The sequence below is a fragment of the Citrobacter sp. 172116965 genome, assembly GCF_013458095.1.
GTDB lineage: Bacteria > Pseudomonadota > Gammaproteobacteria > Enterobacterales > Enterobacteriaceae > Citrobacter > Citrobacter braakii.
The window spans coordinates 859,485-1,090,170 of the sequence record NZ_CP046673.1; the positions used below are offsets into that span (position 1 = coordinate 859,485).

General features: G+C 52.4%; 200 protein-coding genes, 4 tRNA genes, 3 rRNA genes, 7 pseudogenes and 1 riboswitch (2 of these 215 only partly in view). Of the genes and pseudogenes, 135 read left to right on the forward strand and 79 right to left on the reverse strand.

The features are described 5' to 3' along the window. Positions 1-1,120, reverse strand: partial view of an RNA polymerase-associated protein RapA gene (gene rapA, locus GPJ68_RS04195; protein ID WP_104651536.1) — the 5' portion only. Its footprint begins 1,787 nt before the window's first position; only the first 1,120 of its 2,907 coding nucleotides appear in the window; its start codon is at positions 1,118-1,120; its stop codon lies off the left edge, out of view. 177 nt (positions 1,121-1,297) lie between these two features. Then, complete coding sequence (gene polB / locus GPJ68_RS04200; RefSeq protein WP_080859379.1) at positions 1,298-3,649, reverse strand: DNA polymerase II; 2,352 nt, start codon at positions 3,647-3,649, stop codon at positions 1,298-1,300. Between the two features lie 600 nt (positions 3,650-4,249). Here polB and GPJ68_RS04205 point away from each other — a divergent pair. Continuing rightward, positions 4,250-4,633, forward strand: coding sequence for a DUF4751 family protein (locus GPJ68_RS04205; RefSeq protein ID WP_016155677.1), 384 nt, complete (start codon positions 4,250-4,252; stop codon positions 4,631-4,633). 44 nt (positions 4,634-4,677) lie between these two features. On the opposite strand, the gene araD is transcribed toward GPJ68_RS04205, so the two are convergent. Genes araD through araB form a run of 3 tightly spaced genes read right to left on the reverse strand, consistent with a single transcriptional unit; the run spans position 4,678 to position 8,653 of the window. Beyond that, positions 4,678-5,373, reverse strand: coding sequence for an L-ribulose-5-phosphate 4-epimerase (gene araD / locus GPJ68_RS04210; protein ID WP_019078358.1), 696 nt, complete (start codon positions 5,371-5,373; stop codon positions 4,678-4,680). Between the two features lie 57 nt (positions 5,374-5,430). Further along, complete coding sequence (araA, locus tag GPJ68_RS04215) at positions 5,431-6,933, reverse strand: L-arabinose isomerase (protein ID WP_019078359.1); 1,503 nt, start codon at positions 6,931-6,933, stop codon at positions 5,431-5,433. Between the two features lie 10 nt (positions 6,934-6,943). Further along, positions 6,944-8,653, reverse strand: a complete 1,710-nt coding sequence (gene araB, locus GPJ68_RS04220; protein ID WP_104651535.1) for a ribulokinase — start codon at positions 8,651-8,653, stop codon at positions 6,944-6,946. Positions 8,654-8,992: 339 nt separating this feature from the next. Between araB and araC the strand changes: the two genes are divergently transcribed. Both araC and GPJ68_RS04230 read left to right on the forward strand, forming a co-directional pair. Continuing rightward, on the forward strand, positions 8,993-9,838 hold the full coding sequence (araC, locus tag GPJ68_RS04225; protein ID WP_003018834.1) for an arabinose operon transcriptional regulator AraC: 846 nt from the start codon (positions 8,993-8,995) through the stop codon (positions 9,836-9,838). A 119-nt stretch (positions 9,839-9,957) separates the two neighbouring features. Next, complete coding sequence (locus tag GPJ68_RS04230; RefSeq protein WP_016151676.1) at positions 9,958-10,725, forward strand: DedA family protein; 768 nt, start codon at positions 9,958-9,960, stop codon at positions 10,723-10,725. Between the two features lie 49 nt (positions 10,726-10,774). On the opposite strand, the gene thiQ is transcribed toward GPJ68_RS04230, so the two are convergent. From thiQ to sgrR, 4 genes are all read right to left on the reverse strand, one after another. Then, entirely contained in the window at positions 10,775-11,476 is a 702-nt protein-coding gene (gene thiQ / locus GPJ68_RS04235) for a thiamine ABC transporter ATP-binding protein ThiQ (RefSeq protein WP_016151677.1), read from the reverse strand. Further along, positions 11,460-13,070 (reverse strand): thiamine/thiamine pyrophosphate ABC transporter permease ThiP, encoded by a 1,611-nt coding sequence (gene thiP, locus GPJ68_RS04240; RefSeq protein WP_104651534.1) that lies wholly within the window; start codon positions 13,068-13,070, stop codon positions 11,460-11,462. Before thiP ends, thiQ begins: the two co-directional genes overlap by 17 nt. Next, complete coding sequence (gene thiB / locus GPJ68_RS04245; protein ID WP_016151679.1) at positions 13,046-14,029, reverse strand: thiamine ABC transporter substrate binding subunit; 984 nt, start codon at positions 14,027-14,029, stop codon at positions 13,046-13,048. Before thiB ends, thiP begins: the two co-directional genes overlap by 25 nt. A gap of 33 nt (positions 14,030-14,062) precedes the next feature. Then, positions 14,063-14,165, reverse strand: a riboswitch (TPP riboswitch). A gap of 239 nt (positions 14,166-14,404) precedes the next feature. Continuing rightward, entirely contained in the window at positions 14,405-16,060 is a 1,656-nt protein-coding gene (gene sgrR / locus GPJ68_RS04250; RefSeq protein ID WP_016155682.1) for an HTH-type transcriptional regulator SgrR, read from the reverse strand. A gap of 99 nt (positions 16,061-16,159) precedes the next feature. Here sgrR and sgrT point away from each other — a divergent pair, with 99 nt between their 5' ends. Both sgrT and GPJ68_RS04260 read left to right on the forward strand, forming a co-directional pair. Continuing rightward, positions 16,160-16,282: a glucose uptake inhibitor SgrT gene (gene sgrT, locus GPJ68_RS04255; RefSeq protein ID WP_016151681.1), complete on the forward strand. Its 123-nt coding sequence runs from the start codon at positions 16,160-16,162 to the stop codon at positions 16,280-16,282. A 115-nt stretch (positions 16,283-16,397) separates the two neighbouring features. Continuing rightward, a complete protein-coding gene (locus GPJ68_RS04260) occupies positions 16,398-17,576 on the forward strand; it encodes a sugar efflux transporter (protein WP_065554749.1) in 1,179 nt (392 codons plus the stop codon). Between the two features lie 45 nt (positions 17,577-17,621). Here the strand turns inward: GPJ68_RS04260 and leuD are convergent, their stop codons facing one another. The 5 genes from leuD to leuL all read right to left on the reverse strand — a co-directional run bounded on the left by leuD (position 17,622) and on the right by leuL (position 22,480). Then, positions 17,622-18,227: a 3-isopropylmalate dehydratase small subunit gene (gene leuD / locus GPJ68_RS04265; protein WP_016151683.1), complete on the reverse strand. Its 606-nt coding sequence runs from the start codon at positions 18,225-18,227 to the stop codon at positions 17,622-17,624. Between the two features lie 10 nt (positions 18,228-18,237). Then, positions 18,238-19,638 (reverse strand): 3-isopropylmalate dehydratase large subunit, encoded by a 1,401-nt coding sequence (gene leuC / locus GPJ68_RS04270; RefSeq protein ID WP_016155685.1) that lies wholly within the window; start codon positions 19,636-19,638, stop codon positions 18,238-18,240. A gap of 2 nt (positions 19,639-19,640) precedes the next feature. Beyond that, complete coding sequence (gene leuB, locus GPJ68_RS04275) at positions 19,641-20,732, reverse strand: 3-isopropylmalate dehydrogenase (RefSeq protein ID WP_016155686.1); 1,092 nt, start codon at positions 20,730-20,732, stop codon at positions 19,641-19,643. Continuing rightward, positions 20,732-22,303: a 2-isopropylmalate synthase gene (leuA, locus tag GPJ68_RS04280; RefSeq protein ID WP_016151686.1), complete on the reverse strand. Its 1,572-nt coding sequence runs from the start codon at positions 22,301-22,303 to the stop codon at positions 20,732-20,734. Before leuA ends, leuB begins: the two co-directional genes overlap by 1 nt. Before the next feature lie 90 nt (positions 22,304-22,393). After that, positions 22,394-22,480, reverse strand: coding sequence for a leu operon leader peptide (gene leuL, locus GPJ68_RS25325; protein ID WP_049269161.1), 87 nt, complete (start codon positions 22,478-22,480; stop codon positions 22,394-22,396). Between the two features lie 654 nt (positions 22,481-23,134). Between leuL and leuO the strand changes: the two genes are divergently transcribed. The 23 genes from leuO to mutT all read left to right on the forward strand — a co-directional run bounded on the left by leuO (position 23,135) and on the right by mutT (position 50,383). After that, on the forward strand, positions 23,135-24,082 hold the full coding sequence (gene leuO / locus GPJ68_RS04290; protein WP_016151687.1) for a transcriptional regulator LeuO: 948 nt from the start codon (positions 23,135-23,137) through the stop codon (positions 24,080-24,082). Between the two features lie 318 nt (positions 24,083-24,400). After that, positions 24,401-26,125 (forward strand): acetolactate synthase 3 large subunit, encoded by a 1,725-nt coding sequence (gene ilvI / locus GPJ68_RS04295; protein ID WP_103928907.1) that lies wholly within the window; start codon positions 24,401-24,403, stop codon positions 26,123-26,125. 2 nt (positions 26,126-26,127) lie between these two features. After that, positions 26,128-26,619 (forward strand): acetolactate synthase small subunit, encoded by a 492-nt coding sequence (gene ilvN, locus GPJ68_RS04300; RefSeq protein ID WP_003829566.1) that lies wholly within the window; start codon positions 26,128-26,130, stop codon positions 26,617-26,619. A gap of 175 nt (positions 26,620-26,794) precedes the next feature. Then, positions 26,795-27,799 (forward strand): catabolite repressor/activator, encoded by a 1,005-nt coding sequence (gene cra, locus GPJ68_RS04305; protein WP_016151689.1) that lies wholly within the window; start codon positions 26,795-26,797, stop codon positions 27,797-27,799. Between the two features lie 613 nt (positions 27,800-28,412). Continuing rightward, positions 28,413-28,871: a division/cell wall cluster transcriptional repressor MraZ gene (mraZ, locus tag GPJ68_RS04310; protein ID WP_005124560.1), complete on the forward strand. Its 459-nt coding sequence runs from the start codon at positions 28,413-28,415 to the stop codon at positions 28,869-28,871. Between the two features lies 1 nt (position 28,872). Then, complete coding sequence (gene rsmH, locus GPJ68_RS04315) at positions 28,873-29,814, forward strand: 16S rRNA (cytosine(1402)-N(4))-methyltransferase RsmH (protein WP_016155687.1); 942 nt, start codon at positions 28,873-28,875, stop codon at positions 29,812-29,814. Then, positions 29,811-30,176 carry a cell division protein FtsL gene (ftsL, locus tag GPJ68_RS04320; protein ID WP_006686695.1) on the forward strand — a complete coding sequence of 122 codons (366 nt, stop codon included), beginning with the start codon at positions 29,811-29,813 and terminating at the stop codon, positions 30,174-30,176. Before rsmH ends, ftsL begins: the two co-directional genes overlap by 4 nt. A 15-nt stretch (positions 30,177-30,191) precedes the next feature. After that, on the forward strand, positions 30,192-31,958 hold the full coding sequence (gene ftsI / locus GPJ68_RS04325; RefSeq protein WP_016151691.1) for a peptidoglycan glycosyltransferase FtsI: 1,767 nt from the start codon (positions 30,192-30,194) through the stop codon (positions 31,956-31,958). Further along, entirely contained in the window at positions 31,945-33,432 is a 1,488-nt protein-coding gene (gene murE, locus GPJ68_RS04330; RefSeq protein WP_016151692.1) for a UDP-N-acetylmuramoyl-L-alanyl-D-glutamate--2,6-diaminopimelate ligase, read from the forward strand. The genes ftsI and murE overlap by 14 nt, the downstream gene beginning before the upstream one ends. Then, the gene (gene murF / locus GPJ68_RS04335) at positions 33,429-34,787 is read left to right on the forward strand and encodes a UDP-N-acetylmuramoyl-tripeptide--D-alanyl-D-alanine ligase (RefSeq protein WP_104651531.1); all 1,359 of its coding nucleotides are present in this window, start codon (positions 33,429-33,431) and stop codon (positions 34,785-34,787) included. Before murE ends, murF begins: the two co-directional genes overlap by 4 nt. Then, entirely contained in the window at positions 34,781-35,863 is a 1,083-nt protein-coding gene (gene mraY, locus GPJ68_RS04340) for a phospho-N-acetylmuramoyl-pentapeptide-transferase (protein WP_016151694.1), read from the forward strand. The genes murF and mraY overlap by 7 nt, the downstream gene beginning before the upstream one ends. 2 nt (positions 35,864-35,865) lie before the next feature. Beyond that, a complete protein-coding gene (gene murD / locus GPJ68_RS04345; RefSeq protein ID WP_016151695.1) occupies positions 35,866-37,182 on the forward strand; it encodes a UDP-N-acetylmuramoyl-L-alanine--D-glutamate ligase in 1,317 nt (438 codons plus the stop codon). After that, positions 37,182-38,426, forward strand: coding sequence for a cell division protein FtsW (gene ftsW / locus GPJ68_RS04350; protein WP_016151696.1), 1,245 nt, complete (start codon positions 37,182-37,184; stop codon positions 38,424-38,426). The genes murD and ftsW overlap by 1 nt, the downstream gene beginning before the upstream one ends. Beyond that, a complete protein-coding gene (gene murG, locus GPJ68_RS04355; RefSeq protein ID WP_104651530.1) occupies positions 38,423-39,490 on the forward strand; it encodes an undecaprenyldiphospho-muramoylpentapeptide beta-N-acetylglucosaminyltransferase in 1,068 nt (355 codons plus the stop codon). The genes ftsW and murG overlap by 4 nt, the downstream gene beginning before the upstream one ends. A 51-nt stretch (positions 39,491-39,541) precedes the next feature. Further along, a complete protein-coding gene (gene murC / locus GPJ68_RS04360) occupies positions 39,542-41,017 on the forward strand; it encodes a UDP-N-acetylmuramate--L-alanine ligase (RefSeq protein WP_016151698.1) in 1,476 nt (491 codons plus the stop codon). Further along, positions 41,010-41,930, forward strand: coding sequence for a D-alanine--D-alanine ligase (locus GPJ68_RS04365; protein WP_049269172.1), 921 nt, complete (start codon positions 41,010-41,012; stop codon positions 41,928-41,930). The genes murC and GPJ68_RS04365 overlap by 8 nt, the downstream gene beginning before the upstream one ends. A 1-nt stretch (position 41,931) precedes the next feature. Beyond that, positions 41,932-42,765: a cell division protein FtsQ gene (gene ftsQ, locus GPJ68_RS04370; RefSeq protein ID WP_104651529.1), complete on the forward strand. Its 834-nt coding sequence runs from the start codon at positions 41,932-41,934 to the stop codon at positions 42,763-42,765. Then, positions 42,762-44,024, forward strand: a complete 1,263-nt coding sequence (gene ftsA / locus GPJ68_RS04375; protein WP_003018755.1) for a cell division protein FtsA — start codon at positions 42,762-42,764, stop codon at positions 44,022-44,024. The genes ftsQ and ftsA overlap by 4 nt, the downstream gene beginning before the upstream one ends. 186 nt (positions 44,025-44,210) lie before the next feature. After that, positions 44,211-45,362, forward strand: a complete 1,152-nt coding sequence (gene ftsZ / locus GPJ68_RS04380) for a cell division protein FtsZ (protein ID WP_003018753.1) — start codon at positions 44,211-44,213, stop codon at positions 45,360-45,362. A gap of 100 nt (positions 45,363-45,462) precedes the next feature. Continuing rightward, positions 45,463-46,380, forward strand: coding sequence for a UDP-3-O-acyl-N-acetylglucosamine deacetylase (gene lpxC, locus GPJ68_RS04385; RefSeq protein ID WP_006686706.1), 918 nt, complete (start codon positions 45,463-45,465; stop codon positions 46,378-46,380). Positions 46,381-46,664: 284 nt separating this feature from the next. Next, positions 46,665-47,171: a secA translation cis-regulator SecM gene (gene secM, locus GPJ68_RS04390; RefSeq protein WP_029139762.1), complete on the forward strand. Its 507-nt coding sequence runs from the start codon at positions 46,665-46,667 to the stop codon at positions 47,169-47,171. A gap of 60 nt (positions 47,172-47,231) precedes the next feature. Continuing rightward, on the forward strand, positions 47,232-49,937 hold the full coding sequence (secA, locus tag GPJ68_RS04395; RefSeq protein ID WP_016151702.1) for a preprotein translocase subunit SecA: 2,706 nt from the start codon (positions 47,232-47,234) through the stop codon (positions 49,935-49,937). 56 nt (positions 49,938-49,993) lie between these two features. Then, positions 49,994-50,383: an 8-oxo-dGTP diphosphatase MutT gene (gene mutT / locus GPJ68_RS04400; protein WP_046275370.1), complete on the forward strand. Its 390-nt coding sequence runs from the start codon at positions 49,994-49,996 to the stop codon at positions 50,381-50,383. 88 nt (positions 50,384-50,471) lie between these two features. Here mutT and yacG read toward each other — a convergent pair whose 3' ends face one another. The 3 genes from yacG to coaE are packed head-to-tail and all read right to left on the reverse strand — an operon-like array spanning position 50,472 to position 52,039. Next, the gene (gene yacG, locus GPJ68_RS04405) at positions 50,472-50,666 is read right to left on the reverse strand and encodes a DNA gyrase inhibitor YacG (RefSeq protein WP_016151704.1); all 195 of its coding nucleotides are present in this window, start codon (positions 50,664-50,666) and stop codon (positions 50,472-50,474) included. A 9-nt stretch (positions 50,667-50,675) separates the two neighbouring features. After that, complete coding sequence (gene zapD / locus GPJ68_RS04410) at positions 50,676-51,419, reverse strand: cell division protein ZapD (RefSeq protein WP_180837144.1); 744 nt, start codon at positions 51,417-51,419, stop codon at positions 50,676-50,678. Then, a complete protein-coding gene (gene coaE / locus GPJ68_RS04415) occupies positions 51,419-52,039 on the reverse strand; it encodes a dephospho-CoA kinase (protein ID WP_046275369.1) in 621 nt (206 codons plus the stop codon). Before coaE ends, zapD begins: the two co-directional genes overlap by 1 nt. Positions 52,040-52,264: 225 nt before the next feature. Between coaE and GPJ68_RS04420 the strand changes: the two genes are divergently transcribed. Then, entirely contained in the window at positions 52,265-53,308 is a 1,044-nt protein-coding gene (locus GPJ68_RS04420) for a GMP reductase (RefSeq protein WP_003829510.1), read from the forward strand. A 55-nt stretch (positions 53,309-53,363) separates the two neighbouring features. On the opposite strand, the gene hofC is transcribed toward GPJ68_RS04420, so the two are convergent. The 4 genes from hofC to nadC form a co-directional block, all read right to left on the reverse strand. After that, positions 53,364-54,566 (reverse strand): protein transport protein HofC, encoded by a 1,203-nt coding sequence (gene hofC / locus GPJ68_RS04425; RefSeq protein WP_109017205.1) that lies wholly within the window; start codon positions 54,564-54,566, stop codon positions 53,364-53,366. After that, entirely contained in the window at positions 54,556-55,941 is a 1,386-nt protein-coding gene (gene gspE / locus GPJ68_RS04430; RefSeq protein ID WP_049269183.1) for a type II secretion system protein GspE, read from the reverse strand. Before gspE ends, hofC begins: the two co-directional genes overlap by 11 nt. 9 nt (positions 55,942-55,950) lie before the next feature. Beyond that, positions 55,951-56,388: a prepilin peptidase-dependent pilin gene (ppdD, locus tag GPJ68_RS04435; RefSeq protein WP_180837146.1), complete on the reverse strand. Its 438-nt coding sequence runs from the start codon at positions 56,386-56,388 to the stop codon at positions 55,951-55,953. A gap of 242 nt (positions 56,389-56,630) precedes the next feature. Further along, positions 56,631-57,524: a carboxylating nicotinate-nucleotide diphosphorylase gene (gene nadC, locus GPJ68_RS04440; protein WP_016151711.1), complete on the reverse strand. Its 894-nt coding sequence runs from the start codon at positions 57,522-57,524 to the stop codon at positions 56,631-56,633. A gap of 87 nt (positions 57,525-57,611) precedes the next feature. Between nadC and ampD the strand changes: the two genes are divergently transcribed. Then, the gene (gene ampD / locus GPJ68_RS04445) at positions 57,612-58,175 is read left to right on the forward strand and encodes a 1,6-anhydro-N-acetylmuramyl-L-alanine amidase AmpD (RefSeq protein WP_016151712.1); all 564 of its coding nucleotides are present in this window, start codon (positions 57,612-57,614) and stop codon (positions 58,173-58,175) included. Beyond that, positions 58,172-59,026, forward strand: coding sequence for a beta-lactamase regulator AmpE (gene ampE, locus GPJ68_RS04450; protein WP_016155697.1), 855 nt, complete (start codon positions 58,172-58,174; stop codon positions 59,024-59,026). Before ampD ends, ampE begins: the two co-directional genes overlap by 4 nt. Before the next feature lie 83 nt (positions 59,027-59,109). On the opposite strand, the gene GPJ68_RS04455 is transcribed toward ampE, so the two are convergent. The 3 genes from GPJ68_RS04455 to aroP all read right to left on the reverse strand — a co-directional run bounded on the left by GPJ68_RS04455 (position 59,110) and on the right by aroP (position 62,997). Next, a complete protein-coding gene (locus GPJ68_RS04455) occupies positions 59,110-60,060 on the reverse strand; it encodes a family 43 glycosylhydrolase (protein ID WP_075847960.1) in 951 nt (316 codons plus the stop codon). Beyond that, a complete protein-coding gene (locus GPJ68_RS04460; protein WP_180837148.1) occupies positions 60,060-61,466 on the reverse strand; it encodes a glycoside-pentoside-hexuronide (GPH):cation symporter in 1,407 nt (468 codons plus the stop codon). The genes GPJ68_RS04455 and GPJ68_RS04460 overlap by 1 nt, the downstream gene beginning before the upstream one ends. A gap of 157 nt (positions 61,467-61,623) precedes the next feature. Further along, positions 61,624-62,997, reverse strand: a complete 1,374-nt coding sequence (gene aroP, locus GPJ68_RS04465) for an aromatic amino acid transporter AroP (RefSeq protein ID WP_085951098.1) — start codon at positions 62,995-62,997, stop codon at positions 61,624-61,626. 564 nt (positions 62,998-63,561) lie between these two features. Here aroP and pdhR point away from each other — a divergent pair. The 5 genes and pseudogenes from pdhR to traT form a co-directional block, all read left to right on the forward strand. Then, positions 63,562-64,326, forward strand: coding sequence for a pyruvate dehydrogenase complex transcriptional repressor PdhR (gene pdhR, locus GPJ68_RS04470; protein ID WP_003018699.1), 765 nt, complete (start codon positions 63,562-63,564; stop codon positions 64,324-64,326). A 162-nt stretch (positions 64,327-64,488) separates the two neighbouring features. Next, positions 64,489-67,152, forward strand: coding sequence for a pyruvate dehydrogenase (acetyl-transferring), homodimeric type (gene aceE / locus GPJ68_RS04475; protein ID WP_016151717.1), 2,664 nt, complete (start codon positions 64,489-64,491; stop codon positions 67,150-67,152). Positions 67,153-67,166: 14 nt separating this feature from the next. Beyond that, complete coding sequence (aceF, locus tag GPJ68_RS04480; RefSeq protein ID WP_103283477.1) at positions 67,167-69,059, forward strand: pyruvate dehydrogenase complex dihydrolipoyllysine-residue acetyltransferase; 1,893 nt, start codon at positions 67,167-67,169, stop codon at positions 69,057-69,059. Positions 69,060-69,234: 175 nt separating this feature from the next. Continuing rightward, positions 69,235-70,659 carry a dihydrolipoyl dehydrogenase gene (gene lpdA / locus GPJ68_RS04485; protein ID WP_016155701.1) on the forward strand — a complete coding sequence of 475 codons (1,425 nt, stop codon included), beginning with the start codon at positions 69,235-69,237 and terminating at the stop codon, positions 70,657-70,659. 67 nt (positions 70,660-70,726) lie between these two features. Beyond that, positions 70,727-70,909 (forward strand): annotated as a pseudogene (traT, locus tag GPJ68_RS04490) (complement resistance protein TraT); the annotation flags it as partial. Between the two features lie 50 nt (positions 70,910-70,959). On the opposite strand, the gene GPJ68_RS04495 reads toward traT, so the two are convergent. Both GPJ68_RS04495 and GPJ68_RS04500 read right to left on the reverse strand, forming a co-directional pair. Further along, a complete protein-coding gene (locus GPJ68_RS04495; protein ID WP_016155703.1) occupies positions 70,960-71,754 on the reverse strand; it encodes a DUF2950 family protein in 795 nt (264 codons plus the stop codon). 10 nt (positions 71,755-71,764) lie between these two features. After that, positions 71,765-73,366, reverse strand: coding sequence for a DUF3300 domain-containing protein (locus GPJ68_RS04500; RefSeq protein ID WP_103283478.1), 1,602 nt, complete (start codon positions 73,364-73,366; stop codon positions 71,765-71,767). Between the two features lie 447 nt (positions 73,367-73,813). On the opposite strand from GPJ68_RS04500, the gene acnB reads away from it, so the two are divergent. The 4 genes from acnB (at position 73,814) to GPJ68_RS04520 (ending at position 79,381) form a co-directional block, all read left to right on the forward strand. Next, a complete protein-coding gene (gene acnB, locus GPJ68_RS04505; RefSeq protein WP_049042705.1) occupies positions 73,814-76,411 on the forward strand; it encodes a bifunctional aconitate hydratase 2/2-methylisocitrate dehydratase in 2,598 nt (865 codons plus the stop codon). A 174-nt stretch (positions 76,412-76,585) separates the two neighbouring features. Then, the gene (yacL, locus tag GPJ68_RS04510; protein WP_016155706.1) at positions 76,586-76,948 is read left to right on the forward strand and encodes a protein YacL; all 363 of its coding nucleotides are present in this window, start codon (positions 76,586-76,588) and stop codon (positions 76,946-76,948) included. A gap of 113 nt (positions 76,949-77,061) precedes the next feature. Then, on the forward strand, positions 77,062-78,276 hold the full coding sequence (locus GPJ68_RS04515; RefSeq protein WP_049281552.1) for a rhomboid family intramembrane serine protease: 1,215 nt from the start codon (positions 77,062-77,064) through the stop codon (positions 78,274-78,276). A 125-nt stretch (positions 78,277-78,401) separates the two neighbouring features. Beyond that, positions 78,402-79,381, forward strand: a protein-coding gene (locus tag GPJ68_RS04520) for an IS5-like element ISKpn26 family transposase (RefSeq protein ID WP_255489313.1) whose coding sequence is annotated in 2 segments (ribosomal slippage) — positions 78,402-78,843 and positions 78,843-79,381 — 981 coding nt in all. Because the reading frame shifts where the segments join, the coding sequence is not laid out codon by codon here. Positions 79,382-79,983: 602 nt separating this feature from the next. On the opposite strand, the gene GPJ68_RS04525 is transcribed toward GPJ68_RS04520, so the two are convergent. Then, on the reverse strand, positions 79,984-80,331 hold the full coding sequence (locus tag GPJ68_RS04525; protein ID WP_003018667.1) for a YacC family pilotin-like protein: 348 nt from the start codon (positions 80,329-80,331) through the stop codon (positions 79,984-79,986). 153 nt (positions 80,332-80,484) lie between these two features. Between GPJ68_RS04525 and cueO the strand changes: the two genes are divergently transcribed. Both cueO and GPJ68_RS04535 read left to right on the forward strand, forming a co-directional pair. Then, positions 80,485-82,101: a multicopper oxidase CueO gene (gene cueO / locus GPJ68_RS04530; protein ID WP_103283480.1), complete on the forward strand. Its 1,617-nt coding sequence runs from the start codon at positions 80,485-80,487 to the stop codon at positions 82,099-82,101. A gap of 122 nt (positions 82,102-82,223) precedes the next feature. Continuing rightward, positions 82,224-82,745 carry a hypothetical protein gene (locus GPJ68_RS04535; RefSeq protein ID WP_016155709.1) on the forward strand — a complete coding sequence of 174 codons (522 nt, stop codon included), beginning with the start codon at positions 82,224-82,226 and terminating at the stop codon, positions 82,743-82,745. A gap of 34 nt (positions 82,746-82,779) precedes the next feature. On the opposite strand, the pseudogene GPJ68_RS04540 reads toward GPJ68_RS04535, so the two are convergent. Then, positions 82,780-85,171 (reverse strand): annotated as a pseudogene (locus GPJ68_RS04540) (glucose/quinate/shikimate family membrane-bound PQQ-dependent dehydrogenase). A 203-nt stretch (positions 85,172-85,374) separates the two neighbouring features. On the opposite strand from GPJ68_RS04540, the gene hpt reads away from it, so the two are divergent. After that, positions 85,375-85,911, forward strand: coding sequence for a hypoxanthine phosphoribosyltransferase (gene hpt / locus GPJ68_RS04545; protein WP_016151732.1), 537 nt, complete (start codon positions 85,375-85,377; stop codon positions 85,909-85,911). Positions 85,912-85,981: 70 nt separating this feature from the next. On the opposite strand, the gene can is transcribed toward hpt, so the two are convergent. Beyond that, positions 85,982-86,671, reverse strand: a complete 690-nt coding sequence (gene can / locus GPJ68_RS04550; RefSeq protein WP_016151733.1) for a carbonate dehydratase — start codon at positions 86,669-86,671, stop codon at positions 85,982-85,984. 101 nt (positions 86,672-86,772) lie between these two features. On the opposite strand from can, the gene GPJ68_RS04555 reads away from it, so the two are divergent. From GPJ68_RS04555 to GPJ68_RS04570, 4 genes are all read left to right on the forward strand, one after another. After that, positions 86,773-87,699, forward strand: coding sequence for an ABC transporter ATP-binding protein (locus GPJ68_RS04555; protein ID WP_046275357.1), 927 nt, complete (start codon positions 86,773-86,775; stop codon positions 87,697-87,699). Then, on the forward strand, positions 87,696-88,466 hold the full coding sequence (locus GPJ68_RS04560; protein ID WP_003829467.1) for an ABC transporter permease: 771 nt from the start codon (positions 87,696-87,698) through the stop codon (positions 88,464-88,466). The genes GPJ68_RS04555 and GPJ68_RS04560 overlap by 4 nt, the downstream gene beginning before the upstream one ends. Positions 88,467-88,569: 103 nt before the next feature. Next, positions 88,570-89,010 (forward strand): PTS sugar transporter subunit IIA, encoded by a 441-nt coding sequence (locus tag GPJ68_RS04565; protein ID WP_016151735.1) that lies wholly within the window; start codon positions 88,570-88,572, stop codon positions 89,008-89,010. Positions 89,011-89,071: 61 nt separating this feature from the next. Beyond that, complete coding sequence (locus tag GPJ68_RS04570) at positions 89,072-90,301, forward strand: polysaccharide deacetylase family protein (protein WP_103928918.1); 1,230 nt, start codon at positions 89,072-89,074, stop codon at positions 90,299-90,301. A 6-nt stretch (positions 90,302-90,307) separates the two neighbouring features. Here the strand turns inward: GPJ68_RS04570 and panD are convergent, their stop codons facing one another. The 9 genes from panD to thpR all read right to left on the reverse strand — a co-directional run bounded on the left by panD (position 90,308) and on the right by thpR (position 97,468). Next, positions 90,308-90,688, reverse strand: coding sequence for an aspartate 1-decarboxylase (gene panD / locus GPJ68_RS04575; protein WP_000621526.1), 381 nt, complete (start codon positions 90,686-90,688; stop codon positions 90,308-90,310). A gap of 95 nt (positions 90,689-90,783) precedes the next feature. Then, entirely contained in the window at positions 90,784-91,638 is an 855-nt protein-coding gene (panC, locus tag GPJ68_RS04580) for a pantoate--beta-alanine ligase (RefSeq protein WP_104651526.1), read from the reverse strand. A gap of 125 nt (positions 91,639-91,763) precedes the next feature. Continuing rightward, positions 91,764-92,555, reverse strand: a complete 792-nt coding sequence (gene panB / locus GPJ68_RS04585) for a 3-methyl-2-oxobutanoate hydroxymethyltransferase (RefSeq protein WP_003829230.1) — start codon at positions 92,553-92,555, stop codon at positions 91,764-91,766. A gap of 120 nt (positions 92,556-92,675) precedes the next feature. Next, positions 92,676-93,155 (reverse strand): 2-amino-4-hydroxy-6-hydroxymethyldihydropteridine diphosphokinase, encoded by a 480-nt coding sequence (folK, locus tag GPJ68_RS04590; protein WP_016151739.1) that lies wholly within the window; start codon positions 93,153-93,155, stop codon positions 92,676-92,678. Beyond that, a complete protein-coding gene (pcnB, locus tag GPJ68_RS04595; protein WP_203457720.1) occupies positions 93,152-94,546 on the reverse strand; it encodes a polynucleotide adenylyltransferase PcnB in 1,395 nt (464 codons plus the stop codon). Before pcnB ends, folK begins: the two co-directional genes overlap by 4 nt. A gap of 71 nt (positions 94,547-94,617) precedes the next feature. Continuing rightward, positions 94,618-95,514, reverse strand: coding sequence for a tRNA glutamyl-Q(34) synthetase GluQRS (gluQRS, locus tag GPJ68_RS04600; RefSeq protein WP_104651525.1), 897 nt, complete (start codon positions 95,512-95,514; stop codon positions 94,618-94,620). 70 nt (positions 95,515-95,584) lie between these two features. Beyond that, positions 95,585-96,040, reverse strand: a complete 456-nt coding sequence (gene dksA / locus GPJ68_RS04605; RefSeq protein WP_003018625.1) for an RNA polymerase-binding protein DksA — start codon at positions 96,038-96,040, stop codon at positions 95,585-95,587. A 177-nt stretch (positions 96,041-96,217) separates the two neighbouring features. Then, on the reverse strand, positions 96,218-96,922 hold the full coding sequence (sfsA, locus tag GPJ68_RS04610) for a DNA/RNA nuclease SfsA (protein ID WP_016151742.1): 705 nt from the start codon (positions 96,920-96,922) through the stop codon (positions 96,218-96,220). Positions 96,923-96,937: 15 nt separating this feature from the next. Continuing rightward, complete coding sequence (gene thpR, locus GPJ68_RS04615) at positions 96,938-97,468, reverse strand: RNA 2',3'-cyclic phosphodiesterase (protein ID WP_172860580.1); 531 nt, start codon at positions 97,466-97,468, stop codon at positions 96,938-96,940. A gap of 73 nt (positions 97,469-97,541) precedes the next feature. On the opposite strand from thpR, the gene hrpB reads away from it, so the two are divergent. From hrpB to fhuB, 6 genes are all read left to right on the forward strand, one after another. Further along, complete coding sequence (gene hrpB, locus GPJ68_RS04620) at positions 97,542-99,971, forward strand: ATP-dependent helicase HrpB (protein WP_172452815.1); 2,430 nt, start codon at positions 97,542-97,544, stop codon at positions 99,969-99,971. A gap of 135 nt (positions 99,972-100,106) precedes the next feature. Continuing rightward, on the forward strand, positions 100,107-102,647 hold the full coding sequence (mrcB, locus tag GPJ68_RS04625; RefSeq protein WP_016151745.1) for a bifunctional glycosyl transferase/transpeptidase: 2,541 nt from the start codon (positions 100,107-100,109) through the stop codon (positions 102,645-102,647). Positions 102,648-102,879: 232 nt separating this feature from the next. Continuing rightward, positions 102,880-105,114 (forward strand): ferrichrome porin FhuA, encoded by a 2,235-nt coding sequence (gene fhuA / locus GPJ68_RS04630; protein WP_104651520.1) that lies wholly within the window; start codon positions 102,880-102,882, stop codon positions 105,112-105,114. Between the two features lie 47 nt (positions 105,115-105,161). After that, complete coding sequence (gene fhuC / locus GPJ68_RS04635) at positions 105,162-105,959, forward strand: Fe3+-hydroxamate ABC transporter ATP-binding protein FhuC (RefSeq protein ID WP_101700737.1); 798 nt, start codon at positions 105,162-105,164, stop codon at positions 105,957-105,959. Beyond that, complete coding sequence (gene fhuD / locus GPJ68_RS04640) at positions 105,959-106,849, forward strand: Fe(3+)-hydroxamate ABC transporter substrate-binding protein FhuD (RefSeq protein WP_049042714.1); 891 nt, start codon at positions 105,959-105,961, stop codon at positions 106,847-106,849. The genes fhuC and fhuD overlap by 1 nt, the downstream gene beginning before the upstream one ends. After that, the gene (gene fhuB, locus GPJ68_RS04645) at positions 106,846-108,828 is read left to right on the forward strand and encodes a Fe(3+)-hydroxamate ABC transporter permease FhuB (protein ID WP_137352562.1); all 1,983 of its coding nucleotides are present in this window, start codon (positions 106,846-106,848) and stop codon (positions 108,826-108,828) included. The genes fhuD and fhuB overlap by 4 nt, the downstream gene beginning before the upstream one ends. A 97-nt stretch (positions 108,829-108,925) precedes the next feature. Here the strand turns inward: fhuB and hemL are convergent, their stop codons facing one another. Beyond that, positions 108,926-110,206 (reverse strand): glutamate-1-semialdehyde 2,1-aminomutase, encoded by a 1,281-nt coding sequence (hemL, locus tag GPJ68_RS04650; protein ID WP_016151749.1) that lies wholly within the window; start codon positions 110,204-110,206, stop codon positions 108,926-108,928. Between the two features lie 168 nt (positions 110,207-110,374). Here hemL and clcA point away from each other — a divergent pair, with 168 nt between their 5' ends. The 3 genes and pseudogenes from clcA to erpA all read left to right on the forward strand — a co-directional run bounded on the left by clcA (position 110,375) and on the right by erpA (position 112,222). Then, a complete protein-coding gene (gene clcA / locus GPJ68_RS04655) occupies positions 110,375-111,796 on the forward strand; it encodes a H(+)/Cl(-) exchange transporter ClcA (protein WP_019078400.1) in 1,422 nt (473 codons plus the stop codon). A 23-nt stretch (positions 111,797-111,819) separates the two neighbouring features. After that, a pseudogene (gene yadW / locus GPJ68_RS24955) lies at positions 111,820-111,885 on the forward strand (small protein YadW). Beyond that, a complete protein-coding gene (erpA, locus tag GPJ68_RS04660; protein WP_003018581.1) occupies positions 111,878-112,222 on the forward strand; it encodes an iron-sulfur cluster insertion protein ErpA in 345 nt (114 codons plus the stop codon). Before yadW ends, erpA begins: the two are co-directional and overlap by 8 nt. A 119-nt stretch (positions 112,223-112,341) precedes the next feature. Here erpA and GPJ68_RS04665 read toward each other — a convergent pair whose 3' ends face one another. Genes GPJ68_RS04665 through mtnN form a run of 3 tightly spaced genes read right to left on the reverse strand, consistent with a single transcriptional unit; the run spans position 112,342 to position 114,494 of the window. Beyond that, positions 112,342-112,965 carry a TRIC cation channel family protein gene (locus GPJ68_RS04665; protein ID WP_180837150.1) on the reverse strand — a complete coding sequence of 208 codons (624 nt, stop codon included), beginning with the start codon at positions 112,963-112,965 and terminating at the stop codon, positions 112,342-112,344. Positions 112,966-113,002: 37 nt separating this feature from the next. Beyond that, positions 113,003-113,803 carry a vitamin B12 ABC transporter substrate-binding protein BtuF gene (gene btuF, locus GPJ68_RS04670; RefSeq protein WP_016155723.1) on the reverse strand — a complete coding sequence of 267 codons (801 nt, stop codon included), beginning with the start codon at positions 113,801-113,803 and terminating at the stop codon, positions 113,003-113,005. Continuing rightward, on the reverse strand, positions 113,796-114,494 hold the full coding sequence (gene mtnN, locus GPJ68_RS04675) for a 5'-methylthioadenosine/S-adenosylhomocysteine nucleosidase (RefSeq protein ID WP_016151752.1): 699 nt from the start codon (positions 114,492-114,494) through the stop codon (positions 113,796-113,798). The genes btuF and mtnN overlap by 8 nt, the downstream gene beginning before the upstream one ends. An 83-nt stretch (positions 114,495-114,577) precedes the next feature. On the opposite strand from mtnN, the gene dgt reads away from it, so the two are divergent. From dgt to cdaR, 3 genes are all read left to right on the forward strand, one after another. After that, positions 114,578-116,095 (forward strand): dGTPase, encoded by a 1,518-nt coding sequence (dgt, locus tag GPJ68_RS04680; RefSeq protein WP_016155724.1) that lies wholly within the window; start codon positions 114,578-114,580, stop codon positions 116,093-116,095. A gap of 129 nt (positions 116,096-116,224) precedes the next feature. Continuing rightward, positions 116,225-117,658 (forward strand): serine endoprotease DegP, encoded by a 1,434-nt coding sequence (gene degP, locus GPJ68_RS04685; RefSeq protein ID WP_016151754.1) that lies wholly within the window; start codon positions 116,225-116,227, stop codon positions 117,656-117,658. A gap of 148 nt (positions 117,659-117,806) precedes the next feature. Beyond that, on the forward strand, positions 117,807-118,964 hold the full coding sequence (gene cdaR / locus GPJ68_RS04690) for a DNA-binding transcriptional regulator CdaR (RefSeq protein ID WP_180837152.1): 1,158 nt from the start codon (positions 117,807-117,809) through the stop codon (positions 118,962-118,964). Between the two features lie 42 nt (positions 118,965-119,006). Here the strand turns inward: cdaR and GPJ68_RS04695 are convergent, their stop codons facing one another. The 4 genes from GPJ68_RS04695 to map all read right to left on the reverse strand — a co-directional run bounded on the left by GPJ68_RS04695 (position 119,007) and on the right by map (position 123,940). Continuing rightward, a complete protein-coding gene (locus tag GPJ68_RS04695) occupies positions 119,007-119,393 on the reverse strand; it encodes a DUF3461 family protein (RefSeq protein WP_003018562.1) in 387 nt (128 codons plus the stop codon). Between the two features lie 109 nt (positions 119,394-119,502). Then, positions 119,503-120,327: a 2,3,4,5-tetrahydropyridine-2,6-dicarboxylate N-succinyltransferase gene (gene dapD, locus GPJ68_RS04700; protein WP_104651518.1), complete on the reverse strand. Its 825-nt coding sequence runs from the start codon at positions 120,325-120,327 to the stop codon at positions 119,503-119,505. A 31-nt stretch (positions 120,328-120,358) separates the two neighbouring features. After that, complete coding sequence (gene glnD / locus GPJ68_RS04705) at positions 120,359-123,031, reverse strand: bifunctional uridylyltransferase/uridylyl-removing protein GlnD (RefSeq protein WP_016151756.1); 2,673 nt, start codon at positions 123,029-123,031, stop codon at positions 120,359-120,361. Positions 123,032-123,145: 114 nt separating this feature from the next. After that, positions 123,146-123,940: a type I methionyl aminopeptidase gene (gene map, locus GPJ68_RS04710; protein ID WP_016151757.1), complete on the reverse strand. Its 795-nt coding sequence runs from the start codon at positions 123,938-123,940 to the stop codon at positions 123,146-123,148. Between the two features lie 449 nt (positions 123,941-124,389). Between map and rpsB the strand changes: the two genes are divergently transcribed. The 20 genes from rpsB to tilS all read left to right on the forward strand — a co-directional run bounded on the left by rpsB (position 124,390) and on the right by tilS (position 148,090). Next, positions 124,390-125,115: a 30S ribosomal protein S2 gene (gene rpsB, locus GPJ68_RS04715; RefSeq protein WP_016151758.1), complete on the forward strand. Its 726-nt coding sequence runs from the start codon at positions 124,390-124,392 to the stop codon at positions 125,113-125,115. 134 nt (positions 125,116-125,249) lie between these two features. After that, on the forward strand, positions 125,250-126,101 hold the full coding sequence (tsf, locus tag GPJ68_RS04720; protein WP_016151759.1) for a translation elongation factor Ts: 852 nt from the start codon (positions 125,250-125,252) through the stop codon (positions 126,099-126,101). A 145-nt stretch (positions 126,102-126,246) separates the two neighbouring features. Further along, positions 126,247-126,972: a UMP kinase gene (gene pyrH / locus GPJ68_RS04725; protein ID WP_005132114.1), complete on the forward strand. Its 726-nt coding sequence runs from the start codon at positions 126,247-126,249 to the stop codon at positions 126,970-126,972. Positions 126,973-127,111: 139 nt separating this feature from the next. Then, the gene (gene frr / locus GPJ68_RS04730; RefSeq protein ID WP_016151760.1) at positions 127,112-127,669 is read left to right on the forward strand and encodes a ribosome recycling factor; all 558 of its coding nucleotides are present in this window, start codon (positions 127,112-127,114) and stop codon (positions 127,667-127,669) included. 219 nt (positions 127,670-127,888) lie between these two features. Further along, a complete protein-coding gene (ispC, locus tag GPJ68_RS04735; RefSeq protein WP_046275346.1) occupies positions 127,889-129,085 on the forward strand; it encodes a 1-deoxy-D-xylulose-5-phosphate reductoisomerase in 1,197 nt (398 codons plus the stop codon). 312 nt (positions 129,086-129,397) lie between these two features. Then, positions 129,398-130,156: a (2E,6E)-farnesyl-diphosphate-specific ditrans,polycis-undecaprenyl-diphosphate synthase gene (ispU, locus tag GPJ68_RS04740; protein ID WP_003018543.1), complete on the forward strand. Its 759-nt coding sequence runs from the start codon at positions 129,398-129,400 to the stop codon at positions 130,154-130,156. Positions 130,157-130,168: 12 nt separating this feature from the next. Next, on the forward strand, positions 130,169-131,026 hold the full coding sequence (gene cdsA, locus GPJ68_RS04745; protein WP_016151762.1) for a phosphatidate cytidylyltransferase: 858 nt from the start codon (positions 130,169-130,171) through the stop codon (positions 131,024-131,026). A gap of 11 nt (positions 131,027-131,037) precedes the next feature. After that, a complete protein-coding gene (gene rseP, locus GPJ68_RS04750; RefSeq protein WP_104651517.1) occupies positions 131,038-132,390 on the forward strand; it encodes a sigma E protease regulator RseP in 1,353 nt (450 codons plus the stop codon). Between the two features lie 29 nt (positions 132,391-132,419). Next, positions 132,420-134,834: an outer membrane protein assembly factor BamA gene (bamA, locus tag GPJ68_RS04755; protein WP_016151764.1), complete on the forward strand. Its 2,415-nt coding sequence runs from the start codon at positions 132,420-132,422 to the stop codon at positions 134,832-134,834. Between the two features lie 122 nt (positions 134,835-134,956). Continuing rightward, on the forward strand, positions 134,957-135,442 hold the full coding sequence (gene skp / locus GPJ68_RS04760) for a molecular chaperone Skp (RefSeq protein WP_016151765.1): 486 nt from the start codon (positions 134,957-134,959) through the stop codon (positions 135,440-135,442). 3 nt (positions 135,443-135,445) lie between these two features. Continuing rightward, positions 135,446-136,471, forward strand: a complete 1,026-nt coding sequence (lpxD, locus tag GPJ68_RS04765; protein WP_003018531.1) for a UDP-3-O-(3-hydroxymyristoyl)glucosamine N-acyltransferase — start codon at positions 135,446-135,448, stop codon at positions 136,469-136,471. Positions 136,472-136,574: 103 nt separating this feature from the next. Beyond that, the gene (gene fabZ / locus GPJ68_RS04770; RefSeq protein ID WP_003018528.1) at positions 136,575-137,030 is read left to right on the forward strand and encodes a 3-hydroxyacyl-ACP dehydratase FabZ; all 456 of its coding nucleotides are present in this window, start codon (positions 136,575-136,577) and stop codon (positions 137,028-137,030) included. A 3-nt stretch (positions 137,031-137,033) separates the two neighbouring features. Then, the gene (gene lpxA, locus GPJ68_RS04775) at positions 137,034-137,822 is read left to right on the forward strand and encodes an acyl-ACP--UDP-N-acetylglucosamine O-acyltransferase (RefSeq protein ID WP_003018525.1); all 789 of its coding nucleotides are present in this window, start codon (positions 137,034-137,036) and stop codon (positions 137,820-137,822) included. After that, positions 137,822-138,970, forward strand: coding sequence for a lipid-A-disaccharide synthase (lpxB, locus tag GPJ68_RS04780; protein ID WP_080859352.1), 1,149 nt, complete (start codon positions 137,822-137,824; stop codon positions 138,968-138,970). Before lpxA ends, lpxB begins: the two co-directional genes overlap by 1 nt. Continuing rightward, positions 138,967-139,563 (forward strand): ribonuclease HII, encoded by a 597-nt coding sequence (gene rnhB / locus GPJ68_RS04785; RefSeq protein WP_019078405.1) that lies wholly within the window; start codon positions 138,967-138,969, stop codon positions 139,561-139,563. The genes lpxB and rnhB overlap by 4 nt, the downstream gene beginning before the upstream one ends. Before the next feature lie 24 nt (positions 139,564-139,587). Continuing rightward, positions 139,588-143,070: a DNA polymerase III subunit alpha gene (gene dnaE / locus GPJ68_RS04790; protein WP_016151769.1), complete on the forward strand. Its 3,483-nt coding sequence runs from the start codon at positions 139,588-139,590 to the stop codon at positions 143,068-143,070. A 12-nt stretch (positions 143,071-143,082) separates the two neighbouring features. Next, entirely contained in the window at positions 143,083-144,042 is a 960-nt protein-coding gene (accA, locus tag GPJ68_RS04795; protein WP_003018513.1) for an acetyl-CoA carboxylase carboxyl transferase subunit alpha, read from the forward strand. Between the two features lie 99 nt (positions 144,043-144,141). Next, entirely contained in the window at positions 144,142-146,280 is a 2,139-nt protein-coding gene (gene ldcC / locus GPJ68_RS04800) for a lysine decarboxylase LdcC (protein ID WP_016151770.1), read from the forward strand. Positions 146,281-146,346: 66 nt separating this feature from the next. Next, positions 146,347-146,736: a VOC family protein gene (locus GPJ68_RS04805; RefSeq protein WP_016151771.1), complete on the forward strand. Its 390-nt coding sequence runs from the start codon at positions 146,347-146,349 to the stop codon at positions 146,734-146,736. Between the two features lie 61 nt (positions 146,737-146,797). Beyond that, on the forward strand, positions 146,798-148,090 hold the full coding sequence (tilS, locus tag GPJ68_RS04810; protein ID WP_104651516.1) for a tRNA lysidine(34) synthetase TilS: 1,293 nt from the start codon (positions 146,798-146,800) through the stop codon (positions 148,088-148,090). A gap of 54 nt (positions 148,091-148,144) precedes the next feature. Here tilS and rof read toward each other — a convergent pair whose 3' ends face one another. After that, complete coding sequence (gene rof, locus GPJ68_RS04815; RefSeq protein WP_016151773.1) at positions 148,145-148,405, reverse strand: Rho-binding antiterminator; 261 nt, start codon at positions 148,403-148,405, stop codon at positions 148,145-148,147. Continuing rightward, positions 148,392-148,592, reverse strand: coding sequence for a YaeP family protein (locus tag GPJ68_RS04820; protein ID WP_104651515.1), 201 nt, complete (start codon positions 148,590-148,592; stop codon positions 148,392-148,394). The genes rof and GPJ68_RS04820 overlap by 14 nt, the downstream gene beginning before the upstream one ends. Before the next feature lie 188 nt (positions 148,593-148,780). On the opposite strand from GPJ68_RS04820, the gene GPJ68_RS04825 reads away from it, so the two are divergent. Genes GPJ68_RS04825 through nlpE form a run of 3 tightly spaced genes read left to right on the forward strand, consistent with a single transcriptional unit; the run spans position 148,781 to position 150,477 of the window. After that, positions 148,781-149,326 (forward strand): YaeQ family protein, encoded by a 546-nt coding sequence (locus tag GPJ68_RS04825; protein ID WP_046275338.1) that lies wholly within the window; start codon positions 148,781-148,783, stop codon positions 149,324-149,326. After that, entirely contained in the window at positions 149,323-149,745 is a 423-nt protein-coding gene (arfB, locus tag GPJ68_RS04830; RefSeq protein WP_016151775.1) for an alternative ribosome rescue aminoacyl-tRNA hydrolase ArfB, read from the forward strand. The genes GPJ68_RS04825 and arfB overlap by 4 nt, the downstream gene beginning before the upstream one ends. Before the next feature lie 30 nt (positions 149,746-149,775). Then, entirely contained in the window at positions 149,776-150,477 is a 702-nt protein-coding gene (nlpE, locus tag GPJ68_RS04835; protein ID WP_087121852.1) for an envelope stress response activation lipoprotein NlpE, read from the forward strand. A 47-nt stretch (positions 150,478-150,524) separates the two neighbouring features. Here nlpE and GPJ68_RS04840 read toward each other — a convergent pair whose 3' ends face one another. The 7 genes from GPJ68_RS04840 to metN all read right to left on the reverse strand — a co-directional run bounded on the left by GPJ68_RS04840 (position 150,525) and on the right by metN (position 156,996). Further along, a complete protein-coding gene (locus GPJ68_RS04840; protein WP_016151777.1) occupies positions 150,525-151,349 on the reverse strand; it encodes a YaeF family permuted papain-like enzyme in 825 nt (274 codons plus the stop codon). Positions 151,350-151,401: 52 nt separating this feature from the next. Next, positions 151,402-153,120: a proline--tRNA ligase gene (gene proS, locus GPJ68_RS04845; RefSeq protein WP_016151778.1), complete on the reverse strand. Its 1,719-nt coding sequence runs from the start codon at positions 153,118-153,120 to the stop codon at positions 151,402-151,404. A 113-nt stretch (positions 153,121-153,233) separates the two neighbouring features. Beyond that, positions 153,234-153,941 carry a tRNA (N6-threonylcarbamoyladenosine(37)-N6)-methyltransferase TrmO gene (gene tsaA / locus GPJ68_RS04850; protein WP_104651514.1) on the reverse strand — a complete coding sequence of 236 codons (708 nt, stop codon included), beginning with the start codon at positions 153,939-153,941 and terminating at the stop codon, positions 153,234-153,236. Beyond that, positions 153,938-154,342 carry an Rcs stress response system protein RcsF gene (gene rcsF, locus GPJ68_RS04855; RefSeq protein ID WP_016151780.1) on the reverse strand — a complete coding sequence of 135 codons (405 nt, stop codon included), beginning with the start codon at positions 154,340-154,342 and terminating at the stop codon, positions 153,938-153,940. The genes tsaA and rcsF overlap by 4 nt, the downstream gene beginning before the upstream one ends. Positions 154,343-154,458: 116 nt before the next feature. Then, on the reverse strand, positions 154,459-155,274 hold the full coding sequence (metQ, locus tag GPJ68_RS04860) for a methionine ABC transporter substrate-binding lipoprotein MetQ (protein WP_049269216.1): 816 nt from the start codon (positions 155,272-155,274) through the stop codon (positions 154,459-154,461). Between the two features lie 44 nt (positions 155,275-155,318). After that, positions 155,319-155,972 carry a methionine ABC transporter permease MetI gene (locus tag GPJ68_RS04865; RefSeq protein ID WP_016151781.1) on the reverse strand — a complete coding sequence of 218 codons (654 nt, stop codon included), beginning with the start codon at positions 155,970-155,972 and terminating at the stop codon, positions 155,319-155,321. After that, positions 155,965-156,996, reverse strand: coding sequence for a methionine ABC transporter ATP-binding protein MetN (metN, locus tag GPJ68_RS04870; RefSeq protein WP_016151782.1), 1,032 nt, complete (start codon positions 156,994-156,996; stop codon positions 155,965-155,967). The genes GPJ68_RS04865 and metN overlap by 8 nt, the downstream gene beginning before the upstream one ends. Positions 156,997-157,185: 189 nt before the next feature. Between metN and gmhB the strand changes: the two genes are divergently transcribed. The 7 genes from gmhB to dkgB all read left to right on the forward strand — a co-directional run bounded on the left by gmhB (position 157,186) and on the right by dkgB (position 164,258). Next, on the forward strand, positions 157,186-157,752 hold the full coding sequence (gmhB, locus tag GPJ68_RS04875; RefSeq protein ID WP_016151783.1) for a D-glycero-beta-D-manno-heptose 1,7-bisphosphate 7-phosphatase: 567 nt from the start codon (positions 157,186-157,188) through the stop codon (positions 157,750-157,752). A 364-nt stretch (positions 157,753-158,116) separates the two neighbouring features. Then, positions 158,117-159,656: ribosomal RNA gene (locus GPJ68_RS04880) — 16S ribosomal RNA — on the forward strand. Between the two features lie 85 nt (positions 159,657-159,741). After that, positions 159,742-159,817, forward strand: a tRNA-Glu gene (locus GPJ68_RS04885). Between the two features lie 220 nt (positions 159,818-160,037). Then, positions 160,038-162,944 (forward strand): 23S ribosomal RNA (locus GPJ68_RS04890). Positions 162,945-163,042: 98 nt separating this feature from the next. Further along, a 5S ribosomal RNA gene (gene rrf, locus GPJ68_RS04895) occupies positions 163,043-163,158 on the forward strand. Together the 16S, 23S and 5S rRNA genes with 2 tRNA genes alongside form the textbook arrangement of a ribosomal RNA operon. Positions 163,159-163,213: 55 nt before the next feature. Then, a tRNA-Asp gene (locus tag GPJ68_RS04900) sits at positions 163,214-163,290 on the forward strand. Positions 163,291-163,454: 164 nt separating this feature from the next. Next, a complete protein-coding gene (dkgB, locus tag GPJ68_RS04905) occupies positions 163,455-164,258 on the forward strand; it encodes a 2,5-didehydrogluconate reductase DkgB (RefSeq protein WP_104652202.1) in 804 nt (267 codons plus the stop codon). 20 nt (positions 164,259-164,278) lie between these two features. Here the strand turns inward: dkgB and yafC are convergent, their stop codons facing one another. Next, complete coding sequence (gene yafC, locus GPJ68_RS04910) at positions 164,279-165,193, reverse strand: DNA-binding transcriptional regulator YafC (protein WP_180837155.1); 915 nt, start codon at positions 165,191-165,193, stop codon at positions 164,279-164,281. Positions 165,194-165,297: 104 nt separating this feature from the next. Between yafC and GPJ68_RS04915 the strand changes: the two genes are divergently transcribed. The 3 genes from GPJ68_RS04915 (at position 165,298) to GPJ68_RS04925 (ending at position 168,252) form a co-directional block, all read left to right on the forward strand. Further along, positions 165,298-166,473, forward strand: a complete 1,176-nt coding sequence (locus GPJ68_RS04915) for an MFS transporter (RefSeq protein WP_104652204.1) — start codon at positions 165,298-165,300, stop codon at positions 166,471-166,473. Positions 166,474-166,604: 131 nt separating this feature from the next. Beyond that, positions 166,605-167,405 carry an endonuclease/exonuclease/phosphatase family protein gene (locus GPJ68_RS04920; RefSeq protein ID WP_029139415.1) on the forward strand — a complete coding sequence of 267 codons (801 nt, stop codon included), beginning with the start codon at positions 166,605-166,607 and terminating at the stop codon, positions 167,403-167,405. Between the two features lie 76 nt (positions 167,406-167,481). Continuing rightward, positions 167,482-168,252: a class I SAM-dependent methyltransferase gene (locus tag GPJ68_RS04925; RefSeq protein WP_047357609.1), complete on the forward strand. Its 771-nt coding sequence runs from the start codon at positions 167,482-167,484 to the stop codon at positions 168,250-168,252. 49 nt (positions 168,253-168,301) lie between these two features. On the opposite strand, the gene mltD is transcribed toward GPJ68_RS04925, so the two are convergent. Both mltD and gloB read right to left on the reverse strand, forming a co-directional pair. Beyond that, positions 168,302-169,660: a murein transglycosylase D gene (gene mltD / locus GPJ68_RS04930; protein WP_103928927.1), complete on the reverse strand. Its 1,359-nt coding sequence runs from the start codon at positions 169,658-169,660 to the stop codon at positions 168,302-168,304. 71 nt (positions 169,661-169,731) lie between these two features. After that, positions 169,732-170,487 carry a hydroxyacylglutathione hydrolase gene (gene gloB, locus GPJ68_RS04935; protein WP_180837157.1) on the reverse strand — a complete coding sequence of 252 codons (756 nt, stop codon included), beginning with the start codon at positions 170,485-170,487 and terminating at the stop codon, positions 169,732-169,734. 33 nt (positions 170,488-170,520) lie between these two features. Here gloB and GPJ68_RS04940 point away from each other — a divergent pair, with 33 nt between their 5' ends. Next, positions 170,521-171,243, forward strand: coding sequence for a class I SAM-dependent methyltransferase (locus tag GPJ68_RS04940; RefSeq protein WP_019076062.1), 723 nt, complete (start codon positions 170,521-170,523; stop codon positions 171,241-171,243). Here the strand turns inward: GPJ68_RS04940 and rnhA are convergent. Continuing rightward, entirely contained in the window at positions 171,240-171,707 is a 468-nt protein-coding gene (gene rnhA, locus GPJ68_RS04945) for a ribonuclease HI (protein WP_016151805.1), read from the reverse strand. The genes GPJ68_RS04940 and rnhA overlap by 4 nt on opposite strands. Before the next feature lie 64 nt (positions 171,708-171,771). Between rnhA and dnaQ the strand changes: the two genes are divergently transcribed. Together dnaQ and GPJ68_RS04955 are read left to right on the forward strand one after the other, a co-directional pair. Next, the gene (gene dnaQ, locus GPJ68_RS04950) at positions 171,772-172,500 is read left to right on the forward strand and encodes a DNA polymerase III subunit epsilon (RefSeq protein WP_029139417.1); all 729 of its coding nucleotides are present in this window, start codon (positions 171,772-171,774) and stop codon (positions 172,498-172,500) included. Positions 172,501-172,634: 134 nt separating this feature from the next. Next, positions 172,635-172,711, forward strand: a tRNA-Asp gene (locus GPJ68_RS04955). 155 nt (positions 172,712-172,866) lie between these two features. On the opposite strand, the gene GPJ68_RS04960 is transcribed toward GPJ68_RS04955, so the two are convergent. Continuing rightward, positions 172,867-173,385 (reverse strand): hypothetical protein, encoded by a 519-nt coding sequence (locus tag GPJ68_RS04960; protein ID WP_016155747.1) that lies wholly within the window; start codon positions 173,383-173,385, stop codon positions 172,867-172,869. A gap of 1 nt (position 173,386) precedes the next feature. Continuing rightward, on the reverse strand, positions 173,387-174,070 hold the full coding sequence (locus tag GPJ68_RS04965) for a winged helix-turn-helix domain-containing protein (protein WP_223307926.1): 684 nt from the start codon (positions 174,068-174,070) through the stop codon (positions 173,387-173,389). A 750-nt stretch (positions 174,071-174,820) separates the two neighbouring features. Here GPJ68_RS04965 and GPJ68_RS04970 point away from each other — a divergent pair. The 9 genes from GPJ68_RS04970 (at position 174,821) to GPJ68_RS05010 (ending at position 183,924) form a co-directional block, all read left to right on the forward strand. After that, entirely contained in the window at positions 174,821-175,369 is a 549-nt protein-coding gene (locus GPJ68_RS04970; protein WP_049040759.1) for a fimbrial protein, read from the forward strand. Positions 175,370-175,438: 69 nt separating this feature from the next. Then, positions 175,439-175,987, forward strand: coding sequence for a fimbrial protein (locus GPJ68_RS04975; RefSeq protein WP_019076063.1), 549 nt, complete (start codon positions 175,439-175,441; stop codon positions 175,985-175,987). 41 nt (positions 175,988-176,028) lie between these two features. Then, positions 176,029-178,500: a fimbria/pilus outer membrane usher protein gene (locus GPJ68_RS04980; RefSeq protein WP_104652201.1), complete on the forward strand. Its 2,472-nt coding sequence runs from the start codon at positions 176,029-176,031 to the stop codon at positions 178,498-178,500. A 26-nt stretch (positions 178,501-178,526) separates the two neighbouring features. After that, positions 178,527-179,303, forward strand: coding sequence for a molecular chaperone (locus GPJ68_RS04985; protein ID WP_046275745.1), 777 nt, complete (start codon positions 178,527-178,529; stop codon positions 179,301-179,303). Positions 179,304-179,315: 12 nt separating this feature from the next. Further along, positions 179,316-179,921, forward strand: coding sequence for a fimbrial protein (locus GPJ68_RS04990; protein ID WP_019076065.1), 606 nt, complete (start codon positions 179,316-179,318; stop codon positions 179,919-179,921). Then, entirely contained in the window at positions 179,918-180,982 is a 1,065-nt protein-coding gene (locus GPJ68_RS04995; protein ID WP_104652200.1) for a fimbrial protein, read from the forward strand. The genes GPJ68_RS04990 and GPJ68_RS04995 overlap by 4 nt, the downstream gene beginning before the upstream one ends. 9 nt (positions 180,983-180,991) lie before the next feature. Continuing rightward, the gene (locus tag GPJ68_RS05000) at positions 180,992-181,534 is read left to right on the forward strand and encodes a fimbrial protein (RefSeq protein ID WP_016155755.1); all 543 of its coding nucleotides are present in this window, start codon (positions 180,992-180,994) and stop codon (positions 181,532-181,534) included. Position 181,535: 1 nt separating this feature from the next. After that, positions 181,536-183,203 (forward strand): O-antigen ligase, encoded by a 1,668-nt coding sequence (locus GPJ68_RS05005; RefSeq protein WP_180837159.1) that lies wholly within the window; start codon positions 181,536-181,538, stop codon positions 183,201-183,203. A gap of 1 nt (position 183,204) precedes the next feature. Next, positions 183,205-183,924, forward strand: a complete 720-nt coding sequence (locus GPJ68_RS05010; RefSeq protein ID WP_172860846.1) for an EAL domain-containing protein — start codon at positions 183,205-183,207, stop codon at positions 183,922-183,924. 15 nt (positions 183,925-183,939) lie between these two features. Here GPJ68_RS05010 and GPJ68_RS05015 read toward each other — a convergent pair whose 3' ends face one another. The 3 genes from GPJ68_RS05015 to fadE all read right to left on the reverse strand — a co-directional run bounded on the left by GPJ68_RS05015 (position 183,940) and on the right by fadE (position 187,850). Next, positions 183,940-184,350 carry a Spy/CpxP family protein refolding chaperone gene (locus tag GPJ68_RS05015; RefSeq protein WP_016155758.1) on the reverse strand — a complete coding sequence of 137 codons (411 nt, stop codon included), beginning with the start codon at positions 184,348-184,350 and terminating at the stop codon, positions 183,940-183,942. Between the two features lie 177 nt (positions 184,351-184,527). After that, a complete protein-coding gene (locus GPJ68_RS05020) occupies positions 184,528-185,295 on the reverse strand; it encodes an amidohydrolase (RefSeq protein ID WP_016151813.1) in 768 nt (255 codons plus the stop codon). Between the two features lie 110 nt (positions 185,296-185,405). Further along, entirely contained in the window at positions 185,406-187,850 is a 2,445-nt protein-coding gene (fadE, locus tag GPJ68_RS05025; RefSeq protein WP_104652198.1) for an acyl-CoA dehydrogenase FadE, read from the reverse strand. 239 nt (positions 187,851-188,089) lie between these two features. On the opposite strand from fadE, the gene lpcA reads away from it, so the two are divergent. Then, positions 188,090-188,668, forward strand: coding sequence for a D-sedoheptulose 7-phosphate isomerase (lpcA, locus tag GPJ68_RS05030; RefSeq protein ID WP_016151815.1), 579 nt, complete (start codon positions 188,090-188,092; stop codon positions 188,666-188,668). 149 nt (positions 188,669-188,817) lie between these two features. After that, positions 188,818-189,585 carry a class II glutamine amidotransferase gene (locus tag GPJ68_RS05035; RefSeq protein ID WP_016151816.1) on the forward strand — a complete coding sequence of 256 codons (768 nt, stop codon included), beginning with the start codon at positions 188,818-188,820 and terminating at the stop codon, positions 189,583-189,585. Here GPJ68_RS05035 and dpaA read toward each other — a convergent pair. Next, entirely contained in the window at positions 189,556-190,296 is a 741-nt protein-coding gene (gene dpaA, locus GPJ68_RS05040) for a peptidoglycan meso-diaminopimelic acid protein amidase (RefSeq protein WP_016151817.1), read from the reverse strand. The two genes, GPJ68_RS05035 and dpaA, sit on opposite strands and share 30 nt — an antisense overlap. 349 nt (positions 190,297-190,645) lie before the next feature. Here dpaA and GPJ68_RS05045 point away from each other — a divergent pair, with 349 nt between their 5' ends. Beyond that, complete coding sequence (locus GPJ68_RS05045; RefSeq protein ID WP_016155761.1) at positions 190,646-191,407, forward strand: C40 family peptidase; 762 nt, start codon at positions 190,646-190,648, stop codon at positions 191,405-191,407. Between the two features lie 38 nt (positions 191,408-191,445). Here the strand turns inward: GPJ68_RS05045 and GPJ68_RS05050 are convergent. Next, a pseudogene (locus GPJ68_RS05050) lies at positions 191,446-193,164 on the reverse strand (flagellar biosynthesis protein FlhA); the annotation flags it as partial. Between GPJ68_RS05050 and lafU the strand changes: the two are divergent. The 3 genes from lafU (at position 193,076) to dinB (ending at position 195,809) form a co-directional block, all read left to right on the forward strand. Further along, on the forward strand, positions 193,076-193,990 hold the full coding sequence (gene lafU / locus GPJ68_RS05055; protein ID WP_071600315.1) for a putative lateral flagellar export/assembly protein LafU: 915 nt from the start codon (positions 193,076-193,078) through the stop codon (positions 193,988-193,990). The pseudogene GPJ68_RS05050 and the gene lafU sit on opposite strands and share 89 nt — an antisense overlap. A gap of 55 nt (positions 193,991-194,045) precedes the next feature. Then, entirely contained in the window at positions 194,046-194,687 is a 642-nt protein-coding gene (locus tag GPJ68_RS05060; RefSeq protein ID WP_016151861.1) for a hypothetical protein, read from the forward strand. Between the two features lie 66 nt (positions 194,688-194,753). Further along, positions 194,754-195,809 carry a DNA polymerase IV gene (gene dinB, locus GPJ68_RS05065; protein WP_016155765.1) on the forward strand — a complete coding sequence of 352 codons (1,056 nt, stop codon included), beginning with the start codon at positions 194,754-194,756 and terminating at the stop codon, positions 195,807-195,809. Positions 195,810-195,862: 53 nt separating this feature from the next. Here the strand turns inward: dinB and pepD are convergent, their stop codons facing one another. Further along, positions 195,863-197,320 (reverse strand): cytosol nonspecific dipeptidase, encoded by a 1,458-nt coding sequence (gene pepD, locus GPJ68_RS05070; protein WP_016151863.1) that lies wholly within the window; start codon positions 197,318-197,320, stop codon positions 195,863-195,865. Between the two features lie 261 nt (positions 197,321-197,581). Between pepD and gpt the strand changes: the two genes are divergently transcribed. The 3 genes from gpt to crl all read left to right on the forward strand — a co-directional run bounded on the left by gpt (position 197,582) and on the right by crl (position 199,842). Continuing rightward, the gene (gene gpt / locus GPJ68_RS05075; protein WP_003031380.1) at positions 197,582-198,040 is read left to right on the forward strand and encodes a xanthine phosphoribosyltransferase; all 459 of its coding nucleotides are present in this window, start codon (positions 197,582-197,584) and stop codon (positions 198,038-198,040) included. A 98-nt stretch (positions 198,041-198,138) separates the two neighbouring features. Further along, positions 198,139-199,383, forward strand: coding sequence for an esterase FrsA (frsA, locus tag GPJ68_RS05080; protein WP_016155767.1), 1,245 nt, complete (start codon positions 198,139-198,141; stop codon positions 199,381-199,383). Positions 199,384-199,440: 57 nt separating this feature from the next. Further along, a complete protein-coding gene (gene crl, locus GPJ68_RS05085) occupies positions 199,441-199,842 on the forward strand; it encodes a sigma factor-binding protein Crl (RefSeq protein WP_016151866.1) in 402 nt (133 codons plus the stop codon). A gap of 56 nt (positions 199,843-199,898) precedes the next feature. On the opposite strand, the gene phoE is transcribed toward crl, so the two are convergent. Then, positions 199,899-200,954, reverse strand: coding sequence for a phosphoporin PhoE (gene phoE, locus GPJ68_RS05090; RefSeq protein ID WP_016151867.1), 1,056 nt, complete (start codon positions 200,952-200,954; stop codon positions 199,899-199,901). A 289-nt stretch (positions 200,955-201,243) separates the two neighbouring features. Here phoE and proB point away from each other — a divergent pair, with 289 nt between their 5' ends. The 22 genes and pseudogenes from proB to GPJ68_RS05195 all read left to right on the forward strand — a co-directional run. Further along, complete coding sequence (gene proB, locus GPJ68_RS05095; RefSeq protein ID WP_003031373.1) at positions 201,244-202,347, forward strand: glutamate 5-kinase; 1,104 nt, start codon at positions 201,244-201,246, stop codon at positions 202,345-202,347. A gap of 11 nt (positions 202,348-202,358) precedes the next feature. Further along, a complete protein-coding gene (gene proA / locus GPJ68_RS05100) occupies positions 202,359-203,612 on the forward strand; it encodes a glutamate-5-semialdehyde dehydrogenase (RefSeq protein ID WP_104652197.1) in 1,254 nt (417 codons plus the stop codon). Positions 203,613-203,893: 281 nt separating this feature from the next. After that, positions 203,894-204,613: a Crp/Fnr family transcriptional regulator gene (locus GPJ68_RS05105; RefSeq protein ID WP_047357633.1), complete on the forward strand. Its 720-nt coding sequence runs from the start codon at positions 203,894-203,896 to the stop codon at positions 204,611-204,613. A 595-nt stretch (positions 204,614-205,208) separates the two neighbouring features. Then, a complete protein-coding gene (locus tag GPJ68_RS05110) occupies positions 205,209-205,796 on the forward strand; it encodes a common pilus major fimbrillin subunit EcpA (RefSeq protein WP_046276283.1) in 588 nt (195 codons plus the stop codon). Positions 205,797-205,849: 53 nt separating this feature from the next. After that, positions 205,850-206,527 (forward strand): hypothetical protein, encoded by a 678-nt coding sequence (locus GPJ68_RS05115; protein ID WP_104652196.1) that lies wholly within the window; start codon positions 205,850-205,852, stop codon positions 206,525-206,527. 47 nt (positions 206,528-206,574) lie between these two features. Continuing rightward, positions 206,575-209,067 carry a CS1-pili formation C-terminal domain-containing protein gene (locus GPJ68_RS05120; protein ID WP_104652203.1) on the forward strand — a complete coding sequence of 831 codons (2,493 nt, stop codon included), beginning with the start codon at positions 206,575-206,577 and terminating at the stop codon, positions 209,065-209,067. A 4-nt stretch (positions 209,068-209,071) separates the two neighbouring features. Then, on the forward strand, positions 209,072-210,688 hold the full coding sequence (locus GPJ68_RS05125; RefSeq protein ID WP_046276285.1) for a hypothetical protein: 1,617 nt from the start codon (positions 209,072-209,074) through the stop codon (positions 210,686-210,688). Then, positions 210,685-211,380 carry a fimbria/pilus periplasmic chaperone gene (locus GPJ68_RS05130; protein WP_047417050.1) on the forward strand — a complete coding sequence of 232 codons (696 nt, stop codon included), beginning with the start codon at positions 210,685-210,687 and terminating at the stop codon, positions 211,378-211,380. Before GPJ68_RS05125 ends, GPJ68_RS05130 begins: the two co-directional genes overlap by 4 nt. 144 nt (positions 211,381-211,524) lie before the next feature. Then, positions 211,525-212,256 (forward strand): winged helix-turn-helix domain-containing protein, encoded by a 732-nt coding sequence (locus tag GPJ68_RS05135; RefSeq protein ID WP_019076099.1) that lies wholly within the window; start codon positions 211,525-211,527, stop codon positions 212,254-212,256. After that, positions 212,231-212,704 (forward strand): hypothetical protein, encoded by a 474-nt coding sequence (locus GPJ68_RS05140; protein ID WP_131380711.1) that lies wholly within the window; start codon positions 212,231-212,233, stop codon positions 212,702-212,704. Before GPJ68_RS05135 ends, GPJ68_RS05140 begins: the two co-directional genes overlap by 26 nt. 342 nt (positions 212,705-213,046) lie before the next feature. Then, on the forward strand, positions 213,047-214,495 hold the full coding sequence (locus GPJ68_RS05145; RefSeq protein WP_172860623.1) for an EAL domain-containing protein: 1,449 nt from the start codon (positions 213,047-213,049) through the stop codon (positions 214,493-214,495). Positions 214,496-214,688: 193 nt separating this feature from the next. Continuing rightward, positions 214,689-215,153 carry an isoprenylcysteine carboxylmethyltransferase family protein gene (locus GPJ68_RS05150; protein WP_149380676.1) on the forward strand — a complete coding sequence of 155 codons (465 nt, stop codon included), beginning with the start codon at positions 214,689-214,691 and terminating at the stop codon, positions 215,151-215,153. A gap of 165 nt (positions 215,154-215,318) precedes the next feature. After that, positions 215,319-215,394, forward strand: a tRNA-Thr gene (locus GPJ68_RS05155). 436 nt (positions 215,395-215,830) lie between these two features. After that, the gene (locus GPJ68_RS05160; protein WP_165500184.1) at positions 215,831-216,004 is read left to right on the forward strand and encodes a hypothetical protein; all 174 of its coding nucleotides are present in this window, start codon (positions 215,831-215,833) and stop codon (positions 216,002-216,004) included. A 106-nt stretch (positions 216,005-216,110) separates the two neighbouring features. Beyond that, entirely contained in the window at positions 216,111-216,551 is a 441-nt protein-coding gene (locus GPJ68_RS05165; protein WP_249144150.1) for a type IV secretion protein Rhs, read from the forward strand. A 115-nt stretch (positions 216,552-216,666) separates the two neighbouring features. Further along, complete coding sequence (locus tag GPJ68_RS05170) at positions 216,667-217,008, forward strand: putative T6SS immunity periplasmic lipoprotein (protein WP_172860624.1); 342 nt, start codon at positions 216,667-216,669, stop codon at positions 217,006-217,008. 10 nt (positions 217,009-217,018) lie between these two features. Further along, positions 217,019-217,195 (forward strand): type VI secretion system tube protein Hcp, encoded by a 177-nt coding sequence (locus tag GPJ68_RS25080; protein ID WP_249144148.1) that lies wholly within the window; start codon positions 217,019-217,021, stop codon positions 217,193-217,195. 23 nt (positions 217,196-217,218) lie between these two features. Next, the gene (locus tag GPJ68_RS25085; protein ID WP_255489462.1) at positions 217,219-217,518 is read left to right on the forward strand and encodes a type VI secretion system tube protein Hcp; all 300 of its coding nucleotides are present in this window, start codon (positions 217,219-217,221) and stop codon (positions 217,516-217,518) included. Positions 217,519-217,964: 446 nt separating this feature from the next. Continuing rightward, positions 217,965-218,430, forward strand: a pseudogene (locus GPJ68_RS05180) (STM2901 family protein). Next, positions 218,424-218,750 (forward strand): DUF1493 family protein, encoded by a 327-nt coding sequence (locus tag GPJ68_RS05185; RefSeq protein WP_131380737.1) that lies wholly within the window; start codon positions 218,424-218,426, stop codon positions 218,748-218,750. Before GPJ68_RS05180 ends, GPJ68_RS05185 begins: the two are co-directional and overlap by 7 nt. An 18-nt stretch (positions 218,751-218,768) precedes the next feature. Continuing rightward, positions 218,769-219,254 (forward strand): annotated as a pseudogene (locus GPJ68_RS05190) (Hcp family type VI secretion system effector). Between the two features lie 60 nt (positions 219,255-219,314). Beyond that, a pseudogene (locus GPJ68_RS05195) lies at positions 219,315-219,686 on the forward strand (DDE-type integrase/transposase/recombinase); the annotation flags it as partial. 168 nt (positions 219,687-219,854) lie between these two features. Here the strand turns inward: GPJ68_RS05195 and cbdX are convergent. The 11 genes from cbdX to puuC form a co-directional block, all read right to left on the reverse strand. Next, positions 219,855-219,944, reverse strand: a complete 90-nt coding sequence (gene cbdX / locus GPJ68_RS05200) for a cytochrome bd-II oxidase subunit CbdX (RefSeq protein WP_016151902.1) — start codon at positions 219,942-219,944, stop codon at positions 219,855-219,857. A 13-nt stretch (positions 219,945-219,957) separates the two neighbouring features. Then, complete coding sequence (gene appB, locus GPJ68_RS05205; RefSeq protein WP_109017861.1) at positions 219,958-221,094, reverse strand: cytochrome d ubiquinol oxidase subunit II; 1,137 nt, start codon at positions 221,092-221,094, stop codon at positions 219,958-219,960. Positions 221,095-221,105: 11 nt separating this feature from the next. Continuing rightward, positions 221,106-222,650, reverse strand: a complete 1,545-nt coding sequence (appC, locus tag GPJ68_RS05210) for a cytochrome bd-II oxidase subunit 1 (RefSeq protein ID WP_180837160.1) — start codon at positions 222,648-222,650, stop codon at positions 221,106-221,108. A gap of 89 nt (positions 222,651-222,739) precedes the next feature. Beyond that, positions 222,740-223,597: a hydrogenase expression/formation protein gene (locus GPJ68_RS05215; protein ID WP_016155779.1), complete on the reverse strand. Its 858-nt coding sequence runs from the start codon at positions 223,595-223,597 to the stop codon at positions 222,740-222,742. Beyond that, positions 223,590-223,997 carry a hydrogenase-1 operon protein HyaE gene (gene hyaE / locus GPJ68_RS05220; protein ID WP_016151906.1) on the reverse strand — a complete coding sequence of 136 codons (408 nt, stop codon included), beginning with the start codon at positions 223,995-223,997 and terminating at the stop codon, positions 223,590-223,592. The genes GPJ68_RS05215 and hyaE overlap by 8 nt, the downstream gene beginning before the upstream one ends. 5 nt (positions 223,998-224,002) lie before the next feature. Next, on the reverse strand, positions 224,003-224,584 hold the full coding sequence (gene hyaD / locus GPJ68_RS05225) for a hydrogenase 1 maturation protease (RefSeq protein ID WP_016151907.1): 582 nt from the start codon (positions 224,582-224,584) through the stop codon (positions 224,003-224,005). Next, complete coding sequence (gene hyaC / locus GPJ68_RS05230; protein ID WP_172860626.1) at positions 224,581-225,315, reverse strand: Ni/Fe-hydrogenase b-type cytochrome subunit; 735 nt, start codon at positions 225,313-225,315, stop codon at positions 224,581-224,583. Before hyaC ends, hyaD begins: the two co-directional genes overlap by 4 nt. Before the next feature lie 18 nt (positions 225,316-225,333). Beyond that, entirely contained in the window at positions 225,334-227,127 is a 1,794-nt protein-coding gene (gene hyaB, locus GPJ68_RS05235; RefSeq protein WP_172860628.1) for a Ni/Fe-hydrogenase large subunit, read from the reverse strand. Next, positions 227,124-228,251 (reverse strand): hydrogenase 1 small subunit, encoded by a 1,128-nt coding sequence (gene hyaA / locus GPJ68_RS05240; RefSeq protein WP_046276297.1) that lies wholly within the window; start codon positions 228,249-228,251, stop codon positions 227,124-227,126. The genes hyaB and hyaA overlap by 4 nt, the downstream gene beginning before the upstream one ends. A gap of 208 nt (positions 228,252-228,459) precedes the next feature. Continuing rightward, positions 228,460-229,740 (reverse strand): FAD-binding oxidoreductase, encoded by a 1,281-nt coding sequence (locus GPJ68_RS05245; protein WP_172860629.1) that lies wholly within the window; start codon positions 229,738-229,740, stop codon positions 228,460-228,462. A 2-nt stretch (positions 229,741-229,742) separates the two neighbouring features. Continuing rightward, positions 229,743-230,686, reverse strand: partial view of an aldehyde dehydrogenase PuuC gene (gene puuC, locus GPJ68_RS05250; RefSeq protein WP_046276298.1) — the 3' portion only. The gene runs 544 nt beyond the window's last position; 944 of the gene's 1,488 nt are visible here — the last part of the coding sequence; its start codon lies beyond the right edge, outside the window; the stop codon is at positions 229,743-229,745.

Genomic DNA, 230,686 nt, shown 5'->3' on the forward strand with positions numbered 1-230,686 from the left:
CTAACATGTTCAGCTCATTGTTACTCAGCTTGTTGCCAGCCAGTAACAAGGCGACGGCGTCGGCGACCGGACGGTAATTTTTCTGTTCTTCAACAAACTGGGCGAAATCGTGGAAGCGGCTTGGATCCAGTAGGCGCAGGCGCGCAAAGTGGCTTTCCAGGCCTAGCTGTTCCGGCGTTGCGGTCAGCAGCAGGATGCCTGGTACGCGCTCTGCCAGCTGTTCAACGGCCATATATTCACGGCTGGGCGCGTCTTCGCTCCACACCAGGTGATGGGCTTCATCGACAATCAGCAGATCCCACTCGGCATCACACAGGTGCTCCAGACGCTGTTTACTGCGACGGGCAAAGTCCAGCGAACAGATAACCAACTGTTCGGTTTCAAACGGGTTGTAGGCATCGTGCTGCGCTTCTGCATAACGCTCATCATCAAACAGCGCAAAGCGCAGGTTGAAACGACGCAGCATTTCGACCAGCCACTGGTGTTGTAACGTCTCCGGGACGATGATCAGCACGCGCTCCGCGGCGCCTGACAGCAGCTGTTGATGCAGGATCATCCCAGCTTCAATGGTTTTACCTAAACCCACTTCGTCTGCCAGCAACACGCGAGGGGCATGACGACGGCCGACATCATGGGCAATGTTGAGCTGGTGGGGGATCAAGCTGGTACGTTGGCCACGCAAACCACTCCACGGCATACGGTACTGTTCGCTCTGAAATTTACGTGCGCGATAGCGCAGCGCAAAGCGGTCCATACGGTCAATCTGGCCGGCAAACAGGCGATCCTGGGGTTTACTGAAAACCAGTTTGCTGTCGAGCAGCACTTCACGCAGCGTTACACCGGTTTCTTCGGTATCAAGGCGGGTTCCGATATAGGCAAGCAGGCCGTTTTCTTCTTTTACTTCGTCGACATGCAGTTGCCAGCCTTCATGGCTCGTGATCGTGTCGCCAGGGTTGAACATCACGCGGGTCACGGGGGAATCACTGCGCGCATACAGACGGTTTTCACCCGTCGATGAGAAAAGTAAAGTGACGGTTCGCGCATCCATGGCGACAACAGTACCAAGTCCCAATTCGCTTTCTGTATCGCTGATCCAGCGTTGACCAAGTGTAAAAGGCATATATGTTCGGCTCTATATCTTTAATTGCAGGCAATACTCGTCATTTTCCGGGCTAGTCCCCGTTATTGAGAGCATACGACCCCGCTACCAGGCTAATAAATCAGTGGTAGGGGTGTTAAATGGGTCCAGGAATGGAAAGGGCGCTATGGTACTGGATGGCGGCGGTTTCGTCACGCGTCAAAATAACCCCAGTTGTCCTGTGAGTAGTGTAGCAAAATTATCGTCAATAAAGGGAAGAATTCCCTCGGCAACCGGCTGGATCTGGCGGGTCAGATAATGCTCGTAATCAAGTGCAGATAGCTGATAATCAACAGGTTCAGGTCCATTTATCGTCCAGACATATTTAATCGTGCCACGATTCTGATACTGCTGCGGACGCCCCAGTTTGACGTTCTGCTCATCGGCGAGCCGTGCGGCGCGAACGTGCGGCGGAACATTCCGCTGGTATTCGCTCAACGGGCGGCGCAGGCGTTTGCGGTACACCAGGTGTTCATCCAGTTCACCCGCCATCAGACGGTCGATAGTCTCGCGAACAAACTCTTGATAAGGCTCGTTACGAAAAATTCGCAGGTACAGCTCCTGCTGAAACTGCTGGGCCAGCGGCGTCCAGTCGGTGCGTACCGTTTCCAGACCTTTAAATACCATGCGTTGCTCAGCACCTGACTGAATCATTCCGGCGTAGCGTTTTTTGCTGCCGGTATCTGCACCGCGAATGGTCGGCATCAGAAAGCGACAAAAGTGGGTTTCAAATTCCAGCTCCAGCGCGCTGGTCAGGTTTTGCTGCTTCAGCGATTGCGCCCACCAGTTGTTGACATAGCTCACCAGCTCCCGACCAATCCGGGCCGCATCGTCTTCCGAGTGCGCCTTTTTAAGCCAGACAAAGGTGGAGTCGGTGTCGCCATAGATGACGTCGTAACCCTGAGCCTCAATCAGCGCTTTGGTCTGACGCATGATCGCGTGACCGCGCATGGTGATAGACGAAGCCAGCCTCGGGTCGAAAAAGCGGCAGGCGGTGGTGCCAAGCACGCCGTAAAACGCGTTCATGATGATTTTCAGCGCCTGTGAGAGCGGCTTATTGCCGCGGCGTTTGGCTTCATCACGCCCATGCCAGATCTGGGTAACGATTTCCGGCAGACAGTGCTTTTCGCGTGAGAACCAGGCGTCAAGGAACCCCTCGGTACTGTGTTCCCGATCCGGCTGTGCCATCCCTTCGATAAGTCCCACTGGATCGATCAAAAAAGTACGAATAATTGACGGGTACAGGCTTTTGTAATCCAGCACCAGCACGGAGTCGTACAAACCCGGGCGCGAGTCCATCACGTAGCCACCGGGGCTGGCGTGCGCGGGAACTTCCCCCAGATTCGGTGCCACATAGCCCGCCCGGTGCATTCGCGGTAGGTAGAGATGGCCGAAGGCGGCAACGGAACCGCCGTGCCGGTCGACCGGCAGGCCGTTTACCGTCGATCGTTCCAGCAAAAATGGCATGATCTCGGTTTTATGAAAAATACGCGTGACCAGCTCACAGTCTTTGAGATTGTAGGTGGCGAGCGCGGGTTTATCCTGGGCAAACCGGCGATCTATTTCGTCCATCCTGTCCCAGGGATTATCTATCGACTTCCCTTCGCCCAGCAGCTCCTGTGACACCGTTTCCAGTGAAAAGGATGAGAAATTCCAGAATGCGGATTTAAGCGCCTCAATGCCGTCGATAATCAGGCGACCTTTAGCCTGCGCGAAGAATACGCCGTTTTTGAAGCCATGTTCGCGCCACTCCAGCTCGCTATTGTCACGGCCAAAACGCAGGGGAATGCGGTAACGTTCAGCATGCTTTTGCAGGACGCGTAAATCGAATTGCACGACGTTCCAGCCGATTACCACATCAGGATCGTGACGGGCAATCCAGTCGTTGAGCTTTTCCAGTAACTGCGGGCGGCTTGCGACATATTCAAGTTCAAAATCCAGCGCTGAGGCATCGCCGTTTGCCGGGCCGAGCATGTAGACAATACGCTGCCCACAGCCTTCAAGGCCGATACAGTAGAGTTCGCCGTGGCGCGTGGTTTCGATATCCAGCGAGACCCATTTCAGCGGCGGTCGATAGTCAGGGTTCGGCTTCAACCGGGCATTAACCAGCGTACCGTTATGTCTGTCGCCTTCAACCCACACAGGTGAGGTGATAAAACGCTCCATCAGATACCGTTCCGGCGGACGCACGTCGGCCTCGTAGACGGTAATTGCGTTTTCACGCAGCAGCTTTTCCAGCCGCATGAGCTGGCGATGTGAGCGGCAATACAGGCCGGAAACGGGCTGGCGGTGGAAGTCTTGCAATTGCAGCGGCGTCAGACGATAGCCGTTTTCATTGCGTAATAATGACGCTACGCGAGGAACCTGACTGACAGGAATAAACGCGACCGACTCCTGAGGCGCGAGCGTGACCTGTAGCGGCCCGTCGTCTGTAGCCAGCCAGAATGTGACCTCAGTTCCCTGCGGGGTGTCCCGCCAGTGCCGGGTTAAAATAAAGCCTGCCTGCGCCACGCTGCGTACCCATTAAAAAACCAGGCATTATTATAGCCTGGTTTACACGATTGTACTGTTATTTTATACAGTTAAAAATGAGAGCTGCGGGAAGTTATTGTGACAATAAAAGTAAAATGCCCTCCGCAGTAAAAGTGTTACAGGATAGGGTTTGGTATTTAATAAATGAATGCCTTAATTGAAAGCTCTTCCTTTAATTATTTTATTGGCCTGTCATGGCTATTTGGATCTATTATTCTTTTGTAATTATATTTGTTTCATAAATTGGAAGTCCGTTTCAGGATTTTTATGTCATTTTCGGAATCGTGCTCGTATGGTTTTGTTACTCATCCCTCGGTTCAGGAAAAATGGTTATTTTTTTTATTTGTTTTTATTCATGGTTAGTGTAACTATTTTAATCAAACACTCGGGTTACCAGGTTGAATATAATATATTTTTATGGCTTGCTATTGTCTGGATAAAAACGGATTTTCGGTTCGATTTCGTCGGGAATATCTCTCTGTATAATTTGATTTTTATCGCTGAATATAATTTTATTCATCTGATAGCTCGGGTGTTTTATATCAATAGCTTGGGTGCGTAGTGTTATGGAGGCCTATTATGGATATTTATACTCAGGCGTTACAGGTAGGATATGATCACTATTTATTTGTTAATACTCAGTTATCTAATCCTACAATTAAATCAGTAAGTCAATATATTGAGTATAGAACGTGGTCAGGTCAAATTTGGCGTACTGAGGTTATTGAACGTGGGAATGCTTTCTTTCACTGGCAAGGGCATGACAGAATAAATGGTCATCGTGATACGGTGATTAATTATCTGTTGAATGGACAGCGCTGGCAGTCAACGATTACAGATTACATTTTCTTTCATTCACTGGATGGTGAAGAGGCGCAGGGACATTATGACAACGTGATTAAATACGTTTGTGCTAATAACTGTGTGTATCGAAGTGCGTTTGCGGAATATATAAAGGAATAACCAGAGAGCGCGCCACCGAGATTCCGGGCGCGCTCAGATTGTTTTCACTGACCGTAGTAGGCTTTTGCGCCGTGTTTACGTAGGTAATGTTTATCTAACAGGGTTTGCTGCATATCCGGCAATTGCGGCGCGAGCTGGCGACAGAAGATCCCCATGTAGGCGACTTCTTCCAGCACGATGGCGTTGTGTACCGCATCTTCGGCGTTTCTTCCCCACGCAAACGGACCGTGAGAGTGCACCAGCACGCCAGGCATCTGCGAAGCGTCAATGCCTTGTTTCTCAAAGGTTTCAACGATCACGTTACCGGTTTCCCGCTCATATTCGCCGTTGATTTCTTCCTCGGTCATTTTCCGTGTGCAGGGAATCGATCCGTAGAAATAGTCCGCATGAGTGGTACCCGTGGCTGGAATCGACTGGCCCGCCTGCGCCCAGATGGTCGCATGACGCGAATGTGTATGAACAATGCCGCCAATGGTTTGGAATGCCTGATACAGCAGACGGTGCGTTGGGGTATCGGAGGAGGGTTTCTTCGTACCTTCTACAACCTCACCGGTGGCGATACTGACTACGACCATATCTTCTGCGGTCATAACGCTGTAATCGACCCCGGAAGGTTTTATCACAAACACGCCGCGCTCGCGATCGACGGCACTCACGTTCCCCCAGGTCAAGGTGACCAGGTGGTGCTTAGGCAACGCCAGATTGGCTTCCAGCACCTGACGTTTGAGATCTTCTAACATGTTGATTCCTCTGTGCCGGATGGCGGGCAAGCGCAGAGCCATCCGGCAACAACATAATTAACGTTTAAAACCGTAATAGACGTCGTTCCAGCGCAGCGCGTCCTTAAAGGCCGGCAGGCGGGTATCGTTGTCGATCACGGCGATCTCGATATCGTGCATTTCAGCGAACTGGCGCATATCGTTCAGATCCAGCGCGTGGCTGAAGACGGTGTGGTGCGCGCCACCGGCCAGGATCCAGGCTTCAGATGCGGTTGGCAGATCAGGCTGGGCTTTCCACAATGCGTTAGCCACCGGCAGTTTCGGCAGGGAGTGCGGTGTTTGAACCGTGTCGATGCAGTTAACCAGCAGGCGATAGCGATCGCCAAGATCGATCAGGCTGGCAACGATTGCCGGACCAGTTTTGGTGTTGAAGATCAGACGAGCGGGATCGTCTTTGCCACCAATGCCGAGATGCTGAACGTCGAGGATCGGTTTATCTTCCACCGCGATAGACGGGCATACTTCCAGCATGTGCGAGCCGAGCACCAGATCGTTGCCTTTCTCGAAGTGGTAGGTGTAATCCTCCATAAATGAGGTGCCGCCCTGCAGACCGGTTGACATCACCTTCATGATGCGAAGCAGAGCGGCGGTTTTCCAGTCGCCTTCGCCCGCAAAGCCGTAGCCTTGTTGCATCAGACGCTGTACGGCCAGACCCGGGAGCTGTTTCAGGCCGTGTAAATCTTCAAATGTCGTGGTAAAGGCGTGGAATCCGCCCTGTTCCAGGAAGCGCTTCATCCCCAGTTCAATACGGGCCGCTTCCAGTACGTTTTGACGTTTCTCACCGTGGACTTGCGTTGCCGCCGTCATGGTGTAGGTGCTTTCATACTCATCGATTAGCGCGTTGATTTCGCCGTCGCTAATGGAGTTTACTACCTGCACCAGATCGCCTACGGCCCAGGTATTTACCGAGAAGCCGAATTTGATCTGCGCAGCGACTTTATCGCCATCGGTGACCGCGACTTCACGCATGTTGTCGCCAAAACGGCAGACTTTCAGATGGCGGGTATCCTGTTTGGACACGGCCTGGCGCATCCAGGAGCCGATGCGTTCGTGCGCTTGTTTGTCCTGCCAGTGACCGGTGACCACGGCGTGCTGCTGACGCATACGTGCGCCGATGAAGCCGAATTCACGGCCGCCGTGCGCGGTCTGGTTCAGGTTCATAAAGTCCATATCAATGCTGTCCCACGGCAGGGCGGCGTTGAACTGGGTATGGAATTGCATCAGCGGCTTGTTGAGGATAGTCAGACCGTTAATCCACATTTTGGCCGGAGAGAAAGTGTGCAGCCAGACCACCAGACCTGCGCAGCGATCGTCGTAGTTAGCGTCACGACAAATAGCGGTAATCTCGTCAGGTGAAGTACCCAGCGGTTTTAAAACCAGTTTGCAGGGCAGTTTAGCTTCAGTATTCAGCGCGTTAACGACGTGCTCGGCATGTTGGGTTACCTGACGCAGGGTTTCAGGGCCATACAGATGCTGGCTACCAATCACAAACCACACTTCATAGTTATCAAAAATCGTCATTGTCGTGTCCTTAATGTGTCAGGGTTGCCTGGTCTACCGGGGTTTGTTGCGCCGGAGCGGCAGTCGGAAGGTATTGTTGTTCAGCGCTTATCGCCCACTGCTGGTATCGGCGGTAAAGCTGTTCAAAACGTTGAGCCTGCTCTGGTCGAGGTTGCAGCGTGTTTTCCACGGCGCTTGCCATCTGTTGCTGAGCGGCTGGAATATCGGTGTGTACTTTCGCGGCAACGGCGGCAAAGATAGCCGCACCGAGTGCGCAGCACTGGTCTGAAGCGACAATCTGTAGCGGACGGTTGAGCACGTCACAACAGGCTTGCATGATGACCGGATTTTTACGGGCGATGCCGCCTAGCGCCATTACGTTGTTAACCGCAATGCCTTGTTCGGTGAAGCATTCCATGATGGCGCGTGCACCAAAGGCGGTGGCGGCAATCAGACCGCCGAACAGCGCTGGCGCGTCGGTTGCCAGATTCAGATCGGTAATCACTCCTTTCAAACGCTGGTTGGCATTGGGCGTACGGCGACCGTTGAACCAGTCGAGCACCACCGGCAGGTGATCCAGCGACGGATTTCTCGCCCAGGCTTCGGTTAGCGCTGGTAGCAGCTGTTTTTGGCTGGCTTTAATCTGGGTCTTCAGCTCCGGGTGTTGCGTGGCAAGCTGCTCCAGCGGCCAGCTCAGCACACGGCTAAACCAGGCATAGATATCGCCGAACGCGGACTGGCCTGCCTCGAGGCCAATAAAATGCGGCACCACGCTGCCATCAACCTGGCCGCAAATGCCTTTCACCGCGCGCTCGCCGACGCTGTGTTTGTCAGCAATCAGAATGTCGCAGGTCGACGTGCCAATGACTTTCACCAGCGTATTGGGCTGTGCGCCCGCGCCGACCGCGCCCATATGGCAGTCAAAAGCGCCGCCTGCAATCACCACGCTTTCCGGTAGTCCCAGACGCTGCGCCCACTCGGCGCACAGGGTGCCAACCGGCAGGTCGGCTGTGAAGGTATCGGTAAACATCGGGTATTGCAGATGGCGGTTGAGGATGGGGTCGAGTTCGTCAAAGAAACTGGCTGGCGGTAGACCACCCCAGCTTTCATGCCACAGGGATTTATGCCCGGCGCTGCAGCGACCGCGACGAATATCCTGTGGACGTACGGTATTAGAGAGCAGGGCTGGAACCCAGTCGCACAGTTCAATCCACGAAACCGCGGCCTCGGCAACCGCGTGGTCCTGACGGGTCACATGCAGGATTTTGGCCCAGAACCATTCGCTGGAATAAATACCGCCGATATAGCGGGAGTAATCGATCTTGCCCGGTGTGTGGCACAGACGGGTAATTTCTTCAGATTCTTCTACTGAGGTGTGATCTTTCCACAGGACAAACATTGCATTTGGGTTTTCAGCGAACTCCGGACGCAACGCCAGTACGTTGCCGTCGGCATCGATGGGGGCCGGGGTTGAACCGGTGCTGTCAACGCCAATCCCGACCACTTCCGCACGCTGTTTAACGCTCAGTTCGGCCAGCACGGTTTTCAGCGCCGCTTCCATTGATTCAATGTAGTCGCGTGGATGATGGCGAAACTGGTTGTTTGGACCATCGCAATACTGTCCTTCCTGCCAACGTGGGTACCACTCTACGCTGGTGGCGATTTCTTCACCGGTGGCACATTCCACTGCCAAAGCGCGTACTGAATCACTGCCAAAATCGAGGCCAATTGCAATCGCCATCGTCTTACTCCATCCAAAAATACGGGTATGGATAAACAGTAGTTAGTAGGGATAAAAACCGTCAGGCAGGATTCGCTAATCTTATGGACTAAAATGCTGTGGCATCACAAAGTGTGACGCCGTGCAAATAATCAATGTGGACATTTCTGCCGTAGTTATAGACACTTTTGTTAGCCGATTTTAACGTTGGCGCAGTACATATTTTTTACAAAGTGCTTTTCACAAGCGGGGTTGATGGTCCATTACCGCAAACACAGCGGCCCGCAGGGGCGACGGCAATGATGTCTGGCGTAATATGGACAAATTGTTTCTTAGCAGAACATAGGGAGTATTGAAATTATGGCTGAAACGCAAAACGATCCCCTGCTGCCAGGTTATTCGTTTAACGCGCATTTGGTGGCCGGATTAACCCCCATAGAGGCGAACGGATACCTGGATTTTTTTATCGACAGGCCGCTGGGTATGAAGGGCTATATCCTCAATCTCACTATCCGTGGCGAAGGGGTTATCAATAATCAGGGCAAACAATTTGTCTGTCGGCCTGGCGATATTTTGCTGTTTCCGCCCGGAGAAATTCACCACTACGGACGCCATCCTGATGCCAGTGAGTGGTATCACCAGTGGGTTTACTTTCGCCCACGCGCCTACTGGCAGGAGTGGCTGACCTGGCCGGCCATTTTTGCCCAGACTGGATTCTTTCGCCCGGATGAAGCACATCAGCCGCATTTTAACGAACTGTTTGGGCAGATAATCAACGCCGGGCAGGGAGAAGGTCGCTATTCCGAACTGCTGGCGATTAATTTACTGGAACAGTTATTGCTCCGACGTATGGAAGCCATTAATGAATCGCTGCATCCCCCCATGGACAACCGCGTGCGCGACGCCTGCCAGTACATCAGCGATCACCTGGCGGACAGTAATTTTGATATTGCCAGCGTCGCACAGCACGTCTGCCTGTCGCCTTCCCGTTTGTCGCATCTGTTCCGTCAGCAGTTGGGTATCAGCGTATTAAGCTGGCGCGAGGATCAGCGTATCAGCCAGGCCAAGCTATTGCTGAGTACCACTCGTATGCCCATTGCTACGGTGGGGCGCAATGTTGGCTTTGACGATCAGCTCTATTTTTCTCGCGTTTTCAAAAAATGTACCGGCGCCAGTCCGAGCGAGTTTCGCGCCGGATGTGAATAAAAAGTGAATGATGTGTCCTGAAAGTTGTCATAACTCGCAATCTATTCAGACAATTGATGGCTTGACGAAGTTGAGACGGGTTATCAAAATCCCTGCTTCGTAAATCTGACGGACACATTATGCAAGCATTGCTGGAACACTTTATTCTTCAGTCCGCCCTGTACTCCCTGATCGCCGTACTGCTGGTGGCCTTTCTGGAGTCACTGGCGCTGGTTGGTCTGATTCTGCCCGGTACCGTGATGATGGCGGGGCTGGGGGCGCTGATTGGCAGTGGCGAACTGAACTTCTGGCATGCCTGGCTTGCGGGCATCATTGGTTGCCTGTTGGGGGACTGGATCTCTTTCTGGTTGGGCTGGCGCTTTAAAAAGCCGCTGCATCGTTGGTCGTTCATGAAAAAGAACAAGGCGTTGCTGGATAAAACCGAGCACGCGCTGCATCAGCACAGCATGTTTACCATTCTGGTGGGGCGTTTTGTGGGACCGACGCGTCCGCTGGTGCCAATGGTGGCGGGCATGCTGGATCTGCCTGTCGCTAAATTTATCGTCCCGAATATTATTGGTTGCGTACTGTGGCCGCCGTTCTACTTCCTGCCGGGGATCCTGGCGGGGGCGGCAATTGATATTCCTTCTGAGATGCAGAGCGGGGATTTTAAATGGTTGCTGCTGGCGACGGCGCTGTTGCTATGGGTAGGGGGCTGGTTTTGCTGGCGACTGTGGCGTAGCGGCAAAGCGGCAGTCGATCGCTTAACCGCGTATTTCCCCCGCAGCCGTTTACTGTATCTGGCGCCGTTGACGCTTGGGATCGGCGTGGTCGCGCTGGTGGCGTTACTGCGCCATCCGCTGATGCCGGTGTATATTGATATTCTGCGTAAAGTCGTGGGTTTCTGACGATTCTTTTGCCGGATGGCGCTGACGCTTATCCGGCCTGGGAAATCAATCACTCGGCTTTGATGCCCAAGAGCGTCGAGGCGCTGGCCTGACCGCTTAATAACTCATCCGTTTTGCCCTGCCAGGCGATGCGCCCGTCGGCGACCACAATCGAACGGGACGCAATTCGCGCCGCATCTTCTACACTGTGGGACACCATCAGTAAGGTAAGCTGTTTATCGCGACAGACTTCAGCAACCAGCGTTAACATCTCCTGGCGCAGGGCGGGATCGAGCGCAGAGAACGGTTCATCAAGCAGCAAAATGGGTTGTTCCCGCACCAGGCAACGCGCCAGCGCTACGCGCTGTCGCTGACCGCCGGAAAGCTCACCGGGGAGGCGCTCCAGCAGTGAGTCAATCCCCATTTGCTGGGCGATGTGATGCATTTTCTCCCGCTGCGATGCGTTCAGCTTCAATCCCGGGTTAAGGCCCAGGCCGATGTTTTGCTGCACGCTCAGGTGGCTGAACAGGTTATTTTCCTGAAACAGCATCGAAACGGGGCGACGTGATGGAGGCGTGGCGGTGTGATCTTCACCTTCAATCAACATGGTACCGCTGGCAGGCGTGAGAAAGCCGGCGATCAGATTCAGCAGCGTACTTTTCCCGGCGCCGCTGGGCCCGAGGATCGCGACCTGCTCACCGCGTGCGATCGACAGCGTAAAGCGCATCGGCAAATGGTGATAAAGCCATGTGATATCAATCAGTTTTAACATTTCGACCCGGCAATTTCTCAATAACAGTAAACAGCGTAAAGCACAGGATCAGCAGCAATAACGCCGTAACTGCGCCATCCTGACTGCGATAAGAGCCAATCTGCTGATATAAATAAAACGGCAGGGTGCGGAAATCCTCATTACCAAATAGCGCAACCACGCCAAAATCGCCAATCGACAGCACGCAGGCAAAAGCCATCGCCTGCGCCAGCGGGCGCTTCAGGGCGCGCAGTTCAACCACTTTCAGGCGCGACCATCCCTCAATTCCCAACGACTGGCACAACATACTGTAGCGGGTGGTGACGTCCCGCATTGGGTTTTCCAGCACCTTCAGCGCGTAAGGGATCGCCATCAGCGCATTGGTAAAAATGACAATGCCGTCGGCTGATTCGGGGAGTCCAATGGTGTTATTGAGCAGCAGAAAGAAGCCGGTTGCCAGCACGATGCCCGGCATGGCGAGGATCATCATGCCGCTAAGTTCCAGCATCTGACCCGCCAGCACCTGCTGTCGGGCACGCAGTTCACGACTGCTCCATAACAGCATCATGGTGAGAACTACGCACAACGCACCTGCCGCCAGCGCAATGCGCAGCGAGGTTCCCAGTGCGTGCCACAGTACAGGTTGCTTAAGAACATCCAGCATATGGCGGTTAATACCATCGACAATTACCGCCAGCAGCGGCGGCAGCAGTAGCAGCAGGGCCAGAATAATCAGCAGTGCGTCTGCCAGGCGGCTGTGCAGATGATCGTCGGGATCGCGCCAGCCCTGAATCAGCGTGGTACCGGGGGCGATGGCGCGGCTCAGACGTTGACTGAAGAGCACCAGCGCTAAACAACAAACCATCTGGATCAACGCCAGCATGGCGGCGCGGGCGGGATCGTAATCGAAGTTCAGCGCCTGATAAATCGCCAGCTCGATGGTAGTGGCCTGCGGTCCGCCGCCTAGCGACAAAACGGTGGCGAAGCTGGCGAAACAGAGCATAAAGATGAGCGCCGCGACGGGAAGGATTTGCCGACGCAGCCACGGCCATTCAACAAAGCGGAAGAAATGCCAGCCGCGCAGACCCAACTGAGCGGCTAACTGTCGCTGTTCGCCGGGAATATTCTCCAGCGACTGCAACAGCAGACGACTGGCCATTGGCAGATTGAAAAAGACGTGCGCCAGCAGAATGCCCTGCAGACCATACGGCGAAAACGTCCATTCCAGCCCGAATGTATGCCAGATCGAGGCCAACCAGCCTTGACGACCGTACACGCTAAGAATACCGAAGACCGCGACCAGCACTGGCAGGATTAACGTCATCGCGCACAGGCGCAACAGCGACAGTCGTCCTGGAAAACGGCGGCGATAGAGCGCTCTGGCAAGGAAAATCGCCGGGATGACCGACAACACTGCGGATAAAAAAGCCTGCCAGAAAGAAAAGCGCACCACGTGCCACAGGTAGTCGTCTTGCCACAGTGAGCGCCACTCCCCCCGTGGGGCGTTAAACCACAGCGCCAGAAACGCGGCCAGGGCAACGGTCACCATCAGCGTGGCGGCGGTAAGCCCTGGAACCAGCCAGCCGGGAATTAACGGCTGACGGCGCGTTGCCATTCGCTAATCCATGCCTGGCGTTGAGCCGCAACCTGCTGCGGCGTAAATTCCAGCGCGGTGGCTGGCTTATTCAGTTGCTCGAATCCAGACGGCAGGGCGACCTGGGTTACCGGATACATCCAGTTGCCGGTCGGAATCGCATTCTGGAAGGCTGGAGACACCATAAACTTGAGGAATTTCTCGGCCAGTTCCGGCTGTTTGCTGGCCGCAGTACGGGCGGCGACTTCTACCTGCAAATAGTGGCCTTCGCTAAAGTTGGCTGCGGCGTAGTTGTCTTTTTTCTCGGCGATGATGTGATAGGCCGGGGAGGTGGTGTAGCTGAGTACCAGATCGCTTTCGCCTTTCAGGAACAGGCCGTAGGCTTCACTCCAGCCCTTGGTGACCGTGACGGTTTTTGCCGAAAGCGCGCGCCAGGCCTCCGGCGCCTTATCGCCATAGACTTTCTGCATCCATAGCAGCAGGCCCAGCCCCGGCGTGCTGGTACGCGGGTCCTGATAAATGACGCGCCATTTTTGATCGCTCTCTACCAGTTCTTTCAGGCTTTTGGGCGGATTCTTCAGCTTGTTCTTATCATAAACGAAGGCGAAATAGCCGTAATCAAACGGAACGAAGGTATCGTTTTTCCAGCCGCCGGGCACGTTTACGGCTTCACTTGCTACACCGCTTTTGGCAAACAGTTTGGTTTGGGTGGCGGCTTCCAGAAGGTTGTTATCGAGGCCCAGTACGACGTCAGCTTTACTGTTTTTTCCTTCCATGCGCAGGCGGTTAAGCAGCGAGACGCCATCTTCCAGCGCGACCAGTTTCAGTTCACAGTTGCAGTCAGCTTCAAAGGCTTTTTTTATTGTCGGGCCCGGGCCCCAGTCAGCTGCGAACGAGTCGTAGGTATATACGGTCAGTACAGGTTTGGCGAAAGCAGGCGCTGCGCACAGCAGTAAAAGCGGAAGACATTTTTTAAACACTTTGCACCTCATAAAGTTGGGTGGCAAAGGACTTGAGTTGCAGCCTCAAATCCCTTCGCCGGCATTATCCGGATCAGGTTCGACGGGTATCTCTCAGCCCATACACTTCATCATTCACGCTGCCTCTGTGTTGGCTGCGTTACTCGGCCCATCTCCGGGCCTCGCCCCTTCGGGGCCGCTGCAAGCAGCGTTCAAATCTGCTCCCGGCAGATTTGTCGCTCACCCCAGTCACATAGTTATCTATGCTCCTGGGGACTCACTCGCTTGCCGCCTTGATGCAGCGTGAATGATTTTGTGTATGTTTTTATTTAGCACCCCGTTGAGAACGGCGTTAGTGTAATGATTTTGTTGCTATGCGGCAATCAAGAGCCGGATCTAAGGATCCGGTGGTGCAAACCACGCTGATTTAAAATCAAACCAGCCGAGGGTATTCATGCGTAACCCGCGCATACTGCGCTGTCCCTGAATGATCAGCCAGTGGTGGATTAATGGCACAATGGCCTTTGTGGCGAGCAGCTGTTGGCACCATGCCGCCAGGCTCATTTCGCCCGTTCGCCAGCGGGCCGCATCGTTTTCCCAGTCCCGCGAGATACAGTTTTGCAGCAACGGGACTTCGCACAAATGGGCGAACAGCGAGAAATCCAGCGGTAGGGTAAAGTTGGCGCTGTTGAGCCAGATATCGCTGACGATTTCACCCGCATGCCATTGATCGTAGTCGATCTCCTGAATATTTAACTGTACCTGATGCTCTGCCAGCAACGTCTTCATGATCTGCGCGATAATCCGATGTTCGATGTGATCGCGATAGTAGGTGATCGTCAGCGTTTCCAGTCCGGCGGGTTTTTCACCATGGCCGGGTTTGGCATGGTGCCAGCGGGGGAGCAAACCGTAGGCGGGAAACCACAGTCGCTGGAACTGTTCGTCGGCGTGGCAGATGAGATGGGTTGGCGAAAGAACGCGGCTAACCCAATCGCGAACCTCCTGATTAGCGCCACGGTGGGTGCGCGCATCAAACAGCAGGTAGTAGCATCCTTCCTCGAGGCGGCTTTCGATCGCCTTTTCATCCTCCGTGGGGCCTTTTAGCGTCAACCCACCGCCAGGCTCTTCACCGATATCGGGTAAAACCCAAACGTTAACTTCGTCGATCAGCGCCCGGTAGCCAAAGTAATCATCAAATGCATGAATTTTCAGTTGGTTATTGGTATTGCGCATCACCGCATAGGGACCAGTGCCAATTGGGTGGCTGGAGAAGTTGCTGAGCGTCTCCCATTCTCGCGGCAGGATCATGGCGGGGACTTGCCCCAATAGCCAGGGAAGCCAGCGGTCGGGTTGGGCGAGATGGATATCCAGCGTCCAGGCCGTGGGAGAAACGATCTGCGTGATGTGCGAGTACAGCGGCAGGGCGTTAATGCGCATCAGCGAGGTGATGACATCTTCCATTTCCAGTTCGCGGCCATGATGAAAATGAATCCCCGGACGCAGGAAGAATCGCCAGTGTAAAGGTGAAATCTGCTGCCAGTGATGGGCGATGTCCGCTTCCAGTTCCCCATTTTCCTCATTTACCCGAATTAAGGCGCTGAAGATTTGCCGGGCGATATGGGTTTCTGAACGGCGTAGCGCCGTACCGGGAAGCAGGTTGTGCATGGGACGATAATAGAGAACGCGCATGATGTGCCGCCCCTGGCGAAAACTGCGCCCCAGGTGAGAAACCAGCATCTGTCGTACGGCCGTTTTGTCACCGACCAGCTGCACCAGTTGATCGATGCGATCCTGTTCCAGCAGGTCTTCTGCCCGCTGCTGCTGGAGTGCCAGCCCGGTATAGAGGAAAGTCAGGCGCGAGCGTTTACCTCGCCCAACTTCGGCTTCCCACGTTAACCAACCGCGTTCTTGCATGGTATTGAGCAGGGTACGCATATGGCGGCGCGAACAACTCAGCAGCTCCGCTAGCTCGTTCAGCGTCGTGTCTTGCGTTTTGCCGTCACAGCATTGCCACAGACGGATGAACTGTTGTTGCAGACGACCAGAAGACATAAAAGGGGAACTCCTGCGAAAAACTCAGCAATTTTATTTTCCCTATATTAAGCCAATAATAGATTCCGATGAAGCGATGAGACAACGAAGGGGTCATCTATGCGTCAGTTCTGGTTGAAATACTTTACCGCGACAGAAAAATCGTCCTGGTTGGCTTGCCTGAGCGCACCGCAGCGCTTAAAGATGCTCGAAGAACTGATGCAGTGGGAGGTGACAGCCTGACTCCTGAATTGGGAATTGCAGACATCATGTGTGACTGAGTATTGGTGTTAATCGCCGCGCCAGCAGATAATCACTGCTGGCTTTTTTTGTTTCTGCTGCGCTAAAAGGAACTGTAATGCTCTGGATTATGACCATGGGACGGCGCCTCAACGGCGTTTACGCGGCATTTATGCTGGTCGCTTTTATGATGGGCGTAGCAGGTGCATTGCAGGCACCCACGCTGAGCTTGTTCCTGAGCCGTGAAGTCGGGGCGCAGCCGTTTTGGGTCGGGCTTTTTTATACCGTCAATGCGATTGTCGGGATCGTTGTCAGCCTTGGCCTCGCGAAACGATCCGACAGCCAGGGCGACAGGCGCAAGCTGATCATGTTCTGCTGCCTGATGGCAATCGGAAACGCGCTGCTGTTTGCGTTTAATCGCCACTATCTCACGCTTATCACCTGCGGTGTACTGCTGGCCTCGCTGGCGAATACCGCCATGCCGCAGCTGTTTGCGCTGGCGCGGGAATACGCTGATAACTCCGCGCGTGAAGTGGTGATGTTTAGCTCGGTGATGCGTGCGCAGCTTTCGCTGGCCTGGGTAATTGGACCGCCGCTGGCCTTCATGCTGGCGCTGAATTACGGCTTTACGGCGATGTTTTCCATTGCCGCAGGGATTTTCGCCATTAGCCTGGTGCTGATTGCGCTGATACTGCCGTCAGTCACACGGGTGGAGCAACCTGTTGACGTACCGCTGGAACAGACCGGCGGTTGGCAGGACAAAAATGTGCGCATGTTGTTTATTGCCTCCACGCTGATGTGGACCTGCAATACCATGTACATCATCGATATGCCGCTGTGGATAAGCCTTGAGCTGGGGTTACCGGACAAGTTGGCCGGGATCCTGATGGGGACGGCGGCTGGGCTGGAAATTCCGGCGATGATCCTGGCGGGCTACTATGTGAAGCGCTTTGGCAAACGGCGAATGATGATCGCGGCCGTCGCGGCGGGCGTACTGTTTTATCTTGGTTTGATCTTCTTTCACAGCCGCACGGCGCTGCTGGTGCTGCAACTGTTTAATGCAGTATTTATCGGTATCATCGCCGGGATAGGAATGCTGTGGTTTCAGGATCTTATGCCCGGGCGTGCGGGGTCAGCGACCACATTATTTACCAACAGTATTTCAACGGGGGTCATTCTCGCGGGAGTGATTCAGGGGGCTGTTGCGCAAAGCTACGGTCACTTTGCCGTCTATTGGGTGATTGCGGCGATTTCTGTGATCACGCTGGTGATGACCGGGCGGGTAAAGGACGTTTGATTTTTGGAGTGCCGGATGCGCTGCGCTTATCCGGCACCACAAGGACTAGCGCATAAACGCTGGCTGCTTGTCTTCGTACTCGGTGATGGCTGCTTCATGCTGCAGCGTCAGCCCGATGCTGTCCAGACCGTTCAGCATGCAGTGGCGGCGGAAGTCGTCGATTTTAAAGCTGTAGGACTTATCGCCCGCTTTCACCACCTGCGCTTCCAGATCCACTTCAAATTTAATGCCCGGATTGGCTTTCACCAGGGCGAACATTTCATCTACCTGCGCGTCGCTCAGGGTCACCGGCAGCAGTTGGTTATTGAAGCTGTTGCCGTAGAAGATGTCGGCGAAGCTTGGCGCGATCACTACTTTAAAGCCGTAATCGGTCAGCGCCCATGGCGCATGTTCACGGGAAGAGCCGCAGCCAAAGTTTTCCCGCGCCAGCAGAATTGACGCGCCTTTATATTCCGGGAAGTTCAGTACGAACTCTGGGTTAGGCTGTTGCCCTTTTTCATCCAGAAAACGCCAGTCGTTAAACAGATGAGCGCCAAAACCGGTGCGCGTAACCTTCTGCAAAAACTGTTTGGGAATAATCGCGTCGGTATCCACGTTGGCGGCATCCAGTGGGACAACCAGGCCGGTATGTTGGGTAAATTTCTCTGCCATGGTAGTTTCCTTATTTGATGCTGCGAATGTCGGCAAAATGACCGGTAACGGCGGCAGCGGCGGCCATGGCCGGGCTGACTAAATGCGTGCGACCACCGCGGCCCTGGCGGCCTTCAAAGTTACGGTTGCTGGTGGATGCACAGCGCTCGCCTGGGTTCAGGCGGTCATTGTTCATGGCCAGACACATGGAACAGCCCGGTAAACGCCATTCAAACCCGGCTTCGATGAAGATCTTGTCCAGACCTTCCGCTTCAGCCTGCGCTTTCACCGGACCAGAACCTGGCACAACCAGCGCCTGTACGCCTGGCGCAACTTTGCGACCTTTGGCGATTTGGGCCGCAGCGCGTAAATCTTCAATACGCGAGTTGGTACAGGAACCGATAAACACTTTATCAATGGCCACTTCTGTTAACGGGATGCCCGGTTTCAGCCCCATATATGCCAGCGCTTTTTCAGCCGATGCGCGCTCAACGGGATCGGAAAATGACGCCGGGTCGGGAATATTATCGTTCACCGAGATGACCTGACCCGGGTTCGTACCCCAAGTGACCTGCGGTGCGATTTCTTCTGCCTGCAGGGTAACGACGGTATCAAACGTCGCGTTGTCGTCGGTTTTCAGCGTTTTCCAGTACGCAACCGCGTTGGTAAAATCCTCACCCTTCGGTGCGTGTAAACGCCCCTGCACATAGTTAAAGGTGGTTTCATCCGGTGCGACCAGACCCGCTTTGGCGCCCATTTCAATGGCCATGTTGCACAGGGTCATACGGCCTTCCATGCTCAGCGCACGGATGGCTTCGCCACAAAATTCAACGACGTGTCCAGTACCGCCTGCACTACCGGTTTTACCAATAATCGCCAGCACGATATCTTTGGCGGTAATGCCAGGTGCTGCTGTGCCGTTAACTTCAATCTTCATGGTTTTGGCACGCCCCTGTTTCAGGGTCTGCGTCGCCAGAACGTGTTCAACTTCAGAGGTGCCAATACCAAAGGCCAGCGCGCCAAACGCGCCGTGTGTGGCGGTGTGGGAGTCGCCGCAAACGATGGTCATACCCGGCAACGTTACGCCTTGCTCAGGCCCCATCACGTGAACGATCCCCTGATACGGGTGGTTCAGGTCGTACAGTTCGACGCCAAATTCATTGCAGTTTTTGATCAATTCCTGCATCTGAATGCGCGCCATTTCGCCGGAAGCGTTAATGTCTTTGGTTTGCGTGGAGACGTTATGGTCCATGGTGGCAAAGGTTTTACCCGGCTGGCGCACCTGACGGCCATGCGCACGCAGGCCATCAAACGCCTGCGGAGAGGTCACTTCATGCACCAGATGTCTGTCGATATACAACAGCGGGGTTTCGTTTTGCGCTTCGTAGACGACGTGCGCATCGAACAATTTTTCGTATAACGTTTTGGCCATGATTACACCCCTTCTGCGACGTAACGGGCAATAATGTCACCCATTTCATCGGTACCGACTGCGGCAGCGCCACGGGCTAAGTCACCGGTGCGAATGCCTTCTTCTAATGCGCGGTTGATGGCGCTCTCGATTGCGGTTGCCGCATCATTGGCGTCCAGGCTGTAGCGCAGCAGCAGCGCCAGCGAAAGGATTTGGGCGATAGGGTTAGCAATGTTTTTCCCGGCGATATCTGGAGCGGAGCCGCCAGCGGGCTCGTACAGACCAAAGCCCTGCTCATTCAGGCTGGCGGACGGTAACATCCCCATTGATCCGGTGATCATGGCGCATTCGTCAGACAGAATGTCGCCAAACAGGTTGGAGCACAGCAGCACGTCGAACTGGGATGGATCTTTGATCAACTGCATCGTCGCGTTGTCGATGTACATATGCGCCAGCTCAACGTCCGGATATTCATTAGCAATTTCATTGACGATTTGACGCCACAGAATAGACGTTTGCAGTACGTTGGCTTTATCAATCGACGTGACTTTGCGGCGACGCTGGCGAGCAGATTCAAACGCGATACGTGCGATACGCTCGATCTCGAAACGGTGATAAACCTCGGTATCAAAGGCTTTTTCATGTTGTCCGCTGCCTTCGCGGCCTTTTGGCTGACCGAAGTAGATACCGCCGGTCAGTTCGCGCACGCACAGGATGTCGAAACCGTTCGCGGCAATATCTGCGCGCAGAGGGCAAAATGCTTCCAGCCCCTGGTACAGCTTAGCCGGGCGCAGGTTGCTGAATAATTTGAAGTGTTTACGCAACGGCAGCAGCGCGCCGCGTTCAGGCTGCTGATTGGGTGGCAGATTTTCCCATTTCGGGCCGCCAACGGAGCCAAACAGAATGGCGTCAGCTTGCTCACAGCCTTCAACCGTCGCTGGCGGCAGCGGCTGACCATGGTTATCGATAGCGGCCCCCCCTACGTCGTAGTGGCTGGTGGTAATGCGCATGTTAAAACGGTTGCGGATTGCGTCCAGTACCTTCAGGGCTTGCGCCATCACTTCCGGGCCAATACCGTCGCCCGGCAAAACAGCAATATGATAATTCTTCGACATCACACGGTTTCCTTGTTGTTCTCGTTGTTCTGAGCTTTGCGTTGCAATTCTTTTTCGACTTCTTCAGCGCGCCAAATGTTGTTCAGCACATGAACCATCGCTTTCGCGGACGATTCGACGATATCCGTTGCCAGACCGACGCCGTGGAAGCGGCGACCGTTATAATTAGCAACGATATCCACCTGGCCCAGCGCATCTTTACCGTGCCCTTTGGCGGTCAGGCTGTATTTCACCAGTTCGATGTTGTACTCGGTCACACGGTTGATGGCCTGATAAATGGCATCGACCGGACCGTTGCCGTTCGCCGCTTCGGCTTTGACTTCTTCACCGCAGGCCAGCTTGACGGAGGCGGTGGCGATGTCATTTGAGCCGGACTGCACGCTGAAGTAATCCAGACGGAAATGCTCCGGCTCTTCCTGCTGTTTATTAATAAAGGCCAGCGCTTCCAGGTCGTAATCAAATACCTGACCTTTTTTATCCGCCAGCTTCAGGAATGCGTCGTACAGGTTGTCCAGGTTGTATTCATTCTCTTTATATCCCATCTCGTCCATACGGTGTTTCACCGCGGCGCGTCCGGAACGGGAAGTCAGGTTCAACTGCACCTGGTTCAGACCGATGGATTCAGGCGTCATGATTTCGTAGTTTTCACGATTTTTCAGTACGCCGTCCTGATGGATGCCAGAGGAGTGGGCAAAGGCGCCGCTACCGACAATGGCTTTGTTGGCCGGAATGGGCATGTTGCAGATTTGGCTGACTAACTGACTGGTACGCCAGATTTCCTGGTGATTAATGCGGGTCTGTACGTTCAGGATATCTTTGCGCACTTTGATCGCCATGATCACTTCTTCCAGTGAGCAGTTACCGGCGCGTTCGCCGATACCGTTCATCGCGCCTTCGACCTGGCGCGCCCCGGCATGCACCGCAGCCAACGCGTTGCCAACGCCCAGACCTAAATCATCATGGGTGTGCACGGAGATGATGGCTTTATCGATATTCGGTACGCGTTCATACAGACCAGAAATGATTGCTCCGAATTCGAAAGGCATGGTGTAGCCAACGGTATCGGGGATATTGATAGTTTTGGCTCCCGCATTAATCGCGGCTTCGACCACGCGGGCCAGATCGGCAATAGGGGTACGGCCAGCATCCTCGCATGAGAACTCCACGTCATCCGTATAATTACGCGCACGCTTCACCATGTAGACTGCTCGCTCGATCACTTCATCCAACGTGCTACGTAATTTCGTCGCGATATGCATCGGCGAGGTGGCGATGAACGTATGAATACGGAAGGCCTCTGCGACCTTCAGAGATTCTGCGGCAACGTCGATATCTTTTTCTACGCAGCGGGCTAAGGCGCAAACGCGGCTGTTCTTAACCTGACGAGCGATGGTTTGTACGGACTCAAAGTCACCCGGTGAAGAGACCGGAAAACCGACCTCCATCACGTCAACGCCCATACGCTCGAGGGCCAGCGCAATCTGCAGTTTTTCTTTCACACTCAGGCTCGCCTGTAACGCCTGTTCACCGTCACGTAAGGTGGTATCGAAAATAATGACTTGCTGGCTCATGGTTTAGGTCCTTGGTCTTTAGGGCGCCTTGCTTCGAGCATAAAAAAACCCGCGCAACGGCGCGGGTTTTTTGTCTTAACTGGAGCTGACTTAATGCTGAATGTCGTCCACCAGTCTACCGCGCAATGAGAATGCGTTTAGTAGTAGTAGACCGATAAAACGAGCAATGTAAGTCATCAATCAAGCTCCAGGCGAATGCGATATGCTTTTAGTGGTACTGGATATGAAGACTGATGTCAACCCCATTCCCTGCAAATGCTCCCGTTAAGGGGGAAAGTTTCTGATAAACTTAAGCGAATTGTGCTGAATTTCTCAGGGTATATAAAATTAATCATCTGATCGTTGAACATATTTTTCACGGTTTGACATATTTAAGCATATTTATTTGCATTTATGGTAACGAAGAACTAAAGATAACGCCTCATTTGGGATTTCATATCTTTATGATTTATCAGCTTTTATATTCATTTTGAATGGATGAAACCAATGTGTTACCCAATAATTGATAAATTAATGTTAACTTTTAATGTGTTAATAATAGAAATGTTTAATTAAAACTTAAATACATATTCACTGTGCGTATGATTGTGTATTCGCCACGCTTATGGTTATATTGTTTTCGAAATTTAAACATATGAATCATCGCGCAGTGACATCTGCCGCACTACGCTTGTGGTGTTCTTTTGTACATTTAGATTTGTGCCTTTATGTTTTCCTAATTTTAATGTTTTTCCTTTTTCTTATTTTATATGCATGGTAAATCATATTAACGGAGATTATTTCTGCACTCCGTCTGGGAAAAGGGAGTTTAGAGTGACAGTGGAGTTAAATATGCCAGAAGTAAAAATAATAGATAAATCTAATCTCATAGAGATGGGGAAGCCACAGCTTCGCATGGTTGATCTTAATTTATTAACTGTTTTTGATGCGGTGATGCAGGAACAAAATATTACGCGTGCTGCACATACGCTGGGGATGTCGCAACCCGCTGTCAGTAATGCGGTCGCACGCCTGAAAGTCATGTTTAACGATGAGCTTTTTGTTCGTTATGGCCGTGGAATCCAGCCGACAGCAAGAGCCTTCCAGCTGTTTGGCTCCGTTCGTCAGGCATTGCAATTAGTGCAGAATGAACTGCCTGGTTCTGGCTTTGAACCTACCAGCAGCGAGCGTGTATTCAATCTTTGCGTATGCAGTCCATTGGATAATATTCTAACTTCGTTGATTTATAATCGAGTTGAACAAGTCGCGCCGAACATTAATGTCGTTTTTAAATCTTCACTAAATCTAAATACCGAGCACCAATTACGTTATCAGGAAACTGAGTTTGTTATTAGCTATGAAGAATTCCGTCGTCCGGAATTTACCAGTGTTCCGTTATTCAATGACGAAATGGTGTTAGTGGCAAGCAAAAAACATCCGCGCATTAGTGGCCCATTGCTGGAAAGCAATCTCTATCATGAACAGCATGCCGTGGTTTCGCTCGATCGCTTCGCCTCATTCAGCCAGCCGTGGTATGACACACCGGATAAACAATCCTGCGTGGCTTATCAGGGAATGGCATTAATCAGCGTGCTTAATATTGTGTCGCAAACGCACCTGGTCTCTATTGCGCCGCGTTGGTTGGCGGAAGAGTTCGCCGATTCTTTAGAACTGCAGATATTGCCTTTACCTTTAAAATTGAATAGCCGCACATGTTATCTTTCCTGGCATGAGGCTGCGGGGCGCGATAAAGGACATCAATGGATGGAAGAACTGTTGGTCTCCGTCTGTAAGAAGTAGCCGCTGGCAGAATAAATCGGGGAATACATCTGGTTTATTCTGCTTTTATCTTTATATCTAAAATTTTGTGCTGAACTCGACTTTTTACGTATGTCCGAAAGTGTAAAAAAATAGACTAATTGCTGTAAGTCCCCCTTTTTAAGCGATTATTTATCATATCAATTGCTTATGCTGGTTTAATTCTCCATTTATTCAATTCTTACCTCCGTTTTATTCTTATTTACTCCAGTGCCACCCCTTCGGAGTCAATTGCCATGCGTCATCGTCAGCGGTTAATGTGTTGTTAAACCGTAATTCATTATAAGAGTGAGGCAAGCCATGGAGATGTTGTCTGGAGCCGAGATGGTCGTCCGATCGCTTATCGATCAGGGTGTGAAGCAGGTATTCGGTTATCCCGGGGGGGCCGTCCTCGATATTTATGATGCATTGCATACGGTCGGCGGTATTGATCATGTGTTAGTCCGTCATGAGCAAGCCGCAGTACATATGGCTGATGGCCTGGCGCGTGCCACGGGAGAAGTGGGCGTCGTTTTGGTCACTTCCGGACCAGGGGCAACCAATGCGATCACCGGGATTGCAACGGCATATATGGATTCCATTCCGTTGGTGATCCTCTCTGGCCAGGTCGCCACCTCCCTGATTGGCTACGATGCCTTCCAGGAGTGCGACATGGTGGGTATATCCCGCCCGGTGGTAAAACACAGTTTTCTGGTTAAACAAACGGAAGATATCCCGCAGGTGCTGAAAAAAGCCTTCTGGCTGGCGGCAAGCGGTCGTCCGGGGCCGGTGGTGGTGGATTTGCCGAAAGATATTCTGAATCCGGCGAAAAAACTGCCTTATAGCTGGCCGGAGTCGGTGAGTATGCGTTCGTATAACCCGACAACGACCGGGCACAAAGGACAGATAAAACGTGCTTTGCAGACGCTGGTCGCGGCGAAGAAACCGGTTGTCTATGTTGGTGGTGGCGCGGTGAATGCCGCCTGTCACGAACAACTGGGGCAAATTGCCGAAGCACTTAATCTGCCGGTTGTCTCCTCGCTGATGGGGTTAGGCGCGTTTCCGGCCACGCATCGCCAGGCGCTGGGAATGTTGGGCATGCATGGTACTTACGAAGCGAATATGACCATGCATCATTCTGATGTGATCTTTGCCGTCGGCGTTCGTTTTGACGATCGAACGACCAATAACCTGGCAAAATATTGCCCGAATGCGACCGTGCTGCATATCGACATCGATCCGACCTCAATTTCAAAAACCGTCACTGCGGATATTCCGATTGTGGGCGATGCTCGCCTGGTGCTGGATCAGATGCTTGAACTGCTGCCGCAGGAGAAATCGCAGCAGTCGCTGGATGATAACCGTGACTGGTGGCAACAGATCGAACACTGGCGCGCTCGTCAGTGCCTGAAATACGACACGCAAAGTGAAAGTATTAAACCGCAGGCGGTGATTGAAACCATCTGGCGTCTGACGAAAGGGGATGCATACGTGACCTCTGACGTTGGCCAGCATCAAATGTTTGCTGCACTTTACTATCCGTTCGATAAACCACGCCGCTGGATTAACTCAGGCGGCCTCGGCACCATGGGATTCGGTTTACCCGCGGCGTTAGGGGTGAAAATGGCGCTGCCGGATGAAACAGTGGTGTGCGTCACCGGGGATGGCAGCATTCAGATGAACATCCAGGAACTGTCGACGGCGCTGCAATATGAGCTACCGGTACTGGTGCTCAACCTTAACAACCGCTATCTCGGCATGGTCAAACAGTGGCAGGACATGATTTACTCCGGGCGTCACTCCCAGTCTTACATGCAGTCGCTACCTGATTTTGTGCGCCTTGCTGAAGCTTATGGGCATATCGGTATCCAGATTAATCATCCAGGCGAACTGGAGAGCAAGCTGGGCGAAGCGCTGGAACATGTGCGTAACCATCGCCTGGTGTTTGTTGATGTCACCGTCGACGGCAGTGAGCATGTCTACCCGATGCAGATTCGTGGGGGCGGGATGGACGAAATGTGGTTAAGTAAAACGGAGAGGACCTGATTATGCGCCGGATATTATCAGTATTGCTGGAAAACGAGTCGGGTGCATTGTCACGTGTGATTGGCCTCTTCGCCCAGCGCGGATACAACATTGAAAGCCTGACCGTCGCGCCGACTGACGACCCGACCTTATCGCGGATGACGATTCAAACGGTAGGGGATGAGAAAGTCCTGGAGCAGATCGAAAAGCAGCTACACAAACTGGTGGATGTTCTGCGCGTCAGCGAACTGGGGCAGGGCGCCCACGTTGAACGAGAAATCATGCTGGTGAAAATCCAGGCCAGCGGCTATGGCCGGGAAGAGGTGAAACGCAACACGGAGATATTCCGTGGGCAAATCATCGATGTTACGCCGTCGATCTACACCGTACAGCTGGCGGGCACCAGCGATAAGCTGGATGCGTTTCTGGCAACGCTACGGGAAGTCGCCAAAATCGTGGAAGTTGCCCGTTCCGGCGTGGTGGGGCTTTCCCGCGGCGATAAAATTATGCGCTAACGCTTACCTGACCTACGCGAGATGCATTGGCTACTGGTTGCTTTTTTTTGCGAAATCAGCAGTAACCAGAGACAAAAGCGGTTGCCGCAGTCATTATTCTGCGCTTAGATGTTAAGAAGTTTAACCCATGCCATCTCAAAGGTTATGGTTTGTACATTTTACGCAAGGGGCAATTGTGAAACTGGATGAAATCGCTCGGTTGGCCGGCGTTTCGCGAACGACTGCAAGCTACGTTATTAACGGCAAAGCAAAGCAATACCGCGTTAGCGACAAAACGGTTGAAAAAGTCATGGCGGTGGTGCGTGAGCATAATTACCACCCGAATGCCGTGGCGGCCGGGCTGCGTGCTGGACGCACACGTTCTATCGGGTTGGTGATCCCGGATCTCGAGAACACGAGCTATACCCGGATCGCAAACTATCTGGAGCGCCAGGCGCGTCAGCGCGGATATCAACTACTGATTGCCTGCTCTGAAGATCAGCCTGATAACGAAATGCGCTGTATTGAGCATCTTTTACAACGTCAGGTTGATGCCATTATCGTTTCGACTTCCTTGCCGCCTGAACATCCATTTTATCAGCGCTGGGCGAACAGTTCATTCCCGATTGTGGCGCTGGATCGCGCGCTGGATCGTGAACATTTCACCAGCGTGGTGGGCGCAGACCAGGATGATGCGCAGATGCTGGCGGAGGAGTTACGTAAATTCCCTGCTGAAACCGTGCTCTATCTGGGGGCGCTTCCTGAATTGTCCGTCAGTTTCCTGCGCGAACAGGGTTTCCGTACCGCGTGGAAGGACGATCCGCGTGAAGTGCATTTTCTCTATGCCAACAGCTATGAGCGGGAGGCGGCCGCGCAGTTATTTGATAAATGGCTGGAAACGCATCCAATGCCTCAGGCGCTGTTTACCACGTCGTTTGCCCTGTTGCAGGGGGTGATGGATGTGACCCTGCGCCGCGACGGGCAGTTACCGTCTGATTTAGCGATTGCGACTTTTGGCGACCACGAGCTGCTCGACTTCCTGCAGTGCCCGGTTCTGGCGGTGGCGCAGCGCCATCGAGATGTCGCGGAACGCGTGTTGGAGATTGTGTTGGCAAGCCTGGATGAGCCGCGTAAACCCAAACCAGGTTTAACGCGTATACGGCGTAATTTGTACCGTCGCGGTATTCTAAGCCGTAACTAAGTTGCCTCAATTGATGATGTCGGCGGATAAGCCTCTGACATCATCAATTATCCCGTTCTCGGAAATAACCGCATTATAATTAAGAATATTCTTTAGAATTATCTGAAATTGATTCTTCTATTATGCCGAATTAAAAATGCAACTATCCATTTTTGGGTAATTGAGACGTAACGATGCGTTACGGTTGTATTATTTTGTTACAAGCATGTAGGGATTTGCCGAATTAACAAACACTTTACTGGTGTGTTGCGACAATCTCGCCCTTATCTCGCTCCTGTGCGGCGTACAGACTGATTAACTGGTACTGTTATCTCGCTGCATATTGTCCTAAAATGCCGCTCGCGTCGCAAACTGACACTTTATATTTTTCTTTTGATGATATTCAGTTGTTTTAAACAATCATGAGTTGTTGGATTTTTTTCTTACAAATATTCATGACGTTAATTTGCTTCGTTTGCTGTACGGAATTTGTTCAACGCTGATATTAGCCGTAAACAATGGGTTTTTTGCTCCGCTAAGCGCCGTGACTTGCTTGACAAGGTTTTCCTCCGCTCCGTAAACTCCTTTAAGTGGGAATTTGTGGGATAAAGTGGTAATCGGGGGTGAGGCTGGCATGTTCCGGGGAGCAACGTTAGTTAATCTCGACAGTAAAGGGCGCTTATCTGTGCCTACCCGTTATCGGGATCAACTGCTCGAGAGCGCTACCGGTCAAATGGTTTGCACCATTGACATCCATCACCCGTGCCTGCTGCTGTACCCCCTGCCTGAATGGGAAATTATCGAGCAGAAGTTATCGCGTCTGTCGAGCATGAATCCAGTTGAGCGTCGCGTACAGCGCCTGTTGTTGGGTCATGCTAGCGAATGTCAGATGGATAGCGCTGGCCGATTATTGATAGCGCCCATTCTGCGGCAACACGCAGGGCTAACGAAAGAAGTGATGCTGGTTGGGCAGTTCAATAAGTTTGAGCTGTGGGATGAAACGACCTGGTATCAACAGGTCAAGGAAGATATCGACGCTGAGCAGTCTGTTACCGGCGCGCTGTCGGAACGATTGCAGGATTTGTCTCTATAAAATGATGGAAAATTATAAACATACAACGGTGTTGCTGGATGAAGCCGTAAACGGCCTGAATATTCGTCCAGACGGCATCTACATTGACGGGACATTTGGTCGCGGTGGTCACTCACGTCTGATCCTCTCGCAACTTGGCGAAGCGGGGCGTTTACTGGCCATCGATCGCGATCCGCAGGCGATTGCCGTTGCAAAGACGATTACCGATCCCCGTTTTTCCATCGTCCATGGTCCTTTTTCTGCGCTGGCTGATTATGTCGCCGAGCGCGGACTTACCGGTAAGATCGACGGGATTCTTCTCGATCTTGGGGTTTCTTCTCCACAGCTTGATGATGCTGAGCGCGGATTCTCATTTATGCGTGACGGTCCGTTAGATATGCGTATGGACCCTACACGCGGTCAGTCAGCGGCCGAATGGCTGCAAACCGCCGATGAAGCAGATATTGCCTGGGTGATTAAAACCTTTGGCGAAGAGCGCTTCGGCAAACGTATTGCTCGCGCCATCGTAGAGCGCAACCGCATCGAACCGATGACCCGCACTAAAGAGCTGGCGGAAGTGATTGCGGCGGCAATGCCGGTGAAAGACAAATTCAAACATCCCGCGACCCGTACCTTCCAGGCGGTGCGCATTTGGGTGAACAGTGAACTGGAGGAGATAGAGCAGGCGCTAAAAAGCTCGCTCAGCGTGCTGGCACCAGGTGGTCGCCTTTCGGTAATCAGTTTCCATTCGCTTGAAGATCGCATTGTTAAACGCTTTATGCGCGAACAAAGCCGTGGTCCTCAGGTTCCGGCTGGAATACCGATGACCGAAGCGCAGATCAAAAAGCTGGGCGGCCGTGAGTTAAGAGCACTAGGCAAGATGATGCCGGGTGAAGAAGAGGTAGCTGAAAATCCTCGTGCCCGTAGTTCAGTTCTGCGTATTGCAGAGAGGACGAACGCATGATCAGCAGAGTGACAGAAGCCCTCAGCAAAGTTAAAGGATCGATAGGAAGCAACGAGCGCCATGCCTTGCCTGGCGTGATCGGTGACGATCTTTTGCGGTATGGGAAGCTGCCACTCTGCCTGTTCATTTGCATTATTTTGACGGCGGTTACCGTCGTGACAACAGCACACCATACGCGGTTACTGACCGCGCAGCGTGAGCAGCTGGTTCTGGAGCGAGATGCGCTGGATATCGAATGGCGCAACTTGATCCTTGAGGAGAACGCGCTCGGCGACCATAGCCGTGTTGAACGGATCGCAACGGAAAAGCTGCAAATGCAGCATGTTGATCCCTCACAAGAAAATATCGTAGTACAAAAATAAGGATAAACGCGACGCATGAAAGCAGCGGCAAAAACGCACAAGCCAAAACGCCAGGAAGAACAAGCCAACTTTATCAGTTGGCGTTTTGCGTTACTGTGCGGCTGTATTTTGCTGGCACTGGGTTTTCTGCTGGGGCGCGTTGCCTGGCTGCAAATCATCGCGCCGGACATGCTGGTGCGTCAGGGCGATATGCGCTCTCTGCGCGTACAGGAAGTGTCCACATCGCGCGGGATGATTACCGACCGTTCAGGTCGTCCGCTGGCGGTGAGCGTTCCGGTTAAGGCGATTTGGGCCGACCCAAAAGAGGTGCATGACGCAGGCGGCGTAAGCGTTGGTGAACGCTGGAGAGCGCTGTCGACCGCGCTGAATCTCCCGCTCGATCAACTGGCTTCCCGCATTAACGCCAACCCGAAAGGGCGCTTTATCTATCTGGCGCGTCAGGTAAACCCTGACATGGCTGACTACATCAAAAAACTGAAGCTGCCAGGCATTCACCTGCGCGAAGAATCCCGCCGTTACTATCCTTCCGGAGAAGTGACCGCTCACCTTATCGGCTTTACTAACGTCGACAGCCAGGGGATTGAAGGCGTTGAGAAGAGCTTCGACAAATGGCTCACCGGGCAACCGGGCGAACGTATTGTACGTAAAGACCGTTATGGCCGCGTCATTGAGGATATTTCCTCTACCGACAGCCAGGCGGCGCATAACCTTGCGCTAAGTATCGATGAGCGTTTACAGGCGCTGGTCTACCGCGAACTGAATAACGCCGTGGCGTTTAACAAGGCGGAGTCAGGCAGTGCGGTACTGGTGGATGTGAACACCGGTGAAGTGCTGGCGATGGCCAACAGCCCGTCCTACAACCCGAACAATCTCACCGGTACGCCGAAGGATGCGATGCGTAACCGTACGATTACCGACGTGTTTGAACCGGGTTCCACCGTCAAACCGATGGTGGTGATGACGGCGCTGCAGCGTGGCGTGGTTCGCGAAAATACCGTACTTAACACTATCCCTTACCGAATTAATGGCCACGAAATTAAAGACGTGGCGCGTTATAGCGAATTGACCCTCACCGGGGTTTTGCAGAAGTCGAGTAACGTCGGTGTTTCCAAGCTGGCGTTAGCGATGCCGTCCTCAGCGTTAGTAGACACTTACTCACGTTTTGGGCTGGGAAAAGCGACCAATTTGGGGTTGGTCGGAGAACGCAGTGGCTTATATCCTCAAAAACAACGGTGGTCTGACATAGAGAGGGCCACCTTCTCTTTCGGCTATGGGCTAATGGTAACGCCGTTACAGTTAGCGCGAGTCTATGCAACGATCGGCAGCTATGGCGTTTATCGGCCACTGTCGATCACCAAGGTTGACCCTCCTGTTCCGGGCGAGCGTATCTTCCCGGAATCAACCGTGCGTACCGTAGTGCACATGATGGAAAGCGTGGCGCTGCCCGGCGGCGGCGGCGTGAAGGCGGCGATTAAAGGCTATCGTATCGCCATTAAAACCGGTACGGCGAAGAAAGTAGGGCCGGATGGCCGCTACATCAACAAATACATTGCTTATACCGCAGGCGTTGCGCCTGCGAGTCAGCCGCGCTTCGCGCTGGTTGTTGTTATCAACGATCCGCAGGCGGGTAAATACTACGGTGGCGCCGTTTCCGCGCCGGTCTTTGGTGCCATCATGGGCGGCGTACTGCGCACCATGAACATCGAGCCGGATGCGCTGACAACGGGCGATAAAAATGAATTTGTGAATAATCAAGGCGAGGCAACAGGTGGCAGATCGTAATTTGCGCGACCTTCTTGCTCCATGGGTGCCGGGTGCACCGGAGCGAGCGCTGCGGGAGATGACGCTCGACAGCCGTATGGCTGCATCGGGCGATCTCTTTGTCGCAGTATTGGGTCATCAGGCGGACGGGCGTCGGTATATCCCGCAGGCGATAGCGCAAGGTGTGGCTGCCATTATTGCAGAAGCAAAAGATGAAGCTACTGACGGTGAAATCCGTGAAATGCACGGCGTTCCAGTTATCTATCTCAGTCAGCTTAACGAACGTTTATCTGCACTGGCGGGCCGCTTTTACCACGAGCCTTCTGAAAAAATGCGACTGGTCGGCGTGACCGGGACCAACGGTAAAACCACCACCACCCAATTGCTGGCACAGTGGAGCCAACTGCTTGGCGAAACCAGCGCGGTGATGGGAACAGTCGGCAATGGCCTGCTGGGCAAAGTGATCCCGACGGAAAATACCACCGGTTCAGCCGTTGATGTCCAGCATGTGCTGGCAGGGCTGGTTGCACAAGGCGCAACGGTTGGCGCAATGGAAGTGTCTTCACACGGTCTGGTTCAGCATCGCGTGGCGGCGCTGAAGTTTGCCGCATCAGTATTTACTAACTTAAGCCGTGACCATCTTGATTACCACGGCGACATGGAACATTACGAAGCCGCGAAATGGCTGCTGTATTCCACGCACCATTGCGGCCAGGCCATCGTTAATGCGGATGATGAAGTCGGTCGTCGCTGGTTGGCCAAACTTCCGGATGCGGTTGCCGTATCGATGGAAGACCACATCAACCCGAACTGTCACGGTCGTTGGTTAAAGGCGATTGACGTGAATTATCATGACAGCGGGGCAACGATTCGTTTTACCTCCTCATGGGGTGACGGCGAAATTGAAAGTCGCCTGATGGGCGCGTTTAACGTCAGCAATCTGCTGTTGGCGCTGGCAACGCTGCTGGCGTTGGGATATCCGTTAGCTGATTTACTGAAAACGGCGACACAATTACAGCCAGTTTGTGGGCGCATGGAAGTGTTCAGCGCGCCGGGTAAAACCACCGTTGTGGTTGATTATGCCCATACGCCAGATGCGCTGGAAAAAGCGCTGCAGGCGGCACGTCTGCACTGTACTGGCAAACTGTGGTGCGTCTTTGGCTGCGGCGGCGATCGCGACAAAGGTAAACGTCCGTTGATGGGCGCGATTGCCGAGCAGTTTGCTGATGTTGTCGTGGTGACCGATGACAACCCACGTACCGAAGAGCCGCGCGCCATTATTAACGACATTCTGGCGGGTATGCTGGATGCCGGACAGGCGAAAGTGATGGAAGGTCGCGCAGAGGCTGTGACAAACGCCATTATGCAGGCGAAAGAAAACGATGTGGTGCTGGTGGCCGGGAAAGGTCACGAAGACTACCAGATCGTTGGCTCGCAGCGCCTCGACTATTCTGACCGCGTCACGGCAGCGCGTCTGCTGGGAGTAATCGCATGATTAGCGTAACGCTCAGCCAACTGGCGGAGATCCTCCGTGGCGAACTGAAAGGAGCCGATCTGACTCTTGATGCGGTGACAACCGATACGCGTAAAGTTACGCCGGGCTGCCTGTTTGTCGCGCTGAAAGGCGAACGCTTTGATGCCCACGATTTCGCAGACAAGGCGCAAGAGAGCGGGGCGGGTGCGCTGCTGGTCAGCCGTCCGCTGGACACCAACCTGCCGCAACTGATTGTTAAAGATACACGTCTGGCGTTTGGTGAACTGGCGGCATGGGTACGCGCCCAGGTTCCGGCGCGCGTTGTCGCGCTGACCGGCTCTTCCGGTAAAACGTCCGTCAAAGAGATGACCGCATCCATTCTGAGTCAGTGTGGCAACACCTTATATACCGCGGGCAACCTGAATAACGACATCGGCGTACCGATGACGCTGTTGCGCTTAAACAACGATTACGACTATGCCGTGATTGAGCTTGGCGCTAATCATCAGGGCGAAATCGCCTGGACCGTTGGCCTGACGCGTCCGGAAGCGGCGCTGGTGAATAACCTGGCGGCCGCGCATCTGGAAGGCTTTGGTTCACTGGCGGGCGTTGCGAAGGCAAAAGGTGAGATTTTTACCGGCCTGCCAGCGAACGGAATCGCCATTATGAATGCCGACAATAACGACTGGCTGAACTGGCAGAGCATTATCGGCGATCGTAAAGTCTGGCGCTTCTCCCCGAATGCGGCCAACAGCGACTTTTCGGCGGCCAATGTTCATGTGACTTCACACGGCACAGAGTTTTCTCTGCAAACGCCAACCGGAAGCATTGATGTTCTGCTGCCGCTGCCGGGTCGTCACAACATTGCTAACGCCCTGGCGGCGGCTGCGCTCTCTATGGCGGTAGGCGCGACGCACGAAGCGATTAAAGCGGGTCTGAAGGAGCTGCATGCGGTACCGGGGCGTCTGTTCCCGATTCAACTGGCAGAAAATCAGCTACTGCTGGATGACTCCTATAACGCAAATGTCGGGTCAATGACCGCAGCGGTAAACGTGCTGTCCGAAATGCCGGGCTACCGCGTGCTGGTCGTTGGCGATATGGCAGAGCTTGGTGCGGAAAGCGAAGCATGTCACGTACAGGTGGGTGAAGCTGCGAAGGCTGCAGGTATCGACCGTGTGCTGAGTACAGGGAAACTGAGTCAGGCAATTAGCCATGCCAGCGGTGTGGGTGAGCATTTTACGGATAAAACCGCGTTGACCGCGCATCTTAAGGCGCTGATTGCAGAACATCAGATTATGACGATTTTAGTGAAGGGTTCACGTAGTGCCGCCATGGAAGAGGTAGTACGCGCATTACAGGAGAATGGGACATGTTAGTTTGGCTGGCCGAACATTTGGTCAAATATTATTCCGGCTTTAACGTCTTTTCCTATCTGACGTTTCGCGCCATCGTCAGCCTGCTGACCGCGCTGTTCATCTCTTTGTGGATGGGCCCGCGCATGATCGCCCGCTTGCAAAAAATGTCCTTTGGACAGGTCGTGCGTAACGACGGTCCGGAATCACACTTCAGTAAACGCGGTACGCCGACTATGGGCGGGATTATGATCCTCACCGCGATTGTTATCTCCGTACTGCTGTGGGCATACCCGTCGAATCCGTACGTATGGTGCGTGCTGGTGGTATTGGTCGGTTACGGCATTATCGGTTTTGTCGATGACTACCGCAAAGTGGTACGCAAAGACACCAAGGGCCTGATCGCGCGCTGGAAATACTTCTGGATGTCGGTGATTGCGCTGGGCGTGGCCTTTGCCCTGTATCTGGCTGGTAAAGATACCCCGGCCACTGAGCTGGTGGTGCCGTTCTTTAAAGACGTGATGCCGCAGTTGGGGCTGTTCTACGTGCTGCTGGCGTACTTCGTGATTGTGGGTACTGGCAACGCGGTCAACCTCACCGATGGTCTGGATGGTCTGGCGATTATGCCGACCGTGTTTGTGGCCGCAGGTTTTGCGTTGGTAGCGTGGGCGACCGGTAACATGAACTTCGCCAACTATCTGCATATTCCCTATTTACGTCATGCCGGCGAATTGGTGATCGTCTGTACGGCAATTGTCGGTGCGGGGTTAGGCTTCTTGTGGTTTAACACCTATCCGGCGCAGGTCTTCATGGGCGACGTCGGATCGCTGGCGCTGGGCGGCGCGCTGGGCATTATTGCCGTGCTCCTGCGTCAGGAGTTCCTGCTGGTGATCATGGGCGGTGTATTCGTCGTAGAAACACTGTCGGTCATTTTGCAGGTTGGCTCCTTTAAGCTGCGCGGACAGCGCATCTTCCGTATGGCGCCGATCCATCATCACTATGAACTGAAAGGCTGGCCGGAACCGCGCGTAATTGTGCGCTTCTGGATTATTTCGCTGATGCTGGTGCTGATTGGCCTGGCAACGCTGAAGGTACGTTAATCATGGCTGATTACCAGGGTAAAAAAGTCGTCATTATCGGTCTGGGTTTGACCGGGCTGTCCTGCGTGGATTTCTTCCTGGCGCGTGGCGTGACGCCGCGCGTAATGGATACCCGCGCGACGCCGCCGGGCCTGGACAAATTACCGGAAGCGGTTGAGCGTCATGTTGGCAGCCTGAATGATGACTGGCTGCTGGCCGCTGATCTTATTGTCGCCAGCCCTGGTATTGCCCTGGCGCATCCTTCGTTGAGCGCTGCCGCCGATGCGGGAATTGAAATTGTCGGCGACATTGAGCTGTTCTGTCGCGAAGCACAGGCACCGATCGTCGCGATCACCGGTTCCAACGGGAAAAGCACAGTCACTACGCTGGTAGGTGAGATGGCGAAAGCGGCCGGTGTGAACGTGGGGGTTGGCGGTAATATTGGCCTGCCCGCGCTGATGCTGCTGGATGACGAACGTGAGCTGTATGTTCTGGAACTGTCGAGCTTCCAACTGGAAACGACCTCCAGCTTACAAGCCGTAGCCGCTACCATTTTGAACGTCACCGAAGACCATATGGACAGATATCCGTTTGGCTTGCAGCAGTACCGTGCGGCCAAACTGCGCGTCTATGAAAACGCGAAAGTGTGTGTGGTCAACGCTGATGATGCGCTGACTATGCCGGTTCGCGGGGCGGATGAGCGTTGCGTGAGCTTTGGCATCAACATGGGTGACTATCACCTGAACCGTCAGCAGGGCGAAACCTGGCTGCGAGTGAAGGGTGAAAAAGTTCTTAACGTGAAAGAGATGACGCTTTCCGGTCAGCATAACTATACCAACGCCCTGGCTGCGCTGGCGCTGGCGGATGCTGCGGGTCTGCCGCGGGCGTCGAGCCTGAAAGCGCTGACCACGTTTACCGGTCTGGCGCACCGTTTCCAGACTGTGCTTGAGCACAACGGCGTGCGCTGGATTAACGATTCTAAAGCCACCAACGTCGGCAGCACTGAAGCCGCGCTGAATGGCCTGCACGTTGACGGTACGTTGCACCTGTTGCTGGGGGGAGACGGGAAATCCGCTGACTTTACGCCGCTGCAACGATATCTGACCGGCGATAACATTCGTCTGTACTGCTTTGGTCGCGATGGCGCGCAGCTTGCCGCTCTGCGACCTGACGTTACGGAACAAACTGAAACTATGGAGCAGGCAATGCGTCTGCTCGCACCGCGCGTGAAGTCGGGCGATATGGTGCTGTTGTCGCCCGCCTGCGCCAGCCTCGACCAGTTCAAGAACTTTGAGCAACGCGGTGACGTCTTTACCCGCCTGGCGAAGGAGTTGGGTTGATGCGCTTATCTCTCCCTCGTCTGAGAATGCCGCGCTTACCGGGACTGGGTATCCTGGCGTGGGTCTTCGCGGCACTTAAAGGCTGGGTGATGGCTTCGCGTGATAAAGACGCGGACAGCCTGATCATGTATGACCGCATGCTGCTGTGGTTGACCTTTGGTCTGGCAGCGATCGGTTTTGTGATGGTGACATCGGCATCGATGCCCGTAGGGCAACGCCTGGCGGGCGATCCTTTCCTGTTTGCTAAGCGTGACGCACTGTACATCTTCCTCGCCTTCTGCCTGGCGATGGTGACGCTGCGTCTGCCGATGGAGTTCTGGCAAAAGTACAGTACGACGATGCTGATAGCCTCGATCATCATGCTGCTGATTGTGCTGGTGGTGGGTAGCTCCGTTAACGGGGCGTCGCGCTGGATTGCGCTGGGGCCGCTGCGTATTCAGCCTGCGGAATTTACCAAGCTGTCGCTGTTCTGTTACCTCGCCAACTACCTGGTGCGTAAAGTTGATGAAGTGCGTAACAACCTGCGCGGTTTCTTAAAACCGATGGGCGTGATCCTGGTGCTGGCTATTTTACTGCTGGCACAGCCTGACCTTGGTACGGTGGTGGTGCTGTTTGTCACTACCCTGGCGATGCTGTTTCTCGCCGGAGCAAAACTGTGGCAGTTCATTGCCATCATCGGCATGGGTATTTCGGCAGTTGTGCTGCTGATCCTTGCCGAACCGTATCGTATTCGCCGCGTAACCTCCTTCTGGAACCCATGGGAAGATCCGTTCGGCAGTGGCTACCAGTTGACGCAATCCCTGATGGCCTTTGGTCGCGGTGAGGTTTGGGGGCAGGGCTTAGGTAATTCAGTCCAAAAACTGGAGTATTTACCAGAAGCGCACACCGACTTCATCTTCGCCATCATTGGGGAAGAGCTGGGTTATATCGGTGTGGTATTGGCACTTTTAATGGTATTCTTCGTCGCTTTTCGCGCGATGTCGATTGGCCGTAAGGCGTTGGAAATTGACCACCGTTTTTCAGGCTTTTTAGCCTGCTCAATCGGGATCTGGTTTAGCTTCCAGGCACTGGTAAACGTCGGTGCGGCGGCGGGTATGCTGCCAACCAAAGGTCTGACGCTGCCGCTGATCAGTTATGGTGGTTCAAGTTTGTTGATTATGTCGACGGCCATCATGTTTTTGTTACGTATTGATTATGAAACGCGTCTGGAAAAAGCCCAGGCGTTTACACGAGGTGCACGATGAGTGGTCAACCGAAGCGGTTAATGGTGATGGCGGGCGGTACCGGCGGGCATGTGTTCCCGGGGTTGGCGGTCGCGCACCATTTAATGGCCCAGGGCTGGCAGGTTCGTTGGCTGGGCACCGCCGATCGTATGGAAGCGGACTTAGTGCCGAAACACGGCATTGAAATTGACTTTATTCGTATCTCCGGTTTGCGTGGTAAAGGCGTCAATGCGCTGCTTGCCGCACCTGTGCGTATTTTTAATGCCTGGCGTCAGGCGCGCGCCATCATGAAGCAGTTTAAACCCGATGTGGTGCTGGGTATGGGCGGCTACGTGTCTGGCCCTGGCGGTCTGGCGGCCTGGTCATTAGGTATTCCGGTTGTACTGCATGAGCAGAACGGCATTGCGGGATTAACTAACAAATGGCTGGCGAAGATTGCCACTACGGTGATGCAGGCTTTTCCTGGTGCTTTCCCGAATGCGGAAGTGGTAGGTAACCCGGTGCGCACTGACGTGCTGGCGCTGCCGTTGCCAAAAGTGCGTCTGGCCGGGCGTGAAGGTCCGGTTCGTGTGTTGGTCGTCGGGGGATCTCAGGGCGCACGCGTACTGAACCAGACGATGCCGCAGGTTGCCGCAAAGCTTGGCGACGCGGTGACTATCTGGCATCAGAGCGGCAAAGGCGCGCAGCAGACCGTTGAACAGGCGTATGCCGACGCGGGACAACCGCAGCACAAGGTCACTGAGTTTATTGATGATATGGCAGCGGCCTACGCGTGGGCTGATATCGTTGTTTGTCGCTCAGGCGCGCTGACGGTGAGCGAGATTGCCGCCGCAGGTTTGCCTGCGCTGTTTGTGCCATTCCAGCACAAAGACAGACAGCAGTATTGGAATGCGCTGCCGCTGGAGAAAGCGGGCGCTGCCAAAATTCTGGAGCAGCCGCAGTTTACTGTGGATGCCGTCGCCAGCACCCTTGCCGGGTGGTCGCGAGAAACGTTATTAACCATGGCAGAACGTGCGCGCGCCGCATCCATACCGGATGCCACAGAGCGCGTTGCAAATGAGGTGAGCCGGGCTGCCCGGGCGTAATTGTGGTGATGCCTTTTGCATCGCATGAACTTAGAAGTTAATGGCTAAAGAATGAATACACAACAACTGGCAAAACTGCGTTCCATCGTGCCCGAAATGCGTCGCGTTCGGCACATTCACTTTGTCGGCATCGGTGGTGCTGGTATGGGCGGTATTGCCGAAGTTTTGGCCAATGAAGGTTATCAGATCAGCGGTTCTGACTTAGCGCCGAATCCTGTGACGCAGCAGTTGACGAATCTGGGTGCCACGATTTTCTTCAACCATCGCCCGGAAAACGTGCGCGATGCGAGCGTGGTGGTGGTATCCAGCGCTATTTCTGCGGATAACCCGGAAATTGTTGCAGCGCATGAAGCACGTATTCCGGTGATTCGTCGTGCTGAAATGCTGGCGGAGTTAATGCGTTTTCGTCACGGTATTGCTATTGCCGGGACGCACGGTAAAACCACGACTACGGCAATGGTCTCCAGCATCTACGCGGAAGCGGGTCTGGATCCCACTTTTGTCAACGGCGGTCTGGTGAAGGCCGCAGGCGTGCATGCGCGCCTGGGTCATAGCCGTTATTTGATTGCCGAAGCGGACGAGAGCGACGCGTCGTTCCTGCATTTGCAGCCGATGGTGGCGATTGTCACCAATATCGAAGCCGACCACATGGATACCTACCATGGCGACTTCGAAAATTTAAAGCAGACGTTTATTAATTTCCTGCATAACTTGCCGTTTTATGGTCGTGCGGTGATGTGCGTTGACGATCCGGTTATCCGCGAACTGTTACCGCGAGTTGGCCGTCAAACCACAACCTATGGTTTCAGTGATGATGCCGATGTGCGCGTTGAAGATTACCAGCAGATTGGTCCACAAGGACACTTCACGCTGGTGCGTCAGGGGATGGCCGATTTACGTGTTACGTTAAACGCGCCGGGTCGTCACAATGCACTGAACGCGGCGGCGGCAGTGGCGGTCGCGACGGAAGAAGGTATTGAAGACGACGCTATTCTGCGCGCGCTGGAAAGTTTCCAGGGTACCGGACGTCGTTTTGACTTCCTCGGCGAATTCCCGCTTGAGCCGGTGAACGGTAAAGCCGGGACCGCGATGCTGGTTGATGACTATGGCCACCACCCAACGGAAGTGGACGCCACGATTAAAGCCGCACGCGCGGGCTGGCCGGACAAAAACCTGGTGATGCTGTTCCAGCCGCACCGGTTTACGCGTACTCGCGATCTGTACGACGACTTTGCTAACGTGCTGACCCAGGTCGATGCGCTGTTGATGCTGGATGTGTATGCCGCGGGCGAAGCCGCTATTCCGGGTGCCGACAGCCGTTCGTTGTGCCGTACGATTCGTGGCCGCGGTAAGATCGATCCGATTCTGGTGTCCGACCCGGCCCAGGTGGCAGAAATGCTGGCACCCGTATTAACCGGCAACGATCTGATTTTGGTGCAGGGCGCTGGAAATATCGGCAAAATCGCGCGTTCCTTAGCTGAAATCAAACTGAAGCCGCAAAACCCGGAGGAAGAACAACATGGCTGATAAAATCGCGGTCCTGTTCGGGGGAACCTCCGCTGAGCGTGAAGTATCGCTGAATTCAGGCGCGGCCGTATTGGCAGGGTTACGCGAAGGTGGTGTAGATGCCCATCCGGTTGACCCTAAAGAGGTCGATGTCACTCTTCTGAAATCTATGGGGTTTCAGAAGGTGTTTATTGCGCTGCATGGTCGTGGCGGTGAAGATGGCACATTGCAGGGCATGCTGGAGCTGATTGGCCTGCCGTATACCGGCAGCGGCGTCATGGCTTCCGCGATTTCCATGGACAAACTGCGCAGCAAGCTGCTGTGGCAGGGAGCAGGTTTACCCGTCGCCCCATGGGTTGCGCTGACCCGCGCTGAGTTCGAAAAAGGTCTTAGCGATGAAGCAGTTACAAAAATTTCTGCGTTAGGCTTGCCGCTGATTGTAAAGCCAAGCCGTGAAGGTTCCAGCGTAGGGATGTCAAAAGTTGAAGAAGAAAATGCTTTGCAGGGTGCATTAGCATTGGCTTTTCAGCATGATGAAGAAGTACTGATTGAAAAATGGCTCAGTGGCCCGGAATTTACAGTTGCGATACTTGGCGAAGAAATTTTACCGTCAATACGTATCCAACCCGCGGGAACCTTCTATGATTATGAGGCGAAGTATCTCTCTGATGAGACACAATATTTCTGCCCTGCTGGTCTGGAAGTCGAACAAGAAGCCTTTTTACAGGAATTAGTCCTGAAAGCGTGGACTGCATTGGGCTGTAAAGGTTGGGGTCGCATTGACGTCATGCTGGACAGCGATGGCCAGTTTTATCTGCTGGAAGCGAATACCTCTCCGGGTATGACCAGCCACAGCCTGGTGCCGATGGCGGCGCGTCAGGCGGGCCTGAGCTTCTCGCAGTTGGTGGTAAGAATTCTGGAGTTGGCGGACTGATATGTCGCAGGCTGCGCTGAACACGCGAAACGGTGATGAAGAAGAAGCAAACTCCTCACGCCGCAATAATGGAACGCGTCTTGCAGGAATACTGTTCCTGCTGACAGTGCTGTGCACCGTGTTTGTCAGCGGCTGGGTAGTGTTGGGATGGATGGAAGATGCGCAGCGCCTGCCATTGTCAAAACTGGTGTTAACCGGTGAACGGCATTACACGCGCAATGATGATATCCGTCAGTCCATCCTGGCGCTGGGCGCTCCGGGAACATTTATGACTCAGGATGTGAACATCATCCAGAGCCAGATTGAACGCCTCCCCTGGATCAAACAGGCGAGCGTTAGAAAGCAATGGCCTGATGAATTGAAGATTCATCTGGTTGAATATGTGCCAATAGCGCGTTGGAATGACCAACATATGGTGGATGCCGAAGGAAATACCTTCAGTGTCCCAACCGGTCGGGCCAATAAGCAGGTATTACCTATGTTGTACGGACCGGAAGGCAGCGCAAGTGAAGTGCTGCAAGGGTTCCGCGATATGGGGCAGGTGCTGGCTAAGGACAGATTCACCCTGAAGGAAGCGGCAATGACCGCTCGTCGTTCCTGGCAGTTGACGCTGAATAACGATATTAAGCTGAATCTGGGCAGGGGCGATACGATAAAACGTTTGGCTCGCTTTGTGGAACTCTACCCGGTTTTACAGCAGCAGGCGCAAACCGATGGCAAACGGATTAGCTACGTTGATTTGCGTTATGACTCAGGGGCGGCAGTAGGCTGGGTTCCCTTGCCTCCTGAGGAATCTAATCAGCAACAGAATCAGGCACAGGCAGAACAACAATGATCAAGGCGACGGACAGAAAACTGGTAGTTGGACTGGAGATTGGCACCGCGAAGGTAGCCGCTTTAGTAGGGGAAGTTCTGCCCGACGGTATGGTCAATATCATTGGCGTGGGCAGTTGCCCATCGCGAGGTATGGATAAAGGCGGGGTGAATGACCTTGAGTCAGTGGTGAAGTGCGTACAGCGCGCCATTGACCAGGCTGAACTGATGGCAGATTGCCAGATCTCTTCAGTGTATCTGGCGCTTTCCGGTAAACATATTAGCTGTCAGAATGAAATTGGTATGGTGCCCATTTCCGAAGAGGAAGTGACGCAGGAAGATGTGGAAAACGTGGTACATACGGCAAAATCCGTACGCGTTCGCGATGAACATCGTGTTCTGCACGTCATCCCGCAGGAATACGCCATCGACTACCAGGAAGGTATCAAAAATCCGGTCGGTCTTTCCGGTGTGCGTATGCAGGCAAAAGTCCATCTTATTACCTGCCACAACGACATGGCGAAGAATATTGTCAAAGCCGTTGAACGTTGTGGTCTGAAAGTTGACCAACTGATTTTTGCCGGGTTGGCAGCCAGTTATTCCGTATTGACGGAAGATGAACGTGAACTGGGTGTCTGCGTGGTGGATATTGGTGGTGGTACAATGGACATCGCCGTTTATACTGGCGGGGCGTTGCGCCACACTAAAGTTATCCCTTATGCAGGGAATGTCGTGACCAGCGATATCGCGTATGCCTTTGGTACGCCGCCGAGCGATGCTGAAGCCATCAAAGTGCGTCATGGCTGCGCACTGGGTTCCATCGTGGGTAAAGACGAGAGCGTTGAAGTGCCAAGCGTTGGTGGTCGTCCGCCGCGTAGCCTGCAACGTCAGACTCTGGCAGAGGTCATTGAGCCGCGTTATACCGAGCTGCTCAACCTGGTCAACGAAGAAATTTTGCAATTACAAGAACAGCTTCGCCAGCAGGGTGTGAAACATCATCTGGCGGCGGGGATTGTGTTAACCGGCGGTGCTGCGCAAATTGAAGGTCTTGCGGCCTGCGCACAGCGCGTGTTCCATACACAAGTACGTATTGGCGCACCGCTGAATATTACCGGTCTGACGGATTATGCCCAGGAGCCGTATTATTCAACGGCGGTGGGGCTGCTGCACTACGGGAAAGAATCCCATTTAAGTGGTGAGGCTGAAGTAGAAAAGCGCGTAACTGCCTCGGTCGGATCGTGGATCAAGCGACTGAATAGCTGGTTACGTAAAGAGTTTTAATTTTTAAAGAGACCGACGCAAATTAACGGTCTCAGGCGACAGGCACTACACAAAGTCATTCAAGTTGCATCGCAGCGGCAACTGAGCGAATCTCCTGGAGCATAGTTTACTATGTCACGGGAGTGAGTGAAGGCAGCCAACAAAGAGGCGGCTTGAAGGATGAAGTGTAAAACGGAGAGAGAAACTATGTTTGAACCTATGGAACTAACCAACGACGCGGTGATTAAAGTCATCGGCGTCGGTGGCGGCGGCGGTAATGCCGTTGAACACATGGTGCGTGAGCGCATCGAAGGTGTTGAATTCTTCGCGGTGAATACCGACGCTCAGGCGTTGCGTAAAACGGCGGTTGGACAGACCATTCAGATTGGTAGCGGCATCACCAAAGGTCTGGGCGCGGGTGCAAACCCGGAAGTCGGTCGTAATGCGGCAGACGAAGATCGCGAAGCTCTGCGCGCAGCGCTTGACGGCGCAGACATGGTGTTTATCGCAGCTGGCATGGGCGGCGGTACCGGTACCGGTGCAGCGCCAGTGGTAGCTGAAGTCGCAAAAGATTTAGGTATCCTGACCGTTGCTGTCGTGACTAAGCCTTTCAACTTTGAAGGCAAGAAGCGTATGGCATTCGCGGAGCAGGGTATCACCGAGCTGTCCAAACACGTGGACTCTCTGATCACTATCCCGAACGACAAGCTGCTGAAAGTACTGGGCCGTGGTATCTCCCTGCTGGATGCATTTGGCGCAGCGAACGACGTGCTGAAAGGCGCAGTCCAGGGTATCGCTGAACTGATTACTCGTCCGGGCCTGATGAACGTCGACTTTGCAGACGTACGCACCGTGATGTCCGAAATGGGCTACGCGATGATGGGTTCTGGCGTGGCGAGTGGTGAAGACCGTGCAGAAGAAGCGGCTGAAATGGCTATCTCTTCTCCGCTGCTGGAAGATATCGATCTGTCCGGCGCACGCGGCGTGCTGGTTAACATTACTGCGGGCTTCGACCTGCGTCTGGATGAGTTCGAAACCGTGGGTAACACGATTCGTGCCTTTGCATCGGATAACGCGACTGTGGTTATCGGTACCTCTCTGGACCCGGATATGAACGACGAACTGCGCGTGACCGTTGTTGCGACTGGAATTGGTATGGACAAGCGTCCTGAAATCACTCTGGTGACCAACAAACAGGTACAGCAGCCGGTAATGGATCGTTACCAGCAGCACGGTATGGCGCCGTTGACGCAAGAGCAGAAACCGGTAGCGAAAGTGGTTAACGACAATACGCCGCAAACCACGAAAGAGCCGGATTATCTGGATATCCCTGCATTCCTGCGTAAGCAAGCTGATTAAGAATTAGCTGGAATTTGGGAATTGTGGCTCTTTGTGCTAAACTGGCCCACCGAATGTATAGTACACTTCGGTTGGATAGGTAATTTGGCGAGATTATACGATGATCAAACAAAGGACTCTTAAACGTATCGTTCAGGCGACTGGCGTCGGTTTGCATACCGGCAAAAAAGTCACCCTGACATTACGCCCTGCGCCGGCCAACACCGGGGTCATCTATCGTCGCACCGACTTGAATCCTCCGGTAGATTTCCCGGCCGATGCCAAATCTGTGCGTGATACCATGCTCTGTACGTGTCTGGTCAATGAGCATGATGTGCGGATTTCAACCGTAGAGCACCTTAATGCTGCTCTGGCGGGCTTAGGTATCGATAACATCGTTATTGAAGTTAATGCCCCGGAAATCCCGATTATGGATGGCAGTGCCGCTCCGTTCGTTTACCTGCTGCTTGATGCAGGTATTGAAGAACTGAGCAGCGCCAAAAAATTTGTTCGCATCAAAGAGACCGTTCGTGTCGAAGATGGCGATAAGTGGGCTGAGTTTAAGCCGTATAATGGTTTTACGTTGGATTTCACCATCGACTTTAACCATCCGGCGATCGACTCCAGCACGCAGCGCTACGCGATGAACTTCTCTGCGGATGCGTTCATGCGCCAGATCAGCCGCGCGCGTACTTTCGGCTTCATGCGTGATATCGAATATCTGCAGTCCCGCGGCCTGTGCCTGGGCGGCAGCTTCGATTGTGCCATCGTTGTTGACGATTATCGCGTATTGAACGAAGACGGCCTGCGTTTTGAAGACGAATTCGTTCGTCACAAAATGCTCGACGCGATTGGTGACTTGTTCATGTGTGGTCACAACATTATTGGTGCATTCACCGCGTATAAATCCGGTCATGCACTGAATAACAAACTATTGCAGGCAGTCCTGGCAAAACAGGAAGCTTGGGAATATGTGACCTTCCAGGACGATGCAGAACTGCCGTTGGCGTTCAAAGCACCTTCGACTGTACTGGCATAACGACATACGCTGTCGCATAAATTCGACTGGTAAATCTGGCACTCTCTCCGGCCAGGTGAGCCAGTCGTTTTTTTATCTTCCGATTGCAAAACCACCTTATCTGAATCGACTTTTCCCCACCGACAGATTAAAACACCGTTCGATCGCTGCTTTCTTAAGCATATTTACCCGCGACTTGCTGTCATTACTGCTGTGGAGCGTACGCTTTAATGGTAATATTTATGCGCAAAAAAATGGTTTTGCATTTGTAACCCCAAACGCAGGGTATATCAGGTGGCAATAACGTGAGTGGAATACTGACGCGTTGGCGACAGTTAGGCAGACGGTACTTCTGGCCGCATCTCCTGTTGGGGATGGTCGCGGCTAGTTTTGGCCTGCCTGCGCTCGGTAATGCTGCTGAACCTAATACTCCCGCGAAGGCGACCGCCAGCAATCACGATCAATCTGCCAAAGTTAACTTTAGCCAGCTTGCTTTGCTGGAGGCGACCAATCGCCGCCCGAATTTTACCGTTGACTACTGGCATCAGCATGCCATTCGTACGGTCATTCGCCATCTTTCTTTTGCCATGGCTCCTCAGGCGCTGCCTGTTGCCGAAGAGCCGTTGCCAATCCAGGCGCACCATCTTGCGTTACTGAATACGCTCAGCGCGATGCTGACGCAAGAAGGCAGACCGCCCGCGACCGTGAGTCGCGTGACATATGCCCATTTTACCTCTCAGGCCGCATTTAGCGTTCCGGTCTGGATCAGCCAGCTGCAGGGTATCCGCGCTGGCCCTCAACGCCTCAGCTAAAAAAGAACCTTCCAACTTATAATTTTTGACTCCGCACCGCGGGGCGTTTGAGATTTTATTATGCTAATCAAATTATTAACAAAAGTATTCGGTAGCCGTAACGAGCGTACGCTGCGTCGTATGCGTAAAGTGGTCAATGTCATCAATGCAATGGAACCGGAGATGGAAAAACTCTCCGATGATGAACTGAAAGCGAAGACCGCTGAATTCCGCGCCCGTCTGGAAAAAGGCGCCAGCGTTGAAAGCCTGATCCCGGAAGCGTTCGCGGTGGTCCGCGAAGCGAGTAAGCGTGTGTTCGGCATGCGTCATTTCGACGTACAGCTGCTGGGCGGTATGGTGCTTAACGATCGCTGCATCGCGGAAATGCGTACCGGTGAAGGTAAAACCCTGACCGCAACGCTGCCAGCCTACCTCAACGCCTTAAGCGGGAAAGGTGTACACGTGGTTACCGTGAACGACTACCTGGCTCAGCGTGACGCCGAAAATAACCGCCCGTTGTTTGAATTCCTCGGCATGACCGTGGGTATCAACATGTCTGGCCTGCCTGCGCCAGCCAAGCGTGAAGCCTACAATGCCGATATTACTTACGGTACCAACAACGAATACGGCTTTGACTACCTGCGCGACAACATGGCGTTTAGCCCGGAAGAGCGCGTTCAGCGTAAACTGCACTATGCGCTGGTCGATGAAGTCGACTCCATCCTGATCGATGAAGCGCGTACGCCGCTGATCATTTCCGGTCCGGCTGAAGACAGCTCGGAAATGTATAAAAAAGTGAACAAAATCATCCCGCACCTGATTCGTCAGGAGAAGGACGATTCCGACACGTTCCAGGGAGAAGGCCACTTCTCTGTTGATGAGAAAGCGCGCCAGGTCAACCTGACCGAACGTGGTCTGGTACTGATTGAAGAGCTGTTGGTTAACGAAGGCATTATGGATGAGGGCGAGTCGCTGTACTCTCCGGGCAACATTATGCTGATGCACCACGTGACTGCTGCACTGCGCGCGCACGTGCTGTTTACCCGCGACGTTGACTATATCGTGAAAGACGGTGAAGTTATCATCGTTGACGAACACACCGGTCGTACCATGCAGGGCCGCCGCTGGTCCGATGGTCTGCACCAGGCTGTTGAAGCCAAAGAAGGCGTAGATATCCAAAACGAGAACCAGACGCTGGCATCTATTACCTTCCAGAACTACTTCCGTTTGTACGAAAAACTGGCCGGTATGACCGGTACAGCAGATACTGAAGCCTTTGAATTCAGCTCCATTTACAAACTGGATACCGTTGTTGTGCCGACCAACCGCCCGATGATCCGTAAGGATTTACCGGATCTGGTGTACATGACTGAAGCGGAAAAAATTCAGGCGATCATTGAAGATATTAAAGAGCGTACCGCAAATGGCCAGCCGGTGCTGGTTGGTACTATCTCTATTGAAAAATCGGAAGTGGTTTCTAACGAGCTGAACAAGGCGGGTATCAAACACAACGTTCTGAACGCCAAGTTCCACGCCAACGAAGCCGCAATAGTCGCCCAGGCGGGTTATCCGTCCGCAGTGACTATCGCGACAAACATGGCAGGTCGTGGTACCGATATCGTGCTGGGTGGTAGCTGGCAGGCGGAAATTGCCGAGCTGGAAGACCCGACTCCAGAACAAATCGCGCAGATCAAAGCCGAGTGGCAGGTTCGCCATGATGCGGTATTAGCAGCAGGTGGTTTACATATTATCGGTACCGAGCGTCACGAATCTCGTCGTATAGATAACCAGCTGCGTGGTCGTTCTGGTCGTCAGGGGGATGCGGGGTCTTCTCGTTTCTATCTGTCGATGGAAGATGCGCTGATGCGTATTTTTGCTTCTGACCGCGTGTCCGGCATGATGCGTAAACTGGGCATGAAGCCTGGTGAAGCGATTGAACACCCGTGGGTGACAAAAGCGATTGCAAACGCGCAGCGTAAAGTAGAAAGCCGCAACTTCGATATTCGTAAGCAATTGCTGGAATATGATGACGTTGCCAATGACCAGCGTCGCGCAATCTACACCCAGCGTAACGAACTGCTGGACGTAACTGACGTTAGCGAAACCATTAATAGCATCCGTGAGGATGTCTTCAAAGCGACAATTGATGCCTATATTCCGCCGCAGTCTCTGGAAGAAATGTGGGATATCCCGGGTCTGCAGGAACGTCTGAAAAACGACTTCGATCTGGAAATGCCTATTTCAGAGTGGCTGGATAAAGAGCCTGAGCTGCATGAGGAAACGCTGCGCGAACGTATTCTGGCAAACGCCATCGAAGTTTATCAGCGTAAAGAAGAAGTTGTGGGCGCGGAGATGATGCGTCACTTCGAAAAAGGCGTGATGCTGCAAACTCTCGATTCTCTGTGGAAAGAGCACCTTGCGGCGATGGATTACCTGCGTCAGGGTATCCACCTGCGTGGTTATGCGCAAAAAGATCCGAAGCAGGAATACAAGCGTGAATCCTTCTCTATGTTTGCATCAATGCTGGAATCACTGAAGTACGAAGTGATCAGCACCCTGAGCAAAGTTCAGGTACGTATGCCTGAAGAAGTAGAAGCGATGGAGCAGCAACGTCGTGAAGACGCTGAACGTTTAGCGCAGATGCAGCAGTTGAGCCATAAAGGTGACGATTCTGCCGCGGCAGAAGAGCTGGCAGCACAAACTGGCGATCGTAAAGTGGGCCGTAACGATCCGTGTCCTTGCGGTTCCGGGAAAAAGTACAAACAGTGCCATGGCCGTCTGAGCTAAGAAAATAACTTACTGAAAAGGCGCAGAATTCTGCGCCTTTTTTATGGACTATAAAGATGAAAATACTGCAGATCGCCGTCGGGATTATTCGCAACCAGCACCATGAAATTTTTATAACCCAGCGTGCGGCTGATGCCCACATGGCAAATAAGCTGGAGTTCCCCGGCGGGAAAATTGAAGCAGGCGAAACGCCGGAGCAGGCGCTGATTCGCGAGTTACAGGAAGAAGTAGGCATTACGCCGACTCAAAGCTCACTGTTCGAAAAGCTGGAGTACCAGTTTCCGGACCGGCATATCACTCTGTGGTTCTGGCTGGTTGAAAGCTGGGAAGGCGAACCGTGGGGGAAAGAGGGGCAACCGGCGCAGTGGATTGCGCAAGATGCTCTGAATGCAGAAGATTTTCCGCCTGCGAATGCGCCGGTAATTGAAAAGCTGATTGCTGGATAAAGGTGTTCGTAGGCCGGATTAGGCAACCCCACCATCCGGCAAATTAGGGCGGGGTCGCTACGCTTGTCCGCCCTACGTTTTAGCTGAATTACTTCTGCTCTTCACTCCAGTCGTCGTTTTCCGACAGATCACCAGAGCTTGGGATACGTTTCTCTTCTGCGGCCCACTCACCCAGATCGATTAACTGGCAGCGCTTGCTGCAGAATGGGCGAAACGGGCTGACTTCACCCCACACTACGGGTTTGCCGCAGGTTGGGCAGTTGACGATGGTTTGTTCAGACATGTTGACTCCTTAACAGCACGCCAGATCAAAATCGAGACGCTCAGGCACCTGGCCATTCTCGCTATCCAGCGGCATAAAGCGAATAGCAAAGCGGCTCTTATGACCAGAAATTTGCGGATAAAGCTGCGAATCAAGCGGCAGCTGCAAGCGAAGCAGATCGGCATCTTCGCCGTTGTCCTGATAAAAACCATTCAAGCTGGTTTGCTTACGGAATGGCGCAGAGTTGCGAATTAAATCCAGCACCAGCGACAGTGCCTGATTGAGCGGATTCAGACTTGCAAGCCAGGTTTCAACCTGCGCGTCGCGATGCGACTGCGGTAGATGTAACCAAATATGCAGGGTCGGCAGATCGAAGCTGCAGCATCCGCCAGGAATGCTTAAACGCTGACGTACAAGGCCAATCAGACGATCTTCGCGCAGCGTCTGTCCAATACGCGGAGCCGAAATAAGTATGCTGCCCGCGCTTTTTAACTGCTGGCGCAATGCGTCGATCTTGTTTTGATCGACGCCGGGAACTTCAACCCAGGCCTGGAGTTTACGCTGTTGTCTTTCCAGCTCTTTGAGGAGTTCGGTACGGACTTCGCCGCGTTCAAAGACATCCAGTAAGTCCCCGATGTTGCGGAAAAAATGCAGTGCGCCTGCATGGTCCGCTATGGGTACATTAACGGAGAGCTGTTGGATTAAAAACTCTATGCGCAGCCATGTACGCATCTTCTCATTGAGAGGGTGTTCAAAAAGGACCTGGGTGTGCATTACGGTTTTTCCTGTGAGACAAACTGCAACGCGCATTGCAGATAGAGCGCGTGCAGGCGGGCGACATCCGAGGCGATGGCCTCCGGTGCGCCATTATTATCAATAACATCGTCTGCCACGGCCAGACGCGCTTCGCGCGTTGCCTGGGCAGCAAGAATTTGTTCAACATGCTCACGCGTGACGTCATCGCGCTGCATAGTGCGTCTGAGCTGTGTCTCGGGAGTAACATCCACCACGAGTACGCGGTTGGCTTTTTTATACAGCGAATTTTCCACCAGCAAAGGTACAACCCACAACAGATAAGGGGAGGTTGCTTGCTGAAACTGGCGCTGCGTTTCCTGCTGAATAAGCGGATGGAGCAGGGCATTCAGCCAGCTTTTCTCCTCAGGACTGGAAAAAATGCGTTCGCGTAAAATGCGTCGCTGCAACGATCCGTCGGTAGCTATAACTTCGGTACCAAAATGTTCTTCGATCGCCTTAAGGGCTGGGGTACCGGGTTCAACCACCTGGCGCGCAATAATATCTGCATCAATGACGTTTATTCCGAGGTCTGCGAACGCATTTGCAACGGTACTTTTACCACTGCCAATGCCACCGGTTAAGGCTACCGTATACCTCATAGATGCAGATCCTGGAGTTTAAGTTTGATTATCAAACAGTTAAAAGTTAAGCGTGCGACGGCGAGGTTGCTGCAGGATTAACCTACTATTCGCCAGGTAAATTTATGGGATTGTAGCGTAAAAAAAGAGAATTTCGCAGTCTTGCGCGGCATTGATTAGTGCGTATGATAGCGTCACTGGAGTTGTGAGTTTCGATTTTTCGCCATTAACCCCAGGAATCCGCACATGCGTATCGAAGAAGATCTGAAGTTAGGTTTCAAAGACGTTCTTATCCGCCCTAAGCGTTCTACTCTCAAAAGCCGTTCCGATGTTGAGCTGGAACGTCAATTTACCTTTAAGCACTCAGGTCAGACCTGGTCCGGCGTACCCATTATTGCCGCGAACATGGACACTGTCGGGACGTTTGCCATGGCAACGGCGCTGGCATCCTTCGACATCCTGACTGCGGTACACAAACACTATTCTGTTGAAGACTGGGCTGCTTTCATCGCAGAGAGCTCTGCTGATGTGCTCAAACACGTAATGGTTTCAACCGGCACCTCTGACGCAGATTTCGAAAAAACCAAACAGATTCTGGCGCTCAACCCGGCGCTGAACTTTATCTGCATTGATGTGGCAAATGGCTACTCAGAGCATTTTGTTCAGTTTGTGTCGAAAGCGCGTGAAGCATGGCCGACAAAAACAATTTGTGCGGGCAATGTGGTTACTGGAGAAATGTGTGAAGAGCTGGTACTTTCCGGCGCGGACATTGTTAAAGTCGGCATTGGCCCGGGTTCTGTATGTACCACACGTGTAAAAACCGGCGTTGGCTACCCACAGCTTTCTGCGGTTATTGAATGTGCCGATGCAGCTCACGGTCTGGGCGGCATGATTGTCAGTGACGGCGGCTGCACAATGCCGGGTGACGTGGCAAAAGCGTTTGGCGGTGGCGCGGACTTCGTTATGCTCGGCGGTATGTTGGCCGGTCATGAAGAAAGCGGCGGCAAAATTGTTGAAGAGAACGGTGAGAAATTCATGCTGTTCTACGGCATGAGCTCTGAATCAGCCATGACGCGTCACGTTGGTGGTGTTGCACAATACCGCGCCGCGGAAGGTAAAACAGTTAAGTTGCCTCTGCGTGGCCCGGTTGATAACACTGCACGCGATATCCTTGGCGGCCTGCGTTCTGCCTGTACCTATGTCGGTGCATCGCGCCTGAAAGAACTGACCAAACGTACAACGTTTATTCGTGTACAGGAACAAGAAAACCGCGTTTTCAATAGCCTGTAAGAACAGGTAGGACTATGACATGCCGGATAAGCAGTGCGCCATCCGGCATTTGAATTTATCCCACCCCGCTCATCGCATCTCCTAAATGAAAAATCGGCAAATACATCGCAACGACCAGCGTACCGATTATCAGCCCCGTAATGACCAGTAACGCAGGCTCGAGTAGCGCAGCCAGATTCTCTGCCTGAGACAATGTTTTCTCGCCGTGGTGATGGGCGAGATTACGCAGCATTGTATCCAGCGAGCCGGAAGCCTCACCTGTTCTGACCAACTGTATGCACAATGGGCTGAATTCACCGCAATTTTTTAGCGCTAACCAGACCGGTTTTCCGGCGCTGATGTCGTGATGTACCTGCGCTAAGCGTTGTGACCAGAAAGGGTTGGCCAGCGTTTCAGTGACGCTCTCAAGACCTTGCAGAAAAGGAATACCTGCATTTTGCGTTAACGCCAGAACAGTGAAGATCTGCGTGAGTTTTTGCCCTCTCACCATCGGCCCTATGACCGGGAAGCCGAGCAGCAATTTCTGGCGCAGAGTGAGCCAGTATGGCTGCTGCTTCATCAGGTGATATGCTGCAACCGCTATCAGGCTGAATGCTCCCGCCAGCCATCCCCATTGGCTGCTAAAATGCGCGATGGCAATAATCCACTGAGTGAGTACTGGTAGCGGGGTGTTAAACGTCTGGTAAATGGCGGCAAACTCAGGGAGTACAAACTGCAGCATCGCGAATACCACCATCACTGCCATCGTGATGATGAATATCGGATAGCGTAGGGCTTTTTTAACTTTATCCGCCAGCTGCTGTTGATTCTTCTGCTGGCGGGCGAGTTCAAAGCAGCAGTCGTCCAGCTTACCCGTAAGCTCTCCGGTACGGATCATTGCCAGATAAAGAGGCGGAAAAACGTGTTGCCACTGAGATAGCGATGTGGAGAGAGAAATACCCTGTTCCATATCGTGAGCCAGCGTACGCAGTAGCGCTTGCCATTGGCTGCTGGGATGCTGTTCAGCCAGCAAAGCTAAACTTGCCGAGAGTGTTAGCCCTGCTTTCAGCAACGTCGCCAGTTGATGTATGGTTTCAGCGCTTTTTTCACGGCTCCAGTGTGAGGCTTTGACACGCATACGATTAATGCGCAGCGGCGTGATATGCCGTTGCTCGAGAGCAAGCATCAATGAGGGGCGGGTATCGGCCCAAAGTACGCCTTCCAGTGGATTACCTTCGTTGCTAATACCTTGCCAGCGCCAAAGCAGTTTAGCTGACATGGGGCATGCCCAGTACGCGTACCAACTCTTCAAATGTTGTTAACCCTTGTTCGACGGCCTTGCAACCATTTTCGAAAAGCGTGCTCATCCCCAGTTGCTGAGCATTCGATTCCACTCCGTCTACGGACGTACCGTTGGCGATGCTCTGGCGCAATGCAGGTGTCACGGGGAGAACTTCAAACAATGCCGTACGGCCATAAAATCCGTGATAGCAATGTTGGCAGCCCGGAGCCTGCCAACGAGGCAGTGGCGTAGGCCAGATCGCTTCCGGGAGCATGATCGGCGTTTCCAGGCGTTGTCGGCAATGGGGACACAATTTTCTCACCAACCGCTGCGCAATAACGAGCGTCAGCGCGGAGGCGATCATCCAGCGTGCAACCCCCATTTGCTGCAAGCGTATTAGTGTTTCTGTGGTGGAATTGGTATGTAGTGTTGATAGAACCAGATGACCGGTTTGTGCGGCTTTAAGGGCTATTTCAGCCGTTTCGCCATCACGGATTTCACCCACCATGATAATGTCGGGATCCTGGCGCAGCAGCGCGCGCAATACTCCCTGAAAAGTGAGACCGGCACGTGGATGAATTTGTGTCTGGTTAAGACCTGCGATCGGGATCTCTACTGGATCTTCCACGCTACAGAGGTTAACGTCCGGAGTGTTTCGGGTCTGCAGCGCACTGTACAGCGTGACCGTTTTACCGCTTCCGGTCGGTCCGGTGACCAGAATCAGCCCCTGAGGCTGCTGCAACGCTTGTGAAAATGCTGCCAGCTGCGCGTCCTGCATTCCCAGCGCGGTGATTTCCAGCGCTTGATCGACCTGATGCAGTAGCCGTAGCACCACTTTTTCGCCAAAGCGACAGGGCAAGGTGGCGATGCGAAACGAGACCGGCTCTCCTGAAATCTCAACGGTAAATTGGCCGTCTTGCGCAAGTCGGTGCTCGGCAATATCCAGACTGCCTAAAACTTTTAGTCTGGCAGTGATGGCGATACCCATCTCGGTCGTGACGTCCGGTAAAGCATGCAGTACGCCATCCACACGTAATCTGATTCGATAGTGATTTTCCGCTGGTTCAAAATGAATATCAGAAGCCCGTTGCACCAGCGCGGATTGAAACGTCTGATTCAGCAAATCTGCTGCGCTGGCGCTGCTTTTCGTGACCACTGCCGGGAGCATTTTCTGTGGCGTATGCGTGTGGCCTTCCATTTGTTGACGCGTCCAGCAGACGATGTCGATACGTCGGGTGGTGGCAAAATGCAGTGCGTCCAGCAATTCGTGGGATGGAGCGTCCACGACGGCGATGTGCACCACTTCATTGTCTGCATCCAGTAATATTCCCTGATGACGTTGGCACAGCGCCGTAAGTTGGGTGGTATTCATCTCTTTTCCTTAATTAATATCGAAACGGAAAACGTCTTCACAGGCCTGTTGCAATGCGCTGTCATTCTGGATAACGCAGTTACGGCTCCAGCCGGTAATACCGTTGGCATTGTCCCAACCCGGCGTCATGGTGATGCTTAACCCGTTCAGGCTTTCTTGTCCGCTGAGGCTGACCACTCCTTTTTCAACGCTCATGGCGGAGACATAACGGGTGGTGGCTGGAGAAGGGATGCCATTCGTTCCGGCATCACAGGTTGTTGTTCCGCCATGCTCCAGCGCACAGAGCTCAACCGCCGTGCGATAGGGAACAAAGGTTTGCAGCATGTCTGTTAACGCGGCTTTGCGCAGATAGTTTTGATAAGCCGGAATACCGATGGCGCTATGGATGGCAATAATGCCAATGACCACCATGAGTTCGATAAGTGTGAAGCCTCGTTGCTTGTCCATCGTTCGCTCCTTGAGTTAGCTGGCGCTACTTTGGCAAACGCTCGGGGTCACGGCGAGAGGCAAAAAACAGAACGGGAAGGCGGGTTCCGAGGATTTTTATGAAATTACAGAGTCAGACAACGTATTTGCGAAGAGGCTCGAAGAAACAGCCGTATGGCGGCGTAAACGCTTATCCGGCCGATAGAAAAACCGGCGTGATGGGCCCGATAAGTGAATGTACTATCGGGCTAAACCATCAGTAATTAGCGAAAACGCATAGAGAGATCGAGCGCGCGAACATGCTTGGTCAGCGCGCCAACAGAGATGAAATCCACGCCGGTTTCGGCAAATTCGCGCAGAGTTTCATGAGTGACGTTACCCGACACTTCCAGACGCGCCTGGCCGTTGGTGCGTTTTACCGCTTCCCGCATTTGGTCAGTTTCGAAGTTATCGAGCATGATGATGTCGGCCCCTGCTTTCAGCGCGTCGTCCAGTTCATCCAGGCTTTCTACTTCGACTTCAACCGGCACATCCGGGTGCAGCCAGAAGGCTTTTTCAACGGCCTGACGTACCGAACCTGAAGCAATAATGTGGTTTTCTTTAATCAGGAAAGCATCAGAAAGCCCCAGACGATGATTCGCGCCGCCGCCGCATAATACGGCGTATTTCAGCGCGGTACGCAGCCCCGGCAGAGTTTTACGTGTATCCAGCAGTTGGGTTTTTGTTCCCGCCAGCAGGTCGACATATTTACGCACCTCGCTCGCCACACCCGAAAGCGTCTGTACAAAATTAAGCGCGGTACGTTCGCCGGTTAGCAGCACGCGGGAAGGGCCGTCCAGTTCAAATAGCGGCTGATTGGCCTTAATGCTGTCGCCATCTTCGACATGCCAGGTGATGTTGACATCATCGCCAGCCAGTTGAATAAAGACCTCTTCCACCCAACGTTTTCCACAAAAAACGCCATCTTCGCGGGTGATCACGGTGGCGTGGGAGCGCATCTCCGCGGGTAAAAGCTGTGCGGTGATATCGTTATTGGCATCAACTTCTCCGCCTAAATCTTCACGCAGCGCCTGAGCTACAGCGGCAGGGATATCCAGATTTATGCGTTCCAACAGCGCGTCACGTCGGTAGTCAGGGTTATAGCGGCGAGGCGGCATGATAAAACTCCAAATTGCTAACGAATCATAAGGTGGAAACATGCTACCCTGAACCTGATATGAGCACCACCAATAAGGAGATTCTGCATGTTGTTAGACGAGGGCTGGCTGGCAGAGGCGCGACGCGTTCCCTCTCCTCATTACGATTGCCGCCCAGATGACGAAAACCCTTCTCTGCTGGTGGTGCATAATATCAGCCTGCCGCCCGGCGAGTTTGGCGGCCCGTGGATCGATGCGCTGTTTACGGGCACGATTGATCCCAATGCCCATCCTTATTTTGCCGGGATCGCCCATTTGCGCGTTTCGGCACATTGTTTAATTCGCCGTGACGGTGAAATCGTGCAGTATGTCCCCTTTGATAAACGCGCCTGGCATGCTGGCGTGTCGAACTATCAAGGCCGCGAACGCTGTAATGATTTCTCAATTGGTATTGAGCTGGAAGGGACGGATACGCTGGCCTATACCGATGCGCAGTATCAGCAACTGGCAGCCGTGACGAATGCCCTGATTACGCGTTATCCGGCCATTGCCAACAACATGACAGGACATTGCAATATTGCGCCCGAGCGTAAGACCGATCCCGGGCCCTCTTTTGACTGGGCAAGGTTTCGCGCCCTGGTCACCCCCTCGTCGCACAAGGAGATGACATGACGCTGTTTACAACATTACTGGTGTTGATTGTTGAACGCCTGTTTAAGTTGGGTGAGCACTGGCAGCTTGATCACCGGGTTGAAGCTTTTTTCCGCCGGGTGAAGCATTTTTCGATGATGCGTACGGTAGGCATGGCCCTTATTGCGATGGGGGTGACATTCCTGCTGCTGCGCGCACTTCAAGGCCTGTTGTTTAACGTGCCTTTGCTGGTGGCGTGGATCTTAATTGGTTTGCTGTGCATCGGCGCTGGCAAGACGCGTCTTCATTATCATGCCTATCTGAACGCGGCTGCTCGCGATGACGCTCACGCCCGTGAAGCGATGGCCAGCGAGCTGACCCTGATTCATGGGATTCCGCCTGAGTGCGATGAGCGTGAGTTCTTGCGCGAACTGCAGAACGCGCTGTTATGGAACAACTTTCGCTTTTATCTTGCGCCGTTATTCTGGCTGATTGTCGGTGGCCCGTGGGGACCGGTGACGCTGGTGGGTTATGCCTTTCTACGTGCCTGGCAGTCCTGGCTGGCGCGCTATCAGACGCCACACCAGCGTTTGCAATCAGGTATCGATGCGATCCTGCATGTGCTGGATTGGATCCCGGTGCGCCTGGCGGGTGTCGTCTATGCGCTGCTGGGGCACGGCGAGAAGGCGTTGCCTGCCTGGTTTGCGTCGCTGGCGGATCTGCATACTTCGCAATATCAGGTGCTTACTCGCCTTGCGCAGTTTTCTTTAGCGCGTGAACCACATACCGATAAAGTCGCAACGCCAAAAGCCGCGGTTTCGATGGCGAAGAAGACCTCGTTTGTGGTGGTGGTGGTCATTGCCGTGTTGACCATTTATGGAACATTAATTTAAGCCATTATTATTGGTGGATGGCGCTGCGCTTATCCGTCGAGGAAAAAATTGGCCCGGTCGCTTTGTGCTTGCGGGCCAATCTTTCAAAGCGTATCAGCATGCGGGATGCCAAAATCTGGCATCCCGTTTTCGTTCCAGCGCACCAGCTTCAGACGAGTGTGGCGGTTTGGGTCGTACAGCGGATCGCCCTCGATTTCAGTGTAATTTCTCGCGTGGTACACCAGCACATCTTCACCTTCCGGCGTTTGCGTAAAGCTGTTGTGCCCCGGCCCGTATTGGCGGTTTTCGTAGCTGGTGGTAAAGACCGGGCGCGGCGATTTGTGCCAGTTCTGCGGGTTGAGCGGATCGGCATTGAGATCAATCCACAATAATCCCATACAGTAGTTCTCATCGGTGGCGCTGGCGGAATAGCTGATAAACAGCTTATCGCCGTGAACCATGACGGCCGGGCCTTCGTTGACCCAAAAACCCCGGCATTCCCAGTCATACTCTGGATGACTGAGCATTACCGGCTCGCCTTTAATCGTCCATGGATTTTCCAGTTCGGCGAGATAGATATTGGAGTTTCCGGCGATATCGGGGGATTTCTGCGCCCACAGATACCACTGTTTTCCCTGATGGTTAAAGGTGGTGGCATCGAGCGCGAAGGTATCAAACTGCGTTTTAATCTGCCCTTTCTCTGTCCATTGGCCGGTCAGCGGATCGGCGTCTGCACATTCGAGCGCAAACATACGGTGCTGGAACATCCCCAGCTTGTCGAGCGCCTGTGTGTGGGCGGCGGCAAAATAGATGTACCACTTGCCTGCCAGATGATGGATCTCAGGTGCCCAGATCAGCTGGCTCATGGGGCCGTTTTCTGGTTTGCGCCAGACGACAACCGGGACGGCGGTGCGTAACCCTTCCAGCGAGTCCGCCCGGCGGATCTCCAGACGATCGTATTCGGGCACTGAAGCAATGAAATAGTAGTGGCTACCGTCACGTAAAATAAACGGGTCGGCACGCTGTTCAATAAAGGGGTTTGGCCACTGATTCATTAGGCTTTCCTTACGTTTTCAGTCGTTTTTATATCGTGGTACTCATTCAGTTCACGGTAGTTGGCGCGGCGCTTTTCTAAATCTGTCTGGATTTGTTGCATAAACTCGCGGTCAACTTTCAGCAGACGAACTACGCCTGCGGTAATCAGGTAGCCTACACCCGGTATGATGGTAAACAGCAGCATAATACCGTTAATGGCGGAGTCGCTTTGCGCTTTCGCCCCTGCGTCGTAGCCGTACCAGGAGAGCAGGAAACCAACCATCGCTCCGGCAATCGCCAGGCCCAGTTTCAGGAAGAACAGGTTGCCGGAGAAGCTGATTCCGGTGATACGTTTACCGGTTTTCCACTCGCCGTAATCATCGACATCCGCCATCAGCGACCAGTGCAGTGGGGATGGGATCTGATGCAGAATGTTGAGCAGGAAGTAAAGCACCATAATCATCATGGTGGCTTTAGGATCAAAGAAGTAAAACGCGCCGGAGAAAATCGCCAGGATGATATTGGTCCAGAAGAAGACTTTCAGTTTGCACCAGCGATCGGTTAACACCTTCGCCAGCATGCTGCCGATCATCATGCCCACAACGCCAAGGCTGATAAACAGCGTTGCGAACTGCGTGCTTTGCTGCATAACCCAGGTTACGTAGTACATGGTGGCAGCCATGCGAATAAAGCCCGGACAGACGTTGCACAGGGTTAACAGCAGGATTTTTACCCACTGATCGTTTTTCCATACATCTTTCAGGTCGGCTTTTAAATCGTCGTTAGTCGGGACGGCAGGACGTACGCGCTCACGGACGGTTGCAAAGCAAAACAGGAACATACACATGCCGATGAAGGCCAGCACTGCCATCGCCATCTGATAGCCTTTAGCTTTATCTTCCCCGCCAAACCAGTCCGCCATTGGCAGCAAGGTGAGGGAGAGCAGCAGGGTTGCAATTCCTACCAACACAAAGCGATATGACTGGCAGGCGACACGTTCCTTTGGATCGTTAGTGATGACGCTGCCGAGCGAGCAGTAAGGGATATTGATCGCCGTATAGGTGATAGAGAGCAGGAAGTAGGTGACGAAAGCATAGATTACTTTGCTGTTATATGTCCACTCAGGGGTGGTAAACATGAGTACGCTAAATAATGCGTATGGGAAAACCATCCACAAAAGCCATGGACGAAATCGACCATATTTGCTGCGGGTGCGGTCGGCCATCGCGCCCATAATAGGGTCGGTAACGGCATCTATAACGCGTACTGAGAGCAGTAACACGCCGACCAGGGCCGGTGCCAGGCCAAAAATATCTGTGTAAAAATAGTTAACAAACAACATGATGGCGCCAAAGATGATGTTGCATCCGGCGTCGCCCATTCCATAGCCGATCTTTTCTTTCACCGTGAGCTTACTGGTTTCCATCAACTGCACTCCATTAATAAGATATGGAGATAATTATTGTCTGGCAGAGGTGTTTTTGCGTTGCAGGATAACGCCAGTGATATGGACGAAACAGTCGTGAGTGGGAAAGTGTGAGGCAGGTAACAACCCCCACCTGATGCAGGTGGGGGAGGGAGAATTAATGCGCTTTAGCTACTTTGGCGGTTTTCTGTTTGCACAAATAGCCGATGCCAAGAATGGCTATCCATACCGGGATTAAGTACACCGAAATCGCCATGCCCGGCGTCATCAGCATAATCACCAGCACTGCAGCCATGAAAATCAGACATACCCAGTTACCAAGCGGATAGAGCAGCGCCGGGAAACGGGTGGTAACGCCTTGCTGCTGTTTGGCTTTGCGGAACTTCATGTGCGCCAGGCTAATCATTGCCCAGTTGATCACCAGTGCGGAAACCACCAGCGCCATCAGCAGGCCAAAGGCGGATTCCGGGGCCAGATAGTTGATCAGTACACACAGAGCCGTAACCAGCGCGGAGACCAGAATGGTGTTCACCGGTACGCCGCGTTTGTCGACGTTCATCAGCGCTTTTGGCGCGTTGCCCTGCTGTGCCAGACCGAACAGCATACGGCTGTTGCAGTATACGCAGCTGTTATACACAGAAAGGGCAGCGGTCAGCACTACGATGTTCAGTGCATTGGCAACAAAGGTGTCGCCCAGCTCGTGGAAAATAAGGACAAACGGGCTGGTATCAGCCGTGACGCGCGTCCACGGCATCAGGGAAAGCAGAACTGCCAGCGAACCTACATAGAAAATCAGGATACGGTAGATAACCTGGTTGGTTGCTTTGGGAATGCTTTGCTCCGGGTTATCGGCTTCTGCTGCGGTGATCCCGACCAGCTCCAGCCCACCAAAAGAGAACATAATAATAGCCATCATCATCACCAGACCGGTGAAGCCGTGCGGCAGGAAGCCACCCTGACTCCACAGGTTACTGACGCTGGCCTGCGGGCCGCCGTTGCCGCTAAACAGCAACCAGCCGCCGAACAGAATCATCGCAACCACGGCAATGACTTTGATAATGGCGAACCAGAACTCCATTTCCCCAAACACTTTCACGTTGGTCAGGTTGATGGCGTTGATCAGCACGAAGAAGGCTGCAGCAGAAACCCAGGTGGGGATATCCGGATACCAGAACTGGATGTATTTACCTACGGCAGTCAGTTCAGCCATGGCAACCAGGACGTACAGTACCCAATAGTTCCAGCCAGAAGAGAAACCCGCGAAACCGCCCCAGTATTTATAAGCAAAGTGGCTAAAGGAGCCTGCAACCGGCTCTTCAACTACCATTTCACCTAATTGACGCATAATCAAAAAGGCGATAAAGCCGGCAATTGCGTAACCCAGAATAATACCCGGTCCTGCAGACTGGATAACGGATGCGCTACCGAGGAATAACCCGGTACCAATCGCGCCACCCAGCGCGATTAGCTGTATATGGCGGTTCTTAAGACCGCGCTTGAGCTGATCGCCATGCTGTTGACTTTCCATCATTAAACCTCGTGTGTGGTTTTACTCTTCATATTTCGAGTACTTATTTTTTGAACTACGCAGCAATGCGTGTGTAAGTTTGCAATTCCGTTTGTTGTATTTATTTGTTTACAGATGCTTTATATAAAATGTTGCCTCAATGCTTTTGTCTTGATCAGAATAATGATATGCGAGCGCGAATGCACCTGCTTTATGCGGGCAAGATGACGAGTTGAATAAAAAGAAACCATTTGTAAATGCGAGTTTATCTACCACAAAATTTCCATTTTGAATTTTTATTCACTAATTGTGGCTAATGTGTCGATAAATAATCAGGTGAATCGGTTCAGATGAGATATTTTTTCGTTTCAATTCCGTTAAAACTACCCCGTGGTGGGTAAATTTAACATTTGTGCATAGTTACATGTTTGAAACGTTATTTCTGTAATGTTGTTAAAATATGCCCCCTTTACTGATTTCAATCAAAACCTGTATGGACAGAAGGTGAATACTTTGTTACTTTAGCGTCAAGAACATGAAATTGGTAAGACCAATTGACTCCGGGCAAATGGCTTAAGACAGGAAATCATGGCCTACAGCAAAATCCGCCAACCAAAACTCTCCGATGTGATTGAGCAGCAGCTGGAGTTTTTAATTCTTGAGGGGACACTTCGCCCCGGAGAAAAACTCCCACCGGAACGCGAGCTGGCAAAACAGTTCGACGTCTCCCGCCCCTCCTTACGCGAGGCGATCCAACGCCTTGAAGCGAAGGGGTTACTGCTTCGTCGTCAGGGCGGTGGCACTTTTGTTCAGAGCAGCCTGTGGCAGAGCTTTAGCGACCCACTGGTAGAGCTGCTCTCCGACCATCCTGAATCCCAGTTTGACCTGCTTGAGACGCGCCATGCGCTGGAAGGTATTGCAGCCTATTACGCTGCACTGCGCAGCACGGATGAAGACAAAACGCGTATCCGTGAACTCCACCATGCGATCGAGCTTGCTCAACAGTCCGGCGATCTTGACGGCGAATCTGACGCGGTACTCCAGTATCAAATTGCTGTCACCGAAGCGGCACATAATGTGGTGCTGCTCCATTTGCTAAGGTGTATGGAGCCGATGCTGGCCCAGAACGTTCGGCAAAACTTCGAATTGCTGTATGCGCGTCGCGAGATGCTGCCGCTGGTGAGCAGTCACCGTACCCGCATCTTTGAAGCAATTATCGCCGGGAAGCCTGAAGAAGCGCGTGAAGCGTCTCACCGTCACCTGGCGTTTATCGAAGAGATTCTGCTGGACAGGAGCCGTGAGGAAAGCCGTCGTGAACGCGCCTTACGCCGTCTGGAGCAACGAAAGAATTAGTGATTTTTCTGGCAGAACGTTAACCAGAAGATGTTGTAAATCAAGCGCTATCGAAAGGCGCGGCAACTAAACGCAGAACCTGTCTTATTACGCTCTCTGGTGAGAACGTAATGGGACAGGTTCCAGATAACTCAACGTATTAGATAGATAAGGAATACCCCCATGTCAGAACGTTTCCCAAATGACGTGGATCCGATCGAAACTCGCGACTGGCTACAGGCGATCGAATCGGTCATCCGTGAAGAAGGTGTTGAGCGTGCTCAGTATCTGATCGACCAACTGCTTTCAGAAGCTCGCAAAGGCGGCGTGAAAGTAGCGGCAGGTGCTGGGGCCAGCAATTATGTAAACACTATTGCCGTTGAAGATGAACCGGAATACCCGGGCAATCTGGAGCTGGAACGTCGTATTCGTTCTGCTATCCGCTGGAACGCCATCATGACCGTACTGCGCGCGTCTAAAAAGGACCTCGAGCTGGGTGGCCACATGGCATCCTTCCAGTCCTCCGCAACGGTGTATGATGTTTGCTTCAACCACTTCTTCCGTGCACGCAACGAGCAGGATGGCGGCGATCTGGTTTACTTCCAGGGCCACATCTCTCCGGGCATCTACGCTCGCGCATTCCTGGAAGGTCGTCTGACTGAAGAGCAGATGAACAACTTCCGTCAGGAAGTACATGGCAAAGGCCTGTCTTCCTACCCGCACCCGAAACTGATGCCGGAATTCTGGCAGTTCCCGACCGTATCTATGGGTCTGGGCCCAATCGGTGCAATCTACCAGGCTAAATTCCTGAAATATCTGGAACACCGTGGCCTGAAAGATACCTCTAAACAAACCGTTTACGCCTTCCTGGGCGACGGCGAAATGGACGAGCCAGAATCTAAGGGTGCTATCACCATCGCGACCCGTGAGAAACTGGACAACCTGGTCTTTGTTATCAACTGTAACCTGCAGCGTCTTGACGGTCCGGTCACCGGTAACGGCAAGATTGTTAACGAACTGGAAGGCATCTTCGCGGGCGCTGGCTGGAACGTTATCAAAGTCATGTGGGGCGGTCGTTGGGATGAGCTGCTGCGTAAAGATACCAGCGGTAAACTGATCCAACTGATGAACGAAACCGTTGACGGCGACTACCAGACCTTTAAATCCAAAGATGGCGCATACGTACGTGAGCACTTCTTCGGTAAATACCCGGAAACCGCAGCCCTGGTTGCTGACTGGACTGACGAGCAGATTTGGGCTCTGAACCGTGGTGGTCACGATCCGAAGAAAGTCTACGCTGCACTGAAGAAAGCGCAGGAAACCAAAGGCAAAGCAACTGTAATCCTGGCCCATACCATCAAAGGTTACGGCATGGGTGACACCGCCGAAGGTAAAAACATCGCTCACCAGGTTAAGAAAATGAACATGGACGGCGTGCGTTATATCCGCGACCGTTTCAACGTTCCTGTGACCGATGAGCAGGTTGAAAACCTGTCTTACATCACCTTCCCGGAAGGTTCTGAAGAGCACACTTATCTGCACGCTCAGCGTCAGAAACTGCACGGCTATCTGCCTGCTCGTCAGCCGAACTTCACCGAGAAGCTGGAACTGCCTGCTCTGGAAGACTTCGGTGCGCTGCTGGAAGAGCAGAACAAAGAAATCTCCACCACTATCGCTTTCGTTCGTGCCCTGAACGTGATGCTGAAGAACAAGTCGATCAAAGATCGTCTGGTTCCGATCATCGCTGACGAAGCGCGTACTTTCGGTATGGAAGGTCTGTTCCGTCAGATCGGTATCTACAGCCCGAACGGTCAGCAGTACACCCCGCAGGACCGTGAGCAGGTTGCTTACTATAAAGAAGACGAGAAAGGTCAGATCCTGCAGGAAGGCATCAACGAACTGGGTGCTGGCGCATCCTGGCTGGCTGCTGCGACCTCCTACAGCACCAACGATCTGCCGATGATTCCGTTCTACATCTACTACTCCATGTTCGGGTTCCAGCGAATCGGTGACCTGTGCTGGCAGGCAGGCGACCAACAGGCTCGCGGCTTCCTGGTAGGGGGAACTTCTGGTCGTACGACGCTGAACGGCGAAGGTCTGCAGCACGAAGATGGTCACAGCCATATTCAGTCTCTGACTATCCCGAACTGTATCTCTTACGATCCGTCTTACGCGTACGAAGTTGCGGTCATCATGCACGATGGTCTGGAGCGTATGTACGGTGAGAAACAAGAGAACGTTTATTACTACATCACCACGCTGAACGAAAACTACCACATGCCGGCAATGCCAGCAGGTGCCGAGGAAGGTATCCGTAAAGGTATCTACAAACTCGAAACCCTCGAAGGTAAGAAAGGTAAAGTTCAACTGCTGGGCTCCGGTTCTATCCTGCGTCACGTGCGTGAAGCAGCACAGATCCTGGCGAACGACTACGGTGTAGGTTCTGACGTTTACAGCGTAACCTCCTTCACTGAACTGGCGCGTGATGGCCAGGATTGTGAACGCTGGAACATGCTGCACCCGATGGAAACTCCGCGCGTTCCGTACATCGCTCAGGTGATGAACGACGCTCCGGCAGTGGCATCTACTGACTATATGAAACTGTTTGCCGAACAGGTTCGTACTTATGTACCGGCTGATGATTATCGCGTACTGGGTACTGACGGCTTCGGTCGCTCTGACAGCCGTGAAAACCTGCGTCACCACTTCGAAGTTGATGCTTCTTATGTGGTTGTAGCGGCCCTGGGCGAACTGGCTAAACGTGGCGAAATCGATAAGAAAGTGGTTGCTGACGCAATCATCAAATTCAACATCGATGCAGATAAAGTTAACCCGCGTCTGGCGTAAGAGGTAAAAGAATAATGGCTATCGAAATCAATGTACCGGACATCGGGGCTGATGAAGTTGAAATCACCGAGATCCTGGTCAAAGTGGGCGACAAAGTTGAAGCTGAACAGTCGCTGATCACCGTAGAAGGCGACAAAGCCTCTATGGAAGTTCCGTCTCCTCAGGCAGGTATCGTTAAAGAGATCAAAGTCTCTGTTGGCGACAAAACTGAGACCGGCAAACTGATCATGATTTTCGATTCCGCCGATGGTGCAGCAGCCGCTGCACCTGCTTCGGCAGAAGAGAAGAAAGAAGCAGCTCCGGCAGCAGCACCTGCTGCGGCAGCGGCGAAAGAAGTACACGTACCGGACATCGGCGGTGACGAAGTCGAAGTTACCGAGGTTATGGTTAAAGTGGGCGACACCGTTGCGGCTGAACAGTCTCTGATCACCGTTGAAGGCGATAAAGCGTCAATGGAAGTTCCGGCGCCGTTCGCGGGCACCGTTAAAGAGATCAAAATCAACACGGGCGATAAAGTGTCTACCGGTTCTCTGATTATGGTCTTCGAAGTTGCAGGCGCAGCGCCTGCTGCAGCACCGGCTCAGGCGGCAGCTCCAGCTGCAGCGGCGGCTCCGGCAGCTTCTGGCTCGAAAGAGGTTAACGTTCCGGATATCGGCGGTGACGAAGTTGAAGTCACTGAAGTGATGGTTAAAGTGGGCGATAAAATTGCCGCTGAGCAGTCACTGATTACCGTTGAAGGCGATAAAGCGTCGATGGAAGTTCCGGCACCGTTCGCGGGCACCGTGAAAGAAATCAAAATCAGCACCGGTGACAAAGTCAAAACCGGTTCTCTGATTATGATCTTCGAAGTTGAAGGCGCAGCACCTGCTGCCGCTCCAGCTGCCGCGGCTGCTCCAGCCTCTGCAGCTGCACCGGCTCAGGCTGCTAAACCAGCCGCAGCTCCGGCCGCGAAAGCGGAAGGTAAATCTGAGTTCGCTGAGAACGACGCTTACGTTCATGCAACGCCGCTGATTCGTCGCCTGGCGCGCGAGTTCGGTGTAAACCTGGCGAAAGTGAAAGGTTCTGGCCGTAAAGGTCGTATCCTGCGTGAAGACGTTCAGGCTTACGTGAAAGACGCTATCAAGCGTGCTGAAGCTGCTCCGGCAGCAGCAGGCGGCGGTATTCCGGGCATGCTGCCTTGGCCGAAAGTGGACTTCAGCAAGTTTGGTGAAATCGAAGAAGTGGAACTGGGCCGTATCCAGAAAATCTCTGGTGCTAACCTGAGCCGTAACTGGGTGATGATCCCGCACGTTACTCACTTCGACAAGACCGATATCACCGATCTGGAAGCGTTCCGTAAACAGCAGAACGCCGAAGCTGAAAAACGTAAACTGGATGTGAAATTCACGCCAGTGGTCTTCATCATGAAAGCCGTTGCCGCCGCTCTGGAACAGATGCCGCGCTTCAACAGCTCTCTGTCTGAAGACGGTCAGCGTCTGACCCTGAAAAAATACATCAACATCGGTGTCGCGGTAGATACGCCGAATGGTCTGGTTGTTCCGGTCTTCAAAGACGTGAACAAGAAGAGCATTACCGAGCTGTCTCGTGAACTGACCACCATCTCCAAGAAAGCGCGTGATGGCAAGCTGACCGCTGGCGAAATGCAGGGGGGTTGCTTCACCATCTCCAGCATCGGTGGCCTGGGTACGACCCACTTCGCGCCGATTGTGAACGCGCCGGAAGTGGCTATCCTCGGTGTCTCCAAGTCCTCTATGGAGCCAGTGTGGAACGGTAAAGAGTTTATGCCGCGTCTGATGATGCCGATTTCGCTCTCCTTCGACCACCGCGTAATCGACGGTGCTGATGGTGCGCGCTTTATCACCATCATCAACAACATGCTGTCTGACATTCGCCGCCTGGTGATGTAAGCGAAAAAGCCGGCCCGACGGCCGGCTTTTTTCTGGTAATCTCATGAAGTCAGTGAGGTTATTGTGCGAAAGACAAATCGGTTGCCGTTTGTTGTTTCAAAATTGTTAACAATTTTGTAAAATACGGGCGGATAGAACGACCCGGTGGACGACGGGTATAAATTAAGAGGTCATGATGAGCACTGAAATCAAAACTCAGGTCGTGGTACTTGGGGCAGGCCCTGCAGGTTACTCTGCTGCCTTCCGTTGCGCAGATTTAGGTCTGGAGACCGTCATCGTAGAACGTTACAGCACCCTCGGTGGTGTTTGTCTGAACGTCGGCTGTATCCCTTCTAAAGCGCTGCTGCACGTAGCAAAAGTTATCGAAGAAGCCAAAGCGCTGGCTGAACACGGTATCGTTTTTGGCGAGCCGAAAACCGATATCGACAAGATTCGTACCTGGAAAGAAAAAGTTATCACTCAACTGACCGGCGGTCTGGCGGGTATGGCCAAAGGCCGTAAAGTGAAAGTGGTTAACGGTCTGGGTAAATTTACCGGGGCGAACACCCTGGAAGTTGAAGGTGAAAACGGCAAAACCGTGATCAACTTTGACAACGCGATCATCGCGGCGGGTTCCCGTCCGATCGAACTGCCATTCATTCCGCATGAAGATCCGCGCGTGTGGGATTCCACCGATGCACTGGAACTGAAAACTGTTCCTAAGCGCCTGCTGGTAATGGGCGGCGGTATCATCGGTCTGGAAATGGGTACCGTGTACCATGCGCTGGGTTCAGAGATCGACGTGGTTGAAATGTTCGACCAGGTTATCCCGGCTGCCGATAAAGACGTGGTTAAAGTCTTTACCAAACGCATCAGCAAGAAATTCAACCTGATGCTGGAAACCAAAGTAACCGCCGTTGAAGCGAAAGAAGACGGTATCTACGTTTCTATGGAAGGCAAAAAAGCGCCAGCTGAAGCTCAGCGTTACGATGCAGTGCTGGTGGCTATCGGTCGTGTACCGAACGGCAAAAACCTCGACGCGGGCAAAGCTGGCGTGGAAGTTGATGACCGTGGCTTCATCCGCGTTGACAAACAGCTGCGTACCAACGTGCCGCACATCTTTGCTATCGGCGATATCGTCGGTCAGCCGATGCTGGCGCACAAAGGTGTTCACGAAGGTCACGTTGCCGCTGAAGTTATCGCCGGTAAGAAACACTACTTCGATCCGAAAGTTATCCCATCCATCGCATACACTGAACCAGAAGTTGCATGGGTTGGCCTGACTGAGAAAGAAGCGAAAGAGAAAGGCATCAGCTTTGAGACCGCCACCTTCCCGTGGGCTGCTTCTGGTCGTGCTATCGCTTCCGACTGCGCAGACGGTATGACTAAACTGATTTTCGACAAAGAATCTCACCGTGTTATCGGTGGTGCGATTGTCGGTACCAACGGCGGCGAGCTGCTGGGTGAAATCGGTCTGGCGATCGAAATGGGTTGTGATGCTGAAGACATCGCGCTGACCATCCACGCGCACCCGACTCTGCACGAGTCTGTGGGCCTGGCGGCAGAAGTGTTCGAAGGTAGCATCACCGACCTGCCAAACCCGAAAGCGAAGAAAAAGTAATCTTCCCGCTTTTGTGAAAACGCCTCTTCGGAGGCGTTTTTTTTGCCTGAAAGCTACCAGTTTTGGTAACGTTGCCGCACTGCGCCAGGGCACGTCCGGTATCAAGCTGCAAACCAGCAGCGCGCAGGGCGATCGCGCAAAATACCAGACCCGCGTCGTGTCTAATGCCAACAAAGTGAACCTGAAGTTCGAAGAAGCGAAACCGGTTCTGGAAGCGCAGCTGGCGAAATCCGTCGCTAACATCCTGTAATCTCTCGTGAGTTGGCCGGAGCCCCGGTCAACTCACTATTTGACTGGCATTCAGGGCGCTACGGGCTGCCAGTTTTTATCCAGATGATATGCGGTTAACGCCTCGGCTTTCTGCTGTGCATCAGCGCCGAGATCGGCCTGGTAGACTTTATCATCACCGTTAATCATAAAACTCATAACACCAGTGTGATCGTAGCTGACGGGCCAGGCAACCATCGCAAAGCCGCTGGTTTTATCGGGAAGGATACGGAAACGATAGCCGTGATAGCCCGTGCCAGGCTCTTGCGGACTAAAGGCCGGGCCAAGCGGGCTTGGCGCTTCGCCGGGCGAAACAGGCCAGTACAGACCATCTTTTTTCCCTTCAGAACTGACAATCTTTTGCGCGTATTTTTGGTTCATCGCAAAGTAGCTTTGCTGAGCATCTACATAGGCGTGTAATGCTTCAATAGCCGCAAGTTCGTTGCGCCCAATCTCTCGGGTCAGGATCTCTTCAGCCGCTTCCTTGATATCAAATTGCCAGCCGGAAGCGGTTTTAACAACCGGGATCGGCAGTTGCCAGTCGCTGTCCCCGACCACCAGGTGCGCGGTATTGCCGTCGATGACGGTATTATGGCGGACCTTCCAGTCGCGCAGGAAGCGATCAACCGCATCAGGATCGACGCCTTCCGGTGGCAGAAACTCGCGCCAGTTTTCCCCGAGCAGGTTGTTCATCGCGCTTTCATTCTGCTCGCTTATCGCGGTTGCCAGGGCATCGGTCGCCTGGTCTGGTGTGCTGAAGGATTGCTGTGCCATCGCGGTGGTCGAAACCATGAATAACACCATTCCACTGAGTAGTTTATTTTTCATGTCGCTTCCCTTAACGATGACGGAATTCACGGTGTTCAGCACGGTCGCCGGATAGCTGGCGAGATGGCTGGTTGCGGGCGACCTGCCTGCTTTGAGCCCCTCGCTGCTGCTGCGCCTGCCAACTGGCGGAGCGACTGTCGTTGCCGCTCAGCGCATTGGCCCGCGGCTGGCTGGTCCGTTGTTGAAGATTGCGCTGCTGCACGTTGCGTTGCTGCGCTGGTTGCGTGACCCGTTTCTCTTGTCGCTGAGTGGCGGCCTGGCGATGTTCATGTTGCTGAGTGTTTGCCCGTTTTGCCGTTTGCGGTTTGCTATCGTAACCACGGTAGTTATTACGCTGGGAAATTTGCTTTAGCTGTTGGCTGGATGCCTGACGCTGGGCGTCTTTCGTTCCCGTACGCGCCGTCTGGGGGAAGGTTTTCCCCGTTGATTTTTCCATCTGGCTCAACGCTGCCTGACGCTGGCTATCACGGTTGACCGGTCTTTGCTGGGTTGAGCTTAGGCCCGTAGCCGTGTTAGTGGAGTGGAAGCGGTTATTGAGCTGGCTATTAGGGTACGGAACCCCTTCGCGATAGGCCGGGTTGTGCTGCCAGGTACGGTTGGCATCCGTCAGACGCTGTCCACTGATTTTATTGAAGTTATCAACGTTGATATTGATGTTGTTATCACCGTTGCGGTTATAGCCGCCATGGTTATCCCAGTCATCGTTATGATGGTGATCCCAGTCATCGTCGTCATCCCAGTCAATATTGCTGAAGATGGCATAAGTTGTGGCGACGCCGAGGCTGAAGCCTAAACCGTTAACGAAGCTGTTGCCAAACTGCTCGCCGGGCGTTGGCGGTAGATAGGTTGGCGGATAGGCGGTGTTCGGCCAGGTACCGTAAACCGTATTTGGGTTATAGGTGGGAACGTAAACTACCTGCGGGTCGGCGGATTCAATTTTGATTACCGTTGGGCTTGCTGAGGCGGCGGTCGTGGCTGTTGTGGTCGTTGACTCGCTGGTAACGGTTTTAGCCGGAGCTGCTTTGGCCACGGTGGTAACAGTCTGCTGCGGTGTTGATTGCAATGCTCCGGTCTGTTGCGCCAGCGCACGCAGGCGTTGAACGGAATCCATAACCTCTTTCGGCTGCGCAAGGAATGCATCGCCCAGGCTCTGTACCCACGGCGGATTTTCACCCATCAGCGACATCAGCTGTGGAAACGCCACCAGCGATTTCACGCTGGGATCCCAGGGTTGGCTGGCAACGGCCTGAATGGCGGCATCACCCTGCATTTTGGGATTGTCTTTTGACCACTGCGCGGCCTGGATGACGTTGGCCGGGTAGGTTGAGGCCATCAAAATTTGCGACAGCAGTGAATCCGGATAGAGCGCGATAGGCGCAACCCACTGATCGATTTGTGCCGATGTGTACGTAGGGGCTGCGGTGGGCGCTGGTTGATCGGCCGAGGCAGGGGCCGCTACGGGAGCTGGAGCCGGTGCGGACGGTTGCTGTGCGACGGGGGCTGGAGCTGCTGGCTCCGTTGCGCGACTTTTAACGAACATCACGCCAGAGGCGGCAAATAGCCCGGCACTGCACAGAAGGACAAGCAGATGTGGCTTAAAGGGCAACTTCATAAAATGACTCCAACGAGACAAGCGCTGTGCCGTGAGGCGTTCTGTTGCCGCGAGTATTATTCACCCGTGTTAGATAGTTTTGACTTTTATTGGGGATTCACCCGGCAGGTCCGGAAAAAGAGTGTGAAGATTTATTACACAATTATATCTGATGGCTGAAAAATCGCTGGAATATTCAGCATGTCGCGCTTGAAAATCCACCGTTTCACATCGTTTTTAGGGAGCCTAAATTACGCCCCGCCTTGTCGCTACACCATTCTTAACGATTCAGCCAATTTTTTATGTTGCTTTTTTGTAAACGGATTAACACTTAATGAAAATCCTGTTATTGTGCCTTACGCGGTACCGGGCATTTACCCTACTAACTACTGTCTCACAGGAGCGTGAAGAGAATCGCCCATCTACAAAAGCGCCGCATTATGACAATGAGAGCGAGGAGATATCGTCGTGCTAGAAGAATACCGTAAGCACGTAGCTGAGCGTGCTGCCCAGGGGATTGTGCCAAAACCGTTAGACGCAACCCAAATGGCCGCACTTGTCGAGCTGCTGAAGACCCCGCCTGTGGGCGAAGAAGAATTCCTGTTAGACCTGTTGATCAACCGCGTTCCTCCTGGCGTAGATGAAGCCGCTTATGTTAAAGCAGGTTTTCTCGCTGCCGTCGCGAAAGGCGACACCACCTCCCCGCTGGTGACTCCAGAAAAAGCCATTGAACTGCTGGGCACCATGCAGGGTGGTTACAACATTCATCCGCTGATCGACGCGCTTGACGACGCAAAACTGGCGCCGATTGCCGCCAGAGCGCTCTCTTCAACGCTGCTGATGTTCGATAACTTCTACGATGTAGAAGAAAAAGCCAAAGCGGGCAACGAATATGCGAAGCAGGTAATGCAGTCCTGGGCCGATGCCGAATGGTTCCTGAACCGTCCTGCTCTGGCTGAAAAAATCACCGTTACCGTGTTTAAAGTGACGGGTGAAACCAACACCGATGACCTCTCTCCGGCACCGGACGCATGGTCTCGCCCGGATATCCCTCTGCACGCGCTGGCGATGCTGAAAAACGCCCGTGAAGGTATCGAACCGGACCAGCCGGGCGCGGTAGGTCCGATCAAACAGATTGAAGAACTGCAGAAAAAAGGCTACCCGCTGGCTTATGTGGGTGACGTTGTTGGTACCGGCTCTTCGCGTAAATCTGCAACCAACTCCGTACTGTGGTTCATGGGCGATGATATCCCTCATGTACCGAACAAGCGTGGCGGCGGTCTGTGTCTCGGCGGCAAAATTGCACCGATCTTCTTCAATACCATGGAAGATGCGGGCGCACTGCCAATCGAAGTGGACGTTTCGAACATGAACATGGGCGACGTGATTGACGTTTACCCGTTCAAAGGAGAAGTGCGTAACCACGAAACCGGCGAATTGCTGGCAAGCTTTGAGCTGAAAACTGATGTGCTGATCGACGAAGTGCGCGCTGGTGGCCGTATTCCGCTGATCATCGGTCGTGGCCTGACCACCAAAGCGCGCGAAGCGCTGGGACTGCCGCACAGCGACGTATTCCGTCAGGCGAAAGACGTGGCGGAAAGCAGCCGCGGCTTCTCTCTGGCGCAGAAAATGGTGGGCCGCGCCTGCGGCGTGAAAGGTATCCGTCCGGGCGCGTACTGCGAACCGAAGATGACCTCCGTGGGTTCTCAGGATACCACCGGCCCGATGACCCGTGATGAACTGAAAGACCTGGCGTGCCTGGGCTTCTCTGCTGACCTGGTGATGCAGTCCTTCTGTCACACTGCCGCGTATCCGAAGCCGGTTGACGTGACCACGCACCACACTCTGCCGGACTTCATCATGAACCGTGGCGGCGTGTCGCTGCGTCCGGGCGATGGCGTAATCCACTCCTGGCTGAACCGCATGCTGTTGCCGGATACCGTCGGCACCGGTGGTGACTCCCATACTCGTTTCCCGATTGGCATCTCCTTCCCGGCGGGTTCTGGCCTGGTGGCGTTTGCTGCTGCGACCGGCGTGATGCCGCTGGATATGCCGGAATCCGTTCTGGTGCGTTTCAAAGGCAAAATGCAGCCGGGGATTACCCTGCGCGATCTGGTACACGCCATTCCGCTGTACGCGATCAAACAGGGTCTGCTGACCGTTGAGAAGAAAGGTAAGAAAAACATCTTCTCTGGCCGCATCCTCGAAATCGAAGGTCTGCCGGATCTGAAAGTGGAGCAGGCGTTCGAACTGACCGATGCCTCCGCTGAACGTTCCGCTGCCGGTTGTACCATCAAACTGAACAAAGAGCCGATCGTTGAGTATCTGAACTCTAACATCGTTCTGCTGAAGTGGATGATCGCTGAAGGTTACGGCGATCGCCGTACGCTGGAGCGTCGTGTGCAGGGGATGGAAAAATGGCTGGCGGATCCGCAATTGCTGGAAGCCGACGCTGACGCAGAATACGCGGCGGTGATCGACATCGATCTGGCGGATATCAAAGAGCCAATCCTGTGTGCACCGAACGATCCGGACGACGCGCGTCTGCTGTCTGACGTGCAGGGCGAGAAGATCGATGAAGTCTTCATCGGCTCCTGCATGACCAACATCGGCCACTTCCGTGCGGCGGGTAAACTGCTGGATGCACACAAAGGCCAGTTGCCGACGCGTCTGTGGGTGGCTCCGCCAACCCGTATGGATGCGGCGCAGCTGACCGAAGAAGGCTACTACAGCGTGTTTGGTAAGAGCGGTGCGCGTATTGAGATCCCTGGCTGTTCGCTGTGCATGGGTAACCAGGCGCGTGTGGCTGACGGCGCAACGGTGGTTTCGACCTCTACCCGTAACTTCCCGAACCGTTTAGGTACCGGGGCGAACGTCTACCTGGCTTCTGCGGAGCTGGCGGCGGTTGCGGCGCTGATTGGCAAACTGCCGACGGCGGAAGAGTATCAGACCTATGTGGCGCAGGTTGATAAGACGGCGGTGGATACTTACCGTTATCTGAACTTCGACCAGCTGTCTCAGTATACTGAGAAAGCCGATGGTGTGATTTTCCAGACCGCGGTGTAATACGCAAACGCGATTTGTGTAAAAACGCATCAATGCCCGGAGAAGTCTGCTTCTCCGGGCATTTTTATTTCTATTCCTTATACCCGCTACGCTTTTTTTCTGCCGCGCTGCTGCGATAATTACAGCAAGGCGCAATGCGGTATTGGCGCATTGCCGGGAGCAGAGGAAGACATTATGGATTACGAATTTCTGCGCGATATTACCGGAGTGGTAAAAGTGCGTATGTCCATGGGCCACGAGGTGGTGGGGCACTGGTTTAACGAAGAAGTGAAAGAGAACCTGGCCTTACTTGATGAAGTGGAACAGGCGGCGCATGCGGTGAAGGGCAGTGAGCGCTCCTGGCAGCGAGCAGGGCATGAATACACGCTCTGGCTGGATGGTGAAGAGGTGATGGTGCGCGCCAATCAGCTGGAATTCTCCGGAGATGAAATGGAAGAGGGGATGAGCTACTACGACGAAGAGAGCTTTTCACTTTGCGGCGTAGAGGACTTTCTTCAGGTCGTGGCGGCTTATCGTGAATTTTTAAAGCAAAAATGATCTTCTTAGGGTTGTGTAATTAACTGGGAGGTTTTAAATTTAGACATCTTGTGAATTAACAAGATGTCTAAATTTTATGGATGAAAGTAAATCAGAAACAGGGATTATCAATCATGAGTTATCTAAAGATAAGTGGGTTTAAAAATAGTAAATGGGCTGTTACTGCGGTTCTTGTTTTTGTTAATTTTGTTTTCTTTGTTTTTTCGGCTTATTTGGATTCGCGGGCGTTTAATTTATATCAAGCATCCTCATTCATCATTGCATGGGGAGGGAATGCGTCTCCGTTAACCCTATCAGGTGAATACTGGAGACTTTTAAGTAGCATGTTTATGCATTTAAGTATTTTTCATTTTTTCTCTAATATGATTGCACTACTTGGGATTGGTTTTTTGTTTGAAAACATGTTTTCACGTAGAGTTTTTATTGCTGTCTATATGTTATCTGGTATCGCTGGAGGGATATTAAGTGCTGTAGTTCATCGATATGAGTTGATAGTTAGTTGTGGAGCATCAGGAGCCATTCTTGGTATTACCGGCTATTTGCTAGCTTTTGGATTGTGTAACAAGATCGAGCTTCCATTTTCTAAAATTTTCACCAATGTTATTATTGTAATATGTTTAGGATTATTTCTGCCTGTAGATAACATGGCACATTTGGGTGGTTTTGTTACTGGGTTCGTCTTAGGTGCCCTAAGTGTAGATGGGAAGACCCATTTTTTTAAAAAACCAGGCAAGGTTTCAATAATTCTGATCATGACAGTGTGTATAATTGAAGGTGCTGTGCTTGCTAAATATTCAATTCCTGAGAATATTAAGTTCGTTCGACTTTCTAGATTAGAGTTTATTGTGAAAGACATGCGAGAGGGTGCCCCAGACCAACCGATAGATTTTAGATTTTTTAACCAATGTGTTGATGCTAGTGTTGAAAGCGGAAGTATTGTTCGATCTGAACTAATCGACTGTGAAAAAATGAGGGGGTTGTTTTATAAATATGGCTTAAGAATTAAAGAGCGTATTGAAGAGGATTTGAATAATTGTATAAATATTACTGAGGATCTGCGTTCTGAAAAGATAAGTGAAACTGAAAAACATAGTATAGAAATAATTAGTAATTATTGCGTGGCCCGACAAAAACTTGTTAATATTTCTTTTAAAAATTATCCAAATTCATCTGTAGATATCAAAAAATATTTTGAAGCTGAACATCAATTTAACGAATCAGTGATCGTGAATGATAACTCTAGTAAAATATTTGAGAATATCCCTGAATTAATATTTAATGCTGTTTCTTTAGAGCGGTGCAGAACTACAATTTGTCGTCGGTGGTAATAAACAATTTTTGTCACAAGACCTGTGTTGAAAATCGGTGTCTGAATGTGAAGTTAGGGAAGGTGCGAACAAGTTCCTGATATGAGATCATCATATTCATCCGGAGCGCATCCCAGAGGGACATCATGAGCCATCAACTCACCTTCGCCGATAGTGAATTCAGCACTAAGCGCCGTCAGACCCGAAAAGAGATTTTCCTCTCCCGCATGGAGCAGATTCTGCCATGGCAGAATATGACCGCTGTCATCGAGCCGTTTTATCCCAAGGCGGGCAATGGCCGACGGCCCTATCCGCTGGAGACCATGCTGCGTATTCACTGCATGCAGCATTGGTACAACCTGAGCGACGGTGCCATGGAAGATGCCCTGTACGAAATCGCCTCCATGCGCCTGTTTGCCCGATTATCCCTGGATAGCGCCCTGCCGGATCGCACCACCATCATGAATTTCCGCCACCTGCTGGAGCAGCATCAACTGGCACGTCAATTGTTCAAGACCATCAATCGCTGGCTGGCCGAAGCAGGCGTCATGATGACCCAAGGCACTTTGGTGGATGCCACCATCATTGAGGCCCCAGCTCTACCAAGAACAAAGAGCAGCAACGCGATCCGGAGATGCATCAGACCAAGAAAGGCAATCAGTGGCACTTTGGCATGAAGGCCCACATTGGTGTCGATGCCAAGAGTGGCCTGACCCACAGCCTAGTCACCACCGCGGCCAACGAGCATGACCTCAATCAGCTGGGTAATCTGCTTCATGGAGAGGAGCAATTTGTCTCAGCCGATGCCGGCTACCAAGGAGCGCCACAGCGCGAGGAGCTGGCCGAGGTGGATGTGGACTGGCTGATCGCCGAGCGTCCCGGCAAGGTAAAAACCTTGAAGCAGCATCCGCGCAAGAACAAAACGGCCATCAACATCGAATACATGAAAGCCAGCATCCGTGCCAGGGTGGAGCACCCGTTTCGCATCATCAAGCGGCAGTTCGGCTTCGTGAAAGCCAGATACAAAGGGCTGCTGAAAAACGATAACCAACTGGCGATGTTATTCACCCTGGCCAACCTGTTTCGGGTGGACCAAATGATACGTCAGTGGGAGAGATCTCAGTAAAAACCGGAAATAACGCCAGAAATGGTGGAAAAAATAGCCTAAATAGGCTGATTCGATGTGTTTGCGGGAAAAAAATCGGCCCAGATCCGCGAAATTTTAATCAGCGAGTCAGCTTGGGAAGAAATGACCTGCTTATTCGCACCTTCCTTAGATAAAATTACTTGTATATTATGGGGGGAGTAGATTTCGCGTATCTCTCTCCAGAGCAGACCGGTGATGACATTAGGTTCCTCTTCTCTAAACTCTTTCGGTTCAGTATGGGACGTGCAGTGCTGAAGGTAGATTTCTTTCAGTAAAATCTTAGTATGAAAGATATTTTCCTTGTTCACGTCGTAGGTGAAGTCGCGAACGTGGTACTTCACTCGGTATAGCGTCGTCCCCCCTCCTGATAATCAGCATATTCCTGGCATGGCTATGGGCCAATACAGGAACGTGGGCCATCATTTCATGATTCATAAACTCATCGCGCTCGGTGATTTGCACCACGTCATCCAGCAGCCAAAATCTTCGTTTTCAAAAATGATGTGATCTTGGTGATCCAAAGTAAACAATGACAGGGAATGCCCAGTCATTGTTTCAATAGACGTTTCAGTGGATAGAGGCTATTTAACGTAAGCCAACAGGCTCAGGGAGTCACGTGCCAGCGCTTTGCATTTCTTGGCCGTTGGGATGCCTATACCGCTGAGGTCGCGGTAGCTGTCTTCACCCAACGCTTTCATATTGAAGGTGTCGTAATTACTCAAGTCCCACTGGTTTTGCTGGGCAAAAAAGACCAGTGCGCGACGAATCTGCCCATTTGGCAAATTCTGGTATCCACAGTCATTTTTCAGAAAAACAAAAACTGCCGTTAAATCGGCCATATCTTCGGCTTCGGACTCACTAAGCGCGTAGCTGTTTGCGCATACGGCCATCAGGCTGCCGAACAAAACGGTTCTGAAAAACGTCTTCATTGCTTCTACCACTGCATCACGGAATTTAAACGTTAGCACACTGCGAGCGAAGCGACGACCTTTATTATTAGCCGTTTACTTGACCTTCCCGTAAGGGGAAGGCTTATGCTTAAAAGATAGCCTGCTTAAGCTGCTGAATATAAGGAAGTGATTATGCAACGTCGTGACTTTTTAAAGTACTCCGTGGCGCTGGGCGTCGCGTCAGCGTTACCTCTGTGGAGCCGGAGCGTATTTGCTGCAGACCGTCCCGCATTACCCATTCCAGACCTGTTAACCGCAGATGCCTCTAACCGTATGCAGCTGATCGTGCAAGCCGGACAGTCGAGTTTTGCCGGTAAAACAGCCACGACCTGGGGATATAACGGCAGTTTGCTCGGGCCGGCGGTCAAGCTGAGTAAAGGGCAATCGGTGACGGTGGATATCCATAACCAGCTTGCCGAAGAGACGACGTTGCACTGGCACGGGCTGGAAATCCCCGGTGAAGTCGACGGTGGCCCGCAAGGTATTATTCCGGCGGGTGGGAAACGTTCTGTGACCTTCACACCGGATCAGCGCGCGGCAACCTGCTGGTTCCACCCGCATCAGCATGGGAAGACTGGTCATCAGGTGGCGATGGGCCTGGCCGGGCTGGTGCTGATTGAAGATGAAGAGATTCGCAAGCTGCTGCTGCCTAAGCAGTGGGGCATTGATGATGTGCCGGTGATTATTCAGGATAAACAGTTCTCTGCTGATGGTCAGGTTAACTATCAACTGGACATCATGACCGCTGCCGTCGGTTGGTTTGGCGATACGCTGCTGACCAATGGGGCGATTTATCCTCAGCATGCTGCACCGCGCGGTTGGTTGCGCCTGCGTCTGCTAAATGGTTGTAACGCACGCTCACTGAATATCGCGGCCAGCGACAATCGTCCTTTGTACGTTATTGCCAGCGACGGCGGACTGTTGGCAGAGCCAGTAAAAGTAACCGAACTTCCCATGCTGATGGGCGAACGATTTGAAGTGCTGGTGGACGTGAGCGATGGTAAAGCGTTTGATCTGGTCACTCTGCCTGTGGGTCAGATGGGCATGGCGATTGCGCCATTTGATAAGCCGCATCCGGTGATGCACGTTCAGCCACTGCTGATTACCGCTTCCGGCACGCTGCCGGATACGCTGACATCCATGCCGGCGCTGCCATCGCTTGAGGGGCTGACGGTGCGCAAACTGCAATTATCGATGGACCCAATGCTCGACATGATGGGCATGCAAATGTTGATGAAGAAGTACGGCGCTCAGGCTATGGCGGGTATGGATCATGGCAAGATGATGGGCCATATGAATAATGACAATATGGGCCACGGGAACATGAAGCATGGCAATATGAACCACGGTGAGATGGGGAATATGCAGCATGGTGACATGGGCAACATGAAGCATGGAACATTCGATTTCCATAATGCCAACCGGATTAATGGTCAGGCGTTTGATATGAATAAACCGATGTTTGCCGCGGCGAAAGGTCAACACGAACGCTGGGTGATTTCCGGTCAGGGCGACATGATGCTGCATCCGTTCCACATTCACGGCACGCAGTTTCGTATTCTGTCTGAAAATGGCAAAGCGCCTGCTGCGCACCGCGCGGGATGGAAAGATACGGTGCGGGTTGAGGGCGGCGTGAGCGAGGTGCTGGTGAAATTTGACCACGACGCGCCAAAGGAACATGCCTATATGGCGCACTGCCATTTGTTAGAGCATGAGGATACCGGGATGATGCTCGGTTTTACCGTATAAACAGCGGCGGATAGCGGTGGCGCTATCCGCTAAATGTTTATTTCAAAAACGGATTATTACCCTTATCGTCGAGTAAAAGCATTCATATACTGATGAGGTTAATCACTCATCACGAGGTATTCATGACCCTTTTGCGTAAAGTACTGACGGCATCTTTTATTATGCTTCTGGCGGTTTCGGCACAGGCTGCGATGAAGATGGAACGCCAACAGATTTCAAAACTGAATTTAAGTCTCGAAATTCCGCAGACGCTCACGCCGATGCCGGACGAAATGGCAAAAATCAAATACCCTTCTGAAAACCGTCCACAGGTGATTTACGGTGACGAACGCGGTAAAGCGTCTCTAGGTATTACCGCCGGGCGCAACGCGTTGCCTGCCGCTCAGTTGGATATGGCAAAGGATGCGACACTGAAGATGCTGACCAACTTCAAGCCGCAGGCGGAACCTGTCACGGTTGATGGGCATAAAGCGTGGCTGATTACTTTCCGTTCTCAAGCGCCGGATACTGAAATTCTCAATATGCTGCTGATTACCTCGCAAAACGAGAAAGCGGTGCAGGTCTCCTTCAATATGACCAAAGATCTGGTGGCTCAGTATCAGGAAGCCGCAAAAGCGTCGTTACTGTCACTGAAGTTTGAATAAAAAAACGCCCGCTGATTAGCGGGCGTTTTCCATTTTACTTCGCGTCGTCCGGCAACGCATATGCCACAATATAATCGCCCATCTTGGTGCCAAATGAGCCGTGGCCCCCGGCGGATATCACCACATATTGCTTACCGTTAACTTCATACGTCATCGGCGTTGCCTGGCCGCCTGCCGGAAGCCGACCCTGCCACAGTTTTTCACCGTTGCTCATGTTGTATGCGCGCAGATAGTTATCGGCAGTCGCGGCTATAAACAGCACGTTACCCGCGGTGGAGATAGGTCCACCCAGCATCGGCATCCCCATATTGAACGGCACCGGAACCGGCATTGGGAATGGCATGCTGTCCTGTGGCGTGCCAATGCGTTTTTTCCACACCACTTGATTGGTTTTCAGATCTACGGCGGAAATGTAGCCCCATGCTGGCTGTTTACACGGCAGACCAAATGGTGAAAGGAATGGATTAAGCGTTACGCCGAATGGTACGCCGTACTGCGGCTGAATCCCGGACTCTGTGCCAGTACCTTTGGCATCTTTCGGCGGCTCCATCGGGTTGCCGGGACCGCGTGGGATCAGCTTAGAAACGAACGGCAGCGCCATCGGGTTGGCAATGGCTACCTGACGGTTGGGATCAACGGAAATGCCGCCCCATTCGAACATGCCGAGGTTACCCGGGAACACCAGAGTGCCTTGCTCTGAAGGCGGGGTAAAAATGCCTTCATAGCGCAGCTGGTGGAACATTACGCGGCACACCAACTGGTCAAATATGGTTGCGCCCCACATATCCGCACCACTGAGATCTTTTTGCGGACGGAAACTGAGATCGGAGAACGGCTGGGTTTTGCTGACATAATCACCTTTGGCTGCACCTTGCGGCACCGGTTTTTCCGGGGCAGGCACCACCAGTTCACCATTACGGCGGGTCGAGCACAAAGATATTACCGGTTTTTGCCGGGGCATAAATGACCGGAATTTTCTCTCCATTGACGTTGATATCCGCCAGGGTTGGCTGCGCCGGTAAGTCCATATCCCACAGATCGTGGTGAACGGTCTGATAGCTCCAGGCCAATTTCCCGGTCGTGGCATTTAACGCCAGAATGGCGCTGGCGTAACGTTCCTGTTCCGGTGTGCGGTTACCGCCCCAGATATCCGGCGTGGTAACGCCCATGGGCAGATACACCAGATCCAGCTTCGCGTCGTAGGCCGCGGGTGCCCAGGAGTTGGGTGAGTTAAAGGTGAAGGTATGTTCATCTGACGGGATGAAATTAGGATCCTTGGCACCGGGATCAAATGCCCACAGAAGCTTGCCGTTATTGACGTCAAAACCACGTATCACCCCGGATGTTTCGCGGGTTGAGTAGTTATCGGTTACCGACCCGGCAATAACGATAGTTTTATCGGTGATTATCGGGGGAGACGTCGGTTCGTACAGGCCCGGTGAGGTATCCGGCATATTGGTCTGCAGATTCAAAATACCTTTATTGGCGAAGGTTTCGCACAGCTTGCCGGACTCGGCATTCAAGGCAAACAGTCGACCATCATTGACCGGCAAAAGGATGCGGCGCGGACAGTCGGCCATCACCTCTGCAGAAGCTGTATCCGGTCTGGCTTCATGATAAGAAACGCCGCGACAGGTTACGTGCTGGAAGCTGGTATTGGTGTTGAGTTGGGGATCGAAATGCCACTTCTCTTTCCCGCTGGCCGCATCCAGGGCGAACAGCCGCTGATGGGCGGTACACAGATAAAGAGTATCCCCCACTTTTATTGGCGTGACTTCATTGGTGATTTCACCGGGATCGTTGGGTTGTTTTAAATCCCCGGTACGAAATACCCAGGCTTCTTTCAACTGATGAACGTTGTCAGCGTTAATTTGTTTTAACGGTGAGTAGCGTTGACCTTCCTGATTGCGACCGTAAGCCGGCCAATCCTCGTCGGCAACCGCTGAGATTGCATCGGCCTGAGAGGTATCTGCACTCAGCGTGCCGTGAACCTCTTGTGGATCGTTGAAGCCAGCCCAGGTCAGGATACCGCCGCTAATCAGCAGGGCCACCACCAGCGCCGCTACTGCGCCACTGGAAGGGATAATCAGGCGATGCCAGACGAAAGGCAGGATAAGCCAGATACCAAAGAAGACCAGGATGTCGCTACGCGGCGTCAGCGCCCAGAAATCAAAGCCGACTTCCCAGACGCCCCAAATCATGGTGGCGAGAAGCAGGGCGGCATACAGCCAAAGGGCGGAACGGTTACTGTGCCACAGCAGGAGAGCCACACCGAGCATGGCAAGGCCCGCGATCGGGTAATACCAGGAGCCACCGATGGCGACCAGCCAGCCTCCACCAATCAGGAGATATAGTCCACAAAGTGCCGCAAACAGGGCGCTCAGGGTCACGATAAGCCGTTGAGAACGTACGTTGTTATTTGCCATAAAAAATACCATCACAGGTGTTATTTCTTTAATAGCAGTTAATTATAGGAGCTAAAACGCGTGATAAACGTCACATTATGAACTTTATCAACAGATGCCGCGTATGAATGCTTTTGCTGGTATACTGCGTGCCTTGCGCTTAGATGCTGGCTTATTAAAAGTTAGCATTGAGTGATTTGTTTTTAAATCATATGGTTAGAGATATGAAACATACTGTTGAAGTCATGATCCCGGAAGCGGAGATCAAAGCGCGTATTGCTGAACTGGGACGTCAGATTAACGAACGTTACAAGGACAGCGGCAGCGATATGGTGCTGGTTGGTCTGTTACGCGGCTCATTTATGTTTATGGCCGACCTGTGCCGTGAAGTGCATGTCTCCCACGAAGTCGATTTCATGACTGCTTCCAGCTATGGCAGCGGAATGTCCACCACGCGCGATGTTAAAATCCTGAAAGACCTGGATGAAGACATTCGTGGCAAGGACGTGCTGATTGTCGAAGACATCATCGACTCCGGTAACACGTTGTCCAAAGTGCGTGAGATTCTGAGCCTGCGCGAGCCGAAATCCCTGGCTATTTGTACGCTGCTGGACAAACCTACCCGTCGCGAAGTGGATGTTCCGGTTGAGTTTATCGGATTCTCTATCCCAGATGAGTTTGTTGTCGGCTACGGCATTGACTATGCCCAGCGTTATCGCCATTTGCCGTACGTTGGTAAAGTGGTACTGCTGGACGAGTAATGTCGGGAGCGCCTGATGGCGCTTTGCTTATTCGGCCTGCACGATACTTCCCCGCAGGCCGAAAAGCGACTTAAGCGTCGCTGCCGCTTGTTGGTATCTGCTTGTGATTGGTATGTTTCTGGCTGAGGTTAGACAGCCCCTGGCGATAGCGCTGCTCCAGCGTCTCGCGACTGGTGGCGGTGACGTCCAGATCGCGCAGCAGGCCATCATGAATACCGTAAGCCCAGCCGTGAATGGTAACTTTCTGACCGCGCTTCCAGGCTGAACGCATGATGGTTGAGTGGCCCAAGTTGTAGACCTGCTCCATTACATTCAGTTCGCACAGGGTGTCAATGCGACGTTCCTGCGGCATTTCGCCCAGCAGTGAACTGTGTTTAAACCAGATATCGCGAATATGCAGTAACCAGTTATCAATCAGCCCCTGTTCTTTATTTTCAATAGCTGCCTGTACGCCACCACATCCATAGTGGCCGCAAATAATAATATGTTCCACTTCCAGCACATCCACCGCATACTGAACTACTGAGAGACAGTTCAGGTCGGTGTGAATAACCAGATTGGCAACATTACGGTGAACAAATAATTCACCCGGCTCAAGACCGGTTAAACGTTCTGCGGGAACGCGACTGTCGGAACATCCAATCCATAAAAAGCGCGGATTTTGTGCGTGAGTCAGCGTTTCAAAAAATCCGGGATCCTCTTCTACCAGCATCTTTGACCATAGCGCGTTGTTGCTGATGAGTGTATCTATGTCTTTCATGGAGGCTGTAACCAATTGAATTGCGTTGCGCTAATATAGGTTAACTCCTGATTTATTAAAACCAAATATCAAGCATTAGAATGTAAGGTAAGTAAAAAACCATGACCATTGCTCTGGAACTTCAACAACTTAAAAAAACCTATCCCGGTGGCGTTCAGGCGTTACGCGGAATAGATTTGCAAGTCGAAGCGGGGGATTTTTATGCGCTTTTGGGACCGAATGGCGCAGGCAAGTCCACCACCATCGGGATAATCAGCTCGCTGGTGAATAAAACCTCTGGGCGGGTGAGCGTCTTCGGATACGATCTTGAAAAAGATACCGTTAATGCGAAACGCCAGCTTGGTCTGGTACCGCAGGAGTTTAACTTTAACCCGTTTGAAACCGTGCAGCAGATCGTAGTCAACCAGGCGGGTTATTACGGCGTTGAGTATAAAGAGGCGGTCAAACGCAGCGAACTATATTTAAAGCAGCTCGATTTATGGGAAAAACGTAACGAGCGCGCACGCATGCTCTCCGGCGGGATGAAACGCCGTCTGATGATTGCCCGCGCACTAATGCACGAGCCTAAATTACTCATCCTTGATGAACCGACGGCGGGGGTCGACATTGAGCTGCGTCGTTCAATGTGGGGTTTTTTAAAGGATTTAAACGACAAAGGCACCACGATTATTCTGACCACTCACTATCTCGAAGAAGCGGAAATGCTGTGTCGCAACATCGGCATTATTCAGCACGGCGAGCTGGTGGAAAACACCTCGATGAAGAGCCTGCTCTCTAAGCTGAAATCCGAGACCTTTATTCTCGATCTGGCGCCGAAAAGCCCGCTGCCAAAACTGGAGGGCTATCAATACCGGCTGGTGGATACCTCCACGCTGGAAGTGGAAGTACTGCGTGAACAGGGGGTCAACAGCGTGTTCTCACAGCTGAGCGCCCAGGGCATTCAGGTATTGAGTATGCGAAACAAAGCGAACCGACTGGAAGAACTGTTTGTTTCTCTGGTGCATGAAAAACAAGGAGATCGCGCATGATGCAGCTTTATTGGGTTGCGCTGAAAAGCATCTGGGCGAAAGAGATCCACCGCTTTATGCGTATCTGGGTCCAGACTCTGGTTCCTCCCGTCATTACTATGACGCTCTATTTTATTATCTTTGGTAACCTGATCGGCTCGCGAATCGGCGAAATGCATGGTTTTAGCTACATGCAGTTTATCGTGCCAGGGCTGATTATGATGGCGGTAATTACCAACTCGTACGCTAACGTGGCATCGTCATTCTTCAGCGCCAAGTTTCAACGCAACATTGAAGAGTTACTGGTCGCTCCGGTACCGACGCACGTGATCATCGCCGGCTTTGTTGGCGGCGGCGTGGCGCGTGGCCTGTGCGTAGGGATCCTGGTAACAGCGATTTCGCTGTTCTTTGTGCCGTTCCAGGTGCATTCCTGGGTCTTTGTGGCGCTTACGCTGGTGTTAACAGCGGTGCTGTTTTCGCTGGCCGGTCTGTTGAACGCGGTTTTCGCTAAAACCTTTGACGATATCAGCCTGATCCCAACCTTCGTGCTGACTCCGCTGACCTATCTGGGCGGCGTTTTCTATTCGTTAACGTTGCTGCCGCCGTTCTGGCAGGGACTGTCGCATCTGAACCCGATTGTCTACATGATTAGCGGTTTCCGTTACGGCTTCCTGGGGATCCACGATGTTCCGCTGGTCACCACCTTTGGCGTGCTGGTGGTGTTTATCGCGGCGTTTTATTTGCTGTGCTGGTACCTGATTCAGCGCGGACGCGGCCTGCGCAGCTAAGTCTTTCTTCCTCTCCTTACCCGGGAGAGGAAGACTTTTGATGCTTATCACCATTACGGATTTATCACCCTGATAAACTACTTGCCTGCTAAGGAGGTAGGCAATGCTAGGTTGGGTAATTACCTGTCATGATGATAAGGCACAGGATATGCTGCATCGTCTGGAGAAAAAGTACGGCCCGTTGGTTCAATGCCAGGCGGTGAGTTTTTGGCGTGGTCTTAGCTCGAATATGCTAAGCCGCATGATGTGCCATGCCCTGCATGCTACAGACTCTGGCGAGGGTGTGATATTCCTGACGGATATGGCCGGGGCCGCGCCTTACCGAGTGGCTTCGTTAATGAGCCATAAACATCCCCAGTGTGAAGTGATTTCAGGTATCAGTTATCCATTGCTTGAGCGAATGCTATCGTCGCGGGAATCGATGAGCAGTTCTGCGTTTCGTGATAGCATCGTTGCGCTTGGCGGGCCCGAAGTCTCTAGCCTCTGGCATCAACAACAGAAAAATCCCCCCTTCGTGTTGAAGCATGATTTGTATGAGTATTAATCATTGGTATTGATGGCGCTTTTGCTACAATAGCCGGGGTTTCTCGCCTCGGTTATCTCATATGGTGATGCGCGTTCTGCTTGTTTTATTGCTCCTGTTTTCTGGCAGCATAGCTGCGGCTTTGCCTGCTCGCTACATGCAAACCACCGAAGCGGCCGCCGTGTGGGCGCAGATTGGCAACAAGATGGTGACGGTAGGGAATATTCGCGCCGGGCAGATCCTCGCCGTTGAGCCAATTGCGGCAGATTATTACGAATTTACCTTTGGTTTTGGTACCGGGTTTATTGATAAAGGGCATCTGGAGCCTGTGCAGGGGCGGCAGAAAGTCGACGATGGTCTGGGCGATCTCAATAAACCCCTCAGCAACCAAAGCCTGATCACCTGGAAAGATACGCCGGTTTATAACGCTCCGGATGTTGGTAGCGCCCCGTTTGGCGTGCTGGCGGATAATCTGCGTTATCCGGTTATCAGCAAGCTTAAAGACCGTCTCAACCAAACCTGGTACCAGATCCGTATTGGCGGCAGACTGGCCTATATCAGCGCTCTGGATGCGCAGGAAGACAACGGTATCCCGGTGTTAACCTATCACCATATTCTGCGCGATGAAGAGAATACCCGTTTTCGTCACACCTCCACGACAACCTCCGTACGCGCCTTCAGCAACCAGATGGCCTGGCTACAGGACCGCGGCTACACCACGTTGACGATGTACCAACTGGAAGGCTATGTTCGCAACAATATGAATCTCCCGGCGCGGGCAGTGGTGCTGACTTTTGATGATGGTCTGAAGTCGGTGAGTCGTTATGCTTACCCGATTCTGAAGCAGCACGGCATGAAGGCAACGGCGTTTATTATCTCCTCACGTATCAAGCGCCACCCGCAGAAGTGGGATCCGAAATCACTGCAGTTTATGAGCATCGCGGAACTGAATGAGATCAGGGACGTGTTCGACTTCCAGTCGCATACCCATTTTTTACATCGGGTTGATGCGAATCACCGGCCAATCCTGATGAGTCGCAGCTATCACAATATTCTGTTTGATTTTGCCCGTTCGCGTCGGGCGTTGTCCCAGTTTAACCCTCACGTTCTTTATCTTTCGTACCCGTTTGGCGGCTATAACGCCACCGCAGTAAAAGCGGCAGGCGACGCGGGATTCCACATGGCGGTCACCACGGTGAGAGGGAAGGTTAAACCGGGGGATAATCCGTTCTTATTGAAAAGACTTTATATTTTAAGAACGGATTCGCTGGAGACGATGTCGCGGCTGATAAGTAATCAGCCGCAGGGGTAAGGGCTGTCAGGCAACCTGTACCGGAATGGCTTTCGCGGTACGCTTCATTTCGTTGTCGCCTTCAAAGTAGGCCACTTTCGGACGCCAGGTGCGGGCTTCTTCATCAGACATGGTGACGAAGCTGGCGATAATCACAATGTCGCCGACTTCAGCACAGTGCGCCGCTGCGCCGTTCACCGAGATGATTCTGGAGCCGCGTTCAGCCGCAATCGCATAGGTTGAGAAACGTTTACCGTTGGTCACGTTCCAGATATCAATAGCTTCGTTTTCCAGAATACCAGAGGCATCGAGAAAATCCTGGTCGATGGCGCAGGAGCCTTCGTAGTGCAGGTCCGCCTGCGTGACTTTGACGCGGTGGAGCTTGCCTTGCAGCATGGTGCGAATCATAACTTCTATACCCTGTCGTTTACCTTGGCTAAGCAGGCGCTACTGGCCTGCTTTGAGAAATTCTCAGGCAGTATTGCCTGATTTTTAACCCCTGTCTACTGGGCTAATGTAACGCTTTGATTATCGATCAGACGTGCCTGACCCAGCCAGGCGGCGGCCAGAATCACCGCGCGTTTACTGGTTTCCGTCAGCTCCAGCAGCGTGTCGGCATCACGAATCTGAATATCGTCGGCACGGAAGCCTTTTTCATTCAGTTCCTGCTCGGCAATGGCAATAATCTCTTCCTGGTCACGATGGCCAGCAAGCAGCTTTTCAGCGATGCCGTTCATCACTTTGTGCAGACCCGGCGCAATTTTTCGCTGCTCTGTGGTCAGATAACCGTTACGTGAGCTAAGCGCCAGACCGTCTTTGGCGCGAATAATCGGCACGCCAACGATCTCAATGTCATAACCCAGATCCGCCACCATTTTGCGGATCAGTGCGAGCTGCTGGAAATCTTTCTCGCCAAAGCAGGCTATATCTGGCTGGATCAGGTTAAACAGCTTGCTGACGATAGTGGAAACGCCACGGAAATGGCCTGGACGGCTGGCGCCTTCCAGCATGGTGGAGAGACCGGGAACTTCAACGAACGTCTGGCCTTCCAGACCCTGCGGGTAGATTTCCTCAACGGCTGGCGCAAAAACGTAATCGACTTTACGCTTGTTCAGCTTTTCACAATCTTCCTGCAGCGTGCGTGGATAGCGCACCAGATCGTCCGGTCGGTCAAACTGCATCGGATTGACGAAAATGCTGACGATCACCACATCAGCCCGCGCTTTTGCCTCATCGACCAGCTTCATATGGCCGTCGTGCAGGTTGCCCATGGTGGGAACCAGAGCGACGCGTTTGCCTTCCTGACGCAGACGACGAATATGCTGGCGCAGCAGCGGCAGGGTTTCAATGATTAACACGACAAGACTCCTTGAGTTGCCTGAGGAACCGTAGGCCGGATAAGGCGTTTACGCCGCCATCCGGCAACATGCAGCGAACCGCCTGATGGCGCTACGCTTTTCAGGCCGATATATGGCCTGAAAAATTAGTGGAAACTGTGTTCTTCGCCCGGATAAACGCCGGACTCCACTTCAGCCATATACTGCCGCACTGCGGCGCGCATGTCGCCTGCTTCATTGAGGAAATTCTTCGCAAATTTCGGGATGTGGCCACCGGTAATACCAAAGGCATCGTGCATGACGAGGATTTGTCCATCGGTGACGTTACCAGCGCCGATACCGATAACCGGAATCGACAGCGCTTCGGTGACGCGCTTCGCCAACTCAACCGGCACGCACTCCAGCACCAGCAACTGAGCGCCAGCGGCTTCTAAGGCCAGCGCGTCATCCAGCAATACCTGCCCGGCGTCGCCGCGGCCCTGAATTTTATAGCCGCCGAAAATATTCACCGACTGCGGTGTTAATCCCAGATGACCGCAAACCGGTACGGCGCGTTCGGTGAGCATTTTTACCGTATCCACCAGCCAGGCGCCGCCTTCAATTTTGACCATATTAGCGCCCGCCCGCATCACCACCGCGGCGTTTTCAAATGCTTGTTCCGGCGTGGCGTAAGCCATAAATGGCAGGTCGGAGAGTAGCAGACAGTTGGGGGCGCCACGACGTACGGCACGAGTGTGGTAAGCAATATCTTCAACGGTGACCGGTAAGGTGGAGTCATGCCCCTGAATCGTCATGCCCAGCGAGTCGCCAACCAGCATCACATTAATGCCTTCGTCGGCAAATAACTTAGCAAAGCTGTAGTCGTAGGCGGTAATGGTCGCGAAGCGTTTTTTCTCTTGCTTGCATTTCTGCAGCAGTGAAATGGTGGTGGGTTTCATAACATTTCCTGATGATGAAAGTCATATTTATCGGCATTCTAACAGTCACATTCAGGGGGGCAATTGTTTTAAGCAACCGTTTGGCACTAAAGTAGTAAACGCGGAAGGGGAGGGGATACTTTACCAGTGTGCAGGTTTTGCGGCACCAAGATGGGTGAGGTGCTGATGCAGGCTGATACCCTCCGGGAAGATAAGCTCAGGTGCGATTTCAGCGAGCGGCCACAGCATAAAACCACGGTTTTTCATGTCGTAGTGCGGCACGGTCAGACGTTCGGTGTTAATCACTTCATCGCCAAACAGCATAATATCGAGGTCCAGAGTGCGCGGCCCCCAGCGTTCGGCTTTACGTACGCGTCCCTGTTGCAGCTCAATGCGTTGGGTATGATTAAGCAATTCTTCGGGAGCGAGAGTGGTTTCCAGCGCCACGGCGGCGTTCAGGTAATCTGGCTGATCCTGTGGGCCTAATGGCGGTGTGCGGTAAAAGGAGGAAACAGCGACGATACGGCTGTCGGGAATGTCGCCAATCGCTTTTACGGCAGCATTAACCTGCTCCAGAGGAGAGGCCAGATTACTGCCGAGAGCGATATAGGCGATGGTCACGCGGAACCTTCACGGCGCGGGGCGCGTTTACGCGGGCGACGATGACGACGGCGTTCCGGTTCTTCGTCGAGTTCGTTGAGCATGCCTTTTTGTTCCGGCGGTGCTGAAACCTGGAATTCTCCCCACCACTGCGCCAGACGCTGCAGCTCAGCGTTGTTTTCCACTTCGGCACGCAGGGCCAGCAGATCGTAAGCGGCGCGGAACTTCGGATGCTCCATCAGCTTCCAGGCGCGTTTGCCCTGGCGACGAGACATGCGTAGCTGCAACTGCCAGATATCACGGGTCAGCGAGGTCAGACGTTTCGGGATCGCCAGCGAGCGGCAGGCTTCATCCAGTACGTCGTTCATCGCCAGTGCGAAGGCATCGTAGTAAGCCAGACCGCTTTCCTGGGCAATTTTCTGCGCAGCTTCCAGTAACGGATACCAGAACATGGCGGCGAACAAGAACGCCGGGTTAACGCGCATATCATTGTGGATGCGGTTATCGGTATTCTTCAGCACCTGAGCGATGATGCGTTCCATTGGGCTGTCACCGTCTTCGGTGAAATAGCGCGTAATGGTGGGGAACAGCGGCTGGAACAGGCTGTACTCACGCAGTTTTTTATAGGTTTCATACCCATAGCCCGCCTGTAACAGTTTGAGTGCTTCTTCAAACAGGCGTGCGGGGGGAATATCGTTAAGCAGTGTTGCCAGACGCGGGATTGGCTCAGCGGTTTCCGGGCTGATACGCATGTCGAGCTTGGCGGCAAAGCGCACGGCCCGCAGCATACGTACAGGGTCTTCGCGGTAGCGCGTTTCCGGATTACCGATCAGGCGAACGATGCCCTCTTCGAGATCCTGCATGCCACCAACGTAATCACGCACGGTGAAATCGGCCACGCTGTAATACAGGCTGTTAATCGTGAAGTCGCGACGCTGGGCATCTTCTTCGATGGAGCCGAAGATGTTGTCGCGCAGCAGCATACCGTTTTGTCCGCGCTGTGAGGTTGTGCGATCGGACTCGCTGCCTTCATGATGACCACGGAAAGTTGCCACTTCGATAATTTCCGGGCCAAACATGACATGGGCCAGACGGAAACGGCGACCAACCAGACGACAGTTACGAAACAGTTTTCGCACCTGATCTGGCGTGGCGTTAGTCGTGACATCAAAATCTTTCGGCTTTTTGCCCAGCAAAAGATCGCGTACGCCTCCGCCAACCAGCCATGCCTCGTATCCGGCCTTATTGAGCCTGTACATTACCTTCAGGGCATTTTCACTGATATCTTTGCGGGAGATAGAGTGCTGCTCACGCGGGATTACCGTCATATGTGGACGGGCGACGGCGAGCTCGGCCTCGCGCTCCTCGCGGCTTAGCACCTTGCGGCAAAAATTAGCGACTCGGGTAAAAATAGTGCACCTCGGTAGTGTCAAACTTCAATCAGAACAAGTGTTGCTGTGTAAAAATAGCGGCTAATCATAGCTCAGCATGATGCATTTGAGAATGGCGGATTTACGATCGCCGATTCTGGCACCGCTGTCAGACTCCAGTTTTCAATGGCAAACGTGAGAATCTGATCCACGCGCATCTCCTCCCACGGGATATCGGAGTGCTGGCCGAGAAAGCGCAGCGCAGCAACAATCACCGGGCGTGGATCGCCTTGCGGCAGTGCAGGTGCATGATTTTGTTTTGAAAGTTTAGCGCCTTGTTCGTTGAGCGCCAGCGGCAGATGAATATAGTCCGGCGCTTGCCAGCCGAACTGTTGATACAACGAAATTTGCCGTACCGTCGGTTCGATAAGATCGGCACCGCGCACAATTTCCGTCACGCCCTGGAAGTGGTCGTCTACCACCACCGCGAGGTTATAGGCAAACAGCCCGTCGCGACGGTGAATAATAAAATCTTCCTTTGCAAGCCGCGGATCAGCCTGAATCACACCGCGCAGTTGGTCCGTAAACTGCATCACCGGATGGCGTTGCTTAATGCGGACCGCCGCCTGTTCAGGCCCGTGGCGTAGCTCACGGCAATGACCGTCGTAAATTCCGCCGACGCTTTGTATACGCGCGCGTGTACAGGTGCAGTAATAGCTCAGATCCTGCTGATGCAGCCAGGCCAGCGCCTCGCGGTAGGCGTCATGACGCTGGGATTGCCATAAAATATCGCCATCCCAGTGCAGTCCGTAATGTTCCAGCTGACGCAGAATCGTGTCTGCAGCACCGGGAACTTCACGAGGGGGGTCAATATCTTCAATGCGTACCCGCCAGATTCCGCGACGAGCACGGGCCTGCAGGTAACTCCCGAGGGCGGCAATCAGTGAACCAAAATGGAGTTCGCCAGAGGGGGAAGGGGCGAAGCGGCCAATATAATGTGAATCGCTCATTTTGCGGGCTAACAAATAATAAGGCGGGAGAAGCTCCCGCCTGAAGTAAACGTGGTAAAAATGACCGGAATTAACCTGCCATTTGTTTTTCGCGGATTTCTGCCAGCGTTTTACAGTCGATGCACAGATCGGCTGTCGGACGCGCTTCCAGACGGCGAATACCAATTTCTACGCCGCATGATTCGCAGTAGCCGAAATCTTCGTCTTCTACTTTCTTCAGCGTCTTCTCGATCTTTTTGATCAGTTTGCGCTCACGATCACGGTTACGCAGCTCAAGGCTGAATTCTTCTTCCTGTGCGGCGCGGTCCACCGGATCAGGGAAGTTAGCCGCTTCGTCTTGCATATGAGATACGGTGCGATCAACTTCATCCCTAAGTTGATTACGCCATGCCTCAAGAATACGCCTGAAGTGCGACAGCTGGGCTTCGTTCATATACTCTTCGCCCGGTTTCTCCTGGTACGGCTCCACCCCAGCGATGGCGAGAATACTCAGGGACGATGTTTTACGGTTTTGCCCTTCTTGCATGTTGCTTCTCCTTAACACGCACTATCGATCCCCATGTTCGGGGGAAAAATCAGGTCGCTATAAATAGCAGATGCTTTTCCGGATAGCAATTATCTAAACGTAACACTTGACAACCCTGTGAGGAAAAGCGTATTTGCCCACGCGCCCAGAATACTAATTAACCGAATATTTACACCATTACAAGGTAATGGGCAACGGCTCTTTAAGAGTCATACCATGGGCAGAAAGTTCCGCTTTATAAACCAGAATTTCTACCCCCTTAAGCTGTGCTTCAACTAATAATTGCGCATATTTTGCATCGATATGGCGCGCGGGTGAAAACCGTGTAATGGCTGAATGCAACACCGCGAAAAATATCACCGCGCGCTTGCCTTCGGCCGCTACGCTCATCAATTCCCGAAGATGTTTCTGACCTCGTTCAGTGATGGCATCGGGAAAATAACCCTGATCTTTTTCCGCCAACGTGACTGATTTCACTTCAATATAGCAGTCAGGTCGGGAATCCGCCTGTAACAAAAAGTCGATGCGGCTCCCTTCGGCGCCGTATTTTACTTCACTTTTCAAGGTGCTGTAGTCTGAAACTTCCGAAATTAACGAACGCTGAATAGCCTCTTTCGTTAATCTATTGGCCCACAGCGTGTTAACACAAATAAGTGCACCGGATTGGGTTTGCGTTAATTCCCAGGTATGTGGATATTTTCGTTTGGTATTTTCTGATGTCGAATACCAGACAGTATCTCCCGGCGTTGCGCAGCCGGTCATGGCTCCCGTATTGGGGCAGTGTAGCGTTAACGTTGTGCCATCCGGTGTGATCACATCCGCTAAAAAACGCTTATAGCGCTGAATGAGCGTTGCAGGTTGTAAAGGTGGAGAAAATTGCATGAACAGTTCCTTTGATTATTCAGTCAGCGTCCAGCGTTGCAACTGCGTGTAACGCGTGCGTCCTCGCATGAATGAGGAGGAATAAAGCCCAAACTCCGTTACCGGAAACGACCAGCCAAACCCTGGCGGAGGGATAGATACCGCGTGACCGGCGTCACGCAGCAGCGTGATATGCGGGTGAAAAGGCTGCGGGCTCTGGTGGCACCCACTGCGTGCGGCTTGTGCCCGCAACATGTTCGCCAACTGCAGCAGCCCGCGCGGCGGCTGACGCATTCCCAACCACACGACTCGCGAGCGCAGCCATTGCCCGGCATCGTCGAGTTTGAGCGTAAAACCCGGCTGGCGAATACGCCCTGCAAGCTGCGTTAACGCATGCTGCTTCTCAGCGCTGACGTCGCCCAAAAAGGCGAGCGTCAGATGCAGATTATCGGCGACGACGGGACGACCCGCTTCAGGGGGGAACTGCGCGGCCCGCCAGTGGATTAACTGCTCCCGAACCTCGCCAGGCAATTCAATCGCAAAGAACAGCCTTTTTGGCTCAGACATGATGGATACTCGGTTATGAATTAACGCGATGCTACAATGCAGCGCGAAGAATGTTAACCCTCTGGAGTCATTTGTGACGTCGTTGCCCGTTGCCGCCGTAGTGCCTGAACTACTTACCGCCCTTGATGCCTCGTCGCAGGTTTTGCTGACGGCGCCGACCGGTGCCGGGAAATCAACCTGGCTGCCGTTGCGACTCCTTGAACATCGCGGTATCAAGGGACGGATTATTTTGCTGGAGCCGCGGCGTCTGGCAGCACGCAATGTGGCGCAGCGGTTGGCGGAATTGCTGAATGAAAAGCCTGGCGAGACCGTGGGGTATCGCATGCGTGCGCAAAGCTGCGTAGGGCCGCAGACCCGCCTTGAGGTGGTGACGGAGGGGGTTCTGACACGCATGATCCAGCGCGACCCCGAATTGACGGGCGTTGGGCTGGTCATCCTCGACGAATTTCACGAGCGGAGTTTGCAGGCCGACCTGGCGCTGGCGCTGTTGCTGGATGTGCAGCAAGGGCTGCGTGACGATCTGAAACTGTTGATCATGTCTGCCACTTTGGACAACGGGCGTTTGCAGCAGATGTTGCCCGATGCGCCGACGATCGTTTCTGAAGGCCGCGCATTTCCCGTTGATCGACGATATCAGCCGTTGGCGGCGCATCTGCGTTTTGCTGAAGCGGTAGCGATAGCGACGGCAGAACTCCTGCGCCATGAAAGCGGGTCGCTGCTGCTGTTTTTACCGGGTGTAGGGGAAATCCAGCGCGTGCAGGAGCAACTGGCAACGCGTGTGGGCAGCGATGTGTTGTTGTGCCCACTGTACGGCGCGCTGACGCTTGCCGAGCAGCGTCAGGCGATTTTGCCCGCGCCGCAAGGCAAGCGCAAAGTGGTGCTGGCGACCAATATTGCCGAAACCAGCTTAACTATTGAAGGCATCCGGCTGGTGGTGGACAGCGCCCAGGAGCGCGTGGCGCGCTATGATGCGCGTACCGGTTTAACGCGATTGATTACCCAACGCATAAGCCAGGCCTCGATGACCCAGCGAGCGGGACGCGCGGGCCGTCTGGAACCCGGTATCTGCCTCCATTTGCTTGCCAAAGAGCAGGCGGAAAGAGCGGCGGCACAGGGAGAACCGGAGATTTTACAGAGCGACCTGTCCGGACTGCTGATGGAGTTACTGCAATGGGGATGCACCGACCCTGAGCAACTGAACTGGCTGGATACCCCGCCCGCCATCAACCTGCAGGCGGCAAAGCGGCTGCTGCAGATGCTGGGGGCGCTTGAGGGTGGCAGGCTCAGCGCCATTGGGCAGAAAATGGCGACGTTGGGTAACGACCCCCGTTTAGCGGCTATGCTGGTTAGCGCCAACAATGACAATGAAGCGGCAACGGCGGCAAAACTGGCTGCGATTCTGGAAGAGCCGCCGCGCGGTGGCAGTACCGATCTGGCTGTAGCGTTTTCACGAAATCAGCCCGCCTGGCAGCAGCGCAGTCAACAATTACTGAAACGGCTTAACGTTCGCAGCGGACAGCCGGACAGCGCGCTGCTCCCCTCATTACTGGCGCAGGCGTTTGCCGATCGGATCGCGCGTCGGCGCGGGCAGGAAGGGCGCTATCAACTGGCGAATGGCATGGGGGCAATGCTGGATGCCGATGACGCCTCCGGACGCCATGAATGGCTGATTGCGCCGCTGTTACTGCAGGGCAGCGCTTCGCCGGATGCGCGTATTCTGCTGGCTCTGCCGCTGGATATCGAGGTGTTGATACAGGCATGCCCTGAACTGCTACAACAATCTGACACCATCGAATGGGATGAAACTCAGGGAACGTTAAAAGCATTGCGTCGGTCGCGCATTGGCCAGCTAACGGTAAAAGTACAGGCGCTGGCCAAACCCTCGGAAGAGGAGTTGCACCTGGCGATGTTGAACGGCATTCGCGATAAAGGGCTAAGTGTGCTCAACTGGACGCCGGAAGCCGAGCAGTTTCGCCTGCGTCTGCAATGTGCGGCAAACTGGTTGTCAGAGTATAACTGGCCCGCGGTAGATGAGGATTCTCTGCTGGCGACGCTGGAGAGCTGGCTGCTGCCGCACATGAGCGGTGTGCACTCGTTACGCGCGTTAAAAGCGCTAAATGTGGGTCAGGCGTTGCGCGGTTTGCTGGATTGGTCAATGCTGCAACGTCTGGATAGTGAACTGCCAGCGCATTACACTGTGCCGACGGGAAGCCGGATTGCCATTCGCTATCATGAGGATAACCCTCCGGTATTGGCGGTTCGGATGCAGGAAATGTTTGGTGAAGCGAAGACCCCAACCATCGCCGAGGGGCGCGTGCCGCTGGTGCTGGAACTGCTGTCTCCGGCCCAACGACCGCTGCAGGTAACGAGTGATTTGAGCGCGTTCTGGCAGGGATCGTACCGTGAGGTGCAAAAAGAGATGAAAGGGCGCTATCCCAAACATGTCTGGCCGGACGATCCGGCGAATACCGCGCCAACGCGGCGAACAAAGAAGTATTCGTAATGAAACTGTAGGCCGGATAAAGCGAAGCCGTCATCCGGTATAAACACGGCAGTAAATTGAGAGATTTCTTCTTCTGTTAACTGACGGAAGAACAGAGAATCGGGCCCTTGCGCCTGAATGTTGCGGAGAAAAAGCATGGCGGGGAATGACCGCGAGCCAATTGGACGTAAAGGGAAACCCTCGCGTCCGGTGAAACAAAAGGTGAGCCGTCGTCAACTCAGAGATGAAGAGTATGACGACGATTATGATGATGATGACTATGAGGATGAAGAACCGATGCCGCGTAAGGGTAAAGGCAAAGGGCGTAAGCCTCGTGGTAAACGCGGCTGGTTCTGGCTGCTGGTAAAACTGTCGATTGTTTTTTTGGTGCTGATCGCCATTTACGGCGTTTATCTGGACCAAAAAATTCGCAGCCGTATAGATGGTAAAGTCTGGCAGCTTCCTGCGGCAGTATATGGCCGTATGGTTAACCTTGAGCCAGAAATGCCGATCGGCAAGAACGAGATGGTGAAACTGCTGGAGGCTACGCAGTATCGTCAGGTGACGAAGATGACGCGCCCTGGCGAATTCACCGTGCAGGCGAAAAGCATCGAGATGATCCGTCGTCCGTTTGATTTTCCGGACAGTAAAGAAGGACAGGTGCGCGCGCGTCTGACCTTTGATGGCGACCATCTGGATACCATCGAGAATATGGATAACAACCGCCAGTTCGGTTTCTTCCGTCTCGATCCGCGGCTGATTACCATGCTTTCTTCGCCTAACGGTGAGCAGCGCCTGTTTGTCCCGCGCAGTGGATTCCCGGATCTGCTGGTGGACACGCTGCTGGCGACCGAAGATCGTCACTTCTATGAGCATGACGGTATCAGCCTCTATTCCATTGGCCGCGCGGTGCTGGCGAACCTGACGGCGGGGCGCACGGTACAAGGGGCCAGTACGCTGACCCAGCAACTGGTGAAAAACCTGTTCCTGTCCAGCGAACGTTCCTACTGGCGTAAGGCCAACGAAGCCTATATGGCGCTGATCATGGATGCGCGTTACAGCAAAGACCGCATTCTTGAGCTGTACATGAACGAAGTCTATCTCGGTCAAAGCGGTGACAATGAGATCCGCGGCTTCCCGCTGGCGAGCCTCTACTACTTTGGCCGTCCGGTGGAAGAGCTGAGCCTCGACCAGCAGGCGCTGCTGGTAGGGATGGTTAAAGGAGCGTCAATCTATAACCCGTGGCGTAACCCGAAGCTGGCACTGGAGCGTCGTAACCTGGTGCTGCGTTTACTACAACAGCAGCAGATTATCGACCAGGATCTGTATGACATGCTGAGCGCGCGTCCGTTAGGCGTACAGCCGCGTGGTGGGGTGATCTCACCGCAGCCCGCCTTTATGCAGATGGTGCGCCAGGAGCTACAGGCAAAGCTGGGCGATAAAGTTAAAGACCTCTCCGGCGTGAAGATTTTCACCACCTTTGATTCCGTGGCGCAGGATGCTGCAGAAAAAGCGGCGGTGGAAGGTATTCCGGTGCTGAAGAAACAACGTAAGCTGAGCGATCTGGAAACCGCGATTGTGGTGGTCGACCGCTTTAGCGGCGAAGTGCGTGCCATGGTTGGTGGGGCAGAACCGCAGTTCGCTGGTTATAACCGTGCGATGCAGGCACGTCGTTCGATTGGTTCTTTGGCTAAACCAGCGACCTATCTGACCGCGCTCAGCCAGCCGAAGCTGTATCGTCTAAATACTTGGATTGCCGATGCCCCGATTGCGCTGCGCCAGCCTAACGGCCAGGTGTGGTCGCCGCAGAACGATGACCGTCGCTATAGCGAAAGCGGAAAAGTGATGCTGGTGGATGCGTTAACGCGCTCAATGAACGTGCCAACGGTAAATCTGGGGATGGCGCTGGGCCTGCCTGCCGTCACCGATACCTGGCTGAAGCTGGGCGCGCCAAAAGATCAGCTTAACCCGGTTCCAGCCATGCTGCTGGGGGCGTTGAACCTGACGCCGATCGAAGTGGCGCAGGCGTTCCAGACTATCGCCAGCGGCGGGAACCGTGCGCCGCTGTCGGCGCTGCGTTCGGTGATTGCCGAAGATGGTACGGTGCTGTATCAGAGCTTCCCGCAGGCCGAGCGTGCCGTTCCGGCGCAGGCGGCGTATATGACGCTGTGGACCATGCAGCAGGTGGTTCAGCGTGGTACGGGGCGTCAGCTTGGCGCGAAATATCCTGGGCTTCATCTGGCAGGGAAAACCGGGACCACTAACAACAACGTGGATACCTGGTTTGCCGGGATCGACGGCAGCCAGGTAACCATCACCTGGGTGGGCCGTGATAACAACCAGCCAACCAAGCTGTACGGTGCCAGCGGTGCGATGTCGATTTATCAGCGTTATCTTGCCAACCAGACGCCAACACCGCTGGTGCTGACGCCGCCGGAAGATGTGGTGGATATGGGCGTGGACTACGACGGTAACTTCGTTTGTAGCGGGGGGATGCGTACGCTTCCGGTATGGACTACCGATCCTGATTCGCTGTGTCAGCAAGGTGAAATGATGCAACAGCCGACCGGGAATCCGTTCGATCAGTCAACACCGCAGCAGCAGCCTCAACAGCAGCAGCAACAACCGGCGCAGCAGGAAAAGAAAGATAGCGACGGTGTCGCTGGCTGGATAAAGGATATGTTCGGCAGTAACTGATATTGCTCAAAACCCGCTTCGGCGGGTTTTTCTTCTTTGGTCCATTCTCAGGGCCGAATAACATTCCAGCCTAATTTATTAACCCTTTCTTTTCATCTGGTTATTTCTTAACCCCTCAGTTTTAGTAGGGACGCGTATTGCTTGCTATCTCGCCAGAGTTTCGAATATTATGCTGCCGTTATAATAATAATTCTCGTTTACGTTATCATTCACTTTCATCAGAGAAATACCAATGGCGCGTCTTAAAACTGCTCAGCCAAGTTCATCGCTGCGTAAAATCGCAGTAGTGGTAGCCACAGCGGTTAGCGGCATGTCTGTCTATGCACAGGCGGCGGTTGACCCGAAAGAAGAAACCATCACCGTAACTGCTGCACCTGCCGCACAAGAAAGCGCATGGGGGCCTTCGCCGACAATTGCCGCGAAGCGTTCCGCCACCGTTACCAAAACCGACACGCCGATCGAAAAGACGCCACAGTCTGTTTCGGTAGTGACAAACGAAGAGATGCAGATCCATCAGTCTCGTTCCGTCAAGGAAGCGCTGGGTTATACCCCAGGGGTTGTGGTCAGTAACCGTGGTGCTTCAAATACATACGATTTTGTCAGCATCCGTGGTTTTACCTCTGTCGGTTTAAGCCAGAACAACTATCTGGATGGTCTGAAGCTACAAGGGAACTTCTATAACGACGCGGTTATCGATCCTTACATGCTGGAGCGTGTAGAGTTGATGCGTGGGCCAACTTCCGTGTTGTACGGTAAGAGTAACCCTGGCGGTATTATTTCGATGGTCAGCAAACGTCCAACCACCGAGCCGCTAAAAGAAGTTCAGTTTAAAATGGGAACAAATAATCTGTTCCAGACAGGATTTGATTTTAGTGATGCATTGGATGATAACGGTGAATTCTCTTACCGTTTAACCGGTCTGGCTCGTTCCACAAATGAGCAGCAGCAAGGTTCTGAATCACAGCGTTATACCGTTGCTCCGTCCTTCTCATGGCGTCCTGACGACAAGACTAACTTTACATTCCTTTCTTATTTCCAGAATGAACCCGAGACGGGTTACTACGGTTGGTTGCCGAAGGAAGGTACGGTTGAACCGCTACCTAACGGCAAGCGTTTGCCGACTGATTTTAATGAAGGTGCTTCAAATAACACTTATTCCCGCAATCAGAAAATGGTGGGGTACAGCTTTGAACACGACTTTAATGACACCTTCACTGTCCGGCAGAATTTACGTTTTGCTGAAATGAAAACGTCGCAGCAGAGCGTGTACGGTACGGGTATCTGTACAACAAATGCGTTTAACGCGCCTTGCCAGGCAATTCCGGCCGATCAGCGCGACCATTATCTTGGTCGTGGCACGGTTGTCGATGATGAACGTTTGCAGAACTTCAGTGTTGATACCCAGTTGCAGAGCAATTTCGCGACAGGAACGGTGGACCATACGTTGCTGACAGGTGTTGACTTCATGCGTATGCGTAATGATATCAATGCTAAATTTGGCACAGCTCCTGTTCTGGATCTTTATAACCCACAGCCTCTGGAAGATTTTGATTTCGACTCTACCGAGCCTTATCAGATGAACGAAACCAAACAAACCGGTATCTACATCCAGGATCAGGCGGAATGGGATAAGTGGGTCTTTACGCTGGGTGGTCGTTATGACTGGTCACAGCAAGCGACGACGATTCGTCAGAATTCAACCACTCCGCAAGCGGGTTATATTGAGCGTAACGATCATCAGTTCACATGGCGTGGCGGTGTAAACTACCTGTTTGATAATGGTATTTCTCCGTACGTTAGTTATAGCCAGTCATTTGAACCAAACGCATTCGATCTCTACAGCACTCCACGCATGGCTTTTGCGCCATCCAAGGGTGAACAGTATGAAGCGGGTGTAAAATATGTGCCGAAAGATCTGCCTGTGGTTATTACGGCTGCGGCATATCATCTGACGAAGACGAATACGCTGACAACCGATCCGACCAACTCGAATCTGCAAGTTCCGTCAGGCGAAGTACGTTCTCAGGGCTTTGAATTTGAAGCTAAAGCGGCCTTGAATGCCAATATCAATGTGACTGCTTCATATACTTACACTGATGCGGAGTACACTAAGGACACCAATCTCAAAGGGAACAACGTAGAACAAGTTCCTGAAAATATGGCATCAATCTGGGGCGACTATACCTTTAACGAAGGCGTTCTGTCGGGACTGACCCTGGGAACCGGTGGACGTTTTATCGGTTCAAGCTATGGAGATCCTGCAAACACCTTTAAAGTGGGAAGTGCTGCTGTAATGGATGCTGTCGTGAAATACGATTTAGCGCGTTTTGGTATGGCTGGCTCTAGTGTTGCTGTCAACGTTACCAACCTGCTGGATCGTGAATACGTTTCTAGTTGCTTCCAAACCTATGGCTGCTTCTGGGGCGCAGAACGTCAGGTCGTTGCAACCGCAACCTTCCGTTTCTAATTTCTTTTTGGGCACGCTTTGCGTGCCCGTTTTACAAGTTGGCTGCTATGCAGGAAAACAGATCCCATCCCGACACCACTTTCGCGTTGCGTAATGTCTCCTTTCGTGTGCCTGGCCGCACGCTTTTGCATCCTCTCTCATTAACTTTTCCGGTGGGGAAAGTGACCGGCCTTATCGGCCACAACGGGTCCGGAAAATCGACGTTATTGAAAATGCTGGGACGTCATCAGCCGCCGTCGGAAGGTGAAATCCTGCTCGACGAACAGCCGCTGGAGAACTGGAGCAGTAAAGCGTTTGCCCGCAAGGTCGCCTATCTGCCGCAGCAGTTGCCGCAGGCCGAAGGGATGACGGTGCGTGAACTGGTGGCGATTGGCCGCTATCCGTGGCACGGGGCGCTGGGACGTTTTGGCGTTGCCGACAGAGAGAAAGTAGAAGAAGCTATTTCGTTGGTCGGCTTAAAACCGCTGGCGCACCGCCTGGTGGATAGCCTGTCCGGCGGAGAACGCCAGCGTGCGTGGATTGCCATGCTGGTGGCGCAGGACAGCCGCTGTCTGCTGCTTGATGAGCCGACTTCCGCGCTGGATATCGCTCATCAGGTTGACGTGCTGGCGCTGGTGCATCGCTTAAGCCAGCAGCGTGGGCTAACGGTGATTGCGGTGCTGCATGACATCAATATGGCGGCCCGCTACTGCGATTATTTAGTTGCGCTGCGCGGTGGTGAAATGATTGCGCAAGGAACGTCTGCTGAACTGATGCGCAGTGAAACTCTGGAACAGATTTACGGTATCCCGATGGGCATTTTGCCGCATCCGGCCGGTGCCGCACCCGTGAGTTTTGTCTATTAATGATTGAATTACATCATATTACCCGTCGGCGTCTGCTTACGGCGATGGCGCTCTCGCCGCTGCTGTGGCGGATGAATACGGCGTCCGCCGCGGCGATTGATCCGCAGCGTATTGTGGCGCTGGAATGGCTGCCGGTAGAGCTGTTGCTGGCGCTGGGTATTACGCCGTATGGCATTGCGGATATCCCTAACTACAAGCTGTGGGTCAGTGAGCCACCTCTACCGGACTCGGTGATTGATGTCGGGCTACGCACGGAACCCAATCTCGAACTGCTGACCGAAATGAAACCCTCGTTTCTGCTCTGGTCGGCAGGCTATGGTCCTTCCCCGGAAAAGCTGGCGCGTATTGCACCTGGTCGGGGATTTAACTTCAGCGACGGTAAAAAACCTCTGGTCGTTGCGCGACAATCGCTGCAGGAAATGGCGCAATTGTTCAATCTGCAGGACTCTGCTGAACGCCATCTGACTGAGTATGATCGTTTTATTGCCAGCCTGAAGCCGCGCTTCATTCAACGCGGTGCGCGCCCTGTGCTTCTCACCTCTCTGCTTGATTCGCGGCATATGCTGGTGTTTGGCCCAAACAGCCTGTTTCAGGACGTGCTGGACGAATATGGGATCCCCAACGCCTGGCAGGGAGAGACAAACTTTTGGGGCAGCACTGCCGTGAGTATTGACCGTCTGGCTGCTTTTCAGGATGTCGATGTATTGTGCTTTGATCACGGCAACGATAAAGAGATGGCTGCACTGATGTCTACGCCGTTGTGGCAGGCGATGCCCTTTGTTCGCAGCGGACGTTTTCAGCGCGTGCCGGCCGTCTGGTTCTATGGCGCAACGCTATCAGCCATGCATTTTGCCCGCATTCTGGATAATGCGCTGGGAGGCAAAGCGTGAGTAAACGTATCGCGCTGTTCCCCATTCTCCTGCTGACGGTTCTGTTTGTTGCCGCCTGCTGGCTCACATGGGTTAACTTCTCCGTTGCGCTACCGCGCAACCAGTGGCAACAGGCTATCTGGTCACCGGATATCGATGCCATTAAACAGATGGTTTTCCACTACAGCCTGCTGCCGAGGCTGGCGATTTCGCTGTTGGTCGGGGCCGGGCTGGGACTGGTCGGCGTATTGTTTCAGCAGGTGCTGCGTAACCCACTGGCGGAGCCAACCACGCTAGGCGTTGCGACCGGTGCGCAGTTGGGCATTACCGTCACGACGCTGTGGGCTATTCCCGGTGCGCTCACCACGCAATTTGCTGCGCTGGCAGGTGCTTGTGTCGTTGGGGCGCTGGTGTTTGGCGTCGCCTGGGGTAAACGTCTTTCTCCGGTGACGTTAATCCTTGCCGGACTGGTGGTCAGCCTGTACTGCGGGGCGATTAACCAGTTGATGGTTATCTTCCATCACGATCAACTGCAAAGCATGTTTTTATGGAGCAGCGGCACGCTAACCCAAACCGACTGGAGCGGCGTACAGCGACTGTGGCCGCAACTGCTGGGCGGCGTGATGCTGACTCTGCTGCTGTTGCGTCCAATGACGCTGATGGGACTGGATGACGGCGTGGCGCGTAACCTCGGTCTGGCGTTGTCGCTGGCGCGCCTGGCGGCCTTATCGCTGGCGATTGTCATCAGCGCCTTGCTGGTTAACGCGGTTGGGATTATCGGCTTTATTGGCCTCTTTGCACCGCTGCTGGCGAAAATGCTCGGCGCGCGGCGTCTGTTGGCGCGTCTGATGCTGGCCCCGCTGATTGGTGCGTTGATCCTCTGGCTCTCTGACCAAATCATTCTGTGGCTGACCCGCGTATGGATGGAAGTCTCCACCGGTTCGGTGACGGCGCTGATTGGTGCGCCATTGCTGCTGTGGCTGCTGCCGCGCCTAAGAAGTATGAGCGCACCGGATATGAATGCCAGCAACCGTATCGCCGCGGAGCGTCAGAATGTACTGATGTTTGCGCTGGCGGGCGGGGTGGTTTTGCTGCTGACTCTGGTGGTGGCGCTGTCGTTTGGCCGCGATGCGCACGGCTGGGCATGGGCCAGCGGCGCGATGCTGGATGAACTGATGCCCTGGCGCTGGCCACGTATTCTGGCGGCGTTGATTGCCGGGGTGATGCTGGCGGTAGCGGGCTGTATTATTCAGCGTCTGACCGGAAACCCAATGGCGAGCCCGGAAGTTCTGGGCATTAGCTCCGGCGCGGCATTTGGCGTGGTGTTAATGCTGTTTCTGGTCCCCGGAAATGCATTTGGCTGGCTGCTGCCCGCAGGGAGTCTCGGGGCTGCGGTCACCTTGCTTATCATTATGATTGCCGCCGGGCGCGGTGGTTTTTCGCCGCACCGTATGCTGCTGGCAGGGATGGCGCTCAGTACGGCGTTTACTATGTTGTTGATGATGCTGCAGGCCAGCGGCGATCCGCGTATGGCGGGCGTGCTGACCTGGATCTCCGGCTCAACCTATAACGCGACGGGCGAACAGGTACTGCGCACCGGGATTGTGATGGTTATCCTGCTGGCACTGACACCGCTGTGTCGTCGTTGGCTGACGATTTTACCGCTCGGCGGCGATACGGCGCGTGCGGTGGGTATGGCGATCACGCCGTCACGCGTGGGGTTACTGCTGTTGGCTGCGGGACTAACGGCGACAGCAACCATGACCATTGGACCGTTGAGTTTTGTCGGGCTGATGGCTCCGCATATTGCCCGAATGATGGGTTTTCGTCGCGCGATGCCGCATATGCTGATTTCGGCGCTGGCGGGAGGTGTGCTGCTGGTCTTTGCTGACTGGTGCGGCAGGATGGTGCTGTTTCCGTATCAGATCCCGGCAGGATTACTGTCGACGTTTATTGGCGCGCCGTACTTTATCTATCTGCTACGTAAGCAGAGTCGCTGAGGTTAATCTCTTCCATTTAGGCGTCGCCATCCGGCAATGAAAAAGCCGGGGGGCGGCTTCGCCTTACCCGGCCTACGTTATTTCTGGATGTTCTCTTTTACAATTTCGCAAACACCCGGCGCGCGGCGTCGATGGTGTTATTGATATCGTCTTCACTGTGCGCGACGGACATAAAGCCCGCTTCGAAGGCGGACGGCGCCAGGTAAATTCCTTCATCCAGCATCATGTGGAAGAAACGCTTGAAGCGTTCAACGTCGCATGCCATCACATCCTGATAGCAGGTCACGGTTTCTGCATCGGTGAAGAAAATCCCGAACATCCCGCCCACATGGTTAACCACCAGCGGAATATTTGTTTCTGCGGCGGCTTCCAGCAGACCTTCCGCCAGACGCGTCGTCAGTTCGTTCAGCGTTTCATGAATACCTGGCTGGGCCACTTCGTTCAGACAAGCAAAACCTGCTGCCATCGCAATCGGGTTACCTGAAAGCGTACCCGCCTGATAAACCGGACCGGTTGGCGCCAGCGCGTCCATCACATCACGGCGACCGCCGAATGCGCCAACGGGCATCCCGCCACCGATGATTTTGCCAAGGCAGGTCAGATCCGGAACGACGCCGTAATAATCCTGCGCACCGGCTAGCGCCACGCGGAAACCGGTCATGACTTCATCGATGATCAACAGTGCGCCAAACTCATCACACAGGGCACGCAGGCCCGGCAGGAATTCTGGCAGCGGCGGGATGCAGTTCATGTTGCCTGCGACCGGCTCAACGATAATGCAGGCGATCTCCTGCGGATACTGTTCAAATGCCGCACGAACTGAAGAGAGATCGTTGTAGGTGCAGGTCAGGGTGTGTTTCGCAAAATCGGCTGGAACGCCCGGGGAGTTTGGCTGACCCAGCGTTAACGCGCCGGAACCAGCTTTAACCAGCAGGCAGTCGGCATGACCGTGATAGCAGCCTTCAAATTTGATGATCTTATCGCGACCGGTGAAACCGCGCGCCAGACGGATTGCGCTCATCGTCGCTTCCGTACCGGAGTTCACCATACGCACCATATCCATGGTCGGCACAAGTTCAGTGACCAGCTCCGCCATTTTCACTTCCATCTCGGTCGGTGCGCCGAAGCTTAAACCGCGCTCTGCGGCTTCAATCACCGCATTGCGAATTGCCGGGTGGTTATGGCCCAGTACCATCGGTCCCCAGGAACCGACGTAATCGACATAGGCTTTACCATCGACATCGTACAGATACGCGCCGTCCGCTTTTTCGATAAACAGCGGAGTACCACCCACGCCAGTAAAGGCGCGAACGGGGGAGTTAACGCCGCCAGGGATAAGTTCGCGTGCTGCGCTGTAGAGATTTTCAGACTTACTCATGGATGGGGTCCTGGTTCGTAGAAAAAGTAAATGCCCGCTATTCTAGTTATTCAGAGAAGGTTATGAAAGTTTTACGCATTTGAAACAATGCGATTTGCAGGGGATTTTCGTGAAATGTGCGAGTAGAATGCCGATTCCGTATTTGTATTACCAATTAATGATCATCTGATGAAGACTGACTCTCCCTCTTTTGAAGCACAACAAATTGTGCGTTTACGCCGCAGGGATCAAATCCGTCGACTCCTGGAACGCGACAAAACGCCGCTGGCGATCCTGTTGATGGCCGCCGTTGTCGGTACCGTGACGGGGCTTGTTGGCGTGGCATTTGAGAAAGCGGTGACCTGGGTACAAAATCAGCGCATTGGCGCCCTGGCCCAGGTTGCGGACCATGCCATTCTGCTGTGGCCGCTGGCGTTTATTCTCTCTGCATTGCTGGCGATGGTCGGCTATTTTCTGGTTCGTAAATTTGCGCCGGAAGCGGGAGGCTCGGGGATCCCTGAGATTGAAGGCGCGCTGGAAGAGCTACGACCTGTGCGCTGGTGGCGCGTTCTGCCGGTGAAATTTATTGGCGGCATGGGCACGCTGGGAGCCGGTATGGTGCTCGGGCGAGAAGGGCCGACCGTACAGATAGGCGGGAACATTGGGCGCATGGTGCTGGATATTTTCCGCATGCGCAGCGCCGAAGCGCGACATACCTTGCTGGCCACCGGTGCGGCTGCGGGTTTGTCGGCGGCGTTTAATGCGCCTCTGGCGGGGATCCTGTTCATTATTGAAGAGATGCGCCCGCAGTTTCGCTATAACCTCGTCTCGATCAAAGCCGTGTTTACCGGCGTTATTATGTCGAGCATCGTGTTTCGTGTGTTCAACGGTGAAGCGCCTATTATTGAAGTCGGGAAGCTGTCTAATGCGCCGGTAAATACGCTGTGGCTGTATCTTGTGCTGGGGCTTATTTTTGGCTGTGTCGGGCCGTTGTTCAACACCATGGTGTTGCGTACCCAGGATATGTTCCAGCGCTTCCACGGCGGTGAAATTAAAAAATGGGTGCTGATGGGCGGCGCGATTGGTGGCCTGTGCGGGATCCTGGGATTAATTAAACCGGAAGCGGCAGGCGGCGGGTTTAACCTGATTCCTATCGCCGCGGCGGGTAATTTTAGCGTCGGTTTACTGCTGTTTATATTTATTACCCGGGTGATCACCACGCTGCTGTGCTTCTCGTCCGGCGCGCCCGGTGGGATTTTTGCCCCGATGCTGGCGCTGGGTACGTTACTTGGCACCGCGTTCGGTATGGCCGCGGCGGCCTCTTTTCCACAGTATCATCTGGAGGCCGGAACCTTTGCCATTGCCGGAATGGGGGCTTTGCTGGCGGCTTCGGTACGTGCGCCGCTAACCGGTATTGTACTGGTGCTGGAGATGACTGATAACTATCAGCTCATTTTGCCAATGATTATTACCTGTCTTGGCGCAACACTATTAGCCCAATTTATGGGGGGAAAGCCGCTATACTCGACTATCCTTGCCCGCACGCTGGCAAAACAGGAAGCGGAGCAAGCGGCAAAAAGCCAGAGTACCGCCGCTGGCGAGAATACTTGAACGAAATACCAGGGTATTAGATAATGGCCTTAACCATTGGGTTATAATTTGCCCAATTGCCAATGTCGTTTGGAGCAAAATATGAGTGATGACGTAGCGCTGCCACTGCAATTTACTGAAGCAGCAGCCAATAAAGTAAAAAGCCTGATCGCTGACGAAGATAACCCGAATTTGAAATTACGCGTGTATATCACCGGCGGTGGTTGCAGCGGTTTCCAGTACGGTTTCACCTTTGATGATCAGGTGAACGATGGTGATATGACCATTGAGAAACAAGGTGTGGGTCTGGTGGTTGATCCGATGAGCCTGCAATATCTGGTGGGCGGCGCGGTTGACTATACCGAAGGTCTGGAAGGTTCCCGCTTCGTTGTGACTAACCCCAATGCGAAAAGCACCTGCGGGTGTGGTTCTTCTTTCAGCATCTGATTGCTGCCTGTAATACCGATGGTCTGATGGTGTAGGCCCGGTAAGCGTAGCGCCACCGGGCAATGTGCCGGTTGGCGGCGTAAACGCCTTATCCGGCCTACATGTTCTGCATCATCACATCAGCGCCCGTTATCATCCAGTGCAAACGTCGGCAATTTCAAATGCCAGCGAATGGCGGCAAGCCTAATCAGCAGGGTGACGATCATCCCCATCATACTGGCGTTTTCCAGCGATACATTAAAGGTATAAAACGCTGTCGCATGCACGATCCCGCCGATAATACATGCCGTGGCGTAGATTTCGGTGCGCAGAATCATCGGGACTTCACGAGCTAACACGTCGCGAATGATCCTGCCGCCGACGCCGGTAATCACCCCCATACAGATCGCCACCAGGGGACCCGTCCCGGCGAGAAATGCTTTATTGACGCCAATCCCCACGAACACCGCCAGGCCAACGGCATCCAGCACCGGAAGGATCCACTTCGGTAAACGTCGTGGCTGACGTACCAGCAGGATTGTCAGCATGCTGGTGATCATTGCCACCACCAGATCGGTGGGATCCTTAACCCAAAATACCGGTCCATGATCCAGCGCCATATCGCGGATCGTACCGCCGCCAACGGCGGTAACCACCCCGAGTACCAGGACGCCAAACGGGTCCATTCGCAATTTTCCGGCCAGTAAGACGCCAGAGATAGCAAATACCGCGGTGCCGACAATATCCAGCCAATAGACGAGCATTTTTAAATCCTCACAACAGACCTGGTGGGGGCAGGCGCTAATTTATCTGTGAAAGCGCATTACAGAGTTGTTTTGCGGCGAGGATAATACGCGGGCTCGCGCGTTCGAACCAGTCACTATTAAGTGTAATAATGGGTATTTTTAGCTGGTTTCCCCAGTATTGTTCAATTTTCAGAGTTTCGCCTGGCCCTCCGGTTGCAACAATAGCCTGGGGCGCTCGTGCCAGGACCTGCTCACGGCTAACCTGTGGCCAGGGAACCCGACTGCCGGCAAAGATGTTTTCTCCACCGCATACCTCAAGAACTTCGTGCTGAATGGACCCTTTTCCACTGGTAAACAGAGGATTTGCGCCAAACTGGAGAAACACGCGTTTTTTCGGTTTGTTGGCATACCGAGATTTTAGTAAAGCATAGTCATCAAGCATGGTTTGCGCCGCCTGTTTGGCCTGCTCAGGTTTTGGGCTCCACGCTGCCAGCTGACGGAGCGCATCGGCGACCTGCTCGATGGTAACGGCGTCCACCCAGATGACCTTAATTCCCAGGGCGGTCAGCTGATTCACCTGCCGCTCAGCATTTCCCCCGCGCCAGGCGACGACTAAATCCGGTTTAAGCGCCACAATGCGTTCAAGGTTCATACCTTGCCAGGTGGAAACCTCCTCGATATTTTTGGCCGCTGGCGGGTAGTTTGAGTAGCTACTGACGCCTACGGGTGTAATGCCGGCGGCAAAGGCGAGTTCGGTATTGGCAGGAGAAAGCGTCACAACACGCGGTGCGGCGTACAGGAACGCCGGAAGAGTGAAAAGCAGGGCGACCAGCGCCCTGGAGAGTAATTTAGCCATGCGCCAGTTTCTGTACCAGCGTTTCAACCATCAGGCTTGACTGTTTCGCGGCAACAACCAGGAACTCGTCAAAGCTGAGATGGGACTGCTGATCGGCGACGTCAGAGATGGCGCGAACCACGACAAACGGCACATTGAAGTTATGGCAAACGTGCGCAATCGCGGTCGCTTCCATCTCAACGGCAATGGCCTGCGGGAAGTTATGCTTAATTTTAGCCAGACCCACGGAGCCATTAATGAAGGCATCGCCGCTGACGATAAGTCCGCGAACGGCGTTCAGATTGAGTTGTGCAATGCAGGATTCTGCTGCAGCAATCAGCGCAGGATCGGCTTTAAAACCAGCCGGGCAGCCCGGTAACTGACCAAATTCATAGCCAAAGGCGGTGACGTCGGCATCGTGATAGCGCGCTTCGTCAGAAACCACAATATCGCCGACTTTCAGCGTAGAGGCCAGGCCGCCCGCGGAACCGGTGTTAATGATGGCATCCGGCTTGCAGCGTTCAAGCAGCAGCGTAGCGCCCAGCGCCGCCGCCACTTTACCGATACCTGATTTCAGTAGCGCAACCTCTGTACCGTTCAGTTGGCCGGTGTAAATTTCACAACCGCCGAGAGAGAGGGTCTGACGGTTTTCGATTTTGTCACGCAGCAGCGTAACTTCTTCTTCCATTGCACCAATGATGCCGATTTTCATAGATTTACTCGCGATAAGCCAGATTTGAGGGCATAGTCTATCATGCGCTTAAGGGGTAGCGCATTTCTCAGGCGGGAGAGGATATGGTACAGATCGATTTCCGAAAAAAAATAAACTGGCATCGTCGTTACCGTTCGCCGCAGGGCGTGAAGACGGAGCATGAGATCCTGCGTATTTTCGAAAGCGATCGTGGACGTATTATCAATTCTCCGGCTATTCGCCGACTGCAACAAAAAACCCAGGTCTTTCCGCTGGAACGTAACGCGGCGGTGCGCACGCGCCTGACGCACTCGATGGAAGTTCAGCAAGTTGGGCGCTATATCGCTAAAGAGATCCTCAGCCGACTGAAAGAACTAAAACTGCTGGAGCAGTATGGTCTGGATGAACTGACGGGACCGTTTGAGAGTATTGTCGAAATGTCGTGCCTGATGCATGACATCGGCAATCCGCCGTTTGGTCATTTTGGTGAAGCGGCGATTAATGACTGGTTCCGACAGCGGCTGTATCCCGCCGACGCGGAAAGTCAGCCCCTCAGCGATGACCGCTGCCTGGTGGCGGCGTTACGTTTGCGCGAAGGCGAAGAGTCGCTGAATGATATTCGCCGTAAGGTGCGCCAGGACCTGTGCCATTTTGAAGGTAATGCCCAGGGGATTCGTCTGGTGCATACTTTGATGCGTATGAATCTTACCTGGGCCCAAGTTGGCGGTATTTTAAAATATACCCGTCCGGCGTGGTGGCGCGGAAGTACGCCTACGACGCATGACTATTTAATGAAGAAACCGGGCTATTACCTTTCTGAAGAACCGTATATTGAACGGTTACGTAAAGAATTATCATTAGCGCCCTACAGTCGCTTTCCATTAACCTGGATAATGGAAGCTGCCGATGATATCTCTTATTGCGTGGCCGACCTGGAAGATGCCGTTGAGAAAAGAATCTTTAGCGTCGAACAACTTTATCACCATCTGCATGAGGCGTGGGGGCATCACGAAAAAGGTTCCCTGTTTAGTCAGGTTGTTGAGAATGCCTGGGAGAAATCACGTTCAAATACATTAAGCCGGAGCACGGAAGATCAGTTCTTTATGTATTTACGCGTCAATACGCTGAATAAACTGGTGCCGTATGCAGCCCAGCGGTTTATTGATAATTTACCGCAGGTTTTTGACGGCAGCTTTAATCACGCCCTGTTAGAAGATGCCAGTAGCTTTAGTCAGTTGCTGGGTGTCTATAAAAATGTGGCAGTAAAACACGTATTTAGTCATCCGGACGTTGAGCAGTTGGAATTGCAGGGGTATCGGGTGATCAGCGGGTTGCTGGAGATCTATCAGCCTTTATTAAAAATGTCCCAGTCAGATTTTACTGAGCTGGTCGACAATGAAAGAGTTAAACGTTTTCCTATCGAATCACGATTATTTCAGAAGTTGTCTACTCGCCATCGTCTTGCTTATGTCGAGGCGGTTAGTAAAATATCAACGGGTTGCGCTGAGTTTTCGGTAATGGAATATTATTATCGCTGCCGGCTGATTCAGGATTATATCAGCGGGATGACCGATCTGTATGCCTGGGATGAATATCGTCGCTTGATGGCCGTAGAACAATAAATACTCATTTGTAAAGACGGCCAATAAAATTTTACTTTTTCCTTAAACTCAATTCTGGAACTTAGCGCTATAAAACGACTCTGACGTATACAGCAATTTTGCGTTACCTGTTAATCGAGAACGAAACACATGAAAAAAACCACATTAGCAATGAGTGCACTGGCTCTGAGTTTAGGTTTGGCGTTGTCCCCCCTGTCTGCCACAGCGGCTGAGACGTCGTCTTCAGCAATGACCGCCCAACAGATGCCAAGCCTGGCCCCGATGCTCGAAAAAGTGATGCCATCGGTGGTAAGTATTAACGTCGAGGGGAGCACGACGGTGAATACGCCGCGTATGCCGCGTAATTTCCAGCAGTTCTTCGGTGATAATTCACCATTCTGCCAGGACGGTTCACCGTTCCAGAGTTCACCGTTCTGCCAGGGCGGCGCGCCGGGCGCTGACAACGGCGGCGGCCAGCAGCAGAAATTTATGGCCCTGGGTTCCGGTGTAATTATTGATGCCGCGAAAGGGTATGTCGTGACCAACAACCACGTGGTGGATAACGCCACGGTGATTAAGGTTCAGTTGAGCGATGGCCGTAAATTTGATGCGAAGATTGTGGGTAAAGATCCGCGCTCCGATATCGCGCTGATCCAAATTCAGGATCCGAAAAACCTGACGGCGATTAAGCTGGCAGATTCCGACGCGCTGCGTGTGGGTGATTACACCGTAGCAATTGGTAACCCGTTTGGCCTCGGTGAGACCGTGACCTCCGGTATTGTTTCTGCGCTGGGCCGTAGCGGCCTGAACGCGGAAAACTACGAAAACTTTATTCAGACGGATGCCGCGATCAACCGGGGTAACTCCGGTGGCGCACTGGTTAACCTGAACGGTGAGCTGATCGGCATTAACACCGCGATCCTTGCGCCGGACGGCGGTAACATCGGTATCGGCTTTGCAATCCCGAGCAACATGGTGAAAAACCTGACGTCACAGATGGTTGAGTTTGGTCAGGTTAAACGCGGTGAGCTGGGTATTATGGGTACCGAGCTGAGCTCTGAGCTGGCGAAAGCGATGAAAGTTGATGCTCAGCGTGGCGCATTTGTCAGCCAGGTGATGCCGAACTCTTCCGCAGCGAAAGCAGGTATTAAAGCCGGGGATGTGATTACCTCCCTGAACGGTAAACCGATCAGCAGCTTCGCCGCCCTGCGTGCGCAGGTGGGTACGATGCCGGTAGGCAGCAAAATTAACCTTGGCCTGTTGCGTGACGGTAAGCCGGTCACTGTGAATCTGGAACTGCAGCAGAGCAGCCAGACTCAGGTTGATTCCAGCTCTATCTTCAAAGGCATTGAAGGGGCTGATATGAGCAACAAAGGCCAGGACAAAGGGGTCGTGGTCAGCGAGGTGAAAGCGAATTCTCCGGCTGCACGGATTGGCCTGAAGAAAGGGGATGTGATTATCGGTGCGAACCAGCAGCCGGTGAAAAATATCGCCGAACTGCGCAAAATCCTCGACAGCAAACCGGCTGTACTGGCGCTGAACATTCAGCGTGGTGACAGCTCCATCTATCTGTTGATGCAGTAATCTCACTAAACCCCTTCCTGCACAGGAAGGGGTTTCTTTTTGTGATACTTCCCACAACTCCATACTTCTCCCTCTCGCTTTGTGCAGTTGCACAATGCCGCCGCTTATTATCTTCCCTATGCTTGAGCTCTGCTCACAGGAGGGGTTTATGGCTGGCTGGCATCTTGATACCAAAATGGCGCAGGATATCGTAGCGCGAACCATGCGCATCATTGATACCAATATCAACGTAATGGATGCCCGCGGGCGGATCATTGGCAGCGGCGATCGCGAACGAATTGGTGAATTGCACGAAGGCGCGCTGCTGGTGCTTTCGCAAGGTCGGGTGGTCGATATTGACGATGCGGTAGCCCGGCATTTACACGGCGTGCGTCAGGGGATAAACCTGCCGCTGCGTCTGGAAGGCGAAATCGTTGGCGTTATCGGTCTTACTGGCGAGCCGGAACATCTGCGCAAGTATGGCGAACTGGTGTGCATGACCGCCGAAATGATGCTGGAACAGTCGCGTCTGATGCATCTGTTAGCGCAGGATAGCCGTCTGCGTGAAGAGCTGGCGATGAACCTGATTCAGGCTGAAGAGAATACCCCGGCGCTGATGGAATGGGCACAGCGATTGGGCATTGATTTGAACCAGCCGCGCGTGGTGGCGGTAGTGGAGGTCGACAGCGGTCAGCTTGGCGTTGATAGTGCGATGGCGGAGCTACAGCAATTGCAGAACGCGTTAACTACACCCGAACGTAATAATCTGATTGCGATTGTTTCTCTGACCGAGATGGTGGTGCTGAAACCAGCGCTCAATCAGTTTGGCCGCTGGGACGCTGAAGATCATCGCAAGCGCGTTGAGCAACTGATTGCCCGCATGAAAGAGAATGGACAACTGCGTTTTCGCGTGTCGCTGGGCAACTATTTTACCGGGCCCGGCAGCATTGCCCGTTCGTATCGTACGGCGCGCACCACCATGATGGTCGGCAAGCAGCGGATGCCGGAAAGCCGGAGCTATTTCTATCAGGACTTGATGCTGCCGGTGCTGCTGGACAGCCTGCGCGGCGGCTGGCAGGCCAATGAGCTGGCGCGCCCGCTGGTAAGGCTGAAAGCGATGGATAACAACGGTTTGCTGCGTCGAACATTATCGGCATGGTTTCGACATAACGTTCAGCCGCTGGCGACCTCAAAAGCATTGTTTATTCACCGCAATACGCTGGAGTATCGCCTGAACCGTATTTCAGAGCTGACCGGGCTGGATCTGGGGAATTTTGACGATCGACTGCTGCTGTATGTGGCGTTGCAGCTGGATGAGCAGCATTGATTAATTGCCTGATAAGCGTAGCGCTATCAGGCAACAATCAACTTATTTGCGCGTTAGCTTTTCCAGATCGGCTTCAATCTCGCTGATCTTGTTGGTCACGACGCTTTCCAGATGACGTAAATCATCGAGGATCTTGCGTTTAAGATCGACTTCGCTGCGATCTCGCTGGCAGATCTGATCCAGTTCGTCGATCACGTAGCGCAGGTTGGGACTGATCTCCTGCACTTCTTTGTAACCCTGGCCGACGCCATCGGCGACAACCGTTTTACGCTGACGGGGATATTTGAACTTCACGCTCTTGGCAAAAAACTCGCCTTTATCCTTCTGGAAATAGATTTTCAGGATATCGTTGTTGGCTTCTTGCCGCAGACTGTAACGATCGATCTCTTCAGGATTAGTAATGCCCAGACTTTTCAGATTGTCATACATAGCGGTACCCTTAAGCTCACTATAACCATTGAATAATTAACGAAAAGCCTTGTTTATGCCACTCGCAGATGTAAAAAAAGCGGGCTAAGCCCGCTTTTTCAAATCGCTGTTAGTCGATGGTGCGTAACAGTTCGTTGATTCCCACTTTGCCACGCGTTTTGGCATCGACTTTCTTCACAATCACCGCACAGTACAGGCTGTATTTGCCATCTTTCGACGGCAGGTTGCCGGAGACGACCACGGAGCCCGCTGGAACGCGGCCGTAATGCACTTCGCCGGTTTCGCGATCGTAAATACGGGTGCTCTGGCCGATATACACACCCATAGAGATGACGGAGCCTTCTTCGACGATCACGCCTTCAACCACTTCAGAGCGCGCGCCGATGAAGCAGTTGTCTTCGATGATGGTCGGGTTAGCCTGCAACGGCTCCAGTACGCCACCAATACCAACGCCACCGGACAGGTGTACATTCTTACCGATTTGCGCACAGGAACCCACGGTCGCCCAGGTATCAACCATCGTACCTTCATCAACATAAGCGCCGATGTTAACGTAAGACGGCATCAGCACGGTGTTACGGGCGATAAACGCGCCCTGACGCACTGCCGCAGGCGGAACCACGCGGAAACCTTCTTTCTGGAAGCGCGCTTCGTCGTAGTCGGCGAATTTCATCGGCACTTTATCGAAGTAACGGCTTTCCGCACCCTCGATAACCTGATTATCGTTAATACGGAAAGAGAGCAGGACCGCCTTTTTCAGCCACTGATGCGTGACCCACTGACCCTCAATCTTTTCTGCGACGCGCAGTGCACCGGAATCCAGTAAAGAAATAACCTGATTCACCGCTTCGCGGGTTACGGTATCTACATTTGCCGGAGTAATGTCGGCACGGCGCTCGAAAGCGGACTCAATAACGTTCTGTAACTGCTGCATTGTTAAACTCTTTCCATAATAAATAAAAACATTACCCTTTATCGTTTGGATTGAGGGCCTCTGTCAACCGTTGATGCACTTCCTGCTGCAGCTCATTATTAAGGGCGCGCCGGTCGGCGGTGGCGATTATGAATAAATCTTCTACTCGCTCGCCAATAGTTGTAATTCGGGCGCCATGCAGCGAAATTCCCAGATCGGCAAAAATCTGCCCGACCCGCGCCAGCAGTCCTGGCTGGTCGAGAGCGATAAGCTCAAGAAATGATTTTCGGTCGGTATGGGTCGGCAGAAAAGTGACCTCGGTATCGACGGTAAAGTGACGTAATTTTGCCGGCTGGCGACGCGGTTGCGGCGGCTGCCAGCTACGCTGGGTGATCGCCTGTTCAAGCCCAAAACGGATCGCTTCGTGTCGGTCTGACGACAGCGGGCTACCGTCTGGTTCCAGCACAATGAACGTATCCATCGCCATCCCATCGCGGGTGGTGAAAATCTGCGCATCGTGGACGCTAAGGTTGCGCCTGTCCAGTTCGGCGCAGACGGCAGCAAACAGATAAGGGCGGTCAGGGCTCCAGATGAAAATTTCCGTCCCGCCTCGCGTGGCCTGCGGGCTGAGCAGGATCAGAGGCTTGCTGAGATCGTGTTGCAGCAGATGACGTGCATGCCAGGCCAGCTGATTTGGGCTGTGACGTACGAAATAGTTGGCGCGACAGCGCGACCAGATATGGTGCAGCGCTTCTTCATCAATGTTGTCCATGCGCAGTAGCGCCAGCGCCTGAAGCTGATGATGACGTACGCGCTCACGCATATCCGGCGTGTTTTGCATCCCACGGCGTAACTGTTTTTCCGTCGCGAAGTACAGCTCGCGCAGCAGGCTTTGCTTCCAGCTATTCCACAGCGTTTCGTTGGTGGCGCAAATATCTGCGACGGTCAGGCACACCAAAAAGCGCAGACGATGTTCCGTTTGCACCTCTTCGGCGAATTGCTTAATGACTTCGGGATCCTGAATATCGCGGCGCTGAGCGGTAACCGACATCAGCAAATGCTGGCGCACCAGCCACACGATCAGTTGCGTTTCGCGGGAGTTCAGACCGTGCAGTTCGGCGAATTTGAGCACATCCTGGGCGCCGAGAACCGAGTGATCGCCGCCGCGACCTTTGGCGATATCGTGGAACAGCGCGGCAATCAGAATCAGCTCCGGCTGTCGCAGACGCGGCCACAGATCCACGCACAGCGGATGGCGCTGACGGGTCTCTTCGTTAGCAAAACTTTCCAGCTTGAGCATTACGCGAATGGTGTGTTCATCCACCGTATATGCATGAAACAGGTCAAACTGCATTTGGCCGACAATATGCGACCATTGCGGCATATAGGCCCACAACACGCTGTGGCGATGCATAGGCAGCAGGCCGCGACTCACCGCGCCCGGATGGCGCAACATACTGAGAAACAGCGAACGCGCTTCCGGGATGTAGCACAGCGGCTGCGTTAAATGACGGCGGGCATGACGTAAATGGCGCAGCGTAGTGGAGTAAATTCCGCTGATCGCGCTATTACGCACCATGATGTAAAACATCCGCAATATTGCTTCGGGTTTGCGAATAAACAGGTCGTCGTCGCGCAGATCAATCAACGTGCCGCGCAGTTGAAAGTCGTCATCAATCGGACGTGGTTTTTCATCGGCGGGCAGGGCGAGGATCGCCTCGTCGAACAGTTGCAACAGCATGTGGTTCAGTTCGCTGACCCGTCGTGTGACGCGGAAATAGTCTTTCATCATCCGCTCGATAGGCTCATTGCCTTCACCGCCGTAGTTCAGGCGTTGCGCCACGCTGAGCTGACGATCAAACAGCAGACGGTTGTCGTAACGACTAACGACCAGATGCAGGGCAAAGCGAATGCGCCACAGGATATGCAAACATTCATTCAGCTCGGCACGTTCTGCCTGCGTCAAAAAGCCGAAACCGACCATTTCATCCAGTGAGGTGGCGCCAAAATGGCGGCGGGCCACCCATTGCAGGGTATGAATATCGCGCAGGCCGCCGGGGCTACTTTTGATATCCGGCTCCAGGTTGTAGCTGGTGCCGTGATAGCGCTGGTGGCGCTGATTCTGCTCTTCAACTTTGGCTGCGTAAAACTTATCGGATGGCCAGAAACCTTCGCTAAAAATATGCTTTTGTAGCTCAAGAAACAGCGCCACATCACCAATCAGCAGGCGTGTTTCAATCAGGTTGGTGGCGACGGTTAAATCTGACAATCCTTCCAGCAGACACTCTTCCAGCGTGCGCACGCTGTGCCCAACCTCGAGCCTCACGTCCCATAGCAGCGTTAACAGTTCGCCAACTTTTTCGGCCTGCGCGTCTGGTAGCTTTTTACGACTCAGGATCAGCAGGTCAATATCGGAAAGCGGATGCAGTTCGCCGCGCCCGTAACCGCCAACGGCAACCAGCGCCAGGTCGGCAATTTGACCGAAACCGGCTTCAATCCACAGACGTTGCAGTAACTGGTCAATAAACTCGGTGCGGGCTTCAATCAGCTGTTCTGCGGAAATCCCGCTGTCAAACGCGTCACCTAACCAGTGTTGGAAAGTGTCGATATGCGCTTTAATGCCGGGGCAGTTGAGATCGTGCTGCGGCCAGGTTCCGGGGTTCTGCGGTTGGCCTGGCAGGGTGGGGAGGGCAGTATTTGCGTGTTGTTCAGGAAGAGTATTCATTATGCGCCACCCATTAAAAAAGCCGGATGACGGCGTGAACGCCTTACCCGGCCTACGAAGTAGTACAATTTGTAGGCCTGATAAGATGCGGGTGCATCGCCATCAGGCAAAACATTATTCGTCGTGTGTGATGATCGCCGGGATGGTGTCATCCTTGCGTAATGTCAGAATTTCACAGCCTTTTTCCGTCACCACAATAGTATGCTCGTACTGAGCAGACAAGCTCCGATCTTTAGTTTTCACCGTCCATCCGTCTTTCATGGTGCGGATGCGGTAATCACCGGCATTCAGCATGGGCTCTACGGTGAAGGTCATGCCCGGCTGCAGTACCACACCGCCGTCGTCTGCATCGTAGTGCAGAACCTGCGGCTCTTCATGGAAGCCGCGACCGATGCCGTGACCGCAATATTCACGGACCACAGAGAAGCCTTCGCCTTCCGCGTATTTTTGAATCGCAGCGCCCAGCGTGCGCAGGCGAATACCCGGTTTTACCATCCGCAGCGCCAGATACAGGCTTTCCTGCGTGACGCGGCACAAACGCTCGCCCAGAATGGTTGGTTTGCCGACGATGAACATTTTCGAGGTATCACCGTGGAACTCGTCTTTAATCACGGTTACGTCGATGTTGACGATATCGCCGTCTTTCAGGAGCTTGGCGTCGTCCGGGATCCCATGGCACACCACTTCATTAATAGAGATGCACACGGACTTCGGATAACCGTGATAGCCCAGGCAGGCGGAAATGGCCTGCTGCTCATTCACGATGTAGTCATTACAGATGCGATCCAGTTCGCCGGTGCTGACGCCTGGCTTAACAAACGGTTCGATCATTTCCAGTACATCGGCGGCCAGACGGCCAGCGACGCGCATTTTTTCGATTTCTTCAGGGGTCTTGATTGAGATAGCCATGAATTCTGTCCATCAGTGCCGATGATATCGGCAATAATTGTTTAAGTGGTGCTAATGGTATCAGTCCGGCATACATGCTGCCAAATTGAGAATCATTCTGAACTTCGCCTTTCGTGCCACAGGTGTGTTGGCTGTATTTGCTCATTCCAGCCGCTTACAGCATGTAGGCTCCCGGAGATGCAAAAATTGGCTGCCTCCCTGTAACACGAAATTCATCGTTCATTCAGCACGCACCGCCAACAATTATTGGTGTCGGTAGCGTATTTGTGGTATAAAGCGCGCCGGACTTCCGATCCATTTGAAGACTACACACGATGGACGGGAGCGACAAATCTCACTTTGTGTAACAACACACACGTATCGGCACATATTCCGGGGTGCCCTTTGGGGTCGGTAATATGGGATGCGTGGAGGCTTAACCCCAACTTTTATATATAGAGGTTTTAATCATGGCAACTGTTTCCATGCGCGACATGCTCAAGGCTGGTGTTCACTTCGGTCACCAGACCCGTTACTGGAACCCGAAAATGAAGCCGTTCATCTTCGGTGCGCGTAACAAAGTTCACATCATCAACCTTGAGAAAACTGTACCGATGTTCAACGAAGCTCTGGCTGAACTGAACAAGATCTCTGCTCGTAAAGGTAAAATCCTTTTCGTTGGTACTAAACGCGCTGCAAGCGAAGCGGTGAAAGAAGCTGCTAACAACTGCGACCAGTTCTTCGTGAACCATCGCTGGTTGGGCGGCATGCTGACTAACTGGAAAACCGTTCGTCAGTCCATCAAACGTCTGAAAGATCTGGAAACTCAGTCTCAGGACGGTACTTTCGAAAAGCTGACCAAGAAAGAAGCGCTGATGCGTACTCGTGAGCTTGAGAAACTGGAAAACAGCCTGGGCGGTATCAAAGACATGGGCGGTCTGCCGGACGCTCTGTTCGTAATCGATGCTGACCACGAGCACATTGCTATCAAAGAAGCAAACAACCTGGGTATCCCAGTATTTGCTATCGTTGATACCAACTCTGATCCGGACGGTGTTGACTTCGTTATCCCGGGTAACGACGACGCAATCCGTGCTGTGACCCTGTACCTGGGCGCTGTAGCTACTACCGTTCGTGAAGGCCGTTCTCAGGATCTGGCTTCCCAGGCGGAAGAAAGCTTCGTAGAAGCTGAATAATAAGGCACGCTCGTTCGAGCCCCCTTATAAACCAGGTAGTATCACGTTTGGTTAGGGGCCCTTTAGGCCCCTTTTTCACTTTTAAATCTGTGCGGTTTCATGCCGGGCAGATCAAATCTTCCGAGGATTTTAGAATGGCTGAAATTACCGCATCCCTGGTAAAAGAGCTGCGTGAGCGTACTGGCGCAGGCATGATGGATTGCAAAAAAGCACTGACTGAAGCTAATGGCGACATCGAGCTGGCAATCGAAAACATGCGTAAGTCCGGCGCAATCAAAGCGGCGAAAAAAGCAGGCAACGTTGCTGCTGACGGCGTAATCAAAACCAAAATCGACGGCAACATCGCTTTCATTCTGGAAGTTAACTGCCAGACTGACTTCGTTGCTAAAGATGCTGGTTTCCAGGCATTTGCTGACAAAGTACTGGACGCTGCCGTTGCTGGCAAAATCACTGACGTTGAAGTTCTGAAAGCGCAGTTCGAAGAAGAACGTGTTGCTCTGGTTGCTAAAATCGGTGAGAACATCAACATCCGTCGCGTTGCTTCCCTGGAAGGCGAAGTTCTGGGTAACTACCAGCACGGTGCTCGTATCGGTGTTCTGGTTGCTGCAACTGGCGCTGACGAAGAGCTGGTTAAACAGCTGGCAATGCACGTTGCTGCAAGCAAGCCAGAATTCGTTAAGCCGGAAGACGTTTCTGCTGAAGTGGTAGAGAAAGAATACCAGGTTCAGCTGGACATCGCGATGCAGTCTGGTAAGCCGAAAGAAATCGCAGAGAAAATGGTTGAAGGCCGTATGAAGAAATTCACCGGCGAAGTTTCTCTGACTGGTCAGCCTTTCGTTATGGATCCGAGCAAATCTGTTGGTCAGCTGCTGAAAGAGCACAACGCTGATGTAACAGGCTTCATCCGCTTTGAAGTGGGTGAAGGTATCGAGAAAGTTGAGACTGACTTTGCAGCAGAAGTTGCTGCGATGTCCAAGCAGTCTTAATTTTTAAAGGAGCCGCCTGAGGGCGGCTTCTTTTTGTGTCTGGCTTGTAAATTCAGCGAACCGCTATAGTGGTCATGCTGAAAAGCGACATACAATGTCGCCGGAATTAATTCATCTCATTCGTTGACAGTCTCAGGAAAGAAACATGGCTACCAATGCAAAACCCGTCTACAAACGTATTCTGCTTAAGTTAAGTGGCGAAGCTCTGCAAGGTTCAGAAGGCTTCGGTATTGATGCAAGCATCCTTGACCGTATGGCTCAGGAAATCAAAGAGCTGGTTGAGCTGGGTATCCAGGTTGGCGTAGTGATTGGTGGTGGTAACCTGTTCCGTGGCGCTGGTCTGGCGAAAGCAGGGATGAACCGCGTTGTGGGCGACCACATGGGCATGTTAGCCACCGTCATGAACGGTCTGGCGATGCGCGATGCGCTTCACCGCGCCTATGTGAACGCTCGCTTGATGTCCGCAATTCCTCTGAATGGCGTGTGTGATAACTACAGCTGGGCGGAAGCAATCAGCCTGCTGCGTAACAACCGCGTTGTTATTTTGTCTGCGGGTACTGGCAATCCGTTCTTCACTACCGACTCTGCGGCTTGCCTGCGTGGTATTGAAATTGAAGCGGATGTGGTACTGAAAGCCACCAAAGTCGATGGCGTATTTACGGCTGACCCGGCTAAAGATCCAACGGCGACTATGTACGAACAGTTGACCTATGCTGAAGTTCTGGATAAAGAGCTGAAAGTGATGGATCTTGCGGCGTTTACGCTGGCTCGTGACCACAAATTACCGATTCGTGTCTTTAACATGAACAAACCGGGTGCGCTGCGCCGTGTTGTTATGGGTGAAAAAGAAGGCACGTTAATCACGGAATAATTCCCGTTGCGGCTAAATGCAGGTAATATTCCGCTTTAATGTCGCGGGATACGTCCCTCAAAATTAATCAAGACTATACTTGTCACATCTTGCGTGGTGGGTATGGTCTGACTGAAACAAGCTTTCAAGGATTCGTAACGTGATCAACGATATCAGAAAAGATGCTGAAGTACGCATGGACAAATGCGTCGAAGCGTTCAAAAACCAAATCAGCAAAATTCGCACGGGCCGTGCTTCTCCTAGCCTGCTGGATGGTATTGTCGTGGAATATTACGGCACACCGACCCCGCTGCGCCAGCTGGCAAGCGTAACGGTTGAAGATTCCCGTACCCTGAAAATCAACGTGTTCGACCGTTCTATGGGGCCAGCCGTTGAGAAAGCAATTATGGCTTCCGACCTCGGTCTGAATCCAAGCTCTGCGGGTTCCGACATCCGCGTTCCGCTGCCGCCGCTGACTGAAGAACGTCGTAAAGATCTGACCAAGATCGTGCGTGGCGAAGCTGAAGGCGCGCGCGTTGCCGTACGTAACGTACGCCGTGATGCCAACGACAAAGTGAAAGCGTTGTTGAAAGAAAAAGAGATCAGCGAAGATGACGATCGCCGTTCTCAGGACGACGTACAGAAACTGACTGACGCAGCTATCAAGAAAGTTGATGCGGCGCTGGCAGAGAAAGAAACGGAACTGATGCAGTTCTGATTCGCCTGTACGCTAAAAACGCCGCTTAGAAGGCCTGAGAAGGCTGGATGGCGGCGTTTTGCTTTTTTCTGTCTATATACTCTAAATAATTCGAGTTGCAGGAAGGCGGCGACGCAGGGCATCCCCGGGAGCGTACACCCGTGCGTGACAGGGGTGAACGAGGAGAGCCAACGTACATGCAACTTGAAGTATGACGAGTAAAATTCTTCTGGATGTCTGATGAAGCAATTAACCATCCTGGGATCAACCGGTTCCATTGGTTGCAGTACGCTGGATGTAGTACGCCATAACCCGGAAAAATTTCGCGTTGCTGCGTTGGTGGCGGGTAAAAATGTCGTCCGTATGGTTGAGCAATGTCTGGAATTTTCTCCTCGCTATGCGGTAATGGACGATGAAAAAAGCGCTGCGTTGGTAAAAGCAGCTCTGCTGGAGCAGGGCAGTCGTACTGAGGTTATGAGCGGGCAGCAGGCTGCCTGTGATATGGCTGCGCTGGATGATGTTGATCAGGTTATGGCGGCGATTGTCGGCGCGGCGGGCTTGCTACCGACGCTGGCGGCAATCCGCGCGGGCAAAAGCATTTTGCTGGCGAATAAAGAGTCTCTGGTGACCTGCGGGCGTCTGTTTATGGACGACGTGCAACGCCACAAAGCACAGCTTTTGCCGGTAGATAGCGAACATAACGCGATTTTTCAGAGTTTACCGCAACCTATCCAACACAATCTGGGATACGCTGACCTTGAGCAAAATGGCGTCATTTCAGTTTTGCTTACCGGGTCTGGTGGCCCTTTCCGTGAAACGCCATTGCGCGATCTGGTTTCTATGACCCCCGATCAGGCATGTCGTCATCCGAATTGGTCGATGGGACGAAAAATCTCTGTCGATTCAGCCACCATGATGAATAAAGGTCTGGAATACATTGAAGCGCGTTGGTTATTTAATGCCAATGCAAGCCAGATGGAAGTGCTGATTCACCCGCAGTCGGTTATTCATTCGATGGTGCGTTATCAGGATGGTAGCGTTCTGGCGCAGTTGGGGGAACCTGATATGCGTACACCTATTGCTCATACGATGGCATGGCCAGAACGAGTGACGTCCGGCGTTAAGCCTGTCGACTTTTGCAAGCTCAGTGCGTTGACGTTTTCCGCACCTGATTACCAGCGTTATCCATGCCTGAAACTGGCGATGGACGCGTTTGAGCAAGGGCAGGCGGCGACGACCGCTTTGAACGCAGCGAATGAAATTACCGTTGCCGCATTCCTGGCGCAGCAGATCCGATTTACCGATATTGCTGACCTGAATTTATCCGTACTGGATAAGATGGATTTGCAGGAACCACAGAGCGTTGATGACGTGCTGAAGGTTGATGCTATCGCGCGGGAAGTCGCCAGAAAAGAAGTGATGCGACGCTCAAGCTGATGATAATCCCTCCACGGAGAATCGCGCTATTTGTTAGCGTTGGGCTTCAGTGATATAGTCTGCGCCACTCGATCGCGGGTATTTGTTTTTTTTCGGTCGGGTAAGCCGTGGTTTGACACGGCTTTTTTGTGGATGCACAAAATCATTCAGGTTGCATCAAGGTGGCAAGTGGATGAGTCCCCTGGAGCATACAAAGAGTATGTGACTGGGGCGAAGATCACAGCCAACGAAGGAGCAGCCTGAAGGATGAAGCGCAAAAGGCTTCAGTATTCCTGAGTACCGTATAATCCTTTCAGGGACTAAAAACGCGTTATGTTGTCTGCAACTAAACCATTAAGCGAAAATTTGCCAGCACATGGTTGTCGCCATGTAGCAATTATCATGGATGGCAATGGCCGCTGGGCGAAAAAGCAAGGGAAGATTCGCGCCTTTGGACATAAGGCCGGAGCAAAGTCCGTCCGCCGGGCTGTCTCTTTTGCTGCCAATAACGGTATTGATGCGTTAACGCTGTATGCCTTTAGCAGTGAGAACTGGAACCGACCCGCGCAGGAAGTGAGCGCGTTAATGGAGCTGTTTGTGTGGGCGCTTGATAGCGAAGTGAAAAACCTGCACCGCCATAACGTACGTCTGCGTATTATCGGGGATATCAGTCGATTTAACTCACGTTTGCAAGAACGGATTCGCAAATCAGAAGCGATTACTGCCCAGAATACCGGGTTGACGCTAAATATTGCAGCGAATTACGGTGGACGGTGGGATATAGTCCAGGGAGTCAGACAACTGGCACAACAGGTGCAGGATGGTCTGCTGCGTCCAGAGCAAATCGATGAAGAGATGCTGGGGCAGCAAATTTGTATGCATGAACTGGCTCCTGTGGATTTAGTGATAAGGACTGGGGGAGAGCATCGAATTAGTAATTTTCTGTTGTGGCAAATTGCCTATGCCGAACTTTACTTTACGGATGTTCTCTGGCCCGATTTCGATGAACAAGACTTTGAAGGTGCGCTGCATGCCTTTGCTAATCGTGAGCGTCGTTTCGGCGGCACCGAGCCCGGTGATGAAAAAGCCTGATGGGGGTCGCTTTTGCTGAAGTATCGCCTGATTTCTGCTTTTGTTTTAATACCCGTTGTCATCGCGGCGCTGTTTTTGCTGCCGCCGGTGGGGTTCGCCATTGTTACGCTGGCCGTCTGTATGCTGGCCGCCTGGGAATGGGGACAGTTAAGCGGTTTTACCACGCGTACGCAGCGAGTCTGGCTGGCTGTTTTGTGCGGGCTATTGCTGGCACTGATGCTATTTTTGTTGCCGGAATACCATCGCAATATTCATCAGCCGCTGGTTGAAGTATCGCTGTGGGCGTCGCTGGGCTGGTGGGTCGTGGCGCTGTTACTGGTGCTGTTTTATCCCGGCTCTGCGTCGGTCTGGCGTAATTCCAAAACATTACGCATAATTTTCGGCGTGTTAACCATAGTCCCTTTCTTTTGGGGAATGCTGGCGCTACGTGCATGGCACTATGATGAGAATCATTATAGTGGCGCGCTATGGCTGCTGTATGTCATGATCCTCGTCTGGGGAGCGGACTCGGGTGCCTATATGTTTGGTAAGCTGTTTGGCAAACATAAGCTGGCGCCGAAGGTTTCTCCTGGTAAAACCTGGCAGGGTTTTATTGGCGGACTCGCTACTGCTGCCGTGATCTCATGGGGTTATGGCATGTGGGCGAATCTTGAGGTTGCGCCTGTCACCTTGCTTATTTGCTCCATCGTTGCAGCCCTGGCCTCCGTGCTGGGTGATCTGACCGAGAGTATGTTTAAGCGTGAAGCAGGTATTAAGGACAGTGGTCACTTAATACCAGGACATGGCGGTATTTTGGATCGTATTGATAGCCTGACGGCTGCGGTACCGGTCTTTGCCTGCCTGCTGTTACTGGTATTCAGGACGCTCTAACGGATGGTCTTATGCTGAGTATTCTCTGGAATCTGGCTGCATTCATCGTTGCACTTGGTGTGCTTATCACCGTGCATGAATTTGGTCATTTCTGGGTTGCACGGCGCTGCGGAGTCCGCGTCGAACGCTTTTCCATTGGCTTTGGAAAAGCGCTTTGGCGGCGTACCGATAAATCAGGTACGGAATACGTCATCGCCCTGATTCCCCTCGGCGGTTACGTCAAAATGCTGGATGAGCGCGCTGAACCGGTCGCACCGGAGCTGCGCCATTACGCTTTCAACAATAAAACGGTTGGACAACGCGCAGCCATCATCTCCGCAGGTCCGATTGCCAACTTCCTTTTTGCTATTTTCGCGTATTGGCTGGTGTTTATCATCGGTGTCCCTGGCGTTCGTCCGGTTGTTGGTGAAATAACACCCAACTCGATTGCCGCACAGGCGCAAATTCAGCCGGGTACGGAACTAAAAGCGGTTGATGGTATCGAAACCCCTGATTGGGATGCCGTGCGATTACAACTGGTATCCAAAATTGGCGATGAACATACGACTCTCAGCGTGGCGCAGTTTGGCAGCAACCAGCGGCAGGACAAAACGCTGGATTTACGCCATTGGGCATTTGAGCCAGACAAAGAGGATCCTGTTTCCAGTTTAGGGATTCGCCCGCGCGGTCCGCAGATTGAATCGGTCCTGTCAGAAGTGCAGGTAAACTCCGCTGCAAGTAAGGCGGGTTTGCAAGCTGGCGACAGGATCGTTAAAGTCAATGGTCAGCCGCTGACGCAATGGATGACGTTCGTGACGCTGGTGCGCGATAATCCGGATAAGCCGTTAGCGCTAGATATTGAAAGACAAGGAAGTTCCTTGTCTTTAACGTTAACCCCAGATTCAAAACAGGTTAACGGGAAGGCAGAGGGTTTTGCGGGCGTGGTGCCTAAAGTTATTCCTCTGCCTGATGAGTATAAGACTGTACGCCAGTATGGGCCATTCAGCGCCATCCTCGAAGCCTCGGATAAAACGTGGCAGTTGATGAAGCTGACGGTCAGTATGCTGGGAAAATTGATTACCGGTGATGTAAAACTGAACAACCTCAGTGGGCCGATTTCTATCGCCCAGGGGGCTGGGATGTCAGCGGAGTTCGGGGTTATTTATTACCTGATGTTCCTTGCGCTTATCAGCGTGAACTTAGGGATAATCAACCTGTTTCCGTTGCCCGTTCTTGACGGGGGGCATCTGCTGTTCCTGGCGATTGAAAAGCTGAAGGGCGGTCCGGTATCCGAGCGGGTTCAAGACTTTAGTTATCGCATTGGCTCTATCTTGCTGGTGTTGTTAATGGGGCTTGCACTTTTCAATGATTTCTCTCGGTTGTAAGAGAGTGTTAGGAAGAACGCATAATAACGATGGCGATGAAAAAGTTGCTCATAGCGTCGCTGCTGTTTAGCAGCGCCACCGTATACGGTGCTGAAGGGTTCGTAGTGAAGGACATTCATTTCGAAGGCCTACAGCGAGTCGCCGTTGGTGCGGCTCTCCTCAGTATGCCGGTGCGCACAGGCGACACGGTTAATGATGAAGACATCAGTAATACCATTCGTGCTCTGTTCGCCACCGGTAACTTTGAGGATGTCCGCGTCCTGCGCGATGGTGATACCCTTCTGGTTCAGGTAAAAGAACGTCCGACGATTGCCAGCATCACTTTCTCCGGTAACAAATCGGTGAAAGATGACATGCTCAAGCAAAACCTCGAGGCTTCTGGTGTGCGTGTTGGCGAGTCTCTGGATCGCACCACGCTAGCCGATATCGAAAAAGGGCTGGAAGATTTCTACTATAGCGTTGGTAAGTACAGCGCCAGTGTGAAAGCGGTGGTAACGCCGTTGCCGCGTAACCGCGTTGACCTCAAGCTGGTCTTCCAGGAAGGCGTTTCGGCGAAGATCCAACAGATCAATATCGTCGGCAACCATGCTTTCTCGACCGACGAACTGATCTCTCACTTCCAACTGCGTGATGAAGTGCCGTGGTGGAACGTGGTGGGCGATCGTAAATACCAGAAACAGAAACTGGCGGGCGATCTTGAAACCTTGCGCAGCTACTATCTGGATCGCGGTTATGCTCGCTTCAATATCGATTCCACCCAGGTTAGCCTGACGCCGGATAAAAAAGGTATCTACATTACCGTTAACATCACTGAAGGCGATCAATACAAGCTTTCAGGGGTACAGGTGAGCGGTAACCTGGCTGGGCACTCCGCCGAAATTGAGACCCTGACCAAAATCGAGCCAGGCGAACTCTATAACGGCACCAAAGTGACCAAAATGGAAGATGATATCAAGAAGCTTCTGGGTCGCTATGGCTATGCCTATCCGCGCGTACAGTCGCAACCTGAAATCAACGACGCCGACAAAACCGTTAAATTACGCGTAAACGTGGATGCAGGTAACCGTTTCTACGTGCGTAAGATTCGTTTTGAAGGTAACGACACCTCTAAAGATTCCGTTCTGCGTCGCGAAATGCGCCAGATGGAAGGTGCCTGGTTGGGTAGCGATCTGGTCGATCAGGGTAAAGAGCGTCTGAACCGTCTGGGTTACTTTGAAACTGTCGATACCGATACTCAGCGTGTACCGGGTAGCCCGGATCAGGTTGATGTGGTCTATAAGGTTAAAGAGCGTAACACCGGTAGCTTTAACTTCGGCGTTGGTTACGGTACTGAAAGCGGCGTGAGCTTCCAGGCTGGCGTTCAGCAAGATAACTGGTTAGGTACCGGTTATTCAGTCGGGATCAACGGCACCAAAAACGACTATCAGACCTATACTGAGTTGTCTGTCACCAACCCATATTTCACCGTTGATGGGGTGAGCCTTGGTGGTCGCGTTTTCTACAATGACTTTAAAGCGGATGATGCAGACCTGTCCGACTATACCAACAAAAGTTATGGTACTGACGCAACGCTCGGCTTCCCGATCAACGAATACAACACCTTGCGTGCGGGTGTGGGTTATGTGCATAACTCCTTGTCTAACATGGATCCACAGGTTGCAATGCAACGTTATCTGGTTTCAATGGGTAAGGATCCTGACGCTGATAGCTTTAAATCAGACGATTTCACCTTCAACTATGGGTGGACATATAACAAGCTGGACCGTGGGTACTTCCCAACGGAAGGTACGCGTGTCAACCTGAACGGTAAAGTAACCATTCCGGGTTCTGACAACGAATACTACAAAGCGACGTTGGATACCGCGACCTATGTGCCGATCGATGACGATCACAAATGGGTTGTTCTGGGTCGCACGAAGTGGGGCTATGGTGACGGCATCGGCAGCAAAGAGATGCCGTTCTACGAGAACTTCTATGCCGGTGGTTCCAGCACCGTGCGTGGTTTCCAGTCCAACACCATCGGTCCAAAGGCTGTCTATTTACCGGCTAATCGTTATAACAACGATAGCGATTACGATAACGAATGTGACGCCACCAATACTTCACCGTGTAAATCGGATGATGCGGTAGGCGGTAACGCCATGGCTGTCGCCAGCCTGGAATTTATTACCCCGACGCCGTTTATCAGCGACAAGTATGCCAACTCGGTCCGTACCTCATTCTTCTGGGATATGGGTACCGTTTGGGATACGAACTGGGATTCAGCTAAGTACTCTGGTTATCCGGACTACAGCGATCCGAACAATATCCGTATGTCAGCGGGTATCGCTTTACAATGGATGTCCCCATTGGGGCCGTTGGTTTTCTCCTACGCCCAGCCGTTCAAGAAGTACGATGGAGACAAAGCGGAACAGTTCCAGTTTAACATTGGTAAAACCTGGTAATTGTTCTTCGCAAAGGAATGTAGTGGTAGTGTAGCGATGACTTTAGGCGATCTTGCATGGGATCGCCTGGCCACGCAAAGAACTGTACCTTCGGGTGCAAATGGGATGGTAAGGAGTTAATTGTGAAAAAGTGGTTATTAGCTGCAGGTCTCGGTTTAGCGATGGCAACGTCCGCACAGGCTGCTGACAAAATTGCAATCGTCAACATGGGTAGCTTGTTCCAACAGGTTGCACAGAAGACGGGCGTTTCTGCTACGCTGGAAAACGAGTTCAAAGGCCGTGCCAGCGAACTGCAGCGTATGGAATCTGATCTGCAATCTAAAATGCAGCGTCTGCAATCCATGAAAGCGGGTAGCGATCGTACCAAGCTGGAAAAAGACGTCATGGCTCAGCGTCAGACTTTCTCTCAGAAAGCTCAGGCTTTTGAGCAGGATCGTGCGCGTCGTTCCAACGAAGAACGTGGCAAACTGGTTACTCGTATCCAGACAGCTGTGAAATCTGTTGCTAACAGTCAGAGCATCGATCTGGTTGTTGACGCAAACACCGTTGCATACAACAGCAGCGATGTAAAAGACATCACCGCTGACGTACTGAAACAGGTTAAATAAGTAATGCCTTCAATTCGACTGGCTGATTTAGCAGAGCAGTTGGATGCAGAATTACACGGTGATGGCGATATCGTCATCACCGGCGTAGCGTCCATGCAATCTGCGCAAACTGGCAATATCACGTTCATGGTGAATCCTAAGTACCGTGAACACTTAGGCGTATGCCAGGCCTCTGCCGTTGTGATGACGCAGGACGATCTTCCTTTTGCTAAGAGTGCTGCGCTGGTAGTGAAGAATCCCTACCTGACCTATGCACGTATGGCGCAAATCTTAGATACCACGCCGCAGCCCGCACAAAACATTGCACCGAGTGCAGTGATCGATGCGACGGCGAAGCTGGGTAATAATGTTTCTGTGGGCGCAAATGCGGTCATTGAGTCTGGCGTAGAACTGGGCGATAACGTCGTTATCGGCGCAGGCTGCTTCGTCGGAAAAAATACTAAAATCGGCGCAGGTTCACGCTTGTGGGCGAATGTGACGATTTACCACGACATTCAGATCGGTGAGAATTGCCTGATCCAGTCCAGCACTGTCGTCGGATCTGATGGATTTGGTTACGCGAACGATCGCGGTAACTGGGTGAAGATCCCGCAGCTTGGTCGCGTGATTATCGGCGATCGCGTCGAGATCGGCGCTTGTACCACCATTGACCGTGGTGCGCTGGACGATACTGTGATCGGTAATGGTGTTATCATTGATAACCAGTGCCAGATTGCGCATAACGTTGTGATTGGCGACAATACGGCGGTAGCCGGTGGCGTCATTATGGCGGGTAGCCTGAAGATTGGCCGTTACTGCATGATTGGCGGCGCCAGCGTGATCAATGGGCATATGGAAATATGCGATAAAGTCACGGTTACTGGCATGGGTATGGTGATGCGTCCTATCACCGAACCTGGCGTCTATTCCTCAGGCATTCCGCTACAGCCCAATAAGGTATGGCGTAAAACAGCTGCACTGGTGATGAATATTGATGATATGAGCAAGCGTCTCAAAGCGATTGAGCGCAAGGTTAATCAACAAGACTAAAGCACCGTTTTTGCATGTCTGACTTTTCGGCCTGTCCCATTCATACGATTGCGACAGGCCGTGTTATTATTGCCTTTTAGTATATTTTGACAGGAAGAGTATTTTGACTACTAACACTCATACTCTGCATATTGAAGAGATTTTAGAACTTCTGCCGCACCGTTTTCCGTTTCTGCTGGTTGACCGCGTGCTGGATTTTGAAGAAGGTCGCTTTCTGCGCGCAGTGAAAAATGTATCTGTTAACGAGCCTTTCTTCCAGGGCCACTTCCCGGGTAAACCTATTTTCCCTGGCGTACTGATTCTGGAAGCAATGGCGCAGGCCACTGGTATCCTCGCGTTTAAAAGCGTAGGGAAACTGGAACCAGGTGAACTGTACTATTTTGCGGGTATTGACGAAGCGCGCTTTAAGCGTCCTGTCGTGCCAGGCGATCAGATGATCATGGAAGTGACTTTCGAGAAAACGCGCCGCGGCCTGACCCGTTTTAAAGGGGTTGCGCTGGTCGACGGTAAAGTTGTGTGCGAAGCAACGATGATGTGTGCCCGTAGCCGGGAGGCCTGATACGTGATTGATAAATCCGCCTTTATTCACCCAACTGCCATTGTGGAAGAAGGCGCCAGCATTGGCGCTAACGCTCACATTGGCCCATTTTGTATTGTTGGACCCCATGTTGAAATTGGTGAGGGTACCGTACTGAAGTCTCACGTTGTCGTGAATGGCCATACAAAAATTGGTCGTGATAACGAGATCTATCAGTTTGCCTCCATCGGTGAAGTTAACCAGGATCTGAAATATGCTGGCGAACCGACCCGCGTGGAAATTGGCGATCGCAACCGCATCCGCGAAAGCGTCACCATTCATCGTGGCACAGTGCAGGGCGGTGGAGTGACGAAGGTGGGCAGCGATAACTTACTGATGATTAATGCGCACGTCGCGCATGATTGTACGGTAGGCAACCGCTGTATTCTGGCGAATAACGCCACGCTTGCCGGGCATGTATCGCTGGATGATTTTGTTATCATCGGCGGCATGACTGCGGTGCATCAGTTCTGCATCATCGGCGCGCATGTGATGGTTGGCGGCTGTTCTGGCGTTGCTCAGGACGTGCCTCCATACGTTATCGCCCAGGGCAACCACGCAACGCCATTTGGCGTCAATATCGAAGGTCTGAAGCGTCGTGGGTTCACCCGCGAAGCGATTACCGCGATTCGTAATGCCTACAAAGCGTTGTACCGTAGTGGTAAAACGCTGGAAGAAGTGAAACCGGAAATCGCGGAACTGGCGAAACAGTACCCTGAAGTTCAGGCTTTCAGCGACTTCTTTGAGCGCTCAACGCGTGGTCTGATTCGTTAATGACTGAGCAGCGTCCTTTAACGATTGCCCTCGTCGCCGGAGAAACCTCCGGCGATATTCTTGGTGCAGGGTTAATCCGTGCACTCAAGGCTCGCGTTCCCAATGCGCGTTTTGTTGGCGTGGCGGGTCCGCTGATGCAGGCCGAAGGCTGTGAAGCCTGGTACGAAATGGAAGAGCTGGCGGTAATGGGCATTGTTGAAGTGCTCGGACGCCTGCGCCGTTTACTGCAAATACGCGCCGATCTCACTCGCCGATTTACCGACTTAAAGCCGGATGTTTTCGTCGGTATTGATGCGCCTGATTTCAATATTACCCTCGAAGGGAATTTGAAAAAGCAGGGCATTAAAACCATTCATTACGTCAGCCCCTCTGTGTGGGCCTGGCGACAGAAACGCGTTTTCAAAATAGGCAGATCCACCAATATGGTGCTGGCCTTTCTGCCTTTCGAAAAAGCGTTTTATGACAAATTTAACGTCCCGTGCCGCTTTATCGGTCATACCATGGCAGATGCCATGCCGTTGGACCCGGATAAAAACGCGGCTCGCGATGTTCTGGGTATTCCCCATGACGCTCACTGCCTGGCGCTATTGCCAGGAAGCCGTGGCGCAGAAGTGGAGATGCTCAGCGCCGATTTTCTGAAAACGGCGCAGTTGTTACGCCAGCATTATCCAGATCTCGAAGTGGTAGTGCCGTTGGTGAATGCCAAACGTCGCGAGCAGTTTGAGCGCATTAAAGCTGAAGTTGCACCGGAGCTTTCCGTACATCTGCTTAATGGGATGGGACGTGAAGCGATGGTTGCCAGCGATGCCGCACTGCTGGCTTCCGGCACCGCTGCGCTGGAATGTATGCTGGCAAAATGCCCGATGGTGGTTGGCTATCGTATGAAACCTTTCACCTTTTGGCTGGCAAAGCGTCTGGTGAAGACCGATTACGTTTCGCTACCTAACCTGCTGGCGGGAAGAGAACTGGTTAAAGAGCTGTTGCAGGAAGAGTGCGAACCGCAGGCGCTGTCGCAAGCGCTGTTGCCGTTGCTGGCGAATGGCAAAACCAGTCATGCGATGCACGACACATTCCGTGAACTGCATCAGCAGATCCGTTGCAACGCTGATGAGCAGGCGGCGGATGCGGTCCTGGAGTTAGCGCAATGATTGAATTTGTATATCCGCATACGCATTTAGTGGCGGGTGTAGATGAAGTTGGACGTGGTCCTTTGGTCGGCGCGGTCGTCACTGCCGCCGTCATTCTGGATCCGGCTCGCCCTATTATCGGTCTTAACGACTCAAAAAAACTGTCGGAAAAACGTCGCCTGGCGCTATTCGATGAGATTAAAGAAAAAGCGTTAAGCTGGAGCCTGGGGCGTGCGGAACCACATGAAATCGACGAGTTGAATATTTTACATGCCACTATGCTGGCCATGCAGCGTGCGGTTGCGGGTCTGCATATAGCGCCGGAATACGTACTGATCGACGGCAATCGTTGCCCGGCATTACCGGTGCCATCGCTTGCGGTGGTAAAAGGTGATAGCCGTGTGGCGGAGATTAGCGCGGCGTCGATACTGGCAAAAGTTACACGTGATGCTGAAATGGCGGCCCTGGATACGGTGTTCCCGCAGTATGGCTTTGCACAGCACAAAGGCTATCCAACCGCTTTTCATCTGGAAAAGTTGGCAATGCATGGCGCAACAGAGCACCATCGCCGTAGTTTTGGCCCCGTCAAACGCGCACTGGGACTCACGTCCTGATTCTTGTGTCGAAGGAATCTGAAGATGTCTGAACCTCGTTTCGTCCACCTGCGGGTGCACAGCGACTACTCCATGATCGATGGGCTGGCGAAAACCGGGCCGCTGGTGAAAAAGGCGGCCGCGTTAGGCATGCCTGCGCTGGCGATCACCGATTTTACCAACCTGTGTGGTCTGGTGAAGTTTTACGGAGCGGGTCACGGTGCGGGTATCAAGCCGATAGTTGGCGCAGATTTTCATGTCCGTAGCGAACTGCTGGGCGATGAACTCACGCAGCTCACCGTGCTGGCCGCAAACAATACCGGCTATCAGAATCTGACGTTGTTGATATCGAAAGCCTATCAGCGTGGTTATGGCGCAGAAGGGCCGGTCATCGACCGGGATTGGCTGGCCGAGTTAAAAGAAGGTTTGATTTTGCTCTCCGGCGGCCGCATGGGCGACGTTGGGCGCAGCCTGCTGCGCGGTAATAGCGCACTGGTTGATGAGTGCGTAGCGTTTTACGAAGAACATTTTCCAAATTGCTACTTCCTCGAGCTTATCCGTACCGGTAGGCAAGATGAAGAAAATTATCTGCATGCAGCGGTAGAACTGGCGGAAAGGCGTGGTCTTCCGGTGGTGGCGACCAACGATGTTCGTTTCCTTGAAACCGGTGATTTTGACGCGCATGAAATCCGCGTGGCAATCCATGACGGGTTCACCCTTGACGACCCGAAACGCCCGCGTAATTATTCGCCGCAGCAGTACATGCGTAGCGAAGATGAGATGTGCGAGCTGTTTTCCGATATTCCGGAAGCGCTGCAAAACACCGTTGAGATAGCTAAGCGCTGTAACGTGACGGTACGTCTGGGTGAGTATTTCCTGCCACAATTCCCGACCGGTGATATGACCACCGAGGATTTCCTCGTGGCGAAATCGCGCGAAGGTCTGGAAGAGCGTCTGGCGTTTTTGTTCCCGGACCCTGAAGTTCGCGCGCAGAAGCGCCCGCCTTATGACGAACGTCTGGAAGTTGAACTGAAAGTTATCAACCAGATGGGATTCCCTGGCTACTTCCTGATCGTGATGGAATTTATCCAGTGGTCGAAAGATAACGGCGTACCGGTAGGCCCTGGACGTGGTTCCGGTGCCGGCTCGCTTGTCGCCTATGCGCTGAAAATTACCGACCTGGATCCGCTGGAATTTGACCTGCTGTTCGAACGTTTCCTGAACCCGGAACGTGTCTCAATGCCCGACTTCGACGTTGACTTCTGTATGGAGAAACGCGACCGGGTAATTGAACACGTGGCGGAAATGTACGGTCGTGATGCGGTTTCGCAGATTATTACCTTCGGTACGATGGCGGCCAAAGCGGTTATCCGCGACGTGGGGCGCGTGCTGGGACACCCGTACGGCTTCGTGGACCGTATTTCGAAACTGGTGCCGCCCGATCCGGGCATGACGCTGGCAAAAGCCTTTGAAGCCGAACCCCAACTGCCGGAAATCTATGAGGCAGATGAAGAGGTTAAAGCGCTGATCGATATGGCGCGTAAGCTGGAAGGTGTCACGCGTAACGCCGGTAAACACGCCGGTGGTGTAGTTATCGCGCCGACCAAAATTACCGATTTTGCGCCGCTGTATTGCGATGAACAGGGGCTGCACCCGGTTACTCAGTTTGATAAGAACGACGTGGAATATGCTGGCCTTGTGAAGTTCGACTTCCTCGGCCTGCGTACGCTCACCATCATCAACTGGGCGCTGGAAATGATTAACGCGCGCCGTGAAAAGAACGGCGAGCCGCCGCTGGATATCGCCGCTATCCCGCTGGATGACAAGAAAAGCTTCGACATGCTGCAACGCTCGGAGACCACGGCGGTCTTCCAGCTTGAATCCCGCGGCATGAAAGATCTTATCAAACGTCTGCAGCCTGACTGCTTCGAAGATATGATCGCCCTGGTGGCCCTGTTCCGTCCAGGTCCGCTACAGTCGGGGATGGTAGATAACTTTATCGACCGTAAGCATGGTCGCGAAGAGATTTCCTACCCGGACGTACAATGGCAGCATGAGTGTCTGAAACCGGTACTGGAGCCGACCTACGGCATTATCCTGTATCAGGAACAGGTTATGCAGATTGCCCAGGAGTTGTCCGGATATACCCTTGGCGGTGCGGACATGTTGCGTCGTGCGATGGGTAAGAAAAAGCCGGAAGAGATGGCTAAGCAGCGCGGCACCTTTGAAGAAGGGGCGAAAAAGCGCGGCGTCGACGGCGAACTGGCGATGAAAATCTTTGACCTGGTGGAGAAATTCGCCGGTTACGGATTTAACAAATCGCACTCCGCTGCCTATGCGCTGGTCTCTTACCAGACGCTATGGCTGAAGGCGCATTACCCCGCCGAGTTTATGGCGGCGGTAATGACCGCCGATATGGATAACACCGAGAAAGTGGTCGGGCTGGTGGATGAATGCTGGCGTATGGGGCTCAAAATCCTGCCGCCGGATATCAACTCCGGGCTTTATCATTTTCACGTGAATGATGATGGCGAAATTGTCTATGGCATCGGCGCGATAAAAGGCGTGGGTGAAGGGCCAATTGAAGCTATTATTGAGGCGCGCAACGAAGGCGGTTACTTCCGCGAGCTGTTTGATCTCTGTGCGCGCACGGACATCAAAAAACTCAACCGCCGGGTGCTGGAAAAGTTAATCATGTCCGGGGCGTTTGACCGCCTTGGTCCGCATCGTGCGGCGCTGATGAATTCGCTCAACGATGCGCTAAAAGCCGCCGATCAGCATGCAAAAGCCGAGGCAACGGGTCAGGCGGACATGTTTGGCGTGCTGGCTGAAGAGCCGGAACAAATTGAACAGTCTTATGCTAACTGTACACCGTGGCCGGAGCAGGTGGTATTAGAAGGGGAACGTGAAACGTTAGGGCTTTACCTGACGGGACACCCCATCAACCAGTATTTAAAAGAAATTGAGCGCTATGTTGGAGGCCACAGGCTGAAAGACATGCATCCGACAGAACGTGGTAAAGTCACCACGGCTGCGGGGCTCGTCATTGCTGCGCGGGTAATGGTCACCAAGCGCGGCAATCGTATCGGCATCTGTACCCTGGATGACCGTTCCGGGCGTCTGGAAGTTATGTTGTTTACCGACGCCCTGGATAAATACCAGCAATTGCTGGAAAAAGACCGCATACTTATCGTCAGCGGACAGGTCAGCTTTGATGACTTCAGTGGCGGGCTTAAAATGATGGCCCGTGAAGTCATGGATATTGACGAAGCCCGGGAAAAATATGCTCGCGGGCTTGCTATCTCGCTGACGGACAGGCAAATTGATGACCAGCTTTTAAACCGACTCCGTCAGTCTCTGGAACCCCACCGCTCGGGGACAATTCCAGTACATCTCTACTATCAGAGGGCGGATGCACGTGCGCGATTGCGTTTTGGCGCAACGTGGCGTGTCTCTCCGAGCGATCGTTTGCTAAACGATCTCCGTGGCCTTATTGGTTCGGAGCAGGTGGAACTGGAGTTTGACTAATACAGGAATACTATGAGTCTGAATTTCCTTGATTTTGAACAGCCGATTGCAGAGCTGGAAGCAAAAATCGATTCTCTGACTGCGGTTAGCCGTCAGGATGAGAAACTGGATATTAACATCGATGAAGAAGTGCATCGTCTGCGTGAAAAAAGCGTAGAGCTGACGCGTAAAATCTTCGCCGATCTTGGCGCATGGCAGGTAGCCCAGTTGGCGCGCCATCCACAGCGTCCGTACACCCTGGATTATGTCCGCCTGGCATTTGATGAATTTGATGAGCTGGCGGGCGATCGTGCCTATGCGGATGATAAAGCTATTGTTGGCGGCATCGCGCGTCTGGATGGTCGTCCGGTGATGATCATTGGTCATCAGAAAGGCCGTGAGACCAAAGAAAAAATTCGTCGTAATTTCGGCATGCCGGCACCGGAAGGCTATCGCAAAGCGCTGCGTCTGATGGAAATGGCCGAGCGTTTCAATATGCCGATCATTACTTTCATCGACACCCCAGGGGCTTATCCGGGCGTGGGCGCGGAAGAACGTGGTCAGTCTGAAGCGATTGCGCGCAACCTGCGTGAAATGTCGCGTCTGAGCGTACCGGTAATCTGCACCGTTATTGGTGAAGGTGGTTCCGGCGGCGCGCTGGCGATCGGCGTAGGCGATAAAGTGAATATGCTGCAATACAGCACCTATTCCGTTATCTCCCCGGAAGGTTGTGCCTCCATTCTGTGGAAAAGCGCCGACAAAGCGCCGCTGGCCGCAGAAGCGATGGGGATTATCGCGCCGCGTCTGAAAGAGCTGAAGCTTATCGACTCTATCATCCCGGAACCGCTGGGCGGCGCGCACCGCAACCCGGAAGTGATGGCTGCGTCCCTGAAAGCACAGTTGCTGGCCGATCTCGCCGACCTCGACGTGTTAAGCAAAGATGATTTGAAAAACCGTCGTTACCAGCGTCTGATGAGCTACGGTTACGCGTAAACTGCATTAATTCTGAAAAGGGCCACAACGCTGTGGCCCTTTTTTTTACCTGTGGTTTCACCAGGCTATGATTAACTAAGGTTTTTCCAGGAGGAACGCATGAATATCATTGCCATCATGGGACCGCATGGCGTCTTTTATAAAGATGAGCCCATCAAGGAACTTGAGCGTGCGCTGCAACAGCAGGGGTTTCAGATTATCTGGCCGCAGAATAGCGTCGACCTGCTTAAGTTTATCGAACATAACCCACGAATTTGCGGTGTCATTTTTGACTGGGATGAATACAGCCTGGATCTGTGCAGTGACATCAACCAGCTCAACGAGTATCTCCCGCTCTACGCCTTTATTAATACTCATTCGACGATGGATGTCAGCGCGCACGACCTGCGCATGGCACTGTGGTTTTTTGAGTATGCGCTGGGCCAGTCTGAAGATATTGCAACCCGCATCCGTCAGTACACCAGCGAATACCTCGATAACATCACGCCTCCTTTCACCAAGGCGCTGTTTACCTATGTGAAGGAAGGAAAGTACACCTTCTGCACGCCCGGACATATGGCGGGAACGGCGTATCAGAAAAGCCCGGTAGGCTGCCTGTTCTATGATTTCTTTGGCGGCAATACTCTGAAGGCCGATGTGTCTATTTCCGTGACTGAACTGGGTTCGCTGCTGGATCATACCGGCCCGCATCTGGAAGCGGAGGAGTATATCGCGCGCACCTTTGGCGCCGAGCAGAGCTATATGGTGACCAACGGCACCTCGACGTCGAACAAGATTGTCGGCATGTATGCCGCGCCTTCAGGCAGTACGCTACTGATTGATCGCAACTGTCATAAGTCGCTGGCGCATTTGCTAATGATGAGCGATGTGGTGCCAATCTGGCTGAAGCCTACGCGCAATGCGCTGGGGATCCTCGGCGGTATACCTCGTCGGGAATTCACCCGCGCAAGCATTGAACGCAAGGTAGAAGAGACCCCTCAGGCACTATGGCCGGTACACGCGGTGATCACCAACTCCACCTATGACGGCCTGTTGTATAACACCAACTGGATCAAGCAAACCCTGGATGTGCCCTCCATTCATTTTGATTCTGCCTGGGTGCCGTATACCCATTTTCACCCGATCTATCAGGGGAAAAGCGGGATGAGCGGCGAACGGGTGCCGGGGAAAGTGATTTTTGAAACCCAGTCAACCCACAAGATGCTGGCGGCACTATCACAGGCTTCTCTGATCCACATTAAGGGCGACTACGACGAAGAGACGTTCAACGAAGCCTTTATGATGCACACTTCCACTTCCCCGAGCTACCCGATTGTCGCGTCGATAGAAACGGCGGCGGCAATGCTGCGTGGCAATTCAGGCAAGCGGTTGATCAATCGTTCGGTGGAGCGGGCGCTGCATTTCCGTAAAGAAGTGCAGCGGCTACGCGAAGAGTCGGATGGCTGGTTCTTTGATATCTGGCAGCCGGAAAGGGTAGATGAAGCGGAGTGCTGGCCGGTAGCGCCTGGTGAAGACTGGCACGGATTTGTTGATGCTGACGCCGATCATATGTTCCTCGACCCGGTGAAGGTCACCATTCTTACGCCGGGAATGGATGAACAGGGAAATATGAGTGAAGAGGGGATCCCTGCGGCGCTGGTGGCGAAATTCCTTGATGAGCGCGGCGTCGTTGTCGAGAAAACGGGACCGTATAATCTGTTGTTCCTGTTCAGTATTGGCATTGATAAAACCCGGGCGATGGGGCTACTGCGCGGCCTGACGGAATTTAAACGCTCGTACGATCTGAATTTACGCGTGAAAAATATGCTGCCGGATCTGTATGCCGAGGATCCCGATTTCTATCGTAATATGCGTATTCAGGATCTGGCGCAGGGGATCCATAAGCTGATCCGCCAGCACGATCTCTCCGGGCTGATGCTGCGGGCATTTGATACCTTACCGGAAATGAAAATGACCCCGCACCAGGCCTGGCAGCGGCAGATCAAAGGTGAGGTCGAAACGGTGGCGCTCGATCAACTGGTGGGGCGCATTTCTGCCAATATGATTCTGCCTTATCCTCCCGGTGTGCCGCTCTTGATGCCCGGGGAAATGATCACGGCCAAAAGTCGGGCTGTACTCGATTTTCTGCTGATGTTGTGTTCAGTGGGCCATCACTATCCTGGATTTGAAACCGATATCCATGGCGCTAAACTGGGTGAAGATGGCGTGTATCGCGTGCGAGTCCTAAAAATGGCATGACGACTTGCGTGAACCCATTACGCACGAGTAACGTGCTGGCAGAAAAACGAAAGAGGCGATGACGCTATGCTGGGATTAAAACAGGTTCACCATATTGCCATTATTGCGACGGACTACGCGGCGAGTAAGGCATTTTACTGTGATGTGCTGGGCTTTACGCTAATCAGCGAAGCCTACCGGGAAGAACGTGACTCGTGGAAGGGTGATCTGGCATTGAACGGTCAGTATGTGATTGAGCTTTTTTCTTTTCCATTTCCGCCTTGCCGTCCGAGCCGACCGGAAGCCTGCGGTTTACGCCATCTGGCGTTCAGCGTAGATGACGTGGAAAAAGCGATCGCGCATCTGGAAGCTCACCACGTGAAGTGCGAATCCGTGCGTATCGATCCGTTTACCGGCAAACGCTTTACGTTTTTTAACGATCCGGACGGATTACCGCTCGAACTGTACGAGCTGTAAGTCTTATCATTGTGGCATTAGCCAGGCAATGTGCCGGGCAATGCCCTTGTAAGTAACCATCATGACGACACTCACGCTGAACACTTCACTGCTAAATTCTCAATCGATTCTGGTCGCCTTTAGCGGCGGGCTGGACTCCACCGTGCTGCTGCATCAGCTGGTACTGTGGCGAGCGCAAAATCCTGAGGTTGCCTTGCGCGCAATCCATATTCATCACGGATTAAGCCCGCAGGCAGACAGTTGGGTGCAACACTGTGAGTCGGTATGCGCACAGTGGCAGGTGCCGCTGGTGGTTGAACGGGTCCATCTTGAGGATGATGGTCTGGGTGTCGAAGCTCAGGCGCGACGCGCGCGCTATCAGGCATTTGCGCAGACCTTACTACCGGGTGAAGTGCTGATGACCGCCCAGCATCTCGACGACCAGTGTGAAACTTTTCTACTGGCGCTTAAGCGCGGCAGTGGTCCTGCCGGGCTTTCCGCCATGGGCGAAAGCTCACCATTTGCCGGAACTCAACTGATTCGACCGCTGCTGGCGCAAACGCGAGAGGCGCTTGAAGCATGGGCGCGACAGCATGAATTATGCTGGATCGAAGATGAAAGTAATCAGGATGATGCCTACGATCGCAATTTTCTCAGATTGCGCATTACACCTTTGCTCCAACAGCGATGGCCGCACTTCGCGCAAGCCGCAGCCCGTAGCGCCGCGCTGTGCGCCGAGCAGGAGAGTTTACTGGATGAACTGCTGGCCAATGATTTAGCCGACTGCGTGACTGCCCAAGGCACGCTGTTACTGGCACCGTTAATGATGATGAGTGGCGTGCGGCGTGCCGCTCTGCTTCGTCGCTGGTTGGCGGGGGTAAATGCGCCGATGCCTTCCCGGGACGGGCTGGAACGTATCTGGCACGAAGTGGCGTTGGCGCGAGAAGATGCTTCCCCCTGTTTTCGTCTAGGAGAATATGAGGTCCGTCGCTATCAGTCACAGCTATGGTGGGTTAAATCGGTCGACGGGCAAAGCGAAACCGTCATCCCGTGGTCATGTCGGGAAACGCCGTTGACGCTGCCTGCCGGGTTAGGCTCGGTGCAGCTAATCTCTGCTGGCGAATTGCGCATGCCGCAAGCAAGTGAAGCGATCAGTATTCGTTTTAAAGCGCCAGGCGTATTGCATATTGTCGGGCGTAACGGTGGACGTAAATTAAAGAAAATCTGGCAGGAGCAGGGGATCCCGCCCTGGCGACGAGATACCACGCCGTTGTTGTTTTACGGTGAAACGTTGATAGCGGCTGCGGGTGTTTTTGTGACGCGTGAGGGTGCGGCGGTAGATGAAGAAGGCATGAGTCTGATTTGGCATGCCTGATGGCGGTGCGATTATCAGGCCTGGTCATTTAGGCCTGATAAGGCGCAAGAAAAGCTAAGATTCGCTGACGACCACGGTACCGATTTGCGGGTGGCTGAAGCTGGCAATTTTATCGAGACGAAGCTCCCGGATTTCACCTGCGACATCTGCGACCAGATACTCCACGTTTTTGCGTGAAACCAGGTCATTCGCTTTCGCCTGCAAAACTTCGCCATCTTTTAGCGCCAGCGTCAGTAACAAATGGTTCTGGCAGGCGAGTTCAAGATTGTCGTAATCATCACAATTGATGGGTTGATACGTTTCATTCATTGACATAATCGCTCACCAGTAAGTTGGCGGCAGCATAGGCCGCTTTTTCCCTGACCGACTCTGGAAGGGCGCTGTCTACCGCCACTTCATTAAGCACCTTCAATACGCAACCCAGCGCATCCGGGATATACCCTAAGTCTCCGCTGGCGATTTCCGCGTACCGCTTGCGTATTAACTCACAATATTTTTCCACATGCCCTCCTGTCAGCACTCTGACTTAACCGTGGATGCAAGTCTAAGCCTACGAAGATAAACTCTGTTTAGCAAGGTGACTATACCATACTCATTCAAGCAATATCAGCGCCTTGATTGAGGAGCTGTTAGCAGCCTTTTGCCGCGGTTTTCGCTACAATGAGCGCCTGATTCGAAAGGAGTTCTCTCATGGCGCTTAAAGCGACAATTTATAAAGCCGTCGTCAACGTAGCGGATCTCGACCGCAACCAGTTCCTTGACGCGGCCTTGACGCTGGCGCGTCATCCCTCTGAAACCCAGGAGCGCATGATGCTGCGCCTGCTGGCCTGGATTAAATATGCCGATGAACGGCTGCAGTTCACGCGTGGCCTGAGTGCTGAAGACGAGCCTGAAGCATGGCTGCGTAACGACCATCTGGGCATCGATCTCTGGATTGAACTGGGTCTGCCGGATGAGCGTCGTATTAAAAAAGCCTGTACCCAGTCTGGTGAGGTTGCCCTGTTTACTTACAACAGCCGTGCGGCCCAGATCTGGTGGCAGCAAAATCAGAACAAGTGTGCGCAGTTTAAAAATCTCACCGTGTGGTATCTGGATGATGAACAACTGGCGCAACTGAGTGATTTTGCTGGTCGTACAATGGCGCTGCAGGCAACTATCCAGGATGGCGCTATCTGGCTGTCTGATTCTCAGAACAATCTGGAAATTCATCTGACCGCGTGGCAGCCGCGTTCATGATTGTTATCTCCCGAAACGTCTCTATCCCTGACAGTGAGCTGGAAATCACGGCGATTCGGGCACAGGGCGCGGGCGGCCAGCACGTTAACAAGACCTCCACGGCTATCCATTTGCGCTTTGACATTCGGGCCTCAGGCCTGCCAGAGTATTACAAGGAACGTCTGCTGGCCGCCAGCCATCATCTGATTAGCAGCGATGGCGTTATTATCATTAAGGCGCAGGAATACCGTAGCCAGGAGCTAAATCGGGAAGCGGCAATCTCCCGACTGGTGGCGGTGATAAAAGAATTAACCGCGGTGCAAAAAAGCCGACAGGCAACACGTCCAACGCGCGCCTCGAAAGAGCGCAGGTTGTCATCGAAGGCGCAAAAATCCACAGTGAAAGCACTGCGTGGGAGAGTTCGTCGAACGCAAGACTGACGAGCGGGAATAAAAAATTATAAGGAATTCATAGTGAAAACAGCAATATTGTCCGTGGTCGCTGCATGCACGCTTTTTTCCTTGATCGGCTGTAACAACCGTACTGAAGTCGATGTACTACAGCCGACGCGGGCGGCAGAATTAAAACCGATGCAGCAAAGCTGGCGTGGCATTTTGCCTTGCGCGGACTGCGAAGGAATTGAAACCTCTCTGTTCCTGGAAAAAGACGGCACATGGGTGATGAACGAACGCTATCAGGGCGTGCGGGATGAACCGTCCTCCTTTGCCTCTTATGGTACATGGGCGCGCACTGCCGATAAGCTGGTGCTGACTGACAGCAAAGGTGAAAAGTCGTACTACCGGGCAAAAGGTGAAGCGCTGGAGATGCTCGATCGTGAAGGTAACCCGATTGAGTCACAGTTCAACTACACGCTTGAGCCAGTTTCCGCCAGCTTACCGGTGACGCCAATGCCGATGCGGGGGATGTACTTCTATATGGCTGACGCGGCAACCTTCACTGATTGTGCGACGGGTAAAAGAGTCTCTGTCGCGAACAATGCACAACTTGAGCGAGATTATCTGACAGCGCGTGGTGCAACGGATAAGGCAGTTCTGCTTACTGTGGAAGGGCATTTCACGATGGAAGAAAATCCTGATACAGGCACGCCAGTGAAAACTTTAAGAGCGGATAAAGAAATTAAGTTTATCCCTGGCCAGAGTTGCGATGATTAATCTGCAGCTTATAAAAACTGTCCGGGCGATCGCCGGACAGTTTTTCCTTATCGGATCAATCCAACAAAACGGCTGGTTTTGATATAAATCCCTAACTTCAGGTGGCCGATATACTGTAGCTGCGTTTCAGACTTAAACGCGGAAATGTCACCTTCGCGCATATGCATCAGGTCGGAAGGGCTAATCCAACCCGGCTGCGCCATTGTTAGCGGATGCCCGGCTGTGGCAAACGCATCGGTTACAAATTCGGAGCAAAACCACGCCTTCTTTTCTCCTTCACTGGTATTGTTCAACTGTGCTTTTGCCAGCCCGCTGACGCATTGCTGGCGAAAATCCTCTGAGAAAGGATTCAATGAACATATTTGCCGGGTCACCATAAACGGAATAAATTCGACGATGCCGCGGTAGTTATAGCCGCTATCTTTGATTTTATAAGCGAATGTTTTGATTTCTTCGGCCTGCTGCGGTGTGAGGTTGGGGACCCGCAGAGCAAAAAGCTTATCGCTGTGATTTTCAGCCTTTTTGAGCGAAATGATTTGTACTCCCGCCCCGGTCGCTTCGGCAACTTCATTATCGCCAAGGTAAACGGCGACATGGCTGACAGAAGAGGTGCTGAACGCGCGAATACCAAATGAGGTCACCCCAAGACTAGAGGAAAACAGCAGGTCGCCCGGCCTGAGGTCGGTATCCGTAATTTCATGCAGCGCTTGATCGGTAAATGAACTTTGATGCTGGAGTTTTACCTCCCATTTCTTTGCCTGGGCATCAACAGCCGTTGCTGATGAATTTTGCTGACTGACGTCAATCGTGCAGGCTGAAAGCAGAAGACCGAAGGGGAGGAGCAGGCAGTAATACGCCGTTGGTTTAGCCATTTTATACAATCCATGTAAAAAAGGCCCTGATCCTCAGGGCCTTGTGCTGGTATTAGCCTTTAATAGCTTTGACCAGGTAGTCGACGATGTCGCCGGTTTTAATCAGCTCTTTCTCGCCGTTACGACGGTATTTGTATTCGATATCGTCGTTGTCGAGGTTACGGTCGCCCAGCACGATGGTATGCGGAATACCGATGAGCTCCATATCAGCAAACATCACGCCTGGACGCTCTTTACGATCGTCCATCAGCACTTCAATACCCTGCGCGCGCAGCTCCGCGTACAGCTTTTCAGCCAGCTCCTGCACACGGTAGGATTTGTGCATGTTCATCGGCAGAATAGCAACCTGGAACGGGGCAATGGCGTCTGGCCATACAATGCCGCGATCGTCGTAGTTCTGTTCAATCGCAGCAGCCACAACGCGAGTGACCCCGATACCGTAGCAGCCCATGGTCAGCGTCTGGTTACGACCATCTTCTCCCTGAACGGCGGCTTTCATCGCTTCAGAGTACTTGGTACCCAACTGGAAGATATGGCCCACTTCGATACCGCGTTTGATCATCAGCGTACCTTTGCCATCCGGGCTTGGGTCGCCGGCGACCACGTTACGAATGTCAGCCACTTCCGGGGTGGCAACGTCGCGATCCCAGTTGATACCGAAATAGTGTTTACCGTCGATGTTGGCACCGGCAGCAAAATCGCTCATTACCGCAACGGTACGGTCGATAACCACCGGAATCGGCATGTTCACCGGACCCAGAGAGCCAGGACCTGCTTTAACCAGCGCACGAATTTCTTCTTCGGTGGCGAAGGTCAGCGGGCTGGCAACCTGCGGCAGTTTTTCCGCCTTGACTTCGTTCAGCTCGTGATCGCCACGAACCAGCAGCGCAACCAGCGGGTAGCTGCTGCCTTCAACCGCTTTCACCAGCAGGGTTTTCACGGTTTTCTCGATAGGCAGGTTGAATTGTTCAACCAGCTCGGCGATGGTTTTAGCGTTCGGCGTATCAACCAGCGTCATTTCCTGCGTTGCAGCGGCGCGCGGTTCTTTCGGTGCAACAGCTTCGGCAAACTCGATGTTTGCCGCATAGTCGGAAGAGTCAGAGAAGATCACATCGTCTTCACCGCTCTGCGCCAGCACCTGGAATTCGTGAGAGGCGCTGCCGCCGATAGAACCGGTATCCGCTTGTACCGCACGGAAATCCAGCCCCATACGGCTGAAGATTTTGCTGTACGCAGCGTACATCGCGTCGTAGGTTTCCTGCAGAGATTCCTGAGAAGTGTGGAAAGAGTAGGCATCTTTCATCAGGAATTCGCGGGAACGCATCACGCCAAAGCGCGGACGCACTTCGTCACGGAATTTGGTCTGGATCTGATAGAAGTTCAGCGGCAGCTGTTTGTAAGAGCTTAGCTCATTACGGATTAGGTCGGTGATCACTTCTTCATGCGTTGGGCCGAGTACGAACGAACGATCGCCACGGTCAGCAATACGCAGCAGTTCCGGGCCGTATTGTTCCCAACGGCCGCTCTCTTCCCACAGTTCAGAAGGCTGAACGACCGGCATCAACACCTCGATCGCACCGGCGTTGTTCATCTCTTCACGCACGATGTTTTCGACTTTTTTCAGGACGCGCACGCCGGTCGGCAGCCAAGTATATAACCCAGAGGCCAGCTTGCGGATCATCCCGGCGCGCAGCATCAGCTGGTGGCTGATGACCTCGGCGTCGGCAGGTGTCTCCTTCAGAGTGGAGAGCAGATATTGGCTAGTACGCATGTTGTTACGGTTCCAGTTGAACGATCGAACAGGCTCAAAATGAGCCTGGCACAAAACAAAAGTGGTTTAGTTTACCAGCGAGAAGGGGATGTCAAAAGAGTACGCGATGCAAATTAGCGGGCTTCCAGAGCAAAGACCTCAAATCCTGACGGCGTCACGCGCCAGCGGACGTTAAAGTCCAGCAACCAGACGGCATAGGTTTTGCCTTCTTCCTCGTTTTTACGGTAGGCAGGACGCGGATCCTGCGCCAGCACTTCGGCAATAAACTGACGAAGATGCGGGTAACGCTGTTCGAGCTTTGGGAGTTGCTCAGCGAGCTCTTCACTGAACGTCACGTCTACACTGGCCTGCGGCGCGTCCTGAGCATAGCTGGCGCGAGCATCAGGCAGCGATTCGGCAAACGGCAGATATGGTTTTATATCCACTACCGGCGTGCCATCAACAAGATCCAGCCCGCCGAGATCAAGGATTACGTGCTCTTTATGGCAACGGATGCCCCGCAGCTCAACCAACGACATGCCAACAGGGTTCGGACGAAACGTTGAACGCGTGGCAAAAACGCCCATTCTGGCATTGCCGCCAAGACGGGGAGGGCGCACGGTTGGACGCCATCCACCTTCCATTGTCTGGTGAAAAACAAAAATCACCCACAAATGGCTGAAGGCTTCCAGGCCGCGAACGGCATCGGCCTGGTTATAAGGTGCGAGCAAATGCAGTTCACCGTTGGCACTTTTCACCAGACCCGGCTGGCGTGGAACGGCGAACTTTTCTTTATAAGGTGAGCGGATAACGCCTATTTGCTCGAACTGAAAATGGCTCATTTCGCCGAAATATTCAGTGCAGAACCGATGCAAACCGCCTGGCGATAGCAACCCGGCGTTCCGCTGGTTACTTCGCAACTGTGCAGCAATACCGCATTTGCTTTCATTTTAGATGCGTTAATCTGCATGCGTTTGCGTGCGGTTGGAATGCTCGGCGGAGAATCCTGGTTGGATGCCTGGCAGGATTCGCCGCTGACTTCGCCGAGATCGCGGAACGGTTTGCCAACTAAATCTTCAGCGTTAGTAATGATTCTTACCGGCGCCGCGCGCGGTGCTTTGGGTTTTTCCGGCTCCGCTTTAGGCGGGGTAGCGGTGCTTTGAACGGGTTCAACAGGGGATCTGCTTAACATAGAACAGCCGCTCAGCATGAGTGCTACTAAACAGATCGGTAAAGCACGCATAATATTTCCTCAATGAATGATCTAAACGTCAGATATTGAATCAGGTGCTTGCATAAATGACAAGACGGGCAAGCGCCCGTCCTGATGATATTACAGATTCTGGAAACAGCCTAAAATTACCAGCCCTTAACAGCACCGCCGTTGAAGACTTTGTTTGCTGCTTCGTACACTTCGTCAGACTGGTATGCCTGAACGAATTTCTTCACATTCTCAGCATCTTTATTGTCTTCACGAGTCACGATCAGGTTTACGTACGGAGAATCTTTATCTTCAACAAAGATACCGTCTTTAGCCGGGGTCAGGCCGATCTGGCTGGCGTAGGTCGTGTTGATGACCGCCAGTGCGATTTGTGCATCGTCCAGGGAACGCGGCAGCTGCGGCGCTTCTAGTTCAACCAGCTTCAGTTTTTTCGGGTTTTCAATCACGTCCAGCGCGGTCGGCAGCAGACCAACACCGTCTTTCAGTTTGATTAAGCCCACTTTTTGCAGCAGCAGCAGGGAGCGGCCAAGGTTAGTCGGATCGTTTGGAATCGCGACCTGAGAGCCTTCCTGCAACTCATCCAGTGACTTGATTTTTTTAGAGTAGCCCGCAATCGGGTAAACAAAAGTATTACCTGCGGCAACCAGTTTGTAGCCGCGATCTTTGATCTGTTGATCCAGGTACGGTTTGTGCTGGAAGGCGTTAGCATCAATATCGCCTTTGCTCAGTGCTTCGTTAGGCAGGACGTAATCGTTAAACGTGACCAGCTCAACGTCCAGACCGTATTTTTCTTTAGCCACTTTCTGCGCGACTTCTGCGACCTGCTGCTCTGCGCCAACAATAACGCCCACTTTGATGTGGTTAGGATCTTTTTCATCCTGACCGCAACCCACAAGTGCCAGAGAACCGATCAGGGCTCCAACTGCCGCAAAGGTTTTGAATTTGAACGCCATGCTTATTTCCTTTTCTTAATGAGTTTTTAGTGTTGTGTGCAACGTTATTTGTGCGTGACAGCCCGGACGATGCGATCACCGGATAACTGAATTAAATAAACCAGAATGACGAGCAATACCAGCACTGTATTCATGACGGTAGCGTTGTAGCCAATATAACCGTACTGATAACCAATCTGGCCAAGGCCACCGGCACCGACGGCACCGCCCATCGCGGAATACCCCACCAGCGTGATAAGGGTGATGGTGGCCGCATTGACCAGTCCAGGCAGTGCTTCTGGAAGTAATACCTTACGTACAATTTGCAGCGGCGTGGCGCCCATTGCACGGGAGGCTTCAATCAGCCCGGTCGGGATTTCGAGCAGCGCGTTTTCCACCATACGGGCGATAAACGGCGCGGCGCCGACGGTCAGCGGGACGATAGCGGCCTGCAGCCCAATAGAGGTGCCAACGATCATGCGGGTGAACGGAATCATCCACACCAGCAAGATAATGAACGGGATGGAACGGAAAATATTCACCAGTGCAGAGAGCGTGCGGTAGAGCTTCGCGTTCTCAATGATTTGCCCCGGCCGCGTTACGTACAGCAACACGCCAACCGGCAGGCCAATCACAAAACCAAAAAAACCGGACACAAAGGTCATTGCCAGCGTTTCCCATACGCCGCGAACCAGCAGCCACATCATCGGCTCAGACATAACCCAGTACCTCTACTTTTACATGGTGTTCCTGCAACCAGTTAATGGCTGCTTGTGTATCTTCCTGTGTGCCGTGCATTTCAGTCAGCATGATGCCGAACTTCACGCCGCCGGCGTAATCCATCTGCGCGCTAATAATGTTGTTATTCACGTTAAAGCGACGGGCCGTCTCAGAAAGTAATGGCGCATCAACCGAATGACCGGTGAATTCCATGCGCAGCATTGGCACGCTGTCGGCTTCTGGCTTTGCTTTTAAACGTTCCAGATAATCTTCCGGGATATCCAGGTGTAGCGTGGACTGGATAAATTTCTGTGCCAGCGGCGTTTTCGGGTGGGAGAACACTTCGCTGACGGTGTCCTGCTCAATCAGCTCACCATTACTGATGACCGCCACGCAGTCACAAATACGTTTTACAACGTCCATCTCATGGGTAATCAGCAGAATGGTGAGTCCCAAACGACGGTTAATGTCTTTCAATAATTCCAGAATCGAGCGGGTTGTTGCCGGATCGAGTGCGCTGGTGGCTTCATCACACAGCAACACTTTTGGATTGCTGGCCAGCGCACGCGCAATCGCCACTCGCTGTTTTTGTCCACCGGAAAGGTTGGCCGGGTAGCTGTCGTGCTTGTCGCCAAGGCCGACTAAATCCAGCAGTTCTGTTACACGGCGTTTGATCTCTTCCTTTGGCGTGTTATCCAGTTCCAGCGGCAGCGCGACGTTGCCAAACACGGTACGGGAAGAGAGCAGGTTAAAGTGTTGGAAAATCATGCCGATTTGACGGCGAGCTTTAGTCAGCTCGGATTCAGAAAGCGTCGTCAGCTCCTGACCGCCAACCTGAACACTGCCCTCAGTTGGGCGTTCAAGTAAGTTAACGCAGCGAATGAGCGTACTTTTACCGGCACCGGAGGCGCCAATGACGCCATAAATCTGCCCGGCAGGAACGTGCAGGCTGACTTTATTTAGCGCCTGAATGGTGCGAGTCCCCTGCTGGAACACTTTGGTGATATTCGAAAGTTTAATCATTGGTTATTTATTATCGTAATTAAGTTAGCCGTGGCATTTTCGTCTGTCTGGGACGGTCGAAGCCGTCAACAAGATGGATGTTAAGGCATCCAGACGTCTAAATCAATCTAGCTTTACACGATGAGCACTTTCTTGCCCGCCGAAACATGCGATACTAGAGCCACATGCCTTATTCAGGAGCTATAAAAGGTGGCAAAATCTGTACCCGCAATTTTTCTCGACCGCGACGGCACCATTAATGTGGACCACGGTTACGTACATGAGATTGACGAGTTCGAGTTTATCGACGGCGTTATTGATGCCATGCGTGAACTTAAAAATATGGGTTACGCGCTCATTATCGTGACAAACCAGTCTGGTATCGCTCGTGGCAAATTTACTGAGGCACAGTTTGAAACGTTGACCGAATGGATGGACTGGTCGCTGGCCGATCGCGACGTTGATTTGGATGGTATCTACTATTGCCCGCATCATCCGCAGGGCACAGTAGAAGAGTATCGTCAGGTCTGCGACTGTCGTAAACCGCATCCTGGAATGTTGATCTCCGCCCGAGACTTCCTGCATATCGATATGGCCGCTTCCTATATGGTAGGCGACAAGATAGAAGATATGCAGGCAGCGGCAGCGGCGAATGTTGGAACGAAGGTTCTGGTGCGCACGGGCAAACCTGTTACGCCGGAAGCAGAAAATGCGGCAGATTTGGTCATAAATAGTCTGGCAGACCTGCCAATGGCGATAAAAAAGCAGCAAAAGTAAGCGCAATGGATAAAAGGTGAGCGGTTGAAACAAAAATGCATTTTTCCGCTTGTCTTCCTGAGTCGACTCCCTATAATGCGCCTCCATCGACACGGCGGATGTGAATCACTTCACACAAACAGCCGGTTCGGTTGAAGAGAAAAACCTGAAAATGAGGGTTGACTCTGAAAGAGGAAAGCGTAATATACGCCACCTCGCGACAGAGCGCTAAAGCGCGTCGCAACTGCTCTTTAACAATTTATCAGACAATCTGTGTGGGCACTCGAAGATACGGATTCTTAACGTCGCAAGACGAAAAATGAATACCAAGTCTCTGAGTGAACACGTAATTCATTACGAAGTTTAATTCACGAGCATCAAACTTAAATTGAAGAGTTTGATCATGGCTCAGATTGAACGCTGGCGGCAGGCCTAACACATGCAAGTCGAACGGTAGCACAGAGGAGCTTGCTCCTTGGGTGACGAGTGGCGGACGGGTGAGTAATGTCTGGGAAACTGCCCGATGGAGGGGGATAACTACTGGAAACGGTAGCTAATACCGCATAACGTCGCAAGACCAAAGAGGGGGACCTTCGGGCCTCTTGCCATCGGATGTGCCCAGATGGGATTAGCTAGTAGGTGGGGTAACGGCTCACCTAGGCGACGATCCCTAGCTGGTCTGAGAGGATGACCAGCCACACTGGAACTGAGACACGGTCCAGACTCCTACGGGAGGCAGCAGTGGGGAATATTGCACAATGGGCGCAAGCCTGATGCAGCCATGCCGCGTGTATGAAGAAGGCCTTCGGGTTGTAAAGTACTTTCAGCGAGGAGGAAGGTTGTGGTTAATAACCGCAGCAATTGACGTTACTCGCAGAAGAAGCACCGGCTAACTCCGTGCCAGCAGCCGCGGTAATACGGAGGGTGCAAGCGTTAATCGGAATTACTGGGCGTAAAGCGCACGCAGGCGGTCTGTCAAGTCGGATGTGAAATCCCCGGGCTCAACCTGGGAACTGCATCCGAAACTGGCAGGCTAGAGTCTTGTAGAGGGGGGTAGAATTCCAGGTGTAGCGGTGAAATGCGTAGAGATCTGGAGGAATACCGGTGGCGAAGGCGGCCCCCTGGACAAAGACTGACGCTCAGGTGCGAAAGCGTGGGGAGCAAACAGGATTAGATACCCTGGTAGTCCACGCCGTAAACGATGTCGACTTGGAGGTTGTGCCCTTGAGGCGTGGCTTCCGGAGCTAACGCGTTAAGTCGACCGCCTGGGGAGTACGGCCGCAAGGTTAAAACTCAAATGAATTGACGGGGGCCCGCACAAGCGGTGGAGCATGTGGTTTAATTCGATGCAACGCGAAGAACCTTACCTACTCTTGACATCCAGAGAACTTAGCAGAGATGCTTTGGTGCCTTCGGGAACTCTGAGACAGGTGCTGCATGGCTGTCGTCAGCTCGTGTTGTGAAATGTTGGGTTAAGTCCCGCAACGAGCGCAACCCTTATCCTTTGTTGCCAGCGGTTCGGCCGGGAACTCAAAGGAGACTGCCAGTGATAAACTGGAGGAAGGTGGGGATGACGTCAAGTCATCATGGCCCTTACGAGTAGGGCTACACACGTGCTACAATGGCATATACAAAGAGAAGCGACCTCGCGAGAGCAAGCGGACCTCATAAAGTATGTCGTAGTCCGGATTGGAGTCTGCAACTCGACTCCATGAAGTCGGAATCGCTAGTAATCGTGGATCAGAATGCCACGGTGAATACGTTCCCGGGCCTTGTACACACCGCCCGTCACACCATGGGAGTGGGTTGCAAAAGAAGTAGGTAGCTTAACCTTCGGGAGGGCGCTTACCACTTTGTGATTCATGACTGGGGTGAAGTCGTAACAAGGTAACCGTAGGGGAACCTGCGGTTGGATCACCTCCTTACCTTAAAGAAACGTTCTTTGTAGTGCTCACACAGATTGTCTGATGAAAAGTAAATAGCAAGGCGTCTTGCGATTGAGACTTCAGTGTCCCCTTCGTCTAGAGGCCCAGGACACCGCCCTTTCACGGCGGTAACAGGGGTTCGAATCCCCTAGGGGACGCCACTTGCTGGTATGTGTGAGTGAAAGTCGCCGACCGAAGTATCTCAAAACAGACTTTCGAGTCTCGTTTGAGATATTTGCTCTTTAAAAATCTGGATCAAGCTGAAAATTGAAACGACACACTGTTTCATTTCTCCGTAAACAAGAAATGAAAAGCGGTGTGTTCGAGTCTCTCAAATTTTCGCAACACTGAAGTGTTTTACGAAACATCTTCGGGTTGTGAGGTTAAGCGACTAAGCGTACACGGTGGATGCCCTGGCAGTCAGAGGCGATGAAGGACGTGCTAATCTGCGATAAGCGTCGGTAAGGTGATATGAACCGTTATAACCGGCGATTTCCGAATGGGGAAACCCAGTGTGATTCGTCACACTATCATTGCGTGAATACATAGCGTAATGAAGCGAACCGGGGGAACTGAAACATCTAAGTACCCCGAGGAAAAGAAATCAACCGAGATTCCCCCAGTAGCGGCGAGCGAACGGGGAGCAGCCCAGAGTCTGAATCAGCATGTGTGGTAGTGGAACGGTCTGGAAAGTCCGACGGTACAGGGTGATAGTCCCGTACACAAAAGTGCATGTGTTGTGAACTCGAAGAGTAGGGCGGGACACGTGGTATCCTGTCTGAATATGGGGGGACCATCCTCCAAGGCTAAATACTCCTGACTGACCGATAGTGAACCAGTACCGTGAGGGAAAGGCGAAAAGAACCCCGGCGAGGGGAGTGAAAAAGAACCTGAAACCGTGTACGTACAAGCAGTGGGAGCCTCTTTATGGGGTGACTGCGTACCTTTTGTATAATGGGTCAGCGACTTATATTCTGTAGCAAGGTTAACCGAATAGGGGAGCCGAAGGGAAACCGAGTCTTAACTGGGCGTTAAGTTGCAGGGTATAGACCCGAAACCCGGTGATCTAGCCATGGGCAGGTTGAAGGTTGGGTAACACTAACTGGAGGACCGAACCGACTAATGTTGAAAAATTAGCGGATGACTTGTGGCTGGGGGTGAAAGGCCAATCAAACCGGGAGATAGCTGGTTCTCCCCGAAAGCTATTTAGGTAGCGCCTCGTGAACTCATCTTCGGGGGTAGAGCACTGTTTCGGCTAGGGGGTCATCCCGACTTACCAACCCGATGCAAACTGCGAATACCGAAGAATGTTATCACGGGAGACACACGGCGGGTGCTAACGTCCGTCGTGAAGAGGGAAACAACCCAGACCGCCAGCTAAGGTCCCAAAGTCATGGTTAAGTGGGAAACGATGTGGGAAGGCACAGACAGCCAGGATGTTGGCTTAGAAGCAGCCATCATTTAAAGAAAGCGTAATAGCTCACTGGTCGAGTCGGCCTGCGCGGAAGATGTAACGGGGCTAAACCATGCACCGAAGCTGCGGCAGCGACACTATGTGTTGTTGGGTAGGGGAGCGTTCTGTAAGCCGTTGAAGGTGTGCTGTGAGGCATGCTGGAGGTATCAGAAGTGCGAATGCTGACATAAGTAACGATAATGCGGGTGAAAAACCCGCACGCCGGAAGACCAAGGGTTCCTGTCCAACGTTAATCGGGGCAGGGTGAGTCGACCCCTAAGGCGAGGCCGAAAGGCGTAGTCGATGGGAAACAGGTTAATATTCCTGTACTTGGTGTTACTGCGAAGGGGGGACGGAGAAGGCTATGTTAGCCGGGCGACGGTTGTCCCGGTTTAAGCATGTAGGCGGAGATTCCAGGTAAATCCGGAGTCTTGCTAACGCTGAGGTGTGATGACGAGGCACTACGGTGCTGAAGTAACAAATGCCCTGCTTCCAGGAAAAGCCTCTAAGCATCAGGTAACACAAAATCGTACCCCAAACCGACACAGGTGGTCAGGTAGAGAATACCAAGGCGCTTGAGAGAACTCGGGTGAAGGAACTAGGCAAAATGGTGCCGTAACTTCGGGAGAAGGCACGCTGATATGTAGGTGAAGTGATTTACTCATGGAGCTGAAATCAGTCGAAGATACCAGCTGGCTGCAACTGTTTATTAAAAACACAGCACTGTGCAAACACGAAAGTGGACGTATACGGTGTGACGCCTGCCCGGTGCCGGAAGGTTAATTGATGGGGTTATCCGTAAGGAGAAGCTCTTGATCGAAGCCCCGGTAAACGGCGGCCGTAACTATAACGGTCCTAAGGTAGCGAAATTCCTTGTCGGGTAAGTTCCGACCTGCACGAATGGCGTAATGATGGCCAGGCTGTCTCCACCCGAGACTCAGTGAAATTGAACTCGCTGTGAAGATGCAGTGTACCCGCGGCAAGACGGAAAGACCCCGTGAACCTTTACTATAGCTTGACACTGAACACTGGTCCTTGATGTGTAGGATAGGTGGGAGGCTTTGAAGTGTGGACGCCAGTCTGCATGGAGCCAACCTTGAAATACCACCCTTTAATGGCTGGTGTTCTAACGTAGACCCGTGATCCGGGTTGCGGACAGTGTCTGGTGGGTAGTTTGACTGGGGCGGTCTCCTCCTAAAGAGTAACGGAGGAGCACGAAGGTTAGCTAATCCTGGTCGGACATCAGGAGGTTAGTGCAAAGGCATAAGCTAGCTTGACTGCGAGAGTGACGGCTCGAGCAGGTGCGAAAGCAGGTCTTAGTGATCCGGTGGTTCTGAATGGAAGGGCCATCGCTCAACGGATAAAAGGTACTCCGGGGATAACAGGCTGATACCGCCCAAGAGTTCATATCGACGGCGGTGTTTGGCACCTCGATGTCGGCTCATCACATCCTGGGGCTGAAGTAGGTCCCAAGGGTATGGCTGTTCGCCATTTAAAGTGGTACGCGAGCTGGGTTTAGAACGTCGTGAGACAGTTCGGTCCCTATCTGCCGTGGGCGCTGGAGAATTGAGGGGGGCTGCTCCTAGTACGAGAGGACCGGAGTGGACGCATCACTGGTGTTCGGGTTGTCATGCCAATGGCATTGCCCGGTAGCTAAATGCGGAAGAGATAAGTGCTGAAAGCATCTAAGCACGAAACTTGCCCCGAGATGAGTTCTCCCTGACCCTTTAAGGGTCCTGAAGGAACGTTGAAGACGACGACGTTGATAGGTCGGGTGTGTAAGCGTAGCGATACGTTGAGCTAACCGATACTAATGAACCGTGAGGCTTAACCTTACAACGCCGAAGGTGTTTTGGCGAAAGAGACATCGAAATTCAGCTTGATTACAGATTACATCGACAGACCTGAAAGGTGTGTTGATAGACAGAATTTGCCTGGCGGCTGTAGCGCGGTGGTCCCACCTGACCCCATGCCGAACTCAGAAGTGAAACGCCGTAGCGCCGATGGTAGTGTGGGGTCTCCCCATGCGAGAGTAGGGAACTGCCAGGCATCAAATTGCAGTAAACCGGGATGAATAATCCGGGTAGTGACAAAGATATTCGGTGGAGCGGTAGTTCAGTTGGTTAGAATACCTGCCTGTCACGCAGGGGGTCGCGGGTTCGAGTCCCGTCCGTTCCGCCACTTATTAAGAGCCCTGAGCTAACGCTCAGGGCTTTTTCTTTTCCAGCGATTTAATTATTGCTGAATCCGCAAAAATCCTCTGCATTTTTCACTCTTTTTCGGCAAAGAACTGATGGTCATAATCCTCTCAGTTAACGAACATAGTGATTAAAAAGAGGAATTCTATGACTATCCCTGCATTCGGTTTAGGTACGTTTCGCCTGAAAGACGACGTGGTTATCGCTTCTGTCAAAACGGCGCTTGAGCTGGGCTACCGTGCTGTCGACACTGCGCAAATCTATGAAAATGAAGCGGCTGTTGGTCAGGCAATTGCCGAAAGTGGCGTACCGCGTAACGAGTTGTACATCACCACCAAGATCTGGATTGAAAATCTCAGCAAAGACAAACTGATCCCAAGTCTGAAAGAAAGTCTGAAGAAACTGCGTACGGATTATGTCGATCTGACGCTGATCCACTGGCCATCTCCGGGCGATGCGGTATCCGTTGAAGAATTTATGCAGGCGCTGCTTGAAGCGAAAGAGCAGGGGCTGACTCGCGAAATTGGTGTCTCAAATTTCACTATTCCGCTGATGGAAAAAGCCATTGCTACAGTAGGTGCAGACAATATCGCGACCAACCAGATTGAGCTGTCTCCGTATCTGCAGAGTCGTAAGGTGGTTGACTGGGCTAAAGCGCACGGTATCCACATCACCTCTTACATGACGCTGGCTTACGGTAAGGTACTAAAAGATGAAGTGATTGCGCGCATTGGCGCTAAACATAACGCGACCCCAGCGCAGGTTATTCTGGCATGGGCAATGGATGAAGGTTACTCCGTGATCCCTTCATCTACCAAGCGTGAAAACCTTGCAAGCAACCTGCTGGCGCTGGACCTGCATCTGGATACTGAAGATAAAAAAGCGATCGCGGCACTGGACTGCAACGATCGTCTGGTCAGCCCGGAAGGCCTGGCCCCTGATTGGGATTAATTGCCCGACCCTCTGTACCTTTAACCCTCTTTCACAGCTCCTTCGGGAGCTGTTTTTATATACTCACTTAAAAAGTCTATAAATGCCCGAATGCGTGTACTGACCGCACGATCGCTGTAGTAAACGGCGCTGAAAGGCATTTCTACCGGCAGACGTTTATCGGCCAGCAGCTCCACCAGTTCTCCCCGCGCGATCTCTTTATCAATCATATAATCTGAAAGACATGCGATACCATTGCCGCTCAGGCAAAGCTGTTTTAACGTTTCCCCGCTGTTGGAAGAAATCCCACATTCGACCTCATGGAGCTGTCCGTCGCTACGGGCAATCGGCCAGGTATTGAGTGAAACGGGTTCGGAAAACCCCAGACACAGATGCTGCTTTAACTGTTCGACGGTCTCGGGCTTGCCAAAACGGGCAATATAGTCCGGTGAGGCAATAATCTTACGATAGCTGGTAAACAACGGACGCGCACGCAGGCTTGAGTCAGTCAGCGTACCTGCTCGTATCGCGACATCCACTTTTCGTTCAATAAGATTGATGAACGTTTCTGAGGAGACAAGAGACAATGTCATCTCAGGATATCGCTCACGGAACGGTCTGATTAGCGGCATCAGGAAATGCAGCATCACCGGCGTTGCCGCGTCGATACGCAGCAGGCCGCGCGGGGTATTGCGTGACTCCATGATTTCCGTTTCTGCTGCTGCCATCTCTTGCAGTATCTGCTGCACACGCCTGAAGTAGCGTTCTCCTTCTTCTGTCAGGCTTAGCTGTCGGGTAGTTCGATTAAGCAGACTCACACCCAATTTCATCTCCAGCTTTTTTACTGCCCGACTGACTGCGGAATTAGCCTGACCGAGTTGTTCTGCCGCCCGGCTGAAGCTGCCGCTTTCCACAACGGCCACAAAAATCGCAAGTTCTTCAGAGGTTGCTTTCATTTTTGCACCTGACGCAAAATTATATTGAGATTTTGAATATTTTTGTTATTAAAGCATCCCGGCATACTGCGTGTCATCTGATTACTGATGTTACGGAGTTATTTATGCCTCTCGCTTTATTTGCACTAACAATAAGTGCCTTCGCTATTGGCACGACTGAGTTTGTGATTGTTGGCCTGGTGCCGACCATCGCTCAACAACTGGCGATCTCGTTACCTTCCGCCGGGATGCTGGTTTCAATCTATGCGCTGGGTGTGGCGATTGGCGCACCAGTGCTGACCGCTCTGACCGGAAGCCTGCCACGTAAACAGCTGCTTGTCGCGCTGATGGTCCTGTTTACGGCGGGGAATTTACTGGCATGGCAGGCACCCGGGTATATGACACTTATTGTCGCCCGTCTGCTGACGGGGCTGGCTCACGGCGTATTCTTCTCGATTGGTTCCACTATCGCGACAAGTCTGGTGCCAAAAGAAAAAGCAGCTTCCGCCATCGCTATTATGTTCGGTGGCTTAACGGTGGCGCTGGTCACGGGCGTGCCGCTGGGTACGTTTATCGGCCAGCACTTTGGCTGGCGTGAGACTTTCCTGGCAGTATCAACGTTAGGCGTGATTGCGCTGATTAGTAGTCAACTGCTGATCCCTGCTAACATTCCTGGTCGAGCGGCCGCCAGCATTCGCGACCAGGTGAAAGTGCTGACTCATCCTCGTCTGTTGCTGATTTACGCCGTTACGGCATTGGGCTACGGTGGTGTGTTCACGGCTTTCACCTTCCTGGCACCGATGATGCAGGATCTGGCCGGCTTCTCCCCGGCAGCGGTGAGCTGGATCTTACTGGGTTACGGCGTATCAGTCGCTATCGGCAATATCTGGGGCGGTAAGCTGGCGGATAAGCATGGTGCGGTTCCTGCATTGAAATTCATTTTCGCCGCGCTGTTTGTTCTGCTGATGGTCTTCCAACTGACGGCTTCCACGCAGTACGCCGCGCTGGCTACCATTCTGGTGATGGGGATCTTTGCCTTCGGTAACGTACCAGGGTTGCAGGTCTACGTGGTACAGAAAGCGGAACAATTTACGCCCAATGCTGTTGATGTGGCGTCAGGGCTGAACATTGCAGCGTTTAACATTGGTATTGCACTGGGTTCCGTGATTGGCGGACAAACGGTCGAGCATTATGGGTTGGCGCAGACACCATGGATTGGCGCACTTATTGTTCTGGTGGCTTTCCTGCTGATGGGGCTGAGCGGCCGTCTTGATAAGCCCACGCACGTTGCTCTGGGGTAAATCATTGATGTAAGCGCCCACTTACAAAACAAACTGCAATTGTTCGTTGAAAGTGAGTGCTAAAATCCCTATAACAGAAGAACCAGTCCGGCTGCGGACTGGTTGACGTTACAGAGGTTTGAAAGTCTAAAGTGCGAAAAAACACCTATGCCATGCGTTATGTTGCCGGACAACCCGCCGAGCGGATTTTACCGCCGGGCTCGTTTGCGCATATTGGCCAGGCATTACCCGCAGGCGTACCGTTGAGCAGTGAAGATCGCATTCGCGTGCTGGTATGGAATATTTTTAAACAGCAGCGAGCAGAATGGCAGTCGGTGCTGAAGAATTTTGGCAAAGACGCGCATCTGGTGTTATTGCAGGAAGCGCAAACCACACCAGAACTGGTGCAGTTTGCGACCACTAACTATCTCGCTGCCGACCAGGTTCCCGCCTTTGTGCTGCCTCAGCACCCCTCTGGCGTTATGACACTCTCCTCCGCCCATCCAGTTTACTGCTGCCCATTGCGCGAGCGTGAGCCTATTTTACGGCTGGCGAAATCGGCGCTGGTGACGGTGTACCCGTTGCCTGACACTCGGTTGTTAATGGTGGTGAATATCCACGCGGTTAACTTTAGCCTTGGCGTTGATGTCTATAGTAAGCAGTTACTTCCCATTGGCGATCAGATTGCTCATCACAGCGGTCCGGTGATTATGGCCGGCGATTTTAATGCCTGGAGCCGTCGACGGATGAATGCGCTGTACCGCTTTGCGCGTGAAATGTCGCTGCGCCAGGTGCGCTTTACCGACGATCAGCGCCGCCGCGCGTTTGGTCGTCCTCTCGATTTTGTGTTCTATCGCGGTCTGAACGTGAGTGAGGCCTCTGTGCTGGTCACCCGCGCCTCCGACCACAACCCGCTACTCGTTGAATTCAGTCCCGGCAAACCTGAACAATAACGGTGTGTCAGGTCTGCCGTAGGGCAGGCCTGTGATGGTTGCCCTTCATATTTCACAACAACCGAAGGACAACACAATGACAACACGCTCTCATCATGACAACGTCGAAAAACAGTTTGGCTCTCAGGCTAATGCCTACTTAACCAGTGCGGTGCACGCCTCTGGTCGTGACTTGCAACGTCTGGGGGAACGGTTGTTGGCATTTCCGCAGGCCCGCGTGTTGGATATGGGATGCGGAGCGGGGCACGCCAGCTTTGTGGCCGCGCAATACGCAAAGCAGGTAGTGGCATATGATTTATCGTCGCAGATGCTTGACGTGGTCACTGAAGCGGCAAAGGACAGAGGTCTGGAGAATATCGCCACACGGCAGGGTTATGCTGAAAGCCTGCCGTTTGAAGATAACGTATTTGACGTGGTGATTAGCCGCTATTCCGCGCATCACTGGCATGATGTCGGGCGTGCGTTGCGAGAAGTGAACCGCATTCTCAGGCCCGGCGGCGTGTTGATTGTGATGGATGTGATGTCGCCAGGCCATCCTGTACGTGACATCTGGTTGCAAACTGTGGAGGCGTTACGTGATACCTCGCACGTACGCAACTATTCCAGCGGAGAATGGCTGTCGTTAATCAATGACGCCAATCTGATTGCCGATACCTTGTTAACCGATCGTCTGCCGTTGGAGTTCAGTTCGTGGGTGGCGCGGATGCGTACGCCTGCAGCGTTGAGCGACGCGATCCGTGTATACCAACAAAGTGCTTCTGCGGAAGTGAAAGCCTATTTTGCGTTACAGGAAGATGGCTCGTTTACCAGCGACACGATAATGGTTGAAGCACATAAAGCGGGATAAATAAAAAAGGCACTGGGGGGAAACCAGTGCCTTCATTTCTACAATGCTATCAGGAGTCCGGCATACCGTTGTTTTTCACAAACAACGTTAGCTGATCGCCTGGCTGCAGATTGTTCGTATCGCTGTTCCAGCGCATCACATCCTTGATGTTAACCCCGTGGCGTTTGGCAATGCTCGAGAGCGAGTCGCCTTTACGCACACGATAGGTGATGCTATCGCTGTTGTTCGCCAGTCGCTGTGCGCTGGTACCAGCGCCCACCGTCAGGTTTTGGCCTACTTTCAGCGATGACCCGCGCAGATTATTCCACTGCTTAAGGTCATTGGTGCTCACGCCAAGACGTGAAGCGACGCCAGAAAGCGTATCGCCAGAGCGAACTTTGTAGCTACGGCTGTTCAGCGGCGTGTTATCCGCAACCAACGTTGACTGCACGGCTGCAATTTCGCCTGAGGCCAGAGACTCACGCAGCTTCTCTGCATGCTTCTTTGGCACCATCACATATTGCGGACCGCTGGCACCCAACGTGGAGCCTTTCACGCCTGCATTGAAGGTTTTCAGCTTGCTGACGGAAATACCTGCCATATCGGCAACCTGAGCCATTTCAACCGGGCTACTCAGGCGAACACGTGCCAACGCGCGGCTTTCGTCTGTTGTTGGCAGACGCACGCCATAGCGTTTGCTGTTTTTGAGTATATCGCTCAATGCCAGCATTTTTGGCACATATAGCTTCGTTTCCTGAGGCAATGGCAACGACCAGAAGTCAGTGGGTTTACCACGGGCTTTGTTCGTTTTAATTGCCTTCATGACACGACCTTCACCGCTATTATAAGCAGCAACGGTCAGCAGCCAGTCGCCATCAAACATTTTGTTCAGACGCTGCATCATGTCCAGTGCGGCGGTGGTGGAAGCCACAACGTCGCGACGTGCATCATAATTGCGGGTCTGTTTTAAACCATAATTGCGCCCCGTGCTCGGAATGATCTGCCAAATACCTGCGGCATTGGCGCCAGACGTTGCGTGAGGATCAAAAGCGCTCTCCACTATGGGTAGTAGTACCAGTTCCATTGGCATGTTACGTTTCTTAACCTGCCCGGCTATCCAGTACATATACGGCTCTGCCCGTAAAGTTACATCGTGGAGATAGCTCTTATTGCGTAAATACTTCTGTTTCTGTTCGCGAATCCGGTTGTTTTCCGGAATTCCCATCTTTAGCTCGTCACCAATGAAAGCCCACAAATCTTGATCAGCAGCGATAGATGTTCCGTCGTCCATCCATCGCGCCTGACTTGTAAACTTTCCTGCTTCCCCTTGACCAGCTGCAGAAAGGCTCTGTGCGTGTTGTTGGACGTTACCAGTATTCTGGCACCCAACAAGCAGGACAGAGGCGAGTAATATCGCTTTTGCCTTCATGTGTGTGTCAATAGTTGCTTAAAAGACGACCGATCATAACGGCGAAGTTTTCAAAAGGCAACCCGCAATTGTCAGAACGTATCTTTCTTTGACCTTAACCAGGCAAAACGCTCTTCAGGTTGTTGCAATATTGTTTTTTTATTTATTTCATTAATTAAATCAATAGCTTCTGTTCTTAAAAAAAGATTATTTCGTCGCTCATTTTTCAGAATTACGGGGAGTGTCATTTGTTTTTTTACGCGTAACTCATTAACTTTACGATAATATTCATTTATGAACGGATCGTGCGGAAGAATGCTTAAGGCAAACTTCATGTTTGCTAATGTGTACTCATGTGCGCAACAAATCAATGTATCGTCAGGAAGTGCGTTTAGTTTTTTAAGTGATTGATACATTTGAGATGCTGTGCCTTCAAAAAGCCGACCGCAGCCACCGGAGAAGAGCGTGTCGCCGCAAAACAGGTAAGGGTGGCTAAAGTAACAGATATGTCCTAAAGTGTGACCCGGCGTAGCAATTACCGTAAATTCATGCCCCAAAACGAGTGCAATATCGCCATCTTCGACTATATGCGTCGTTCCCTTATCTTGCGTTTCAGCCGGTCCGTATACCGCTATTTGTGGGAAATGTTGCAGAAGTTCTTTCACGCCGCCCACGTGATCCTGATGATGATGTGTCAGCAGAATGGCCTCGGGAACCCAGTTATGTTCTGCAATAGCTTTCAGAACAGGTTCTGCTTCACCCGGGTCCACAATCAGACAATGTTTGTCATTATTCGACAGGACCCAGATGTAATTGTCCTGAAATGCAGGAATACTGTTAAGATTCATAGATTACCTCTCAATGCGTAACGGAAGGTTGTGATGAAACCGGCAAGGATCCCTCAAACTGTCGTAGCGCCCGTTAGTTGGGATGATTTGCCCTGGGGCGAACACTATCGTCAGGCGCTGGAGCATCAGCTTAACCCGTGGTTCGCAAAAATGTACGGATTTCATCTGCTTAAGATTGGCAATTTAAGCGCAGAAATCAATTCTGAAGCGTGCGCGGTTTCTCATCAGGTAAATGTTTCTTTGCAAGGCGCTCCCATGCAGGTGACTGCCGATCCTTTACATCTGCCCTTTGCCGATAAGTCCGTGGATGTTTGTTTGTTGGCTCATACGCTGCCGTGGTGTTCCGATCCACATCGCTTATTGCATGAAGCCGATCGCGTGCTTATTGATGACGGTTGGTTGATTCTGAGCGGCTTTAACCCGGTAAGTCTGATGGGATTGCGTAAACTGGTGCCCGTATTGCGTAAAACATCGCCCTACAACAGCCGGATGTTTACCCTCATGCGGCAGTTGGACTGGCTCTCATTGTTGAATTTTGAAGTACTGCACTATAGCCGTTTTCATGTCCTGCCCTGGAACAAGAAGGGCGGGAAAATGTTAAGCGCCCATATCCCTGCGCTGGGCTGTTTGCAACTGGTGGTTGCGCGTAAGCGAACCATTCCGCTTACGCTCAACCCGATGAAACAAAATAAAAGCAAAACGCCTATCCGCCAGGCCGTTGGCGCAACCCGGCAATACCGTAAACCAGACGTTTAAGCCTCAGCCTGATACCCAATATCATCCTGAGTGGGACGCATTGCAGCAGCGCGCGCAAGCTCATCACAGCGTTCGTTTTCCGGATGGCCCGCATGGCCTTTAACCCATTCCCATTTGATTTGATGCGGCCCCAGCGCGGTATCCAGACGTTTCCACAGATCGACGTTCTTCACTGGTTTTTTATCTGCTGTTTTCCAGCCGCGCTTCTTCCAGTTGTGGATCCACTGCGTAATGCCCTGGCGCACATACTGGCTGTCCGTGCTGAGTATCACTTCACACTGTTCTTTCAGGGCTTCCAGCGCAACGATTGCCGCCATCAGCTCCATGCGATTATTGGTGGTGAGGTTGTAGCCTTCGCTAAAGGTTTTTTCGCGCCCGCGATAGCGTAAAATCGCCCCATAACCACCTGGCCCTGGATTTCCCAGGCAAGAACCATCGGTGAAAATCTCTACCTGTTTAAGCATCTCTGGTAGACTTCCTGTTTTAGCAAATCGAAATCAAACGATAAGTCTGACATAAATGACCGTTATGAGCACTGGAATTACACGACAGATCGTCCTCGATACCGAAACCACCGGTATGAACCAGATTGGCGCCCACTACGAAGGCCACAAGATCATTGAGATCGGTGCGGTTGAAGTGGTGAACCGCCGCCTGACCGGGAATAACTTCCACGTTTACCTGAAACCGGATCGGCTGGTGGACCCGGAAGCGTTTGGTGTACACGGAATCGCAGACGAATTCCTGCTTGATAAACCTACGTTTGCCGATGTGGCCGATGAGTTTCTCGACTACATCCGCGGTGCGGAGCTGGTCATCCATAACGCATCGTTTGATATCGGCTTTATGGATTACGAATTCGCTAAGCTCAGGCGGGATATTCCGAAGACAAACGAATTCTGCAAAATTACCGATAGCCTGGCGCTGGCGAGGAAAATGTTTCCTGGCAAGCGCAACAGCCTTGATGCGTTATGCTCACGCTATGAAATAGACAACAGTAAGCGAACCCTGCACGGCGCATTGCTCGATGCCCAGATTCTGGCCGACGTTTATCTGATGATGACCGGTGGGCAGACCACGATGGCGTTCTCGATGGAAGGTGACAGCCAGCAGCAGAATGACACGGGGATCCAGCGTATTGTGCGACAGTCCAGCAAACTACGCGTTGTTTTCGCCACTGATGAAGAGTTAGCGGCCCATGAGTCGCGCCTTGACCTGGTGCAGAAGAAAGGCGGAAGTTGCCTCTGGCGGGCATAGTTTGTACGTTTTCCGTATGGAAATGACCATTCGGGTGATTTTTGCAGCAAACGATTAAAAAACGTGAGAAAAAGCGTTGACGACGCGTGAGGCAATCCGTAATATTCGCCTCGTTCCCAAGCGGAACACAACGCGGAGTGGTAGTTCAGTTGGTTAGAATACCTGCCTGTCACGCAGGGGGTCGCGGGTTCGAGTCCCGTCCATTCCGCCACTATTCAGAAAGCCTGAATCAGAAATGATTCAGGCTTTCGTCGTTTTAGCCCGCCACAATAATAATCTCATCATCACACTTTATCGACCACGTCCGTGCTATCGGGCAGGCAACACATCAGGTCATCCTTAACCCGACGCATATCCAGGGGCAGATCAACCTGCGAAGTGATTCATCACGCAGGCGAAGCGGGGGGAAAAGTTATCGCCGATAAGCACCGTTTCTTCATTCAAGTGCTTTAGCATATACAGCTTGTCGGCACGTTCGTAAGCGTCGAAGAAGAGATAATCGACAGCATCCGTTGCTTCATCATCGGGAGATTTTTCACGTCCGTTGGGAGTGAGCATGAAAACACCGGCGGTATGGCCGAGTGGTCGGGCATAGCGAAAGAACAGTTTTCGGTTCACAGCAAACTCGCCATCATCACTTTTGAGTTTCCCTTGTACTGACAATGAAAGGTGTCCGGAGTTGTAGCTGGTAATCAGCATTATTCCATGGAGTACCTTTTTTGTATCCTGGATGTCGAGTATCGACGTGAATTCCGAGGAGCAGGAAAAACTGATTTCTTGTTTTTTCGCATTCCCGGCGATAATAAAAAAAGCGATAGCCGCCAGCCCAAAAATGGCAATCACGACTGACCATAGTAAAGGAGAGTGATCGCTTTCTTGCTTCATATCATTCCTCATGATGGCGATACTGGCTGATGCAATGGTAATAGCCGAGGTTCAGCCCGCATTCAGCGGCAAACGACCACTCAACCAGATTATGGTTGCTCGCCCAGGTATTGAGATACAGATCTTTTGGGTACGAACAGTCGGGGTTAATGCCCACGGACTTGAAAATATCCAGCGCTTTCTTTTCGGTTATGGTGTCGGTGAGGGCGTTTCCTAATATATGTACACGGCATTGTTCATAGTCGATAGTCCGCAGGATAGTCGCGTCCGTCATGGCGATTTCATTGGGAATCCATGTTAACCACGCTGTCGCCAGCACGGCGATTCCGGTAATTAACGCGGTTATCGCCACAGGCCAACGGCTTTGTTTCTTTTTGTTGAGCGTCGATGCAACATTGGCAATTCTGGCGGGAGCTTGCGCTTCTTCCAGTTGCTGAATATTGATATTAGCGTCGCCCATCCGAAATCCCATCCGCGGAATTGTGACGATGAGTTCTGCAGGATGACCTGTAGACGTTATTGCTTTGCGCAGAAATGAAATGTGCTGATTGAGATTCGCATCCGTCGCTCTGGCGCCATTATGCTGAAAAACATTTAGCAGAATTTCATCACGCGAGGATATCTCTTTACCATTTTGCAACAAATAGAGCAGTAATTGTGTTGCCACATTATTCAATGTGGCCATTTCACCAGATGCCAGGTCTTTTAGGGTATTTTTATGTGGTCTGAAAACTAAGCCATCACCAATAATTACGGATTTAATTTTGTTTATTGGTATATGAGAAATCACTGATGTCTCCTTTAAAGCAGGATATCTCGCATTCGAGTGGGTGAAGCAATAGCATAACATAATTCATTTATAAAAAATGGTTGTACCATAGATCGCTTTATTAATATTTATATAACAATATTTTAATATCTCTTATAGAATCCTCTTTTCTCCTTCCTCTCTTTCACTATCTTATTGTCATTACTCGCTTTTGATATCCAATTTCATTTTTACAAAAATTTCATAAATACATTTTGCCTGTTGTTCTGGCTAAATAAAAAAATAGTTGATAGATAAAAACTCTATAAAAATGCTAAATGATAGATACTAACACTGGCTGTGTCGTGATTTTTGGCGGTTTTTTAGGTAAACGGTCGCTCTGCAGACAGTGTTACAACATGATTCCCTGAGTTTGATTAATACCGGATTTTTGCATTGTGTCATTTTCTCGTCGACTTAATATAAGCCCCGAAACAGCGTAAACAACTGTGGACGGTATTTCTGATGGAATACCAATGAAGTTCAAAATACGGGGCGGCTTGAGATGGATTGTTTGCAAGGATATGCGCTACCGCCACCTGCAGATCAGGATTTTCCGGACATAAATTATCTGCGGAAATAGATCTTCGGAATAACTAAAAAACAGATATAAGGTTAAGTAGTAATATGAAAATGAAAAACGTGGCTGTGGCCTGTGCGCTGATGGCGGGAATGACTTTTACTGCCTCTTCTGCTTTTGCTGCAAACAATGTCGAACCGACTAACGGTAAAATTCACTTCACCGGTTCTCTGGTTAATTCCGCATGCGGTCTGGCACCAGAATCCAGCCCGGTACAGGTTAATTTTGGTGAGATCCCAACTTCCCAGTTAAAAGACAACCAACGTGCTGGCGTTAAGCATGCCAAAATCGTTCTGCAGGGCTGTGATACGACCGTCGCGAAAACAGCCACTGTGACTTATACCCCAGCAACGATTGATACAGACAACAACGCGCTGGCTGCGTTCACCTCTGGTACTGCAAAGGGCGCGGGCATCGGTATGATTGACAGTGGCAACCAGGACGTGGAATGGGGTCAAGCCGCCTCTCAGGTCAACATTACCGATGGTGAAACCGACATTGATTTCGTCGCTTACCTGCAGGCAAACAACGCATCTGCAGCGGTAACCCCAGGTGATTTCGAATCTACCGTTAATTTCCAGATCGACTACCAGTAACGATCTGCAGCAGGCGCATTAACGCGCCTGCTTAACCCTTCCTGCGAATAACTGAAAGGAAATGCGGTGATGCCTGGATGGCGAATTTTACTGCTTTTTATCTTCATATCGCCTGCATGGGTTTTGGCTGACACCAATCGTCTTGTCAGTACGCCCGGCAAAATGCGCATGCGCGGAAATATTATTGAGGCTGCCTGTTATGTCGATCCACGCGACCGGTCGCTACTGGTTGAATTTGATGATCTCTCAGCCAGAGATATTTCCGGAAAACCAGAGAAAGTATCAGCGCATGATTTCAGCATTCATTTGTTGGGATGTTCATTAGGGGATTCTCAACACCCCGGGAATCTGTTTCAACGCGCCAATATTACCTTTTCTGGCGCACCGGATAGTGACAATCCTGATTATCTAAGCGTGCAATCGGAAACTGAAAATTTAGCGATAGAAATATATGACAGCAACGGACAGCAAATTCATCTGGGTGAGCCATCACCGGACTATGTGCTTAATCCAGGGAAAAACACGCTCAATTTTACGGCTTATTTGATCTCCCGCGACGGAAGAATGACATCTGGCGAATTTACTGCGGTCACGCATTTTGTTGTGAATTATCTCTGAGCTGCACTGCAATTCGGGTATCTGAAGGTTTGCGAACGAAAATGATCACGCTGAAAACAGATAAAAAACGTCTGGCGCTTTTTATTGCTCTGGTCTGTGCCTCTTCATGGGCTGAAGCGGATGAGGCCATTGAATTTAATACCGACGTACTGGATGCCAGCGACAGGCACAATGTCGATTTGCAGCGTTTTTCCGAAGGCAACTTTGTGACTCCCGGAGAATATCTGCTGGATGTTCGTATTAACAGCCAGGAGATTCCACAGCAGTCGATCCGTTATATCGTCGATCCTGCCAACCCGCATAAATCCATGGCATGTCTGACCCCGCAACAACTCGAATTACTGGCGCTCAAAGAAGAAGCGCTGGCCTATATTCATCCGATTAGCGCGACCTGCTATGACATTTCCCGCCTGCCGGGTGTGGCGTTGAATAATAGCGCAGGCGTACTGGACATTATCGTGCCACAGGCGTGGATGAAATATACCGATCCAGACTGGACGCCACCGGAGCGCTGGGATAACGGCGTCGCGGGGCTGATTTTTGACTACAGCGTCTCGGGCCAGGCCACACATTATGAACAGGGCGGCGATCGTTATCGCTCTCTGTCTGGCTATGGGCAGACAGGTTTTAACCTCGGCGCGTGGCGATTTCGTGGCCAGTATCAGGCCAATTACGCTTCGGATGATAATCGCGGCCGTATCGACTGGGATCAGATCTATGCCTATCGACCGTTGCCGATGCAGGCTGCAAAACTGACGGTCGGCGAAATCTACCTGAATTCCCAGGTTTTTGATTCGGTGCGTTTCACCGGGGCTAACCTCGCCAGCGACGAGCGTATGTTGCCACCGAATTTGCAGGGCTACGCGCCTGAAGTGCACGGCATCGCCCGCAGCAATGCGAAGATTACCGTCAGTCAGCAGGGCCGTGTTATCTATCAAACCACCGTTCCTGCAGGGCCATTTAATATTCAGGATCTGCACGGTTCGGTACGCGGCACGCTGGATGTTCGCGTCGAGGAGCAGGATGGCAGCGTACACACTTTTCAGGTCAATACGGCCGATATTCCTTATCTGACGCGCCCAGGCTATGTGCGCTACAACGCCGCGGTCGGGAAGCCATCGCGTTATAACCACGACGTTCAGGGGCCTGCGTTTTATAGCGGTGATTTTTCATGGGGGGTCAGCAATGCATGGTCGCTGTACGGCGGCGCGCTGCTGACAGGCGATCGCTATAACGCCTGGTCGATGGGGATTGGGCGGGACTTGAGCTGGCTGGGGGCGCTGTCGGCTGATGCGACGCAATCCATGAGTCGGGTAAAGCATCAGGCTGAACAAAAAGGCATGTCTTTTAAGCTCAGCTACGCCAAAACTTTTGATGAGTACAACAGCGCCATCACCTTTGCCGGTTACCGCTTCTCACAGCGTAACTTCCGCACTTTCTCGCAGTTTCTCGACGAGCAGTATGAAAATAACAACAGTGCCGGCAACGAAAAAGAGATGTACACCATCACCGGTAACAAAACCTTCTTTGCTGACGATCCACTATTAGCGACCACGCTGTACCTGACCTATACCCACCAGAACTATTGGGATCGCGGTTCCCAGGATCGTTACGGATTATCGATGGGGCACAGCTTTTCATTTGCTGGCATCCAGGGGATCAGCGCCAACGTTGCGGCTTACCGCTCTGAGTATCAGGGCAAACGAGACGACAGTCTTTCGCTTTCAATCTCGGTGCCATGGAGCGATGGCCGCTCTATGGATTACGAATTGCAGAACAGCGGCAACCAGACCAGCCAGATGGTTTCGTATTCCGATAACCGCGACCGTAACAATCCGTGGCGTTTGCGCACAGGGGTTTCCGGTGAAGGGCGTACGGCGTTTGATGGCTATTACAAGCACCGCAGCATGATGGCGGAACTGGAATCTAACGTCAGCTGGCAGCAATCACGTTATTTCTCCGTTGGCGGCACGATGCGCGGCGGTTTTACCGCGACGCGTCACGGTGCGGCGCTGCACAACAGCCAGGCGTCGATGAATACCGCCAGGGTGATGGTTGATACCGACGGGGTGGCGAACGTGCCGCTGAACGGCGAACAGGCGCACTCAAACCGCTTCGGTATTGCCGTCGTACCGGACGTCGTTAGCTATCACAGCTTTGATACCCGTATCGATGTGGACGCAATGGACGAGGACATTTCCGCGACTAAAGCCATTGTGACCAACACCCTGACTGAAGGTGCGATTGGCTACCAGCATTTTGCCGTGGCGCAGGGGCAAAAAATGATGGCGCTGCTGCGCCTGAAGGATGGTTCGGTACCGCCGTTTGGCGCCGAAGTGTTTAACGCTAACGGCGTTAGCGTCGCCATGGTAATGGAAAACGGTATGGCCTGGATTGCGGGTGTGAATCCGGCTGAGCGTCTTTCCGTTGCCTGGGCTGGCCGTGCGCAGTGCCACTTACAGGTGCCACAACAAATCAACCCGGAAGGTAACGTGCTGTTGCCTTGTGAATAATTTCAATAACCTGAATGAATTTTGTCATGAATAATCAAGCTTTTTACTCCGTGCAGCGTTGGCTTAAACCCGTGGCCTGTGGCCTGCTTTTGATTGCAGAGATCAACACCTCATGGGCGGGTATTGCGCTCGACCGTACCCGCATGATCATCACTGGTGATGCGCGCTCAGTCAGTGCGAACTTAACCAATACCAGTCCGAGCATTCCGTTTCTGGCTCAGTCGTGGGTGGAAGATGCCAACGGAACAAAAATTACCTCGCCGCTGATGGTCTTACCGCCGCTGCAACGAATTAACGGCGGGCAAAAGGGAATTGCCCGCGTGACGAAAACCAGCGGGATCAACGCCCTGCCGCAGGATCGCGAGAGCTTGTTCTACCTGAACGTACGTGAAATTCCGCCTAAACCGGATAAGCCGAACGTGCTGCAACTGGCGATGCAGTCGCGCATCAAATTGTTCTACCGTCCGGCCGCCATTGTGCCGGAAACGCCGGGCGCAGTGTGGCAAAACCAACTGGTCTTTCACAAGCAGGGCCAGCGCTGGAGTGTGGATAACCCAACGCCTTACTTCGTCACCTTAATCGGCTTAAGCCGCAAGCCAGAAGCGCAGGGAGGCGGCAGATTGACCGACTTCCCCGGCGTTATGGTCTCACCAAAATCCTCTCTCGATTTCAGCGTCACGGACGGCAGCGTCAGCCAGTTCAGCATGATGTACGTGAACGATTTTGGCGGTCATCCCGAACTGAAATTCAGCTGCACAGGCAATGTATGTAAAGCATTGCCGATGGAGCAACAGCCCCGGTAACAGGAATCGTAAATGAAAAAGATGCTTTGCGCCCTGCTGATGGCGGGCATGGCCTGGCAGGTTCAGGCCACCAGCGGCCGCCAGGATATGAGCAACGTGTCCGGTGAGTATGGCAACGTCCGCTTTCATGGCCGGGTCTACGTGTCGCCGTGCGTGCTGGATATGGCCTCACGCGATCAGACCATCAATCTTGGTGATATTTCCGCCAGTCGGTTTCGCCAGGGCGGCGATCGCAGCGAACCGGTGTTGGTCACGCTGTACCTGAACGGCTGCTTAAAGGGCTCTGGTCATACCCTGAGGGATTTCCCCGGGCAGACCAGCGAAATGCCTGAGCTGGCGCACAGCACGGTGGAACGTGGCGTTTCGATGACGCTGATGGCCGAAGGCGCGCCGGAAAACAGTGACCTGGGGCGTATTCGTGGTGATGTGCGCGGCGCGGGCATTCGGCTACTGACCGAGCGTAATCAGCTGATCCATCTGAACCAACCGCAACGTATGTGGATCCTCAAACCAGGCGATAACGCCATTCACTTTCTGGCCACGCTGGAATCTTTTGGGCCAGAGGTGACTGCCGGAGAATTTAACGGCCTGGTGAGACTTAAGCTGGAGTATCTATGAGCGTATTACGCAAAGCGCTGTTGTGGGTTGCCCTGGCTGGCTGTCCACTGGCCGGGCAGGCATTTACACAGGGGGAAGGTGAGCCGGAGGGCGGGTCGCCGCATCAGTACGATATCGAATTGAGCTCGCTGGATGTCAGTAAAAACCACGTGGGTGGCAGAACGGATCCGTTTACCTGGAACCTGGGCAGTTGGTATGTGGTGAATTTCTATTGCGAGCAGGCTGACATCTTCCGGTCGCCGATTTACTACACCACCACGACTACGATGCCGCCTTCAAATCAGGGGGCGAACCGTTTTCGGCTAAATGAGTATCTGGATGTAGAAGTGCAGGTGTGGGTTGCCGGGGGCTATAAACAGTATGTTCAGGCGCCTTTTACCAACGTTTCAAACCGCAACAGCAATAACACTTGCAAAAAGCGCAAGGGCTACACGCGCGCCACTAACGTTGAAAGTGGTTCAAAAGGGAAAGTGACGTTTATTGTCACTAAACCCATTATCAACGGCATCAATATCACTTCCCAATCGCTGGTGGAGGTAGCCGGGCGCATGGGGAGCGCGGGACCTACGCCCACTACGGCGATTTCCCGTGTGGTGATTAAATCCGGGCTGATTACCGTACCGGACAAATGCACCTTCAACCGGGGAGACAAAATCAGTATTGAGTTTGGCGATCTGCCAGGATCCGCTGCCCGGCTCAATGGCACTAACTACAGCAAGTCGATCCCCATTCATGTTGTTTGTGAAGGCGGCAGCTTCGATCAGGGCGCGCTGAACATTAATCTTGGCGTACAAACTACCACGGCGTCAGGCACGGCGGGGTTCAACGATCATCTCCTCGGCACGCTGAGCGGCGGACAAAAGCGCGACGATCTCGGCATTATGCTTAAAGACGAGAGCGGTGGCACCGTCGTGCCCAATCAATTCTATAACGTGAAAGGTTTTTACCAGAATCAGGGCGACTGGAATCTCACCGCTGCACCGGTGGCAAAGCCGGGCGTGGGAAGCGTTAAGGAAGGTGAGTTTGAAGCCTCTGCCACCGTTGTTGCGCAGTTTCAGTAGGGGGATGCCATGAGATTTTCGGCGTTATTCGCGATCGGTGTGTTACTGCTTGGCGGCATGGCGCAGGCCGACACCAAACTGGTCGGCGGTGATATGTATTTTCACGGCACTATCAGAGCGCTGGCCTGCAGCCTGGCACCAGGAGGCGACAAAATCGAGGTCGATTTCGGGCAAATCGCGACGCAGGATCTCTATCTCTCGGGGCGCAGTAAGCCGGAAAAATTCAGCATTCAGCTACGCGACTGCAACCCCGAGGTTTTTCGCGGGATCTCGGTCACTTTCAGTGGTAGTGAGGATGCTGAACTGGACGATCATCTGGCGCTGGATAGCAGTGAACAGGGTGGCGCGACTGGGATCGGTATTGGGATGAGCGAAGAGGACGGCACGGCAATTCGCCTTGATGAGAGCACGTCAGTCAAAGAGATAACTGCAGGCTCGATGACGCTAAATTTTTGGGCGTGGGTCGCAGCAGAGCCGTCGGCGATAAAAAATCAGTCTCTCGAATACGGTCCGTTCAGCGCCAGCGGGACCTGGACACTGAACTACCAGTAGCATGATGAACGCACTGAATCGTATTGCCCCGCTGCCTGCGCAGAAATTATTGCTCGTTATTAGTCTGTTTTTCTGGTGTGGGGGAATGCATCTCTACTGGCTGAATAACGGCGGCAGCGGTCTGTCGTTGCCGCTTAATATTACGAGCTGGATTTATGCCGTTGTGCTGGCTGCAAGCGCATCAGTGCTGGTTCCTCGTCAACGCTGGCGCATCACTGTCCCCGCCACGGTTTTTTCGATGGGGGCGCTCATCCTGACGCTGCTTTGTCTGCTGACGCCTGGCGTCTGGCAGTTCGAGGCGCAGCTGGTCGCAGGGGCGCTGCTGGGAGGCGTGCTCGTCTATCTGGTGACATTGCAGATTCCGCTTGCGGCAAACACCCTGACGGTACTGCTGACCCTGCTATGGGGCGCGTGCGTCATCGAATGTCTGGCGTTTTTGTATCAGTACTGGCATTTGCCGGGAGTTGATTACTGGGAGTTTGCCTGGCGACGCGGTACGCGGCCCTACGGTATTTTTCAGCAGGTCAATCTGATGGCCAGCTTCACTGCATCTGGTGTGCTGCTGTCAGCCCCGCTCTTTTTACGGCTACGCGACAGATATCGAATTGTCATCGGGGTTGCTCTGGTGATGATGGGCTTTGTGCTGCATGAATCCCAGTCGCAAACCGGCTATGTGTCTGTGGTGGTAGGTGAAGTCTTGCTGCTGGTGGTTTTCCCGGCGCAACGCCGTATGTTGTTGCTACTTCTGCTGCCGCTGGCGTTAGGCATGGTGGCGGGCACGCTCGCTCGCCATTTTTTGTCCGTTGCTACAGTCGATCACCTGACCACTTCCCAGGTGCGCTGGACGGTGCTTAAAACGTCACTGGCATTATTTGCCGAACGCCCGTGGACGGGGTGGGGCGTGGGCAGTTTTGCCGCCGTGTTTCTCGAACGCGCGGGGCCGTTGGGGCTGAGCAGCATCTCGCATCCGCACAATGAGCTGGTGCTGTGGCTGGTGGAGGGCGGCCTGGTTGGACTGGCGGGGGCGCTGTGCTTTATTACGGGGGGGTTCTGGCTGTGGATGCACGGAAATCACTGGCGTCGCTCTTGTCTGGTGGCGGCGCTGCCGGTGGTTATTCATATGTTGACGGAATACCCCGTCAGGCAGTCAACACCACACTGGTTACTGCTGATCCTGCTGCTTCGTTGTGCAGATAGCCCGCTAAAAGGGGCTCGTCTGACGCTAACGTCGACGTCGCTGATTCGTGCGCTGGCATTGATCTCGTTTTTAACCTTCACGCCATTGTTGCTTCTCTCACTGCACACGCAACAGCAGTTGACGCTGGCGGAGCGACAGTCAGCGCAGTGGCGTCTGGCCGAGTCGCTCCCGGTAGGAGGCTGGCTCCTTGCCCCTCGCTACCGGTTTGATGTTCAGATGGGGTATCTGCAACGGTATCAGCGTACCCGGGACGCTCGCTGGCTGGAAGCGGTTCGCCGCTGGGCGCCTGACTATGTGCGTGTTCACACAGACCCGAATGTCTCCTTCACGCAAATCTTGCTGGCGTTACAGCAGCGCGACCTACCTGAGGCGCATCGTCTGGCGACGCGCTTTTACCTGACATACCCGAACGATCGTCGTATCCCGTGGCTGCAGGATGCACGACGTCCTTTCAATCAAAAAATGGAATGATATGAACAGATTCAGCGAACAGACCCGCCATGGGCCAGAGCTTCCCCGCAACGCCGAGCTGCTGCGGATCACCGGGATCCGTTTGCAGCGCATCCATTTTTTTGATGATGCATCGCTGGATGTCTGTGAGGTGTTAAGTCAGGTACGCACGCCGCTACCGCTCGATCTTTTTTTCAAGCACCTTTCCATCACCGCAAAACAGCAGCTATTTCTGTGGCAAATGCGGCAGGTACTGGCACTCTCAGGAAGTTATTCGCTGAATTTATCCGTCAGGATGCTGACCTGTCTGTCGTGGATTGCGCAGCTCGCCCGACAGGCGCATCAGGGGCGGATTGTTATCGAAATTCAGGATCCGGGCACCATGATGCGACTGGAAAAGGCAGAACAGCAGGCTGTATGCATTGCCGTCAAAACCCTGGTGCGTCACGGGTTTCGCGTGTGGCTGGATGATGTTTCGCCTGAGCTATTTTTTGTCTGGCGACTGTCTGGCATCCGTTTCGATGCCATCAAAATTGAAAGCGGAATGTTTCATCAGTTCAGGACGTCGGATTGGCAGTTAAGGGTACTGGTCAATCAATTTCGCGGGCTGGGAGAACGGGTTGTGATCGAGGGGGTGGAAACGCCGCAGGATTACGCCATTTGCCGTATGAGCGGCGCAGATGCTGTGCAGGGATTTTTGTTCGAGCAGGAAGTATTACCGAAAGGCCTGAATCATTGCTGATTCAGGCCATGGTCATTATTCGCTCAGCGTCTGTGCGATATCTTTTTGCACCTGCTGGCGCTGTTCTGGGGTCAGTACTTTGTTCAGGTCGAAATAGTATTTCACGCGGTAATAACGCGCCTGCTGTTCGATATTGCTGAAGGCGGAAAGCTGTTTTTTGACGGCGGCTTCATCCCATTTCCCGGACTTGATGACGTCAATCAACGCGCCGTCTTTAACATCCTTCACCGATATCTGGCTAACGTTGGTTTCAAGCTGCTGGTGCAGCTTTTTAATCTGCGCAACCTGGTCAGTGCTCAGTTTAAGGTGCTGAACTACCGGGTCCTGAGCTGGTGCGGGTACATTGGATACGTTTGCTGCAAGCGTGCTAAAAGAAGCGCCAGCCACGGTTGCCGCCAGCAAAGTCATGCGTACGAAGTTCTTCATTTCGGGATCCTGATAAGGGAATTATTAACATTGTCTGTCACTCGCTGGAGACGAGTGATTATCCTTTGCAGAATACGATGCCCGAAACACGTCGCCACGCGAATTTGTTTTGCGGTTGGTTACGGAGTGAAACAATCCCGCTACGGAAAACGTTGTGCAGCGGGAAGAAGGCGATATCTACAGCGTGAACGGGTCAGCGTCCTGCCAGGCGGGGAACTTCTCGCGGTACTCGCGCAGCGCCGAGAGTGACAGTTCAGCGTCAATGCGCGTAGCCTGATGTGGCTCGGCGGTGGCAATAATCTCACCCTGGGGATTAATCACCCGGCTGTCACCGCGATAATGATGGCCGTTACCGTCAGTACCCACGCGGTTACATCCTGCTACATAAGCCTGGTTCTCAATTGCCCGCGCGGTGAGCAGAACCTGCCAGTGTAGCGAACGCGGCGCCGGCCAGTTGGCGACATACAATGCCAGGTCGTAATCGTTGCGGTTGCGCGACCATACCGGAAAACGCAGGTCATAACAGACCAACGGCAGAATGCGCCAGCCGCGCCATTCAAAAATAACCCGCGCGTCACCCGCCTGATAATGTTGATGTTCATCCGCCATGCGGAACAGGTGGCGCTTGTCATAGAAATGGACATTACCTTCGGGTTCGACCAGCAAAAAGCGGTTTACCGGGCCACGTTCAGACAGGAGAGCGGCGCTGCCTGCTATAAGGGCGTTCGTCTGTTGCGCCTTAGTGCGCATCCAACTGACAACCTCTTCCTGCGGCAGCGATTTGCTTGCCGCTTCCATGGCAAATCCGCTGGTAAACATTTCAGGTAACACAATGACATCACGTCCGGTGACGGTTTCCAGTTGGCGGTCGAAATGGCGCAGGTTGGCCGGGCCATCCATCCAGATCAGCGGTTGTTGCAGCAGAGTAATTTTCAAACCGGGCACGATCGAGGCTCCTCATTGAACAACATTTTGACACTGTAGCATGAGCTCTAACGGAAATGTGGCAATAAAAAGCCCCGCATTAAGCGGGGCTAAACGTTGTGCGTGTGTCGTTACGCGGCTTCGACTTTACGCACCTTCTCTGGCAGCTTTACCGGCTGAGTCGCCAGCGCCTCGGGTTCAAAGTCATCCACGTTGATGCTACGCAGACGACTCGCTTCGGCTTTCACCAGAATTGCGGCTTCGTCTTTATCAATCAGCCCTTTAGCCAGCGCATTGTGCGCCAGTTCATCCAGGCGGGTAAACGGCAGGTTTTTACCCAGCTCTTTGCAGATCCGCTGGTGGATAGGGTCGGCTGCAATCACATCCAGCAAAGCCTCTTCCAGCAAACCTACCGGGTTATGCTCGCTCGGCGTCAGGTATTGACCGCGGCCAAGGCGAGAACGAGTGGCGCTCGGAACCTGCAGAATCTTCGCGACTTTATGATCCAGCTTGTCAGACGGTGCATGGTAGTGGCGACCGGTAGGGAAAATAACCACATTCAGCAGGCCCGCGACCAGTCGGTTCGGGAAGTTTTTCAGCAGGTCGTCCATCGCCTGTTCCGCTTTGTACAACGCATCCTGAACGCCCCAGTGAACCAACGGCAGGTCTGCTTCATTACGGCCTTCATCGTCATAACGCTTCAGTACCGCAGAGGCCAGATACAGCTGACTTAATACATCGCCCAGACGCGCGGAGATACGTTCACGGCGCTTCAGGCTACCGCCCAGTACGGCCATGGAGACATCCGAAAGCAGTGCCAGGTTAGCGCTCAGACGGTTCAGATGCTGGTAGTAACGTTTGGTCGCATCGCCGGTTGGCGTGCTGCTGGTTAAGCCGCGCGTCAGGCCCAACCAGAAGCTGCGCACTTTGTTACTGCCGACGTGGCCGATGTGTTTGAACAGCAGCTTGTCGAACGCATTCACATCGTTACTCTGTGCCGCAGCCATCTCTTCCAGAACGTACGGATGGCAGCGAATCGCCCCCTGACCGAAGATCATCATGCTCCGGGTCAGAATGTTGGCACCTTCAACGGTAATGGCGATAGGCGCGCCCTGATAAGCACGGGCGAGGAAGTTGCTTTCGCCAAGCATAATGCCTTTACCGCCAGTAATATCCATTGCATCGATGATTGACTGCTGTCCACGGTGGGTACAGTGATACTTCACGATGGCCGACAGCACCGCCGGTTTTTCACCCAGCATAATACCGTAGGTAATCAGCGACGCCGCTGCATCCATCACGTACGCGTTACCCGCAATACGTGCCAACGGCTCTTCAATACCTTCCATCTTACCGATAGAGATTTTGAACTGGCGACGAATATGCGCATACGCGCCGGTTGCCATTGCGACCGATTTCACGCCGCCCGTCGAGTTAGACGGCAGGGTAATACCGCGTCCCACGGACAGACATTCCACCAGCATGCGCCAGCCCTGACCGGCCATTTTTGGGCCACCGATGATGTAATCAATCGGCACGAAGACATCTTTGCCCAGCGTCGGACCGTTCTGGAACGGCACGTTCAGCGGGAAGTGTCGACGCCCAATTTGTACGCCTGGCGTTGACGTTGGGATCAGCGCACAGGTAATGCCGAGATCTTCTTCACCACCCAGCAGTTTTTCCGGGTCGGAGAGTTTAAATGCCAGACCCAGTACGGTAGCGATAGGCGCCAGCGTGATATAACGCTTATTCCAGGTCAGGCGCATACCCAGCACCTGCTGGCCCTGCCAGTCGCCCATACAAACCACGCCGGTATCAGGGATCGCGCCTGCATCGGAACCCGCTTCCGGGCTGGTCAGAGCAAAGCAGGGGATCTCCTGACCACGTGCCAGACGCGGCAGGTAATGATTCTTCTGCTCTTCGGTGCCGTAATGCTGCAGCAGTTCGCCAGGGCCTAAGGAGTTAGGTACGCCAACGGTGATCGCCAGGATCCCGGAAACGCCGGAGAGTTTCTGCAGAACGCGAGCTTGAGCATACGCGGAGAATTCCAGCCCGCCGTACTCTTTCTTAATGATCATCGCGAAGAAGCGGTGTTCTTTCAGATACGCCCACAGTTCCGGCGGCAGATCCGCGAGTTCATGGGTGATCTGGAAGTCATTCGCCATGCGGCAGGCTTCTTCCACCGGGCCGTCAATAAACGCTTGTTCTTCAGCTGTCAGATGCGGCTGAGGATAGTTATGCAGTTTTTTCCAGTCTGGCTTGCCCTGGAACAGGTCGCCTTCCCACCAGGTTGTACCGGCATCAATCGCCTCTTTCTCAGTACGCGACATCGGCGGCATGACTTTACGGAAACCGCGGAACACTGGCGCAGAGATCATGGATTTGCGCATTGGCGTAAAGTTAAACGGTACGAGGAGAATGGCCAGAGGAACCAGCAGCCACATTGACCACAGGCCAACCACGCCAAGCGCAGCTGTCCAGGCGAGCAAAATTAAGCTGCTGAGGAATAAGCTCACGCGGTGATAAAACAGAACGCTGAGCAGAACAACCGTAGCGATAATACTCAAAATCATCATAACGAAAAGCTCCCTTGCTTGTAGGAGGTCTGACCACTTGTGATGATATGGTTGTAGTGGATGTAAATTCTTTTAGCAATGTGTTTACAAAATAATTACAACAAAGCTCACATTGTTGCTGTTTTAACCGGCACAAAAAATCAAAAGCCGCAGCCATTCCTGTGGCTTGTACTTCTCGCTGGTAGCGCTATCCGGTACACTGCATCTTGTCATTTACATTCATGCTGAAGGATATCCTCATGTACCAGGATCTTATTCGTAACGAACTGAGCGAAGCGGCGGAAACGCTGGCTAATTTTCTTAAAGATGACGCCAATATTCACGCCATTCAGCGCGCGGCGGTCCTGTTGGCAGACAGCTTTAAAGCTGGCGGTAAGGTACTTTCTTGCGGTAACGGCGGTTCCCATTGCGACGCGATGCACTTCGCCGAAGAGCTGACGGGACGTTATCGCGAAAACCGCCCTGGCTACCCGGCGATCGCTATTTCTGATGTCAGCCATATCTCCTGCGTCAGCAACGATTTCGGTTACGATTATGTCTTCTCCCGCTACGTTGAAGCCGTGGGTCGCGAAGGCGATGTCCTGTTAGGCATCTCTACTTCGGGTAACTCCGGTAACGTGATTAAAGCGATTGCCGCAGCGCGCGAGAAAGGGATGAAAGTCATCACCCTGACCGGTAAAGATGGCGGCAAAATGGCGGGCAGTGCGGATATCGAAATTCGCGTGCCGCACTTTGGCTATGCTGACCGCATTCAGGAAATTCATATCAAAGTGATCCATATCCTGATCCAGTTGATCGAAAAAGAGATGGTGAAGTAAGAAGGCTATTTTATTTGCCATTTTGAATCCGGGCAGTGCCCGAAATCCTCACGTACTACGTGTACGCTCCGGTTTCTGCGCGCTGTCCGAATCTAAACTGGCTGCAACAATTACGCCTTCCCGCTTAAAGGCGTTTGTGGAGGTGATGTATGTGCGAACTGCTCGGGATGAGCGCCAATGTGCCAACCGATATCTGCTTTAGCTTCACCGGGCTGGTTCAGCGCGGCGGAGGTACCGGGCCGCACAAAGACGGCTGGGGTATTACGTTTTATGAAGGTAAGGGCTGCCGTACGTTTAAAGATCCGCAACCCAGCTTTAATTCGCCTATCGCCAAACTGGTACAAGACTATCCCATCAAATCCTGTTCCGTGATTGCCCATATTCGTCAGGCGAATCGTGGCGAAGTGGCATTGGAAAATACCCATCCATTTACGCGTGAACTGTGGGGACGTAACTGGACGTACGCTCATAACGGACAGCTCAGCGGCTATAAATCGCTGGAAACCGGTAATTTCCGCCCGGTCGGGGAAACCGACAGCGAAAAAGCTTTCTGCTGGCTGCTCCACAAGCTGACTGAACGGTATCCGCGTACGCCTGGCAATATGACGGCAGTGTTTAAATATATCGCTATGCTGGCAGGAGAATTGCGTGAGAAGGGCGTCTTCAACATGCTGTTGTCTGACGGGCGTTATGTGATGGCTTTCTGCTCGACCAACCTGTTTTGGATCACCCGTCGTGCGCCGTTTGGCGTGGCGACACTGCTGGATCAGGATGTGGAAATCGATTTTAGCTCAGAGACCACACCCAATGATGTGGTCACCGTGATTGCCACTCAGCCGCTAACCGGCAATGAAACCTGGCAAAAGATTATGCCAGGCGAGTGGGCGTTATTTTGTCTCGGGGAGCGTATAGTTTGATGCCAGTTGCGGCTGAACCACTTCGTGACTCAACGGCTTGCTGATAACGTAACGGCCATCGACGACGGAAACGGTCGGTGGCTTACGCGTTTGTTCAAAGTAATCGTAGCCAGGCTTTAGCTGCGCCCAGAATTCTTTGTAATACGAGAACTTATGGCGCTGCATGTTGGCATCGGTCATGCGGAATGGATAAATGCTAACCTGCACGCTGGACTGCCCAAACACCAGTGCGCCGGTGACAAACTGGAAAATCTCATCAATGCCGTTGTCGGTCATTGCGTAGCAGCCGACGGAAACGCAGGCGCCGTGGATCATCAGGTATTTACCTTCATAACCGTGTGCGCGGTCATAGGCGTTAGGGAAACCAATGTTAATCGCTTTATAAAAGCGGCTATCCGGTTTCAGCTGTCCGCGCTGTACGCTGTAAAACCCTTCCGGGCTTTTGAAATCGCCCTGACGCTGTTTCGGACCTAAGCCGCCGGAATAATTGCAGATCTTATAGCTGTCGAGCAATTGATACTGTTCGCCCATCTTGACGTACAGATCCAGCGTTCGCTCTTCTTTGAAGATCTGGATATAGACGGGGGAGCCCATTAATTGCTGCTTATATTCTTTGCTGACAGGCGTAGTCGGGCTGCTGCTGCTCAGCAAACCGGCAAATGAAACGCACGGCAATAAAAGCATCGCAAGAAAAAATGCGATTTTACGCATACTGCTTATTCCTTGATAAAACGATTACACACGCCAGGACGGCAAAAAGAGTTCCCAAATCGGATAAATCTGGATCTGGAGCGCTCACATTATCACCCAGAGAGTTTTTCGCAAGTCTCTCGTGCGGCGTTTACACTTTAGATTTTCTTTATACGGAAAATTGTGCTTAAAGGCAGTCAGATACTGACGTATTTTGCGGGTTAGCGCACGTCATTAAGTCTTCTGAGTGCAGAATTCCTAATATATTGAATTTAAAAAATTAATAATTTAATAATCGAATATTAAAATGGAATGCCCGGCAATAGCGGTAGACTGCGGCGAACGTGTTTGATTAGGTAGTGTTGTTTTCATGTCTTTTGTCTCTGCGCCCCGACGCTTTTTGCCGGGTCTGCTGTCTTTGTGTGTTGTGTTGTCCTCGCCGTCTGTCGCCAAAGTTCAGCCCCTCTTATCTGACGCCCATTTAAGCTATGCGGCGCAATTACGCATGCGTAACCGCGCCCGGCTGCTAAAGCAGTACCACGCGCAGGTAAAAAAGCAGGCAAGTTATGTGGTGGAAGGTAATGCGCAAAGTAAAAGCGCGCTGCGCCAGCAAAACAGGACGCTGATTAAACAGCACCCGGAGTGGTTCCCGGGGCCATTAAAAGCGAGCGATCAACGCTGGCAGGAGCTGGCTGAGAATGACCATTTTCTCAGTAGCGATCATCTGCACAACATAACCGAAGTGGCAATCCACCGTCTTGAGCAGCAGTTAGGTAAACCCTATTTGTGGGGCGGGACCAGCCCGGAACAAGGCTTTGACTGTAGCGGGCTGATCTTTTATGCCTACAACAAAATTCTGGCAGCAAAATTGCCACGTACGGCGAATGAAATGTATCACTATCGGCGGGCGACCATCGTCGCTAATCGCGACCTTCGTCGTGGTGATTTATTGTTCTTTCATATTCACAGTCGGGATATTGCCGATCATATGGGCGTCTATTTGGGGCAGGGACAATTTATTGAATCGCCGCGTACGGGAGAAACGATTCGGGTGAGCAATTTATCCGATGACTTCTGGCAGGATCATTATCTCGGCGCTCGTCGTATTCTGACGGAAAATACCATTCTGTAATCAAAAAGGCGGTGCGAATGGCACCGCCTCGTCAGGGGTTAACTCAACGCCCCCATGATCTTTAATTCCAGCTCATCCGGAACTTCGTTATATGACAACACCTGTAAGCCTGGTGCAAACAGGCGCGCATAGCGCGCGAGCAGAGGACGTAGCTGCGGTGCGACCAGCAGTACCGGCTCTTTACCCGCGGCTTTCATCTGTTCTTTAATCTGCGGCATATTGGTCTGGAACTGATTCAGCATATTAGGATCGACCGGTACGCTATCGAGCACCACTTTGCCGCTTTGCTGAGCCTGATTCACTACATTAGCCAGCAGATTCTCCAGCTCATTATTCAGCGTGTAGACCGCCAGCTCATCTTTGCGCACAAACGGATGGGTAATGCTGCGACGGAGCGCCAGACGCACATCTGCCGTCAACAGAATATGATCTTTAGTGACGGCGCTACTGGCGACCAGTACGGTGGCAATGGTAACGATATCGCGCAGCGGCACGCCTTCGACCAGCAGCGCCCGATAAACCTTCAAGAGCTGGCTGTAATTCAGCGCCGCGCTCAGATCTTCCGCCAGACGGGGGGCCATCGAAGAGAGGCGGTTATGCAGTTGGGTAATATCATCGTAGTTAAACAGGTCGGGAATAAAGTTGCGAATGACCTTATTCACATGCGTCGCAATGACGCTGGCACTATCAATGACCTGATACCCCATATTTAGCGCTTTGGCTTTTTGCGCCGGGACAATCCACGTCACCGGCATACCGTAGGCCGGATCGTGGCCTAAAACACCATCGATCTCGCCATACGTTTCACTGGAGGGCAGCGCCATCAGCTTATCTGAGGGAATATCGGCCTCATCAGCCTTGATCCCATTGATAAAAATGGCGTACTGGGTCGGTTTTAGACGGAAGTTTTCGCGGATGCGAATTTCCGGGAGCAGCACGCCGTTAGTGTCTGAGATAACCTGCCGTACACCGCGAATACGTTGAGTGAGCGGATTCCCTTTGGATTTGTCTACCAGCGATACCAGCTTGTACCCCAGGCTCAGGCTGATTGGCTCGATCAAAGGGATAGTTTCCCAACTGACCTGTTGCTCGGTGGTTTCAACGATAGTTTTGGTCAGCGTCTCAAGATTTTTCTCTTCAGTTTCAGCCACCTTCGGGCGCTTGCTCATACGCCAGGCGGTGAAACCCATCAGGGCGCTGAACACCAGGAACGGGAAATGCGGCATTCCCGGTACCACCGCCAGTACAAACATAATGCTGGTGGCGGTATAGAGTACGGAGGGGCTGGCCAGCAACTGGCTACGCACGTCTGTGGCGATATCACCGCTGTCGCTCACGCGTGTAACGATAATCGCCGCCGCTGTCGACAGCAGCAGAGACGGGATCTGGGCGACCAGACCGTCGCCGATGGTCATCAGTACGTATTGCTGGAAGGCGGCTTCGGCGCTTAAATCGTATTTAAAAATACCGATACAGACGCCGCCTATCAGGTTGATGGCCAGGATCATCATCCCGGCGATGGCATCACCGCGCACGAACTTCGACGCACCGTCCATTGCGCCATAGAAGTCCGCTTCGCCCGCCACATCTTTACGTCGTGCCTGCGCCTGGGCCTGATTAATCAGGCCTGCGTTCAGATCGGCATCGATCGCCATCTGCTTCCCGGGCATGGCGTCCAGCGTAAAGCGGGCCGAAACCTCGGAGATACGCTCGGCACCCTTGGTAACCACGATAAAGTTGATTGTGAACAGTGTCAGTAAAGCTGACCGCGAAAATATCGTGGCGGCGCTGCATGGTCAGTCAATCTTTAACGGTGGCGGTATGGCGCCGTTAAATAAGCTGGGCAAGCAGCCGATAGCGCCGGGAGCGCAGAAGAAAAACGTCACGCGCAACAAACTCGATAAAACCGTAAACCCGCAGGAGACGGCGAAAATTACGGAAGAGAACGCGAAAAAGGCGCTGGATGTGAATGAAAAAGCGGTGCTGCTGAAACAAAAATCAGCCCGCGAATTGGGCGAACTGGCGACCGACATTAACGTTATCGCCCGCAATGCGCATATGGAAACTAACCTCGAGATGGAGATTGTTCCTCAGGGGCTGCGCGTACTGATTAAAGATGACCAGAATCGCAATATGTTTGAGCGCGGTAGCGCCAGGATTATGCCGTTCTTTAAATCGCTGCTGGTTGAACTGACTCCCGTGTTTGACTCGCTGGATAACAAGATAATCATCACCGGGCATACAGACGCGATGAGCTATAAGAGTAACATTTACAACAACTGGAACCTCTCCGGCGACCGCGCTTTGTCGGCGCGACGCGTGCTGGAGGATGCCGGAATGCCGCAGAATAAAGTCATGCAGGTCAGCGCGATGGCGGACCAAATGCTGCTGGATGCGAAAAACCCGGAAAGTGCCGGGAACCGTCGCATTGAGATCATGGTGCTGACGCAAAGCGCTTCCGATACGTTGTATCAATATTTTGGCCAGCAGGGAGAGAAGGTTGTGCAACCGCTGGTTGATAAGCTGGACAAGCAAAAGCAGGTGACTTCTTTACGTCAACAATCTGCTCCCGTCACTCATTAATTCTGTTCTCGTCCCCCACGCAACGTGGGGGAAATTTATTCCTCAGGAAGGCAATGTGATAGATGTAACCCATATTATTCCATTGGAGATTCATACTGATAACGTCACCGATGTAGCCTGTCAGGGGGCGCATTTCGACAAGGTCTCAGGTATCTGGTACACCGAACCCCACGAGCTAAACGGGGCGCTTCGTGACTATGTCTACGACACCGACAATTTTAATATTGTCGCGCCGTACTATCTGGTGATTACCTCGAAGATGCACTGCTGGAGCTGCCACCAAATTACCCGCATCCATGGCGTGATGTTTACCCGCTTTATTAAGAAAAATCAGGATGGTCAGGGCTGGCAGTCGGTCAGGCGTAACAGCTTTTTGTTCCACATTAATTCTCTGCCTGAAGAGATAAAAAAGAACATCAAAGCCAGCAATTACTACCTCGATAAAAGTAAAACCACCGGGCTACGTTACTGGATGAATCACTGTGAAATTTGTGGTGAACGTCTGGGCGACTACGAGCTTTTCTGCGTTGAAAATGATGCCTTCCGCCTGATGACAATCGAAAAACTGCTGCGGGCAAATGTTCGCAAAGTGAATAAACTGTTTGTCAGTACGGCGGGGAATCCCGCAGAACATACGAAAAAGGATATTGTGCGTTACCTGTGCGATGCCCGCTTCGTCATGAATGGTCCGGCGTAAGGAATAATCATACTTCTCACACTATAAAAATACTGTATACTTAAACAGTGTTGTGGGAGGCGAGTAATGCGCAAAATCATACATGTTGATATGGACTGCTTTTTCGCAGCGGTGGAAATGCGCGATAACCCCGCTCTGCGTGACATTCCCATTGCCATCGGCGGCAGCCGGGAGCGCCGGGGGGTTATCAGTACAGCCAATTACCCGGCGCGCAAATTTGGCGTGCGTAGCGCGATGCCAACGGGAATGGCGTTAAAGCTATGCCCGCATCTTACCTTATTACCCGGTCGCTACGAGGCCTACAAAGAAGCCTCCCGCCAGATTCAGGCGATTTTCTCCCGCTATACCTCGCTGATTGAACCCCTGTCGCTGGATGAAGCCTATCTGGATGTAACCGACAGCACCCACTGCCACGGTTCTGCCACGCTGATCGCCCAGGAGATCCGCCAGACGATTTTTAACGAGCTGCAGCTAACCGCCTCCGCCGGGATTGCGCCGGTTAAATTTCTGGCAAAAATAGCCTCCGATCTCAACAAGCCCAACGGGCAATATGTGATTACCCCTGCCGATGTTCCTGAATTTCTCAAAACGTTACCGCTCGGCAAAATTCCCGGCGTCGGCAAAGTCTCCGCCGCGAAGCTGGAATCAATGGGATTGCGTACCTGCGAGGATGTTCAAAAATACGACCTGGCAATGCTGCTCAAACGTTTTGGTAAGTTTGGTCGCGTGCTGTGGGAGCGAAGCCAGGGCATTGACGAGCGGGACGTTAACAACGACAGACTGCGCAAATCCGTCGGCGTGGAGCGCACGCTGGCGGAAGATATTCATGAGTGGTCAGAGTGTGAGGCGATTATTGAGCGGCTTTATCCCGAACTGGAACGGCGTCTGGCCAAGGTAAAGCCGGATCTCCTTATCGCTCGCCAGGGGATAAAACTCAAGTTTAATGATTTTCAGCAGACCACGCAGGAGCACGTCTGGCCGCGCTTAAATAAAGATGACTTAATTGCGACGGCGCGTAAAACCTGGGAAGAACGTCGGGGAGGGCGAGGCGTGAGGCTGGTGGGATTACACGTCACGCTGCTGGATCCCCAACTGGAAAGACAGCTGCTGTTGGGGCTGTGACTCTGATGGATTGCCGGATAAGCGTAGCGCCATCCGGCATTTAGCGCAGGATCTTACTTCGCCGGAATAGACTTCAGCAGTTCAGTCAGCAGCGTCCAGTAGTGACCAACGCTTTCGATATGAACCTGCTCATCCGGGGAGTGCGGACCGGTGATGGTTGGCCCGATGGAAACCATGTCCATTTCCGGATACGGTTTCTTGAACAGACCACATTCCAGACCGGCGTGAATGATCTGGATGTTTGGCGTTTTGTTGAACAGACGCTGGTAGGTTTCGCGAACCAGGTGCATAACCGGAGAGTTAGCATCCGGCTGCCAGCCTGGGTATCCGCCTTTGGCCTGGGTTTTCGCGCCAGCCAGTTTACCCAGTGAATCCAGCATGCTTACCACGTAGTCTTTACCGCTGTCGATCAGGGAACGGATCAGGCAGTGAATTTCAACGTTGTCGTCAGTCATGGTTACAACGCCGACGTTCAGGGAGGTTTCTACCACGCCTTTGGCTACGTCGGAATTGCGGATAACACCGTTCGGGGTGGCGTTCAGCAGACGTACGAAGCTGTCGCGAGACTGAGTGGTCAGCGCGGCTTTGTCGTGAGTCACGGCATCCAGCAGCAGAGCCAGGTTCTTCTCTTTGGCTTCCAGTTCGTTTTTCAGGATTTCCTGGTAGGTGTTGACCAGCGCTTTTAACGCATCAACTTTATCTGCCGCCACGGCGAGGGTGGCAAAGGCTTCACGCGGAATTGCGTTGCGCAGCGTACCGCCGTTGAAATCAACCAGACGCAGATCCAGCTCTTCAGCGTGACCCGCCAGGAAGCGTACCAGCAGCTTGTTAGCGTTACCGAGACCAACGTGGATTTCGCCACCGGAGTGACCGCCTTTCAGGCCTTTCAACGTCAGCTTAAAGCTCTGGAAGCCAGCCGGGATTGCTTCACGGGACAGCGGCAGGTTAGAGGTAAAGTCGATACCGCCTGCGCAACCCATATAGATCTCACCTTCTTCTTCAGAGTCGGTGTTGATCAGAATATCTGCCTGCAGCCAGTTAGCCTGCAGACCAAACGCGCCATCCATACCTGCTTCTTCGGTCATGGTCAGCAGCACTTCGAGCGGACCGTGTACCACGTTGTCATCAGCCAGAACGGCCAGTGCGGACGCCATACCGATGCCGTTATCCGCACCCAGCGTGGTGCCACGGGCTTTTACCCATTCGCCGTCAATATAAGGCTGGATAGGATCTTTAGTGAAGTCGTGCACGGTGTCGTTATTTTTCTGCGGGACCATATCCAGGTGCGCTTGCAGAACGACCGGCTTGCGGTTTTCCATTCCTGCGGTAGCGGGTTTGCGAATCAGGATATTACCGACCTGATCGCGCTCGACGTGGAAACCTTTCTCTTGGGCCCAGCTCAGAATGTGTTCAGCGAGCTGCTCTTCATGGTAGGACGGATGAGGAATAGAACAGATTTTGGCAAAAATATCCCACAGCGGTTGCGGGGATAACTGAGACAGTTCAGACACGTTGAGTCTCCTTGGCGATGTCCTACAAAACTTGCTTGCAGGTCACAGGGTTAGCAGAATTAAAAACATCACAAGTCAGGCTTGCGCGATGCGATTGAGAATACCACTTTCTCCGCTGACGGCTAGCATAAAGCATGCAAAAAGAGGCGCGGATTCCGCGAAACACTGGTTTTTAGTGCGTCAGATCTCTATAATCTCGCGCAACCTATTTCCCCCTCGAACACTTTTTAAGCCGTAGATAAACAGGCTGGGACACTTCACATGAGCGAAAAATACGTCGTCACCTGGGACATGTTGCAGATCCATGCACGTAAACTGGCAAGCCGCCTGATGCCTTCTGAACAATGGAAAGGCATTATTGCCGTTAGCCGTGGTGGTCTGGTGCCGGGCGCATTGCTGGCGCGTGAATTGGGTATTCGTCATGTCGATACCGTATGCATCTCCAGCTACGATCACGACAACCAGCGCGAACTGAAAGTGCTGAAGCGTGCCGAAGGCGACGGTGAAGGTTTCATCGTAATTGATGACCTGGTTGACACCGGTGGTACCGCCGTAGCGATCCGCGAAATGTACCCTAAAGCGCATTTCGTCACTATTTTCGCTAAGCCGGCAGGTCGCCCGCTGGTGAATGATTATGTTGTTGATATCCCTCAGGATACCTGGATTGAGCAGCCGTGGGATATGGGCGTAGTGTTCGTTCCGCCGATCTCGGGTCGCTAATCTAAAAAGTTTTCAACGCCCGCACTGTCGGGCGTTGTTCTTTTTGTGCTGTGTCAGGTTACACTATGCCTTAGTGAGTACTCATGGAGGCTGCAATCATGTCACAGGCTAACCTCAGCGAAGTCCTGTTTAAACCCCGCTTCAAACACCCTGAAACGTCAACGCTGGTTCGTCGTTTTAATCACGGCGCGCAGCCGTCCGTACAATCGACCCTGGATGGCAAAACCATCCCGCACTGGTACCGTATGGTGAACCGCCTGATGTGGATCTGGCGTGGCGTCGATCCGCGCGAAATCCTCGAAGTGCAGGCGCGTATCGTCATGAGCGAAGCCGAACGCACCGATAAAGAGCTTTACGACACGGTTATCGGCTATCGCGGCGGAAACTGGATTTACGAGTGGGCGAAGCAGGCGATGGACTGGCAACAGAAAGCCTCTATGGAAGAGGATCCGCAGGTGAGCGGACGCCACTGGCTGCATGCTTCCACGCTCTACAACATCGCCGCTTATCCGCACTTAAAAGGCGATGAGCTGGCAGAGCAGGCGCAGGCTCTGGCCAATCGCGCCTATGAAGAGGCCGCACAGCGTCTGCCGGGCACGCTGCGTGAGATGGAATTTGCCGTTACCGGCGGCGCGCCGATTACCGGCTTCCTGCATATGCCAAAAGGCGACGGTCCGTTCCCGACGGTGCTGATGTGCGGTGGCCTCGATTCCATGCAAACGGATTATTACACTCTGTATGAGCGCTACTTTGCCCCGCGCGGTATTGCCATGCTGACGCTGGATATGCCGTCGGTCGGGTTCTCGTCAAAATGGAAACTGACCCAGGACTCCAGCCTGCTGCACCAGCACGTATTAAAAGCGCTGCCGAATGTTCCGTGGGTGGATCACACTCGTGTGGCGGCCTTCGGCTTCCGCTTTGGCGCCAACGTGGCGGTACGCCTGGCGTATCTGGAATCATCACGTCTGAAGGCGGTGGCCTGTTTGGGTCCGGTGGTTCATGCGCTGCTTAGTGACCCGCAGCGCCAGGCAAGCGTCCCGGAAATGTACCTTGACGTTCTGGCCAGTCGTTTGGGAATGCACGACGCATCCGATGAAGCGTTGCGCGTTGAGCTTAATCGCTATTCATTAAAAGTGCAGGGCCTGCTGGGCCGACGCTGCCCAACGCCAATGCTGTCGGGGTTCTGGAAAAACGATCCGTTTAGCCCGGAAGAGGAGTCGCGTTTAATCACTTCTTCATCTTCTGACGGTAAGTTGCTGGAGATTCCATTCAACCCGGTGTATCGCAATTTTGACAAAGGGCTGCAGGAAATAACCGGTTGGATCAATCAGAGATTGTGTTAAAAGTTTGCTAAATTTTATCGATTTGGTAAAACAGGTGCTTCACCTAAGGAGATCGTAATGACGTTACCGAGTGGGCATCCGAAAAGTAGATTGATCAAGAAATTCACCGCGCTTGGCCCGTACATCCGGGAAGGGCAGTGCGAAGATAATCGGTTTTTTTTCGATTGTCTGGCTGTTTGCGTCAATGTGAAACCCGCCCCAGAGAAACGCGAGTTTTGGGGCTGGTGGATGGAACTGGAGGCGCAGGAAAAACGCTTCACGTACAGCTACCAGTTTGGCTTGTTCGATAAAGACGGGAACTGGACTGCGGTGCCGGTGAAAGAGACTGAAGTGGTAGAGCGACTGGAATACACCTTACGTGAATTTCATGAAAAATTACGTGGGTTGTTAACGTCGCTGAATCTGGCGCTGGAGCCTGCTGACGATTTTAACGATGAACCGGTTAAATTAACGGCATAATGAACAGTAAAATGCCGGATGGCGGCGCAACCCATCCGGCATTTTTTTATGCTACATCAGAACTGATAAACCATACCGACAGCAACGATATCATCATTGTTGATGCCCAGTTTATTGTCGCTATCGAGCTGGTTGATTTTATAATCGACAAACGCGGACATATTTTTGTTGAAATAGTACGTTGCGCCAACGTCGATATAATTGACCAGATCCTCATTGCCTACGCCTTCAATATCTTTCCCTTTTGACAGCACATAACCCAGTGACGGACGCAGACCAAAGTCAAACTGGTACTGAACTACCGCTTCGAAGTTCTGTGTTTTATTGGCGAAGCCGCCGGAAATTGGCGTCATATTGCGCGTTTCAGAATAGAACGTCGCAATATAAATATCGTTAGCATCATATTTTAAACCGGTTGCCCAGGCTTCTGCTTTATCGCCAGTCCCGCGCGTTTGCAGATTCTGTTGGTTGGTACGATCGGAGTTGGTATACGCACCGCTCACCGCGAAATCGCTGCCGCCAAAATCATAGGTAACGGAAGTACCAAAACCGTCGCCATTTTGTTTTTTCACATCGCGGTCCTGATTTTTCCCCTGGTATTGCAGGGTGAGATCCAGACCATCCACGACGCCGAAGAAGTCGGTGTTACGGTAGGTCGCCAGGCCGCTGGCGCGTTTGGTCATAAAGTTATCGGTCTGAGCGGAGGAGTCGCCGCCGAATTCCGGGAACATATCGGTCCACGCTTCCACGTCGTACAGCGCGCCGAGGTTACGACCGTAATCAAACGAGCCAAGGTTTTTTAATTTCAGACCGGCAAAGGCCAGACGGGTTTTTTGCTGGTTAGAGTCGCTTTCGGCTTTATTGCCGGCGAACTCTGCTTCCCAGCGGCCATATCCCGTCAGTTCATCGTTAATTTGCGTTTCGCCTTTAAAACCTAAACGGATATAGCTCTGGTCGCCGTCTTTGCTGTCATAATCCGTCATGTAATGCATGGCTTTTACTTTGCCGTACAGGTCCAGTTTATTACCGTTCTTGTTATACACTTCCGCTGCCTGTACGGATGCCGACGCAGTAATACCCATCACCACTAATGCCAGAGTGCTCTTTTTCATTTTCATTCCTGATTAAAAGTACGCGCTAATATTCACTGGGTGTGATCCCCGTTAAAAGACAGGAGGGTTTTTAACGTCTGGTAATGAACGTTTTATGACAAAGTAAGAATATTTTTAAAAAAGGATGTTTTTTTGTTTCTGTAATAAATGCGTCAAAATCTGCCGCTACGCTTGCTGATCCTGCGCAATAAAATTTCATGCTTTGTACGCTGGTTGTTGGCAACCGGGGCCAGTCCTGCTAAAACGTTCGTTTGATATCATTTTCCCCAATTTTGAATGGCAGAGAATCATGAGTGACAGCCAGACGCTGGTGGTAAAACTTGGCACCAGTGTGTTAACGGGCGGATCGCGCCGCCTGAACCGCGCCCACATCGTAGAACTGGTTCGCCAGTGTGCGCAGCTCCATGCCGCAGGGCATCGTATTGTTATCGTTACCTCGGGCGCGATTGCCGCCGGACGTGAGCATCTGGGTTACCCTGAGCTCCCGGCAACGATAGCCTCGAAACAGCTGTTGGCGGCGGTAGGGCAGAGCCGATTGATTCAACTATGGGAACAGTTGTTCTCGATTTACGGTATTCACATCGGACAGATGCTGCTAACGCGTGCGGATATGGAAGACAGAGAGCGCTTCCTTAACGCCCGCGATACGCTACGCGCGCTGCTGGATAACAACATCGTTCCTGTCATTAATGAGAACGACGCCGTAGCGACCGCCGAAATTAAAGTCGGTGATAACGACAACCTTTCAGCGCTGGCGGCGATTCTGGCCGGGGCCGATAAGCTGCTGCTGCTGACCGATCAGCAAGGGCTGTTTACCGCCGATCCACGCACCAACCCGCAGGCTGAGCTGATCAAAGACGTTCACGGTATTGATGATGCGCTGCGCGCCATTGCCGGTGATAGCGTCTCGGGTCTGGGAACCGGCGGTATGGGGACTAAACTGCAGGCCGCTGATGTTGCATGCCGCGCCGGGATTGACACCATTATCGCTGCAGGCAGCAAGCCGGGCGTAATTGGCGACGTGATGGAAGGCGTTTCCGTTGGGACGCGTTTTCATGCACAGGCCTCTCCGCTGGAGAACCGTAAACGCTGGATCTTCGGCGCACCGCCTGCCGGGGAAATTACCGTTGATGAGGGGGCGACCGCAGCGATTTTGGAGCGTGGCAGTTCATTACTGCCAAAAGGCATTAAAAGCGTGACAGGCAACTTCTCTCGTGGTGAAGTGATCCGCATCTGCAATCTCGAAGGGCGCGATATTGCCCACGGCGTTACCCGCTATAACAGCGATGCGCTGCGTCGTATTGCCGGACATCACTCACAACAGATCGACACCATCCTAGGCTACGAATACGGTCCGGTTGCTGTCCATCGCGACGACATGATTACCCGTTAAGGAACAGGCATATGCTGGAACAAATGGGCATTGCTGCCAAAGCTGCGTCATACAAGCTGGCGCTGCTCTCCAGTCGCGAAAAAAACCGCGTACTGGAAACGATAGCTGATGAGCTGGAAGCGCAAACGGAAAGCATCCTCAGCGCGAACGTACAAGATGTTGAGCAAGCGCGAGCCAACGGCCTGAGCGACGCGATGCTCGACCGCCTGGCGCTGACTCCGGCGCGTCTGAAAGCGATTGCCGACGATGTGCGTCAGGTATGTAATCTCGCCGACCCGGTCGGGCAGGTGATTGACGGCGGTCTGCTGGATAGCGGCCTGCGTCTCGAACGTCGTCGCGTTCCGCTAGGCGTGATTGGCGTGATTTATGAAGCGCGTCCAAATGTCACCGTTGACGTGGCTTCCCTGTGCCTGAAAACCGGTAATGCGGCGATCCTGCGCGGTGGGAAAGAGACGTACCGAACGAATGCGGCAACCGTGGCGGTTATCCAAAAGGCGCTGGAAGCCTGTGGTTTACCCGCTGCAGCCGTGCAGTCGATAGATAACCCGGACCGCGCGCTGGTCGCTGAAATGCTGCGTATGGATAAGTACATTGATATGCTGATCCCTCGCGGTGGCGCGGGTCTGCATAAGCTGTGCCGTGAGCAGTCGACTATCCCGGTCATCACCGGCGGCATTGGAGTTTGTCATATTTATGTTGATGATAGCGCGGAGATCGACCCGGCGCTGAAGATTATCGTCAACGCCAAAACCCAGCGACCGAGCACCTGTAACACCGTAGAAACCCTGCTGGTGCATCAGGATATCGCTGCGCGTTTTCTGTCTGCGCTGAGCCAGCAGATGGCACAAAGCGGCGTCACGCTGCATGCCGACGACACCGCGCTGGCCACATTGCAGGCAGGGCCCGCTAACGTGGTTGCGGTGAAAGCCGAAGAGTATGACGACGAGTTTCTGTCGTTGGATCTGAACGTGAAAATCGTTACCGATCTGGACGATGCTATCACCCACATTCGCGAGCATGGGACCCAGCATTCCGATGCCATCCTGACGCGCACCCTGCGTAACGCCGATCGTTTCGTGAATGAAGTGGACTCTTCTGCCGTGTACGTTAACGCCTCTACTCGTTTTACCGATGGCGGCCAGTTCGGACTGGGGGCGGAAGTGGCTGTGAGTACGCAAAAACTGCACGCGCGTGGCCCAATGGGTCTGGAAGCACTGACCACCTATAAGTGGGTTGGCTTCGGTGACGACACGATTCGTGCGTAATTGAAAACGGGCGATGCCATAATAGGTCTATGATTTTCAGGTCTGTTAAGGCATTGCCCGGTTAATTCTACTCTTTACCCCGCTACCGCATTTGTTTTCTATCCTGTGTTTTATCATCATCCGCATCAGTCTGGTTTTTAGCCATGTGCTCCCCGGCGTCGAAAAGGCGACGTAACACAGAATTTTCCCTACCAGCATGAATTTTCTGGGTCTGTGGCTCACGTATTGTTCCTATGGTCCAATCTATTAGAATCAGTCTCATTTTTATGAGGAGTCGTTGCGTGAAATCGGATATTCACAAACATAGCATTCCTGTTGTGCCACTCGGCAACCCGTTTCCCCCCCGCCATTGTTCACTGTGTCCAAAGGGCGCGGCGATTGATCGTGATAATCAATACCGATTAATAGACAAAAGAAGGAAGTTTAAAGCGGGGGAGATACTCGCCCGGCAGGATGGAGCCGCGGACATGCTTTTTGTTATTCACGAGGGGTACTGCACGTCCAGCGTGGAATGTGGTGATAACGATTTTATCAGTCGCTTTTATGTTCCGGGAGACATCATGGCGCTGGATGCCGTTGAGGGGGGTAAGTATCTGACAACGATCAAGGCTGCAACGGCTGCGGAGGTATGTCATATCGATATTGCGCGGTTGTTCAAGGCAGCAGAAAAGGAGCCGTCGGTTGCAGCGGCAGTCATCAAGTTTCTCTGCAGGGACAATGGATTCATTGTTGAAAAACTACGGCGTTATGCCAATAAACATGCTGAGGCCAGAATCGCTGCTTTCCTCGTGGAGTTTTACGAAATGCATTTACGTATTGGCAGGCCAGAAACGACGCTTCGCTTGCCATTCTCGCGGGAGGAAATTGCCAGTTATCTTGATCTTAAAATTGAAACCGTTAGCCGCTCATTAAAATCCCTCGAACGACAAAAGTTGATTAGCTTACATCGGGTCCGTACGGTAACAATTAATAGTTATTTGGGGTTAAAAGGTTTCAGCTAACGCTATCTTTGCCGTGCGTTATTTATCTCTTGATATTCCAGGAATATTCATTTTATATGGAAAATTCCTGGTTTTATTTATGTGGAATAATTATCAATTCGAATGATAATCCTACAGGTCAGCGCTATTTTTATAAGAATATTCCCCCTTAAATAAATATTTCATGAGAATTTTCTTGTGAAGTTAAAAAAATATCATAATTGCAACAAATAATAAACATTATAGAGAGAGTATGTGGATGTTAATTATCTTTATGTTTTTTAAGGGTTTTACTCCTGGGCTATTTGTATGATCTTTTTGATATTTATCAAAAACTTAAAAAAGATGAATTGTTTAATTTTTATTGTTTGTGTGGATGATAATTCTAAAAATGTACGTATTTTAAGTAATTATATCTTAGGAAACTTCTTAGATAATGTTTTTTATAGGAAAATTCTTAGTTTTTTGTAATTTTTACGTTTCAGGGTTTGTTGAGATGTTACTTAATCCAAATGATAATTTTTTGGCGCGGCAATTCTGGCTCGCAATTAATGGAACCGCTGGAGTGACTTAATAATAAGACTCGGTGGTGAGTTTGTTCTTAGGAGAAGATAAAATGAAAAAAATATTATTAGTAACATCTCTGGCTTCTGTATTTGTTGCAGCAAATGCAATGGCAGATGTTACTGCTTCTGCAACAGCCTCGTGGGACGCGACGGCAACGAAAGATACCACCAGCATGTTGGTTGTCACCCCGCTGAACTCTTTAACTTTCCAGTATGCTGAAGGGCTGAATGCCTTCAACTCTCAGGACGGTGCTTTTGATGTGACGATTCAGGGTCAGGAGACGGCAACTGATTTTGAACTGACTGCTCAGATTATTAGTAACACTCTGATCAACGCCAGTGGTGATGCTTCTACCCTGAACGTAGGGGTGGCATGGAATGGCACTGCGCTGACTAATTCATCAGATACTGTCCTTGTTAACTCCAGCTCCACTTCTGGTCTTGAAAGCTTGATGGCTGATGGCGCTTATAACGGTGCCGATCGTGTCAGCGATCAATCCAACTTCAAATTCACCATCGCGTCAGCGACTTCTGATGGTAGTCAGACAGTAGCAGATTACTCTGCACTGCCAGACGGCTATTGGACTGGCGATGTAAAAGTACAGTTCAATGCAACCTGGACGACTCCGTCTGCCTAAGTAATAAAAAATTCGGGAGAATTTGTTCTCCCGAATTTATCAGGAATGGTGTCATGAAAAAATATTTACCGGCAGCGATGTTGGTAGGGTTAGTAGCATCTTTTCCCGGATGGGCAATTAATGTTGGTGAAATCACATCGATCATGATTTCTGCTGAGAGTTCATTATCGAAAGAAATTATCAATACGACAGATGCGGCGCGTTATGTCAGTGTTTCGGTAAAACAATTGTCATCACCTTTGGTGGGGGGAATCGAAATAAAGCCCGTTAATTCCGGAGAATTACTCTCTACACCTGCCAATCTTATTCTTCCTGGCCAGGCGAAGGATGTATTTCGTTTCTTTTATAAAGGACCTGCAGATGATGTCGAGCGTTATTATCGTCTGCAATGGATAGATGAGCCGGTCACCGAGAGCGCGGAAACCCGGGCGAATAAAATGGCTGTTGCAACAGCGTCGGCTGAAATTGGCACTATCCTGGTAGTCGCGCCGCGCAAGGAGCGTTTTGAATATAGCCGAAATGGCGATGTTATTACTAATACCGGCAATGTATCGTTTCGTGTGATCGCCTATGGGGCTTGTAAAGATAAGGCTCGCGATCGGGGACGAGGCTGTCGCGAACGTTATTACATTATGCCGGGTACAAAAATAAAATTACAGTTTACCGACATTAGTAATAGCCGTTCACGCATCGGTATCTGGCACGGTAAGCAGTTTATTACAGTGAAGTGATGGTCAATAGCAGGGATAAATAAAATTACCGGAATGTAAGGATGCAGATGACAACAACAAATATTGTCGGCGGTAGCATTTGTCTTTTTCTTGCGCTGACACCAGGATTTTCACATGCAGCCCCAGTAAAAGTGGGTAATTATGTTATCCCCAGCGCTTTCGCCCGTTCACTGGAGCAGGGAATGACGGTGCCGGTATATATTCGTTACAACGAGACTGATGAGAAAAGTCAGCAAAAAGTTGCCGATGCGGTGATTTCCCTTGTTGATGGCAATATTACGGTTAAAGCCCTGACTCTTGCTGAATTGCCCAATAATGCCGTGTTATCTGGAAAAACCCGCGCGTTGGTGGAAAAAATTCGTGATGTGAAGTTTCACGATAACACCAATATCGAGCTATCGAATGATGCACGTCTGCAACTCAACGTCTCCTCATTTCACCTGGAGATGATTGTCAGCAAAGATGCGTTAACTGAAGCGATTGTCGCACGCAGCAGCCTGCTTGGACCTTCCAGCGTGGAGACTCTCTCTAACGTCCTGAACTATAACTTTGGCACCTACTACAACGATTATCATAACGGCAGCAGTACCCGCAGCTATCTGACGATGGACAATACAACATCGCTGCGTGAACACCATGTCAACATTAACGGTTCGTTTTACGGCATAGGCGACAGCAACAGCACCAGTAAACTCTATCGCGCGATGTATGAGCGTGATTATGACGGATATCGACTGGCGCTCGGGATGCTCGACACCTGGAATGTCCAGTCTATTGCCAGCCTGAATGCGCTGAATGGTGGGAAAATTTACGGCGTAAGCTACGGAAACAAAGGAAGTACGGTTGTTGAGAATACCTCGCTTTCGCTCACGCCAATTACCGTATTTTTGCCAGCCGCTGGCGAGGTTCATGTATTTCGTGACGGGCGTTTGCTCAGCGTACAGAACTTTAATATGGGCAGTTATGAAATTGATACCAGTCGTTTTCCGTATGGTGTTTATGATGTCACGGTAGATATCGTGGTCAATGGCCGGACAATTAATAGTCGTATTAGTCGGGTTAATAAAATCTTTGCCCGCCAGCAGGCAGCTGGAATTGATCAGCTCTCATGGCAACTGTTTGGTGGCTCACTGGATTATGACCGTGTGAGCTATAAGCGAAACTACTATCAGGATTTAGGCAATGAGCAGACCTGGATTGCCGGCGGTGCCGCATCGGTGACGTTGGCGATATTGTCGGGGCTGGGCCTGAAATCTACGCTCTACGGTTTTGGCAACAATACGGTTAATGAAACGGATGTCACACTCAATGTGAATGAATACGTAAGCATTGGCAATCAGACGCTGGTAGCTAACGATTCGTCATGGCGAAACATCAGTAATATCAATCTCAATATCCCCGAGGGATATGGTTCCCTTTGGGCATCTCGTGAAGACAGTAAAATTGGCGACCGTCTGCCCATGCAGGAGCGTGACAATTATTCCATTGGTGGCACTCTTAACCTCGGGAAGTTTATTCCTCATGGCGGCTCGCTTACCGTGAGTCAGACGGAGAATCGCTACTCGGGAAATAAATACCGTAACCTGGACTACAGCACGAACCTTTATTCAGGCAAGTATGCCACGGTTGGGTTGCGCGCAGGTATTCAGCGTTATTACTACAACAACCGGAATGACGATGGGCGACAGGAACGTTATGTCAGCCTGGATTTATCGTTGCCGTTGGCGTCCTGGATGAGCATGGGCGTCTCCCGGGATCGCTATGGCAGCACTCAGGGTAATCTCAGCGCGCGCAAGCAGTATGCTGAAGGCCCCATTAAATCGGTCGGATTGTCGGCTTCGACACGCCTGAGTGGTGAGCAGTATTACGACAATAATTACTCGGTAAACGGCAATCTGAGTTATGACACGAAATATAACGCCGGCACCGTATCGGTAACGCGTTCTGCGGACAACTCCACCAATATGAACTTCTCTTCTCAAGGTTCCCTGGCGTGGGCAGGAAAAGATTTCGGTCTGAGTAAAGAGAGGCAAAGGTCAGGCATTATTGTGAAAACCGATTTGACCGGCGAAGGGAAACTGGCTGCGAAGATTAATAACCGAAATTATCTTCTCAGCGGTAAATCAAATTTCATTGCACTGCCGCCTTATGCTCAGTATAAGCTGGAGATCCTCAATGATAAAAACTCTGAAGACAGCTTTGATATTGTTTCAGGGCGCAAACAGGAACTGACGCTATATCCGGGTAACGTGGGTGTTATCAACCCTGAAGTGAAAAGTATGGTCACCGTATTCGGGCGTATTCGTTATCCCGATGGGCAGTTGGCTGCAAACACCGATATTCATAATCACATCGGTAAAACGCGTACGGATGAAAAAGGGGAGTTTGCTATCGATATCGATAAGAAATATCCGGTCATCACGTTAATTTCAGCCAATGGCAGCCTATGCGAAGCCGATCTCGATTTGGAAAAAGCACGCGGCGCAGCGTGGGTTGGTGATGTGAAATGTGCCACGCAAACCACGATGGCGCAGAGGTAATAAAATGAAAGTATTAATTAAAGTAGCTACTGTAATCTGTGCCGTGGGGAGTTTCACGCCTGCGCCTGCTTTGGCTTTAAATGCAGTATCTTCCGGCTCAGTCAGTAATAACTATTTGTTTATTGAAAATGCCATTGATAGTGAATACTTTATCACCCCCTCCGCACTCGACCCTCGTTTCAGCGGTTCAAACACGTGGATAAAATACGGTACCTCTCAGGTAAGTCTCGGGTATTTAGGTTTTGTCATCTGGACTGCGCCAGGAAATTATTATCAGGACATGTGGATTGATAATTCCCCGATTAACGGGCCTTTTCGGGGGATCCGTTGTTATAGCGGCAGCCAGTGTCCATCAACTGGATTTATTGCCGGGCAAGGCACTGATAAAAACGGTTTTTATCATGCGCAGGTGGGATCTGTCGCAGGTGTTATTGGTGGCGCCTACGGATTCGCTTCCCTGACGGATACTGCCTATGAGTACTTTCGCAATGTGCCTACCGGTAGCAGCGAAACCTATGTGTTCAACCGTTGTTATACTTCCGTGGATTATGATTATTCTTCCGGGCAACGTTGCAAAGATCAATCGAAAGGATTATGGAATTACGTCAATTATACGTTAACCAAACGCGGTCATCTGTCACTTGTATCGACTAATGCATTTCAGGAGCTTTGGGTTGCCAGCGACGGTACGCCGAGCATCACCAAAGACACTGGTTATTGCGAGCTTGGCGTGGTTAACGGCGAAGACGGCGTGATTTGCAAAATGGTAAATTATAACCTGCAACAAACCGCCAATCTGACCGCCTCTCTGACGTTTCGCGCTTATGTCGACACGGCGATGCTTGGTTTTACGCCTGGACCGGCCACCGTGAAATACTCCGGGAATGGTTCAAACTGGTATAACTATGGTACTTCAACTGCTTATTACAACGTTTTCACGACCTCTGGAGAGTACATATATATTTTTCTGTCAAAAGTATTCCTGAAAAAACTCGTCGATTCAGGAATCAGCATTACTAACACTCAACCGTTTACCTTCGGTTTTTATAATGGCTTAACACCTGAGTCAGGGCACTACCAGTTTACGCCTTCGCTACAGATCAATATTGTGCCGAAGGAGTATGGGATCAGTATCGTCTCTTCAGACAACACCGCTTCTGCGAGCGGCAGTGGCACGATTGGCGACGCCGCTCCTATAGAAATAGATTACACCGTGACAGTCTCCGGTCCTCGTCAGGCTGATAGCATTACCGCGCAAGTTATTGGAGAAAGTACGACGATAAACAGTGTGCCTTACTGTCTGTTTACCTCCCCTCAAGGCGGGCTGTCAGTCCCAATCCCCGCCTTTCTGCAGTACAACAGTCAGTCGGGGGGCGTGGTGAAGAAACGAAATAGCTGTAGTGAAGCAGCAATCAATATGAGCGATGCGCAGTGGCAACAGACGCCCTGGGACGCAAATAACAATGATGATGGAAGCTACTATACTACGGATTTAAAATTGCTTTTCCCAATGAATGATTCACGGTCGATGTTAACTGTTTCCGGAACAGATTGGGAAGGTGTCGTCAGTGCCAGTGGAGAGATAAAAGTCACGGCGAATTGGGTGGGAGTGACGCCATGAACCGCTGCCGTTTGGTGTTTAGATGGGTATTTATCTTACTTTCCGGGTTGACTATATTCTCCGCACAGGCTGTCTACCTGGAGTCGACCATTTATGAGATGCCATCGGATAAATCATTTATCAGCAAACGGATCTATAACGATAGCCAGAAACAGAATTTGTACAGTATTGGCGCAGTAAAAATTGATAAGCCTGGACCGGGAGGTGAAAACAGAAGTGCCATTGCTGAAGGCGAACTTCTGTTTACGCCGCTGAATTTTTCACTGGCTCCGCAGGCGAGTGAGTTTTTTAAGATTTTCTACCGTGGACCACAGGATGATAAAGAACGCTATTACCGAATTCTGTTTCGTGAAATGCCGATAACGCTGTTTACCGAGCGTAATCAAGGGAAAGGAGGGCAGGCTCTCCCGGTGATCGCTATGGACACCATATTGGTTGTTCGCCCGAGAAAAATGAATCTGGCCTACACCATTGATGAGGCAAACGGAACACTGAAAAACACCGGGAATACTTTTTTTAAAATCATCGTACATCTGGGGTGCAACTCAACTGATGATGAAGCCACCATGCGTTATGTGTTGCCGGGTGAAACCTGGCGTAGTAGCGAATTGAAATCAAAAAACCGGAAATTTATCGTTGCATTGCAGAAATACATACCAGTAGGTCAGGGGTGCTTCAAACTCAATCAATAGTAAGCATTAAGTCTGATCCGATATGTCATGGTTAGATATCGAACCTATACTGTAACTATCTTTATACAATGCAGTAATCAACTCGGCACAGATGAAATTTTAGTCATTTGCACTCAACGTCACGGTAATTAAGAGTCAGGTAGTATGAACAGTATAATTAATGAACAGGTTGAGTATGATTCCACCAGAAAAAGCCTGAAACATCGCGATACGACAATAATTCTTTCGGCGTCTACCGCGAGACTACTTGAGCTATTCATTGCCCATAAAAATCAACAAGTCCACCGCGAGTTTATCATTGAAGAAGTCTGGAAAAAGCATGGCATGGCCCCATCGGGTCATAGTCTTAATAAAAGCATCAGTATTTTGCGAAAAGCATTTAGTGAGCTGGGGGCGGGTAATCCCATTGAAACGCTGCCTCGGCAGGGATTTTTGTTCCATGCTTCGATCAGCGATGAATCGTCATCTTCCTCTGAAGATGAAACTGTGCGTTCGGTAACTGAGACGGTGAACTCATCCGTAAGACCAAAACGTAAAAACATTATTCTGTTCATTTTATTATTTGCATTTCTTGGAAGCGCTATTTTTATATTTTTAGCACTTAATTCAAGTTCCAAAAATTTTATCTATATCAGGGCAATAGATGATTGTGAACTTTATACTGCCGATGACAATAATGCTGATAAAACGAAAGCATTTTTATCTTCTGATATGTGGCGAAAAGTAAATGCGGCTTGTCATGATGGCAAGAAAACAATTGTTTTTTATGACGATAATAATTTATCAGCCGGCAATGATCTTAGAGTGAATTTGCTTGGGATTTGTACGTTAGAGAAAGGAGGGGTTGTCCGTGAATGTGAAAATTTTGTTTATTAGTGGGGCAATCTTTCTTGCAGCGATAACAGCATATTTTTTATATCGCCATCAAGAACCTGAGACGCTGACCTGCTCGGCAAAAACTTACCTGCATCTGGAGGCGCAAACTCAGGGGGTAAAAATTGAAGGTGAAGTTCTGCTGGTTTTTCGTATTTCTTCTGCTACCGAAGGGCGGGTATCTCAGATAGGAAGCCTCAATATTCAGGGTGAAAATTATGCTGTAGATCGTAATGTTATCCTGAATTTTATTGGTAAAGATCGTGATGGTTACCTGCAGACCCGTCGTGTAGCTATTGTTAAAAATAAAAATGATAATGTTCCTGATGACGTTACCGAACAACTCATGTCACGACAGGAAATTTTTTATTATAAGATCATCCATATCGCCAAAAATGTCTATGCGATCAGAGATCTGCGACGTACGTTAATGGTTTGTCGGGCAGCATGAGTAACAATAATATGTTATCCTTATGGTTTTAGTAGTTTTATATTTTGTCGTTTTTAGTATTCGTGGTTTTTTGTTTTGTCTTGCAGTGAAAATGAGCAATAGGATTTGTATTGATGAAGAATTAGGATTTTTCCTTTTTCAATAATTAAAATGGCCTTAACATTTAATGGTAATATTCATATGGATAATCGTGATTATAAAATCTGAAACTGCGTGAGATGACTTATGGATAAAGTTAATTCGCGGACTGCATTGTAATTTCTGGAGGCTAAAGGTGTTGTATATTCTCTCGTGTATAAAACGAGGGACCTGCCATGCCATAAATTTAAGTTGGTGGTAACTATGAATACGAAAAAGGTTTTTCTGCTCAGTTATGATATTTTTCTTTTCTCAGGGATAAAAGCGTGGTTGCCAAATCTGGTGTTGGTCGATGCGCGGGCATTTATTTCTGGTTCACAGTCAATTATTCCACGGTATCCATCCTGTTTACTGGTGATCGATAACCGGTTACCATTATTCCAGGTCAGGAAGTGGTTTCAGAGAAATAGCACGCAGTTTATCAATATAAACTGTATTGTTCTTCGGATGAATGAAAATCGTTCTATTAATCGGGGATATGAGGAGTATGCATTCATTAATGGACGGGAACTATCGGATCAGCTGATTTCTCAGTTGAGAGCCAATCTAATGGCTCCCAATGAGGTTGTGGAAGTCACTAAAGGTTCAGCGATATTTACTTTTCATTTGACTGAGTTTGAAGAGAAAATGCTGTATGCATCTTTCACAAAGGAAAAATTGCACGATTTTTGTCATGCTAACTCGATAACAATTAAGTCAGTGTATCGATATCGGGAACGAATTACCGCCCGTCTGGGATTTTCTCATTTTAATGAAACTATCATTTTTTTAACCAGGAATAATCTATTGGATGAAGGTTCCTCGACGAACAGTTATTCTGGTAAGAATGTAATATACGGCGAAGCATATGATGTCTCAGATTCTAGTCGACTGAGTATGGCAATAAGGAATGAAGAAATCATTCCTTATTTTCAACCCATCGTAAATATCAACGAAGATGTCTGTGGTGTTGAGGTTTTGGCTCGTTGGCCACAGGGAGATAATTATGCTATTTCTCAGCGTGAGTTTATACCGCTGGCTGAAAAAAGTGGCTTAATGAATGAGTTAACGAGCTATTTAATGAACACCGTCGCGCGTAATCTGGTCGACGGAAGCGAGGATTTCAATAAAACTTTATTCGTCTCCTTTAATGTGAGCCCATCAGGTTTAAGTAACCCCGTCTTTTATTGGGAGTGTCTTAATTTTATGGAAATAACGCAAAGGCTACCGATAAAATTGATGATTGAAATAACTGAAAACCAGACTCTCACTATTACTCCTGCAATCAAAGAGCTGATACGATCGTTGCGAAACAGAGGGGTTCTGTTTGCTTTAGATGATTTTGGGACGGGATACGCTAACCTTTGTTATCTCAATGAGTTAGACCTGGATGTTATAAAAATTGATAAAACGTTTATCAAAGCTATTAAAGAAGTTGAGCAACATATCCCTATGCTCGAGTCGATCATTCACCTTTCCGAACTCCTGGGGTTACGCATGGTGGCGGAAGGCGTTGAATATGGCTATCAGCAGCAATGGTTGGGGAAAAATAATGTTGATTACCTGCAGGGTTATCAATTTTTACCGCCAGTGACGTTTGATGATTTTATGCGTTACTACAAGCAGTCTTTAGATTTTTTTGAATCAGCGTCGGATTCTACTTTCTCAACGTAAAGCCTTTCGGGAACATCAGGGGCGGATGCCTCTGATGCAGGTATTTTTGTCGAGGTGAGTACGATAACTCCCGCCTGTCTGGTGAAGGCGATAGCCTGTTGTGAGTGAGGCATCGTTTGTTTATGTATCTAATACGGGGTATTTATAGCGGTATCAGCGTTAATTAAACCGATACCGAGGTGAGTTCCTGGCCATGCGTCATTTCCTGACAAAATTAAGAGTCTGGTTTCCGCCGCCTCTTATCTTAGTACTTTTTCTCGTTGCGGATGTGCTAACGGCGAGTCCGCGTTTCACATTCGGCAGGGTGAATATCGTGATATGCGCATTGCTGGCCGGCGTCAGTCTGTTGGTGATATTGCATACCGCGTGGCAGATGCGGATGAAACGTACGACCCTGAATCCGCTGCATGCACATAAATCGACCACGCTTGTTACCGACGGATGTTACGCCTGGAGCCGCAACCCGATCTACCTTGGTATGAGTGGACTCCAGTTGGCCTTTGCTCTTTGCATCGGTAGCCTGACTGGAGTACTGGCTGTACCGGTGTTTATGCTGGCGGTTGCCAGATTGCATATCGATTTTGAAGAGGAACAACTGCGAAAACATTTCGGGCTGGAATGGGAGCGCTATGAACAACACGTTCGCCGCTGGTTATAGTAATACCCGACCGCGTATAAGCATGCCTGTAACGACACGATTCGTGCGTAATTGAAACCGGATGATGCAAAAATAGGCGTTTGATTCGCAAGGCCATTGACGCATCGCCCGGTTAGTTTTAACCTTCTACCCCGTGCTCACATTCGTGGACATGTCCTTTTCAGGGCCGATATAGCTCAGTTGGTAGAGCAGCGCATTCGTAATGCGAAGGTCGGAGGTTCGACTCCTCTTATCGGCACCATCAAAAAAGCCAATAAAATCAACATAATAATTTCATGTTATCGTGATCCCTTCGTGCGGGGGCTATTTGATCATTCTTGCTGTGAAGTAACACGAGGATCAGGCAGTTCATACCAGATCCATCCGTAAGCCTATGGGCTTTGTGTGGCGCTGTGATGGATGGATAAACAGGCGTAAATGATGGGGAACTAACCGCGACGGGAAAGTTTGCGGCTCTGCCACGGCAGTGATCACCGGAACACAACGATCACCTGATAAATCACGTTATTGATACATTGCCGGATCTTCTAACGCAGTCGTTACGCTCCCCGTTTTTTTATGTGCCCATCACGGCACGTAAAGGTGAAGTATTACCCAAATTTTTTGCACTTTAATTTGTTCCTCAATCCCTGATAGCGTCTACCTCTTTGAGCCGTATAGAAAACGTGAGGTGCAACATGGCAGAAACAACGAAGCGTAAGCCGTCTAAAGCCGTCCGTAAGGCGTTTATGAAAGCTAAGGGTAAGGCATGGTTGAAGGAGAAGAAGCGCCAGTACGCTTCTAAACAAGACTGGTTTGAAGAGAAAGAGGCTCAAATGGCCCAGGTCATTGAGGCGAACAAATACATTTGATTTGCCATGCCAAAATTAGACTTTTCCCGGCAAAAAACTTTCCCCTGCCCGATTGCGTAGGTGTACGATTAACGATCAATACCATTACAGAACAGAGGGATTTTGGATGCCTGTAAACGAGAGGATCAGAGCAACATCGGGAACAATGATTCATCCTGGCGGCTTGAGACTGCTAACGCTTGGTGAGATAGCGTTAGCAAGATCCCTTTATGGTTATGGTCTAAAATACAATAAAATTTGGGTACATCGGGAAAGTTACTTACCGTTTAACCTACAGCCTATTGATGTTGCTATGAGTCCAAACGGTGAAATGTGGTTTAGAGAAGATACCTATTCTCATGATTTCTCTATGGAGGCTGACGTACAGAAGAAACATAGATTCATGCACGAAATGATGCACGTTTGGCAAGCACAACACGGCATGTTTGTAAGAACAAGAGGATTATTTTCCCGCTTCGCTGATTACAGTTACAGTTTAGATAAAGGTGACATTCGTCATTATAGTTTAGAACAACAAGCCTCTTGGTTAGCGACTATTGGTTATTGAAAACTTACGGCTTTAGAAATTATATGTATCTTCCTGCACTTCGAAATTATGATCCTAAAGAGTCTGATTATTCATTACTTCAAAGATACAGGAGTGTGATGAAAGGATTTCCAGCATGAAGAGATTAATTATTCTACCTGTAATTTTCCTTCTTTGCGGTTGCCCTGGCGGTAATCCTGCACCACACCCACGAGCTACGGTAATTAATGGTGAGCACCTTTGTTTCAGTGCAGATAAGAACGATGTTCTGAATTATTACACTGTTGATACAAGCGAAGACGGTAAAATACAAACAGTGGTTAGCTCTGGTTATAATAAGTTAAATTCTTATTATCCTGATAACTGCATAGATGTTAAGTGGCAGAATAATCACACCTATGTGATCAATTATGGGCTGAATGATAAGAAATACGTTCACGAGTTTTTTATTGACAACACTGGGAAGTTAATCAAATAAGGGGATCGGAATGTCATTACCAGCTTATTTATTTCTGTATGATGAAAACGGGATGCAAATTGTAGGTGATTGTATGGCGTTAGGCCGTGAGGGTGCTATTGAAGTGATGAACAGTAGCTACGGTGTGAGACAGCGCATAGATAGCTGTACCGGAAGTATGACGGAACACGGCAGCATGATCCTGTAACCATCCATAAGCAATTAGATAAAGTGAGTCCTTATCTTGCAATTGCCGTATGTGAAGGTAGACGCTTACAGAAAGCAGTAATTAAATATTATGAAATAATGGACGCTGGGATAGAAATTGAGGTTTATAATATTACTCTGGAAAGCGTTGTTATTTCATCAGTTGATTTCTCACATGTTTATTATCCTGGTAGTACAACTCCAAACATGCACGAGGTGGTGGGGCTTGGTTTTCGTGGGATTGAATGGAACTACGTCAAGGAGAATATTAAATACGATGATGCATGGATGAAACCAAAGAAAGAAGAACAAAAGACACAATAACATAACGGGGCATTGCGCCCCCCTCAAATCATCCCCTCAAAGCCTGTAGCCACATCATTAACAGGTGTAGCTGGCTTCCTGTCATGGCAGGGATTCGGACGGTTCTACCGTTGCTTGCGTTGCACAGCGCGAGCGCTAACGCCATAATGTGCTGATTCGGCATCTCTGACTCTCCGTTGGGTTTGTTGGATACGGCGGGGGCTGGCTTCTTGGTGGTTGGCGGCCCCTGCCACTTGCTGATCTACTGCTCTTCTAAGGTTTGGCGGTAACAGGTGGCGCTGTAGCGTCGTTCCTGCAAATTTCACTGTTTGCCTGTACATGAGGCGAACAAATACATTTGATTTGCCATGCCAAAATTAGACTTTTCCCGGCAAAAAACTTTCCCCAGCCCGATTGCGTAGGTGTACGATTAACGATCAATACCTATGAAAACTAAAGGGTTACTGATGGATACAGTAGAAGAGCTAAACGGAACATACTTCTATGCTGGCAAGTCTAATCTAAATGCTGCCCAACTTCTGTTTATGATTTTTTTGCGAGAATACCGCCAGCCAATTTGGGATCGGCGTGGCTGATTTCGGCGCTGTGGTTGCCCTCGTATCAGGAAGAAACAATTTAGGTACGAGGGGCAAATTTGCCAATGCGACGAAAGGAACTTCTTACGCTTCAAAGGCTGCACGAGCGGTATTTAGGAAGAGCAAATTCCCCTTTGGTATCTCGCTTCCTACCTGGTTAGGGGGTTACACTCCGTGGACGGCTCGCCGTGTTATGGTTCGTAACATTGCGCCGTTCGTCGGGCGGTCAATTCCTCTGATTGGTCAAATCATCCTTGCTTCTGATGTGTCGCAAATCACCTACGGCACCATACGCGATTACAACACTATAGCGCGGGGGGACGATAAATTATGGTAATCAGTATCGAACAGCGCGTTTATGAGCTTGTGCGGCCTTATGCTGGCACGTATCTGTTTAACCATAAGCAGGTGGAGCTAACGCCAGAAACCGATCTTGATACTGATTTGGGCATTGATGAGCTTGAAGTTGAAGATCTCATGAACGAGTTTTTCGAGAAACTCAATGTTGAGCGCTGCAACTTCCAGATAGAAACCTACTTCCCCAATCTCCCGTTTTCATGGAATCCGTTTAAGAAAACGGAACCCGTACCTGTTCCAGATTTCACTATCGGTATGCTGATCGAGTCAGCTAAAGCTGGGAAATGGCTATACGACTAATTACAAGGAGCGTTAAAAATGGCTGTACCGGTACACCTGATTTTGAAAGATGATGGCGGATCGCAAATTATGGGATCGTGTGATGTTCATGGACGTGATGGAAGCATTGAACTACGCAGTTTACAGCACGGTGTAATCATCCCTACCGATCCCCTCACTGGTAAAGTTACTGGCTCACGTCAACATTGCTCTTTTAACTTCACCAAAGAGATTGACAGTTCATCGCCGTACCTTTTCAAAGCCGTAGCTACAGGGCAGACGCTTAAAAGCGCTGAATTCAATTTCTACCGAATTAACTAGAGTGGACAAGAGGAAATCTACTACACGATCACGTTGGAAAATGTGAAGGTGGTGAGCCATAACCCTGTTATGCACGATACCAGAACGGTGACGGGTACAGGACACATGGAAGAAGTTTCCTTGAGCTATGAGAAAATCACCCATCTGTATAAAGACGGTAACATTATTCACTCTGACGCCTGGAACGAAAAGAAACAAGCGTAATGAAAAGGGGGGCGTTGCGCGCCCTGTAGTGATATTGCCAGAGGCAATGCCTATCCCCTCAAAGCGCTGGAAATGGCGTGGGAAACTCGCGGTAAACCAGTCGGAGTGATGTTCCACGGTGACCAGGGCAGCCACTATACAAGCAGGCAGTTCCGGCAGTTACTGTGGCGTTACTGGATCAGGCAGAGTATGAGCCGACGCGGAAACTGTTGGGATAACAGTCCGATGGAACGCTTCTTCAGGAGTCTGAAAAGCGAGTGGGTGCCGGTGACAGGCTATATAAACTTTAGCGAAGCTGCTCATGCGATCACAGACTATATCGTCGGGTATTACAGCGCACTAAGGCCGCATGGCTATAACGGAGGGGTACCCCCAAACGAATCGGAAAGCCGATACTGGAAAAACTCTAAAGCGGTGGCCAGTTTTAGTTGACCACTACACTTTCGGCTCTTCGAACCCTTCCATTGCAGCACCACACTGCCGTTTATAGATAAGCTTGGTGCTAACCAGGGGTTGGGTACAGCCATGCTGCTTTTGTGTGAACGAATAAAGACTCCCCGAATAAACAGGGGAGCCTGGAAGCGTAACGCATGCGCAGGGCTATTTCTGCCGTGACTCAAGCCAGACCAGCGCCAGCGTGGAGAGCGTGCACATCAGCAGAATGCCGACAAACCAAAACAGATACCACATCGTACAGTCCTCCCTAATAAAGTTCGTGGTTGTGGCGGCGGATGGTTTCTACGTTGATTCGTCCCAGCATCTTGTAATAACTCCACAAGGTATAAAGCAGAACTATCGGTAGGAAAATCAACACAATAACCAGCATGATATTGAGCGTCATCTGGCTGGAGGTACTGTCCCACACCGTCAGGCTAGAGAGTGGATATGCGCTGGATGGCATCACAAATGGAAACAGGGTGATTCCAGCGGTGAAGATCACACAGGTCTGGGTCAATGAAGCAAACAGAAATCCCCACACGGCCCGACGTTGCCCGCAGGCATAGATCGCGAGCATTGGAAAAATCATGCCCAACAGCGGAATAACCAACAATAGTGGTGAATTTTCAAAGTGCGCCATCCACGCGCCCGGTGCGGTCGTTACTGCCTTTAATAGCGGGTTGGACGGTCCATTAGGATCCTGGCTAAGCAGCACATAGCCGTCGATCCCTGTCCACAGCCAGTACCCGGCTAACAGGAAGCAGAGCACCACTAACATCGCGCTGCGTCGGGTGGCAGACAGCGCGCGCAGGTGAAGAATGCCGTCGGTTTTCAACTGGAGCCAAACGCCCCCCTGCATAATGACCAACATCAGGCTTAATGCGCCGCACAGTAGGGCAAAAGGAGAGAGCAATTCCCAGAAAGTGCCCAGGTATTGCACATGTAATTGTGGTGTGAACACAAAAGGCACCCCCTGGAACAGATTGCCGAAGGCGACGCCGAAGATAACCGGTGGCACCAGGCTGCCGATAACCAACCCGGTGTCCCACATGGCGCGCCAGCGTGCATTCGCTATTTTACCGCGATAATCAAAGGCCAACGGACGAAAGAAAAGGGCGCACAGCACCAGAATCATCGCCACATAAAACCCCGAAAATGCGGCAGCATAGACGCGCGGCCAGGCTGCGAATAATGCACCGCCCGCCAGAATGAGCCACACCTGGTTACCCTCCCAGTGCGCCCCTACGCTATTGATTAACACCCGACGTTCATCATCGTTGCGCGCGATCAGCGGTAACAGGCAGCCGACCCCCATATCAAACCCGTCAGTGACCATAAAGGCCACCAGAATAATGCCAATCAGCAGCCACCAAATGAGCCGCAACGTTTCATAATCCAACATGATGCTCTCCTTTATTCCTGTTGTTGTGCCGGTTGTTGACGTTGCATCGCATCTGGACCAAGACGCGCGTATTTTTGCATCAGGTAGACTTCGGCAATTAAAAACAGGGTGTAAAGCGTGAGGATTAGCCCCATGGAGAAGGCCAGTTGGCCCGCGCTCAGCGCAGAGTGGGCGTACCAGGTCGGCAAAATATCCTGAATCGCCCACGGCTGACGGCCAAACTCCGTCATAAACCAGCCTGCTTCAATGGCAATCCACGGTAGCGGTAGGCTCCACAGCGTTATGTGCAGTACCCAGCGATGCTGGTCGATACGCCAGCGTAAAGTCTGTATCAGCGCAATCGCCATCACCAGCAGCAGAAGGGAACCGCACCCAATCATGATGCGAAAGCTCCAGAACACGGGGGCGACTTGCGGAATAGCGCCGCGTTGTGCGGCCTGATATTGCGCTGGCGTGACATGGTTCATGTCAGGGGCGTAGTTGGCCAACAGGATGCCGTAACCCAGATCTTTTTCCACGGCGTGAAAAGCGTGCAGTAGCTGAGGCGTGCGGTTACCTTTGGCGATTTCCTGCATCAGCAACCATGCTTCCCGGCCCCGCTGCAGGCGGGGTAGCGCGTCTGCCATCAGGTTCTTCAGCCCCGGAACTGGCGTATCTAAAGAGTGAGTCGCCAGGATACCCAGCAGGGCCGGTATCTTCACGGAAAAGGCGTTACGCTCTTGCTCCTGCTGCGGCCAGGCTATCACATGAAAGGGCGCAGGTGCCGGTTCGGTTTGCCATTCCCCTTCCATTGCCGCCAGTTTTACCGGCTGGCGTTGGGCGACCTCATAGGCTGAGCTATCTCCCAGTTGCACAGTGCCGAGGATAGCCAGTGTGCCAAAGACGGAACCTACCGCGAAGGAGCGCAGGGCGAACTCGCGAGCGCGACCACGCAGCAGATACCAGGCGCTGATGGACATCACAAACATGGCGCCTGTGACATAACCGGACATCACGGTATGCACAAATTTCACCTGGCTGATGGGGTTAAAAACCAGCTCGCTAAAGCTGCTCATCTCCATGCGCAGGGTATCAATATTAAAGTGAGCGCCCGTTGGATATTGCATCCAGCCGTTGGCGTTGAGGATCCACAGGGCCGACATATTGGAGCCAAACGCTACCAGCCAGGTCACCAGTAAATGCTGGTACTTGTTTAAGCGCTGCCAGCCGAAGAAGAACAGCCCCACGAATGTGGATTCAAGAAAGAAAGCCATCAAGGCTTCCATCGCCAGCGGAGCACCGAAAATATCGCCCACATAGTTGGAATAGAGCGACCAGTTAGTCCCGAACTGAAACTCCATGGTCAGGCCGGTCGCCACACCGAGCGCAAAGTTAATACCGAATAACTTTCCCCAGAAACGCGTCATGTCGCGGTAGACTGTTTTGCCCGTCACCACGAACAGGGTTTCCATGATGGCCAGCAAAAAAATCAGCCCCAGCGTCAGGGGAACAAACAGAAAATGGTACAGCGCGGTCAGCGCAAACTGCCAGCGCGATAAGTCAATGACGTCCCACATGCGAACTCCATCAGGCATTAGAGAGTGAATAGATAAGGAAGAAAACGCCAGACCCGCAGCAGAAAAGTATGCGGGTCGGGAGAAGGGGATCAGGCTGGCGGGCCGGATGCCAGCCAGCTACAGACTTCATCCAGACGCTGGAGCGAGTCGAGCAGATCCTCCGGAGCAGCCAGTACCAGTTCCGGTAATGGACAGATCTCATAACTCTCGAGCAGAAGCCCTTTCAGGGTATCCAGACAGCGCACATGCCAGACATGGCGCAGCGCCGTGGCGTCGATTTGGCTCTCGCCGTAGCCGATGGTGCGGATCTGAATGCGTCCTTCGCCACACAGGCGGGAGAGGAACTGGCGATCCGCATCGCTAACCGGGAGTTGGGTGAGGTTAATGCTATGAGGTTGCGTGGCCGGATCGCGCACGTGCGCCAGCAGTTCCTGAGCCAGCGTCAGGCCATTCATCAACCCATCGACGGGCGGAGGCAACAGGCTATCGTCTGGCAGCGTCGTGATTGTTGCTGCCTGCCAAAGCGCCCGTGGCGCACTGCCTGCCTCCAGATGCTCCTCCCATTGACCCAAGTCATTCTGGCAACGCACCCGCCAGATTCCGCAGAAAATAGACTCCTGAATCTCACTCGCCCTGCCGTCAGCCTGCTGGATACGCACGGAAACTTCGCCTTCGCCGAGCAGCGTATTCAAAAACGTGAGGTCGTCTGCGTTGAGCGTGGATAAATCCCATCCCAGCACGTCCTGTTTTACGGGGATTTTCTGGCTAAGCTGGTGGCGCACGTCGGCTAACAATGCCATCACCGCCGGGCTGTGCGGACAGTTTTCCAGCCTCGCCATGCTGGGGCTGCTGTTGACCTGGCAGGTGAGGGGCAAGGGATTCATGCTGAAGCTATCATCGCCCGGCTGGGTTCCCGGCCCCAGCAGATGAAAAAAGGTATCACTCATCTTGCAGGCTCCGGGGGATGCGTTCTTCAACGAGGGGGCGCATCAGGTTGAGCAGGTCGGCCCACGGATGGATGCCGCTGAGAATGCCGCGCAGCTCGCCGTGGATAAATACCAGCGTGGCCGGGAAGCGGAATACGCCAAAACGATCGCCGATAGCCTCGCTGTGCTCGAGATCCGCCATAGCGATTTGCCAGTCAAACTGGGGAAACTCGCGGAGCAACTCGGCAATCATTACCGGGTTATCGCTGACTTCTGGCGTGCGGCGGGGATCGCTACTGAGCAGCACCACGCCATCACGCACACGCGTTACCCAGTCATCCAGTTCAGATGCGGTCAGCGGTTGCCAGCCGCGCGCCAGCATGCGTTGCCATAGCGCAGAAAATGGTTTGTCATTCAACATGTTGCTTATCTCTCCAGCGTTACACGATACTGGCGAATACGCACGCCTTCATAGTTTTCCAGCGACAGGCATTCATAGTTCAGGCAACGCGTTTCATCGATTGTCTGTGGCGCGATGCCCCACGCGGCCAGTTGCGTTAGCGCGGCTTGTTCTGCCGCCGGGAGCTGAGCGCGCGCAATGTCGGTCAGGCTGCCGCCATAGTCGTCCAGCTGCACCGGCTGTAGTCCTACGAGGGCGATGTGGGCGGGCAGATGACCGCGAATCTCCGCCAGAGCAAGCACTTCGGAGAAGCTGTTCTGATGCAGACTCATTTTTTTGGCGCTGAGGTAACTGGGGACTTGTTCACCGGCGTAGGATTGCAAAGTGCCTGGCGCGAGTCCGTAGTCGATAGCGTCCAGCAGCAACAAATGGCTGGCCTGCTCAACGTAGCCCAGCAGATTCAGCCCTTGCGTGCCGCCGTCGACAATCTCTACCCATTCCGGCCAGTGATAGTGGGCGTACAGGCGTTCGGCAACGCGAATGCCAAATCCTTCATCTGCCCACAGCAGGTTGCCTAAGCCCATCACGATGACGTTAGGTTCGCTCATGACGCCTCCTTATCATGCTGGCGTTTGGCAAATTTGTGGCTACGGTAGCCGTTGATCATGGTTGAGATGACGGTATTGTCAGACATGATGTCCTCGCGGATAGCCATATACACATGACCGATGATGAAGGCGGCGATGAACCACATCCCCAACCGATGCCAGCTGTGGATATCGAGAGAGTTACCGCCGGTCCAGTAGAAAAACTCCGTCACATAGCGGAAGGGGGTAAAAATGGCGTACTGGCTATGCTCGCTGTATAAGGCAAAACCGGTGAGGATCATAAAAACTGAGAGCAGGAAATAACCGAACATCGCCGCCTGCGCGACGGGGTTATGGCCGATATCTTCTCCCGGTTTTTTTTCCAGAAACAGATACCAGCGCACCACCGAAAAGGCACCCTGCCACCAACTGCGACGCCAGACAGGCACGATAAACAGCTCGCGTGAATAGCGATTGCCGACGAAGGCCCAGTAAATGCGACCCAACAGTATCACCGTAAACACCATGGCTGCGGCGAAATGCACTAACCGGATGTCGCCCATGTAGAACAGGTAAGTGGCTTCGCCGTTGACCGACGGCAGTGGTCGGCCAATGAAGTATCCGGTTACCATCAAAACCAACATGCAGCCCACTGTCAGCCAGTGCCACAAGCGTACGGGTGCTTCAAACACATAGTGGCTGACGGCGGTATCACGCGCCTCCCCGACGCGTGGGGATATCTTTCCAGTCATCGTTCCGTTCCTTAACGCTTAGCGAACCTGGACTGCGATAAGTTCGTTGCCGTCGTCGCCGAGGACGTGGGTTGAACATGCCAGGCATGGGTCGAAGCTGTGCAAGGTGCGCAGGATCTCCAGCGGTTGATCCGGTATCGCCATTTGGGTGCCCATCAACGCCGCCTCGTAGGCGCCAATTTGCCCCTTCGGATCGCGCGGGCTGGCATTCCAGGTGGTCGGCACTACGCACTGATACACGTCGATTTTCTGGTCGCGAATCGACGCCCAGTGACCGAGTGCTCCGCGCGGCGCCTCGGTAAAACCGATCCCACGGCACTGCTGCGGCCAGCTTGTAGGCTCCCATTTTTCGGTATTCGCCGTAGCCAGATTGCCGTTTTTCAGATTGGTCATCAGCTTATCGAAGAAATATTGCAGCTTGCTCACGGCCCACTGCGCCTCGTGCGCGCGGCATAAAATACGCCCCAGCGTCGACTGCATACCCGACAGCGGCAGTTTGAGTGCGGACATCATGCGATCGACGGATTCAATCGTGGCGGCATCCCCTTTGTGATAGGCAATCAGCGTACGCGCCAACGGTCCAACTTCCATGGCGTGTCCGCGCCAGCGCGGGGCTTTAATCCACGAGTAGCGTTCCTGTTCGTTGAGCTGCTGGATATCGGTATCGCTGCCTTTGACATCGCCGGGGTTGTACCAGGGTTCAGTAATCCCCTCGAACGGGTGACGACCTAATTGATCGTCCGGATAACGGTACCAGGCATGATCGACAAACTCCTGAATTTGCTGCTGATCGGCCAGAACCACCGGCATGACGTTGTTAAAATCACCGTTAATGACCGCGCCGCCAGGCATTAACAGGCTCTTCGCGCTGAAGTCGTTGGCAATATCCGGGAACGCGCCGTAGCTTAAGACGCACTTATCAGACAGCCCGGTGCCAATCTGGCTCCAGGGTTTGTTGAACTGGCCGATAGCCAGCGCGTCAGGAACCATGACGTTGTTGATGAAGTCGGCGGTGCGGGTGATGATCGACTGTACCAGGTTAAGGCGTTCCATATCGACCGCACCAACCGCGCCGCTCTGATCGATATTGATAGCGCATGGCATGCCGCCGACAATCCAGTTAGGATGCGGATTCTTGCCGCCAAACACCGTATGGATTTTGATAATCTCGCGCTGAAAATCGAGCGCTTCCAGATAATGGGCAAAGCCCATTAGGTTAGCCTCTGGCGACAGTTTGTACTGCGGATGTCCCCAATAACCGTTGCGGAAAATCCCCAACTGACCGCCGTCGACAAATTTCTTCAGGCGGTTTTGTACGTCAAAGAAGTAGCCCGGGGAGGACATAGGCCAGGCAGAAAGGCTTTGTGCCAACTGCGAGGTTGCGCGCGGGTCGGCTTTCAGGGCATTCAGAACGTCAATCCAGTCCATTCCGGCTAGCTGGTAAAAGTGGACCAGGTGGTCGTGGCACCACAGCGTCGCCAGCATAATATTGCGAATGATGTTGGCGTTATCGGGCACCTTGATGCCAATGGCATCTTCAATGGCATAGACCGATGCGAGCGCATGTACGCCAGTGCACACCCCGCAAATTCGTTCGACAAACGCCCAGGCATCGCGCGGGTCGCGCCCTTGCAGAATAATTTCCAGTCCACGGAACATGGTGCCGCAGGACACTGCGTTGGTGATGATGTTCTGCTCATCAATGTTCACCTCACAACGCATATGGCCTTCAATGCGCGTAATGGGGTCGACAACCAGGCGCCGGCCGGCATTATTGACCGTATATCCCTGGGTTTGATACGAATTGCTCATGCCTGTTTATCCTCATTGTCTGGCGACTGTTGTCCGGCGTCGGCTAATTGCTGTTTGTGGCGGTTATGTTGATTGACGGCGCTGGCGACTGCGTGGACACCGACGCTGGCGGCCACCACGCCAAGCGCGGTGAGGCCCACGGTATCGGCGGTTGAATGCGTCCCCATCTGCGGGATATCGACCACGCGGCTGTAGAACGAACCGCGATCCCAGAAGCCGTTCTCTGAACATCCCAGACACCCATGACCGGACTGGATGGGGAAAGAAACGCCGCCATTCCAGCGGGTGGTGGAGCAGGCGTTATAAGTGGTAGGCCCTTTGCAGCCCATTTTGTACAGGCAATAGCCTTTTCGGGCAGCGTCATCGTCCCAACTCTCAACGAACTCCCCGGCGTCAAAGTGGGCGCGGCGGTAGCATTTGTCGTGAATACGCTGACCATAGAACATCAGCGGACGCCCCAGACGATCGAGTTCAGGCAGACGATCAAACGTCACCATATAGGTAATGATGGCGCTCATGACATCCGGAATCGGCGGGCAGCCGGGCACTTTCACGATTGGCTTATCGGTGATCACCTTATCGATCGGCGTTGCCTGGGTTGGATTAGGCCGGGCGGCCTGCACGCAGCCCCAGGAGGCACAGGTTCCCCAGGCGATAATCGCGCTGGCGCCTGCCGCGGCTCTTTTTAGCTTTTCAATAAACGGTCGCCCGCCGCTAATGCAGAACATTCCTTGTTCACCCAGCGGAGGATTGCCCTCGACGGCCAGAATGTATCGGCCGTGGTAGCGGCTCAGAATGTCTTCAAATACCTCTTCGGCCTGCGTTCCGGCGGCGGCCATCAGGGTGTCGTCGTAATCAAGAGAAATCAGGGAGAGGATGACGTCTTTGGCGAGTGGGTGAGAGGAGCGGATAAATGATTCGGTGCAACAGGTGCATTCCAGCCCGTGGATCCAGACGACCGGGATCCGGGGTTTGTTTTCCAGCGCCCAGGCTATTCTGGGCGTCATTGCGGCTCCCAGCCCAAGCGATGTTGCTGCGAGGCTGCAATATTTGAGAAAACTGCGTCGACTCACCCCTTTGCGGCGCATCGCCTGATAAAAGGTCTCCTCGTTATTCGTATTCATAACACGCGTTTCTTCCCCCGTTGAGTTCTGGCCACGTCGCCAGCGATAATCTAAAAAAGCCTATCCGATCAGCAGGGAGAAACAATGCAAAGTGTAGGGTTATGTCCTATTGCGATATTTTCGTGCCCGTTACCTGTTTTTCACTGTCCGGGAATAAAAAAACGCACAGGGGAGACCGCCCTGTGCGTCGGGTTTATTGCGGAAGAACTTAAACCCCAAGGCGATCGCGTAAGCTGTAATATGCCGCCCCCATGGCGGTAAACGGAATGCGCAGGCTGCGCCCCCCCGGGAACGGGTAGTGCGGCAGTTTGGCGAAAGCGTCAAAGCGCTCGGCATCCCCGCGCAGCAGTTCAGAAATCAGACGTCCTGCCAGGTGGGTACAGGTCACGCCGTGGCCGCTGTAGCCCTGCATATAGTAAATGTTGGTATCAAGACGGCCGAACTGCGGCATGCGAGATAGCGTTAACAGGAAATTACCGGTCCAGCGGTAATCAATTTTTACCCCCTGCAATTGCGGGAAGGTTTTCAGCAGTTTCGGCATTACCAGACGTTCAATATCGTCCGGATCGCGGGCGCCGTAGACCACGCCGCCGCCGTACAACAGGCGGTTATCGCCGGTCAGACGGTAGTAATCCAGCAAATAGTTACAATCTTCTACACAGTAGTTTTTTGGAATCAGCGAGCGTGCCATCTCCGCAGACAACGGTTCGGTGGTTAACACCTGTGTGCCGCATGGCATGCTGCTTTTTGCCAGCGCAGGCTCCAGTTTGTCGCCGAGGTAGGCGTTGCCCGCGACGATCACAAAGCGGGCCGTAACCTGACCTTTTTCGGTGCTGACCACCGCCGGGCTGGTGTGCTGGATACGGGTGACCGGCGACTGTTCGAAGACGCGCCCGCCGTTCAGACGAATGGCGTTAGCTTCGCCAATCGCCAGGTTCAGCGGATGAATATGACCACCGCTGTGGTCGAGCAGCGCGCCGACATAACGATCGCTGCTGACTTCGCGACGAATTTCGCTGCTGTCTAACAGTTCAAGCTGCGTGTTGCCGTAGCGTTCCCAGTTCGACTTCTGCTCCTCCAGCGTTTCCATCTGCTTGTGGTTCAGCGCCACAAACAGTCCGCCGGGGCGATAGTCGCATTCGATCTGATAACGCTTGATACGTTCGCGGATGATATTACCGCCTTCAAACATCATGCTGCCAAGCATTTTGGCGGTGTCCGGACCGTAGGTGCGCTCGATGACGTCGATATCGCGACTGTAGGAGTTCACCAACTGACCGCCGTTACGTCCGCTGGCCCCGAAGCCAATACGTGCGGATTCCAGTAGCACTACGTCGTAACCCATCTCCGCTAAGTGCAGGGCGGAGGAGAGACCGGTATATCCACCGCCCACGACGCAAACATCACAGCTAACCGACTCGCTAAGGGTGGGAAACGGTTCGTACTGATTGGCGCTTGCGGCGTAATAACTGCTGGTATGTTCAGTCATGATTAAGGCTCCAGGGAGATCCAAATGGTTTTCAGTTCGCTAAATTTTTCCAGTGCATGCAGGGACTTATCGCGCCCGTTGCCGCTTTGCTTATAACCGCCGAACGGCACAGTCATATCACCGTCGTTGTAGTTATTAATGAAGACCGAACCGGCCTTCAGGCGACGGCTCATGCGGTGGGCGCGCGACAGATCGCGGGTCCAGACCGCGGCCCCCAGGCCGTAGTCACTGTCGTTGGCCAGCGCCAGGGCTTCGGCTTCGCTGCTAAAACGGGTGACGACCAGTACCGGGCCGAAAATCTCATCGCGGCTGACGTGGGCTTGCGGGGCTGTATCGACAAAAATAGTCGGGCCGATAGCCGCTGGGTGTACATGGCTGCGACCATCCAGCGCCAGCGTGCCTTGCGCTTCACCGTCGCGAATAAAACCATGCACGGTGTCGGCATGCGCGTTGTCGATAAGCGTGCCCATCGTGGTTTCCGGATCCAGCGGGTTGCCCGGCTGCCAGTTTTTCGCCTGCTCTTTCAGCAGGGCGATGAACTCGTCGGCAATACTCTCTTCCAGTAACAGACGCGTACCGGCGATACAGACCTGACCCTGGTTATAGAAGATGCCTGCTGCAGCATTGGCGGCGGCTTTCGGCAGATCCGGGCAGTCGGCAAAAACGATGTTGGCACTTTTACCACCGGCCTCCAGCCAGACGCGTTTCATATTGCTGTCGCCAGCGTCTTTGAGCAGTTGCTTGCCGGTGCGGGTCGAGCCGGTAAAGGTGATCACATCAACATCCGGATGCTGCGACAACGCCTGGCCCGCTTCGTGGCCATATCCGCTCACCACGCTGAGAACACCATCGGGCAAACCTGCTTTTTTTGCCAACGCAGCAAGGCGAATGGCGGTTAGCGGTGATTTTTCTGAAGGTTTGAGGATCACGCTGTTGCCTGCAGCCA

Excerpts from the sequence above, each read along its gene's own strand:
- pyrH (WP_005132114.1), top strand. The coding sequence starts at position 126,247 with ATGGCTACCAATGCAAAACCCGTCTACAAACGTATTCTGCTTAAGTTA.
- murG (WP_104651530.1), top strand. The coding sequence starts at position 38,423 with ATGAGTGGTCAACCGAAGCGGTTAATGGTGATGGCGGGCGGTACCGGC.
- mutT (WP_046275370.1), top strand. The coding sequence starts at position 49,994 with ATGAAAATACTGCAGATCGCCGTCGGGATTATTCGCAACCAGCACCAT.
- GPJ68_RS04665 (WP_180837150.1), bottom strand. The coding sequence starts at position 112,965 with ATGCTCGTCTATTGGCTGGATATTGTCGGCACCGCGGTATTTGCTATC.
- GPJ68_RS04990 (WP_019076065.1), top strand. The coding sequence starts at position 179,316 with ATGAAAAAGATGCTTTGCGCCCTGCTGATGGCGGGCATGGCCTGGCAG.
- GPJ68_RS05005 (WP_180837159.1), top strand. The coding sequence starts at position 181,536 with ATGATGAACGCACTGAATCGTATTGCCCCGCTGCCTGCGCAGAAATTA.
- lpxD (WP_003018531.1), top strand. The coding sequence starts at position 135,446 with ATGCCTTCAATTCGACTGGCTGATTTAGCAGAGCAGTTGGATGCAGAA.
- accA (WP_003018513.1), top strand. The coding sequence starts at position 143,083 with ATGAGTCTGAATTTCCTTGATTTTGAACAGCCGATTGCAGAGCTGGAA.
- GPJ68_RS04995 (WP_104652200.1), top strand. The coding sequence starts at position 179,918 with ATGAGCGTATTACGCAAAGCGCTGTTGTGGGTTGCCCTGGCTGGCTGT.
- hyaC (WP_172860626.1), bottom strand. The coding sequence starts at position 225,315 with ATGACTGGAAAGATATCCCCACGCGTCGGGGAGGCGCGTGATACCGCC.
- GPJ68_RS04205 (WP_016155677.1), top strand. The coding sequence starts at position 4,250 with ATGGATATTTATACTCAGGCGTTACAGGTAGGATATGATCACTATTTA.
- GPJ68_RS04805 (WP_016151771.1), top strand. The coding sequence starts at position 146,347 with ATGCTGGGATTAAAACAGGTTCACCATATTGCCATTATTGCGACGGAC.
- ampE (WP_016155697.1), top strand. The coding sequence starts at position 58,172 with ATGACGCTGTTTACAACATTACTGGTGTTGATTGTTGAACGCCTGTTT.
- GPJ68_RS04970 (WP_049040759.1), top strand. The coding sequence starts at position 174,821 with ATGAAAATGAAAAACGTGGCTGTGGCCTGTGCGCTGATGGCGGGAATG.
- lpxC (WP_006686706.1), top strand. The coding sequence starts at position 45,463 with ATGATCAAACAAAGGACTCTTAAACGTATCGTTCAGGCGACTGGCGTC.
- thpR (WP_172860580.1), bottom strand. The coding sequence starts at position 97,468 with ATGTCTGAGCCAAAAAGGCTGTTCTTTGCGATTGAATTGCCTGGCGAG.
- proB (WP_003031373.1), top strand. The coding sequence starts at position 201,244 with ATGAGTGACAGCCAGACGCTGGTGGTAAAACTTGGCACCAGTGTGTTA.
- GPJ68_RS25080 (WP_249144148.1), top strand. The coding sequence starts at position 217,019 with ATGTCATTACCAGCTTATTTATTTCTGTATGATGAAAACGGGATGCAA.
- aceE (WP_016151717.1), top strand. The coding sequence starts at position 64,489 with ATGTCAGAACGTTTCCCAAATGACGTGGATCCGATCGAAACTCGCGAC.
- crl (WP_016151866.1), top strand. The coding sequence starts at position 199,441 with ATGACGTTACCGAGTGGGCATCCGAAAAGTAGATTGATCAAGAAATTC.
- ftsI (WP_016151691.1), top strand. The coding sequence starts at position 30,192 with ATGAAAGCAGCGGCAAAAACGCACAAGCCAAAACGCCAGGAAGAACAA.
- leuO (WP_016151687.1), top strand. The coding sequence starts at position 23,135 with ATGCCAGAAGTAAAAATAATAGATAAATCTAATCTCATAGAGATGGGG.
- GPJ68_RS04365 (WP_049269172.1), top strand. The coding sequence starts at position 41,010 with ATGGCTGATAAAATCGCGGTCCTGTTCGGGGGAACCTCCGCTGAGCGT.
- GPJ68_RS04960 (WP_016155747.1), bottom strand. The coding sequence starts at position 173,385 with ATGAAGCAAGAAAGCGATCACTCTCCTTTACTATGGTCAGTCGTGATT.
- metQ (WP_049269216.1), bottom strand. The coding sequence starts at position 155,274 with ATGGCGTTCAAATTCAAAACCTTTGCGGCAGTTGGAGCCCTGATCGGT.
- dnaQ (WP_029139417.1), top strand. The coding sequence starts at position 171,772 with ATGAGCACTGGAATTACACGACAGATCGTCCTCGATACCGAAACCACC.
- can (WP_016151733.1), bottom strand. The coding sequence starts at position 86,671 with ATGAAAGACATAGATACACTCATCAGCAACAACGCGCTATGGTCAAAG.
- araD (WP_019078358.1), bottom strand. The coding sequence starts at position 5,373 with ATGTTAGAAGATCTCAAACGTCAGGTGCTGGAAGCCAATCTGGCGTTG.
- glnD (WP_016151756.1), bottom strand. The coding sequence starts at position 123,031 with ATGAATACTCTTCCTGAACAACACGCAAATACTGCCCTCCCCACCCTG.
- GPJ68_RS05110 (WP_046276283.1), top strand. The coding sequence starts at position 205,209 with ATGAAAAAAATATTATTAGTAACATCTCTGGCTTCTGTATTTGTTGCA.
- arfB (WP_016151775.1), top strand. The coding sequence starts at position 149,323 with ATGATTGTTATCTCCCGAAACGTCTCTATCCCTGACAGTGAGCTGGAA.
- ftsA (WP_003018755.1), top strand. The coding sequence starts at position 42,762 with ATGATCAAGGCGACGGACAGAAAACTGGTAGTTGGACTGGAGATTGGC.
- ftsW (WP_016151696.1), top strand. The coding sequence starts at position 37,182 with ATGCGCTTATCTCTCCCTCGTCTGAGAATGCCGCGCTTACCGGGACTG.
- mraZ (WP_005124560.1), top strand. The coding sequence starts at position 28,413 with ATGTTCCGGGGAGCAACGTTAGTTAATCTCGACAGTAAAGGGCGCTTA.
- GPJ68_RS04975 (WP_019076063.1), top strand. The coding sequence starts at position 175,439 with ATGCCTGGATGGCGAATTTTACTGCTTTTTATCTTCATATCGCCTGCA.
- rof (WP_016151773.1), bottom strand. The coding sequence starts at position 148,405 with ATGTCAATGAATGAAACGTATCAACCCATCAATTGTGATGATTACGAC.
- ftsZ (WP_003018753.1), top strand. The coding sequence starts at position 44,211 with ATGTTTGAACCTATGGAACTAACCAACGACGCGGTGATTAAAGTCATC.
- GPJ68_RS05215 (WP_016155779.1), bottom strand. The coding sequence starts at position 223,597 with ATGAGTGATACCTTTTTTCATCTGCTGGGGCCGGGAACCCAGCCGGGC.
- GPJ68_RS04565 (WP_016151735.1), top strand. The coding sequence starts at position 88,570 with ATGCTAGGTTGGGTAATTACCTGTCATGATGATAAGGCACAGGATATG.
- GPJ68_RS04865 (WP_016151781.1), bottom strand. The coding sequence starts at position 155,972 with ATGTCTGAGCCGATGATGTGGCTGCTGGTTCGCGGCGTATGGGAAACG.
- murF (WP_104651531.1), top strand. The coding sequence starts at position 33,429 with ATGATTAGCGTAACGCTCAGCCAACTGGCGGAGATCCTCCGTGGCGAA.
- panB (WP_003829230.1), bottom strand. The coding sequence starts at position 92,555 with ATGAAACCCACCACCATTTCACTGCTGCAGAAATGCAAGCAAGAGAAA.
- frsA (WP_016155767.1), top strand. The coding sequence starts at position 198,139 with ATGTCACAGGCTAACCTCAGCGAAGTCCTGTTTAAACCCCGCTTCAAA.
- hyaA (WP_046276297.1), bottom strand. The coding sequence starts at position 228,251 with ATGAATACGAATAACGAGGAGACCTTTTATCAGGCGATGCGCCGCAAA.
- GPJ68_RS05185 (WP_131380737.1), top strand. The coding sequence starts at position 218,424 with ATGGTAATCAGTATCGAACAGCGCGTTTATGAGCTTGTGCGGCCTTAT.
- GPJ68_RS04965 (WP_223307926.1), bottom strand. The coding sequence starts at position 174,070 with ATGGCCACATTGAATAATGTGGCAACACAATTACTGCTCTATTTGTTG.
- tilS (WP_104651516.1), top strand. The coding sequence starts at position 146,798 with ATGACGACACTCACGCTGAACACTTCACTGCTAAATTCTCAATCGATT.
- rsmH (WP_016155687.1), top strand. The coding sequence starts at position 28,873 with ATGATGGAAAATTATAAACATACAACGGTGTTGCTGGATGAAGCCGTA.
- erpA (WP_003018581.1), top strand. The coding sequence starts at position 111,878 with ATGAGTGATGACGTAGCGCTGCCACTGCAATTTACTGAAGCAGCAGCC.
- ilvN (WP_003829566.1), top strand. The coding sequence starts at position 26,128 with ATGCGCCGGATATTATCAGTATTGCTGGAAAACGAGTCGGGTGCATTG.
- GPJ68_RS05145 (WP_172860623.1), top strand. The coding sequence starts at position 213,047 with ATGAATACGAAAAAGGTTTTTCTGCTCAGTTATGATATTTTTCTTTTC.
- lafU (WP_071600315.1), top strand. The coding sequence starts at position 193,076 with ATGGCGTCCAGCGTAAAGCGGGCCGAAACCTCGGAGATACGCTCGGCA.
- hyaD (WP_016151907.1), bottom strand. The coding sequence starts at position 224,584 with ATGAGCGAACCTAACGTCATCGTGATGGGCTTAGGCAACCTGCTGTGG.
- mraY (WP_016151694.1), top strand. The coding sequence starts at position 34,781 with ATGTTAGTTTGGCTGGCCGAACATTTGGTCAAATATTATTCCGGCTTT.
- coaE (WP_046275369.1), bottom strand. The coding sequence starts at position 52,039 with ATGAGGTATACGGTAGCCTTAACCGGTGGCATTGGCAGTGGTAAAAGT.
- sgrT (WP_016151681.1), top strand. The coding sequence starts at position 16,160 with ATGCGTCAGTTCTGGTTGAAATACTTTACCGCGACAGAAAAATCGTCC.
- GPJ68_RS04560 (WP_003829467.1), top strand. The coding sequence starts at position 87,696 with ATGATGCAGCTTTATTGGGTTGCGCTGAAAAGCATCTGGGCGAAAGAG.
- yacL (WP_016155706.1), top strand. The coding sequence starts at position 76,586 with ATGGATTACGAATTTCTGCGCGATATTACCGGAGTGGTAAAAGTGCGT.
- cdaR (WP_180837152.1), top strand. The coding sequence starts at position 117,807 with ATGGCTGGCTGGCATCTTGATACCAAAATGGCGCAGGATATCGTAGCG.
- GPJ68_RS05165 (WP_249144150.1), top strand. The coding sequence starts at position 216,111 with ATGCCTGTAAACGAGAGGATCAGAGCAACATCGGGAACAATGATTCAT.
- ldcC (WP_016151770.1), top strand. The coding sequence starts at position 144,142 with ATGAATATCATTGCCATCATGGGACCGCATGGCGTCTTTTATAAAGAT.
- leuB (WP_016155686.1), bottom strand. The coding sequence starts at position 20,732 with ATGTCGAAGAATTATCATATTGCTGTTTTGCCGGGCGACGGTATTGGC.
- dinB (WP_016155765.1), top strand. The coding sequence starts at position 194,754 with ATGCGCAAAATCATACATGTTGATATGGACTGCTTTTTCGCAGCGGTG.
- map (WP_016151757.1), bottom strand. The coding sequence starts at position 123,940 with ATGGCTATCTCAATCAAGACCCCTGAAGAAATCGAAAAAATGCGCGTC.
- GPJ68_RS05010 (WP_172860846.1), top strand. The coding sequence starts at position 183,205 with ATGAACAGATTCAGCGAACAGACCCGCCATGGGCCAGAGCTTCCCCGC.
- rnhB (WP_019078405.1), top strand. The coding sequence starts at position 138,967 with ATGATTGAATTTGTATATCCGCATACGCATTTAGTGGCGGGTGTAGAT.
- btuF (WP_016155723.1), bottom strand. The coding sequence starts at position 113,803 with ATGGCTAAATTACTCTCCAGGGCGCTGGTCGCCCTGCTTTTCACTCTT.
- appC (WP_180837160.1), bottom strand. The coding sequence starts at position 222,650 with ATGTGGGACGTCATTGACTTATCGCGCTGGCAGTTTGCGCTGACCGCG.
- GPJ68_RS04980 (WP_104652201.1), top strand. The coding sequence starts at position 176,029 with ATGATCACGCTGAAAACAGATAAAAAACGTCTGGCGCTTTTTATTGCT.
- mtnN (WP_016151752.1), bottom strand. The coding sequence starts at position 114,494 with ATGAAAATCGGCATCATTGGTGCAATGGAAGAAGAAGTTACGCTGCTG.
- GPJ68_RS05000 (WP_016155755.1), top strand. The coding sequence starts at position 180,992 with ATGAGATTTTCGGCGTTATTCGCGATCGGTGTGTTACTGCTTGGCGGC.
- leuC (WP_016155685.1), bottom strand. The coding sequence starts at position 19,638 with ATGGCCAAAACGTTATACGAAAAATTGTTCGATGCGCACGTCGTCTAC.
- GPJ68_RS05160 (WP_165500184.1), top strand. The coding sequence starts at position 215,831 with ATGGCAGAAACAACGAAGCGTAAGCCGTCTAAAGCCGTCCGTAAGGCG.
- GPJ68_RS05135 (WP_019076099.1), top strand. The coding sequence starts at position 211,525 with ATGAACAGTATAATTAATGAACAGGTTGAGTATGATTCCACCAGAAAA.
- hyaB (WP_172860628.1), bottom strand. The coding sequence starts at position 227,127 with ATGAGCAATTCGTATCAAACCCAGGGATATACGGTCAATAATGCCGGC.
- rseP (WP_104651517.1), top strand. The coding sequence starts at position 131,038 with ATGCTGAGTATTCTCTGGAATCTGGCTGCATTCATCGTTGCACTTGGT.
- lpcA (WP_016151815.1), top strand. The coding sequence starts at position 188,090 with ATGTACCAGGATCTTATTCGTAACGAACTGAGCGAAGCGGCGGAAACG.
- GPJ68_RS05150 (WP_149380676.1), top strand. The coding sequence starts at position 214,689 with ATGCGTCATTTCCTGACAAAATTAAGAGTCTGGTTTCCGCCGCCTCTT.
- dgt (WP_016155724.1), top strand. The coding sequence starts at position 114,578 with ATGGTACAGATCGATTTCCGAAAAAAAATAAACTGGCATCGTCGTTAC.
- tsf (WP_016151759.1), top strand. The coding sequence starts at position 125,250 with ATGGCTGAAATTACCGCATCCCTGGTAAAAGAGCTGCGTGAGCGTACT.
- GPJ68_RS04495 (WP_016155703.1), bottom strand. The coding sequence starts at position 71,754 with ATGAAAAATAAACTACTCAGTGGAATGGTGTTATTCATGGTTTCGACC.
- GPJ68_RS04840 (WP_016151777.1), bottom strand. The coding sequence starts at position 151,349 with ATGGCTAAACCAACGGCGTATTACTGCCTGCTCCTCCCCTTCGGTCTT.
- GPJ68_RS05170 (WP_172860624.1), top strand. The coding sequence starts at position 216,667 with ATGAAGAGATTAATTATTCTACCTGTAATTTTCCTTCTTTGCGGTTGC.
- zapD (WP_180837144.1), bottom strand. The coding sequence starts at position 51,419 with ATGCACACCCAGGTCCTTTTTGAACACCCTCTCAATGAGAAGATGCGT.
- GPJ68_RS04460 (WP_180837148.1), bottom strand. The coding sequence starts at position 61,466 with ATGGAAACCAGTAAGCTCACGGTGAAAGAAAAGATCGGCTATGGAATG.
- hpt (WP_016151732.1), top strand. The coding sequence starts at position 85,375 with ATGAAACATACTGTTGAAGTCATGATCCCGGAAGCGGAGATCAAAGCG.
- aceF (WP_103283477.1), top strand. The coding sequence starts at position 67,167 with ATGGCTATCGAAATCAATGTACCGGACATCGGGGCTGATGAAGTTGAA.
- appB (WP_109017861.1), bottom strand. The coding sequence starts at position 221,094 with ATGTTGGATTATGAAACGTTGCGGCTCATTTGGTGGCTGCTGATTGGC.
- secA (WP_016151702.1), top strand. The coding sequence starts at position 47,232 with ATGCTAATCAAATTATTAACAAAAGTATTCGGTAGCCGTAACGAGCGT.
- fhuD (WP_049042714.1), top strand. The coding sequence starts at position 105,959 with ATGATTGAATTACATCATATTACCCGTCGGCGTCTGCTTACGGCGATG.
- GPJ68_RS04500 (WP_103283478.1), bottom strand. The coding sequence starts at position 73,366 with ATGAAGTTGCCCTTTAAGCCACATCTGCTTGTCCTTCTGTGCAGTGCC.
- GPJ68_RS04825 (WP_046275338.1), top strand. The coding sequence starts at position 148,781 with ATGGCGCTTAAAGCGACAATTTATAAAGCCGTCGTCAACGTAGCGGAT.
- GPJ68_RS05035 (WP_016151816.1), top strand. The coding sequence starts at position 188,818 with ATGTGCGAACTGCTCGGGATGAGCGCCAATGTGCCAACCGATATCTGC.
- GPJ68_RS04260 (WP_065554749.1), top strand. The coding sequence starts at position 16,398 with ATGCTCTGGATTATGACCATGGGACGGCGCCTCAACGGCGTTTACGCG.
- fhuA (WP_104651520.1), top strand. The coding sequence starts at position 102,880 with ATGGCGCGTCTTAAAACTGCTCAGCCAAGTTCATCGCTGCGTAAAATC.
- clcA (WP_019078400.1), top strand. The coding sequence starts at position 110,375 with ATGAAGACTGACTCTCCCTCTTTTGAAGCACAACAAATTGTGCGTTTA.
- mrcB (WP_016151745.1), top strand. The coding sequence starts at position 100,107 with ATGGCGGGGAATGACCGCGAGCCAATTGGACGTAAAGGGAAACCCTCG.
- rcsF (WP_016151780.1), bottom strand. The coding sequence starts at position 154,342 with ATGCGTGCTTTACCGATCTGTTTAGTAGCACTCATGCTGAGCGGCTGT.
- aroP (WP_085951098.1), bottom strand. The coding sequence starts at position 62,997 with ATGATGGAAAGTCAACAGCATGGCGATCAGCTCAAGCGCGGTCTTAAG.
- gloB (WP_180837157.1), bottom strand. The coding sequence starts at position 170,487 with ATGAATCTTAACAGTATTCCTGCATTTCAGGACAATTACATCTGGGTC.
- sfsA (WP_016151742.1), bottom strand. The coding sequence starts at position 96,922 with ATGCAATTTTCTCCACCTTTACAACCTGCAACGCTCATTCAGCGCTAT.
- GPJ68_RS05130 (WP_047417050.1), top strand. The coding sequence starts at position 210,685 with ATGAACCGCTGCCGTTTGGTGTTTAGATGGGTATTTATCTTACTTTCC.
- ispC (WP_046275346.1), top strand. The coding sequence starts at position 127,889 with ATGAAGCAATTAACCATCCTGGGATCAACCGGTTCCATTGGTTGCAGT.
- leuL (WP_049269161.1), bottom strand. The coding sequence starts at position 22,480 with ATGACTTACATTGCTCGTTTTATCGGTCTACTACTACTAAACGCATTC.
- GPJ68_RS04420 (WP_003829510.1), top strand. The coding sequence starts at position 52,265 with ATGCGTATCGAAGAAGATCTGAAGTTAGGTTTCAAAGACGTTCTTATC.
- ilvI (WP_103928907.1), top strand. The coding sequence starts at position 24,401 with ATGGAGATGTTGTCTGGAGCCGAGATGGTCGTCCGATCGCTTATCGAT.
- leuD (WP_016151683.1), bottom strand. The coding sequence starts at position 18,227 with ATGGCAGAGAAATTTACCCAACATACCGGCCTGGTTGTCCCACTGGAT.
- GPJ68_RS05045 (WP_016155761.1), top strand. The coding sequence starts at position 190,646 with ATGTCTTTTGTCTCTGCGCCCCGACGCTTTTTGCCGGGTCTGCTGTCT.
- GPJ68_RS05245 (WP_172860629.1), bottom strand. The coding sequence starts at position 229,740 with ATGACTGAACATACCAGCAGTTATTACGCCGCAAGCGCCAATCAGTAC.
- thiQ (WP_016151677.1), bottom strand. The coding sequence starts at position 11,476 with ATGTTAAAACTGATTGATATCACATGGCTTTATCACCATTTGCCGATG.
- dnaE (WP_016151769.1), top strand. The coding sequence starts at position 139,588 with ATGTCTGAACCTCGTTTCGTCCACCTGCGGGTGCACAGCGACTACTCC.
- GPJ68_RS04915 (WP_104652204.1), top strand. The coding sequence starts at position 165,298 with ATGCCTCTCGCTTTATTTGCACTAACAATAAGTGCCTTCGCTATTGGC.
- panD (WP_000621526.1), bottom strand. The coding sequence starts at position 90,688 with ATGATTCGCACCATGCTGCAAGGCAAGCTCCACCGCGTCAAAGTCACG.
- thiP (WP_104651534.1), bottom strand. The coding sequence starts at position 13,070 with ATGGCAACGCGCCGTCAGCCGTTAATTCCCGGCTGGCTGGTTCCAGGG.
- GPJ68_RS04985 (WP_046275745.1), top strand. The coding sequence starts at position 178,527 with ATGAATAATCAAGCTTTTTACTCCGTGCAGCGTTGGCTTAAACCCGTG.
- yafC (WP_180837155.1), bottom strand. The coding sequence starts at position 165,193 with ATGAAAGCAACCTCTGAAGAACTTGCGATTTTTGTGGCCGTTGTGGAA.
- dkgB (WP_104652202.1), top strand. The coding sequence starts at position 163,455 with ATGACTATCCCTGCATTCGGTTTAGGTACGTTTCGCCTGAAAGACGAC.
- gspE (WP_049269183.1), bottom strand. The coding sequence starts at position 55,941 with ATGAATACCACCCAACTTACGGCGCTGTGCCAACGTCATCAGGGAATA.
- hofC (WP_109017205.1), bottom strand. The coding sequence starts at position 54,566 with ATGTCAGCTAAACTGCTTTGGCGCTGGCAAGGTATTAGCAACGAAGGT.
- fadE (WP_104652198.1), bottom strand. The coding sequence starts at position 187,850 with ATGATGATTTTGAGTATTATCGCTACGGTTGTTCTGCTCAGCGTTCTG.
- GPJ68_RS04535 (WP_016155709.1), top strand. The coding sequence starts at position 82,224 with ATGACCCTTTTGCGTAAAGTACTGACGGCATCTTTTATTATGCTTCTG.
- GPJ68_RS04695 (WP_003018562.1), bottom strand. The coding sequence starts at position 119,393 with ATGTATGACAATCTGAAAAGTCTGGGCATTACTAATCCTGAAGAGATC.
- bamA (WP_016151764.1), top strand. The coding sequence starts at position 132,420 with ATGGCGATGAAAAAGTTGCTCATAGCGTCGCTGCTGTTTAGCAGCGCC.
- dksA (WP_003018625.1), bottom strand. The coding sequence starts at position 96,040 with ATGCAAGAAGGGCAAAACCGTAAAACATCGTCCCTGAGTATTCTCGCC.
- nadC (WP_016151711.1), bottom strand. The coding sequence starts at position 57,524 with ATGCCGCCTCGCCGCTATAACCCTGACTACCGACGTGACGCGCTGTTG.
- GPJ68_RS04230 (WP_016151676.1), top strand. The coding sequence starts at position 9,958 with ATGCAAGCATTGCTGGAACACTTTATTCTTCAGTCCGCCCTGTACTCC.
- araA (WP_019078359.1), bottom strand. The coding sequence starts at position 6,933 with ATGACGATTTTTGATAACTATGAAGTGTGGTTTGTGATTGGTAGCCAG.
- tsaA (WP_104651514.1), bottom strand. The coding sequence starts at position 153,941 with ATGAGCCATTTTCAGTTCGAGCAAATAGGCGTTATCCGCTCACCTTAT.
- GPJ68_RS04925 (WP_047357609.1), top strand. The coding sequence starts at position 167,482 with ATGACAACACGCTCTCATCATGACAACGTCGAAAAACAGTTTGGCTCT.
- proA (WP_104652197.1), top strand. The coding sequence starts at position 202,359 with ATGCTGGAACAAATGGGCATTGCTGCCAAAGCTGCGTCATACAAGCTG.
- degP (WP_016151754.1), top strand. The coding sequence starts at position 116,225 with ATGAAAAAAACCACATTAGCAATGAGTGCACTGGCTCTGAGTTTAGGT.
- yacG (WP_016151704.1), bottom strand. The coding sequence starts at position 50,666 with ATGTCTGAACAAACCATCGTCAACTGCCCAACCTGCGGCAAACCCGTA.
- mltD (WP_103928927.1), bottom strand. The coding sequence starts at position 169,660 with ATGAAGGCAAAAGCGATATTACTCGCCTCTGTCCTGCTTGTTGGGTGC.
- ftsQ (WP_104651529.1), top strand. The coding sequence starts at position 41,932 with ATGTCGCAGGCTGCGCTGAACACGCGAAACGGTGATGAAGAAGAAGCA.
- dpaA (WP_016151817.1), bottom strand. The coding sequence starts at position 190,296 with ATGCGTAAAATCGCATTTTTTCTTGCGATGCTTTTATTGCCGTGCGTT.
- ppdD (WP_180837146.1), bottom strand. The coding sequence starts at position 56,388 with ATGGACAAGCAACGAGGCTTCACACTTATCGAACTCATGGTGGTCATT.
- fhuC (WP_101700737.1), top strand. The coding sequence starts at position 105,162 with ATGCAGGAAAACAGATCCCATCCCGACACCACTTTCGCGTTGCGTAAT.
- ampD (WP_016151712.1), top strand. The coding sequence starts at position 57,612 with ATGTTGTTAGACGAGGGCTGGCTGGCAGAGGCGCGACGCGTTCCCTCT.
- GPJ68_RS04525 (WP_003018667.1), bottom strand. The coding sequence starts at position 80,331 with ATGAAGACGTTTTTCAGAACCGTTTTGTTCGGCAGCCTGATGGCCGTA.
- murD (WP_016151695.1), top strand. The coding sequence starts at position 35,866 with ATGGCTGATTACCAGGGTAAAAAAGTCGTCATTATCGGTCTGGGTTTG.
- leuA (WP_016151686.1), bottom strand. The coding sequence starts at position 22,303 with ATGAGCCAGCAAGTCATTATTTTCGATACCACCTTACGTGACGGTGAA.
- GPJ68_RS05015 (WP_016155758.1), bottom strand. The coding sequence starts at position 184,350 with ATGAAGAACTTCGTACGCATGACTTTGCTGGCGGCAACCGTGGCTGGC.
- lpdA (WP_016155701.1), top strand. The coding sequence starts at position 69,235 with ATGAGCACTGAAATCAAAACTCAGGTCGTGGTACTTGGGGCAGGCCCT.
- rpsB (WP_016151758.1), top strand. The coding sequence starts at position 124,390 with ATGGCAACTGTTTCCATGCGCGACATGCTCAAGGCTGGTGTTCACTTC.
- pdhR (WP_003018699.1), top strand. The coding sequence starts at position 63,562 with ATGGCCTACAGCAAAATCCGCCAACCAAAACTCTCCGATGTGATTGAG.
- GPJ68_RS05115 (WP_104652196.1), top strand. The coding sequence starts at position 205,850 with ATGAAAAAATATTTACCGGCAGCGATGTTGGTAGGGTTAGTAGCATCT.
- GPJ68_RS04515 (WP_049281552.1), top strand. The coding sequence starts at position 77,062 with ATGAGTTATCTAAAGATAAGTGGGTTTAAAAATAGTAAATGGGCTGTT.
- araC (WP_003018834.1), top strand. The coding sequence starts at position 8,993 with ATGGCTGAAACGCAAAACGATCCCCTGCTGCCAGGTTATTCGTTTAAC.
- metN (WP_016151782.1), bottom strand. The coding sequence starts at position 156,996 with ATGATTAAACTTTCGAATATCACCAAAGTGTTCCAGCAGGGGACTCGC.
- lpxB (WP_080859352.1), top strand. The coding sequence starts at position 137,822 with ATGACTGAGCAGCGTCCTTTAACGATTGCCCTCGTCGCCGGAGAAACC.
- ftsL (WP_006686695.1), top strand. The coding sequence starts at position 29,811 with ATGATCAGCAGAGTGACAGAAGCCCTCAGCAAAGTTAAAGGATCGATA.
- GPJ68_RS04455 (WP_075847960.1), bottom strand. The coding sequence starts at position 60,060 with ATGAATCAGTGGCCAAACCCCTTTATTGAACAGCGTGCCGACCCGTTT.
- cueO (WP_103283480.1), top strand. The coding sequence starts at position 80,485 with ATGCAACGTCGTGACTTTTTAAAGTACTCCGTGGCGCTGGGCGTCGCG.
- phoE (WP_016151867.1), bottom strand. The coding sequence starts at position 200,954 with ATGAAAAAGAGCACTCTGGCATTAGTGGTGATGGGTATTACTGCGTCG.
- sgrR (WP_016155682.1), bottom strand. The coding sequence starts at position 16,060 with ATGTCTTCTGGTCGTCTGCAACAACAGTTCATCCGTCTGTGGCAATGC.
- gpt (WP_003031380.1), top strand. The coding sequence starts at position 197,582 with ATGAGCGAAAAATACGTCGTCACCTGGGACATGTTGCAGATCCATGCA.
- GPJ68_RS04940 (WP_019076062.1), top strand. The coding sequence starts at position 170,521 with ATGAAACCGGCAAGGATCCCTCAAACTGTCGTAGCGCCCGTTAGTTGG.
- GPJ68_RS04570 (WP_103928918.1), top strand. The coding sequence starts at position 89,072 with ATGGTGATGCGCGTTCTGCTTGTTTTATTGCTCCTGTTTTCTGGCAGC.
- GPJ68_RS05125 (WP_046276285.1), top strand. The coding sequence starts at position 209,072 with ATGAAAGTATTAATTAAAGTAGCTACTGTAATCTGTGCCGTGGGGAGT.
- hyaE (WP_016151906.1), bottom strand. The coding sequence starts at position 223,997 with ATGTTGAATGACAAACCATTTTCTGCGCTATGGCAACGCATGCTGGCG.
- proS (WP_016151778.1), bottom strand. The coding sequence starts at position 153,120 with ATGCGTACTAGCCAATATCTGCTCTCCACTCTGAAGGAGACACCTGCC.
- ispU (WP_003018543.1), top strand. The coding sequence starts at position 129,398 with ATGTTGTCTGCAACTAAACCATTAAGCGAAAATTTGCCAGCACATGGT.
- GPJ68_RS05120 (WP_104652203.1), top strand. The coding sequence starts at position 206,575 with ATGACAACAACAAATATTGTCGGCGGTAGCATTTGTCTTTTTCTTGCG.
- araB (WP_104651535.1), bottom strand. The coding sequence starts at position 8,653 with ATGGCGATTGCAATTGGCCTCGATTTTGGCAGTGATTCAGTACGCGCT.
- cbdX (WP_016151902.1), bottom strand. The coding sequence starts at position 219,944 with ATGTGGTATCTGTTTTGGTTTGTCGGCATTCTGCTGATGTGCACGCTC.
- hemL (WP_016151749.1), bottom strand. The coding sequence starts at position 110,206 with ATGAGTAAGTCTGAAAATCTCTACAGCGCAGCACGCGAACTTATCCCT.
- murC (WP_016151698.1), top strand. The coding sequence starts at position 39,542 with ATGAATACACAACAACTGGCAAAACTGCGTTCCATCGTGCCCGAAATG.
- rnhA (WP_016151805.1), bottom strand. The coding sequence starts at position 171,707 with ATGCTTAAACAGGTAGAGATTTTCACCGATGGTTCTTGCCTGGGAAAT.
- dapD (WP_104651518.1), bottom strand. The coding sequence starts at position 120,327 with ATGCAGCAGTTACAGAACGTTATTGAGTCCGCTTTCGAGCGCCGTGCC.
- gluQRS (WP_104651525.1), bottom strand. The coding sequence starts at position 95,514 with ATGAGCGATTCACATTATATTGGCCGCTTCGCCCCTTCCCCCTCTGGC.
- GPJ68_RS04555 (WP_046275357.1), top strand. The coding sequence starts at position 86,773 with ATGACCATTGCTCTGGAACTTCAACAACTTAAAAAAACCTATCCCGGT.